210 protein-coding genes, 3 tRNA genes and 3 pseudogenes (2 of these 216 only partly in view) are annotated in these 226,027 nt (G+C 71.9%); 125 read left to right on the forward strand and 91 right to left on the reverse strand.

Annotated features, from left to right (window positions below; genetic code table 11):
- The 3 genes in view from DEJ51_RS17730 to DEJ51_RS17740 are tightly spaced (at most 14 nt apart) and all read left to right on the forward strand, a layout consistent with a single transcriptional unit that may run on beyond the window.
- Positions 1–488, forward strand: partial view of a UDP-N-acetylglucosamine 1-carboxyvinyltransferase gene (locus DEJ51_RS17730; protein ID WP_150258472.1) — the end only. Its footprint begins 814 nt before the window's first position; only the last 488 of its 1,302 coding nucleotides appear in the window; its start codon lies off the left edge, out of view; it ends in the stop codon at positions 486–488.
- On the forward strand, positions 485–1,516 hold the full coding sequence (locus DEJ51_RS17735) for a serine hydrolase domain-containing protein (protein WP_150258473.1): 1,032 nt from the start codon (positions 485–487) through the stop codon (positions 1,514–1,516). The genes DEJ51_RS17730 and DEJ51_RS17735 overlap by 4 nt, the downstream gene beginning before the upstream one ends.
- A 14-nt stretch (positions 1,517–1,530) precedes the next feature.
- Entirely contained in the window at positions 1,531–2,550 is a 1,020-nt protein-coding gene (locus DEJ51_RS17740) for a UDP-N-acetylmuramate dehydrogenase (protein WP_190620454.1), read from the forward strand.
- A gap of 475 nt (positions 2,551–3,025) precedes the next feature.
- Here DEJ51_RS17740 and DEJ51_RS17745 read toward each other — a convergent pair.
- Positions 3,026–3,096: transfer RNA gene (locus DEJ51_RS17745), tRNA-Gly, on the reverse strand.
- Positions 3,097–3,555: 459 nt separating this feature from the next.
- On the opposite strand from DEJ51_RS17745, the gene dcd reads away from it, so the two are divergent.
- Positions 3,556–4,143 carry a dCTP deaminase gene (gene dcd, locus DEJ51_RS17755; protein ID WP_150258475.1) on the forward strand — a complete coding sequence of 196 codons (588 nt, stop codon included), beginning with the start codon at positions 3,556–3,558 and terminating at the stop codon, positions 4,141–4,143.
- On the forward strand, positions 4,140–4,637 hold the full coding sequence (locus DEJ51_RS17760; protein WP_030009869.1) for a phosphoribosyltransferase: 498 nt from the start codon (positions 4,140–4,142) through the stop codon (positions 4,635–4,637). Before dcd ends, DEJ51_RS17760 begins: the two co-directional genes overlap by 4 nt.
- 82 nt (positions 4,638–4,719) lie before the next feature.
- Here DEJ51_RS17760 and DEJ51_RS17765 read toward each other — a convergent pair whose 3' ends face one another.
- A complete protein-coding gene (locus DEJ51_RS17765; RefSeq protein WP_150258476.1) occupies positions 4,720–5,640 on the reverse strand; it encodes a Yip1 family protein in 921 nt (306 codons plus the stop codon).
- Positions 5,641–5,965: 325 nt separating this feature from the next.
- Between DEJ51_RS17765 and DEJ51_RS17770 the strand changes: the two genes are divergently transcribed.
- Entirely contained in the window at positions 5,966–6,676 is a 711-nt protein-coding gene (locus DEJ51_RS17770) for a hypothetical protein (protein ID WP_150258477.1), read from the forward strand.
- A gap of 495 nt (positions 6,677–7,171) precedes the next feature.
- On the opposite strand, the pseudogene DEJ51_RS17780 reads toward DEJ51_RS17770, so the two are convergent.
- Together DEJ51_RS17780 and DEJ51_RS17785 are read right to left on the reverse strand one after the other, a co-directional pair.
- Positions 7,172–9,394: pseudogene (locus DEJ51_RS17780) on the reverse strand (heterodisulfide reductase-related iron-sulfur binding cluster); the annotation flags it as partial.
- 110 nt (positions 9,395–9,504) lie between these two features.
- A complete protein-coding gene (locus DEJ51_RS17785) occupies positions 9,505–10,041 on the reverse strand; it encodes a sugar transferase (RefSeq protein ID WP_150258478.1) in 537 nt (178 codons plus the stop codon).
- 255 nt (positions 10,042–10,296) lie between these two features.
- Here DEJ51_RS17785 and dnaK point away from each other — a divergent pair, with 255 nt between their 5' ends.
- Genes dnaK through DEJ51_RS17805 form a run of 4 tightly spaced genes read left to right on the forward strand, consistent with a single transcriptional unit; the run spans position 10,297 to position 14,488 of the window.
- Positions 10,297–12,141 (forward strand): molecular chaperone DnaK, encoded by a 1,845-nt coding sequence (gene dnaK / locus DEJ51_RS17790; protein WP_150258479.1) that lies wholly within the window; start codon positions 10,297–10,299, stop codon positions 12,139–12,141.
- On the forward strand, positions 12,141–12,794 hold the full coding sequence (grpE, locus tag DEJ51_RS17795) for a nucleotide exchange factor GrpE (protein ID WP_150258480.1): 654 nt from the start codon (positions 12,141–12,143) through the stop codon (positions 12,792–12,794). Before dnaK ends, grpE begins: the two co-directional genes overlap by 1 nt.
- A gap of 39 nt (positions 12,795–12,833) precedes the next feature.
- A complete protein-coding gene (dnaJ, locus tag DEJ51_RS17800) occupies positions 12,834–14,015 on the forward strand; it encodes a molecular chaperone DnaJ (RefSeq protein ID WP_150258481.1) in 1,182 nt (393 codons plus the stop codon).
- 2 nt (positions 14,016–14,017) lie between these two features.
- On the forward strand, positions 14,018–14,488 hold the full coding sequence (locus DEJ51_RS17805; protein ID WP_150258482.1) for a heat shock protein transcriptional repressor HspR: 471 nt from the start codon (positions 14,018–14,020) through the stop codon (positions 14,486–14,488).
- A gap of 91 nt (positions 14,489–14,579) precedes the next feature.
- On the opposite strand, the gene DEJ51_RS17810 is transcribed toward DEJ51_RS17805, so the two are convergent.
- Positions 14,580–15,665, reverse strand: coding sequence for a helix-turn-helix transcriptional regulator (locus DEJ51_RS17810; protein ID WP_223835856.1), 1,086 nt, complete (start codon positions 15,663–15,665; stop codon positions 14,580–14,582).
- Between the two features lie 353 nt (positions 15,666–16,018).
- Here DEJ51_RS17810 and DEJ51_RS17820 point away from each other — a divergent pair, with 353 nt between their 5' ends.
- On the forward strand, positions 16,019–16,333 hold the full coding sequence (locus DEJ51_RS17820; protein WP_030383724.1) for a hypothetical protein: 315 nt from the start codon (positions 16,019–16,021) through the stop codon (positions 16,331–16,333).
- A 134-nt stretch (positions 16,334–16,467) separates the two neighbouring features.
- Here the strand turns inward: DEJ51_RS17820 and DEJ51_RS17825 are convergent, their stop codons facing one another.
- Entirely contained in the window at positions 16,468–16,881 is a 414-nt protein-coding gene (locus DEJ51_RS17825) for a pyridoxamine 5'-phosphate oxidase family protein (protein WP_150258483.1), read from the reverse strand.
- A 132-nt stretch (positions 16,882–17,013) separates the two neighbouring features.
- On the opposite strand from DEJ51_RS17825, the gene clpB reads away from it, so the two are divergent.
- The gene (gene clpB / locus DEJ51_RS17830) at positions 17,014–19,614 is read left to right on the forward strand and encodes an ATP-dependent chaperone ClpB (protein ID WP_150258484.1); all 2,601 of its coding nucleotides are present in this window, start codon (positions 17,014–17,016) and stop codon (positions 19,612–19,614) included.
- A gap of 47 nt (positions 19,615–19,661) precedes the next feature.
- Here clpB and DEJ51_RS17835 read toward each other — a convergent pair whose 3' ends face one another.
- Positions 19,662–20,165, reverse strand: a complete 504-nt coding sequence (locus tag DEJ51_RS17835; protein WP_150258485.1) for a hypothetical protein — start codon at positions 20,163–20,165, stop codon at positions 19,662–19,664.
- A 122-nt stretch (positions 20,166–20,287) separates the two neighbouring features.
- On the opposite strand from DEJ51_RS17835, the gene DEJ51_RS17840 reads away from it, so the two are divergent.
- Complete coding sequence (locus DEJ51_RS17840; protein ID WP_150258486.1) at positions 20,288–20,836, forward strand: YbjN domain-containing protein; 549 nt, start codon at positions 20,288–20,290, stop codon at positions 20,834–20,836.
- A gap of 3 nt (positions 20,837–20,839) precedes the next feature.
- Here the strand turns inward: DEJ51_RS17840 and DEJ51_RS17845 are convergent, their stop codons facing one another.
- The gene (locus DEJ51_RS17845) at positions 20,840–22,030 is read right to left on the reverse strand and encodes a glycosyltransferase family 39 protein (RefSeq protein WP_150258487.1); all 1,191 of its coding nucleotides are present in this window, start codon (positions 22,028–22,030) and stop codon (positions 20,840–20,842) included.
- A 164-nt stretch (positions 22,031–22,194) separates the two neighbouring features.
- Complete coding sequence (locus tag DEJ51_RS17850) at positions 22,195–23,385, reverse strand: pyridoxal phosphate-dependent aminotransferase (protein ID WP_411757327.1); 1,191 nt, start codon at positions 23,383–23,385, stop codon at positions 22,195–22,197.
- A gap of 712 nt (positions 23,386–24,097) precedes the next feature.
- Between DEJ51_RS17850 and DEJ51_RS17860 the strand changes: the two genes are divergently transcribed.
- The 11 genes from DEJ51_RS17860 to DEJ51_RS17910 all read left to right on the forward strand — a co-directional run bounded on the left by DEJ51_RS17860 (position 24,098) and on the right by DEJ51_RS17910 (position 34,893).
- Positions 24,098–24,646, forward strand: coding sequence for a DUF2617 family protein (locus DEJ51_RS17860; protein ID WP_150258490.1), 549 nt, complete (start codon positions 24,098–24,100; stop codon positions 24,644–24,646).
- Positions 24,647–24,761: 115 nt separating this feature from the next.
- Positions 24,762–26,405 (forward strand): polyamine aminopropyltransferase, encoded by a 1,644-nt coding sequence (locus tag DEJ51_RS17865; RefSeq protein ID WP_150258491.1) that lies wholly within the window; start codon positions 24,762–24,764, stop codon positions 26,403–26,405.
- A 33-nt stretch (positions 26,406–26,438) separates the two neighbouring features.
- Positions 26,439–27,266 carry an SRPBCC family protein gene (locus DEJ51_RS17870; protein WP_150258492.1) on the forward strand — a complete coding sequence of 276 codons (828 nt, stop codon included), beginning with the start codon at positions 26,439–26,441 and terminating at the stop codon, positions 27,264–27,266.
- A gap of 32 nt (positions 27,267–27,298) precedes the next feature.
- The gene (locus DEJ51_RS17875; protein ID WP_150258493.1) at positions 27,299–28,087 is read left to right on the forward strand and encodes an aldose 1-epimerase; all 789 of its coding nucleotides are present in this window, start codon (positions 27,299–27,301) and stop codon (positions 28,085–28,087) included.
- A 33-nt stretch (positions 28,088–28,120) separates the two neighbouring features.
- The gene (gene pyrE, locus DEJ51_RS17880; protein ID WP_150258494.1) at positions 28,121–28,660 is read left to right on the forward strand and encodes an orotate phosphoribosyltransferase; all 540 of its coding nucleotides are present in this window, start codon (positions 28,121–28,123) and stop codon (positions 28,658–28,660) included.
- A 334-nt stretch (positions 28,661–28,994) separates the two neighbouring features.
- Positions 28,995–30,017, forward strand: coding sequence for a class II fructose-bisphosphate aldolase (gene fbaA / locus DEJ51_RS17885; RefSeq protein ID WP_030012792.1), 1,023 nt, complete (start codon positions 28,995–28,997; stop codon positions 30,015–30,017).
- 219 nt (positions 30,018–30,236) lie between these two features.
- Complete coding sequence (locus DEJ51_RS17890) at positions 30,237–30,980, forward strand: ScbR family autoregulator-binding transcription factor (protein ID WP_223835857.1); 744 nt, start codon at positions 30,237–30,239, stop codon at positions 30,978–30,980.
- A 212-nt stretch (positions 30,981–31,192) separates the two neighbouring features.
- A complete protein-coding gene (locus DEJ51_RS17895; protein WP_150258495.1) occupies positions 31,193–31,606 on the forward strand; it encodes a DUF3151 domain-containing protein in 414 nt (137 codons plus the stop codon).
- Between the two features lie 166 nt (positions 31,607–31,772).
- Positions 31,773–32,627 (forward strand): tryptophan 2,3-dioxygenase family protein, encoded by an 855-nt coding sequence (locus DEJ51_RS17900; RefSeq protein ID WP_150258496.1) that lies wholly within the window; start codon positions 31,773–31,775, stop codon positions 32,625–32,627.
- Positions 32,620–33,843, forward strand: coding sequence for a kynureninase (gene kynU / locus DEJ51_RS17905; protein ID WP_150258497.1), 1,224 nt, complete (start codon positions 32,620–32,622; stop codon positions 33,841–33,843). The genes DEJ51_RS17900 and kynU overlap by 8 nt, the downstream gene beginning before the upstream one ends.
- Positions 33,844–34,014: 171 nt before the next feature.
- The gene (locus DEJ51_RS17910; RefSeq protein WP_150258498.1) at positions 34,015–34,893 is read left to right on the forward strand and encodes an alpha/beta hydrolase family protein; all 879 of its coding nucleotides are present in this window, start codon (positions 34,015–34,017) and stop codon (positions 34,891–34,893) included.
- Positions 34,894–34,987: 94 nt separating this feature from the next.
- Here the strand turns inward: DEJ51_RS17910 and DEJ51_RS17915 are convergent, their stop codons facing one another.
- From DEJ51_RS17915 to DEJ51_RS17930, 4 genes are all read right to left on the reverse strand, one after another.
- A complete protein-coding gene (locus DEJ51_RS17915; protein WP_150258499.1) occupies positions 34,988–35,950 on the reverse strand; it encodes an MASE1 domain-containing protein in 963 nt (320 codons plus the stop codon).
- 44 nt (positions 35,951–35,994) lie between these two features.
- Positions 35,995–36,834: a PP2C family protein-serine/threonine phosphatase gene (locus DEJ51_RS17920; protein WP_150258500.1), complete on the reverse strand. Its 840-nt coding sequence runs from the start codon at positions 36,832–36,834 to the stop codon at positions 35,995–35,997.
- 152 nt (positions 36,835–36,986) lie between these two features.
- Positions 36,987–37,481, reverse strand: coding sequence for a carboxymuconolactone decarboxylase family protein (locus DEJ51_RS17925; RefSeq protein WP_150258501.1), 495 nt, complete (start codon positions 37,479–37,481; stop codon positions 36,987–36,989).
- 147 nt (positions 37,482–37,628) lie between these two features.
- Positions 37,629–38,912: an adenylosuccinate synthase gene (locus DEJ51_RS17930; protein WP_150258502.1), complete on the reverse strand. Its 1,284-nt coding sequence runs from the start codon at positions 38,910–38,912 to the stop codon at positions 37,629–37,631.
- Positions 38,913–39,096: 184 nt separating this feature from the next.
- Here DEJ51_RS17930 and DEJ51_RS17935 point away from each other — a divergent pair, with 184 nt between their 5' ends.
- Positions 39,097–39,930: a diacylglycerol kinase gene (locus DEJ51_RS17935; RefSeq protein ID WP_150258503.1), complete on the forward strand. Its 834-nt coding sequence runs from the start codon at positions 39,097–39,099 to the stop codon at positions 39,928–39,930.
- 95 nt (positions 39,931–40,025) lie between these two features.
- Here DEJ51_RS17935 and DEJ51_RS17940 read toward each other — a convergent pair whose 3' ends face one another.
- The 4 genes from DEJ51_RS17940 to DEJ51_RS17955 all read right to left on the reverse strand — a co-directional run bounded on the left by DEJ51_RS17940 (position 40,026) and on the right by DEJ51_RS17955 (position 44,075).
- Positions 40,026–42,458 (reverse strand): ATP-binding cassette domain-containing protein, encoded by a 2,433-nt coding sequence (locus DEJ51_RS17940; RefSeq protein WP_150258504.1) that lies wholly within the window; start codon positions 42,456–42,458, stop codon positions 40,026–40,028.
- Positions 42,459–42,525: 67 nt separating this feature from the next.
- Positions 42,526–42,942, reverse strand: coding sequence for a VOC family protein (locus DEJ51_RS17945; protein ID WP_150258505.1), 417 nt, complete (start codon positions 42,940–42,942; stop codon positions 42,526–42,528).
- A 10-nt stretch (positions 42,943–42,952) separates the two neighbouring features.
- Positions 42,953–43,372 carry a helix-turn-helix domain-containing protein gene (locus DEJ51_RS17950; RefSeq protein WP_030755782.1) on the reverse strand — a complete coding sequence of 140 codons (420 nt, stop codon included), beginning with the start codon at positions 43,370–43,372 and terminating at the stop codon, positions 42,953–42,955.
- Between the two features lie 184 nt (positions 43,373–43,556).
- Positions 43,557–44,075: a GbsR/MarR family transcriptional regulator gene (locus DEJ51_RS17955; RefSeq protein ID WP_150261988.1), complete on the reverse strand. Its 519-nt coding sequence runs from the start codon at positions 44,073–44,075 to the stop codon at positions 43,557–43,559.
- Between the two features lie 84 nt (positions 44,076–44,159).
- Here DEJ51_RS17955 and DEJ51_RS17960 point away from each other — a divergent pair, with 84 nt between their 5' ends.
- Entirely contained in the window at positions 44,160–45,053 is an 894-nt protein-coding gene (locus DEJ51_RS17960) for an ABC transporter ATP-binding protein (RefSeq protein WP_150258506.1), read from the forward strand.
- Positions 45,050–46,642: an ABC transporter permease gene (locus DEJ51_RS17965; protein ID WP_150258507.1), complete on the forward strand. Its 1,593-nt coding sequence runs from the start codon at positions 45,050–45,052 to the stop codon at positions 46,640–46,642. Before DEJ51_RS17960 ends, DEJ51_RS17965 begins: the two co-directional genes overlap by 4 nt.
- Positions 46,643–46,716: 74 nt before the next feature.
- Here the strand turns inward: DEJ51_RS17965 and DEJ51_RS17970 are convergent, their stop codons facing one another.
- From DEJ51_RS17970 to DEJ51_RS18020, 11 genes are all read right to left on the reverse strand, one after another.
- Complete coding sequence (locus tag DEJ51_RS17970) at positions 46,717–47,925, reverse strand: cytochrome P450 (RefSeq protein WP_150258508.1); 1,209 nt, start codon at positions 47,923–47,925, stop codon at positions 46,717–46,719.
- Positions 47,926–47,954: 29 nt separating this feature from the next.
- Positions 47,955–48,614: a response regulator gene (locus DEJ51_RS17975; RefSeq protein ID WP_030755796.1), complete on the reverse strand. Its 660-nt coding sequence runs from the start codon at positions 48,612–48,614 to the stop codon at positions 47,955–47,957.
- Positions 48,611–49,948: a sensor histidine kinase gene (locus DEJ51_RS17980; RefSeq protein WP_150258509.1), complete on the reverse strand. Its 1,338-nt coding sequence runs from the start codon at positions 49,946–49,948 to the stop codon at positions 48,611–48,613. The genes DEJ51_RS17975 and DEJ51_RS17980 overlap by 4 nt, the downstream gene beginning before the upstream one ends.
- Before the next feature lie 89 nt (positions 49,949–50,037).
- On the reverse strand, positions 50,038–50,709 hold the full coding sequence (locus DEJ51_RS17985) for a response regulator (protein ID WP_030383691.1): 672 nt from the start codon (positions 50,707–50,709) through the stop codon (positions 50,038–50,040).
- Positions 50,706–52,025, reverse strand: coding sequence for a sensor histidine kinase (locus DEJ51_RS17990; protein ID WP_223835858.1), 1,320 nt, complete (start codon positions 52,023–52,025; stop codon positions 50,706–50,708). The genes DEJ51_RS17985 and DEJ51_RS17990 overlap by 4 nt, the downstream gene beginning before the upstream one ends.
- A 22-nt stretch (positions 52,026–52,047) precedes the next feature.
- A complete protein-coding gene (locus DEJ51_RS17995) occupies positions 52,048–53,250 on the reverse strand; it encodes an acyltransferase family protein (RefSeq protein WP_150258511.1) in 1,203 nt (400 codons plus the stop codon).
- The gene (locus tag DEJ51_RS18000; RefSeq protein WP_150258512.1) at positions 53,243–54,292 is read right to left on the reverse strand and encodes an alpha/beta hydrolase; all 1,050 of its coding nucleotides are present in this window, start codon (positions 54,290–54,292) and stop codon (positions 53,243–53,245) included. The genes DEJ51_RS17995 and DEJ51_RS18000 overlap by 8 nt, the downstream gene beginning before the upstream one ends.
- A gap of 208 nt (positions 54,293–54,500) precedes the next feature.
- A complete protein-coding gene (locus DEJ51_RS18005; RefSeq protein WP_150258513.1) occupies positions 54,501–55,109 on the reverse strand; it encodes a LysE family translocator in 609 nt (202 codons plus the stop codon).
- A gap of 5 nt (positions 55,110–55,114) precedes the next feature.
- Positions 55,115–55,504 carry a nuclear transport factor 2 family protein gene (locus DEJ51_RS18010; RefSeq protein ID WP_190620456.1) on the reverse strand — a complete coding sequence of 130 codons (390 nt, stop codon included), beginning with the start codon at positions 55,502–55,504 and terminating at the stop codon, positions 55,115–55,117.
- 90 nt (positions 55,505–55,594) lie between these two features.
- Positions 55,595–56,056, reverse strand: a complete 462-nt coding sequence (locus tag DEJ51_RS18015; RefSeq protein ID WP_223836186.1) for a MarR family winged helix-turn-helix transcriptional regulator — start codon at positions 56,054–56,056, stop codon at positions 55,595–55,597.
- A gap of 226 nt (positions 56,057–56,282) precedes the next feature.
- Entirely contained in the window at positions 56,283–56,912 is a 630-nt protein-coding gene (locus DEJ51_RS18020) for a DJ-1/PfpI family protein (RefSeq protein WP_150258514.1), read from the reverse strand.
- 188 nt (positions 56,913–57,100) lie between these two features.
- On the opposite strand from DEJ51_RS18020, the gene DEJ51_RS18025 reads away from it, so the two are divergent.
- The 3 genes from DEJ51_RS18025 (at position 57,101) to DEJ51_RS18035 (ending at position 60,014) form a co-directional block, all read left to right on the forward strand.
- Positions 57,101–58,459 carry an aspartate aminotransferase family protein gene (locus DEJ51_RS18025; protein WP_150258515.1) on the forward strand — a complete coding sequence of 453 codons (1,359 nt, stop codon included), beginning with the start codon at positions 57,101–57,103 and terminating at the stop codon, positions 58,457–58,459.
- Positions 58,460–58,586: 127 nt separating this feature from the next.
- Positions 58,587–59,252, forward strand: coding sequence for a GntR family transcriptional regulator (locus DEJ51_RS18030; RefSeq protein ID WP_150258516.1), 666 nt, complete (start codon positions 58,587–58,589; stop codon positions 59,250–59,252).
- Between the two features lie 111 nt (positions 59,253–59,363).
- On the forward strand, positions 59,364–60,014 hold the full coding sequence (locus tag DEJ51_RS18035) for a hypothetical protein (protein ID WP_150258517.1): 651 nt from the start codon (positions 59,364–59,366) through the stop codon (positions 60,012–60,014).
- Between the two features lie 56 nt (positions 60,015–60,070).
- Here the strand turns inward: DEJ51_RS18035 and DEJ51_RS18040 are convergent, their stop codons facing one another.
- Positions 60,071–60,817 (reverse strand): SLATT domain-containing protein, encoded by a 747-nt coding sequence (locus tag DEJ51_RS18040; RefSeq protein WP_190620457.1) that lies wholly within the window; start codon positions 60,815–60,817, stop codon positions 60,071–60,073.
- A gap of 269 nt (positions 60,818–61,086) precedes the next feature.
- Between DEJ51_RS18040 and DEJ51_RS18045 the strand changes: the two genes are divergently transcribed.
- From DEJ51_RS18045 to DEJ51_RS18075, 7 genes are all read left to right on the forward strand, one after another.
- Positions 61,087–61,431 carry a YbaB/EbfC family nucleoid-associated protein gene (locus tag DEJ51_RS18045; protein WP_094744798.1) on the forward strand — a complete coding sequence of 115 codons (345 nt, stop codon included), beginning with the start codon at positions 61,087–61,089 and terminating at the stop codon, positions 61,429–61,431.
- 102 nt (positions 61,432–61,533) lie between these two features.
- Positions 61,534–62,133 carry a recombination mediator RecR gene (gene recR / locus DEJ51_RS18050; protein ID WP_030010802.1) on the forward strand — a complete coding sequence of 200 codons (600 nt, stop codon included), beginning with the start codon at positions 61,534–61,536 and terminating at the stop codon, positions 62,131–62,133.
- Complete coding sequence (locus tag DEJ51_RS18055; RefSeq protein WP_150258518.1) at positions 62,126–62,773, forward strand: DUF5063 domain-containing protein; 648 nt, start codon at positions 62,126–62,128, stop codon at positions 62,771–62,773. The genes recR and DEJ51_RS18055 overlap by 8 nt, the downstream gene beginning before the upstream one ends.
- Positions 62,774–62,902: 129 nt before the next feature.
- Positions 62,903–64,177 carry an aspartate kinase gene (locus DEJ51_RS18060; protein ID WP_030755832.1) on the forward strand — a complete coding sequence of 425 codons (1,275 nt, stop codon included), beginning with the start codon at positions 62,903–62,905 and terminating at the stop codon, positions 64,175–64,177.
- Positions 64,174–65,247 (forward strand): aspartate-semialdehyde dehydrogenase, encoded by a 1,074-nt coding sequence (locus DEJ51_RS18065; RefSeq protein WP_150258519.1) that lies wholly within the window; start codon positions 64,174–64,176, stop codon positions 65,245–65,247. The genes DEJ51_RS18060 and DEJ51_RS18065 overlap by 4 nt, the downstream gene beginning before the upstream one ends.
- A gap of 171 nt (positions 65,248–65,418) precedes the next feature.
- Positions 65,419–66,195, forward strand: a complete 777-nt coding sequence (locus DEJ51_RS18070; protein ID WP_411757328.1) for a SigE family RNA polymerase sigma factor — start codon at positions 65,419–65,421, stop codon at positions 66,193–66,195.
- Positions 66,192–67,277 (forward strand): hypothetical protein, encoded by a 1,086-nt coding sequence (locus tag DEJ51_RS18075; RefSeq protein WP_150258520.1) that lies wholly within the window; start codon positions 66,192–66,194, stop codon positions 67,275–67,277. The genes DEJ51_RS18070 and DEJ51_RS18075 overlap by 4 nt, the downstream gene beginning before the upstream one ends.
- Positions 67,278–67,370: 93 nt before the next feature.
- On the opposite strand, the gene DEJ51_RS18080 is transcribed toward DEJ51_RS18075, so the two are convergent.
- Both DEJ51_RS18080 and DEJ51_RS18085 read right to left on the reverse strand, forming a co-directional pair.
- Positions 67,371–68,135 (reverse strand): SURF1 family protein, encoded by a 765-nt coding sequence (locus tag DEJ51_RS18080; protein WP_150258521.1) that lies wholly within the window; start codon positions 68,133–68,135, stop codon positions 67,371–67,373.
- A 43-nt stretch (positions 68,136–68,178) separates the two neighbouring features.
- Positions 68,179–69,984 (reverse strand): prolyl oligopeptidase family serine peptidase, encoded by a 1,806-nt coding sequence (locus tag DEJ51_RS18085; RefSeq protein ID WP_150258522.1) that lies wholly within the window; start codon positions 69,982–69,984, stop codon positions 68,179–68,181.
- 97 nt (positions 69,985–70,081) lie between these two features.
- On the opposite strand from DEJ51_RS18085, the gene DEJ51_RS34560 reads away from it, so the two are divergent.
- The 5 genes from DEJ51_RS34560 (at position 70,082) to DEJ51_RS18105 (ending at position 73,181) form a co-directional block, all read left to right on the forward strand.
- Positions 70,082–70,249, forward strand: coding sequence for a hypothetical protein (locus DEJ51_RS34560; RefSeq protein ID WP_158781069.1), 168 nt, complete (start codon positions 70,082–70,084; stop codon positions 70,247–70,249).
- 35 nt (positions 70,250–70,284) lie between these two features.
- Positions 70,285–71,586 (forward strand): cytosine deaminase, encoded by a 1,302-nt coding sequence (gene codA, locus DEJ51_RS18090; RefSeq protein ID WP_223835859.1) that lies wholly within the window; start codon positions 70,285–70,287, stop codon positions 71,584–71,586.
- A gap of 6 nt (positions 71,587–71,592) precedes the next feature.
- Positions 71,593–72,189, forward strand: a complete 597-nt coding sequence (locus DEJ51_RS18095) for an HD domain-containing protein (RefSeq protein ID WP_150258523.1) — start codon at positions 71,593–71,595, stop codon at positions 72,187–72,189.
- A 53-nt stretch (positions 72,190–72,242) separates the two neighbouring features.
- Positions 72,243–72,776 carry a DUF5956 family protein gene (locus tag DEJ51_RS18100; protein WP_190620459.1) on the forward strand — a complete coding sequence of 178 codons (534 nt, stop codon included), beginning with the start codon at positions 72,243–72,245 and terminating at the stop codon, positions 72,774–72,776.
- 126 nt (positions 72,777–72,902) lie between these two features.
- Positions 72,903–73,181 carry a hypothetical protein gene (locus DEJ51_RS18105; RefSeq protein WP_150258524.1) on the forward strand — a complete coding sequence of 93 codons (279 nt, stop codon included), beginning with the start codon at positions 72,903–72,905 and terminating at the stop codon, positions 73,179–73,181.
- A gap of 43 nt (positions 73,182–73,224) precedes the next feature.
- Here DEJ51_RS18105 and DEJ51_RS18110 read toward each other — a convergent pair whose 3' ends face one another.
- The 5 genes from DEJ51_RS18110 to DEJ51_RS18130 all read right to left on the reverse strand — a co-directional run bounded on the left by DEJ51_RS18110 (position 73,225) and on the right by DEJ51_RS18130 (position 77,302).
- Positions 73,225–73,683 carry a hypothetical protein gene (locus DEJ51_RS18110; RefSeq protein WP_150258525.1) on the reverse strand — a complete coding sequence of 153 codons (459 nt, stop codon included), beginning with the start codon at positions 73,681–73,683 and terminating at the stop codon, positions 73,225–73,227.
- Positions 73,684–73,818: 135 nt separating this feature from the next.
- The gene (locus DEJ51_RS18115; protein ID WP_223835860.1) at positions 73,819–75,333 is read right to left on the reverse strand and encodes a SulP family inorganic anion transporter; all 1,515 of its coding nucleotides are present in this window, start codon (positions 75,331–75,333) and stop codon (positions 73,819–73,821) included.
- Between the two features lie 198 nt (positions 75,334–75,531).
- Positions 75,532–75,605: transfer RNA gene (locus DEJ51_RS18120), tRNA-Pro, on the reverse strand.
- A 44-nt stretch (positions 75,606–75,649) separates the two neighbouring features.
- Entirely contained in the window at positions 75,650–76,351 is a 702-nt protein-coding gene (locus DEJ51_RS18125; protein WP_150258526.1) for a Pr6Pr family membrane protein, read from the reverse strand.
- Between the two features lie 12 nt (positions 76,352–76,363).
- Positions 76,364–77,302, reverse strand: coding sequence for a metallophosphoesterase (locus DEJ51_RS18130; RefSeq protein WP_150258527.1), 939 nt, complete (start codon positions 77,300–77,302; stop codon positions 76,364–76,366).
- Positions 77,303–77,370: 68 nt separating this feature from the next.
- Here DEJ51_RS18130 and DEJ51_RS18135 point away from each other — a divergent pair, with 68 nt between their 5' ends.
- Complete coding sequence (locus tag DEJ51_RS18135; protein WP_150258528.1) at positions 77,371–77,832, forward strand: GatB/YqeY domain-containing protein; 462 nt, start codon at positions 77,371–77,373, stop codon at positions 77,830–77,832.
- A 101-nt stretch (positions 77,833–77,933) separates the two neighbouring features.
- Here the strand turns inward: DEJ51_RS18135 and DEJ51_RS18140 are convergent, their stop codons facing one another.
- Entirely contained in the window at positions 77,934–80,231 is a 2,298-nt protein-coding gene (locus DEJ51_RS18140; protein WP_150258529.1) for a transglycosylase domain-containing protein, read from the reverse strand.
- A 385-nt stretch (positions 80,232–80,616) separates the two neighbouring features.
- Here DEJ51_RS18140 and DEJ51_RS18150 point away from each other — a divergent pair, with 385 nt between their 5' ends.
- Entirely contained in the window at positions 80,617–80,967 is a 351-nt protein-coding gene (locus DEJ51_RS18150; RefSeq protein ID WP_030009547.1) for a WhiB family transcriptional regulator, read from the forward strand.
- A 29-nt stretch (positions 80,968–80,996) separates the two neighbouring features.
- Here the strand turns inward: DEJ51_RS18150 and DEJ51_RS18155 are convergent, their stop codons facing one another.
- Positions 80,997–82,337: an ArsA family ATPase gene (locus DEJ51_RS18155; protein ID WP_150258530.1), complete on the reverse strand. Its 1,341-nt coding sequence runs from the start codon at positions 82,335–82,337 to the stop codon at positions 80,997–80,999.
- Complete coding sequence (locus DEJ51_RS18160) at positions 82,334–83,317, reverse strand: ArsA-related P-loop ATPase (RefSeq protein WP_150258531.1); 984 nt, start codon at positions 83,315–83,317, stop codon at positions 82,334–82,336. The genes DEJ51_RS18155 and DEJ51_RS18160 overlap by 4 nt, the downstream gene beginning before the upstream one ends.
- 167 nt (positions 83,318–83,484) lie before the next feature.
- Between DEJ51_RS18160 and DEJ51_RS18165 the strand changes: the two genes are divergently transcribed.
- From DEJ51_RS18165 to DEJ51_RS18185, 5 genes are all read left to right on the forward strand, one after another.
- Positions 83,485–83,646: a DUF4177 domain-containing protein gene (locus tag DEJ51_RS18165; protein WP_007264966.1), complete on the forward strand. Its 162-nt coding sequence runs from the start codon at positions 83,485–83,487 to the stop codon at positions 83,644–83,646.
- A complete protein-coding gene (locus tag DEJ51_RS18170) occupies positions 83,643–84,113 on the forward strand; it encodes a RidA family protein (RefSeq protein ID WP_150258532.1) in 471 nt (156 codons plus the stop codon). The genes DEJ51_RS18165 and DEJ51_RS18170 overlap by 4 nt, the downstream gene beginning before the upstream one ends.
- A 180-nt stretch (positions 84,114–84,293) precedes the next feature.
- The gene (locus DEJ51_RS18175) at positions 84,294–85,301 is read left to right on the forward strand and encodes an NUDIX hydrolase (RefSeq protein ID WP_150258533.1); all 1,008 of its coding nucleotides are present in this window, start codon (positions 84,294–84,296) and stop codon (positions 85,299–85,301) included.
- Positions 85,298–86,143 (forward strand): MBL fold metallo-hydrolase, encoded by an 846-nt coding sequence (locus DEJ51_RS18180; RefSeq protein ID WP_150258534.1) that lies wholly within the window; start codon positions 85,298–85,300, stop codon positions 86,141–86,143. Before DEJ51_RS18175 ends, DEJ51_RS18180 begins: the two co-directional genes overlap by 4 nt.
- Entirely contained in the window at positions 86,140–86,439 is a 300-nt protein-coding gene (locus tag DEJ51_RS18185) for a hypothetical protein (RefSeq protein ID WP_150258535.1), read from the forward strand. The genes DEJ51_RS18180 and DEJ51_RS18185 overlap by 4 nt, the downstream gene beginning before the upstream one ends.
- A 37-nt stretch (positions 86,440–86,476) precedes the next feature.
- Here the strand turns inward: DEJ51_RS18185 and DEJ51_RS18190 are convergent, their stop codons facing one another.
- Together DEJ51_RS18190 and DEJ51_RS18195 are read right to left on the reverse strand one after the other, a co-directional pair.
- On the reverse strand, positions 86,477–87,283 hold the full coding sequence (locus DEJ51_RS18190) for a nucleotidyltransferase domain-containing protein (RefSeq protein ID WP_150258536.1): 807 nt from the start codon (positions 87,281–87,283) through the stop codon (positions 86,477–86,479).
- Positions 87,284–87,426: 143 nt separating this feature from the next.
- Positions 87,427–88,101, reverse strand: coding sequence for a Crp/Fnr family transcriptional regulator (locus tag DEJ51_RS18195; RefSeq protein ID WP_003981529.1), 675 nt, complete (start codon positions 88,099–88,101; stop codon positions 87,427–87,429).
- Between the two features lie 271 nt (positions 88,102–88,372).
- Between DEJ51_RS18195 and nth the strand changes: the two genes are divergently transcribed.
- The 3 genes from nth to DEJ51_RS18210 all read left to right on the forward strand — a co-directional run bounded on the left by nth (position 88,373) and on the right by DEJ51_RS18210 (position 91,344).
- A complete protein-coding gene (nth, locus tag DEJ51_RS18200; protein ID WP_223835861.1) occupies positions 88,373–89,221 on the forward strand; it encodes an endonuclease III in 849 nt (282 codons plus the stop codon).
- Positions 89,222–89,405: 184 nt separating this feature from the next.
- Positions 89,406–90,128, forward strand: coding sequence for an NUDIX hydrolase (locus tag DEJ51_RS18205; RefSeq protein ID WP_150258538.1), 723 nt, complete (start codon positions 89,406–89,408; stop codon positions 90,126–90,128).
- 13 nt (positions 90,129–90,141) lie between these two features.
- Positions 90,142–91,344 carry a MarP family serine protease gene (locus DEJ51_RS18210; protein WP_150258539.1) on the forward strand — a complete coding sequence of 401 codons (1,203 nt, stop codon included), beginning with the start codon at positions 90,142–90,144 and terminating at the stop codon, positions 91,342–91,344.
- A 403-nt stretch (positions 91,345–91,747) separates the two neighbouring features.
- On the opposite strand, the gene DEJ51_RS18215 is transcribed toward DEJ51_RS18210, so the two are convergent.
- From DEJ51_RS18215 to DEJ51_RS18235, 5 genes are all read right to left on the reverse strand, one after another.
- Positions 91,748–92,707 (reverse strand): alpha/beta fold hydrolase, encoded by a 960-nt coding sequence (locus tag DEJ51_RS18215; RefSeq protein ID WP_150258540.1) that lies wholly within the window; start codon positions 92,705–92,707, stop codon positions 91,748–91,750.
- Positions 92,704–93,162, reverse strand: a complete 459-nt coding sequence (locus tag DEJ51_RS18220; protein WP_150258541.1) for a phage holin family protein — start codon at positions 93,160–93,162, stop codon at positions 92,704–92,706. Before DEJ51_RS18220 ends, DEJ51_RS18215 begins: the two co-directional genes overlap by 4 nt.
- Before the next feature lie 60 nt (positions 93,163–93,222).
- Positions 93,223–94,656 (reverse strand): Na+/H+ antiporter NhaA, encoded by a 1,434-nt coding sequence (gene nhaA, locus DEJ51_RS18225; RefSeq protein WP_190620461.1) that lies wholly within the window; start codon positions 94,654–94,656, stop codon positions 93,223–93,225.
- A 246-nt stretch (positions 94,657–94,902) separates the two neighbouring features.
- Entirely contained in the window at positions 94,903–96,900 is a 1,998-nt protein-coding gene (acs, locus tag DEJ51_RS18230; protein WP_150258543.1) for an acetate--CoA ligase, read from the reverse strand.
- A 159-nt stretch (positions 96,901–97,059) separates the two neighbouring features.
- The gene (locus DEJ51_RS18235) at positions 97,060–99,522 is read right to left on the reverse strand and encodes a SulP family inorganic anion transporter (RefSeq protein WP_150258544.1); all 2,463 of its coding nucleotides are present in this window, start codon (positions 99,520–99,522) and stop codon (positions 97,060–97,062) included.
- A gap of 235 nt (positions 99,523–99,757) precedes the next feature.
- Here DEJ51_RS18235 and DEJ51_RS18240 point away from each other — a divergent pair, with 235 nt between their 5' ends.
- On the forward strand, positions 99,758–101,065 hold the full coding sequence (locus tag DEJ51_RS18240) for a hypothetical protein (RefSeq protein ID WP_150258545.1): 1,308 nt from the start codon (positions 99,758–99,760) through the stop codon (positions 101,063–101,065).
- Here the strand turns inward: DEJ51_RS18240 and DEJ51_RS18245 are convergent.
- Positions 101,019–102,041 carry an ATP-binding protein gene (locus tag DEJ51_RS18245; protein WP_150258546.1) on the reverse strand — a complete coding sequence of 341 codons (1,023 nt, stop codon included), beginning with the start codon at positions 102,039–102,041 and terminating at the stop codon, positions 101,019–101,021. The genes DEJ51_RS18240 and DEJ51_RS18245 overlap by 47 nt on opposite strands.
- A gap of 109 nt (positions 102,042–102,150) precedes the next feature.
- On the opposite strand from DEJ51_RS18245, the gene DEJ51_RS18250 reads away from it, so the two are divergent.
- On the forward strand, positions 102,151–102,972 hold the full coding sequence (locus DEJ51_RS18250; protein ID WP_150258547.1) for an oxidoreductase: 822 nt from the start codon (positions 102,151–102,153) through the stop codon (positions 102,970–102,972).
- A gap of 423 nt (positions 102,973–103,395) precedes the next feature.
- Here the strand turns inward: DEJ51_RS18250 and DEJ51_RS18255 are convergent, their stop codons facing one another.
- The gene (locus DEJ51_RS18255) at positions 103,396–104,271 is read right to left on the reverse strand and encodes an HAD family hydrolase (RefSeq protein WP_150258548.1); all 876 of its coding nucleotides are present in this window, start codon (positions 104,269–104,271) and stop codon (positions 103,396–103,398) included.
- A 540-nt stretch (positions 104,272–104,811) separates the two neighbouring features.
- On the opposite strand from DEJ51_RS18255, the gene ssd reads away from it, so the two are divergent.
- The 7 genes from ssd (at position 104,812) to DEJ51_RS18290 (ending at position 109,675) form a co-directional block, all read left to right on the forward strand.
- Positions 104,812–105,918, forward strand: a complete 1,107-nt coding sequence (ssd, locus tag DEJ51_RS18260) for a septum site-determining protein Ssd (protein WP_150258549.1) — start codon at positions 104,812–104,814, stop codon at positions 105,916–105,918.
- Complete coding sequence (locus DEJ51_RS18265) at positions 105,915–107,063, forward strand: TadA family conjugal transfer-associated ATPase (RefSeq protein WP_150258550.1); 1,149 nt, start codon at positions 105,915–105,917, stop codon at positions 107,061–107,063. Before ssd ends, DEJ51_RS18265 begins: the two co-directional genes overlap by 4 nt.
- Positions 107,060–107,944 (forward strand): type II secretion system F family protein, encoded by an 885-nt coding sequence (locus DEJ51_RS18270; RefSeq protein ID WP_223835862.1) that lies wholly within the window; start codon positions 107,060–107,062, stop codon positions 107,942–107,944. Before DEJ51_RS18265 ends, DEJ51_RS18270 begins: the two co-directional genes overlap by 4 nt.
- The gene (locus DEJ51_RS18275) at positions 107,944–108,720 is read left to right on the forward strand and encodes a type II secretion system F family protein (protein ID WP_150258551.1); all 777 of its coding nucleotides are present in this window, start codon (positions 107,944–107,946) and stop codon (positions 108,718–108,720) included. The genes DEJ51_RS18270 and DEJ51_RS18275 overlap by 1 nt, the downstream gene beginning before the upstream one ends.
- A 109-nt stretch (positions 108,721–108,829) precedes the next feature.
- Positions 108,830–108,967, forward strand: a complete 138-nt coding sequence (locus DEJ51_RS18280) for a DUF4244 domain-containing protein (protein ID WP_309136814.1) — start codon at positions 108,830–108,832, stop codon at positions 108,965–108,967.
- A complete protein-coding gene (locus DEJ51_RS18285) occupies positions 108,954–109,340 on the forward strand; it encodes a TadE family type IV pilus minor pilin (protein ID WP_150258553.1) in 387 nt (128 codons plus the stop codon). The genes DEJ51_RS18280 and DEJ51_RS18285 overlap by 14 nt, the downstream gene beginning before the upstream one ends.
- Positions 109,337–109,675: an Rv3654c family TadE-like protein gene (locus DEJ51_RS18290; RefSeq protein ID WP_150258554.1), complete on the forward strand. Its 339-nt coding sequence runs from the start codon at positions 109,337–109,339 to the stop codon at positions 109,673–109,675. Before DEJ51_RS18285 ends, DEJ51_RS18290 begins: the two co-directional genes overlap by 4 nt.
- 299 nt (positions 109,676–109,974) lie before the next feature.
- Here the strand turns inward: DEJ51_RS18290 and DEJ51_RS18295 are convergent, their stop codons facing one another.
- Complete coding sequence (locus DEJ51_RS18295) at positions 109,975–112,518, reverse strand: DEAD/DEAH box helicase (protein ID WP_223835864.1); 2,544 nt, start codon at positions 112,516–112,518, stop codon at positions 109,975–109,977.
- Between the two features lie 70 nt (positions 112,519–112,588).
- Here DEJ51_RS18295 and bldG point away from each other — a divergent pair, with 70 nt between their 5' ends.
- The 10 genes from bldG (at position 112,589) to DEJ51_RS18345 (ending at position 128,997) form a co-directional block, all read left to right on the forward strand.
- Complete coding sequence (gene bldG / locus DEJ51_RS18300; protein ID WP_008743037.1) at positions 112,589–112,930, forward strand: anti-sigma factor antagonist BldG; 342 nt, start codon at positions 112,589–112,591, stop codon at positions 112,928–112,930.
- Between the two features lie 122 nt (positions 112,931–113,052).
- Positions 113,053–113,493: an ATP-binding protein gene (locus DEJ51_RS18305; protein WP_150258555.1), complete on the forward strand. Its 441-nt coding sequence runs from the start codon at positions 113,053–113,055 to the stop codon at positions 113,491–113,493.
- A gap of 277 nt (positions 113,494–113,770) precedes the next feature.
- Positions 113,771–116,173, forward strand: coding sequence for a sodium-translocating pyrophosphatase (locus tag DEJ51_RS18310; protein ID WP_150258556.1), 2,403 nt, complete (start codon positions 113,771–113,773; stop codon positions 116,171–116,173).
- Between the two features lie 165 nt (positions 116,174–116,338).
- Positions 116,339–116,902: a small secreted protein gene (locus DEJ51_RS18315; RefSeq protein WP_150258557.1), complete on the forward strand. Its 564-nt coding sequence runs from the start codon at positions 116,339–116,341 to the stop codon at positions 116,900–116,902.
- 143 nt (positions 116,903–117,045) lie between these two features.
- Complete coding sequence (locus tag DEJ51_RS18320) at positions 117,046–118,575, forward strand: methyltransferase (protein ID WP_150258558.1); 1,530 nt, start codon at positions 117,046–117,048, stop codon at positions 118,573–118,575.
- Positions 118,576–119,188: 613 nt separating this feature from the next.
- Entirely contained in the window at positions 119,189–122,020 is a 2,832-nt protein-coding gene (topA, locus tag DEJ51_RS18325; protein ID WP_150258559.1) for a type I DNA topoisomerase, read from the forward strand.
- A 292-nt stretch (positions 122,021–122,312) separates the two neighbouring features.
- Positions 122,313–125,630 carry a dTMP kinase gene (tmk, locus tag DEJ51_RS18330; protein WP_150258560.1) on the forward strand — a complete coding sequence of 1,106 codons (3,318 nt, stop codon included), beginning with the start codon at positions 122,313–122,315 and terminating at the stop codon, positions 125,628–125,630.
- 82 nt (positions 125,631–125,712) lie between these two features.
- A complete protein-coding gene (locus DEJ51_RS18335; protein ID WP_150258561.1) occupies positions 125,713–126,924 on the forward strand; it encodes a DNA polymerase III subunit delta' in 1,212 nt (403 codons plus the stop codon).
- A gap of 183 nt (positions 126,925–127,107) precedes the next feature.
- Positions 127,108–128,676 carry an alpha/beta hydrolase gene (locus tag DEJ51_RS18340; RefSeq protein WP_150258562.1) on the forward strand — a complete coding sequence of 523 codons (1,569 nt, stop codon included), beginning with the start codon at positions 127,108–127,110 and terminating at the stop codon, positions 128,674–128,676.
- A gap of 247 nt (positions 128,677–128,923) precedes the next feature.
- A tRNA-Thr gene (locus DEJ51_RS18345) sits at positions 128,924–128,997 on the forward strand.
- Positions 128,998–129,014: 17 nt separating this feature from the next.
- Here DEJ51_RS18345 and DEJ51_RS18350 read toward each other — a convergent pair.
- Positions 129,015–129,278, reverse strand: coding sequence for a hypothetical protein (locus DEJ51_RS18350; RefSeq protein ID WP_150258563.1), 264 nt, complete (start codon positions 129,276–129,278; stop codon positions 129,015–129,017).
- A gap of 303 nt (positions 129,279–129,581) precedes the next feature.
- Between DEJ51_RS18350 and DEJ51_RS34565 the strand changes: the two genes are divergently transcribed.
- Positions 129,582–129,740 carry a hypothetical protein gene (locus DEJ51_RS34565; protein ID WP_190620463.1) on the forward strand — a complete coding sequence of 53 codons (159 nt, stop codon included), beginning with the start codon at positions 129,582–129,584 and terminating at the stop codon, positions 129,738–129,740.
- A 299-nt stretch (positions 129,741–130,039) separates the two neighbouring features.
- Here DEJ51_RS34565 and DEJ51_RS18355 read toward each other — a convergent pair whose 3' ends face one another.
- The 4 genes from DEJ51_RS18355 to DEJ51_RS18370 all read right to left on the reverse strand — a co-directional run bounded on the left by DEJ51_RS18355 (position 130,040) and on the right by DEJ51_RS18370 (position 134,939).
- Positions 130,040–130,618, reverse strand: a complete 579-nt coding sequence (locus DEJ51_RS18355; protein WP_223835865.1) for a TetR/AcrR family transcriptional regulator — start codon at positions 130,616–130,618, stop codon at positions 130,040–130,042.
- Between the two features lie 97 nt (positions 130,619–130,715).
- Positions 130,716–131,954: an MFS transporter gene (locus tag DEJ51_RS18360; RefSeq protein ID WP_223835866.1), complete on the reverse strand. Its 1,239-nt coding sequence runs from the start codon at positions 131,952–131,954 to the stop codon at positions 130,716–130,718.
- 520 nt (positions 131,955–132,474) lie between these two features.
- On the reverse strand, positions 132,475–133,320 hold the full coding sequence (locus DEJ51_RS18365) for a hypothetical protein (RefSeq protein WP_150258564.1): 846 nt from the start codon (positions 133,318–133,320) through the stop codon (positions 132,475–132,477).
- A 26-nt stretch (positions 133,321–133,346) separates the two neighbouring features.
- Complete coding sequence (locus tag DEJ51_RS18370) at positions 133,347–134,939, reverse strand: PQQ-binding-like beta-propeller repeat protein (RefSeq protein ID WP_150258565.1); 1,593 nt, start codon at positions 134,937–134,939, stop codon at positions 133,347–133,349.
- Positions 134,940–135,081: 142 nt separating this feature from the next.
- Between DEJ51_RS18370 and DEJ51_RS18375 the strand changes: the two genes are divergently transcribed.
- The 4 genes from DEJ51_RS18375 (at position 135,082) to DEJ51_RS18390 (ending at position 139,074) form a co-directional block, all read left to right on the forward strand.
- A complete protein-coding gene (locus DEJ51_RS18375) occupies positions 135,082–136,341 on the forward strand; it encodes a serine hydrolase domain-containing protein (protein WP_150258566.1) in 1,260 nt (419 codons plus the stop codon).
- A gap of 204 nt (positions 136,342–136,545) precedes the next feature.
- Positions 136,546–137,094: a GNAT family N-acetyltransferase gene (locus tag DEJ51_RS18380; protein ID WP_150258567.1), complete on the forward strand. Its 549-nt coding sequence runs from the start codon at positions 136,546–136,548 to the stop codon at positions 137,092–137,094.
- A gap of 159 nt (positions 137,095–137,253) precedes the next feature.
- Complete coding sequence (locus DEJ51_RS18385; protein WP_150258568.1) at positions 137,254–137,757, forward strand: SigE family RNA polymerase sigma factor; 504 nt, start codon at positions 137,254–137,256, stop codon at positions 137,755–137,757.
- A 63-nt stretch (positions 137,758–137,820) separates the two neighbouring features.
- Positions 137,821–139,074 carry a hypothetical protein gene (locus tag DEJ51_RS18390; protein ID WP_150258569.1) on the forward strand — a complete coding sequence of 418 codons (1,254 nt, stop codon included), beginning with the start codon at positions 137,821–137,823 and terminating at the stop codon, positions 139,072–139,074.
- Positions 139,075–139,079: 5 nt separating this feature from the next.
- On the opposite strand, the gene DEJ51_RS18395 is transcribed toward DEJ51_RS18390, so the two are convergent.
- Positions 139,080–140,798 (reverse strand): bifunctional 3'-5' exonuclease/DNA polymerase, encoded by a 1,719-nt coding sequence (locus DEJ51_RS18395; RefSeq protein WP_150258570.1) that lies wholly within the window; start codon positions 140,796–140,798, stop codon positions 139,080–139,082.
- Between the two features lie 200 nt (positions 140,799–140,998).
- Here DEJ51_RS18395 and DEJ51_RS18400 point away from each other — a divergent pair, with 200 nt between their 5' ends.
- A complete protein-coding gene (locus DEJ51_RS18400) occupies positions 140,999–142,174 on the forward strand; it encodes a DUF2786 domain-containing protein (protein WP_150258571.1) in 1,176 nt (391 codons plus the stop codon).
- Between the two features lie 244 nt (positions 142,175–142,418).
- Positions 142,419–142,664, forward strand: coding sequence for a DUF397 domain-containing protein (locus DEJ51_RS18405; RefSeq protein WP_030726905.1), 246 nt, complete (start codon positions 142,419–142,421; stop codon positions 142,662–142,664).
- 110 nt (positions 142,665–142,774) lie between these two features.
- Here DEJ51_RS18405 and DEJ51_RS18410 read toward each other — a convergent pair whose 3' ends face one another.
- Complete coding sequence (locus DEJ51_RS18410; protein WP_150258572.1) at positions 142,775–143,284, reverse strand: ATP-binding protein; 510 nt, start codon at positions 143,282–143,284, stop codon at positions 142,775–142,777.
- Between the two features lie 341 nt (positions 143,285–143,625).
- Here DEJ51_RS18410 and DEJ51_RS18415 point away from each other — a divergent pair, with 341 nt between their 5' ends.
- The 9 genes and pseudogenes from DEJ51_RS18415 to DEJ51_RS18455 form a co-directional block, all read left to right on the forward strand.
- Entirely contained in the window at positions 143,626–144,504 is an 879-nt protein-coding gene (locus tag DEJ51_RS18415; protein WP_150258573.1) for a helix-turn-helix domain-containing protein, read from the forward strand.
- Positions 144,505–144,593: 89 nt separating this feature from the next.
- A complete protein-coding gene (locus tag DEJ51_RS18420; protein ID WP_150258574.1) occupies positions 144,594–146,051 on the forward strand; it encodes an aldehyde dehydrogenase family protein in 1,458 nt (485 codons plus the stop codon).
- A gap of 223 nt (positions 146,052–146,274) precedes the next feature.
- A pseudogene (gene mrdA / locus DEJ51_RS18425) lies at positions 146,275–148,353 on the forward strand (penicillin-binding protein 2); the annotation flags it as partial.
- Between the two features lie 120 nt (positions 148,354–148,473).
- Entirely contained in the window at positions 148,474–148,986 is a 513-nt protein-coding gene (locus tag DEJ51_RS18430; protein WP_150258576.1) for a DinB family protein, read from the forward strand.
- 24 nt (positions 148,987–149,010) lie between these two features.
- A complete protein-coding gene (locus tag DEJ51_RS18435) occupies positions 149,011–149,640 on the forward strand; it encodes a PadR family transcriptional regulator (RefSeq protein WP_150258577.1) in 630 nt (209 codons plus the stop codon).
- 78 nt (positions 149,641–149,718) lie between these two features.
- A complete protein-coding gene (locus DEJ51_RS18440; RefSeq protein WP_150258578.1) occupies positions 149,719–150,645 on the forward strand; it encodes an ATP-binding cassette domain-containing protein in 927 nt (308 codons plus the stop codon).
- The gene (locus DEJ51_RS18445; RefSeq protein WP_150258579.1) at positions 150,642–151,424 is read left to right on the forward strand and encodes an ABC transporter permease; all 783 of its coding nucleotides are present in this window, start codon (positions 150,642–150,644) and stop codon (positions 151,422–151,424) included. Before DEJ51_RS18440 ends, DEJ51_RS18445 begins: the two co-directional genes overlap by 4 nt.
- Before the next feature lie 76 nt (positions 151,425–151,500).
- A complete protein-coding gene (locus tag DEJ51_RS18450; RefSeq protein ID WP_150258580.1) occupies positions 151,501–152,259 on the forward strand; it encodes a MerR family transcriptional regulator in 759 nt (252 codons plus the stop codon).
- A 121-nt stretch (positions 152,260–152,380) separates the two neighbouring features.
- Positions 152,381–153,031 (forward strand): annotated as a pseudogene (locus tag DEJ51_RS18455) (VTT domain-containing protein); the annotation flags it as partial.
- A gap of 191 nt (positions 153,032–153,222) precedes the next feature.
- Here the strand turns inward: DEJ51_RS18455 and DEJ51_RS18460 are convergent.
- Entirely contained in the window at positions 153,223–154,863 is a 1,641-nt protein-coding gene (locus DEJ51_RS18460) for a threonine/serine exporter ThrE family protein (protein WP_150258582.1), read from the reverse strand.
- A 219-nt stretch (positions 154,864–155,082) separates the two neighbouring features.
- Entirely contained in the window at positions 155,083–155,577 is a 495-nt protein-coding gene (locus tag DEJ51_RS18465) for an inorganic diphosphatase (protein WP_030756147.1), read from the reverse strand.
- Between the two features lie 133 nt (positions 155,578–155,710).
- Here DEJ51_RS18465 and dacB point away from each other — a divergent pair, with 133 nt between their 5' ends.
- From dacB to DEJ51_RS18500, 7 genes are all read left to right on the forward strand, one after another.
- Complete coding sequence (gene dacB / locus DEJ51_RS18470; RefSeq protein WP_150258583.1) at positions 155,711–157,189, forward strand: D-alanyl-D-alanine carboxypeptidase/D-alanyl-D-alanine-endopeptidase; 1,479 nt, start codon at positions 155,711–155,713, stop codon at positions 157,187–157,189.
- Between the two features lie 38 nt (positions 157,190–157,227).
- The gene (locus tag DEJ51_RS18475) at positions 157,228–158,370 is read left to right on the forward strand and encodes a zinc-dependent metalloprotease (protein ID WP_150258584.1); all 1,143 of its coding nucleotides are present in this window, start codon (positions 157,228–157,230) and stop codon (positions 158,368–158,370) included.
- Positions 158,371–158,594: 224 nt separating this feature from the next.
- Positions 158,595–159,632: a tRNA lysidine(34) synthetase TilS gene (tilS, locus tag DEJ51_RS18480; RefSeq protein ID WP_150258585.1), complete on the forward strand. Its 1,038-nt coding sequence runs from the start codon at positions 158,595–158,597 to the stop codon at positions 159,630–159,632.
- Between the two features lie 65 nt (positions 159,633–159,697).
- Positions 159,698–160,258, forward strand: a complete 561-nt coding sequence (gene hpt, locus DEJ51_RS18485) for a hypoxanthine phosphoribosyltransferase (protein ID WP_030228417.1) — start codon at positions 159,698–159,700, stop codon at positions 160,256–160,258.
- 216 nt (positions 160,259–160,474) lie between these two features.
- Positions 160,475–162,499, forward strand: a complete 2,025-nt coding sequence (ftsH, locus tag DEJ51_RS18490; protein WP_150258586.1) for an ATP-dependent zinc metalloprotease FtsH — start codon at positions 160,475–160,477, stop codon at positions 162,497–162,499.
- A 105-nt stretch (positions 162,500–162,604) separates the two neighbouring features.
- On the forward strand, positions 162,605–163,213 hold the full coding sequence (gene folE / locus DEJ51_RS18495; RefSeq protein ID WP_150258587.1) for a GTP cyclohydrolase I FolE: 609 nt from the start codon (positions 162,605–162,607) through the stop codon (positions 163,211–163,213).
- Positions 163,214–163,217: 4 nt separating this feature from the next.
- Positions 163,218–163,595: a hypothetical protein gene (locus DEJ51_RS18500; RefSeq protein ID WP_150258588.1), complete on the forward strand. Its 378-nt coding sequence runs from the start codon at positions 163,218–163,220 to the stop codon at positions 163,593–163,595.
- A 35-nt stretch (positions 163,596–163,630) separates the two neighbouring features.
- Here DEJ51_RS18500 and DEJ51_RS18505 read toward each other — a convergent pair whose 3' ends face one another.
- The 6 genes from DEJ51_RS18505 to DEJ51_RS18530 form a co-directional block, all read right to left on the reverse strand.
- Positions 163,631–164,116: a DUF3180 domain-containing protein gene (locus DEJ51_RS18505; protein WP_150258589.1), complete on the reverse strand. Its 486-nt coding sequence runs from the start codon at positions 164,114–164,116 to the stop codon at positions 163,631–163,633.
- A 53-nt stretch (positions 164,117–164,169) separates the two neighbouring features.
- A complete protein-coding gene (folK, locus tag DEJ51_RS18510) occupies positions 164,170–164,778 on the reverse strand; it encodes a 2-amino-4-hydroxy-6-hydroxymethyldihydropteridine diphosphokinase (protein ID WP_150258590.1) in 609 nt (202 codons plus the stop codon).
- Positions 164,775–165,134: a dihydroneopterin aldolase gene (folB, locus tag DEJ51_RS18515; RefSeq protein WP_030010912.1), complete on the reverse strand. Its 360-nt coding sequence runs from the start codon at positions 165,132–165,134 to the stop codon at positions 164,775–164,777. The genes folK and folB overlap by 4 nt, the downstream gene beginning before the upstream one ends.
- A gap of 129 nt (positions 165,135–165,263) precedes the next feature.
- The gene (locus DEJ51_RS18520) at positions 165,264–165,707 is read right to left on the reverse strand and encodes a nuclear transport factor 2 family protein (protein ID WP_030726966.1); all 444 of its coding nucleotides are present in this window, start codon (positions 165,705–165,707) and stop codon (positions 165,264–165,266) included.
- Positions 165,708–165,732: 25 nt separating this feature from the next.
- On the reverse strand, positions 165,733–166,605 hold the full coding sequence (gene folP / locus DEJ51_RS18525; protein WP_150258591.1) for a dihydropteroate synthase: 873 nt from the start codon (positions 166,603–166,605) through the stop codon (positions 165,733–165,735).
- A gap of 84 nt (positions 166,606–166,689) precedes the next feature.
- Complete coding sequence (locus DEJ51_RS18530) at positions 166,690–168,537, reverse strand: phosphatidylglycerol lysyltransferase domain-containing protein (protein ID WP_150258592.1); 1,848 nt, start codon at positions 168,535–168,537, stop codon at positions 166,690–166,692.
- Between the two features lie 152 nt (positions 168,538–168,689).
- Here DEJ51_RS18530 and DEJ51_RS18535 point away from each other — a divergent pair, with 152 nt between their 5' ends.
- A complete protein-coding gene (locus tag DEJ51_RS18535) occupies positions 168,690–169,799 on the forward strand; it encodes an alpha/beta hydrolase (protein WP_150258593.1) in 1,110 nt (369 codons plus the stop codon).
- Between the two features lie 111 nt (positions 169,800–169,910).
- Here DEJ51_RS18535 and DEJ51_RS18540 read toward each other — a convergent pair whose 3' ends face one another.
- Entirely contained in the window at positions 169,911–170,873 is a 963-nt protein-coding gene (locus DEJ51_RS18540; protein WP_150258594.1) for an ABC transporter ATP-binding protein, read from the reverse strand.
- 146 nt (positions 170,874–171,019) lie between these two features.
- Between DEJ51_RS18540 and DEJ51_RS18545 the strand changes: the two genes are divergently transcribed.
- From DEJ51_RS18545 to DEJ51_RS18560, 4 genes are all read left to right on the forward strand, one after another.
- Entirely contained in the window at positions 171,020–171,778 is a 759-nt protein-coding gene (locus DEJ51_RS18545) for an ABC transporter permease (protein WP_150258595.1), read from the forward strand.
- 4 nt (positions 171,779–171,782) lie between these two features.
- Positions 171,783–172,451 (forward strand): ABC transporter permease, encoded by a 669-nt coding sequence (locus DEJ51_RS18550; protein WP_150258596.1) that lies wholly within the window; start codon positions 171,783–171,785, stop codon positions 172,449–172,451.
- 32 nt (positions 172,452–172,483) lie between these two features.
- Positions 172,484–173,476: an ABC transporter substrate-binding protein gene (locus DEJ51_RS18555; RefSeq protein ID WP_150258597.1), complete on the forward strand. Its 993-nt coding sequence runs from the start codon at positions 172,484–172,486 to the stop codon at positions 173,474–173,476.
- Between the two features lie 98 nt (positions 173,477–173,574).
- Complete coding sequence (locus DEJ51_RS18560) at positions 173,575–174,582, forward strand: hypothetical protein (protein WP_150258598.1); 1,008 nt, start codon at positions 173,575–173,577, stop codon at positions 174,580–174,582.
- 22 nt (positions 174,583–174,604) lie between these two features.
- On the opposite strand, the gene DEJ51_RS18565 is transcribed toward DEJ51_RS18560, so the two are convergent.
- From DEJ51_RS18565 to DEJ51_RS18575, 3 genes are read right to left on the reverse strand one after another with little or no spacing between them, the layout of a single operon-like run.
- Positions 174,605–174,820, reverse strand: coding sequence for a hypothetical protein (locus tag DEJ51_RS18565; protein WP_150258599.1), 216 nt, complete (start codon positions 174,818–174,820; stop codon positions 174,605–174,607).
- Positions 174,821–174,849: 29 nt separating this feature from the next.
- Positions 174,850–175,701 carry an arylamine N-acetyltransferase family protein gene (locus DEJ51_RS18570; protein ID WP_150258600.1) on the reverse strand — a complete coding sequence of 284 codons (852 nt, stop codon included), beginning with the start codon at positions 175,699–175,701 and terminating at the stop codon, positions 174,850–174,852.
- A gap of 22 nt (positions 175,702–175,723) precedes the next feature.
- Positions 175,724–176,866 (reverse strand): NADH-quinone oxidoreductase subunit D, encoded by a 1,143-nt coding sequence (locus DEJ51_RS18575; protein ID WP_150258601.1) that lies wholly within the window; start codon positions 176,864–176,866, stop codon positions 175,724–175,726.
- A gap of 31 nt (positions 176,867–176,897) precedes the next feature.
- Here DEJ51_RS18575 and DEJ51_RS18580 point away from each other — a divergent pair, with 31 nt between their 5' ends.
- Together DEJ51_RS18580 and DEJ51_RS18585 are read left to right on the forward strand one after the other, a co-directional pair.
- On the forward strand, positions 176,898–177,389 hold the full coding sequence (locus DEJ51_RS18580; RefSeq protein ID WP_150258602.1) for a PH domain-containing protein: 492 nt from the start codon (positions 176,898–176,900) through the stop codon (positions 177,387–177,389).
- Between the two features lie 659 nt (positions 177,390–178,048).
- Positions 178,049–179,341, forward strand: coding sequence for a PH domain-containing protein (locus DEJ51_RS18585; protein ID WP_190620466.1), 1,293 nt, complete (start codon positions 178,049–178,051; stop codon positions 179,339–179,341).
- Positions 179,342–179,384: 43 nt separating this feature from the next.
- Here DEJ51_RS18585 and DEJ51_RS18590 read toward each other — a convergent pair whose 3' ends face one another.
- Positions 179,385–180,059 carry a response regulator gene (locus DEJ51_RS18590; RefSeq protein ID WP_150258603.1) on the reverse strand — a complete coding sequence of 225 codons (675 nt, stop codon included), beginning with the start codon at positions 180,057–180,059 and terminating at the stop codon, positions 179,385–179,387.
- Between the two features lie 16 nt (positions 180,060–180,075).
- Entirely contained in the window at positions 180,076–181,278 is a 1,203-nt protein-coding gene (locus DEJ51_RS18595; RefSeq protein WP_150258604.1) for a sensor histidine kinase, read from the reverse strand.
- Between the two features lie 155 nt (positions 181,279–181,433).
- Here DEJ51_RS18595 and DEJ51_RS18600 point away from each other — a divergent pair, with 155 nt between their 5' ends.
- A complete protein-coding gene (locus tag DEJ51_RS18600) occupies positions 181,434–182,378 on the forward strand; it encodes an SAM-dependent methyltransferase (RefSeq protein WP_150262000.1) in 945 nt (314 codons plus the stop codon).
- A gap of 73 nt (positions 182,379–182,451) precedes the next feature.
- On the opposite strand, the gene DEJ51_RS18605 is transcribed toward DEJ51_RS18600, so the two are convergent.
- Positions 182,452–184,002: a M28 family metallopeptidase gene (locus DEJ51_RS18605; RefSeq protein ID WP_150258605.1), complete on the reverse strand. Its 1,551-nt coding sequence runs from the start codon at positions 184,000–184,002 to the stop codon at positions 182,452–182,454.
- Positions 184,003–184,234: 232 nt separating this feature from the next.
- Positions 184,235–185,362 (reverse strand): DUF5937 family protein, encoded by a 1,128-nt coding sequence (locus DEJ51_RS18610; RefSeq protein WP_150258606.1) that lies wholly within the window; start codon positions 185,360–185,362, stop codon positions 184,235–184,237.
- A 198-nt stretch (positions 185,363–185,560) separates the two neighbouring features.
- On the opposite strand from DEJ51_RS18610, the gene DEJ51_RS18615 reads away from it, so the two are divergent.
- Positions 185,561–185,770, forward strand: coding sequence for a hypothetical protein (locus DEJ51_RS18615; protein WP_150258607.1), 210 nt, complete (start codon positions 185,561–185,563; stop codon positions 185,768–185,770).
- A gap of 20 nt (positions 185,771–185,790) precedes the next feature.
- Here DEJ51_RS18615 and DEJ51_RS18620 read toward each other — a convergent pair whose 3' ends face one another.
- Together DEJ51_RS18620 and DEJ51_RS18625 are read right to left on the reverse strand one after the other, a co-directional pair.
- The gene (locus tag DEJ51_RS18620) at positions 185,791–185,982 is read right to left on the reverse strand and encodes a DUF397 domain-containing protein (RefSeq protein ID WP_150258608.1); all 192 of its coding nucleotides are present in this window, start codon (positions 185,980–185,982) and stop codon (positions 185,791–185,793) included.
- A 14-nt stretch (positions 185,983–185,996) separates the two neighbouring features.
- Positions 185,997–186,848 carry a helix-turn-helix domain-containing protein gene (locus DEJ51_RS18625; RefSeq protein WP_150258609.1) on the reverse strand — a complete coding sequence of 284 codons (852 nt, stop codon included), beginning with the start codon at positions 186,846–186,848 and terminating at the stop codon, positions 185,997–185,999.
- A 199-nt stretch (positions 186,849–187,047) separates the two neighbouring features.
- Between DEJ51_RS18625 and DEJ51_RS18630 the strand changes: the two genes are divergently transcribed.
- Entirely contained in the window at positions 187,048–187,485 is a 438-nt protein-coding gene (locus DEJ51_RS18630; RefSeq protein WP_150258610.1) for an ATP-binding protein, read from the forward strand.
- A gap of 46 nt (positions 187,486–187,531) precedes the next feature.
- On the opposite strand, the gene DEJ51_RS18635 is transcribed toward DEJ51_RS18630, so the two are convergent.
- The 5 genes from DEJ51_RS18635 to DEJ51_RS18655 are packed head-to-tail and all read right to left on the reverse strand — an operon-like array spanning position 187,532 to position 192,973.
- Entirely contained in the window at positions 187,532–188,341 is an 810-nt protein-coding gene (locus DEJ51_RS18635; RefSeq protein WP_150258611.1) for a type III pantothenate kinase, read from the reverse strand.
- 3 nt (positions 188,342–188,344) lie between these two features.
- Positions 188,345–189,313, reverse strand: a complete 969-nt coding sequence (nadC, locus tag DEJ51_RS18640) for a carboxylating nicotinate-nucleotide diphosphorylase (protein ID WP_150258612.1) — start codon at positions 189,311–189,313, stop codon at positions 188,345–188,347.
- Positions 189,314–189,315: 2 nt separating this feature from the next.
- Positions 189,316–191,076, reverse strand: coding sequence for an L-aspartate oxidase (locus DEJ51_RS18645; protein ID WP_150258613.1), 1,761 nt, complete (start codon positions 191,074–191,076; stop codon positions 189,316–189,318).
- Positions 191,073–192,065: a pantoate--beta-alanine ligase gene (panC, locus tag DEJ51_RS18650; RefSeq protein WP_150258614.1), complete on the reverse strand. Its 993-nt coding sequence runs from the start codon at positions 192,063–192,065 to the stop codon at positions 191,073–191,075. Before panC ends, DEJ51_RS18645 begins: the two co-directional genes overlap by 4 nt.
- Positions 192,062–192,973, reverse strand: a complete 912-nt coding sequence (locus tag DEJ51_RS18655) for a Rossmann-like and DUF2520 domain-containing protein (protein ID WP_150258615.1) — start codon at positions 192,971–192,973, stop codon at positions 192,062–192,064. The genes panC and DEJ51_RS18655 overlap by 4 nt, the downstream gene beginning before the upstream one ends.
- 112 nt (positions 192,974–193,085) lie before the next feature.
- Here DEJ51_RS18655 and DEJ51_RS18660 point away from each other — a divergent pair, with 112 nt between their 5' ends.
- The 7 genes from DEJ51_RS18660 (at position 193,086) to DEJ51_RS18685 (ending at position 197,108) form a co-directional block, all read left to right on the forward strand.
- The gene (locus DEJ51_RS18660; protein ID WP_150258616.1) at positions 193,086–194,216 is read left to right on the forward strand and encodes a threonine aldolase family protein; all 1,131 of its coding nucleotides are present in this window, start codon (positions 193,086–193,088) and stop codon (positions 194,214–194,216) included.
- Positions 194,217–194,482: 266 nt separating this feature from the next.
- On the forward strand, positions 194,483–194,668 hold the full coding sequence (locus tag DEJ51_RS18665; protein ID WP_150258617.1) for a DUF397 domain-containing protein: 186 nt from the start codon (positions 194,483–194,485) through the stop codon (positions 194,666–194,668).
- A 67-nt stretch (positions 194,669–194,735) separates the two neighbouring features.
- Positions 194,736–195,332 (forward strand): hypothetical protein, encoded by a 597-nt coding sequence (locus DEJ51_RS18670; RefSeq protein ID WP_150258618.1) that lies wholly within the window; start codon positions 194,736–194,738, stop codon positions 195,330–195,332.
- 13 nt (positions 195,333–195,345) lie between these two features.
- Positions 195,346–195,510, forward strand: a complete 165-nt coding sequence (locus DEJ51_RS34570; RefSeq protein ID WP_190620470.1) for a hypothetical protein — start codon at positions 195,346–195,348, stop codon at positions 195,508–195,510.
- 102 nt (positions 195,511–195,612) lie between these two features.
- Entirely contained in the window at positions 195,613–196,065 is a 453-nt protein-coding gene (locus tag DEJ51_RS18675) for a BlaI/MecI/CopY family transcriptional regulator (RefSeq protein WP_223835867.1), read from the forward strand.
- Positions 196,066–196,076: 11 nt separating this feature from the next.
- Positions 196,077–196,607: an amino-acid N-acetyltransferase gene (locus tag DEJ51_RS18680; RefSeq protein ID WP_030009901.1), complete on the forward strand. Its 531-nt coding sequence runs from the start codon at positions 196,077–196,079 to the stop codon at positions 196,605–196,607.
- A gap of 165 nt (positions 196,608–196,772) precedes the next feature.
- The gene (locus DEJ51_RS18685) at positions 196,773–197,108 is read left to right on the forward strand and encodes a histone-like nucleoid-structuring protein Lsr2 (protein WP_150258619.1); all 336 of its coding nucleotides are present in this window, start codon (positions 196,773–196,775) and stop codon (positions 197,106–197,108) included.
- A gap of 4 nt (positions 197,109–197,112) precedes the next feature.
- On the opposite strand, the gene DEJ51_RS18690 is transcribed toward DEJ51_RS18685, so the two are convergent.
- On the reverse strand, positions 197,113–197,745 hold the full coding sequence (locus DEJ51_RS18690; protein WP_150258620.1) for an SCO3374 family protein: 633 nt from the start codon (positions 197,743–197,745) through the stop codon (positions 197,113–197,115).
- Positions 197,746–198,207: 462 nt separating this feature from the next.
- On the opposite strand from DEJ51_RS18690, the gene DEJ51_RS18700 reads away from it, so the two are divergent.
- The gene (locus tag DEJ51_RS18700; RefSeq protein ID WP_150258621.1) at positions 198,208–200,733 is read left to right on the forward strand and encodes an ATP-dependent Clp protease ATP-binding subunit; all 2,526 of its coding nucleotides are present in this window, start codon (positions 198,208–198,210) and stop codon (positions 200,731–200,733) included.
- Between the two features lie 619 nt (positions 200,734–201,352).
- Positions 201,353–201,946 (forward strand): M23 family metallopeptidase, encoded by a 594-nt coding sequence (locus DEJ51_RS18705; protein ID WP_150258622.1) that lies wholly within the window; start codon positions 201,353–201,355, stop codon positions 201,944–201,946.
- Between the two features lie 97 nt (positions 201,947–202,043).
- Here the strand turns inward: DEJ51_RS18705 and DEJ51_RS35570 are convergent, their stop codons facing one another.
- From DEJ51_RS35570 to DEJ51_RS18735, 6 genes are all read right to left on the reverse strand, one after another.
- Positions 202,044–203,273 carry a LamG-like jellyroll fold domain-containing protein gene (locus DEJ51_RS35570; RefSeq protein ID WP_150258623.1) on the reverse strand — a complete coding sequence of 410 codons (1,230 nt, stop codon included), beginning with the start codon at positions 203,271–203,273 and terminating at the stop codon, positions 202,044–202,046.
- 70 nt (positions 203,274–203,343) lie between these two features.
- The gene (cseC, locus tag DEJ51_RS18715; protein ID WP_150258624.1) at positions 203,344–204,663 is read right to left on the reverse strand and encodes a two-component system sensor histidine kinase CseC; all 1,320 of its coding nucleotides are present in this window, start codon (positions 204,661–204,663) and stop codon (positions 203,344–203,346) included.
- Entirely contained in the window at positions 204,660–205,373 is a 714-nt protein-coding gene (cseB, locus tag DEJ51_RS18720) for a two-component system response regulator CseB (RefSeq protein WP_150258625.1), read from the reverse strand. Before cseB ends, cseC begins: the two co-directional genes overlap by 4 nt.
- A gap of 29 nt (positions 205,374–205,402) precedes the next feature.
- Positions 205,403–206,035, reverse strand: a complete 633-nt coding sequence (locus DEJ51_RS18725; RefSeq protein WP_150262002.1) for a hypothetical protein — start codon at positions 206,033–206,035, stop codon at positions 205,403–205,405.
- 35 nt (positions 206,036–206,070) lie between these two features.
- Positions 206,071–206,631, reverse strand: coding sequence for a SigE family RNA polymerase sigma factor (locus tag DEJ51_RS18730; RefSeq protein ID WP_150258626.1), 561 nt, complete (start codon positions 206,629–206,631; stop codon positions 206,071–206,073).
- Positions 206,632–206,816: 185 nt separating this feature from the next.
- Positions 206,817–207,746 carry an A/G-specific adenine glycosylase gene (locus tag DEJ51_RS18735; RefSeq protein WP_190620473.1) on the reverse strand — a complete coding sequence of 310 codons (930 nt, stop codon included), beginning with the start codon at positions 207,744–207,746 and terminating at the stop codon, positions 206,817–206,819.
- Between the two features lie 285 nt (positions 207,747–208,031).
- On the opposite strand from DEJ51_RS18735, the gene DEJ51_RS18740 reads away from it, so the two are divergent.
- A complete protein-coding gene (locus DEJ51_RS18740; RefSeq protein ID WP_150258628.1) occupies positions 208,032–208,838 on the forward strand; it encodes a hypothetical protein in 807 nt (268 codons plus the stop codon).
- Between the two features lie 71 nt (positions 208,839–208,909).
- Here the strand turns inward: DEJ51_RS18740 and disA are convergent, their stop codons facing one another.
- The gene (gene disA, locus DEJ51_RS18745) at positions 208,910–210,034 is read right to left on the reverse strand and encodes a DNA integrity scanning diadenylate cyclase DisA (protein WP_150258629.1); all 1,125 of its coding nucleotides are present in this window, start codon (positions 210,032–210,034) and stop codon (positions 208,910–208,912) included.
- Positions 210,035–210,229: 195 nt separating this feature from the next.
- A complete protein-coding gene (gene radA, locus DEJ51_RS18750; RefSeq protein ID WP_150258630.1) occupies positions 210,230–211,642 on the reverse strand; it encodes a DNA repair protein RadA in 1,413 nt (470 codons plus the stop codon).
- A gap of 85 nt (positions 211,643–211,727) precedes the next feature.
- Here radA and DEJ51_RS35575 point away from each other — a divergent pair, with 85 nt between their 5' ends.
- Both DEJ51_RS35575 and DEJ51_RS18760 read left to right on the forward strand, forming a co-directional pair.
- A complete protein-coding gene (locus DEJ51_RS35575) occupies positions 211,728–212,246 on the forward strand; it encodes a hypothetical protein (protein ID WP_190620476.1) in 519 nt (172 codons plus the stop codon).
- 51 nt (positions 212,247–212,297) lie between these two features.
- Positions 212,298–214,061: an RNA polymerase sigma factor gene (locus tag DEJ51_RS18760; protein ID WP_150258632.1), complete on the forward strand. Its 1,764-nt coding sequence runs from the start codon at positions 212,298–212,300 to the stop codon at positions 214,059–214,061.
- Positions 214,062–214,072: 11 nt separating this feature from the next.
- Here the strand turns inward: DEJ51_RS18760 and DEJ51_RS18765 are convergent, their stop codons facing one another.
- The gene (locus DEJ51_RS18765; RefSeq protein ID WP_223836189.1) at positions 214,073–214,825 is read right to left on the reverse strand and encodes a hypothetical protein; all 753 of its coding nucleotides are present in this window, start codon (positions 214,823–214,825) and stop codon (positions 214,073–214,075) included.
- A gap of 159 nt (positions 214,826–214,984) precedes the next feature.
- On the opposite strand from DEJ51_RS18765, the gene DEJ51_RS18770 reads away from it, so the two are divergent.
- From DEJ51_RS18770 to ilvD, 4 genes are all read left to right on the forward strand, one after another.
- Entirely contained in the window at positions 214,985–215,923 is a 939-nt protein-coding gene (locus DEJ51_RS18770) for a Ppx/GppA phosphatase family protein (RefSeq protein ID WP_150258634.1), read from the forward strand.
- A gap of 133 nt (positions 215,924–216,056) precedes the next feature.
- Positions 216,057–216,908 carry a sugar phosphate isomerase/epimerase family protein gene (locus DEJ51_RS18775; protein WP_150258635.1) on the forward strand — a complete coding sequence of 284 codons (852 nt, stop codon included), beginning with the start codon at positions 216,057–216,059 and terminating at the stop codon, positions 216,906–216,908.
- A complete protein-coding gene (locus DEJ51_RS18780; RefSeq protein WP_150258636.1) occupies positions 216,905–217,534 on the forward strand; it encodes a TetR family transcriptional regulator in 630 nt (209 codons plus the stop codon). The genes DEJ51_RS18775 and DEJ51_RS18780 overlap by 4 nt, the downstream gene beginning before the upstream one ends.
- Before the next feature lie 122 nt (positions 217,535–217,656).
- Positions 217,657–219,510, forward strand: coding sequence for a dihydroxy-acid dehydratase (ilvD, locus tag DEJ51_RS18785; protein WP_150258637.1), 1,854 nt, complete (start codon positions 217,657–217,659; stop codon positions 219,508–219,510).
- A 64-nt stretch (positions 219,511–219,574) separates the two neighbouring features.
- Here ilvD and DEJ51_RS18790 read toward each other — a convergent pair whose 3' ends face one another.
- Positions 219,575–221,734 carry a serine/threonine-protein kinase gene (locus DEJ51_RS18790; RefSeq protein ID WP_223835868.1) on the reverse strand — a complete coding sequence of 720 codons (2,160 nt, stop codon included), beginning with the start codon at positions 221,732–221,734 and terminating at the stop codon, positions 219,575–219,577.
- 105 nt (positions 221,735–221,839) lie between these two features.
- On the opposite strand from DEJ51_RS18790, the gene DEJ51_RS18795 reads away from it, so the two are divergent.
- The 5 genes from DEJ51_RS18795 (at position 221,840) to proC (ending at position 225,430) form a co-directional block, all read left to right on the forward strand.
- Complete coding sequence (locus tag DEJ51_RS18795; RefSeq protein WP_150258638.1) at positions 221,840–222,139, forward strand: peptidase; 300 nt, start codon at positions 221,840–221,842, stop codon at positions 222,137–222,139.
- Between the two features lie 187 nt (positions 222,140–222,326).
- Positions 222,327–222,857: a hypothetical protein gene (locus tag DEJ51_RS18800; protein WP_411757329.1), complete on the forward strand. Its 531-nt coding sequence runs from the start codon at positions 222,327–222,329 to the stop codon at positions 222,855–222,857.
- 89 nt (positions 222,858–222,946) lie between these two features.
- On the forward strand, positions 222,947–223,771 hold the full coding sequence (locus DEJ51_RS18805) for an ABC transporter ATP-binding protein (RefSeq protein WP_150258639.1): 825 nt from the start codon (positions 222,947–222,949) through the stop codon (positions 223,769–223,771).
- A complete protein-coding gene (locus DEJ51_RS18810; RefSeq protein ID WP_150258640.1) occupies positions 223,768–224,505 on the forward strand; it encodes an ABC transporter permease in 738 nt (245 codons plus the stop codon). The genes DEJ51_RS18805 and DEJ51_RS18810 overlap by 4 nt, the downstream gene beginning before the upstream one ends.
- Before the next feature lie 115 nt (positions 224,506–224,620).
- Positions 224,621–225,430: a pyrroline-5-carboxylate reductase gene (gene proC / locus DEJ51_RS18815; protein ID WP_030733141.1), complete on the forward strand. Its 810-nt coding sequence runs from the start codon at positions 224,621–224,623 to the stop codon at positions 225,428–225,430.
- Positions 225,431–225,479: 49 nt separating this feature from the next.
- Here the strand turns inward: proC and trpS are convergent, their stop codons facing one another.
- Positions 225,480–226,027 carry the 3' portion of a tryptophan--tRNA ligase gene (gene trpS, locus DEJ51_RS18820; protein WP_150258641.1) on the reverse strand. Its footprint extends 457 nt past the window's final position, so the window shows 548 of its 1,005 coding nt (coding positions 458–1,005); its start codon lies off the right edge, out of view — the gene reads right to left on this strand; it ends in the stop codon at positions 225,480–225,482.

Raw genomic sequence — 226,027 nt, forward strand, 5'->3', positions numbered from 1 at the left:
TCCCGCTCGCGAAGGCCGGACTCACCCTCCACCAGGCTGTCGGACACCGGATGCAGGAGGCCGTGGACGTGATTTCCGGGCCGCTGACGGCCATCGAGACCCAGACCGGACCCCACCCCGGCCTGCCCACCGACACCGCGCCTCAGCTCGCCGCGATGCTCACCCAGGCCCAGGGCGCCTCCTTGCTCCGGGAACGGATCTACCCCCAGCGCGACACCCACGTGAACCCGCTCCAGGCCTTCGGCGCGAGCATCCACTCCACCGGCAGCCTCATCCAGATCAGCGGCAGAACACCGCTCCGGGCGGCCGAGGTGGAAGCCGCCGACATTCGCGCGGTCACCGCCCTGCTGATCGCCGCCTTGGCCGCCGACGGCACCTCTACGATCCGGGGCCTGCACCATCTCCGGCGCGGCTACGGCCACTTGCTCGACGGCCTCGCCACCCTGGGGGCGGACATCAGCACCGAACCGGAGGACGAGGAAACATGAGCCAGGCCCTACCGTTCACCACCGCCGACACCAGCCTCCTGCACGACGGACTGCGCCAGGTCATCGCCGAGGGCGCGAGCCCCGGTGGTGTCGTGGTGTGCGGTACGGCCGGCCACGGTCACACCACCCTGTCCGCCGGAGTGATCTACCCAGAGGTCGGCGAGCAGGACCCGGACGGTGGCACGGTCTATGACATCGCCTCGCTGACCAAGGTCGTTGCCACTTGGCCGCTCGTCGGCAGGGCACTGGACACGGACCTGCTCGACCTGGACACCCCCGTAAGGGAGTTCCTGCCCCTGATGGACGGCCCGACGCCGAGCGCCGACGTGACCGTACGCCAGCTGCTCTCCCACACCTCCGGTCTGCGTGCCTCCACCCGTCTCGACCTCTACGCGGGGGCCGACCGGCCGCTGTACGAGCTGATCGCACGCGAGCCACTGGAGACGGACCCGGGCGTCCACCGCTACATCAACCGCGGCTTCATCCTTCTCGGCTACGCCCTCACCCACGTCCACCAGAAGCCCCTGAACCTCCTCGCCGGCGATCTGTGGGCCGAGCTGGGCATGCCTGACACGACGTACGGGCCGTTGTCCGCCACACCCCTCATCGCGCCCACCGAGCAGCGGCCGGGGGCGCCCCGCCTCTGGGGGACGGTCCACGACGAGAACGCGGCGACGATGGGCGGGACAGCCGGGCACGCGGGCGCCTTCTCCACGGCCGACGACCTGGCCACCTATGCCGAAGCCCTCCTCGTCCCCCGCCCGGACAACCGGCTCGGCGCGTGGCTGAGCACGAGCATGGCGCCGCACGCCGAGATCGAGCCGGGGCTGCACCGGGGCCTGGGCTGGATCCTCGCCGCCGACAGCACGGTCGCTTACCACCACGGCTTCACCGGCACGAGCTTCTACCTCGCCCCCGCCACCGGCCGGTACATCGCCCTCGCCACCAACGCGATCCACAACGGCACCGCCCGCACCCGCATCGCGCCGCTGCGCGAACTCATCCTCAAGACGATCACCACGACCTGACCGGAGGCCCCGCCGTGGGTGAACTGCTGGCCGACCACACCACCCTCCGCCTCGGCGGACCCGCCCGCCGCTGGTTCACCCACAGCGACCCCGCCGCCTGGCCCGACCTCGCCCGCGCCGTGCGGCGGGAGCCCGGTCGGGCCTTCGTCCTCGGCGGCGGCAGCAACACCCTCGCCGACGACAGCGGCTACGGCGGCACGGTCATCCACATGGCCACCCGGGGGATCACCTGCCGCCACACCGGGCCCGGCGCGGTCGAGGTCACGGTGCAGGCTGGCGAGCGCCTGGCCGACCTGGTGGCCTTCACCGTGGCCGAGCAGCTGTCCGGTATCGAGTACCTGTCCGGGATCCCCGGCACCGTCGGCGCCGCCCCCGTTCAGAACACCGGCGCGTACGGCCAGGAGATAGCCGACGCCCTCGCCCGGATCACCGCCTACGACTGGCGTACCGGCCGCGCCCTCGCCCTGCCTTCCACAGCCTGTGGCTTCGGCTACCGCACCTCCGCCTTCAAGGCCCAGCCCGGCCGCCTCACGATCCTCTCCCTCACTCTCCGCCTCGTCCGGAGCGCTCTGGCGGCCCCAGTCGGCTACGCATACCTGGCAGATCACCTGGCTGTTCCGCTCTGCACCCGTCCACCCCTGGCTGAAGCCGCTGCGGCCGTCCTGGACCACCGTGCTGCCCGCGGCCTGCTCCTCCCGGAGACCGGAGACGACGCCCGCCAGGCAGGTTCCGTGTTCCTCAACCCGCCCGTAACCCCGGCCCAGGCCAACGCCGTACGTGCTGCGGGCGGCCCTCTTCACCATGACCGGGACAACGTGCCTCGGGTCAGCGCGGGATGGCTACTCGAACACGTCGGTCACTACCCGGGCCAGGAACTCCAGCCGGGAATCCGTACCTCCCGGCGCCGGACCCTGACCCTCACCGCTCACCCCGGCGCGACGAGCGTCGGCTTCGCAGCAGCCCTCATGGGCATGGCTGAACGTGTCGATGAGGCAACGGGCATCCGACTCCATCTCGAACCGATCCGCATTTGAGGAAGCTGTATGGCGTGAAGCGGCGAGGGGCTCGATCACGAGGGCAAGCAGTCGGTCGAACTCGGCCCTCTCGTCCCTGGTCATGAGCTCGACGGCGTTGCCGAGGTTCTTCGTGTGAGCTGGTCCGTGAACGGGGTGAGGAATCACTGAAGGGCTTCCGGCGCTTCTTACCAGTGCAGCGAGTCCGCAAAGCGCCAGGTACTCCGCGCACGCGGTTGGTATCGCAGTCCCCGACGCTGTGTGGTGGGAGCGGTGGGGCATGCCTGACCTTCGGATCGCGAATGCGTGCACTCTTGGCGCTCTGTGGCGCAGGTCATGCGAAGCGTGTCCCGCGATTCGATGCGACGGCCTACTTGTGCGGCGCAGTAGGCCGCATCGGGGTCCGGGCAGTTGGGGCACGCGGAGGGCACGGCAGGAGCTCAGAGGGCTGGACAACGACGAAGGCCCAGGTCGCCGACCTGGGCCTTCGTTCACGAGCGGATGACGGGAATCGAACCCGCGCTATAAGCTTGGGAAGCTCATGTTCTACCATTAAACTACATCCGCGCAGCGGGCCAGTTGCCTGGACCTCTAGCGTTGCTCACTCTACCTCATGATCGACCCCCGGTGAATTTGCCGCGGGGTCGTTGTTGCGTGTGGCGTGCACCGGGGCGTGTGGGCGCGGGAGTTGGGGCGTACCGTGTGGGTGCGGAGCGGCGGCTGGAGTGGGTGCGGATCATCCCCTAATGTGGCGATTCGTCGCAGTACGGCTCGTTGGGGAAAGGGACTCGATGGAGCACACCGTCGTCCGTTGTGCCGAAGGGCACGTTTTCAGTACCGCCTCCTTCCCGCTGCAGCACCTCGGTGCCGGCCGGATCGGGCCCGGGCGGCTGCTGCGGTGTCCGCGGTGTGCGCGGTTGCGGCACGCCGTGCCCGTGGGCGGCGCGAAGCGGTAGTCGCCGGGGCGGGCGCGCGGGCGTCGCTCTCGATTGGGGGTGGCCCGCGCGCTCTGCGTATCCTCGGGACGTGCTTCTCTCTGACAAAGACATCCGGGCCGAGATCGACAGCGGACGGGTTCGCATCGACCCGTTCGAGGAGTCGATGGTGCAGCCCTCCAGCATCGATGTACGTCTCGACCGGTTCTTCCGGGTGTTCGAGAACCACCGCTACGCCCACATCGATCCGGCGATCGAGCAGGCGGACCTGACCCGGATGGTCGAGCCGGAGGGCGACGAGGCGTTCATCCTCCACCCCGGTGAGTTCGTCCTCGCCTCGACGTACGAGGTCATCTCGCTGCCCGACGACATCGCCAGCAGGCTGGAGGGCAAGTCCAGCCTCGGCCGGCTGGGGCTGGTGACGCACTCGACGGCCGGGTTCATCGACCCCGGGTTCTCCGGCCACGTGACCCTGGAGCTGTCGAACCTCGCCACGCTGCCGATCAAGCTCTGGCCGGGCATGAAGATCGGGCAGCTGTGCATGTTCCGGCTCAGCTCGCCCGCCGAGTACCCGTACGGCAGCGAGCGCTACGGATCCAGGTACCAGGGGCAGCGCGGGCCGACCGCCTCGCGCTCCTTCCAGAACTTCCACCGCACCCAGGTGAGGCACGAGGCATGAGCGACGTACGCGAGAACCTGACCTACGACGGCTTCGGGCGCGCCGTGCGCGAGCTGGCCCAGACGATCGCCGACGACGGCTACGAGCCCGACATCATCCTGAGCATCGCCCGCGGCGGGGTGTTCGTCGCCGGCGGCCTGGCGTACGCGCTCGACTGCAAGAACATCCACCTGGTCAACGTGGAGTTCTACACAGGAGTGGGTACCACTCTTGAAATGCCCGTTATGTTGGCACCCGTCCCCGAGGCGATCGACTTCACCGACAAGAAGGTGCTGATCGCCGACGACGTCGCCGACACCGGCAAGACGCTGAAGCTCGTGCACGACTTCTGCCTGGGCCACGTCGCCGAGGTGCGCTCCGCCGTCGTCTACGAGAAGTCCCACTCCCTCGTGAAGTGCGAGTACGTGTGGAAGAAGACCGACGAGTGGATCAACTTCCCGTGGTCGGTCGAGCCGCCCGTCGTCAAGCGTGAGGGCCAGGTCCTCGACGCCTAGAAGGCGTGCGGAGAACACCGGAAACGCAGAGGGCCCGCCGCGCTGACAGTGCGCGGCGGGCCCTTTCGTGTGCGGGGCGGGACTAGATCGTGCCCAGCTTGATGATCGACAGCAGTGCCACCAGCTGGATCGCGGACGCGCCCAGGGCCTTCGGCCACGGCAGGTCGTGCGACTTGCTGACCAGCGAGGTGAACAGGGCTCCGGCTGCCACCCACGTGGCCCAGCCCAGTACCTGGACGACCATGTTGTCGCCGCCGAGGAACACGGCGAACAGCAGGCGCGGCGCGTCCGTGATGGACATGACCAGCATCGACAGGCCCACCGTCGGCTGCCACGCGCCGTCGCCGCCCAGCTGGCGGGCCAGCGTGTGCGTGACCGCGCCCAGGAGCAGGCCGCAGATGACGAAGGCCACGCCGGCGGACAGGACGATCGGGACGGCCTTCGGCACGGTCGCGCTGATGACGTCCTCGCGGGCGTCGTCGAGGCCGAAGACCGCGAGCAGCCCGTAGAGGAAGGTCACGATCAGCGCGGGACCCCAGACCGGGTAGTCGCGCATCTGCAGGAAGGTCTGCCCGGGGCGCGTCACGATCCCGCGGAGCAGCTCCTTCCACGGCAGCCGCGGCCCGGACGGCACGGCCGGGGCCCCGCCCGCCTGGTAGGTCGCGCCCTGGCCGTACGGGTCCTCACCGACGGCGAAGACCTGGGTGTGCCCCGGGTTGTCGTTGTAACCCCCGCCTCCGTGGCCTCCGTGGCCTCCGTGGCCGTACGGGGGCTGCTGCGCGTGCGGCTGCTGCTGCCCGTACGGGTCGAAGTACTCCGGCTCGCCATGGCCTCCCGTGCCCTGCTGGGGCCACTGCTGCTGCGGTGGCGGGCCGCCGGCGGGAGGGTAGGGCGGCTGGCCGTACGGCGGCGGTTGCTGCTGGCCGTACGACTGCTGCTGCTGCGGGGGTTGTTGCGGAGAGCGGTTGTTGTCCCTGCCGCGTCCGATCCTGAATCCAGCCACGTGATCGAACGTACCTGGTCCGGCGGGCATCGGTGGACGGGCAGCCGGAAGAGCCACCCTTTGCGGCTGACCTGTGACATCCCTTAGGGGATCCCGGAGGGGCTGTCCCCACCCCGTGTCCGATCTTGGGTCGTGTCCGATTTACATGCCTGAGTGGTGTTCTGCGGCTTTCCGTTACGTTCTCGATGGAATACGCACATATCGGGTCCGTAGTTTCGTACTCGCCGCCGTCACGCAGCACGAACGAGCACCAGCACGAGCACCGGCACGAGCAGAAGCACGAACGAGCACGAGTACGAGTACGAGACACGAGAAGAGCTCACGCATGCGCAACACTCGCCGAACCACCCTCCGCAGCGCCGCCGTCCTCGCGGGCGCGGCCACCCTCCTGGCCCTCCCGGTCGGGTCCGCCTTCGCCGCCGCGCCGGCGGCCGTACCGGCGCCGACCCCCGGCGTCCGCGCGTACGTCGCCACCGTGAAGCTGGCGGACGGGTCCGTCGCCAAGGTCCACAAGGTCGGCCCGAACCACTTCGAGGCGGACATATACGCCGGCTCCACGAAGCTGGACACGCTGGTCAGCAGGGGCGGTGCCGCGTCGTACGGGCAGAACAACGGCCTGCACGTCGTGCTCCGGCCGAACGGCACGGTGACCACCTGGATGGACGGCGCGCAGCAGGAGGTCCGGAAGGAGAGCGCGGTGCGGCTCACCATGCCCGACGGACGGATCGCCGGGCTCGTGGACGGTCCGCAGGGCAAGCGCGTCGAGATCCTCACGCCGAAGGGCCGCGCCCTCGCCACGATCGACCTGGCGCGTCCGAGCGTCCACCACGACGGCTGGACGTACGAGCTCGTCCGCGACGGGAAGCGCGTGAAGTTCGTCGTCATCGACGGCAAGGGCGGCGGGAAGAGCTGGGTGTACGACTTCGGCGGCAAGCTGATCGAGACGTACACCCCGAGGCTGGTCACCTCCGGCAGCGGCCCGGCCGCGGCGGGTGCGGCCGGTCTGGGCTTCACCACGCTGCGCGGCCAGGGCTGAGGCCTTCGCGTCCCTGGACGACGGAACGGCCGGCCCCCCGGGTGGGGGACCGGCCGTTCCGCGTTCCGCGTTCTGCCGTGCCGCGTCCTACTTGGTCTCGGCCTCGGGCTTCGACTCGGTTTCCGGCTTTGCCTCGGCCTCGGCCTCAGCCTCGGGCTTTGCCTCAGCCTCGGCCGTGTCGGCCGTGTCGGCCGTGTCGGCCTTCGCCTCCGGCTCGGCCTCCGGCTCGGCGTCCGCCTTCGCCTCAGCCTCAGCCTCGGTCTTGGTCTCCGGCTCTGCCTCCGCAGCCTCCGCCTCGGCCTCCGCCTTGGCCTCAGCTTCGGCCTCCGCCTCGGCCGCCGCCTTCGCCTTGGCCTCCGCCTCGGCCGCCGCCTTCGCCTTGGCCTCCGCCTCAGCCGCCGCCTTCGCGGCAGCGGCCTCCGCCTCGGCCTTCGCAGCCGCCTCCGCCTCGGCCGCGGCCTCCGCCTCGGCCTGCGCCGCGAGCGCCGCCAGCTCCTCCTCCGTCGGGCCCGGGGCCTTCACGGAGTCCAGCAGCAGCTGCGCCACGTCGACGACCTGGACGTGTTCCTTCGCCTGGCCGTCGTTCTTCTTGCCGTTCACCGAGTCGGTGAGCATCACGAGGCAGAAGGGGCAGGCGGTGGAGACGATGTCCGGGTTCAGGGACAGGGCCTCGTCGACGCGCTCGTTGTTGATGCGCTTGCCGATCCGCTCCTCCATCCACATCCGCGCGCCACCGGCGCCACAGCAGAAGCCCCGCTCCTTGTGGCGGTGCATCTCCTGCTGGCGCAGGCCCGGCACGGCCGACATGATCTCGCGCGGCGGCGTGTAGACCTTGTTGTGCCGGCCCAGGTAGCACGGGTCGTGGTACGTGATCAGGCCGTCGACCGGGGTCACCGGCAGCAGCCGGCCCTCGTCGATCAGGTGCTGCAGCAGCTGCGTGTGGTGGATGACCTCGTACTCGCCGCCCAGCTGCGGGTACTCGTTCGCGATGGTGTTGAAGCAGTGCGGGCAGGTCGAGACGATCCGCTTCGCCGACTTCGGCTTCTTCGTCGACGGGTCGTCGTCGTCCTCGCCGAAGGCCATGTTCAGCATGGCCACGTTCTCCTGGCCCAGCTGCTGGAACAGCGGCTCGTTGCCCAGGCGGCGCGGCGAGTCACCGGTGCACTTCTCGTCGCCGCCCATGATCGCGAACTTGACGCCCGCGATGTTCAGCAGCTCCGCGAAGGCCTTCGTGGTCTTCTTGGCCCGGTCCTCCAGGGCGCCGGCGCAGCCGACCCAGTAGAGGTAGTCGAACTCGGAGAGGTCCTCCGCGTCCTTGCCGATGATCGGGACCTCGAAGTCCACCTCCTTCGTCCACTCGACGCGCTGCTTCTTCGCCAGGCCCCAGGGGTTGCCCTTCTTCTCCAGGTTCTTGAGCATCGTGCCCGCCTCCGACGGGAACGCGCTCTCGATCATCACCTGGTAGCGGCGCATGTCGACGATGTGGTCGATGTGCTCGATGTCGACCGGGCACTGCTCCACGCACGCACCGCAGGTGGTGCAGGACCACAGCACGTCCGGGTCGATGACGCCGTTCTCCTCGGCGGTGCCGATCAGCGGGCGCTCGGCCTCCGCGAGAGCGGCGGCCGGGACACCGGCGAGCTGCTCCGCCGTGGCCTTCTCGTTGCCCTCCATGTCCTTGCCGCCACCGGCGAGCAGGTACGGGGCCTTGGCGTGCGCGTGGTCGCGCAGCGACATGATGAGCAGCTTCGGGGACAGCGGCTTGCCCGTGTTCCAGGCCGGGCACTGCGACTGGCAGCGACCGCACTCGGTGCACGTGGAGAAGTCGAGGATGCCCTTCCAGGAGAACTGCTCGACCTGCGAGACGCCGAAGTTGTCGTCCTCGCCCGGGTCCTCGAAGTCGATCTCCTTGCCGCCCGAGGTCATCGGCTGCAGCGCGCCCAGCGCGGTCGCACCGTCGGCGTTCCGCTTGAACCAGATGTTCGGGAAGCCGAGGAAGCGGTGCCAGGCGACACCCATGTTGGTGTTGAGCGAGACCACGATCATCCAGATCAGCGAGGTGCCGATCTTGATCATCGCGGTGAAGTAGATGGCGTTCTGCAGCGCGCTCGCCGAGAGCCCCTTGAAGGCCAGGACCAGCGGGTACGAGACGAAGTACGCCGGCTCGTAGCTGTCCACGTGGTGGATCGCGCCTTCGAGGCCGCGCAGGCACAGGATCGCGAGGCCGATGGTCAGGATGATGTACTCGACGAAGTACGCCTGCCAGGCCTTCGAGCCGGTGAAGCGGGACTTGCGGCCGGCCCGGGAGGGCAGGCTCAGCAGCCGGATCGCCATCAGGACCACGATGCCGAGGACCGTCATCAGGCCGATGAACTCGATGTAGAGCTCGAACGGCAGGAACCCGCCGACGATCGGCAGCACCCAGTCGGCCTGGAAGAGCTGGCCGTAGGCCTGCGCCAGGGTCGGCGGCAGCGTCAGGAAGCCGATGGCGACGAACCAGTGCGCGAAGCCGACGATGCCCCAGCGGTTCATCCGGCTGTGGCCGAGGAACTCGCGGACGAGGGTGAGCGTTCGGGCCTTGGGGTCGTCCGTACGGCTGCCGGCCGGCACGGGCTGGCCGAGCTTCACGAAGCGGTAGATCTGCGCCACGGCTCGTGCGAGCAGCGCGACGCCGACCACGGTCAGGACCAGCGACACGATGATCGCGGCGAGTTGCATGGAAGGGCTCCTCGGGCGGCACTTACTAAGCGGTAACTTATGAAGTCAAGGCTTGAGGTTACCCATTCCCGACGCCGCAATGTAGCTGAGCGTGCGGTGATCTGTGTCGCTCAGGCGACCCTTTGCCGGTACGCCGCACGCGGGGTCTGCGCCAGGATCGCGAGGTCCATCCCGAGCCAGTGGTTCTCCACATAATGCCGGTCGAGCAGGGCCATCTCCTCCCAGGGGAGGTCCGAACGCGCGCTGACCTGCCACAATCCGGTCATTCCGGGACGGACGAGGAGCCGCTCGGGGCGGTCCGTACGGGCCTCCGGGCGCGGGCCGACCAGCGACATCTCGCCGCGGGCCACGTTCAGCAGCTGCGGGAGGGCGTCGAGGGCGCACCGCTCCAGGAGTGCGCCCGTCCGCCCCGCCGAGGCCGTGTCGAAGCGCCAGGTCCGGAACGGGCGCCCGGCGAGGCCGGCGGCGGCCTCCCGGGTGAAGGGGCGCCCGCCGGTGGCCGCGTACAGCAGTGCCGTGGCCGCGGCCAGGACCGGTGCGAGCGGGATCAGCAGGATCGCCACCCCGACGAGGTCGAGCACCCTCTTCGCCGGCGGCCACACCGGCCGGAGTCCTGGCCGGACGGGGAGGGGCAGCAGCAGGGGCATGCCTGCACGCTGCCGTACGGCCCCCTCCACTGTGCGGTGGCGCGCGGCCGGAGTGCCCCGTTCGGCCGCCCCGCAGGGGCCCGGCGCAGGGACCCGGCCCCGGGCCCCGGGGCGCCTGACCGCAGGCCGGGAGGGGTGAGGTTGCGCGTAAGCGGCAGCTAAAGGTTGAGCCGACCCGACTCAGCTCTGTTGACGGGCGCGCGGCGATGCGGCATGGTTGAGTCTGTTCCACTCAAGTCAGCTGGAGGAATCGAAATGGCACGTGCGGTCGGCATCGACCTGGGCACCACTAACTCCGTCGTCAGCGTTCTGGAAGGCGGCGAGCCCACCGTCATCACCAACGCCGAGGGCGCCAGGACCACGCCGTCCGTCGTCGCCTTCGCCAAGAACGGCGAGGTCCTCGTCGGCGAGGTGGCCAAGCGCCAGGCGGTCACGAACGTGGACCGGACTATCCGCTCCGTCAAGCGCCACATGGGCACTGACTGGAAGATCAACCTGGATGGCAAGGACTTCAACCCGCAGCAGATGAGCGCCTTCATCCTGCAGAAGCTGAAGCGCGACGCCGAGGCGTACCTGGGCGAGAAGGTCACGGACGCGGTCATCACCGTCCCGGCCTACTTCAACGACTCCGAGCGCCAGGCGACCAAGGAGGCCGGCGAGATCGCGGGCCTGAACGTCCTGCGCATCGTCAACGAGCCGACGGCCGCCGCCCTGGCCTACGGCCTCGACAAGGACGACCAGACCATCCTCGTCTTCGACCTCGGTGGCGGCACCTTCGACGTGTCGCTCCTGGAGATCGGCGACGGCGTCGTCGAGGTGAAGGCCACCAACGGTGACAACCACCTCGGTGGCGACGACTGGGACCAGCGCGTCGTCGACTACCTGGTGAAGCAGTTCGTGAGCGGCCACGGCGTGGACCTCTCCAAGGACAAGATGGCGCTCCAGCGCCTGCGCGAGGCCGCCGAGAAGGCGAAGATCGAGCTGTCCTCCTCCACGGAGACCACGATCAACCTGCCCTACATCACGGCTTCCGCCGAGGGCCCGCTGCACCTGGACGAGAAGCTCACGCGCGCCCAGTTCCAGCAGCTGACCGCGGACCTGCTCGACCGCTGCAAGACCCCGTTCCACAACGTCATCAAGGACGCCGGCATCCAGCTGTCCGAGATCGACCACGTGGTCCTGGTCGGCGGCTCCACCCGCATGCCGGCCGTCGCCGAGCTCGTCAAGGAGCTCACCGGCGGCCAGGACGCCAACAAGGGCGTCAACCCGGACGAGGTCGTCGCCATCGGCGCCACCCTCCAGGCCGGTGTCCTCAAGGGTGAGGTCAAGGACGTCCTGCTCCTCGACGTGACCCCGCTGTCCCTCGGTATCGAGACCAAGGGCGGCATCATGACCAAGCTGATCGAGCGCAACACCACGATCCCGACCAAGCGCTCCGAGATCTTCACGACGGCCGAGGACAACCAGCCGTCCGTCCAGATCCAGGTCTACCAGGGCGAGCGCGAGATCGCGGCGTACAACAAGAAGCTCGGCATGTTCGAGCTGACGGGCCTGCCCCCGGCCCCGCGTGGCGTCCCGCAGATCGAGGTCTCCTTCGACATCGACGCGAACGGCATCATGCACGTCACGGCCAAGGACCTTGGCACGGGCAAGGAGCAGAAGATGACCGTCACCGGCGGCTCCTCGCTCGGCAAGGACGAGGTCGACCGCATGCGCCAGGAGGCGGAGCAGTACGCGGACGAGGACCTGCGCCGCAAGGAGGCGGCCGAGTCCCGCAACCAGGGCGAGCAGCTCGTCTACCAGACGGAGAAGTTCGTCAAGGACAACGAGGACAAGGTCCCGGCCGAGGTCAAGACCGAGGTCGAGTCCGCCGTCGCCGAGCTGAAGGAATCGCTCAAGGGCGAGGACACGGCCGAGATCCGCACCGCGACGGAGAAGCTCGCGGCGGTCAGCCAGAAGCTCGGCCAGGCGATCTACGCCGACGCGCAGGCGGCCCAGGCGGCCGGCGGCGCCGGTGACGCGGGCCAGGCCAAGGCCGACGACGACGTCGTCGACGCCGAGATCGTCGACGACGAGAAGCCGAAGGGCGGCGCTGCCTGATGTCGGAGGAGACCCCGGGCTTCGACGAGAAGCCCGAAGTCCCCGACGCCGGTCAGGACGACGCCGAGCCGAAGGCCGCCGACTCCGCCAAGGAGGAGGCGGCGGCCCCGGCCGGGGACGCAAGCCAGGACGTGGCTCTGCTGGCGCAGCTGGACCAGGCCCGTACGGCGCTCTCCGAGCGCACCGCGGACCTCCAGCGGCTCCAGGCCGAGTACCAGAACTACCGCCGCCGGGTGGAGCGGGACCGGATCACCGTCAAGGAGATCGCGGTCGCGTCCCTCCTGACGGAGTTGCTCCCGACCCTGGACGACATCGGCCGGGCGCGGGAGCATGGCGAGCTGGTCGGCGGCTTCAAGTCGGTGGCCGAATCGCTGGAGACCGTCGCCGCCAAGATGGGCCTGCAGCAGTTCGGCAAGGAGGGCGAGCCCTTCGACCCGACGATCCACGAGGCCCTGATGCACTCGTACGCGCCGGACATCACCGAGGACACCTGCGTGGCGATCCTGCAGCCGGGGTACCGGATCGGCGAGCGTACGATCCGTCCCGCACGGGTCGCGGTGGCCGAGCCCCAGCCGGGCGCGGCCCCGAAGTCCGAGTCCACGGAGGGCGACAAGCCGTCCGGCGAGGACGCGGATGCAGCCGACAAGGGCTGATGCACCACACGTAGCGGCACGGGAGGAGGGACACCGGGGATGAACACGAAGGACTTCGTCGAGAAGGACTACTACAAGGTCCTCGGTGTCCCGAAGGACGCCACCGAGGCCGAGATCAAGAAGGCGTACCGGAAGCTCGCCCGCGAGTTCCACCCGGACGCCAACAAGGGCGACGCCTCCGCCGAGGAGCGCTTCAAGGAGATCTCCGAGGCGAACGACATCCTCGGTGACGCCAAGAAGCGCAAGGAGTACGACGAGGCGCGCGCGCTGTTCGGCAACGGTGGCTTCCGCCCCGGGCCGGGCGGCGGCGGCTCGTTCAACTTCGACCTCGGCGACCTCTTCGGAGGGCAGCAGCAGGGCGCCGGCCAGGCCGGCGGCTTCGGCGGCGGCCTGGGTGACGTCTTCGGCGGCCTCTTCAACCGCGGAGCCGGCCCGGGTGCGGGCACCCGTACCCAGCCGCGCCGCGGCCAGGACATCGAATCGGAGGTCACCCTCTCCTTCACGGAGGCGGTGGACGGGGCCACGGTCCCGCTCCGGATGTCCTCCCAGGCCCCCTGCAAGGCCTGTTCGGGCACCGGCGACAAGAACGGCACGCCCAGGGTGTGCCCGACCTGTGTCGGCACCGGCCAGGTCTCGCGGGGCAGCGGCGGCGGGTTCTCGCTGACCGACCCCTGTGCGGACTGCAAGGGCCGCGGCCTGATCGCGGAGACCCCCTGCGAGGTCTGCAAGGGCAGCGGGCGCGCCCGCAGCTCCCGCACCATGCAGGTCCGGATCCCGGCGGGCGTCTCCGACGGCCAGCGGATCCGGCTGCGCGGCAAGGGTGCGCCGGGCGAGCGCGGCGGTCCCGGCGGTGACCTCTACGTGGTCGTGCACGTCGGTTCCCACCCGGTGTTCGGCCGCAAGGACGACAACCTGACGGTGACCGTGCCCGTGACGTTCGCGGAGGCGGCGCTGGGTGCCGACATCAAGGTTCCGACCCTGAACGGCCCCTCGGTGACGCTGAAGCTGCCGCCGGGCACCCCCAACGGGCGCACCATGCGGGCGCGCGGCAAGGGCGCGGTCCGCAAGGACGGCACCCGCGGCGACCTGCTGGTCACGGTGGAGGTCGCGGTTCCGACCGAGCTGTCCGACAAGGCCCGTGAGGCCCTGGAGATGTACCGCGAGGCGACGGAGTCGCAGGACCCGCGCTCCGCGCTGTTCGAGTCCGCGAAGGGAGCATGACCATGGACGGCCGCCGACGACAGTCCTCCCGCCTGGGCGGGGGCTACCAGCTCACCGACGAGACCCCGGTCTACGTGATCTCGGTGGCCGCCCAGCTCTCGGGTCTGCACCCGCAGACCCTCCGCCAGTACGACCGTCTCGGTCTGGTCTCCCCGGACCGTACGGCCGGCCGCGGTCGGCGCTACTCGGCCCGTGACATCGAACTGCTCCGTACGGTGCAGGCGCTGTCGCAGGACGAGGGCATCAACCTGGCGGGCATCAAGCGCATCATCGAACTGGAGAACCAGGTCGCCGCGCTCCAGCAGCGCGTGGCCGAGCTCTCGGCGGCCGTGGACGGTGCGGCGGCCGCGCTGCAGGCCCGCGAGGCCCAGGTGCACGCCTCGTACCGGCGCGACCTGGTCCCGTACCAGCCCCCGCAGCCGGGCAGCGCCCTGGTGGTCTGGCGCCCCAGCCCCAAGCGCCCGCTGGACTGACCGGGGCCCTGGTCCCGGTCCCCCGTCGCACCCCTCAGGCCCCGCCCCTCCCAGGGCGGGGCCTGAGGGCTGTCAGAGGGCCTCAGGGGCCTCAGAGGCCTGCCTGGTCCTGGTCCCGGTCGTCGTGGTTCTCGTGGTCCGGATGCCCGTCGCAGTCCTGCTCCGGGCCGGAGGGCCGGCCCAGGATGCCGGCCTGGGCGATGAGGTAGCCGAGCTGTGCGCGGCTGCCGCTGCCGAGGGTGGTGGCGAGCTTGGCGATGTGCGCCCGGCAGGTCCGGACGTTCATGCCCAGGCGGCGCGCTATGGCCTCGTCGACATGGCCCTCGATCAGGAGCTGGGCGATGGTCCGCTGCACTCCGGAGATCCCGCCGGGGGTGCTGCGGTAGGTGACTTCCTCCTGGAGGGGCACCGCGCGGTGCCACAGCTGCTCGAACACCTTGATGAGGTAGTCGACCAGGCCGGGATGGCGCAGTTCCAGGGCGACCCGGCGGTCGTCGCTCACCGGTATGAAGGCCACCGTGCGGTCGAAGATGATCAGGCGTTCGATCAGCTCCTCCAGCGTGCGGATCTCCACTTTGCCCGTCGAGATCCGCTCCACGTAGGCGAGCGTGCCCTGGCTGTGCCGTGCGGTGTGCTGGTAGAGGGTCCGTATGCTGACCCCGCGGTCGATCAGCGGCTGGTCGCGTTCCAGGGCCTGGGTGAGGGCCAGGGAGGGCCGGGCGCCGCCCGGCTGGACCGTCAGCACCTCGGTGTGACATTCGGCCGTCGCGAGGTTCAGGGCGGCGTTGATCTGTTCGAAACCCTCCAGCACCGTGATGGCGTGGGTGTTGGCCGGGCTCTGTGCGCTGATGGCCAGGAAAGGCTCGAAAGTGTCGGTGAGATCTACAGCGCTGCGTCGGCGGTCCTGGATCTCGCGTTCAATCGGATGGAGCCGTTGAGCCAAAGCCACGGACGGGGGAACCGGACGCAGCTGGTTCGCGTCATCCGGGTCGGGCTGCAGAAGAGCGAATTCAAGCAGGCAGGGGGCGTTCTGGATCTCGCCCCGGGCGATCCGGCCGGTGCTCAGCGCGGTGGCGTAGAGCCGCGTCCCCTCGGTGCACATGGACGTCACAGGGTGGGGATGTGTCGCCTTTGTCTCGTTTCGCGTCAAATCTCCACCCCCCAGGGTCCTGAACATGCAAGAACATGATGCATCGTCCCTGTGGCATTGACGTGCCTGAATGAGCCATCGTCTGTCACGCGGGGGAGAGGATTCCATCAAGTGAGGACGAAGCCGACCATGTACAAGAGAATGCTTCGCTCGGTGCTTGCCATAGTTTTCTCCGCCGTTGCGGTTTTTGGGGCAGTCAGCGCCGTCGAAAGTGACGCGGGGAGCGCTAGGGACGGTCAGGGTACGAGCCTGACGAGCACGGAAGACACCGGCTGGACCACGGCACCCGCGGGTAAGTACGCGGACACCGGCTGGACCAGCGGTCTGCTGGGCGGGAACGGCGATACGGGTTGGACCATCGCCCCTGTGGCGGTGTCCGCATGACCCCCGACGATCGCGGCTTCCGCCGCGAGATGGCCTCCGCCTACCGATCGGGCTGGCAGTTCATCGATCTCGCCACGGCCATCCCCCACCCTGGCGACTCGCTGATGGTCACCCTGTTCGGCCAACCGATCGTCGTCGTGCGCGAGGAGGACGAGGACGTACGTGCCTACCGGTGCCTGCGCCGCCCGCGGGGCGCGCCGCAGCCCGTCCGCTGCGAGGTGCGCTACGGAATGGTCTTCGTCAATCTCGATCAGCGCGACCACCAGCTCTTCGAACCCGATATCACCACCGCCACCCCCCGCAGTGCCTGAAGCGATTCCCCCGTCGTTCCAGATCGCTCAGGCGCTACCCCCACACAACGGCGCCATCGTGGACCTGACCACGATGGCGCCGTTGTGACGTCCGCGTCCAGTGCCTGAACCGGACAAGATGAACGCTCAACGGCCTACGCGCGCCCCATGGCCCGGTCCAGGGTGATCTCCATGACGACCCGGTCGGGATTGGGCGACGGCGTGCGCCCGTAGCGCTCCGCGTAGCGCTCCACTGCGTCGGCGACCGACGCCTCGTCCGTGCGGATCACCGCGCGGCCCTCCAGCGTGGCCCAGCGGCGCCCTTCCATCTGGCAGACCGCGACCCGCGCGCCCTGCGGGTGCGCCTCCTGCGCCGCCAGGACGTTGCGCACCTTCCTGCTGTGCCGGTTGCTGATCACCCGGGCCAGGCCGGCCTCCGGGTCGTACGTCACGCCCACCGGCACCACGTGCGGCGTGCCGTCGGGGCGCGGGGTCGTCAGGGTGCAGACGTGCCGCTCCCGCCAGAAGGCGAGGTACTCGGGCGTCGGGTTGAGTACGTCATGGGACATGGCCCGAAGGGTACGGGCCAACGGTGTCCTCACCTGCCTTGAGTGGAATAGACTCAACTTTGCATACGCTGACTCTGTCAGTGTTGTCGTGGTTGTCGTGGGAGCTACCCCTCGGGGAGAGGAGCAGACGCAGTGGACGCCGAACTGACCAACAAGAGCCGCGACGCGCTGAACGCGGCCACCAGCAGGGCCGTCAAGGACGGTCATGCGGATCTGACCCCCGCCCACCTGCTGCTGGCCCTCCTCGCGGGCGAGGACAACGAGAACGTCATCGACCTGCTGGTCGCCACCGACGCCGACCAGGCCGCCGTGCGGGCCGGAGCCGAACGGCTGCTCGCCGCGCTGCCCAGCGTCACGGGCTCCACCGTCGCGCCCCCGCAGCCCACCCGCGAGCTGCTCGCCGTACTGGCCGAGGCGGACGCGGAGGCCGGAAAGCTCGGCGACGACTACCTCTCCACCGAACACCTCCTCATCGCCGTCGCCGCCAAGGGCGGCGCGGCCGGCGAGGTCCTTTCCACCCAGGGCGCGACGGCGAAGAAGCTGCTCGACGCCTTCGAGAACGCACGAGGAGGACGGCGGGTGACCACCCCCGATCCCGAGGGCCAGTACAAGGCCCTGGAGAAGTTCGGCACCGACTTCACGGCAGCGGCGCGCGAGGGCAAGCTAGACCCGGTCATCGGCCGCGACCAGGAGATCCGGCGCGTCGTCCAGGTGCTCTCGCGCCGGACGAAGAACAACCCGGTGCTCATCGGCGAGCCCGGCGTCGGCAAGACCGCCGTCGTCGAGGGCCTGGCCCAGCGCATCGTCAAGGGCGACGTCCCCGAGTCCCTGAAGAACAAGCGCCTCGTCTCCCTGGACCTCGGCGCGATGGTCGCCGGCGCCAAGTACCGCGGCGAGTTCGAGGAGCGCCTGAAGACCGTACTGGCCGAGATCAAGTCGAGCGACGGCCAGATCATCACCTTCATCGACGAGCTGCACACGGTCGTCGGCGCGGGCGCCGGCGGGGACTCCGCCATGGACGCGGGCAACATGCTCAAGCCCATGCTGGCCCGCGGCGAGCTGCGGATGGTCGGCGCGACCACCCTCGACGAGTACCGCGAGCGGATCGAGAAGGACCCGGCGCTGGAGCGGCGCTTCCAGCAGGTCCTGGTCGCCGAGCCGTCCGTCGAGGACACGATCGCGATCCTGCGCGGGCTCAAGGGCCGCTACGAGGCCCACCACAAGGTCGTCATCAACGACAGCGCGCTGGTCGCCGCCGCGACCCTCTCCGACCGGTACATCACCTCCCGCTTCCTCCCCGACAAGGCCATCGACCTCGTCGACGAGGCCGCGTCCCGGCTGCGCATGGAGATCGACTCCTCCCCGCTGGAGATCGACGAGCTCCAGCGTTCCGTGGACCGTCTGCGGATGGAGGAGCTGGCCCTGAAGAACGAGTCCGACCCGGCCTCGATCGAGCGACTGGAGAAGATCCGCAAGGACCTCGCGGACCGCGAGGAGGAACTGCGCGGGCTGACCGCCCGCTGGGAGAAGGAGAAGCAGTCCCTCAACCGGGTCGGCGAGCTCAAGGAACGCCTGGACGACCTGCGCGGACAGGCCGAGCGCGCCCAGCGCGACGGCGACTTCGACACCGCCTCCAAGCTGCTCTACGGGGAGATCCCGACCCTGGAGCGCGAGCTGGCCGAGGCCACCGAGGAGGAGGCCGAGGCGTCCAAGACCGGGCACTCGAAGGACTCGATGGTCAAGGACGAGGTCGGCCCCGACGACATCGCGGACGTGGTGGGCGCCTGGACGGGCATCCCGGCCGGCCGCCTGCTGGAGGGCGAGACCCAGAAGCTGCTGCGCATGGAGGACGAGCTGGGCCGCCGTCTGATCGGCCAGGGCGAGGCCGTACGGGCCGTCTCCGACGCCGTGCGCCGCACCCGGGCCGGCATCGCCGACCCGGACCGGCCGACCGGCTCCTTCCTCTTCCTCGGCCCGACGGGCGTGGGCAAGACGGAGCTGGCCAAGGCGCTCGCGGACTTCCTCTTCGACGACGAGCGGGCCATGGTCCGCATCGACATGTCGGAGTACGGCGAGAAGCACAGCGTGGCCCGGCTCGTCGGCGCCCCGCCCGGCTACGTCGGCTACGAGGAGGGCGGCCAGCTCACCGAGGCCGTGCGCCGCCGCCCGTACAGCGTGGTGCTGCTGGACGAGGTGGAGAAGGCCCACCCCGAGGTCTTCGACGTCCTGCTGCAGGTCCTGGACGACGGCCGGCTCACGGACGGCCAGGGCCGCACCGTGGACTTCCGCAACGCCATCCTGATCCTCACCTCGAACCTGGGCAGCCAGTTCCTGGTGGATCCGCTGACCCCGCCGGACCAGAAGAAGCAGCAGGTCCTGGACGTGGTGCGGGCCTCCTTCAAGCCGGAGTTCCTCAACCGGCTGGACGACCTGGTGGTCTTCTCCGCGCTGACCCAGGACGAGCTCGCGCACATCGCGGAGCTCCAGATCGGCCGCCTGGCCCGGCGCCTGGCCGACCGCAGGCTGACCCTGGACGTCACCCCCGAGGCCCTGGCCTGGCTGGCCGACAAGGGCAACGACCCGGCGTACGGCGCACGGCCGCTGCGCCGCCTGATCCAGACGGCGATCGGCGACCGGCTGGCGAAGGAGATCCTCTCCGGCGACGTCCGGGACGGCGACACCGTACGGGTCGACGTGGCGGGTGAGGACCTGCTGGTCGGCAAGGCGCTCTAGGCGCACCGCCCGATCGGATTCCCCGGCCCCTCGGCGCCGACGCGCGGCTAGTGCGTCGGCGCCGAGGCCAGGATCTCCACCCGGTCGGTCCCGTCCGCGAGCCGGACGACCCCGAACCGCACGTACGTCGCGGCCGGAGCGGAGTCCTGCTCCAGCCACCGGTCCTCGCCGCAGTCGGACAGCCGGCACGTGTTGTCCGGCTCCGCCCCCACGTACGTGGCCGTGAGCCAGTCGTGGGCAGCGGCGCGTTCCATCCGGAACGTGGCGACGACCCTGGAGTGCTCGGGGGTGGGGCTGGTGCGGCAGTCCGCGTCGAGGCCCGCCGCGGGCAGCCGCGCGTGGGCGAAGGCCAGGGCGTCGGTGCAGTCCATGGCGGCCAGCGACGACCTGTCCTCGGGCACGGACACGTCGTAGTCCTGCTCGCGTGCGTGCTTCTCGTCGCCGTAGGGGTCCCCGAAGAAGAAGGCGAGGATCCCGAGGGGTGATCCCGGGACGAGGAGGAGCCCCGCCGCCACGCCCGCCCCCACACCGATTTTCGCAATTCTGTTCATTCCGCGCCCTCCCCCTCCAGGCGGCTCCCATGTCCGCTGCGAGCGGATCGTAGCCGCCGGGGCTGGACACAAGGTGGGCGCGATGGGGGAGGATGCAGGTATCCGCACGAAGGGAAAACACGGTGAGCATCGACCCGGCCTCGATTCCGAACTTCGGAGGGCAGCAGCCCGATCCGCAGGCCACAGGACCGGCGGGCCCCGTCGTCCCCGACCAGGATCTGGTCAAGCAGCTGCTGGAGCAGATGGAGCTCAAGTACGTCGTCGACGACGAGGGTGACCTCGCGGCGCCGTGGGAGGAGTTCCGCACGTACTTCATGTTCCGCGGCGAGGACGAGCAGCAGGTCTTCTCGGTGCGGACCTTCTACGACCGTCCGCACAAGATCGACGAGAAGCCGCAGCTTCTCGAGTCGATCGACGACTGGAACCGCCGCACCCTGTGGCCGAAGGTCTACAGCCACACGCACGACGACGGCTCGGTCCGCCTGATCGGTGAGGCGCAGATGCTGATCGGCACCGGCGTCAACCTGGAGCACTTCGTGTCCTCCACGGTCAGCTGGGTCCGCGCGTCCATCGAATTCGACAAGTGGCTCGTCGAGCAGCTCGGCCTGGAGCAGGACATCGACTCCACCGACGGCGACGAGAGCAACGGCAACGGCGACGCCGACAGCTAGCCGTTACAGCGGTACGCGGGCGATCAGCAGCAGATACAGCCCGTAGCCGTAACCGAGCCCGGCCACCACCGCGGTCACCATGACCGCGGTGCGCGGCCGGGCTCTCGCCATCACGGCGGCCAGCGGCAGGAGCAGCGGGAAGGCCGGCAGCAGGAAGCGCGGCTTGGACTCGAAAAAGCCGGCCCCGCCGAAGCCGATGACCAGCAGGATCGCGGTGTACGCGAGCAGCGGCAGCGGGGTCCGGTCCAAGGCCAGCAGGACCGCCAGCAGCCCGGCCGCCGCCAGCAGGGCCACCGTCACGGTGGTGGCGAGCGGCACGTTCCCGCCGGTCAGCACCTGCTCGGCGGAGCGCAGCGCCCCGACGCCGAAGTCGAAGCGCGAGCCCCAGCCGCGCTGTACGGCGAAGTACCCGCCGACGGGGTCGCTCACCTTCATCCCGACGGCCAGGACGTACGCCGTCCAGCCCGCCGGGGCCACCAGCCCGGCCAGCCACACCTCGGGTGCCCGGGATCTTCGTACGGTGATCGCGTACAGGGCCATGGCCGAGACGGCGGCGGCGACGGCCAGCCCGGTCGGCCGGGTCAGCCCCGCCAGCACGGCGAGGCCGGCGGCCCACAGCCAGCGGCCGCGCAGCAGGGCGTACAGCGCCCAGGCCGCGAAGGCGGCCAGCAGGGCCTCGGTGTAGGCGAGGGTGAGCACGACGGCGTGCGGCAGCGCCGCCCACAGCCCGACGAGCAGCAGTCCGGCGCGCGGGCCGGTCACCCGTTCGCCGACCCGGTAGATCCCGACGGCGGCCACGGCGGCGGAGACCCACGCGACGAGGAGCGCGGCGGGGACCATCCCGCCGGGCAGTATCCCGGAGACGACCCGTATCAGGGTGGGGTAGAGCGGGAAGAAGGCGTAGTCGCTCTGCACGGGCCCGGTCCCGGTGACGGCCTCGGGCCACATCAGGGTCCGCCCGTACCCGTGGGCGGCGATCCGGAGGTACCAGTCCGAGTCCCAGGACCGCCCGAGCACCTTCAGCGGATCCCGCCCGGCCCACCAGGCGCCGAGGCCGAGCACCAGCACCCCGGCCCCGCGTACGGCGGCGAACACCCCGAGCGCGATCACGGTGGTCGGCGCGGCCGACCGCACGGCCCGGACCGCGCGCATCTCCAGCGGCGACGCGGACACGGCCGCTCTGCCCGTTGCCATGAATCCCGGCTCTCCAGATCGCGGTGGGTGGGTCCGCTCACCCGGTGGTGAGGGCTTCGGGCACTTGCACGACGCACAGCTTCACACCGGCCCCACAACCCCGCAAGGACGCGGGGTGACCGGTGCGGGAACGGGCCCGTCCGAACGGGATCGCCGGGCGGCCCTCAGAGCCGGCGCAGCCGCTCGGCGGCTTCGCGCAGGACGTCCTCGCGCTTGCAGAAGGCCCAGCGGACCTGGGTGCTGCCCGCGGCCTTGTCGTCGTAGAAGACCTGGTTCGGGATGGCGACCACGCCGCAGCGTTCCGGGAGGGCGCGGCAGAAGGCGAGGCCGTCCTTCTCGCCGAGGGGGGTGATGTCGGTGGTGATGAAGTACGTGCCCTGCGGGCGGAAGACCTCGAAGCCGGCGGCCGCGAGACCGTCGGCGAGGATGTCGCGCTTGGCGGCCAGATCGGCGCGGAAGGTGTCGTAGTAGCTGTCGGGCAGGGCGAGGGCCTCGGCGATCGCGTACTGGAAGGGGCCCGAGGAGACGTAGGTGAGGAACTGCTTCGCCGAGCGGACCGCCGTGATCAGCTCCGGCGGCGCGGTGACCCAGCCGACCTTCCATCCCGTGAACGAGAAGGTCTTGCCGGCGCTGCTGATGGTGACCGTGCGCTCGCGCATGCCCGGGAGGCTCGCCAGCGGGGTGTGGGCGCCCTCGAAGACCAGGTGCTCGTACACCTCATCCGTGACGACCAGCAGGTCGCGCTCGACCGCCAGCTCGGCGATGGCAGCGAGCTCGGCCGGGGTCAGGACGGTGCCCGTCGGGTTGTGCGGGGTGTTCACGAGCAGCAGGCGGGTGCGCGGGGTGACGGCGGCGCGCAGTTCGTCCAGGTCGAGGGCGAAGGCTCCGGCGTGCGGACGCAGGGTGGCGGGGACCCGTACCGCGCCGGCCATGGCGATGCAGGCCGCGTACGAGTCGTAGTACGGCTCCAGGGCGATGACCTCGTCGCCCGGCTCCAGGAGGGCCAGGAGGGCGGCGGCGATGGCCTCGGTGGCGCCCGCCGTGACGAGGACCTCGGTGTCGGGGTCGTGGCCGAGGCCGTAGAAGCGCTGCTGGTGCGCGGCGATCGCGGTGCGCAGTTCGGGGACGCCCGGGCCCGGGGGGTACTGGTTGCCGAGACCCGTGAGGACCGCGCGGGAGGCCGCCTCGGCGATCTGCGCCGGGCCGTCGGTGTCGGGGAAACCCTGGCCGAGGTTGATCGAACCGGTACGCGCGGCCAGGGCCGACATCTCCGCGAAGATCGTCGTGCCGAAGGCCGCCAGACGGCGGTTCAGGAAGGGGCGGTCGCTGCTCACGGGGGTGCTCATGGTCGTCATCCTGAGGGCAACCTCTGGACTTCCTCAAGTGTGCTTTGGGCCGCGCGGCCCGGGGGAATTCCCCCCTCACGCGGGACGCGGGGATCCCGCTCCCCCGGGAAGACCGGGGTGCGAGAGAGGTGGCGGACATGGGGTTCGTCTTCGTTGTGATCGTGCTCTTCGTCGCGGCGTACTTCCTTGCCAAGCTGGTCCGGTCATCCGCGAGGCGCGGACCGTCCCGGCGCGGCGGCAGGCGGACCCGCACCAGCTGGTGGACGGGTGGCGGCGGCACCTCGGGGGGCGGCTGCGGATCCGTCTCGTCGTGCGGGGGATCGTCCTCCTCGTGCGGCGGAGGTTCCTCGTCGTGCGGTGGCGGCGGGTGCGGCGGCAGCTGACGCGGGGCACCCGCGAAACGCGCGCGCGACGCCGCGCGGACGAGGGCGTTCGGCGGTCCGACTGCCGCCCGGCGCCCTCTTGTTCGCCGATGCATGACGACGCGCGGGGCGCAACCTGTTGAACACGTGAACTGCGGAGCCCCCGGGGGGATGTAAACCCCGTCAAGTTGGGTAAAAACGCTGTGAGTGCCGTGCCATTCATGATTCCCTCGGTTGAGTAGACCAGTCCTCGGACCACCCGGGACTTCCTGTGGACCCGTGCCGGTGTCCCCCCACCCGTGCTTGCTACCGCTGGCGGGCCCCGGCCCCTCTCCCTCGCGCGTTTGCGGAGCCGACTCATGCTCACGACCCTCCAGACCTCATACACCGACACGCGTGCCGCCGATCTCGCCTGGGCCCTGGGTCGGGACCGATTGCCCGCACTGGCCGTACTGAACCTCGAACTTTCGGGGGCGAAGGTGGAGTTGCGCCTGCTCGGGGCGTCCCACCAGGTCCTTCTGGAGGAGGGGGAGGTGCTCTGCTCGGAGACCGTCGCCTGTATGCCGGGCAGCAGCACGCCGCTGCCGCTCGGCGTGGCCAAGCGGGTGGGCGACTGGGAGTACGAGTTCGCCGCGCGGGTCGAGACCCTTTCGCGCGGATCCTTCGCCGGACGGGCCCAGGAACTGCTCGCACTGGTGGCCGATCACCCGAACGGACTAGCGGGGACCTTTCCCGGAAGTCCGCACGCCTTCACCGCCATGCTCGCGCAGCGCTACGAGGGCCAGGTGCGCTGGCGGACCTGGCACGCGTACCCGCAGGAGGGTCAGCTGGTGGCCACCCGGACGCGCGTGGGCGTACGGATCGGGGCACCCGCGGCGACGGCCCGGGAAACGCCCGCGCTGCTGTAGCGGGCGCCGGGGCGCGACCATCTCGCCATGGTTACGCCAACTGGCCCATTCGGTACGCCACTTGCACCCATGTGGGTGACCGGATGCAAGTGGGCGGTGACGTACGGTTCGCTTCATGATCGACCGTTCCGTCCCGCGCCGGGTACTCCCGGCCCCGGAGCCTCGAAGCACCGCGACCGTCCCGGCCGCCCTGCCCGTACGGCCCCGGACCGGCCGACTCCTCGTCCTGGCCACCGTGTTCGTCTGCGCCGCCTGCGGGCTCGTGTACGAGCTGGAACTGCTCGCCCTCGGCACCTACCTCGTCGGCGACTCCGTCACCCAGGCGTCGGTCGTGCTGTCCGTGATGGTCTTCGCCATGGGCGTCGGCTCCCTGCTCGCCAAGCGCTTCCGCCACCGGCCCGCCTTCGGATTCGGTGCCATCGAGGCCGGGCTGGCCCTCCTCGGCGGGCTCTCGGCCATAGCGCTGTACGCGAGCTTCGCCTGGCTGGGCGAGTCCCGCCCCGCACTCGTCGCCTTCTCCTTCGCCATCGGGGTGCTCATCGGCGCGGAGATCCCCCTGCTGATGGTCCTCATCCAGCGCATCCGCAGACAGGACGCGGGCGGGGCCGTCGCCGACCTGTTCGCCGCCGACTACGTGGGCGCCCTCGTGGGCGGCCTCGCCTTTCCCTTCCTGCTGCTCCCGGTGCTCGGCCAGCTCACCGGCGCCATGGTGACCGGCACCGTCAACGTGATCGTCGGCGGCGGCCTGGTCCTGTGGCTGTTCCGCCGCGACCTGAGCCGACGCTGCCGCTGGCTGCTGATCGGCGCGAACGTGACCGTACTGGCCGTGCTCGCCGCCGCGACCGTCCTCGCCGACGACTTCGAGCGGACCGCCCGGCGCGCCGTCTACGGCGGGGAGGTGCGGGTCGCCGTCCAGACCGGGGTGCAGGAACTGGTGCTCACCGGGCCGGGGACCGGCTCCCCGCGCTCCCTCGACCTCTACCTGGACGGGCGGCTGCGGGTCAGCGGCTACGACGAGTACCGCTACCACGAGGCCCTCGTCCACCCCGCCATGACCGGCCCGCACACCCGCGTCCTGGTCCTCGGCGGCGGCGACGGGCTCGCCGCACGCGAGGTGCTCCGCTACCGGGACGTCTCCTCCGTCACCGTCGTCGAACTCGACCCCGGCGTGGTCCGCCTCGCCCGCACCGATCCGATGCTCTCCGCGCTCAACGACCGGGTGTACGAGGACCCGCGCCTCGCCGTCGTCACGCAGGACGCCTTCCGCTGGCTGCGGGGGCCGGCCGCCGACGACCGCTTCGACGTCATCGTCTCCGACCTCCCCGACCCGGGCATCACCCCCAGTACGAAGCTGTACTCCCAGGAGTTCTACGGGCTGGCCGCGCGGGCCCTGCGCCCCGGCGGCCGCATCGCCGTGCACGCCGGACCGCTGGCCACGCGCCCGCGTGCGTACTGGACCGTCGACTCCACCCTCCGTGCCGCCGGCCTCCACACCGCCCCCTACAGCGCGGGCGGCCGCCTCACGGGCTTCGCCGCCGGCCCCGACCGCACCCCCCACGGCGTGACCGGCACACCGCCGCAGGACTGGGGCTTCGTCCTGGCCGCCCGGGACCAGGACCCGCCCCTGCGGGTGGACCGCGACACGCCCGCGCTCCGCTCGCTGTCGACCAGCTCCCTGCAGGACGCCGCACGGGACGCGGAACGCACCCGGGTACCCGGACTGCCGCCGTCGACGCTGCCACACCCGCGGTATTCGTGACCCGGTGCGGGTCTCGTCGGTAGGCTCGACCACATGGAGCATCAGGTGTTCGTCCCGGTACCGGCAGACGATCTCCGCGCCGTGCTGCGCGACCCCGCCCGGGTGGCCCGGTGCGTGCCGGGACTCCAGCAGGATGCCGACACCGATGCCGGGCCGGTCTCGGGCCGGCTCAGGATCCGGGTCGGCGGGAGCACCGTGACCTACCGGGGCGCCCTGGCCGTCACCGAGCGCGACCCCGGTCACTTCACCTTCGAGGGTGAAGGTACGGAGGTGCGGGGCAGCGGGACCGTGAAGTTCGCCCTCGACCTGCGGCTGGTCCCGGTCCCGGACGGGACCCGGCTCGACTTCACCGCCGAGGTCACCGCCGACGGGCGGGCCGCCGCCTTCCCGCCCGAGGCCACGATCGCCGCCGTGCGCCGGCTGCTGGACCGGGCCGCCGGACAGCTGGTCCTCGGCTCCGCGCCCGACGCCGTGGGCGACCCGGTGGCCGAAGCCGAGGAAGCCGAGGAAGCCGAGGGCGGGGAGGGCGCCGGGTTCGTCGAGGACGGCGGCGCCGAGGTCACCGCCTCGCTCTTCGAGACCGACGTACCGCCGTCGTCCCTGGACCCCTTCCTCGCCGGCCGGTTCGAGGGCCCCGACGGCGCCCCGCAGCCCCCGGCCGAGGCCGCCCACGCCCGCCGCACCATGATCGGCCGGAGCGCGGAGGAGGTGGACCACGCACCGCCGCGGGGCCGGTACGCCCCGGTCCCCGCACCCGCCTCCACCGGAGCCGGCGACAGCCTGCGCTGGATCGCCCCGGCCGCCGCCTTCGCGCTCGCCTCGGCGGTCGTCATCGGCCGGGCCCTGCGGCGCCGTCGCTGATCAGCGGGCCCGCCCGCATTAGGGTCGACCGCATGAGTACGCAACTGAGCGCCGGCGGCGCCGAGGTGACGGTCGACCAGGAGAACGGCTGCCGCATCAGCAGCCTGCGCATCGACGGAACGGAACTGCTGCGCCAGGGACCGAGGTACGGGGCCTTCCCGATGGTCCCCTGGTGCGGCCGGACGGCGAACGGGCAGTTCCGCGACGGCGCGACGGTCCATCAGATGCCGCTCAACCACCCGCCGCACGCCCTCCACGGCTTCGCCCGCGACGCGCCCTGGCGTCCGGCCGGGGCCAGCGCCACCGAGGCCGCCTTCGCCTACGACCTCACCGACCCGTGGCCGTACCCCGGCCGGGTGACCCAGGTCGTCACGCTCGCCGAGGATTCGCTGACCCTCACCATGGGCGTCGAGACGTACGGGGACTCCTTCCCGGCCCAGGTCGGCTGGCACCCGTGGTTCCTGCGCAACCTCACGGCCGGGGGCCCCGACGCGGAGGTCTCCTTCGAGCCCGCCTGGCAGGAGGAGCGGGGCGACGACCACATCCCCACCGGCCACCGCATCGACCCGAAGCCCCGCCCCTGGGACGACTGCTTCGGCATGCCGCACGGCGTCGACGTCACCCTCACCTGGCCCGGCGCCCTCGCCCTGCGGGTCACCAGCCGGGCCGAATGGGTGGTCATCTACGACGAGGAGCCCGAGGCCGTCTGCGTGGAGCCCCAGTCGGGTCCGCCGAACGGGCTGAACACCCTCCCGCGCCTGGTCACCCCGGTGGATCCACTGGAGGTCTCCACCACCTGGACGTGGCGCCGGCTCGGCTAGGCCCGCTCCGCACCCCCCTCTAAGCTCAGAGGCATGAGTGACGTACGCGATGCGCTTCTGCAGCAGATCAAGGACAAGGCCGTCGTGCACGGCAAGGTGACCCTCTCCTCCGGCCTCGAAGCCGACTACTACATCGACCTCCGCCGGATCACCCTCGACGGCGAGGCGGCCCCGCTGGTCGGCCAGGTCATGCTCGACCTCACCGCCGAGCTCGACTTCGACTGCGTCGGCGGTCTGACCCTGGGCGCCGACCCGGTCGCGACCTCGATGCTGCACGCCTCCGCGGCGCGCGGTGAGCGCCTGGACGCGTTCGTCGTCCGCAAGGCGCAGAAGGCCCACGGCATGCAGCGCCGTATCGAGGGCACCGACGTGAAGGGCAAGCGCTGCCTGGTGGTCGAGGACACCTCGACCACCGGCGGTTCCCCGCTGACCGCCGTCGAGGCGGTCCGCGAGGCGGGCGGCGAGGTCGTCGCCGTCGCCACGATCGTCGACCGCGGAGCGGCCGACGCGATCGCCGCGGCCGGCCTGCCCTACCTCACCGGATACCTCCTCCAGGACCTCGGCCTGTCCTAGGGCGTGTCCCAGGCCTTCCCTTCCGGATCCGGCCGGGCCCGCGCCGCCCGGCGGCGGGGCCGGGTCAGCCGTGCTCCCGCCTCCGTCCGGCTCGGTCAGGCCACCGAGAGAACGGTCGAGGGAAGGCCTTGTCGGCCCCTGCGGCCCGTCTGACCTGCATTTTCCCGGGCGCCCGGGGTGTTTCACGTGAAACATCCCGGGCCGTTCGCCCACCACGTGAGACCGGCAGTCTGGACCCCTGCGCTGAGTCTGGAAAGATAGGCGCGACGATGACGTCGCCCCCAGGTCAGGGCCCGCAAGAAGCACACTCCCCGCACAACCAAGGAGCCGGCAGATGCCCATCGCAACCCCCGAGGTCTACAACGAGATGCTCGACCGGGCGAAGGCAGGCAAGTTCGCCTACCCGGCCATCAATGTGACCTCCTCCCAGACCCTGCACGCTGCCCTGCGCGGCTTCGCGGAGGCCGAGAGCGACGGCATCATCCAGATCTCCACCGGTGGTGCGGAGTTCCTGGGTGGCCAGCACAACAAGGACATGGTCACCGGCGCGGTCGCCCTGGCCGAGTTCGCGCACATCGTGGCCGCCAAGTACGACATCACGGTCGCCCTGCACACGGACCACTGCCCGAAGGACAAGCTGGACGGCTACGTACGTCCGCTGCTCGACATCTCCGCCGAGCGCGTGGCCCGCGGGCTGAACCCGCTCTTCCAGTCGCACATGTGGGACGGCTCCGCCGAGACCCTGGCCGACAACCTGGCCATCGGCCAGGAGCTGCTCGCCAAGGCCGTCGCCGCCAAGATCATCCTTGAGGTCGAGATCACCCCGACCGGCGGCGAGGAGGACGGCGTCAGCCACGAGATCAACGACGAGCTGTACACCACCGTCGACGACGCGATCCGCACCGCCGAGGCCCTCGGCCTGGGCGAGAAGGGCCGCTACCTGCTGGCCGCCTCCTTCGGCAACGTCCACGGCGTCTACAAGCCGGGCAACGTCGTCCTGCGCCCCGAGCTCCTCAAGGACCTCCAGGCCGGCGTGGCCGAGAAGTACGGCAAGGCCTCGCCGTTCGACTTCGTCTTCCACGGCGGCTCGGGCTCCACGGCCGAGGAGATCGCCACCGCGCTGGAGAACGGCGTCGTGAAGATGAACCTCGACACCGACACCCAGTACGCCTTCACCCGCCCGGTCGTGGACCACATGTTCAGCAACTACGCCGGTGTGCTGAAGGTCGACGGCGAGGTCGGCACGAAGTCCAAGTACGACCCCCGCACCTGGGGCAAGGCCGCCGAGGCGGGCATGGCCGCGCGCGTCGCCGAGGCCTGCGCGAACCTGCGTTCCACCGGCACCAAGCTGAAGTAGTCGCCTCCGGCGAGCCAGACCGTTGGGCCCGGCCCCCGTCACACGACGGAGGCCGGGCCCTTCGGCGTTCCCCCTGGCAGCGGGTGACGGCGGCGGGTGACGGCGGTGGGTGACGGCGGTGGTGGACGGTGACCCCACGATGGTGTGAACTGCCCCCGGCAGTACCTGCTGGGGGCATGTACGGACCGATCGGTCGGGGCGGGGAAGGGGCAGGTGCACATGAGGGCCGAACGAACGCAGGTGAAGCAGGACCGCGCCGTGCGAACCCGCCGGGCGATCCTGGAAGCCGCCGCCGTCGTGTTCGAGGACCGGGGCTACGGTGCGGCCAAACTGACCGACATCGTCCGCCTCGCCAACGTCACCAAGGGGGCGCTCTACTTCCACTTCGACTCGAAGGAACACCTGGCGCAGGCCGTGATCGACGCCCAGGTCAGCATGCACGCGCCGGTCACCCCGCAGGAGTTCAAGGCGCAGGAGTTCGTCGACGTCGGCATGGTCTTCTCGCACCGCCTCCGCTACGACGTGCTGATGCGCGGCAGCGCCCGGCTCACCCTGGAGCAGAACGGCCGGGAACTGGACCGGGCGGCGCCGTACCAGGGGTGGATCGATCTGCACACCGCTCTGCTCGTGCAGGCGCAGGAGCGCGGCGAACTGCTCCCGCACGTGGACCCGTCGGGGCCCTCGCGGCTGGTGGTGGGGTCCTTCGCCGGGCTCAACGTGATGGCGCAGACCCTCGGGCTCGACCTGGACCGGGAGATCTCGGCGCTCTACACGAGTGTGCTGCCGAGCATGGTGGTCCCGGCCGTGGCCTCCCGGCTCGACACCGCGCCGGGCCGGGGAGCGCGGGTGCTGCACGGCTCGAACGAGGCCCCCCGGTGCGACTGCTCCGGAACGCGGCCGGCGCTGACCGCGCGTCCGCCCGCGCCCCGCGAGCCGGTCGGGGCGACCGCCCCTGCGGACTGATCCGGGCCTCTCCCCGTCCGGGGGCCGCACGCGGCGGTGCGCGAACACCGAAGGACACCGGTCCCGCGCTGCCGCACCGGCAATGCGCCCGACGCGGCAGGGGCGCGGGGCCGCGGACCGGCGCGTACGGCGGGACGGCGGCGGGGCAACAGCGAGGCGCCAGCGAGGGGACGGCTGGTTTTGCGGACCACCGCACCCGGCAGACTGGGGGCATGTCCATTCACCAGAACCTGCTCGGGGGCCCCGCCCCCACCCACCTGCCCGACGAGCCGGGCCGTGAGGCCATCGCCGCGGGCACCCCCGCCGTCGAGGTGGCGGCCGCGCACCCCACCTCGTCCCTCGCCTGGGCGGTCCTCGCCGACGAGGCCTTTGCCGCGGGCAGCACGGTCGAGTCGTACGCCTACGCCCGTACGGGCTACCACCGCGGCCTCGACGCACTGCGCCGCGCCGGATGGAAGGGCCACGGCCCGGTCCCGTGGGAGCACGAGCCGAACCGCGGCTTCCTGCGCGCCCTGCACGCCCTGGCCCGCGCGGCCGAGGCGATCGGCGAGAAGGAGGAGTACGAGCGCTGCTCGACCTTCCTGCGCGACTCGTCCCCGACGGCCGCCGACACGCTGAGCGCCTGAGTCCGTACGGCGGGGAGTGACACGCACCGAAATTGTGTGGTCTGTGTCACTCTCCGCTGGAGCGCCGGCGCGACGGTGTCCTATGCTGCGGGCAGGGGACCGGGGCTCCACTCACCTCACGGAAGGGGCGGACCGCTACCCGGAAGCACGTGTCGAGGAGACAGCGATGTCGAAAACCCTTGATGCCTCCGGAGTCGGCGGGTCGGAAACCCCGAACCTCGACTTCGACGGCACGACCCCGTACGAGGACTACGTCCAGGCGGACGTTCTCACCCACCTCCAGCACCTCCGCTCGGACGACCCGGGCGAGATGGTCTTCCTGGTGACGACCCAGGTCATGGAGCTGTGGTTCACGGTCATCGTCCATGAGTGGGAAACCGCCGCGACCGCCCTGCGCGAGGACCGCATCCCCGTCGCGATGGACGCGCTGAAACGTTCCCTCCGCGAGCTGGAGGCCCTCAACGCCTCCTGGCGCCCGCTCGCCCAGCTCACCCCGGGACAGTTCAACTCCTACCGCGCCGCCCTCGGCGAGGGTTCCGGTTTCCAGTCGGCGATGTACCGCCGGATGGAGTTCCTGCTCGGCGAGAAGTCCTCCTCTATGCTGGTCCCGCACCGGGGCGCTCCGCGCGTCCACGCGGAGCTGGAGAAGGCCCTGCACGAGCCCAGCCTCTACGACGAGGTGCTGCGCCTGCTCGCCCGCCGCGGCCTGCCGGTTCCCGAGGCGGTCCTGAACCGCGACCTGTCGCTGCGCTACGAGCCCTCCCCCGAGGTCGAGGCCGTCTGGACGGGCCTGTACGCCGCTCCGGAGGACAGCGAGACCCTGGACCTGCACCGCCTCGGCGAGGTCCTCACGGACGTGGCCGAGCTCGTCTGGCGCTGGCGCAACGACCACCTGGTCGCCACCCGCCGCGCGATGGGCGCGAAGACGGGCACGGGCGGCTCGGCCGGTGTGACCTGGCTGGAGAAGCGCGCGACGAAGAACGTCTTCCCGGAGCTCTGGACGGCCCGCAGCTATGTCTGACGACTCCACGAACACGGCGGCGGAGCCGTCGGCGGACCTCCGCGACCGTGCGGCCGAGCTGGACGCCGCCGACGAGCTCGCGAAGCTCCGCGAGCGCTTCACCCTCCCCGACGGGGTCGTCTACCTCGACGGCAACTCCCTCGGCGCCCTGCCGGCCGGGGTCGCGGACACCACCGCCGACGTCGTCTCCAGGCAGTGGGGCGAGCTCCTCATCCGGTCCTGGGACGAGAGCGGCTGGTGGACGGCACCCGAGCGGATCGGCGACAAGATCGCCCCGCTCGTCGGCGCGGCCCCCGGCCAGGTGGTCGTCGGGGACTCCACCAGCGTCAACCTCTTCAAGGCCCTGGTCGGCGCCGCCCGTCTCGCGGCGCCCGGCCGGACGAAGCTGCTGGTCGACGCCGCCACCTTCCCCACCGACGGCTACATAGCGCAGTCGGCGGCCCGGATGACGGGCCTGACCGTCGTTCCCGTCGCCCCCTCCCACGCGGCCGAGGCCATGGACGCGGACACCGCCGTGGTGCTCCTCAACCACGTCGACTACCGCAGCGGGCGGCTCCACGACCTGCCCGCGCTCACCACGGCGGCCCACGCCGCCGGGGCGATCACGGTCTGGGACCTGTGCCACTCCGCCGGGGCCCTGCCCGTCGGTCTCGACGCGCATGCGGTCGACCTCGCGGTGGGCTGCACGTACAAGTACCTCAACGGCGGCCCCGGCGCGCCCGCGTACCTGTACATCGCCGCCCGCCACCAGGCCGGCTTCGACTCCCCGCTCCCGGGCTGGAACGGTCACGCGGATCCGTTCGCGATGACCCCGGCCTTCGAGGCGGCCCAGGGCGCGACCCGTGGGCGCGTCGGCACGCCGGACATCCTGTCCATGCTGGCCCTGGAGTCGGCGCTCGACGCCTGGGACGGGGTGTCCGTCGCAGCCGTGCGCGCCAAGTCCCTCGCCCTGACCGACTTCTTCCTCGCGTGCGTGGCGGCGTACGTCCCGCAGGGCCGGGTCGAGTCGGTCACCCCGGCCGAGCACGGAAGCCGCGGCAGCCAGGTCTCGCTGCGGACCGAGAACGCCCGCGAGGTCATGGCGGAGCTCATCTCCCGCGGCGTCATCGGCGACTTCCGCGCACCCGACGTCCTGCGCTTCGGCTTCACCCCGCTCTACGTCGGTTTCGCCGATGCCGAGCGTGCCGCGCGGACGCTGGGTCACATTTTCGGGTGACGGGGTAGCGAAACGTCACATCACCGGGCGGACGGGGCGAGAGCTCCGTCCGCCCGGTCATATTCCGGGCCCCGCACGGAACTGCCTGTTCCAGACTGATACGGTCCCGCTCTGCCGGAACACCGGAACATCTGTCCCCGCTGTCCCACGCGTTACCGAGAGGTTGAGCCGATGACGGACCCCGCCGCAGTGGAACGGGACGCCGCGGAGGCCGCCTCGGCCTTCGCCCACCCGGCCGTGGCGCCGGACGTGACCGCCGCCTACGGGCAACACCCCGACCACGTCGTCGACTTCTACGCCCCGCGCGGCGAGACCCGGGGGCCGGCCCCGCTCGTGGTGCTGCTGCACGGGGGCGCGTGGCGGGCCCCGTACGACCGGCAGCACGTCACGCCGTTCGCGGACTTCCTGGCCCGCCGGGGTTTTGCCGTCGCCAACGTCGAGTACCGGCGCGGCAGTTCGCTCCCCCACCAGAACGCCGACGGGCCGGTGGCCGGGCGCTGGCCGGAGACCTTCGACGATGTCGCCGTCGCGCTGGACGCCCTCCCGGGGCTGGCGGCCGACGCGCTCCCGCAGGCCGATCTCCGCCGCACGGTCGTCACCGGGCACTCGGCGGGCGGCCACCTCGCGCTGTGGGCCGCGGCCCGCCACGTGCTTCCGGCGGACTCCCCGTGGCGGCTGCCTTCCCCGCCGCTGCTGCGGGGCGTGGTGGCGCTGGCCCCGATCGCGGACTTCGCGGTGGCGGAGGAGATGGGCGTGTGCGGCGGCGCGAGCGCGCAGCTGCTCGGCGGGCCCGAGCACTGGGCCGAGCGGCTGCCGTACGCCGATCCGGCGGCGCTGCTGCCGACCGGAATCGCCACGGCGGTGGTCCAGGGCCGGGACGACGTCGTGGTGCCGCAGCAGGTGGCCGAGGCGTACGTGGCGGCGGCCGCGAAAGCGGGGGAGACGGTCGGGCTGACCCTGCTGGACGCGGTCGGGCACTTCCCGCTGATCGACCCGGCGGCGGACGCGTGCGCGGTGGTCGCCGAGGAGATCTCGCAGCTGGCCTGGTAGCGCCCGTAGCGGCCCGGTTCGGCCCACACCGGCCATGGTTCGGCCGCCCCGCCCAGGGGGCGGACGAGGGTGACCTCGCGGGCCGTACCGGCCCCTACGGACCGCCCTTGCCCGGGGCCAGGTGCTCGACCAGCTCGGCGAGGTCCTCGCAGACCTGCTCGATCTTCAGCCGGACGTTGTTCTGCTCGGTGACCAGGGCCGACAGCAGCAGCCCGGTCAGGGCCGCAGCGCCGTTGAGGCCCTGCAGATTGATCATGATCTCGAAGAGGGTGTGGTGGGCGAACGGCCCGACGTGGGCGGTCGCCGCCGCGATCGTCAGGACCGACACCAGCAGGGTCACCGGAGCGCTCCCGGCGAGCTGGAAGCGCACGGCCGCCCAGATGATCAGCGGGAAGACGAGGAACAGCAGCGAGAGGGGGCTGCGGGTGGCCACGAGCGTGACGCCGACGGACGCGACCACCAGGGCGGCCGCCTCGGCCGCACGGTAGCCGTCCCGGGGCCGCCGGAGCGTCGTGACCCTGCGCAGCACCAACAGCAGCGGGGTCACCACCAGCACGCCCATCGCGTCCCCGGCCCACCAGGCCGCCCAGACCGACCAGAACTGCGACGCCGGCAGGTCTCCGGTGAGCAGCAGCGTGCAGCTCCCGATCGTCGCGCTGATCAGCATGGGCAGCAGACCACCCAGGAAGACCAGCGCCAGGGCGTCCCGCAGCCGGTCCATCTCGGTACGGAAACCCACCCGGCGCAGCATCAGGTACGCGCACACGGGGGCGAGGACGTTCCCCGCGACGATGATCAGGCCGGGCGGGTCGAAGTCGCTGATCTGCTCGATGGTGAGGTACGTACCGAGCGCGATCCCGGGCCACGCCCGCAGGCCCAGCCAGAGCAGGGAGGCCACCGCGATGCCGGTCGGCAGCCACAGGGGTGTCACTTCCGCGCCGTTGACGACCACGCGCTGGTGCAGGCCGATCAGCCCGCCCGCGTAGTAGGCGACGGCGACGGCGAGGATCGGCAGCAGAGCTGCGGGCAGACGTCGCCATCCCTCGGTACGCACCACAGCATCAGACAACAGCCGGGCGCCCCCGCGGGCCGTGACACGCGCTAGGCCGGGCCGTCCTGCGGACCGGGCCGGGCGTCGTGGCTGAGCACGAGCACGGCGGCGTCGTCGGCGTGGCCGGTGGAGTCGGCCACCTTCATCACCTCGGCGGCCAGCTCGCCGGGATCGGTGCCGGCGGCCTCCCTGACCACCTTGGCGACGCGCTCCAGTCCCTCCTCGATCGGGAACTTCGGCCCCTCGACCACACCGTCGGTGAGCAGCACGATCGACCCCGCCGTCGTGAGCCGGCGGCGGGTCACCGCGTACCCCGCCCCGGGCGTCAGGTTCAGCGGCGGGCCGCCGTCGTCATCGGTGATGCCGTACTCGCCGTCGACGGTGGCCCAGACCGCCGGGACGTGGCCGGCCCGGGCGGTCTCCAGCTCCTGCGTCTCCGGGTCGAAGCGGAGCAGGGTGCAGGTCGCGAAGAGGTCGCGGTCCATGGAGAGCAGCACCTCGTTGGCGCGGCTCAGCACCTCGCCCGGATCGACGACGACGGCCGCCACGGCACGCAGGCAGATCCGTACCTGCCCCATGAAGGCCGCCGCCTCCACGTCGTGCCCCTGGACGTCGCCGATGCAGAAGGCGAGGGCTCCCTCGGGCAGCCGGAACCCGTCGTACCAGTCGCCGCCGATGTCCAGCCCGTGCCGCGCGGGCGCGTACCGGGCGGCGGTCCGCAGGCCCGGCAGCGCGGGCAGCGAGGCGGGCAGCATCTCGCTCTGCAGGGCCTCGGCCAGGTCCACCCGGGCCTGCTGCAGCTCCACCCCGCGGCGGGCCTGGTCGGCGAGCCGGCCGAGCGTGCTGAGCAGGTCGGCGCTGGCTGCCCGCGGGGCACGGCGAGGAGTCACGGAACGCTCCGAGGTGCATCCATTCGTCCCTGCTTCCGCTGCGCGAAAAGCCCGTGGACATCATATTTCCGCCCACCGGGAACCCGCTTCCCGAGACCGGTGCCCTCCTGGCCGAAGGCCGGTGCGGGCCCGCCAGGGCCCGTGGGGGCCCCTCAGCCCCACTGCTCGTCCGCCAGCGAGGTGACCGGCTGCGGCTTGCCGATGACGGCCAGGGCGATGAAGAAGCTGATCTGCCCGATCGCGATGGTGAGGGTGGCGAGGGCCTTTTCGTCGTAGTGCGCGGCGACCTCGGCGTAGAGCTCGTCGGTGACCCGCTCCCGGCCGTACGGGGCGGGCTGCAGGGTGGCCTCGACCAGCGCGAGGGCGGCGCGCTCGGCGGCGGTGAAGCAGGGGGCGTCCTGCCAGGAGGAGACGGCCGTGATGCGCTCCTCGGACTCCCCGGCCTTGCGGAGGAAACCGGTGTTCAGGACGGTCAGGTAGGTGTTGCCGACGATCTGTCCGGCGCGCAGGTGGACCAGGCTCGTCGTGGTCCGCGGCACCGAGCGGTTGCCCGTGGCCCGGAAGAGGGCGGCGCTGATGTCGTTCAGCTCGGGGACGAGGGCGGCCGGGTTCGGCATCCGCGAGACGGAGCGGTCGGTGTTCGTCATGGCTGCTGCTCTCCTTCGGTCGGTGTCTTCACAGCACTGACGGAGCGGAGCGCACGGATGTGACCGGGGCGGGAGATTTTCTTCGGGAACGCCGGAGGGGCGGCGGGCGCGTCCGCGCCCGCCGCCCCTCCGTGGGGACCGGGTCTCCTAGAGGAAGGAGTTGATCTCGATCGTCTCGGTACGGCCGGGGCCGACGCCGATCGCGGAGATCGGGGCGCCCGACATCTCCTCCAGGGCCTTGACGTACGCCTGGGCGTTCGCCGGCAGGTCCTCGAAGGTCTTGGCCTTGGTGATGTCCTCGGACCAGCCGGGGAGGTATTCGTAGATCGGCTTCGCGTGGTGGAAGTCCGTCTGCGAGTACGGCAGCTCCTCGACGCGCTTGCCGTCGATCTCGTACGCGACGCAGACCGGGATCTGCTCCCAGCCGGTCAGCACGTCCAGCTTGGTGAGGAAGAAGTCGGTGAGGCCGTTCACGCGGGTGGCGTAACGTGCGATCGGCGCGTCGAACCAACCGCAGCGGCGGTCACGTCCGGTGGTCACGCCGCGCTCGCCGCCGATGCGGCGCAGGTCCTCGCCGTCCTGGTCGAACAGCTCGGTCGGGAACGGGCCCGCGCCGACTCGGGTCGTGTAGGCCTTGAGGATGCCGATGACGCGGCTGATCTTCGTCGGGCCCACGCCGGTGCCGGTGCAGGCGCCGCCGGCGGTCGGGTTGGACGAGGTGACGAAGGGATAGGTGCCGTGGTCGACGTCGAGCAGGGTGCCCTGGCCGCCCTCGAACAGCACGACCTTGTCCTCGTCCAGCGCGTTGTTGAGGATCAGGGTGGTGTCGGCGACGTACGGCTTGATCTGCTCCGCGTACTGGAGCATCTCCTCCACGATCGCGCCGGCCTCGATGGCGCGGCGGTTGTAGAGCTTCGCGAGGAGCTGGTTCTTGCCCTCCAGCGCCGCCTCGACCTTCTGGGTGAGGATCGACTCGTCGTAGAGGTCCTGGACGCGGATGCCGATGCGGTTGATCTTGTCCGCGTACGTCGGGCCGATGCCGCGACCGGTGGTGCCGATCTTGCGCTTGCCGAGGAAACGCTCGCCGACCTTGTCGAGCGTGACGTTGTACGGCGTGATCAGGTGCGCGTTGCCGCTGATGAGCAGCTTGGAGGTGTCGATGCCGCGCTCGTTCAGGCCGCGCAGCTCGGAGAGCAGGACGGCCGGGTCGACGACGACACCGTTACCGATGACCGGGGTGCATCCGGGGGAGAGGATGCCGGAAGGGAGAAGGTGCAGCGCGTACTTCTGGTCGCCCACGACGACCGTGTGGCCGGCATTGTTGCCGCCCTGGTAGCGCACTACATAGTCAACGGATCCACCGAGCAGGTCGGTGGCCTTTCCCTTGCCCTCGTCACCCCACTGAGCTCCGAGCAGCACAAGAGCGGGCACAGGCGTACACCTCTTCCGGATGGGGCATGTCCAAGGTCAGGGGGCGTACGACGATGTACACCGCAGGCTGAGCCGTCGGACCGGTACCCCGGAATAGACGAAGGCCCTGGCGCAATAGCGCAAGGGCCTCTTGCACAAAGATGCTACCCGAGGAAGGACCGAGGTGTCGGCTCCAGAGCCCACCATGAGCCAAGCGGGCGCGCCGGTAGGCGGCCTGCTCGTGCTCGTCGACCCGGTCGCCCGCCGTCTTGACGGCGAGTCCGTGCGGATCGCGAAGGATGTGTTGTCAGCGGGCGCGGCAGCGAAAATCTGCCTCCCGGATTCGCAGGAGGAATTTGCGCGGGCTCTTGCCCGCCGGGGTCATCGGCGGCTGGTGATCGTCGGCGACGACCGGGCCCTGGTGCGCGCCGTCGGGCTGCTGCACCGGGAGCGAGGGCTGGGGGAGGGGCCTCTGGCGCTGGTCCCGGTGGGTCCGGTGGGGTCGCTGGGTCTGGCGAGGTCGCTCGGCGTGCCGCTTTCGGCCGTCGCCGCCGCCCGGGCGGTCCTCGACGGATCGGTGCGGGTCTGTGACCTGCTCGTCGACGACAGCGACGGGGTGGTGCTCGGTGCGCTGCGGATCCCGCCCGTGCACGGGGTTCCGCGGCCCGCCGGGCCGTCGGTGTGGAGCGCGTACCGCTCGCTGGTCCGGACGCTGGTCCGGCCCGTGGCGGCGGCCGGCGGCGTGGCCACCGGCCGGCACCGGCTGCGGGTCGAGGCCGACGGGGTGCTGCTGGCGGACGTGGACCGGCCCGTGGAGGACGTATCGGTTCGCACCCGGGACGACGGCGGTCCGGCGGAGGTCGTGGTCCGCACGGGCGGCGGCAGCTCCGCCGAGTCCACGGTCACGGCCCGGGCGAAGACCGTGACGGTGTCGGGCACGGACTTCCGCTACCGCGCCGACGCCGCGCTGACCGGCCCGGTCCGGCGGCGTACGTGGACCCTGCGGTCGGGGGCGTGGACGCTCACCGTGCCCCGGTGACCACACCGGGTGCACGGCGTTCGGGATCTCCCCGGGCCTGCTGCCCCTGACCGCCGAGGCGGTCAGGGGCCGGGGCGGGCGTTAGGCGACGGCGGTCAGGCGCCCACGTACGCCGCGAGGTGCTCGCCGGTGAGGGTGGAGCGGTCCTCCACCAGGTCGGCGGGCGTGCCCTCGAAGACGATCCGGCCGCCGTCGTGACCGGCTCCGGGGCCGAGGTCGATGATCCAGTCGGCGTGCGCCATGACCGCCTGGTGGTGCTCGATGACGACGACCGACTTCCCGGAGTCGACCAGCCGGTCGAGCAGGCCGAGCAGCTGCTCCACGTCGGCGAGGTGCAGGCCGGTGGTCGGCTCGTCGAGCACGTAGACACCGCCCTTGTCCGCCATGTGGGTGGCCAGCTTGAGCCGCTGCCGCTCGCCGCCGGACAGGGTGGTGAGCGGCTGGCCGAGGCTGAGGTAGCCGAGTCCCACGTCGGCGAGCCGGGTCAGGATGCGGTGCGCGGCGGGTGTGTGCGCCTCACCGGCGCCGAAGAACTCCTCCGCCTCGGTCACCGACATCGCGAGGACCTCGCTGATGTCGCGGCCGGCGAGGTGGTACTCCAGCACCGACGCGTCGAACCGCTTCCCCTCGCACTCCTCGCAGGTGGTCGAGACACCGGCCATCATCGCCAGGTCGGTGTAGATGACTCCGGCGCCGTTGCAGTTCGGGCAGGCGCCCTCGGAGTTGGCGCTGAACAGGGCCGGCTTCACCCCGTTGACCTTGGCGAACGCCTTGCGGATCGGGTCGAGCAGACCGGTGTACGTCGCCGGGTTGCTCCGGCGTGAGCCGCGGATCGCGCCCTGGTCGACGGAGACGACCTCCGCGTCCGGGGAGAGCGACTTGTGCAGCAGGGAGCTCTTGCCGGACCCGGCGACGCCGGTGACGACCGTCAGCACCCCGAGCGGGATGTCGACGTCGACGTCGCGCAGGTTGTTCGCCGTGGCCCCGCGGATCTCCAGCGCGCCGGTGGGCTTGCGCACCGACGCCTTCAGCTTGGCCCGGTCGTCGAGGTGGCGGCCGGTGACGGTGCCGCCGGAGCGCAGCCCCTCGACGGTGCCCTCGTAGCAGACGGTGCCGCCCGCGGTGCCCGCACCGGGGCCGATGTCGACGACGTGGTCGGCGATCGCGATGGTCTCGGGCTTGTGCTCCACGACGAGCACGGTGTTGCCCTTGTCGCGCAGCCGCAGGAGCAGGTCGTTCATGCGCTGGATGTCGTGCGGGTGCAGGCCGATGGTGGGCTCGTCGAAGACGTAGGTGACGTCGGTGAGCGAGGAGCCGAGGTGGCGGATCATCTTGACGCGCTGCGCCTCGCCGCCGGACAGGGTCCCGGAGGCCCGGTCGAGCGAGAGGTAGCCGAGGCCGATCTCCACGAAGGAGTCGAGGGTGAGCTGCAGTGCGGCGAGCAGCGGGGCGACCGAGGGCTCGGCGAGGCCGCGCACCCACTCGGCCAGGTCGCTGATCTGCATGGTGCAGGCGTCGGCGATGCTGATCTTCTTGATCTTCGAGGACCGGGCGCCCTCGCTGAGCCGGGTGCCCTCGCACTCGGGGCAGACGGTGAAGGTGACCGCCCGCTCCACGAAGGCCCGGATGTGCGGCTGCATCGCTTCCTTGTCCTTGGACAGGAAGGACTTCTGGATCTTGGGGATGAGGCCCTCGTAGGTGAGGTTGACGCCCTCGACCTTGACCTTGGTGGGCTCCCGGTAGAGGAAGTCCTGCATCTCCTTCTTGGTGTACTTGTTGATCGGCTTGTCCGGGTCGAGGAAGCCCGACTCGGCGTAGACCCGGACGGTCCAGAAGCTGTCGGACTTCCATCCGGGGATCGTGAAGGCGCCCTCGGCGAGCGACTTGGAGTCGTCGTAGAGCTGGGTGAGGTCGATGTCGGAGACCGATCCCCGGCCCTCGCAGCGCACGCACATGCCGCCGGTGCGGGAGAAGGTGGCCTTCACGGTCTTGGTCTTGGCGGCGCCGCGCTCGACCGTGATGCCGCCGCTCGCCCGGACGGAGGCGACGTTGAAGGAGTAGGCGCTGGGCGGGCCGATGTGCGGCTTCCCGAGGCGGCTGAAGAGGATGCGCAGCATCGCGTTGGCGTCGGTGGCGGTGCCGACCGTGGAGCGGGGGTCGCCGCCCATGCGCTGCTGGTCGACGGTGATCGCGGTGGTGAGTCCGTCGAGTACGTCGACCTCGGGGCGGGCCAGTGTGGGCATGAAGCCCTGCAGGAAGGTGCTGTAGGTCTCGTTGATCATCCGCTGGGACTCGGCGGCGATCGTGTCGAACACCAGCGAGCTCTTGCCCGAGCCGGAGACCCCGGTGAACACCGTCAGGCGGCGCTTGGGGATCTCGATGCTGACGTCCTTCAGGTTGTTCACGCGTGCGCCGTGCACGCGGATCAGACCGTGGCTGTCGGCAGCGTGCTGCGCCGGAGGTGCCTGTGGTGGCTGCGGTACCTGAGGTGCGGTGGGGCGGGAATCCGGCCCGGTGGCCCTGCTCATCGTGTCTCCCTTTCTCGGGCGGGCCGTCTGCTCGGACTCCGGCGCGGACTCCCGAGGCAGTCGGTCCTCAGTGCTTGCGGGGCTGGTTGAAGCGGAGCATGTTGCCCGCCGGGTCGCGGAAGGCGCAGTCGCGGACGCCGTACGGCTGGTCGACCGGCTCCTGCAGCACCTCCCCGCCGGCGGCCCGGATGTGTTCGAAGGTGGCGTCGACGTCGTCGGTGGAGAAGATCACGCCGCGCAGCAGGCCCTTGGCCAGCAGCTCCGCCATGGCCTGCCGGTCGGCCGCCGAGGCGCCCGGGTCGGCGAGCGGCGGTTCGAGGACGATTTCCACGTCAGGCTGCGTGGGGGAGGCGACGGTCACCCAGCGCATCCCCTCGAACCCGACGTCGTTGCGGACTTCCAGGCCGAGGACGTCGCGGTAGAAGGCGAGCGCCTTGTCGTGGTCGTCGACTGCGATGAAGCACTGCGAGAGGTTGATGTCCATGCCGTCGACGCTACGAGGAGGGTGCGGATTTCGCTTCTCCGATCCTGACCGGTCGCGTGAGGATCTTGGCGACGCACGCCGGGATCGCCGCGCCGTCGTCGTGGCTGCGGGCCCGGTAGGCACTGGGGGTCTCGCCGACGAGCTCGGTGAAGCGCGAGCTGAAGGACCCCAGCGAGGTGCATCCGACGGCGAAGCAGACGTCCGTCACGCTCATGTCGCCGCGCCGCAGCAGGGCTTTCGCGCGTTCGACGCGGCGGGTCATGAGATAGCTGTACGGGGTCTCCCCGAAGGCGGTGCGGAAGCTGCGGGAGAAGTGTCCCGGCGACATGAGGGCGACGTTCGCGAGTGCCTGAACGTCCAGCGGCTCCGCGTACTCGCGGTCCATCATGTCCCGGGCGCGGCGCAGCCGTACCAGGTCCTCCAGGTTCATGCGTTCCAGCATGGCACGCACGAGGTGTCCCGTCTGCGGGTATCGGTGCTTCCGGATCTCTTCCGGATCTCTTCCGATCTGATCCGGATCTGATCGGCAGGCGGCCGGCCGGCCGCCTGCCCGGCTGGACCGGGGGTCCGGCCGTACCGGGGGCCTGGCCGGACCGGCCGCCTCGGGGGCCGGCTCAGCCCAGGCCGATCGTCGCCTTGTGGGCCCGCCAGCGGTCCATCAGGCCCAGCATCTCGCCCTGCATGAACTCGAAGAAGGCCGCCGTCTCCGCGACGCGCGCCCCGGCCGGGGAGTCCGTGCCGAGGGTGGCCGCGCCCTCGCGCAGGGTCTTCTCCCACAGGGTCAGGACCTGGTCGCGGCGGGTGAAGGTCTCGTACCAGAGCTCGTTGTGCAGGACGTACCGGTCGCGGCGGGAGCCCGGTTCGCGTTCGCGGCTGACCATGTTGACCTGGGTCAGGTAGGACACGGCACCCGACACCGCGGCCGGGCTGATCTGCAGGGCCTCGCCCAGTTCCGCCGAGGTCATCGCGCCGCCGTCGCTGGCCAGCAGCCGGGCGAAGACGCGCGCGGCCATCCGCTGCATCCCGGCCTCGGTCAGCTGCGCGGCGAACCGCTCGACGAAGCGCGAGACGGCGTCGCCGTCCCGGGCGCCGGTAGCGGGATCCGGATCGGTCCTCGCGTCCGCGTTCACCATGTCATCTGCCACCTTCCCGACTTTACGCGATTCCTGAGATTCTCAAGCTTCACAAATTTGTGAAACTAGCGTACGTTCGGAAGCATGACGAAGGCAATCAGCGTTGCCGGCCTCCACAAGGCGTTCGGCCGCACCCGCGCACTGGACGGACTCGATCTCGCGGTCACCACCGGCGAGGTACACGGCTTCCTCGGACCCAACGGCGCCGGCAAGTCCACCACCATCCGGGTCCTGCTGGGCCTGCTCCGCGCCGACTCCGGCACCGCCGAGCTCCTCGGCGGCGACCCCTGGGCCGACGCGGTCGCCCTCCACCGCCGCGTCGCCTACGTCCCCGGAGACGTCACCCTGTGGCGCAACCTCTCCGGCGGTGAGGTCATAGACCTCTACGGACGCCTGCGCGGCGGGCTCGACCGGGCCCGGCGCGACGGGCTCGTCGAGCGGTTCGAGCTGGACCCCACCAAGAAGGGGCGCACCTACTCCAAGGGCAACCGGCAGAAGGTCGCCCTCGTCGCCGCCTTCGCCTCCGACGCCGAACTGCTCGTCCTCGACGAACCCACCTCCGGCCTCGACCCGCTGATGGAGGAGGTCTTCCAGGGCTGCGTCGCCGAGGCGCGCGCCGCCGGACGCACCGTCCTGCTCAGCTCGCACATCCTCAGCGAGGTCGAGACCCTCTGCGACCGGGTCAGCATCGTCCGCGGCGGCCGCACCGTGGAGACCGGCACCCTCGCCGAACTCCGCCACCTCACCCGTACGTCGATCAGCGCCGAGCTGGCCGGCCCGCCGAACGGCCTCGCCCACCTGCCGGGCGTGTACGGCGTCCAGGTGCAGGGGCTCAAGGTCCGCCTCCAGGCGGACACCGACAAGCTGGACGCGGTCCTGCGCTCCCTCACCGCGTCGGGGGTGCGGTCGCTGACCTCCACCCCGCCCACCCTCGAAGAGCTCTTCCTGCGCCACTACACCGAAGAGGCGTCCCGATGAAGAACCAACTGGCCGGTACCGGAGTCCTGTTGCGGCTCGCGCTGCGCCGCGACCGGGTGATGATGCCGGTCTGGGTCGCGGTCACCGCGCTCATGGTGGTGAGCATGCCCGGCTCGCTGGGCAGCGTGTACGCCACCGCTGCCGAACGCGCCCGGGTGGCAGCCTCGATGAACGCCAACAGCTCGATGCGCACCCTGTACGGGCCGGTGTTCGGCGATTCGCTCGGCGGTCTGACCGCCTGGCGGGGCGGCGTCTACGCCGCCGTCCTCGCGGCCGCCATGAGCCTGATCATCGTCGTCCGGCACACCCGCGAGGAGGAGGAGACGGGCCGTCAGGAGCTGCTCTCCGCCGCCATGGTGGGGCGGTGGGCCCCGCTGACCGCCGCCCTGCTCGCCGCCCTCGTGGCCGACGCCTGTGCCGCCCTCCTCGTGGCGGGCGGTCTCGCGGGGCAGGGCGCGCCCGGCGCGGTCGCTCTCGGCCTGGCCGTCGCTGCCACCGGGGCGCTCTTCGCCTGCACCGCGGCGATCGCCGCGCAGCTGACCGAGAGTGCCCGCGCGGCCAAGGGCATCACGGCCGCCGTGCTCGGCGCCGCCTTCGTGCTGAAGGCCGCCGGCGACGCCGGTACGGCGGGCGGCCGGTCCGCCCTGACCTGGGCCTCGCCGCTCGGCTGGGTGGAGAACGTACGGGCCTTCGCCGCCGAACGCTGGTGGGTGCTCCTCCTGTTCGCCGCCGCCGTCACGGTGCAGGCGTGCGCCGCGTACGCCCTGGCCGCGCGCCGCGACCTGGGCATGAGCTTCCTGCCGTCGCGGCCGGGGCCGGCCGAGGGCCGCCTGGGTACGGCGGGTGCGCTGGCCTGGCGGCTGCAGCGCGGCAGCGTACTGGGCTGGAGCGCGGGCTTCCTGATCGCCGGTGTCGTCTTCGGCGGGATGGCGGACGGCGCCGCGGACCTGGTCGGCGAGAACGACCGGACCCGCGAGCTCATCGAGCGGATGGGCGGGCAGGGCGGGCAGAGCGGGCCGGGCGCGCTCACCGACGCCTTCCTCGCCACGATGGCCGGCATGTTCGGGATGGTCGCCGCCCTGTACGCCGTCTCGGCGGTGCTCCGCCTGGCCGGCGAGGAGTCGGGCGGGCGCGCGGAGCCGCTGCTCGCGAACGCGGTCGGCCGGCTGCGCTGGGCCGGCGGTCACCTGGCCGTGGCCTTCGGCGGCTCGGCGCTGATCCTGCTGCTGGCGGGCCTCGGTCTCGGCCTCGGGCACGGCCGGGATCCGGGAGCGGCGATCGGCGCCACGCTCGCCCAGCTTCCGGCGGTGTGGCTGATCGGGAGCCTGGCGGCGCTGCTGTACGGCGCGGTCCCGCAGTACGCGGCGGCCGCCTGGGCGGTGGCCGGCGGAACCCTGGCCCTGGGGTGGGTCGGACCGGCGCTGAACCTCCCGCAGGCCGTCCTGAACCTCTCGCCCTACGCCCACCTGCCCCGGCTCCCGGGAGCACAGGCCCTGGACTGGGCTCCCCTGTCGGTACTGACCGTGCTGGCGGCGGCCGCGGCGGCGGCCGGCCTCGGCGCCCTGCGCCGCCGCGACATGATCGCGTGAACCGGCCCCGCGAAAGCCAGGTCCTCCAAGTCCCCCAGCTCCTCAGGGTCCTTGAGAGCTGACGTGAGAGCTGACTAGAACTCCACGAGCAGCTGCTTCAGCCCCCGGATGACGTACCCGTCCTGCCACTGCGGCTCCTCGACGAGCCGCAGCGGCGGGACGCCGTCCGCCAGCAGCGCACCGAACGAGGCCTCCAGCTCCCGCCGTGCCAGCGGCGCCCCGAGGCAGTAGTGGATCCCCGCCCCGAAGGTCAGGTGCGGGTTGTCGGCCCGTCCGAGGTCCAGCACGTCGGGATCGTCGAAGCGGGCGGGATCCCGGTTCGCGGACCCGAAGAGCAGCGCGACCTCGGCCCCGCGCGGGACGACGGTGTCACCGATCAGGACGTCGTCGAGCACCCAGCGTTCGAACATCTGGAGCGGGGTGTCGTACCGCATGAGTTCATCCACAGCTGTGGACAACTTTCCGGGGTCGCGGCTCTCGCGGAGCGCGGCGAGCTGCGCGGGGTGGCGCAGCAGCGCCCACCACCCGTTGACGGTCGTGTTGACGGTGGCCTCGTGCCCGGCGTTCAGCAGAAGCACGCAGGTGGAGATCATCTCCTGCTCGCTGAGCCGCCCCTCCTCATCGTGGGCGGCGATCAGCCCGGAGATCAAATCCTCCCCCGGGCGGCTCCGTCGCTCGGCGATCAGCCCCCGGAGGTACGCGCTGAATTCGACGCTCGCCCGCACCGCACGCCGTGCCGTCTCCTCGTCCGGCCGCAGCTCGAACATCCCGCAGATGTCCGCAGACCAGGGCCGCAGCAGCCCCCGGTCCGCCTCGGGCACGCCCAGCAGCTCCGCGATCACCGCCACCGGCAGCGGCTCGGCGACGACGGTGAGCAGATCCCCGCCCCCGTCCGCACGCAGCCGCCCCACCAGTTCCCCGGCCAGCCGCTGCACCTTGGGCACGAGCCGCTCCACCGTCCGCGGGGTGAAGGCCTTCGCCACCAGCCTGCGCACCCGCGCGTGCGCGGGATCCTCCAGGTCCAGCAGGCCGTTGCCGTTGAGCACGTGGAAGGGCTCGTGCTCCGGCGGCGGCGCCTCGCGGCCGAACTCCTCGTGCGAGAACCGGTGGAGGTAGGTCCGCCCCAGCCGCCGGTCCCGCAGCAGCGCACTCACATCGGCGTAGTGCGGCACCAGCCATTGCCCGGTGGCTTCCCACCACACGGCCCGCCCCTGCTCCCGCAACTCCCGGTACGCCGGATACGGATCGGCGACGAACGCGGCATCCCACGGATCAAAGCCCATTCCCGCACCCTAAAGGCAGCCGGAGCCGATCAGGCGGGTGTCACCAAGCGGGTCTCGTACGCGTACACGGCCGCCTGTGTCCGGTCCCGCAGGCCCAGCTTCACCAGGATCCGGCTCACATGTGTCTTGATCGTGGACTCGGCGACGACCAGCCGGTCGGCTATTTCCGCATTGGACAGCCCCTGCGCGATCAACACCAGCACCTCCGTCTCCCGCTCCGTCAGTTCCCCCGTGCCCGCCGGGTCCGCCAGCTTGCGGGCCTCGGATATCTTCGAGAACTCCACGATCAGCCGCTTGGTCACCGACGGCGCCAGCAGGGCCTCCCCGGCCGCCACCACCCGTACCCCGTCCGCCAGCTGACGCGCCGACGCGTCCTTGAGCAGGAACCCGGAGGCTCCGGCCCGCAGCGCCTGGTACACGTACTCGTCGAGGTCGAAGGTCGTCAGGACCAGCACCTTCGCGTCCGTGTCGGCGGCCACGATCTCCCGGGTGGCCTCCAGCCCGTTCATCCGCGGCATCCGGATGTCCATCAGCACCACGTCCGGCCGCAGCGCCGCCACCTGCTCGATGGCCTCCCGGCCGTCGACGGCCTCGCCGACCACCTCGATGCCGTCCATCGCGTTCAGCAGGACCGAGAACCCCTCGCGCACCATCACCTGGTCGTCCACGATCAGAACCCTGATGGTCATACGGCCCCCTCCTGCGGCTCCGGCGCCGGCTCAGCACGGTGCGGCACCGGTATGAACACCGCCACCTCGTACCCGCCCTCCGCCGTCCGGCCGGCCGTCATCTCGCCCTCCAGCATGGCCACCCGCTCCCGCATGCCGGTGATCCCGTGCCCCGCTCCCGGCGAGGGCCTCGCGTCCCCGGTGGCACGGGCATTGACGATCCGTATGCCGAGGCCACCCAGCACATACGAGACCTCCACCTCGGCCGCGGCCCCCGGCGCGTGCCGCAGCGTGTTGCTGAGGGCCTCCTGGATGATCCGGTAAGCCGACAGCTCCACGCCCTGCGGCAGCTCCCGGACCGAGCCCGTGATCGTCTTCTCCACGCTCAGGCCGGCGTCCCGCACATTGGCCAGCAGTCCCTCAAGCGAGGCGAGCGTCGGCTGCGGGGCGTCCGGGGCCTCGTAGTCCGCGGAGCGCACCACGCCCAGCACCCGCCGCAGCTCCGTCAGAGCCGCCACCGCGTTCTCCCGGATGGTGACGAACGCCGCCTCCAGTTCCGGCGGCGGGTTCTTCACCCGGTACGGCGCGGCCTCCGCCTGGATCGCCACCACCGACATGTGGTGGGCCACCACATCGTGCAGCTCCCGCGCGATCGTGGTCCGCTCCTCCAGCAGCGTCCGCTTGTCCCGCTCGACGGCCGTGACCTCCTGCTGAGCACTGACCTCGGCCCGGGCGTCAAGACGTATCCGGATACTGCCGGCGATCACCAGGGCGAAGGCCGAAGCCACCATCATCTCCGGCAGGTTCGACCCCCAGCGGCCGTTGAACAGTATGGAGATCGCCGACCCCATCGCGAGGGTGAGCGTCCACATCCAGGCCGCCACCCGGGGCCCGGTCCGCAGGGTGACGAGGAACAGGACGACGACGTAGGCGAAGAAGCTGCCATCGGTCCAGGGCCAGTTGTAGCCGCCTCCGATCCCGGCGGTCACCACCGTCATCGCGATGGCCGCCCACCACGCGCCGACCGGCCGCACCAGCGTCATCAGGACCGGCGCCGCCGTGACCATGGTCATGACGAGCGGCCCCAGGTCACCCCAGGCAGCCGACTGGGTGTTGAGCGAGATCATCCCGACGAGGAAGGCCAGCAACCCCACTGCCGCATGCCGCCGCCACGGCGCGTACCGGCGCAGCACCCCCGGAAGCAGGCGCACGAAGCGCCCGGAGGTGTCCGCCAGCGGCAGCGGCCGGTAGGCGAAGGCATCGGTGACGAGATCCCGGCGCAGGGTCGCGATCACCTCAGATGCCAGACGGAACTCAGGTGCCCGGGATGTCCCCCCGGTGGTCGTCTCGGTCATACACACCACCGTAGGTCCGTACCGCCCTCGTCCGCGTCGCCGCTGATGGGGATTTCCCGGGGTCCCTCTCAAGTACTACACGGGTCCGCTCAGTAGCCCGTCGGGCGGATCAGACCCGTCTCGTACGCGAACACCGCGGCCTGCGTACGGTCCCGCAGGCCCAGCTTCACCAGGATCCGGCTCACATGCGTCTTCACCGTCTGCTCGGCCAGCACCAGGTGCTCCGAGATCTCGGCGTTCGACAACCCCTGGGCGATCAGCGACAGCACCTCCGTCTCCCGCTCGGTCAGCGCCTCGATCCGGGCCCGCGACGGCGCACGCGGCGCCCCCAGCCGGGAGAACTCCGTGATCAGCCGCTTCGTGATGTTCGGCGAGAGCAGCGCCTCCCCGGCCGCCACCACCCGCACCGCCTCGGCGAGCTGGTCGGCCGACGCGTCCTTGAGCAGGAAACCGGAGGCCCCGGCCCGCAGCGCCTCGTACACGTACTCGTCGAGATCGAAGGTGGTCAGCACCAGCACCTTCACGGCGGCGTCCGGAACCGCCGTGATGACGGACGTGGCCTCGATCCCGCCCATGCCCGGCATCCGGATGTCCATCAGCACCACGTCCGGAGCCAGCTCCGCGACCTTCGCCACCGCGTCCGCCCCGTCCACCGCCTGCCCCACGACCTCTATGTCGGGCTGCGCGTTGAGAAGCACGGTGAAGCCCTGCCGGACCATCATCTGGTCGTCGGCGATCATCACCTTGATCGGGGTGCTCATGAGGCCCTCTTCGTCTCGGGGTCGGGGACCGCGGGCAGGTCCTGCGGATCCATCGGGAGTACGGCGCTCACCTCGTACCCCCCGTCGGGGCGCGGGCCGGCGGCCAGCTCGCCCCCCAGCATGCCTGCCCGCTCCCGCATCCCCAGCAGCCCGTGCCCGGCACCGGGCGACGGCGGGGCCGACCGGGTCGGCGCGCTGTTCGCGACGCACAGGTGCAGATCACGCGGCCCGTACGCGATCCCCACCTCCACCCGTGAACCGGGCGCGTGACGCAGGGCGTTGCTCAGCGCCTCCTGCACGATCCGGTACGCGGTGAGCTCCACCCCCGGGGTCAGCGGCCGCCGTATCCCCGCGATCTCGGTCCTGACGTCCAGCCCGGCGCCCCGCACGTTGTCCACGAGGCCCTCCAGCTCACCGAGGGTGGGCTGCGGATGATGGGGGTTCGCGGGATCCTCGGGCCGCTCGGACCGCAGCACGCCCAGCACCCGCCGCAGCTCCGTCAGCGCCTCCAGCGCGTTCTCCCGGATGCCGGCCAGGTTCTCCTTGAGCTCCTCCGACGGGTTCTCCACCAGATGCGGGGCGACCTGCGCCTGGATGGAGATCACCGACATGTGGTGGGCGACGACGTCGTGCAGTTCGCGGGCGATCCGGCTGCGCTCCTCCAGCAGGGTGCGCCGCGCCCGCTCCTCCTCGGTGAGGGTCTCCTGCTCGACGAGTTTGCCGCGGGCGAGGCGGGTGGCCCGCAGGGCGTAGCCGAGGATCCCCACGAACCCGAAGAGAACGGCCACGCCGCCGATGATCGTCTGGCTCTGCGGCGGCCTGAGGACGACGTCGGCCAGCCCGTTGAGGGCGAGGGTGATGCCGATGACCGAGACGGTCACCCGCGGCGGCACCCGCAGGGCGACCATCAGGAGCACGGGCGCGAGCGTGAACGGGCCGGCGGGCGTCCAGGGCCAGGACTGCCCCTGGCCGACGTGGTCGTGGATGGCCCAGGCGACGAGGCCGGCGGCGAGGAGCCCCAGCCACCAGGCCGCGAGCGGCCGGAACATGCTGAGAAGTACGGACGCGGAGGTCAGCAGCGACAGCCCCAGCACGGCCGAACCCTGCACCCCGTAGTGGTCGTTCAGCTGCATCCCCGTGAGGACGCCGCAGGGAATGGCCACGTAGCAGAGGACCACGTGCGGCAGCCAGGCCAGCCAGCGCGGCCGCGCCATCTTCGGCAGCGGGTCCCGCCGCAGGGTGAACAACTCCCGTGCCAGGCCGCGCGGCAGGCGGACGCGGACGTTGGTGGCGGGCGGCTCGGTCTGCTGGTTCACGCCGTCCAGGCTAAGGCGGGCCCTAGACATGGTTGATCTCCTCGGCGGGGTCCGTACTGGGGCGGGGGACCGCCGCAGTACGGGCGGTACGGGACGGCTTCGGACGGCCGGTGGCCTGTTCGTGGATGCGGAACGCGGCCCAGCAGAGCGACAGTGCGGCGGCGAACACGGGCAGCCACAGCAGCCGGGCCGCTATCCAGCCCACCGAGTCGGGCACCGTGTGCAGCCCGGGCAGGTCGGCCGGGACCAGCAGCCCGAGGGCGGTGACGGCCATCATGGCGGTCTGGTGCCACAGGAAGACGGTCATGGCGGAGAGGTTCACCAGGGCCACCTTCGCCCAGGCCGTCGGCCGCCGCATGGCCCGGGCCAGGGGTTCACGCACCAGGAGCGCGAGCCCGCACTGGGCCAGCCCGAAGGCGGCCGCCGCCAGCGTCGGCGGGTTCAGGTTCGAGACGGCGGCCCCGGGCACACCCACCATCGACGCCGGGTACCCGCCCCAGAGGACCAGCGCGACCGTGGCCAGGACTCCCGCGCCGAGCAGGAGCAGGGCCCGGTCGCGCCGGGCGAACGCCCCGCGGGACCAGGCGGCCCCCAGGGTGTAGGGGACGAGCCAGCCCGCGGCCACATTGACCCAGCCGATCCACTCGGGGCCCGCCAGCCCGAAGCGCCACACGTCGACGGCAGCGACCACGGCCAGCGGCCACAACGGGTTGAGCCGGGCCACGAGCGGGGTCGCGGCGGTGAGCGCGGCGAACACCAGCAGGAACCACAGCGGCGACAGCACCAGATCGACCAGCGACCGGACGGTAGCGAACTCCGCCCCGCCGATCAGCATCCCGCCCGCGACGACCGCCCAGAGAACCAGCACCGCGGCGACCGGACGGAACAGCCGCCCCAGCCGCTGCCCGGCCCACGCGCCGTACGAGAGGCCGCCCGCGCGTGCCGACGCGTACCCGCGGGCGGCGACATGGCCGCCGACCAGGAAGAAGACGGACAGCGTCTGGAACACCCAGGACACCGGAGCCAGCCACGGCATGTGCGCCAGCGGGCTGGTGGTGCTCAGACCGCCGTCGTGTGCGGTCAGCGCGGTGACCAGCCAGTGGCCGAGGACCACACCGAGGATCGCGAAGGCCCGCAGCGCGTCCACGGCCCGGTCACGGCCGGCCGGGGTGGCGGCGTCGATGTCCGCGGCCAGGCCGGACCAGCGGGCACGGATCTCAACCATGGTCGGCCTCCGGTGCGGAGGCGTTGCCGAGGACGATGGCGGCCAGGCTGTCGAGGGACTCGGTGTCCGGCTTGAGGTAGTCGCTGTGCCCGACGGCGCCGGCGTCGAAGGCCCGGGCCCCGAAGGCGGGGTCGACCGGGTCGGTGCCGAACCCGATCCCGCCGAGCCGGACGTGCGGGACGTCGCCTATCCAGTCGCCGCTGCCCCGGCCGGCCCAGACCCGGGCCGCGGTAGGCAGCTCCCTGGCCGATCCGGCCCCGGTACCCGGGCTGCCGAACAGCACCACGTCACTGACCGCGGACCCGGTGGTGGTCCGGGCACAGACCACGGATCCGTAGGAGTGGCACAGCAGAGAGAGCTGGGCGCCGGGCCCGGACATGCGGTGCAACCGGGCGAGGAAGGGGGCCAGTTCGGCAGCGGCCTCGTCGGCACGGTCGGCGCTCAGGACGGTGGTGCTCACCGTGCCGGGGGTGTCGTACCCGAGCCAGGCGACCACCGCGGAGTGCGGATGCTCGGCCTGCAGGCGCTGTTGGAGGGAGACGGCCCCGGCGCGGAAGCGCTCGTAGGTGTCCAGTGTGGTGTCGGACCCGGGCACCAGCACGGCGACCCGGTCGGCACTCTCCAGCTCGCCGAACACCTCCACGGCGCGGCCCGTGCCGCGTCCGTCGAAGGAGAGGAACCGGGCGGCTCCGCCCGACTGCATGGCGCGCAGCCTGGCCGCCCGGCCGGGGCGGTCGGCGTCCTCGGCGGTACGGGCCGCCTCGGCGAGGTTGGCACCGTTGGCGGCGTACCGGCTCTGGGGCGTGGCGTCCTCGGAGAACGTGGCGGGCGCCGGAGCCGGAACGTTCGGGGAGGCCGCGGCGGACACGGGGACCACCACGGCCGCGGCGACCAGAGCGGCCAGCAGACCGCGGCGCAGCCGGCCGGCGCCCGACCCCGCCCTCCCCGTGGCGAGCGCCGTGCCCGCCGGTCGCGTCCCGCCCGTGCTCCCGGTACGCGTCCCCGTGCCCGCCCCCGCCCCCGTCCGCGTCCCCGTTGCCATGGCCCTCTTCCTCCGGTCGCCGGAAGAGCCCTGAACGCTCTTCTCTGCTACCGAAGTTAGAAATCCGCGCCCGTGGTCGGCGTCACGCCTTGGAGCCGTGTTCGCGCGTAGCTCTCAGGTATGACGGGGGAGACCTGAGAGGGAGAACCACGACCGCCACGACGTCACGGCCGCCACGGCTGCCACAGCCACCACGACCGTCACGACGTCACGTCGTCGCCACCCGCACGCCGAAGCCGATCAGGACGACACCCGTCGCCCGGTCCAGCACGCGCCGGACCCGTGGCCGCGCGAAGAACCGCCCGGCACGCGCCAGCACGTACACGTACGTGCCCAGCCAGACCACCGTCAGCAGCACGTGGACCAGCACCAGCAACGCCATGCCGACCGCCGGCCGCAGGCCCGGTGGGGCGAGGGCGGGCAGCAGCCCCGTGTAGAAGACGGCGATCTTGGGATTGAGGACGTTCGAGACCAGGCCGGTCCGCCAGGCCCCGCCGGCGCGCCCGCCCCCGGGCCGCTCGTCCGCGGGCTCCGCGCCCGGCCTCAGCAGGGCCAGGACGCCGAGCCAGCACAGGTAGGCGGCCCCCGCCAGCTTCACCACCAGGTACACCTCGGCCGACGCGGCGAGCAGTGCGGCGAGCCCCGCCACGGTGAGGGTGCCCCAGATCAGCAGCCCGACGGCGATCCCGGCCACGGTGGCCAGCCCGTCACCGCGTCCGCGCGTGACGGCCCGTTTCGTGACGATCGCCATGTCGGGGCCGGGGACGAGGGTGAGGAGCGCCAGGACCCCGGTCGCGCCGAGAAGAGCGGTGAGCACGTGGCTCAGTCTGCCACCAGGGGTTCCACGTAGCCCGCCCGCCAGCGGGGCGCCGGGTCCTGGCCGGGGCTGGTCCAGTACTCCCGCGCCCCCACGATCTCCCCGTCCCGCACGGTCCAGAGGGAGACGGCCCGGTAGACGACGTGGTCCTGAGGTATCTCCACCTCGGTGACCACGAGGTTCCCGTCGGCCAGGATCCGCAGCAGTTCCACGGATCTCTCGTCCGTGTAGCCGTCGTCGCTGTTGACGGCTATGAAGTTGGCGCGCCCCACGATGCGCTCACCGCTCACGGGCCATTCGATGACCGCGTCCTCGGCAATGAGCCCGGCCACGCCGTCCCAGTCGCGTGCCTCGATTCGCTCCCACAGTTGTGCCACTACCTTCAACGGCTCCATGTGCCGCAGTGTCCGACAGCCCCGTTATACGTAACAAGCTTTGCTTGCAGGCTTATTGACTTCGACACAATCGCTTCCGGCGCCCGTGGATCACTCCGGTGCGGCCTCCGGGACGATGGTGGACGGCGCCGCGGATTCCAGCGCGTCCAGTGCCGTGGCCAGCCGTTCCAGGGTGCGCACCGTCTCCGCGAAGGCGGCTTCGCCCAGCTCCGCGGAGAGGCGGGCCGCCAGCGCCGCGTGGCCCGGGCCGATCCGGTCCACCGCGTCCCGGCCTTCCTCCGTGGGCCGCAGCAGCTTCGCCCGCCGGTGGGCGGGGTTCGGGGCGTACTCGGCGAGGCCCTTGGCGACCAGCAGGTCCGCGATGCGCTGCACGCTCTGCCGGGTGATGCCCATGTTCCGGGCGATGCCCGCCACGGGCAGTGGCTCCCGCAGCACCGCACCCAGGACCTGCCACCAGGCGGCCGTCAGCCCGGCCGGCCGGGCCAGCTCTTCCGAGATGGCGAGGAACTGGCCGTTGAGCCGGAACACCCCGAGCGCGGTACGGCTCAGCAGGTCCTGCCGGCCACGTGCGTCCTCAGGGTCTCCGGAGTCCGCAGGGTCCCCCGAGTCGTCAGGGTCCCCGGAGTCACCGAGCCCCCCGGCGCCGACCAGCTCTCCCGAGCCCGCGACCAGCTCTCCCGAGCCCGCGACCAGCTCTCCCGAGCCCGCGACCAGCTCTCCGGCGCCCCCGAGACCCCCCAGGTCTCCCAGGTCTCCCAGGTCCGCCGCGGGCAGCGCCTCACGCATCGCCGGCCGCCGATGCCGCCATCAGGACCGGGTACGCGCTGGGGTCCGAGTCGTGGAAGAGCCCGTACCAGGCGTCCAGGACGTCCGGCTTGTAGACGTCCAGCCGGGCGAAGACCTCGCGGGCGAAGGCCACCGGCTCCGTCGGCCCCGCCGTGATCAGGTCGCCGTCCGTCACCGCGTCGGCCTCGACATAGCTCTCGGCGCCCCCGTAGCCGGGCTGCCCGGCCAGGTAGAAGGAGGCGGCGCTGGTGTGGGTCCGGCCGTCCAGCAGGCCCTCGCGGGCCAGGCCGGCGGTGGCTCCGCAGATCGCCGCGACCGGCACTCCGGCAGCCAGGAACTCCCTCGCCTTGGCCGCGAACGGCGTCAGTTCCTCGCTCGTGTCCCACAGGGACGCGCCCGTGAGGATCAGCAGCGAGGAGTCCTCCGGTCGCAGGTCGGCCAGGGCCAGGTCAGGCTGGATACGGATGCCGCCCATGGTGGTGACCGGCTGAGAGGCGCTCAGACCGACCGTGCGCACGGTGTGGCCGCGCTGGGTGAGGTGCGCCGTGGTGTGGCCGGTCTCCCAGTCCGCGTACGTGTCGTAGACCGCGAGGTGGACGGGCTTGCGCGGGGTCTCGCTCATGGTGCTTTCGCCTCCAGCGTGGTTCCTGCTGATGACAATAGACTGTCATAACGACAGGATGCTGTCAATGTATCGAAGGGGTGGGAGCCCGTCGGAGCGCCTTCGCAGACAGACTGCCGAGAGCGGCCCCCCACGCCCATACAGTCCGCCGATATCCCGCCCCACCTGCGCACTTCTAGCGTGACGACATGACCCCTCATGTCACCTCGCACACCCTTGCCGCCGTGAAGGACGCAGATCGGAAGCACGTCTTCCACTCCTGGTCCGCCCAGGCCCTGATCGACCCCCTCGCCGTCGCCGGGGCCGAGGGGTCGTATTTCTGGGACTACGAAGGCAAGCGGTTCCTCGACTTCTCCTCCCAGCTGGTCAACACCAACATCGGCCACCAGCACCCCAAGGTGGTCGCCGCGATCCAGGAGCAGGCCGCCCGGCTCTGCACCCTCGCGCCCGGCTTCGCCGTCGACGTCCGTTCCGAGGCCGCACGCCTCATCGCCGAGCGGACCCCGGGCGACCTGGACAAGATCTTCTTCACCAACGGCGGCGCCGAGGCCGTCGAGAACGCCGTCCGCATGGCCCGTCTGCACACGGGCCGCGCCAAGGTGCTCTCCACCTACCGCTCCTACCACGGGGCCACCGCCGCCGCGATCAACCTGACCGGCGACCCGCGCCGCTGGCCCTCCGACACGGCCGCCGCCGGCGTCGTGCACTTCTGGGGCCCGTACCTCTACCGCTCCGCCTTCCACGCCACCACCGAGGCCGAGGAGTGCGCCCGCGCCCTCGCCCACCTCGCCGACACCATCGCCTTCGAGGGGCCGCAGAGCATCGCGGCGATCATCCTGGAGAGCGTGCCCGGCACCGCCGGCATCATGACCCCGCCCCCGGGCTACCTCGCGGGCGTGCGCGAGCTCTGCGACCGCCACGGCATCGTCTTCATCCTGGACGAGGTCATGTCCGGCTTCGGCCGCACCGGCAGGTGGTTCGCGGCCGAGCACTGGGGCGTCACCCCTGACCTGATCACCTTCGCCAAGGGCGTGAACAGCGGCTACGTCCCGCTCGGCGGCGTGGCCATCTCGGCCGCCATCGCCGAGACCTTCGCCACCCGTCCCTACCCGGGCGGGCTGACGTACTCGGGCCACCCGCTGGCCTGCGCCGCCGCCGTCGCGACGATCAACACGATGGAGGAGGAGGGCATCGTCGAGCACGCCGCCCACCTCGGCGAGAACGTGATCGGCCCGGCGCTCACCGAGATCGCCGAGCGCCACCCCTCGGTCGGCGAGGTCCGCGGACTCGGCACCTTCTGGGCCCTGGAACTCGTACGGGACAAGAAGACGCGCGAGCCGCTCGTGCCGTACAACGCGTCCGGGGCGGACAACGCGCCGATGGCCGAGTTCGCCGCGGCCTGCAAGGCGTCGGGTCTGTGGCCCTTCGTGAACATGAACCGCACCCACGTGGTCCCGCCCTGCACCGTGACGGAGGCGGAGGCCAAGGAGGGCCTGGCCCTGCTCGACGAGGCGCTGACGGTCGCCGACCGCCACACCACGGCCTGACGGACCGGTCGGCATCCGCACCCGGACCCCGGGTGCGGATGCCGGATATCGGTTGGCTACCGATCGGTTTTCAGCCGCGTTGTCTGGCCTATGGTGTCCGGAGCTCTACGACAGGAGACGGACCCCTATGCCAGGCAGCGGAGCTGTCACCCGCAACACACTTCGCCAGCAGATCGCGGACGCGCTGCGTGACGAGGTGCTCGCGGGACGCCTGCCTCCGGGGACCGAGTTCACCGTGAAGCAGATCGCCGAGCAGTACGAGGTCTCCGCGACCCCGGTGCGCGAGGCGCTCGTGGACCTCTCGGCCCAGGGCCTGCTCGAACTGGTCCAGCACCGCGGCTTCCGCGTGCGGATCTTCACCGTCGACGACTTCCGGGGCATGATCGAGGCGCGCTCGCTCGTCGTGGACGGAATCTTCCGCCGCCTCGCCGAGCGCGGCACCGCCCCCGGCTCCGGCGAGCTGCTGGTCTCGGTGCGCCGCCGGGGCGAGGAGGCCCGGCGGGCCGCGCAGAGCGGTTCGCTCGAAGTACTGATCGGCTACGACCTGCGCTTCTGGCGGGAGCTGAGCGGGCTGGTCGCCAACACCTACATATCCGAGTTCCTGCACCGCATCCGCGTGCAGTGCTGGGTCTTCGCGGTGCCCCACCTCCAGCGCGAGCCGCAACTGCGGGCGGCGCTGTGGGACGGCCACAGCGAGCTGGTGGACGCGGTGACGCTGGCCGACGCCGACGCCGTGCGCGGCATCGTACGCGGCTACAACGAGCACGCGCTGGCCTGGGCCGCCCGCCTCTGAGGGCCTGCCCGCCGCCGGCCGGTCCGGCCCCAGGTTCTGCGCACCCCTTCGCGGAGGGTGTCCGGCCCACTACCCTGGCCGGATCGGCGACAACGACTGATCGGAGGCCGAGTGGCCTGTGACCTGTGGCTGGTCCCCCTTGTCGACGTGCTGTGCCACAGCCCCGACAACCCCTTCGCGGAAGAGATCGCCTCGTACGACCGGGCGCTGGGCGCGGCCGGACTGCCGTCCGTGCCCGTCTTCGCGTACATGCCGGGCCTGAGCGGGGACGTCGCCCCGGTCGCCGGCTTCGACTACGACGCCCTGCATTTCCTGCGGCGGGCGTACATGCTCCAGCTCTGCGGGCTGCCCGTGACCCCCGTGGACGAGCTGGGCGGGGACTACGAGCAGCTGCTGGAGATGTTCGAGCCCACGGCCCAGCAGTCGCACCTGGTGTGGCACTACGACCACGCCGGGGCCTACGTCCCGCTGGACTTCGCGGCTCCGCTGGCGAACGAGGAGCTGCTGGCCGGCGGCGGGCCGCTGGGGTCCGGACAGGGGCTGCTGCGGGAGCTGCTGTTCGTGGCCCCCGCCATCGGGATAGACCCCGGGAACCCGCCCGCCGCCCCGGCGCCGCCGGGGCGGCCGACGCTGCTGGAGGAGCCCGCGGGGCCGATTCCGTACGACGACAGCCCCTTCGCCCGGGAGCGGCACGTGTGGCTGGGACTGCACGCGGCCGCGACGCGGAGCCTCGGCCAGGGTTCGATGATCATCTTCAGCTGAGCGGGACCGGTGGGCGGGGTACGGGACCGCTGCGCGGAACCCCGGCCCCGCCCGTCTCAGCGCGGCTGCTCCGGCGGCCGCTGCCGGGGCATGTTCGGTCTGGTGCCCGGCGGCAGCGGAAAGCGGGCGGGCGGGATGTACGCGTCCGGACGCGCACCGGAGGCCCCCAGCGACTGCATCACCAGCGGCGCGGGCCCGGCCCGGAACTCCACCATCCAGTCCGCCGTCTCCGAGCGGACCAGCTCCGTGATGTCCTCGGAGAAACGGCGCAGCACGGTCAGGCAGCGCTCCGCGGCCTCGCTCGCGGTGCCCTCGGTGGGGCCGAGCACCTCCCGCACGTTCTCCGAGGCCCAGTCGAACTGCAGGGTCTGGAGCCGTCGCTGCACGGCCTGGGCCGTGGCCACGTCACGCATCCACCCGGAGGTCAGCCCGAAGAACCGGTCGCAGGCCAGCGCGGCCGCGCCCAGCAGCAGGGCGAGGTAGCCGTACGTGGAGGCGCCCGGGATCGAGCCCGTCAGCTCCAGCAGCGGCATCGAGGCGCCCGTGACGGCGCCCACGGCGGCGCCGGCGCGCAGCACGCGCGCACCGCGCCGCTTCCAGGCGCGGTCGGACAGGTACCACTCGGCGGTGCGCAGCGCGTCGGCCTCGACCCGCCGGTAGAGCTCGTCGAGCCGCTCGGCGGGCTCGCCCCAGTCCCCGAGGGGGAACGGCCGGCCGGTCAGATCGCCCGCCGCCATCGGTCCGCCGCCTTCCTCCCGGGGATCCCGGGGTGGCCCCTCGGGCTGCATCTCCGGCTGGCTCACCCGGCACTCCCTCTGCCTGCGCTGACGTGTGGTGGTGCGCGTGTGCGCAATGATGCGCATGCTCTTCCTACCTTCGAATGACGGCCGATGGGCGACGATTCCCCGGTTTTCCGCCCGCAAGGAGGTCTCCAGCAGGTACGCGTACGCCCCGACTCTCACTCGAAAGAGTTGGTCCTCACGGCGTAGGGCGCGGCGCCCGGTGAGCACGTAGGCTCGGATTGACCAGCGTTCCGAAGGTCTCGACGTACGACGTATGGAGTGAGTGCCCTGTGATTCCCGGTGGTGGCCAGCCCAACATGCAGCAGCTGCTCCAGCAGGCCCAGAAGATGCAGCAGGATCTCGCGGCCGCGCAGGAGGAACTCGCGCGGACCGAGGTCGAGGGCCAGGCCGGCGGTGGTCTGGTGCGGGCGACCGTCACCGGATCCGGTGAGCTGCGCGCGCTGGTGATCGACCCGAAGGCCGTGGACCCCGAGGACACGGAGACGCTCGCCGACCTGGTGGTCGCCGCGGTGCAGGCGGCCAACGAGAACGCACAGGCGCTCCAGCAGCAGAAGCTGGGCCCGCTGGCCCAGGGCCTGGGCGGCGGCAGCGGTATCCCCGGCCTCCCGTTCTAGCCCCCCGGGCCTGCCTCCCGTCCCACCTGCGGGCCGGCCCACCCGTCCTCCCCACCACCTACCCGATCCACCCGCCCCACCCGAACGAAAGAAGGCAGTCCGTTGTACGAAGGCGTGGTTCAGGACCTGATCGACGAACTGGGCAGGCTGCCCGGCGTCGGGCCCAAGAGCGCGCAGCGGATCGCCTTCCACATCCTGCAGGCCGAGCCCACCGACGTCCGACGCCTCGCGCACGCGCTGCTGGAGGTCAAGGACAAGGTCCGGTTCTGCGCGGTGTGCGGGAACGTGGCGCAGGAGGAGCGGTGCGGCATCTGCCGCGACCCGCGCCGGGACACCACGGTCATCTGTGTCGTGGAGGAGCCGAAGGACGTCGTCGCGATCGAGCGGACGCGCGAGTTCCGGGGCAAGTACCACGTCCTCGGCGGCGCGATCAGCCCGATCGAGGGCGTCGGCCCGGACGACCTGCGCATCCGCGAGCTGCTGGCGCGCCTGGCGGACGGCGAGGTGACCGAGCTGATCCTGGCCACCGACCCGAACCTGGAGGGCGAGGCGACCGCCACCTACCTCGCCCGCATGATCAAGCCCATGGGCCTGAAGGTCACCCGCCTGGCCAGCGGGCTCCCCGTCGGGGGAGATCTGGAGTATGCGGACGAGGTCACGCTGGGGCGGGCCTTTGAAGGAAGGCGACTTCTCGATGTCTGACGCAACGCTGCACGCCCTCGGCCAGGATCCGGACGACTTCGCCGCCTCGATCGCGGACCAGATCGAGTCGTTCATCGTTGCGGTCACCGAGGTGGCCAAGGGCGAGGACCCGGACAGTGCGGTGCCCTTCCTCCTCCTGGAGGTGTCCCAGCTGCTGCTGGCGGGCGGCCGGCTGGGCGCGTACCAGGACGTCCTGCCCGACGAGCGCTACGAGCCCGATCTCGGCCCGGAGCCGGACGTGGACGACCTGCGCGAGCGGTTCGCGATCATGCTGGAGCCGGTCGACGTCTACTCCGAGGTCTTCGACCCCTACGAGCCCCGCAAGGCCCCGGTGGCCCACCGGATCTCCGACGACCTGGCGGACGTGGTCGCCGACCTGCGGCACGGGCTCATCCACCACCAGTCGGGCCGCATCACGGAGGCGCTGTGGTGGTGGCAGTTCTCGTACTTCACCAACTGGGGTCCGACGGCCTCGGCGACCCTGCGCGCGCTCCAGTCGCTGATCGCCCACGTCCGCCTGGACCAGCCGCTGGCGGCGCTGGACGGCCTGGACACGGACGAGGACCTGACCGAGGACGACCTCGCCGAACAGGCCGGACAGGTGATGGCCGAGGAGCTCGGCGGCCTCGGCCGCACCTGAGCGAAGGCGGCGGCCGGTCAGGGAACTCGTTCCGTGGTCTTCTCGTCTCATGATGTGGTACGAGGCGGTCGGATCCCGGTCGCTCGTTACACTGCACCAGCAATGAGACGGACTGAGCGAGGAGCGCACGTGGGCCTTGTCGTGCAGAAGTACGGAGGCTCCTCCGTAGCCGATGCCGAGGGCATCAAGCGCGTCGCCAAGCGGATCGTGGACGCCAAGAAGAACGGCCACCAGGTGGTCGTCGTGGTTTCCGCGATGGGCGACACGACGGACGAGCTGATCGATCTCGCCGAGCAGGTATCGCCGATGCCTGCCGGACGGGAATTCGACATGCTGCTGACCGCCGGGGAGCGGATCTCCATGGCCCTGCTGGCCATGGCGATCAAAAACCTGGGCCACGAGGCCCAGTCGTTCACCGGTAGCCAGGCGGGCGTGATCACCGACTCGGTCCACAACAAAGCGCGCATCATCGATGTCACGCCGGGCCGGATCCGCACCGCGCTGGACGAGGGCAACATCGCCATCGTCGCGGGCTTCCAGGGGGTGTCCGCGGACTCCAAGGACATCACCACCCTCGGCCGGGGCGGCTCGGACACGACCGCCGTCGCGCTCGCCGCGGCGCTGGACGCCGAGGTGTGCGAGATCTACACCGACGTCGACGGCGTCTTCACCGCGGACCCCCGCGTCGTGAAGAAGGCGAAGAAGATCGACTGGATCTCCTCCGAGGACATGCTGGAGCTCGCGGCCTCCGGTTCCAAGGTGCTGCTGCACCGCTGCGTCGAGTACGCGCGCCGCTACAACATCCCGATCCACGTCCGTTCGTCCTTCTCCGGACTGCCGGGCACCTGGGTCAGCAACGAGAATCCGCAAGGGGACGCGCAGGTGGAGCACGCCATCATCTCCGGAGTCGCGCATGACGTCTCCGAAGCCAAGATCACGGTCGTCGGTGTCCCGGACAAGCCGGGCGAGGCCGCGGCGATCTTCCGCGCCATCGCGGACGCCGAGATCAACATCGACATGATCGTGCAGAACGTCTCCGCGGCCTCCACGGGCCTCACGGACATCTCCTTCACGCTTCCCAAGGCGGAGGGCCACAAGGCCATCGAGGCCCTGGAGAAGGCCAAGGGCGCGATCGGCTTCGACTCCCTGCGCTACGACGACCAGATCGGCAAGATCTCCCTGGTCGGCGCGGGCATGAAGACGAACCCGGGCGTCACCGCCTCCTTCTTCCAGGCGCTGTCCGACGCGGGCGTGAACATCGAGCTGATCTCGACCTCCGAGATCCGCATCTCGGTCGTCACCCGCCAGGACGACGTCAACGAGGCCGTCCGCGCCGTGCACACGGCCTTCGGACTCGACTCCGACAGTGCCGAAGCCGTCGTCTACGGAGGCACCGGACGATGACCCGCACCCGGTCCTCCGGCCCGGCACTCGCCGTGGTCGGGGCGACCGGAGCAGTCGGTTCGGTCCTGCTCCAGATGCTGTCCCAGCGGGCGGACGTCTGGGGCGAGATCCGCCTGATCGCCTCCGCGCGCTCGGCCGGCCGCGTGCTGGCCGTCCGCGCGGAGGAGACCGAGGTGGTCGCCCTCACCGAGGACGCCTTCGACGGCCTCGGACCGGGCGACGTCGCCCTCTTCCTCACACCGGCCGACGTCTCGGCCCGGTGGGCCCCCGTGGTCACCACGCGCGGCGCGGTCGTCGTCGACCTGTCCGCGGCCTTCCGGGAGGACCCCGAGGTCCCGCTGGTGGTGCCCGAGGTCAACGGGGACGCCGCACGGATCCGGCCGCGCGGGATCGTCGCGGGCCCGGACTGCGTGACCGCCACCATGATCGCGGCCCTGGGGGCCCTGCACTCCGAGTACTCCCTGCGCGACCTGGTGGTCTCCTCGTACCAGGCGGCGAGCGCCGCCGGGCGGGCCGGTTCCGAGACGCTGCGCCGCCAGCAGTCGCTGGTGGCCGGGACCTCCCTGGGCGAGCAGCCCGGGGACGTGCGCCGGGCCGTGGGCGAGGACACCGGCCCCTTCGCGGCCCCGCTCGCCCTCAACGTCGTGCCCTGGTCCGGCGAGCTGCGCGCGGACGGCTGGTCCTCGCACGAGCTGGCGGTACGCGGGGAGACGCGCCGGATCCTGCAGCTGGAGCAGCTCCCGGTGTCGGTGACCTGCGTCCAGGTGCCGGTGCTGACCGGGCATTCGCTGACCGTGCGGGCCCGGTTCGAGCGCGAGGTGGAGGCCGTGCACGCCAGGGGGATCCTGGAGGCCGCGCCCGGTGTGGTGCTCGTGGACGACCCCGCGGCGGGGGAGTTCCCCACTCCGGTGGACGCCGCCGGGACGGATCCCGCCTGGGTCGGGCGGGTACGGGCCTCGCTCGACGACCGTCACGCCCTGGAGTTCTTCGTGTGCGCCGACAATCTCCGCAAGGGCGCAGCGTTGAATGCCACACAGATCGCGGAACTGATCGCAGGTGAATTTGCGTAATTCGCTTTGTAGGATCGGTGCTGATCCCTTGATCAAGGTGATGGCCCGACTGCCGTCTCGGTAAAGACGGGGCAATCGGGAAGAGCGGGTACGCATGAGGGCAACAGGGATTTTGCTGGTGAGGCGGCCTGGCGCGTACAACCCTGATGGGGGGACGCGTGTCCAACCGGCGTGGCAGACACACTGCTCGAACCGGCCGTCCGGCCGGCGCGGATCGGGATCCTCCCGTCGCGCCGGGTCCTCCGCACGCCCGGCGACGGTCTTCCCGTGATCGTGCCCGTCCCGCCGGCGGGGCCGTCGGCAGCGCCCGTACGGACAGCCGTACCGATCCGGGGCGGCCTCGTGCCCGCGCCGCGCGACAGCGCTGAGACGGAGGGGAGCAGCAGGAGCGAGGCGGCCGGGACGGCCGATCCGGTGGCCGAGGCGGCCGAACCGGCGGCCGAAGTGGTGGCCGGCACCACCGTCGACCACCTCACCGCGACCTACCAGGCGCACTACCGCTCGCTCCTGGGCCTGGCAGCCCTGCTCCTCGACGACACCGCCTCCTGCGAGGACGTGGTCCAGGAGGCCTTCATCCGGGTGCACTCCGCCCGGAACCGGGTCCGTGACCGGGAGAAGACCCTGGCGTACCTGCGCCAGACCGTCGTGAACCTCTCGCGGTCCGCCCTGCGCCGCCGCATCCTCGGCCTCAAGCTGCTCTCGAAGCCGATGCCGGACATGGCGAGCGCCGAAGAGGGCGCGTACGACCAGCTGGAACGGGACGACCTGATCAAGGCGATGCGTGGACTGCAGCGCCGCCAGCGCGAGGTGCTGGTGCTGCGCTACTTCGCGGACATGACGGAGGCCCAGGTCGCCGAGACGCTCGGAATATCGCTCGGCTCGGTGAAGGCGTACGGATCGCGGGGCATTGCCGCGCTGCGGGTGGCGATGGAGGCTGCGCAGTCATGATGGACGACCACACTCCGCCGGGCGGGGCGAGCGGGGAAGAGGAGCTGCGGATCCTCCTGCGCGGGGCCGTCGAAGGCCTGCAGCCCTCCGCGGACGCCCTGGAGCGACTACGTGACGCCGTTCCCGCGCGCCGGACCCGCAACCGCCGGGCCGCCCTCGTCGGCGCCGCAGCGGCCGTGCTGCTCGCCGGGACGGCGATCCCGGCCGCAGTGCACCTGACCTCGGCCGAGGGCGTGGCCACGGACCATCCGGCGATGGCCGGACACGGCGCCGCCACCGGAAACAAGCAGGACTCACCGGCTTCCGACCCGCACCAGAACGGCTTCGGGTCCCCGGCGAAGCCGCCCCACCCCTTCGGCGACGCCCCGTCCGCGGGCGGGGTCACCGGGCAGCCGAACGCCACGACGGGCCCCGCGTCGGACGGGCTGACGGCAGGCCCGTCGGGCGCCGGGACCTCCGCCGGAGCGGCCGGCTCCGCAGGTGCCGTGCCGGGCTCGGGACCGCTGCCGCCGGTGGCGGCTCCAGGGGTGCCCGGGTGCGGCGCGGACCAGCTCGGGGTGGTGGGCTCGTCCCGGGCCCCGGAGACCGACGGCCGGGTCTACGGCAGTTTCCGGGTCACCAACCTCTCGTCCCAGAACTGTGCCGTCAACGGCCAGGACACCCTGACGGCCGCCCCGGCGCCCGGGACCGGGGCCGGTTCGGGCCCCGCCGTCGCCGTGGTCGGCCACACCGCGGGCGATCCGGCGAGCGGGCTGCTGCCCGACCCGGCGGCGGCTGCTCCGGCGCTGGTGCTCCCGCCGAACACGGCGTACGAGGTCCGCTTCGCATGGGTGCCGTCGGGGGAGGCCTGCGCACCTGCGAACCCGGACGCGGGCGGGAAGTCCCCGCAGAGCGACACGGCGGGCACCACGAGCGGTACGGGGAGCGGACCGGCCGTCGAACCGCAGACGGGCACCTCCCCGGCCCCGGCCGGCGTGGCCGTCTCGCACACCCCGCAGTCGGGGGCCGCGACGACGCGGACGACGATCCCCGAGGTGTGCGGCGGAACGGTCTACCGGACGGGCGCGATCCCGCTGGCCTGAGGGCCGCCGGAGGCGTCCGCGCGGAGTTCCGGCGGAGGTGCCCCGGTGGCGCCCCGGGCGGAGCTGTCCCGGGCGGTGTTCCAGGCGGAGGAGCTACCGCGCTGCGGGCTCCAGCAGGCCCGCCTCGGCGTCGCGGATCGTCTCCACCTCGCGTCGGTAGAGGCGGAACCACATGAAGAGCACGAAGGCGACGAAGACGAACCACTCACCGGTGTAGCCGAGGTTCTGGAAGGCCTTCAGGTCGAGCCCGGTGTTGGTCGGTGCCTGCGCAGGCACCGGAATCATCCCCTCCGACGGGGTCTGCACGGTCAGCCAGGCGTCGTACAGCTCGTACGGGACGATGTTGACCAGCGAGGCGGCGCTGATCACCCCGAGCTGCCCGGCCGGCAGCCCGCCCTGGGAGTGGACCCCCTTCGTACCGGCGTTCTCCGCGGCCTGCAGGGCACCGCTGACCTCGACCCGGCCGGCCGGCGGGGCCGGCGCCTTCGCGGGATCCGCCACTCCCGGCAGCCAGCCCCGCACCACCGGGACGCTCTTGCCGGAGTCGGTCTTCAGCAGCGTCAGCACGTAGAACCCGGACCGGCCGTCCAGCCGCCGCTCGGGCACCAGCAGCTGGTCGCCGTACTCCCCGGCCGTGGCGGCAAGCCGCCCGGAGGTCGTCTTGTCGACCGGAAGCAGCGACTCCAGAGGCGCGGCCACCTGGTCGGCGGGCCGCTCCGCACCCGCTTCACGGTGGCTGTCGACGCGGTCCTCGAACCGGCCGAGCTGCCAGGAACCCATGAACAGGCAGAAGGGCACGGCGAGCGCGACGAAGACGTTGATCCCCCACCAGCGCGGGGTCAGGAGAAACCGGTGCACCCCACCACCGTACGGGGGGTGCACCGCCCTCCCTCCCGCAGGGTCAGTGCGGCAGGTGCTTCAGCGCGAACTCCAGCTCCATCCGGACCTGCTTGATCCGCTCCTCCACCACCAGCGAACCGTGCCCCGCGTCGTACCGGTACACCTCGTGCACCGCCCCGCGCGCGGCGAGCCGGTCCACGTAGTTGTCGATCTGGCGGATCGGGCAGCGCGGGTCGTTCACCCCCGCCGCGATGTGGACGGGAGCCTTCACCGCATCCACGTACGTCAGCGGGGAGGAGGCCTCGAAGCGGTCCGGGACCTCCTCCGGCGTGCCGCCGAAGAGGGTGCGGTCCAGGGCCTTCAGCGCCTCCATCTCGTCGTGGTACGCCGTCACGTAGTCCGCGACCGGTACGGCGGCCAGGCCGACGGCCCAGGCCTCGGGCTGCGTGCCCAGGCCCAGCAGCGTCAGGTAACCGCCCCAGGAACCGCCCGACAGCACCATGCGCGCCGGGTCCGCGAGGCCGGAGGCCACCGCCCACTCCCGGACCGCACCGATGTCCTCCAGCTCGATCAGCCCGACCCGGTGCTTGAGGGCGTCGGTCCACTCGCGGCCGTAGCCCGTCGAGCCGCGGTAGTTGACCCGCACCACGGCGAAACCGTGGTCCAGCCAGGCCGCCGGAGCCGACGCGAAGGAGTCGCTGTCGTGCCAGGTCGGCCCGCCGTGGATCTCGAAGACCGTCGGGAAGGGACCCTCGCCGTGCCCCGCCGGCCGCTGCGCGAGGGCGTGGATCCGCCCGCCCGGACCCTCGACCCACACGTCCTCGACCGGCTGCGAACCCGGCGCCCGGAAACCGGGCGGGTCCAGGACGACCCCGCCCGCGGTGGACCGTACCGCCGAGGGCTCGGCGGCCGAGGACCACAGGTACTCCACCGTCCCGTCGGGCCGCGCCGTGGCCCCCGACACCGACCCCGGCGGCGTGTCCACCCGGACGAGCTCACGCGCGGCCAGGTCGTAGCGCCACAGCTCGCTGCGCGCCTCGAAGCTGTGCGCGACCAGCAGCGCGGACCCGTCCGGGTACCACTCGGCGCTGACGTCGCCCGGCAGGTCGATCGCGAGCTCCTGCTCGGCGCCGGTGGCCACGTCCCAGACCATCGGCTCCCAGCGGCCCCGCCGCTGGTGCCCGACGAGCAGCCGGGTGTCGCCCGCGACCGGCGCGAAACCGAGGACCTCCAGCCCCAGCTCCTCGGACCCGCCCCGGGAGTCGTCCAGCTCGGCGACGGTGGTCCCGTCCAGGGTCAGGACGCGCAGGGCGGAGTGCATCGCGTCGCCGTGCTCGGTGTGCTCGACGGCCACCAGCGTTCCGTCACGGGACAGGTCGCCGACGCCCGCCGACTCCCGGTGCCGGTAGATCACGGTGGGAGCGGAGCCGTCCGGCCGCACCACGTGGACGGTCGAGCCGTCCTCGTCGGTGGAGCGCCCCACGACGGCCGTCCCGTCCCGCCCGATGGCCAGCCCCGCCGGATACGAGGGCGCGAGACCGGGGGTGGCCGGCTCGTCGGGGCCGCCCGCGAAGGGCTGGCGCACCCAGGTGCCGAACTCGTCGCCGTCCGTGTCGGAGAACCACCAGATCCACTCGCCGTCGGGGGAGAGGGTCCCGTCGGTGGTGCCGTTGGGGCGGTCCGTGGCCTGCCGCTGCTCGCCGGTGGCGCGGTCCCACGCGTAGATCTCGTAGGTCCCGGTCGCGTTGGACACGAAGAGCGAACGGTCCGGGGCGTCCTCGGCCCAGTCGGGGAGCCCGACGCGCGGTGCCCGGAACCGCTTCTCCCAGTCGGGCATGCCGGGGGTCATCTCACTGTCGCTGGTCATGCGCCCCATTGTGGCCGCACCGCTCCCCGGGATGCCGACCGCCGGGAACGGGCGGAGAGTGGAACGCATCGGCCGTCACGCCCGAGGAGGAACGATCATGGCCAAGAAGGCCCGTACCGGCCACCACAGCCACCAGGACTCCGAGCGCGCGCTGGCGAAGAACACGGCCGCGGAGGCCCGTGCCAAGGCTGCGGTCCGGGACATGCACAGCACCGCCGCGAAGACGCGCGGCATGCAGCAGAAGGCCCAGGCCAAGCGCGGCTAGGCCCGCTCCGCCGGATGTCTCTCTAGGCTGGCGCCATGCGGATGATCGTCCGGGGCGCCCGGCTGCTGCACTCCCACGGCCTGTCCGACGTCGAGGTCGCGGAGGACGGCCGCATCGCGCGGGTCCTCCCCCACGACGACCAGAAGGAACCACCCGCCACGGGCATCCTCATCGAGGCCCACGGCGGCCTTCTCACGCCTCCCTTCGTCGAGCCGCACATCCACCTCGACACGGCGCTGACCGCGGGCGAGCCCCGCCCCAACGCCTCCGGCACCCTCTGGGAGGGCATCGCCTGCTGGAGCGAACGCAAGCGGACCCTGACCCGCGAGGACGTGATCGCGCGGGCCACCGAGGTGCTGCGCTGGCAGGCCGCCCACGGGGTCCTGCACGTGCGGACCCACTGCGACGTCACCGACCCGGACCTCACCGCGCTGGAGGCCCTGCTGGAGGTGCGCGACCGGGTGCGCGACTTCATGACCCTGCAGATCGTGGCCTTCCCCCAGGAGGGCATCGTCTCCTTCCCGGGCGGCGAGGGACTGATGCGCGAGGCCGTCGCCCGCGGGGCGGACGTCGTCGGTGCGATCCCGCACTTCGAGGACACCCGCGAGGACGGGATCGCCTCGCTGCACACGGCCTTCGCACTGGCTGAGGAGCACGGCCTGCGGGTCGACGCGCACTGCGACGAGATCGACGACGAGCAGTCCCGCTTCGTGGAGGTGCTGGCCACCCTCGCCCTGCGCTCGGGACTGCGGGGGCGCGCCACCGCCTCGCACACCACCGCCATGGGCTCCTACAACGGCGCGTACAGCTACAAGCTCCAGCGTCTGCTCGCCCGCTCCGGCGTCAACCTCGTCTCCAACCCCTTCGCCAACCTGGGCCTCCAGGGCCGCTTCGACGCCTATCCCAAGCGGCGCGGCCTCACCCAGGTCAAGGAGATGCTGGCCGCCGGGGTCAACGTCGCCTTCGGCCACGACGACGTGATGGACCCCTGGAACCCGCTGGGTACCGCGAACCCGCTGCAGACCGCCCTCGTCGGGCTGTACGCCGCCCAGCTCACCGGCGCCGACGAGATCCCGGAGGCCTTCTCGATGGTGACGGAGCGCGCGGCGCGGGTGCTCGGCCTCGCGGAGACGGAGTACGGCGTCACCGCCGGCGCCCCCGCCTCGTTCGTGCTGCTCCCGGCCCCGTCGCCCGAGGAGGCCGTCCGCCGCCAGGTCCGCCCGCGGTACGTCGTCTCGCGCGGCACCGTCCTCGCCGAGACCCCGCCCGCCCCGACCCGGCTGAACTGGCCCGGGGAGTCCCCGTCCGAGATCGACTTCGGCCGCCGCCTACGCTGACGACCCATGAAGACGTGGACACTTGACACCGCATCGGCCCGCGCCGCGCACGAGATCGCCGCGGAGTACGCGGACACGACCCTCCTGAACCACTCGGTCCGTTCCTACGCCTTCGGCGCCCGCTACGCCGAGCAGCACGGCCTGGCGTACGACGCGGAACTCCTCTACGTCAGCGCCCTGGTGCACGATCTGGGCCTGACCGCGCCCTTCGACAGCCACACCCTGCCCTTCGAGGAGGCGGGCGGCCATGTCGCGCGCGTCCTGACGGCGGGCCTGGGCTGGCCGGCGGCCCGCCGGGCGCGCGCCGAGGAGGTCGTCGTCCTGCACATGCGGGACGACGTGAGCGCGGCCGAGGACGTGGAGAGCCACCTGCTGCAGGTCGGTACGAGCGCGGACGTCTCGGGCCTGCGCGTCGCCGAGTTCGATCCCGCCTTCACGGCCGAACTCCTCGCCGCGTACCCGCGGGGCGACTTCGGAGCGGCGTTCCTCGCGCTGGTCGAGGACCAGGCCGCCCGCAAGCCCGGCTGCGCGGCGGCCGCGTACGTGGCCGGCGGCGCGGCCACCCGGATCGGCGCCAACCCGCTGGACCGGATGCGGGCATAGCCCCGCACGCGGGGGTCACGCACATCGGCCACCGGGTCGGATAGCGTGCCCGCATGTCGTGGGACGAGGACGGAACACCGCACCCGCTCGCACTGCGCCGCACCGGCCGCAGCGAACTGGAGCCGGACCGGCTGCCGGAGATGCGGGAGCTGGAGGTCCTCGGCTGGGAGCCGGCCCCCGAGGACCTGCGCTGGGTGTTCCTCCCGTACGTGTGGCCGCCCGCGGACCGCACCTGGATCCCCGACCGGTCCACCCACTGGGCCGTGGACACCACCCTGGACGGCCACGGGCACATCACCGGAGTGGAGTGCGCGCCGCTGCCCGAGCCCGACCTCCGGGACCTCGACCGCGAGGCCGACGAGGCCCTCGCCGGGCTCGGGATCCCGCCGCGCCCGCGGGGGCGCCTGTGGCTGCTGCGCCCGGTCGGCGGGTTCACCAGCCTCGGCGCACTTCTCGACCACCTCGACCGCCTCGACCACATCGACGACCTGGCGGACGTGCGCGCCGTGGCGCCCCGGCCCTCGGCCGCCTTCCTCGCGCTGGTCCGGGCCGAACTCGCCGGACTCGCCGCCTCCGGGGAGCCGTGAGGCGGGTCGGCCCCGCGCCGGGGCGAGACCGTTCCCGTGGCGCACCGACCGCCGGCACAGAACAGGGCCGTCCTGTGCTCCCGTGGCTACCCTTGTCGTGAGGGGGTACTGCCGGGAGGCGATCTCATGGGTCGGCGCCATCACTTCCACATCGACCACGACGGGCACTCGGTCAGCGCCACGGTCGAGACCGGGCGCACCGCCGTCGTGGAGGTACTGGTCGACGGCAAGGAGACCGGACACGCCACGACGCACGACGACCACCCCGTGACCGTGCACGTCGAGCTGCCGACGGATCCACCGACGCAGGTCTCCGTCCGTGCGACGCCCGGGCCGGGCGTACCCCGCTGCATCTTCGAGGCCCCGGCCATGGAGCCGCACATCATGTCCCCCCGCCCCTACTGACGGCGGCGGCCGCCGGGCACCCGCACACCACGGCGAAGCCCGGTCAGTCGCGGCGCTCGACGGCGTCCGGCTCCAGCCGGATCTCCTGGACCTGATAGCAGTCCGAGTAGACCGTGGCGACGACCGCCCCGCACGCGCACACCAGGTTCGGCCCCCATTCGCCGTCCATCCCGCAGCAGTAGCCGCGGCGCATGGCGACGTCCGGGTGTTGCTCCAGGCCGATGCCGTCACCCGGGTGGAGCACGACGGTGCGGCTCGGACCGGATTCGACGAGCAGGCCGGACGACTCGTCCAGTACGTACGGCGGGCCGGAGGGGTCGGGGTCTACGGCGAACGTCCCGGGGGCCATCCGCACGATCGGCCGGTCGGTATGACCGTTCGCGTCGGTGGGCCCGGTCTCGGGCTGGTACCACCCGTCGTCCGTGTGCGGTTCGGGCAGGGGCCGCTCGGTCACGGCCGGCGTCACCGCACGGTGGCAGGCACGGCACTGGAAGACCGTCATGTTGGGGCACCTCGTTCGTCGGGTCGGTCGTAAGGACCGAAGGAGGAACACTGCTTGCCGGATCGGTTGCCGGAGTCACGTGGGGACACCGCGTCCCCGGGGAGGCACTCGGGGCAGCCGCCCTGACGGGCCGGTTCAGCTCCCGCCGGTGAGTTGGCCGCTGAGCGTGCCGTGCAGGCGGGCGCTGGGGTCGTTCAGGCCGGTGATCTCCACCCGCTTGCCGCGCTGCGCGTACCGGTGCTCGATCGCGTCGAGGGCGGCCACGGAGGAGGCGTCCCAGACATGGGCGGCCGAGAGGTCGACGACCACCTTCTGCGGATCGCCCGCGTAGTCGAACTGCTCGACCAGGTCGTTGGAGGAGGCGAAGAACAGCTCGCCGGTCACGTGGTAGACGACCCGGCCGCCGTCCGGATCAGGGACCGGGGTGACCTGCGCGAGGTGCGCGACACGCCTGGCGAAGATCACCATCGCCGTGACGGAACCCACGACGACGCCCACGGCCAGGTTGTGGCTGACGACCACGCACACGACGGTGACGACCATGACGGCGATCTCACCGACGGGCATCCGTGCGAGGGTCCTCGGCGCGATGGAGTGCCAGTCGAAGGTCGCGAAGCAGACCATGACCATGACGCCGACGAGGGCCGCCATCGGAATGTCCGACACCACCGGTCCGAAGACGATGCACAGCACCATCAGGAACACACCGGCGAGGAAGGTCGACAGCCGCGTCCGGGCGCCCGACACCTTCACGTTGACCATCGTCTGGCCGATCATCGCGCAGCCGCCCATGCCGCCGAAGAACCCGGTGACGATGTTCGCGATGCCCTGGCCGACGGACTCCCTCGTCTTCGAGGACCGCGTGTCGGTGATCTCGTCGACCAGCTTCGCCGTCATCAGCGACTCCATCAGCCCGACGAGGGCCATGGCCAGCGCGTACGGCGCGATGAGGGTCAGCGTCTCCAGGGTGGGCGGCACGTCCGGCAGTCCTGGCACCGGCAGCGCGGACGGCAGCGCCCCCTTGTCGCCGACGGTCGGGACCGCGATGCCCGCGGCCACGGTGATCACGGTGAGGACCACGATGGACACGAGCGGCGCCGGGACCGCTTTCGTGACCTTCGGGAAGAACACCATCAGCGCCAGCCCCGTTGCCAGCAGCGGGTAGACGGCCCAGGGAACGCCGAGCAGTTCGGGGACCTGGGCCATGAACACCAGAATGGCCAGCGAGTTGACGAAGCCGACCATGACCGAGCGCGGGATGAACCGCATCAGCTTCGCCACGCCGAGCAGACCCAGCACGATCTGGAAGACGCCGGCCAGGATCACCGCCGCGATGAGATGGCCCAGCCCGTGCTCCCGGTTCAGCGGGGCGATCACGAGGGCCACGGCGCCCGTCGCCGCGGAGATCATCGCCGGACGCCCGCCGACGAACGCGATCACGACGGCCATCGTGAACGAGGCGAACAACCCGATCGCCGGATCCACCCCGGCGATGATCGAGAACGAGATCGCCTCGGGGATCAGGGCCAGTGCGACGACCAGCCCGGCGAGGACCTCGGTGCGGAAGACCTTCGGCGAGAGCCAGGCCGGGCGCGCCGGACGACGGACGTCGCGCAGCCACGCGGATATGGGGGTGGGGGAAGCAGACACGGGGCGCAGACCTCGGGCTCGGGCACACCCGGGCCGGTAGGCGGGCGCGCGGAGAAACACGCGAAGGAGGAGCTCGCGCAGGGTTCTTGGAGGAGGCCGGCCAAGGCGCCCTCCGAGATCTCTCCCGAATGAACTCCGAAGACGCAGGAAGGGCCTGATCCGCGATGCGGATCAGGCCCTTGACCTGGTCTTACTCTGTCGGGGTGGCGGGATTTGAACCCACGACCTCTTCGTCCCGAACGAAGCGCGCTGCCAAGCTGCGCTACACCCCGATCGCCGCCTTGCAGCGCTTGCTGTCCTGGCGACATCGATTACTTTAGCGGACCTCTCGCCGGAGACGAAATCCGGTTTCGCGGAGCGGTCGCGGCGCCAGGGGAGGCGTCGGGCGGAAGCGGTCCACCGTGACCAGGGCGAGGCCGAGCGCGTAGAAGGCGGCGCCCAGGACCAGCGCGTTCACGGTCACCTGGGCGTAGCCGTACCGGGCCGCGTCGACGAAGGGGTACGGGTACCGGCGCGCGGTGCCCGGGGCGAGCAGGGCGCCGCGGAGCAGCGCGAAGGTCACGTACACCAGCGGGTAGGCCAGCCAGAGGGCGGCGTGGCGCGGGCGCAGCGTGCGCGGGGCCGTGAGGAGGAGGAAGTCCAGGAGGGCGCCGGCCGGGGTGACCGTGTGGAGGAGCTGGTTGGCCACGGCCCTGGCACCGGTCAGCCGGGCGAGGTCCGCGACGACGTTGAAGGGGCTGGAGGGGTTGGCGAGGACCAGGTGGAAGACGAGACCGGTGATCAGGATGAAGAGGAGGACCCCGCCCCGGTAGAGGGGAGCGACGTCGGGCCGGCGCCGCCAGGTGCGTGCCGCCGACAGCCCGAGGACGACCGCGACCAGCAGGTTCGTCCAGATCGTGAAGTAGCTGAGGACGACGGGCACGCTCCCGTACGCGCAGTCGATGGCCACCCCCACCACGGCCGCGGCGCAGACCAGGGCGCGGAACACCACCGGGACGAGGCGCGACGGGGCGGTCATTGCCGCAGCGTATTACCCCTTCGGGGTCAGCGTCAGGAGCGTCGCCTCCGGCGGGCACGCGAAGCGGACCGGGGTGAACCGGTTGGTGCCGCAGCCCGCCGAGACGTGCAGGTACGCGCGGTTGCCCTCCGCCTCGTGCGTGGAGAGCCCCTTCACCCGCTTCGTGTCCAGGTCGCAGTTGGTGACGAGCGCCCCGTAGAAGGGGATGCACAGCTGTCCCCCGTGGGTGTGGCCGGCGAGGATCAGCGGGTACCGGTCGGCAGTGAATGACTCCAGGACGCGCAGGTACGGGGCGTGCACCACCGCCATCGAGAAGTCCGCGTCCGCCTCCGGGCCGCCGGCGACGCTCGCGTAGCGGTCCCGCTTGATGTGCGGGTCGTCGAGCCCGGTGAAGGCCAGCTCCAGACCGTCCAGCTTCAGCCGCGCCCGGGTGTTGGTGAGGTTCAGCCAGCCGGCCGCGTCAAAGGCGTCCCGCATGTCCTCCCACGGGTTGTGGACGGCGCCGACGACCGGCTTGTTGCCGTTCAGCCCGTGCCGGCCCTGGGTCCGCTCGATCAGGTAGCGCCCGGGGTTGCGCAGCCGCGGCCCGTAGTAGTCGTTCGACCCGAAGACGTACACCCCCGGGAAGGACATCAGGGGACCCAGCGCGTCGAGCAGCTCGGGGATGCCCTCGGTGTCGGAGAGGTTGTCACCGGTGTTCACGACGAAGTCGGGGCGCAGCCCTGCCAGGGACTGCAGCCAGGCACGCTTCTTGCGCTGCCCGCCGACCATGTGGATGTCGGACACCTGGAGCACGCGCAGCGGGCGCATCCCCTGGGGAAGGACAGGCACCGTGACCCGGCGCAGGCGGAAGGACCGCGCCTCGAAACCGGCGGCATAGGCCACACCCGCGGCCCCGACCGCAGCGATTCCGGCAGCTGCCTTCAGGGGTACTCCGTAACGCGCACGCATGGACCCATCGTCGCAGACTGGGAAAACCGGTGAGCGCCACTGCCCCCGCACCTGGCAGACTCAGCTGCATGACCACGCTCAAGGCCAAGCTCCAGGAAGACCTCACGACCGCCATCAGGGCGCGCGACGAACTGCACTCGTCCACGCTGCGCCTGACCCTCTCCGCCATCACCAAGGAGGAGGTCGCGGGCAAGGAGGCACGTGTGCTCTCCGACGAGGAAGTCCTCAAGGTGATCGCCAAGGAGGCGAAGAAGCGCCGTGAGGCCGCTGAGGCCTTCGCCCAGGGCGGCCGTCCCGAGCAGGCCGCGCGCGAGACCGCGGAGGGCGAGTTCCTCGACACGTACCTGCCCAAGCAGCTCAGCGACGACGAGCTCGTCGCGATCGTGGCGCAGGCCGTCGCCGAGGCCAAGGCCGCGGGTGCCGAGGGACCGCGTGCCATGGGCGCCGTCATGAAGATCGTGAATCCGAAGGTCGCCGGGCTGGCCGAGGGCGGGCGGGTCGCCGCCGTCGTCAAGCAGCAGCTCTCGTAGGACCGGGAAGCGCAGGAAAGGGGAGGGCCCCGGCCGGTGTCGGCCGGGGCCCTCCCCTTTTTCGTACGTCGTACCGTGCGGCGACCGCCGACCGTCACCGGTCAGTCGCGGCCGCCGATCACGCCGGCGGTGTTCGGGTCGATCGAGATCCCGGGGAACGGGGGTTGCGGCTCGACGTCGCCCGTCGCGCCGGTGGCGCCTCCGTTGTTCCCGCCGTTCTGACCGCCTGGCCGGCCGCCGGGCTTGCCGTCACCGCCGGGCTTGCCGGGCCGGTTCGGGGTCGTGGGGGGCTTGTTGCCGCGCGGGCCTCCGGTGGGGAGTGTCGGCTCCGCGATGCCGACCGTGACGAAGGTGCCCGACTCGCGGCCGGAGAGCGCGCCGCTGACCGCGTCCTTCCAGATCGGGCCGGGCAGACCGCCGCCGAAGACCTTGTCGAAGGGCTTGCCGCCGATCACGATGTTCTCCATCGTGATCTTCTTCGCGCCGCCCGAACCGACCCACACCGCGCCGGAGACGTTCGTCGTGTAGCCGACGAACCAGGCGTTGTAGCGCTCGTCCGTCGTACCGGTCTTGCCGGCGCTGTCGCGGTCGCTCAGACCGGCCCGCTCACCGGTGCCGGAGTCGACCACTCCGCGCAGCAGGGTGTTGATGGTGTCGGCCGTCTCGGTGGCCATCGCCCGCTCGCACTTGGCCTTCGGTACGGCGAGCGCCTTGCCGTGCGCGTCGGTGATCGACTCGATGGCGACCGGGGTGCAGTAGACACCGCGGTTGGCGAAGGTCGCGTACGCGTTGGCCATCGTCAGCGGCGAGAGCTCGGCGGAGCCCAGCGCGATCGACGGAGCCTCGGGGATCTTGGAGCCGTCGGCCGGGACCACGCCGAGCTTCTGCGTCATCTCCGTCACCGGGCAGAGGCCGATCTCGCCGATCATCTCGACGAAGTAGGTGTTGATGGACTTCTCCATCGCCGTCCGCAACGCGTACGGGCCGACCTCGTCCTCGGTCTCGTTCTTCGCCGTCTGGATCTTCCCGTTGATCGGGAGGTTCAGCCACGAGGTGCCGTCGCAGCGCGAGATCGGCGTCGGGTACTCCAGCTTGTTCGGCGCCGGGTACACCTTGGTCGCCGGCATGCCCCGCTCTATGGCGGCCGCGGCGATGAACGGCTTGAAGGTCGAGCCGACCTGGAAGCCGAAGTTCGAGCCGCCCATCCGCTTGTCCACGGAGTAGTTGATCTGCGTCTCGTTCTTCCCGAAGCCGTACGGCTTGGACTGACCCATCGCCAGCACCCGGCCGGTGCCCGGCTGGACCATGGTCACAGCCGTCGCGATCGAGTCCTCCTGGTAGACGTGGTCCTTGATCGACTCGTTCGCCGCGTCCTGCGACTGCGGGTCAAGGGTGGTGCGTACCGTCAGGCCGCCCTGGTTCCAGATCTTCGCCCGGTCCTCGCGCGTCTTGCCGAAGGCGGTGTCGGTCAGGAAGGAGTTGCGCACGTAGTCGCAGAAGAATCCCGCGCCCTTGACGGCGGTGATGCAGCCGTTCTTCGGCTTGGTCACCTTGAGCGTGACCGGCTTGGCCTTCGCCGCGTCCGCCTCCGCCTGCGAGACGTCCTTGGTGTCGGCCATCCGCTGCAGGACGATGTTGCGGCGCTTCATCGCCTCCTGCGCGTCGTTCACCGGGTCGAACCGGCTCGGCGACTGCACGACGCCCGCGAGCAGCGCGGACTCCTCCAGCGTCAGGTCCTTGGCCGGCTTGCTGAAGTAGCGCTGGGCGGCGGATTCGATTCCGTACGCCTGCTGCCCGAAGTAGGTGATGTTGAGGTAGTTCTCGAGGATCTTCTTCTTCCCGAGCTCCTCCTCGACCTGGATCGAGTACTTCAGCTCGCGGATCTTGCGGCCGAGGCTCTTCTCCTGGGCCTCGCGCACCTTGGTCTCGTCGTCACCGGCCTCTTCGACGAACACGTTCTTCACGTACTGCTGGGTCAGGGTGGAGGCGCCCTGTGCGGCGCCGCCTTCCTGCGCGTTGCGGTTGACCGCGCGCAGGATGCCCTTGAGGTCGACCGCACCGTGCTCGTAGAAACGCGAGTCCTCGATGGCGACGATCGCCTTCTGCATGTACGGGGAGATCGCCGTGAGGGGGACCACCTGACGGTCGCGCGAATAGACGGTGGCGATCGTGCCACCCTCGGCGTCCAGAATCGTGGTCCGCTGGCTCAGTGGCGGAGTCTTGAGATTGGCCGGGATCTCGTCGAATCCCTCGACCGTCCCCTTGGCCGCCAGGCCCAGGGCGCCTGCGGCCGGAATCGCCATGCCGGCCAGTACGACCCCGGAGAGGACGGACACTCCGAGGAACTTGGCGGCCTGCTGGCTCCCCGTGAGCCCGCCGCCCGAGCGGTTCTTTCCCATAGGGGGCAGCCTACGTTCTCATTCGCCGGACACGTGCGAATGCCTTGGCCTAAGCTGTCCCCAACTGTCACAGCAGTGTGGTGCGACATCAACCCCTCGGCTTGATTTTCACCCTTCCCGAATGGGGTGGACACATGTCCGAATCTCGCCCCTCCGCTGAAGTAGAAGCGACGATTACACCCGAATTGCCGCAATGGTCGGGCATGTCGCCGGATCACTCCGTCGGGTGATCTGCCGCTTACCCATAGTCCGTTCGGACCATTCAAGATTGGGCCCGTCGGGGGTGTTGCACCGTGCTCGCCTTCCGTAACGTCCTCAACTGGCAGCGGTGAATATGCCGCTACCGCCGTGGGGGAGCCTCGATTCGGGAGAGGACGGCGCCGGGATGGGCTGGGTTACCGACTGGAGTGCGCAGGCAGCCTGCCGCACTACCGATCCGGATGAACTGTTCGTTCAAGGAGCGGCACAGAACAGGGCCAAGGCGGTGTGCACCGGATGTCCGGTGCGGACCGAGTGCCTGGCCGACGCGCTCGACAATCGTGTCGAGTTCGGCGTATGGGGCGGAATGACCGAGCGGGAACGGCGTGCGCTGCTGCGCCGGCGTCCCACCGTCACCTCGTGGCGACGGCTGCTCGAAACCGCACGTACGGAGTACGAGCGCAGTACGGGCATCCTCACCATGGATGCAGACGCGGAGATCGACGTGTCGTACGAGACGTACGCGGCAGCCGGGTAGATCACACGGCCGCCACGACGTACGAACGCCTACGCTCCGGCCGGCACCCCGGCCGCGAGTCGTTCTCCGATGGCCCGTAGCCCGGCGAGGTCGTGCACATCGCCGGGCAGGGCGGCCACCTCCGCCACCGCCACTTCGGGGTGCAGTGAGGTGAACCGATCGCGTGTGCGCTGCTCACGCGCGATCACCTGCATTCGTTCGGCGTGCAGGCGCAGCAGGCCTGCCGTGATCCGGTCGACGACCGCGGTATCGCCTTCGGTGCCGGGAGAGCCTGTCTCGGGAGGGTTCGCGGTCTGAGCGGTCCGTGTGGTCTGAGCGGTCCGTTCGGTCGGGGCGGTCTCGGTGGTACCCGTGGGCTCCGCGCCCGGGTCACGAAGTCCAGCTTTCCCGGACTCCTGATCGACAATGCCGCCTTCTTCAAGATTCTCTGCGGCGGCCAACGCCCGCTCTGCGGACAGCTGGTCGGCGCCACTGACGTGCACCCGGTTCAGTACCAGACCGGCCAGCGGCATGCTCTCCGCGGCCAGCCGCTCCACGAAGTACGCCGCCTCGCGCAGGGCGTCCGCCTCGGGCGCGGCGACCACGAGAAAGGCCGTGCCGGGCGCCTGGAGGAGCCGGAAGGTCGCGTCCGCGCGCGTGCGGAAGCCGCCGAACATCGTGTCCATCGCGGCCACGAAGGTCTGGACGTCCTTCAGCAGCGAGGCCCCCATCAGCTTGCTGAGGGTGCCGGTCATCATCGACATGCCGACGTTCAGGAACTTCATCCCGGCCCGGCCGCCCACCTTCGCCGGCGCCATCAGCACCCGGATGAACTTCCCGTCGAGGAAGGACCCGAGCCGCTTCGGCGCGTCCAGGAAGTCCAGCGCGGACCGGCTCGGCGGAGTGTCGACGATGATCAGGTCCCAGTCGTCCCGGGCCCGCAGCTGCCCCAGCTTCTCCATCGCCATGTACTCCTGCGTGCCCGCGAAGCCGGCCGACAGCGACTGGTAGAACGGGTTGGCGAGAATGGCCCGGGCCCGCTCGCCGTCCGCGTGCGCCTCGACGATCTCGTCGAAGGTCCGCTTCATGTCCAGCATCATGGCGTGCAGTTCACCGTCGCCAGCGCCCACGGTCTCCACCTTGCGCGGGGTGTTGTCCAGCGAGTCGATCCCCATCGACTGCGCGAGCCGCCGCGCCGGGTCGATGGTGAGCACGACCGCCTTGCGCCCGCGCCCGGCCGCCCGTACGCCGAGCGCCGCGGCCGTGGTGGTCTTGCCGACCCCGCCCGCCCCGCAGCACACGATGATCCGGGTCTCCCGGTCGTCCAACAGCCGGTCGACCGCCAGCCGTGGCGGAGTGTCCATGCCCACGGTGCCCACCCCCTCGCTCATTCGGCCACCGACTGCTTCCGCAACTCCTTGGCCAGCGCGTACAGCCCGGCCAGATCCATCCCCGCGCCGAGCAGGGGCAGTTCGTACGTCGGCAGGTCCAGCCCCGCCAGTACGGCGCGCTGCGCGCGCTCCAGCTCCACCCGGCTCGCGTGCTCGGCAGCCTGCGTGAGCAGCGGGTCCACCAGCCGCTCGGCCAGCCCGCCGCGCCGCGCGCCGCCGAGGCCCGCCCGGGACAGCGACTTCGCCACCCCGGCGCGGTGGTCGCCGGCCGCGGTGCGCAGGGTGTCCTCGTCCAGGTGGTGCGGCCGGACCATGTTCACGACGACCCGTCCGACCGGAAGTCCGGCGCGGCGCAGTTCCTCGATGCCGTCCGCGGTCTCCTGGACGGGCATCTCCTCCAGCAGGGTGACCAGGTGCACGGCGGTCTCGGGGGACTTCAGGACCTTCATGACGGCCTGGGCCTGGTTGTGGATCGGCCCGAACCGGGCCAGGCCCGCCACCTCGTCGTTGACGTTCAGGAAGCGGGTGATCCGGCCGGTCGGCGGCGCGTCCATGATGACGTGGTCGTAGACGAACCGGCCGCTCTTGTCCTTGCGCCGCACGGCCTCGCACGCCTTGCCGGTCAGCAGCACGTCGCGCAGTCCCGGCGCGATCGTCGTCGCGAAGTCGATGGCGCCGAGCTTCTTGAGCGCGCGGCCGGCCGAACCGAGCTTGTAGAACATCTGGAGGTAGTCCAGCAGTGCCCGTTCGGCGTCGATGGCGAGCGCGTAGACCTCACCGCCCCCGCCGGGCGCCACGGCGATCTTCCGTTCCTCGTAGGGGAGTGCCTCGGCGCCGAAGAGCTGCGCGAGCCCCTGCCTGCCCTCGACCTCCACCAGAAGAGTCCGGCCGCCCTCGCGTGCGAGGGCAAGCGCGAGTGCCGCGGCGACCGTGGTCTTGCCGGTGCCGCCCTTGCCGCTGACCACCTGGAGCCTGCTCACAGCGTCCGAGCCTAATTCCTCGGGTTCGGCTCCGGGGGTGCCGGGTGGTTCTGCCGGAGTGTTCGGGGGGTGAGCTCCGTTACGTCCGCGCCTGCCCGGGTGAGGTGGCCGGACGTCGGTTCCGGGGGCGGCATGCGCCCCGCACGACAGGCACTACCCTCGCTCCCATGACCAAGAAGTTCGAATACGCGACGGTCCCGCTGCTGGTTCACGCCACCAAGCAGATCCTGGACACCTGGGGCGAGGACGGCTGGGAGCTCGTCCAGGTCGTGCCCGGCCCGAACAACCCCGAGCAGCTCGTGGCCTACCTCAAGCGGGAGAAGGCATGAGCGCCGTAGAGGCGAAGCTGGCCGAGCTCGGCCTGACGCTCCCCGACGTCGTCCCGCCGCTGGCCGCGTACCAGCCCGCCGTGCGCTCGGGCTCGTACGTCTTCACCGCGGGCCAGCTCCCGATGGTCAAGGGCAGCATGCCGATCACCGGCAAGGTCGGCGCCGAGGTCTCGGCGGAGCAGGCCAAGGAGCTGGCGGCGACCTGCGCGCTGAACGCCCTGGCCGCCGTCAAGTCCGTCGTCGGTGACCTCGACAAGATCGCGCGTGTCGTGAAGGTCGTCGGCTTCGTCGCCTCCGCCCCCGACTTCACGGCCCAGCCGGGCGTGCTGAACGGTGCGAGCGAGCTGCTGGGCAAGGTCCTCGGCGAGAAGGGCGTCCACGCCCGCAGCGCGGTCGGCGTGGCGGTCCTGCCGCTGGACGCGCCGGTCGAGGTCGAGATCCAGGTGGAGCTGGTCGCCGGAGCCTGACCCCTCGGGGCGGTTCCGCCAGGACGGGCCGGGTCGCGCGCCGCGCGGTTCCCGGCCCGTCGTGCGTGGCACCGCCGGGGGGCGGGAGCGCGGTGGCCGCCAGCGGCGCCGGCGCCCCGTGTCGGCCGCCCGTGACGGGAGACCCTCGAACATCGGGCCGGATGGCCGTAGCATCCGGCCATGCCGAATGGTCAGCATGGTCAGCAGCAGCCCCCCGCCGGAGGCCAGTGGTACCCGCCGGAGTGGCCCGACCGCATCCGCGCGCTCGCGGACGGCTCGCTCGTCCCGGTGGAGCCGCGGCGCGCCGCCACCGTGATGCTCCTGCGCGACACCCCCGAGGGTCCCGCCGTGCACATGCTGCGCAGGCGGGCCTCCATGGCCTTCGCCGGGGGCGCGTACGCCTATCCGGGCGGCGGGGTCGATCCCCGCGACGAGGAGCACCAGGTCGGCTGGGCGGGTCCGTCCCGGGAGGCATGGGCGGCCCGGCTCGGGACCGACCCCCTGACGGCCCAGGCGATCGTCTGCGGTGCCGTACGGGAGACCTTCGAGGAGGCGGGTGTCCTGCTCGCCGGGCAGACCCCGGACGAGATCGTCGGTGACACCACCGGGGACGACTGGGAGGCCGACCGGCAGGCCCTCGTGGCGCGGGAGCTGTCCTTCGCGGAGTTCCTCGACCGTCGCGGCCTGCGGCTGCGTTCCGACCTGCTCGGGGCCTGGGCGCGCTGGATCACGCCCGAGTTCGAGCCGCGCCGCTACGACACCTGGTTCTTCGTCGCCGCCCTCCCCGAGGGCCAGCGCACCCGCAACGCCTCCACCGAGGCCGACCGGACCGTGTGGATCCGCCCCGCCGACGCGGCCGCCGGATACGACAAGGGCGAGCTGCTGATGATGCCGCCGACCATTTCCACGCTGCGGTCGCTGGAGCCGTACGGGAGCGCCGGGGGCGCACTCGCCGCCGCGGCCGGGCAGGACCTCGCCCCGGTACTGGCCCGGGCCACGCTGGAGGACGGCGAGCTGGTGCTCAGCTGGCCGGGGCACGACGAGTTCACCAAGCGCGTCCGCCCCGGTCGTCCTGCCGGGCCCGCCGCGTCCCCGGACCCCGCCGATCCGGCAGGTCCCGCAGATCCCACAGGTCCCGCGGATCCCGCGGGTTCCGCCGATCCCGCAGGTTCCGGAGGCCCCGCATGACCGACGCCGCCGCACTGCCCGGACAGCCCCGCGGAGTGGTCACCTCAGGGCCCGCGACCGCCCGCGCGGTGAACGTCCTGGCTCCCAACGCCTCCGCGATGACCCTCGACGGCACCAACACCTGGCTGGTGTCCGAGCCCGGATCCGACCTCGCCGTCGTGATCGATCCCGGCCCGCTGGACGAAGCGCACCTGCGGGCGGTCATCGCCACCGCCGAGGAGGCGGGCAAGCGGATCGCCCTCACCCTGCTCACCCACGGCCACCCGGACCATGCCGAGGGCGCCGGCCGCTTCGCCGAGCTCACCCGTACGAAGGTCCGCGCCCTGGACCCGGCCCTGCGTCTCGGCGACGAGGGCCTGGCCGCCGGGGACGTGATCCGGACCGGCGGGCTGGAGCTGCGCGTGATGCCGACCCCCGGCCACACCAGCGACTCGCTCTGCTTCCACCTGCCCGCCGACCGGGCGGTGCTGACCGGCGACACCATCCTGGGCCGCGGCACCACCGTCGTCGCCCACCCCGACGGCCGCCTCGGCGACTACCTGGACTCCCTGCGCCGGCTGCGCTCGCTCACCGTGGACGACGGGGTGCACACCGTCCTGCCGGGTCACGGGCCGGTCCTGGAGGACGCACAGGGCGCCGTCGAGTTCTACCTGGCCCACCGCGCGCACCGGCTCGCCCAGGTCGAGACCGCCGTCGAGAACGGCTGCCTGACCCCGGAGGCGGTCGTCGCCCAGGTCTACGCGGACGTGGACCGCTCCCTGTGGCCGGCCGCGGAATGGTCCGTCCGGGCGCAGCTGGAGTACCTTCAAGATCACGGACTGATCCCGGGAGGGCCCGAATGAACACCGTGTTCCTGTTGGTCGTGCTGGTCGCGACGGCCGGATGGATCACCTCCACGGTGACCCTGAGGGTCCAGAGCCTCCAGAACAAGGCGGACCGTATGGAGCGCCGCCTGGCCCTGGTCCTGGAGCACTTCGGCATCGAGGAGCCCGAGCCCGCCGGGATGGACGAGGTGCGGGCCCATCTCAGGGCCGACCGGCAGATCTCGGCGATCAAGGAGTACCGCCGGATCACCGGGGCGGGCCTTGCGGAGGCCAAGCTGGCCGTCGACGCCCTCGCCGAGGCCGAGAAGGCCTGAGCCGGCGAGTGCCCGCCGGGGCCGTCGCCCAGGGCGTTCAGCCCCGGCGCGGCGTCTTCGTGCCGTGCCGGGCCGTGTACTCGTCCGCCAGCCACGGCCCGAGGTCCTCGACGTAACCGCGCAGCACCTCGGGGTCCGCCACGGGGTCCAGCGCGACGGCGGCCGCCGCCTCCAGCTGCGCCGCGCGCTGCGGGTAGTACATGCCGAAGATCTCCGCGGACTCGCCGAGGTCGCTGGTCCAGCCGCCCCACCGGGGCATGACCAGCGTGAAGGCGGTGCGCACCAGGTGCCGGGAGAAGAAGCGGCTCAGCTTCCGGTACTCCTCCGGGTCCGACGCCTCCCGCACCCGCGCCCGCCACCGGGGCAGCAGGTCGGCCAGGTCGCCGTTGGTCTCGCGGGCGAGCAGGCTGTCCGGCCGGTAGCGCGGGAGGTGCTCGGCCAGATCCGCGCCGAGCAGCGGGGTGCACAGGCAGGCGAGGAACCAGCCCAGGTCGAAACGTTCCGCCTCGCTCAGGACGGCGACCTTGTCGTGGAGCAGGATGCCGACCCCGTCGACCTCCGGGAAGTCCTCGTCGAGCCCGCGGGCCAGCACCTCGGCGGTGTCCCGGTCCTCGCCGGTGGGCTCGTGGTGGAGTACGAGCAGCAGGTCCAGGTCCGACCGCCCGCGCCGGGCCGTCCCGCGCGGCACGGACCCGTAGAGGTACGCGCTGTGCAGCCGCCGTCCGTACGCCTCGCCGGTCCGGGCGCGGGCGGCCGCCACGACGCCCTTGAACTCGTTCTGCACCCGCCCGAGGGACCCTTCCCGCTCGAAGTACCCGTACGCGTCCAGCCCTCTGTGCTCCATGGCTCCACTGTGCCTGGCCGCCCGCCCGGGGCGGCGTACCGGGCGCCGTGCGTCGCGTGGACCGGCCGGCGAACGGCGGCCGGGGAAACACGAAGGGGTCCTGCCCGGTCGGGCAGGACCCCTTCGAACGGCCGTGGCCGGTGTCAGCGGGAGCGCTTCGCGAGACGCTCCACGTCGAGCAGGATGACCGCACGCGCCTCCAGGCGCAGCCAGCCGCGGCCCGCGAAGTCGGCCAGGGCCTTGTTCACGGTCTCGCGCGAGGCGCCGACGAGCTGGGCCAGCTCCTCCTGCGTGAGGTCGTGCACCACGTGGATGCCCTCCTCCGACTGCACGCCGAAGCGGCGCGACAGGTCGAGGAGTGCCCGCGCCACACGGCCGGGAACGTCGGAGAAGACCAGGTCGGACATCTGGTCGTTGGTCTTGCGCAGGCGGCGGGCGACGGCGCGCAGCAGCGCGGTCGCGACCTCGGGCCGGGCGTTGAGCCAGGGCTGGAGGTCACCGTGGCCGAGGCCGAGGAGCTTGACCTCGGTCAGCGCGGTGGCGGTGGCGGTGCGCGGGCCCGGGTCGAAGAGCGACAGCTCGCCGATCAGCTCGCCGGGGCCGAGGACGGCCAGCATGTTCTCGCGGCCGTCGGGGGAGGTGCGGTGGAGCTTCACCTTGCCCTCGGTCACGACATACAGCCGGTCGCCGGGGTCGCCCTCGTGGAACAGGGCGTCACCGCGTGCGAGGGTCACCTCGCCCATGGAGGCGCGGAGCTCCGCGGCCTGCTCGTCATCGAGCGCCGCGAAGAGCGGGGCGCGCCGCAGAACGTCGTCCACGAGTCTCTCTCCTATGTCGACCGGCTCAGGGGGACCGGTGCTCCCCATTTTGCCGGACGGCTGTATCAGTGCGATCAATCACAAGGATGCCGGACGGACGGGCGTGCTGTGCGGCGCGAGGCCAATCGGAGTGGTGTTACCTGAGGTCCGGGCGGGTGTCAGCGGGCGGCCTTAGGCTGGCCGGGTGTCCAATAAGCCGGTGAGAGCACAGGCCAAGGGGTCCGGCGGAGTGACGGAGCCCCCAAATTCAGCCGTGGGCGAACATGTCCCAGTGAAGACGCCCGCGAGGGTCGCTGCCACCCCTCAGGGCAAAGTTTCGGCCAAGAAACCGAAGCCGCCCAAGCCGGAATCGCGCCTGGCCATGGTGCGCCGGGCGCGGCGCATCAACCGCGAGCTGGCCGAGATCTATCCGTACGCCCATCCGGAGCTCGACTTCCGCAATCCCTTCGAGCTGCTCGTCGCGACGGTGCTGTCCGCCCAGACCACCGACCTGCGGGTGAACCAGACGACCCCGGCCCTCTTCGCGGCCTACCCGACCCCCGAGGACATGGCCGCGGCCGCCCCCGAGGATCTGGAGGAGCTGATCCGGCCGACCGGGTTCTTCCGGGCCAAGTCGAGGTCCCTGCTCGGCCTCTCGCAGGCGCTGCGGGACGACTTCGGCGGGGAGGTGCCGGGCCGGATAGAGGACCTGGTGACGCTGCCCGGGGTGGGTCGCAAGACCGCGAACGTCGTCCTCGGCAACGCGTTCGGTGTCCCGGGGATCACGGTGGACACCCACTTCGGCCGGCTGGTGCGCCGCTGGAAGCTGACCGAGCAGGAGGACCCGGAGAAGGTCGAGGCGGAGATCTGCGCGATCTTCCCCAGGAGCGAGTGGACGATGCTCTCGCACCGGGTCGTCTTCCACGGCCGCCGGATCTGCCACTCGCGCAAGCCCGCCTGCGGGGCCTGCCCGATCGCACCGCTCTGCCCCGCGTACGGGGAGGGCGAGACCGACCCGGAGAAGGCGAAGAAGCTGCTCAAGTACGAGAAGGGCGGCCAGCCGGGCCAGCGGCTGACCCCGCCCCCGGACTACCCGGGCCTCCCCGCTCCGCCGCTGGGCGGGGCCGCGGTGGCGTCGTAGCGGCCGTCCGGAGCCGGCACGGCGGGGAACGGGGACGCGCGCAGGCGTGAAGATCCGTGAACTCGGAGGCGCGCGCACGCGTGAAGATCCGTGAACTCGGGGAGTCAGGAACGAATCGGTACCCGGACCGCGTTTGCGGTGTGGGGAGACGGCGCTGGACAGGACGACGCGGACAGAGGTGCCTATGACGCGCGGTACACGGGACGAGACCGGAACCACGGTGGGGTCCCGCGAGGGGGGCGGCCCCGCCGTCACCACCGACGGCCTGCCCGGGTGGCTCGACCCGGTCGTCGAGGCCGCCCGGTCCGTGCAGCCGGGGCAGCTGAGCCGGTTCCTGCCGCCCGAGGACGGCCGCGGGCGGCAGTCCGCCGTCCTCGTCCTCTTCGGGGAGGGCGCCCGCGGCCCCGAGCTGCTCCTGATGGAGCGCGCCGGCACCCTGCGCTCGCACGCGGGCCAGCCGTCGTTCCCCGGCGGGGCGCTGGATCCGGAGGACGGCGATCCGTACACCTCCGGCCCGCTGCGGGCCGCGCTGCGCGAGGCCGAGGAGGAGACCGGGCTGGATCCGGCCGGCGTCCAGCTCTTCGGCGTGCTGCCCCGGCTCTACATCCCGGTCAGCGAGTTCGTCGTGACCCCGGTCCTCGGGTGGTGGCGCGACCCCAGCCCGGTCGGAGCCGTCGACCCCGCCGAGACGGCGCGGGTCTTCACGGTTCCCGTGGCCGATCTCACGGACCCCGGACACCGGGTCACGACCGTTCATCCGAGCGGTCATCTGGGGCCGGGATTCACCGTCGAATCGGCTCTGGTCTGGGGTTTCACCGCCGGAGTGATCGACCGGATCCTGCATTTCGCGGGTTGGGAGCGTCCGTGGGACCGCTCACGACAAGTCCCACTCGACTGGCGCGCATGAGACGGTGGCCCACGTGAACGTGCTGGACATCCTGTTGCTGCTCGCCGCCGTATGGTTCGCGATCGTCGGCTACCGCCAGGGGTTCGTCGTCGGCATCCTGTCGGTGATCGGCTTTCTCGGCGGTGGTCTCCTCGCCGTGTCCCTGCTCCCGCTGATCTGGGACCGGGTGACGGACGACGGCACCCAGGTGTCCACCACGGTCGTCGTGATCTCCGTGGTCGTGATCATCATCTGTGCCTCGATCGGCCAGGCCCTGACCACCCACCTCGGGAGCAAACTCCGCCGCCAGATCACCTGGTCACCGGCGCGCGCCCTCGACGCGACCGGCGGAGCCCTGGTCAACGTGGTCGCGATGCTGCTGGTGGCCTGGCTGATCGGTTCCGCGCTGGCCGGTACCTCGCTCCCCACCCTGGGCAAGGAGGTCCGCAACTCCAAGGTCCTCCTCGGGGTGTCGCGGGTGCTGCCCGAGCAGGCGAACACCTGGTTCTCCGACTTCAGCTCCACCCTGGCGCGCAACGGCTTCCCACAGGTGTTCAGCCCGTTCTCCAACGAGCCCATCACCGAGGTGAAGGCCCCCGACCCGACGCTCGCCAGCAGCCCCGTCGCGGAGCTGGCGAAGCGCTCGATCGTGAAGGTCGTCGGTACCGCGCCCAGTTGCAGCAAGGTGCTGGAGGGCACGGGATTCGTCTTCGCGCCCGGCAAGGTGATGACCAACGCGCATGTCGTCGGCGGGGTCAGCGAGCCGACCGTACAGATCGGCGGCGAGGGCCGGCTGTATGACGCCAAGGTCGTGCTCTACGACTGGGCGCGCGACATCGCCGTCCTGGACGTGCCGAAGCTGAAGGCCCCGGTACTGGAGTTCTCCGAGAAGGACGCGGCGAGCGGCAACGACGCGATCGTCGCGGGCTTCCCGGAGAACGGCGGGTACGACGTCCGGTCGGCGCGTGTCCGCGGGCGGATCAACGCCAACGGTCCGGACATCTACCACCGGGGTACGGTGCGACGGGACGTCTACTCGCTGTATGCGACGGTCCGCCAGGGCAACTCCGGCGGACCGCTGCTGACGCCCGACGGCAAGGTGTACGGAGTCGTCTTCGCGAAGTCCCTCGACGACCCCAACACCGGTTACGTGCTGACGACGGACGAGATCCGCGACGACATCCGGGTCGGCAAGGATGCCGTACGCCGGGTCGACAGCCAGGGCTGCGCGCTCTGAGACGCCGCGGCCGCCGGGTCCCTACGTCCGTGGGTGGCGCAGGCGCGCGGAGACCCAGCGGGCCCGTCGGCGCAGGATGAGCGGAATCCCGAGGCGGAGGTCGTGGCCGTGTCGGCCGGCCCTCTCGTGGGTGCCCGGCGTAGCTGCCGAGCGGCGTTCGTGCGCGGTGTCACCGTAGTCGTGCGTCCAGCTCATACTTCGTGCTCTGCCCGTGGCCCAAGGTCCGTAACCCCGTCAGGGGCGGCCAATTGGCCTATGCGCCAGGCAATTGAATGCTCGTAGGACAAGCGCACGATCGAACTGCCGTCCTTAGGGGGTGGTCCCAGATGCACGACTCGTCTGGCGGACCGTCACCCGGCCTGTTCCGCGGCCTCGTCGGGCAGCGGAACGGCCGGTCGTCGCGTCAGCGGTCCGGCTCGGGGTCCTTGAGCCAGTTCACCAGCTCGGACGAGAAGGCGGCCGGGTCCTCCTCGTGCGGGAAGTGCCCGAGCCCGTCGAACAGCCGCCACCGGTAAGGGGCTTCGACGTACTCACCGGAACCGGCCGCGCTGCGCGTGCGCATCACCGGGTCGAGCGAACCGTGCAGGTGCAGCGTCGGCACCCGCACCGGACGCTTCATCCGCCGGTTGAACTGGATCCCGTCGGGCCGCGCCATCGACCGCATCATCCAGCGGTACGGCTCGACCGAGCAGTGCGCGGTGGACGGGATGCACATGGCCCGCCGGTACACGGCCAGGTCCTCGTCCTCGGGCGGCCGCGGCCCCGACCAGTCCCGGATCAGCTCCCCTACGAGCGCCCCGCCGTCGGCGACGAGCTGCCGCTCGGGAACGAACGGCCGCTGGAAGCCCCAGATGTGCGAACTCGCCCGGGTCTGCCCGAAGTCCGACAGCATCGCCGAACGCCAGCGGCGCGGATGCGGCATGGAGGAGACCACGAGCCGGCGCACCAGCTTGGGCCGCATCACGGCCGCCGTCCAGGCGAGGTACCCGCCGAGGTCGTGCCCGACGAGCGCGGCGTCCGGCTCGCCGAGGGACCGTACGACTCCGGTGATGTCGAGCGCCAGGTTGGCGGGGTCGTAGCCGCGCGGGGTGCGGTCGCTGCCGCCCACCCCGCGCAGGTCCATCGCGACCGCCCGGTACCCGGCGTCGGCGAGCGCGGTCATCTGGTGCCGCCAGGTCCACCAGAACTGCGGGAAGCCGTGGAGCAGCAGCACCAGCGGCCCGTCACCGAGCTCGGCGACGTGGAAGCGGGCGCCGTTCGCGGCGACGTCCCGGTGCGTCACCGCCTGCCCGCCGGGGAGGTCGAGCCGTACCGCCGTGGCAGCTGTGGGAGGAACGCTGGGGTCCGGCGTGGGCGCTGTCATGAGGACGAGCGTGCCACACCCACAGCGTTGTCACTCACCGGCCGCGGGTGCGGCTTGACGGTCCCGACCAGCGCGGCGGTCTGCTTGACGGAGGCGATGGACTTCTCCGGCGGCTTGACCTTCTTGAACTTCCGTACGGCGATCAGCGTGAGCACGCCCGCGATCAGCAGGAACGCGCCGCCGACGATGAGGAAGGACCACGCCAGCCCGAGCCCGAGGTTGTGGATCCCGTACGCCGCGGCGAAGGTCAGCACCGGGAGGGAGAAGACCGCGAACACTCCCGCGGCGCCGATGGAGGCGGATCCGCTGCCCACGCGCTTGACGTCCTCGCGGATCTCCGCCTTGGCGAGGGCGATCTCGTCGTGCACCAGCGCGGACATCTCGGCGGTGGCCGAGGCGACCAGCTGGCCGAGTGTGAGCTCGGCTCCCTGCGCCTCTTGGTCCACTGCGCTCATCGCTCTCTCCCTCTGTCGTCTGCTGCCGGTCGGCGCGGCTGTCCTGCGTCGTCAGTCAGATCATGCCGGACGGTCGGCTTCGGTGGTGGACCCGGCTGCGGTTTGGGGCGCGGTGGCGGACTCGTTCTCGGCCCTGCGACGGTGTTCCGCGGCCCGGTCCTCGTAGATCCTGGCCATCCGCAGGTGGTACTCGGGGTTGTGCTCCTCGTAGATGTCCGGGATGCCGTCGTGGTCCTCGTCGCGCTCCTCGGCCTCGGTGAGGGACCGGTACTTGCGGTCGCGGAGTTTGAGCATGACGCTCGCGATCAAGGCGGCGATCAGCGAACCGATCAGGACGGCAGCCTTGACCTCGTCGGTGAGGACCGGGTCGTCGGTGAAGGCGAGCTCGCCGATCAGGAGGGAGACGGTGAAGCCGATGCCGGCGAGCGAGGCCACGGCGAGCACGTCCGGCCACGCGAGGTCCTCGTTCAGCTCGGCCTTGGTGAAGCGGGCGGCGAGCCAGGTGCCGCCGAAGATGCCCACCGACTTGCCGATGACGAGGCCGAGCACCACGCCGAGGGTCTCGGGCCGGGTGAAGACCTGGGCGATGGCCTTGTCGGAGAGGGAGACGCCGGCGGAGAAGAGGGCGAAGAGGGGCACGGCGAGACCGGCCGAGATCGGCCGGACCAGGTGCTCGATGTGCTCGCCGGGGGAGTGCTGTTCGCCGTCCTGGCGGGTGCAGCGGAGCATCAGGCCCATGGCGACGCCGGCGATGGTGGCGTGGACACCGCTGTTGTACATCAGGCCCCAGACGACCAGGGCGAGCGGCACGTAGACGTACCAGCCGTGGACGCCCCGGCGGAGCAGGAACCAGAAGAGGGCGAGGCCCGCGAGCGCGCCGCCGAGCGCCAGGAAGTCGATCTCACTGGTGAAGAACACCGCGATGATCAGGATGGCGAAGAGGTCGTCGACGACCGCGAGGGTCAGCAGGAAGGCGCGCAGGGCCGACGGCAGCGAGGTGCCGATGACGGCGAGGACGGCGAGCGCGAAGGCGATGTCGGTGGCGGTCGGGACCGCCCAGCCGTCCGTGGAGCCGTTGCCCAGGATGTTGACGAGTACGTAGACCACCGCGGGTACGGCCATGCCGCACAGGGCGGCGATCACCGGGAGCGCGGCCGCTCTGGGGTCGCGCAGATCGCCCGCGACGAGCTCGCGCTTGAGCTCGATGCCGGCGACGAAGAAGAAGATGGCGAGAAGTCCGTCGGCCGCCCAGTGCTGGAGCGAGAGGTCCAGTCCGAGGGAGGCGGGGCCGATGTGGAAGGACCTGACCTCGGCGTAGCTCTCCGACAGCGCGGGGATGTTCGCCCACAGGAGGGCGGTGACCGCGGCCACGAGCAGCAGTACGCCGCCGACGGTCTCGGCGCGCAGGGCGTTGCCGACGAAGCGGAGCTCGGGCAGCGAGAGGCGGCCGAGCAGCTTGGGGCTCTTGTGGTCGGTGGGGCTGGGCGCGGCCACGAGGGGACACCTCCGGGGGCGGTTGGACGGCATGGCGAAGCTCATTGCCGACCAGACTTCCCGGCGCACCCCGTGATCTTTTTACGCTTTCAATATTTTACAGGGCACGCGCGAGGACCTATCCGGTGATCATCACTTTAAGTGCGAAAGGGGCACCCGGCGCGGCGCGCCGGGTGCCCCTTTCCGGTGTGTCTCGGGCGTTTCGGGCGTCTCGTGCGGCCCGGGTGGTGTGCCTCGGCCCGGTCCTCAGTCCTCGCTGCCGGCAGCCGGGAGCTTGCTCTGGATCAGGTCCATGACCGAGGAGTCGGCGAGGGTGGTGACGTCACCGACCGCGCGGTTCTCCGCCACGTCGCGCAGCAGACGGCGCATGATCTTGCCCGAGCGGGTCTTCGGCAGCTCCTGGACCGGCAGGATCCGCTTCGGCTTGGCGATCGGGCCGAGCGTGCTGCCCACGTGGTTGCGCAGGTCCGCGACCAGGTTCTCGGTCTCGGAGGCGCTGCCGCGCAGGATGACGAAGGCGACGATCGCCTGACCGGTGGTCTCGTCGTTCGCGCCGACCACGGCGGCCTCGGCGACCGAGGGGTGCGAGACGAGGGCCGACTCGACCTCGGTGGTCGAGATGTTGTGGCCGGACACCAGCATCACGTCGTCCACGCGGCCGAGCAGCCAGATGTCGCCGTCGTCGTCCTTCTTGGCGCCGTCGCCCGCGAAGTACTTGCCCTCGAAGCGCGACCAGTAGGTGTCGATGAACCGCTGGTCGTCGCCCCAGATGGTGCGCAGCATCGACGGCCACGGCTCGGTGAGGACCAGGTAGCCGCCTCCGCCGTTCGGGACCTCGTGGGCCTCGTCGTCCACGACGGTGGCGGAGATTCCGGGCAGGGCGCGCTGTGCGGAGCCCGGCTTGGTGTCGGTGACGCCCGGCAGCGGGGAGATCATCATCGCGCCGGTCTCGGTCTGCCACCAGGTGTCCACGATCGGGCAGCGGTCGCCGCCGATGTGCTTGCGGTACCAGATCCAGGCTTCGGGGTTGATCGGCTCGCCGACCGAGCCCAGGACGCGCAGGCTCGACAGGTCGAACTTCGCGGGGATGTCGTCGCCCCACTTCATGAACGTACGGATGGCCGTGGGCGCCGTGTACAGGATGGTGACCCCGTACTTCTGGACGACCTCCCAGAACCGGCCCTGGTGCGGGGTGTCGGGGGTGCCCTCGTACATCACCTGGGTGGCGCCGTTCGCGAGCGGCCCGTAGACGATGTAGGAGTGCCCGGTCACCCAGCCGATGTCGGCGGTGCACCAGTAGACGTCGGTCTCCGGCTTCAGGTCGAACACCGCGTGGTGGGTGTACGAGGCCTGCGTGAGGTAGCCGCCGGAGGTGTGCAGGATGCCCTTGGGCTTACCCGTGGTCCCCGAGGTGTAGAGGATGAAGAGCGGGTGCTCGGCGTCGAAGGGCTGCGGGGTGTGCTCGGCGGACTGCCGGCCGACCGCCTCGTGCCACCAGACGTCGCGGCCCTCGGTGAAGGCGGTGTCCTGGCCGGTGCGGCGTACGACGAGCACGTGCTCGACCTGCGGACACTTGGCGACGGCCTCGTCGATGGCGGGCTTCAGGGCGCTGGGCTTGCCGCGGCGGTAGCCGCCGTCGGCGGTGATGACCAGCTTCGCGTCGGCGTCCTGGATGCGGGAGGCGACGGCGTCGGCGGAGAAACCGCCGAAGACCACGGAGTGCGCGGCGCCGACGCGGGCGCACGCGAGCATCGCGACGACCGCCTCGGGGATCATCGGCAGGTAGACGGCGACCCGGTCGCCGGCCTCGACGCCCAGCTCGGTCAGGGCGTTGGCGGCCTTGGAGACCTCGTCCTTGAGCTCGGCGTAGGTGATCGACCGGCTGTCGCCGGGCTCGCCCTCGAAGTGGATCGCGACGCGGTCGCCGTTGCCGGCCTCGACGTGGCGGTCCACGCAGTTGTACGCGACGTTGAGCTTGCCGTCCGCGAACCACTTCGCGAAGGGTGGGTTCGTCCAGTCGAGCGTCTCCGTCGGCTCGGTGGCCCAGGTCAGCCGCCGGGCCTGCTCGGCCCAGAAGCCCAGCCGGTCCGCGTCGGCCTGTGTGTACGCAGCCTCGGTCACGTTGGCGGCGGCGGCCAGATCGGCGGGCGGTGCGAACCGCCGCTCCTCCTTGAGCAGATTGGCCAGGCTCTCATTGCTCACGACATCTCCCTTTCCCAGGGTGTCCGTTGTGTCCCCGGGCATAGCTCATCAGTCAGCGGCCCAGGTGACAAGGGGTAGCCGAGAATTGGTTTAGACCTATATCACGATCCGGCCCGCGCGAGAACGGAGTGCGAACGGCCCCTCCCCGCTGCAGGGGCGGGGAGGGGCCAAACGATTGCACGAATACGGGAGGGTATCGGTTCAGGCGTGCTGGCCGACGCTGTCGAAGACCCTGCAGTCGAAGAAGTCCTCACCCTCGGACAGGAGATACGCCTGCGCCTCACCCACGTGGAAGTACATCCCGTGCAGCTCCAGGGTGCCCTCGGCGAGCCGCCTGGCCACCGATTCATGGGCCCGCAGGTGCTCCAGCTGCTGGACCACATTGGTCAGGCACAGCTGCTCCACCGCGTCCGCCGGGAGCCTGCCCGAGATCCGGGCCCAGGCGTGGTGGCGGCTGGCCATCCGGTCCAGGCTGGGCAGTCCGTGTTTCAGCCAGCGGCGCAGCGGGGTCATCGGGGCGCCGGGCGTGGAGGAGAGCAGGGCCTGCATGGCACCGCAGCCCGAGTGCCCGCACACCGTGATGCTGTCCACCTGCAGCACGTCCACGGCGTACTCGATGGCCGCGGCGACGGAGTCGTCGGTGGACTCCGCGCCGGGCAGCGGGACCAGATTGCCGACATTGCGGACCGTGAACAGGTCGCCCGGCCCGCTGGCCGTGATCATGCTGGTCACCAGGCGGGAGTCCGCGCAGGTGAGGAAGAGCTGGGAGGGCCGCTGCCCCTCGCGGGCCAGCCGGGCCAGCTCGTCCCGCACGTGGGGCGCGGTGTCGCGCTGGAAGGCGCCGATCCCGCTGGCCAGTTGGCCCGCGCCGCGCCGCCGGGGCGCGGCCGAGCCGTTCTGCCCGGCGGCCTCCGCCTTCGCCTCGGTGGCCGCCGCGGCTGCCTCGGCCGCGTCCGCGGCCGTGGTCGTACGGGTTCCGGTCGGGCGGTGGTCGCAGTGGTTCTGCCAGGGCGTCCAGGGGCGGCAGCACTGGTGCGCGCCGCGATGCGGCGCGCGGCGGGACCGGTCGGCGCGGTGGCTTCCGCCGTGGGGTCCGCCGTCGGACCCGTCGTCGCGCGCGGCTCCGGGCGCGGCTCCGGGCACGGTTCCGGCCACGGCTTCGGGCAGCCGCGCCGACGATCCGGCGCGGCCGGTGACCTCCAGCGAGCCCCCGTGCGCCAGGTGGGAATCCTGCCAGTCGTGCAGCGTTTCGTAGGCCGCGTGGTCCATGAACGAGCCGTCCAGCTCGACCACCGCGTGCCCGTGGTGCGGAATCTGGTTCAGCACCCGGCTCAGCCGGGGCACCGCGAGGAAGGTCAACTGCCCTCGTGCCCTGACCCGGTGGGCGCCTCCCTCCAGCTGTTCCACGGTGATGCGGGTACGGGCCAGCCGGTGCAGGGCCAGCGCGACGGCCACCGCGATACCGATGGCCACGCCCTCCAGGACCCCGCCGAGCACCACGGCGACGATGGTCGTTCCGTAGACCAGGACCTCGCGGTGCCGGGTGACGCTGCGCAGGTGCGTGATGCTGACCATCTGGATGCCGACCGCCATGACGAGGGCGGCCAGCGCGGCGAGCGGGATCAGGTCGAGGACCGGGACGAGCAGGCCGGCCGCCAGCACCACCCAGAGGCCGTGCAGCATGGTCGATCTCCGGCTGACCGCACCGGACTTGACGTTGGCCACGCTCCGGACGGCCACACCCGAGACGGGCAGTCCGCCGAGCGCCCCGGAGACGATGTTCGCCGCACCCTGCCCCCAGAGCTCACGGTTGAGGTCGGTACGCGGGGGGCGGTTGTCCGTACGCCGCTCGGAGGCGATCAGCTTGTCGGTCGCGACCGCGGAGAGCAGGGACTGCACACTGCCGACGAGGGCGATGGTCAGGACGGCGGCGAGGATGCCGAGGACCGGGCCGTCGGGCAGCTCGGGAAGGGCGTGGCTGCGCCAGGAGGGCAGGTCCACCCGGGGCAGGGCGAGCCCGGCCAGCGCGGCGGCAGCGGTGGCCACGGCCACGGCGGCCAGCGCGGCGGGGGCCTTGCGCAGGACCCGGCCGGCCCGTCCGGGCAGCCACGGCCAGGCGAGCAGGACGGCCAGGGTCAGGGCGCTGACTCCGAGTGCCGCGGGATGCAGGTCGGCCAATTGGGCTGGCAGCCCCCGGACGTTGGCCACGGCGGAGCTCTGGGGATTGCCGCCGAGCACGATGTGCAGCTGGGCGAGGGCGATCGTCACGCCGATTCCGGCGAGCAGGCCGTGCACGATGGCCGGGCTCACCATGAGGGCCGACCGCGCCGTGCGCAGGGCGGCGAGACACAGCTGGCAGAGACCGGCGAGCACGGTGATCGCGCAGGTGGTGCGCCATCCGTAACGCTGGATCAACTCGGCCGTGACCACGGTGAGTCCGGCCGCGGGCCCGCTCACCTGGAGCGGGGCACCCCCGAGCCACCCCGCGACGATCCCGCCGACCGCCGCGGCGACCAGCCCCGCCTGGAGCGGTGCGCCGGTGGCCAGGGCGATGCCGAGCGAGAGGGGCAGGGCGATCAGGAAGACGGCGATGGAGGCGGAGAGATCTGCGGGAAAGTCCTTGCGGATCTGTGGGGTGGTGCGTGAGGGGGAGGTGGCTGTCATGGGGTCCCGTCTCCTCTGGGGAGGGATGAAGCGGCGGGAGTCTCAACACTCAGTAATGGAATGGTAATGGAGAGTAAAGGTGAGCGGTGAATAATACGGGCAAATGGCCTATGAATTAGCGCTCAGGGGTGATTAAGCATTTTGTCCGGCTTGTCATACCTTCTTCGAAGTCGACCCCGTGGGACGTTGCGGCGCGGAAGTCCTGCGATGGAACTGCGAGGGAGAGGTGGGGCGGATGATCGCCGCCACGAAGAAGATCGCCGGCGGCCTGGTCGCCACGGCGCTGGTCCTGGGAGCCGCCGGGTGCAGCACCTCGGAGCCCGCCAAGTCCCCGGCTCCCGGGGCGCCGAACGCGCTGAAGGGCGCCGCCGCCCCGGAGGCTCCGGGAAGCGTCAACCGCCCCATCGGTGACGGTTCGACCGCGTACACCGGCACCCAGCCGAACGTGCAGAAGCCGCAGAAGCTCAAGCCGGGCGAAAAGCCGCCGCAGTTCGTGGTGTTCTCGTGGGACGGGGCCGGCGAGGACAGCCAGAAGCTCTTCTCGCACTTCCGCGAGGTCGGCAAGAAGTACAACGCCCGCATGACGTACTTCCTCAGCGGCGTCTACATGCTCCCGGAGGAGAAACGTTCCCTCTATACGGCGCCCCAGCACGAGCCCGGCCGTTCCGACATCGGCTTCGGCGACCTCCAGGGCATCAAGGACACCGCCACCCAGGTCCGCTCGGCCTGGCTGGAGGGCAACGAGATCGGCACGCACTTCAACGGGCACTTCTGCGGCCCCGACGGCGGCGTCGGCACCTGGTCCGTGGAGGAGTGGAAGAGCGAGATCAACCAGGCCAAGTCCTTCGTCAAGAACTGGAAGACCAACTCCGGCCTGAAGGACCAGGCGGCGCTCCCGTTCAACTACGACAAGGAACTCATCGGCGCCCGCACGCCCTGCCTCGAAGGTCAGAAGAACTTCATGCTGGCGGCGAAGGACATGGGCTTCCGCTACGACTCCAGCGGCATCAGCAAGCAGATCTGGCCCAAGAAGACGGACGGGCTCTGGGACATCCCGCTCCAGCTGGTACCCATGCCGGGGCGTGCCTTCGACACCCTGAGCATGGACTACAACTACATGGTCAACCAGTCCGGGACGACCTCGCAGGGCGACCCCTCCCAGCACGCGTACTGGGGTGACCAGATGCGCGACGGCCTGCGGGAGGCCTTCGACCGCGTCTACCAGGGCAACCGTGCGCCGCTGATCATCGGCAACCACTTCGAGTCCTGGAACGGCGGCACCTACATGCGTGCCGTCGAGGAGTCCATCAAGACCATGTGCACGCAGAAGGAGGTCCGCTGCGTCCCGTTCCGGGAGCTGGCGGACTGGCTCGACGCACAGGACCCCAAGGCCCTGGAGTGGATGCGCACCCTCGACGTCGGCGAGGCGCCGAAGGAGGGCTGGGCGAAGTTCCTGACCGCGGGGCCGCCGGCGGCGCCGGCCGCCCCCGCAGGCGTCAAGCCGGCTGCGGAGCCGGCCGGGGGGAGTGCGGACGAGGGCTGACGAGCGCCTCGGCCCCTTCGCGCAGGACGAAGCCGGGGTCGACCTGGTCCGCCAGGTCGACCCCGGTCTTGGCGTTGCCCCAGCTCTCCGCGTTCTTGAGGTGGAAGCTCACCATCTGCTCCGTGTACCGGGCCCAGTCGCGGTGTGCGTAGGAGTCGTCGGCGGCGTCCTGGAGCTCCTGCAGGGCGAACCGGTTGGAGGCCTCCAGCAGCTCGAAGGGGGCCGGCCGGCCCTTCTCCATCGCCCGCACCCAGTCGGAGTGCCCGACGGTGACCAGCAGGTCCTCGCCCACCTCGTCCTGGAGGAACTCGATGTCCTCGGGGCCCTGCACCTTGTTGCCGATGACCTTCAGCGCGACCCCGAAGTCCCGTGCGTACTCCTTGTACTGGCGGTAGACGGAGACGCCCTTGCGGGTCGGTTCGGCGACCAGGAAGGTCACGTCGAAGCGGGTGAACATGCCGGAGGCGAAGGAGTCCGAGCCGGCTGTCATATCGACGACCACGTACTCGTCGGGGCCGTCGACCAGGTGGTTGAGGCAGAGCTCGACCGCTCCGACCTTGGAGTGGTAGCAGGCCACGCCCAGGTCGGCCTCGGTGAACGGGCCGGTGGCCATGAGCCGTACGGGCTCCCCGTCGAGCAGGAGCGTGCGTGCGCAGGCCTCGTAGACCGGGTTGTCCTCGGTGACGCGCAGCAGACGCGAGCCCCGGCCGGGCGGAGTGGTCTTGATCATCGTGTCGGCGGAGGCGATGCGCGGATTGGAGCCGCGCAGGTACTCCTTGATCAGGGGCAGGTGCGCGCCGAGGGCGGGCAGCCCGGCGGCCTCTTCCTCGGTGAGCCCGAGCGCGGCGCCCAGGTGCTGGTTGATGTCGGCGTCCACCGCGACGACAGGGGCCTCATTGGCGGCGAGGTGGCGGATGAAGAGGGAGGACAGGGTCGTCTTGCCGCTGCCGCCCTTTCCTACGAAAGCGATCTTCATGTTCACAAAGCGTAGCGGGTCGATAGCGCTGTGTTGTCAAGGTGAGTGAAGAAGACCACTCCAAGGAGGGGTCGGTGCTATGGGTGCGCAGTGCGTAGGCTCCCTACTTATGAGTAGCGCTTCTGACCCGCTGGCCCCCGTGGCCGGGCTGCCTGGTGTCGCCGAGTCCGTGGATTCCGTACGCAAGGCCGTGGACCGCGTCTACGGGCACCGGGTGATGCGCCGCCGCAGCGGTGAGATCACCTCGGAGGCCGCCCTGCGCGGCGCCCGCGGGAGTGCGGCGCTGTCCGGTGCGGACTGGGCGCTGGAAGAGGTGCGCCGCCGCACCGACTTCGGGTCGGAGCCCGAAGCGCTGACGGTGGGTGCGGCGCTGCGGCTCACGGCGGAGGCAGGCCAGCTGCTGAGTATCTGGCGGCAGTCGCCGCTGCGGGTGCTGGCGCGGTTGCATCTGGTGGCGTGCGGGTCGACGGCGGACGGTGACGTGGTGGGCCGCCCCCGGCTGGCCGGCGAGCCGGTGACCGAGCCCCTGGTCGAGCTCCCGCTGCCGAGTGCCGAGGAGGTGGCAGGCCGGCTCGACGGGCTTTCCCGTCTGATCATCGCGGGCGGCTCGGCCCCGGCTCTGATCACGGCCGCGGTGGTGCACGGCGAACTGCTGGCGCTGCGTCCGTTCGCCTCGTGCAACGGGCTGGTCGCACGGGCGGCCGAGCGGATCGTCCTGATCAACAGCGGGCTGGATCCGAAGGCCATCTGCCCGGCGGAGGTCGGCCACGCCGAGCAGGGGAGCGACGCCTACCTGGCCGCTTTCGAGGGCTACGTCTCCGGGACGGCGGAGGGCATGTCCGCCTGGATCGCGCACTGCGGCCGGGCGGTCGAGCTCGGCGTCCGCGAGTCGACGGCGGTCTGCGAGGCCCTGCAGCGCGGCGCGGCCTGAGCCGGTCGTTCCGCCCGCCCGTCAGGCCGTGTGACCGGGGCTTCCGCGCCCGGACCTGGGGGCTTTCGGGCCCGGACATGGGTTGCGGCGACACCGTCTTGCTTTGGTGTCGCCGCTGGCATTCACGCCCAGTTACCAAGCGTCCTCGATAGTTGCCCATCAGGTCGGGGTCTTTGCCCGTCACCTGGTGCGGCTGGCCCGTAATCGACGGGTCGACGTCGCGTGGGTGCTCGGCGCTCATGCTTCGGTCCGTGGGCCTTACTGCGTTTTAAAGATGATCCTCTCGGATGTTCTTTGGTCTCGCGGGCCGTTGCTTTATTTGTACTCCGCTTCGGAGCCATGCGAAACCCCTCGCTCCACTTTTTACTTTCCGGGGCGACGAGGGGCGAACCGGACAGGCCTTATCCGCGCAGGTCAGGACATTCAGACAGAACGAGCCGCGGCCAGCGCATGGGCGCGGCGCCGGCTCGCGTACCAGACCAGCCCGGCCGTGGCGGCTGCCGCCCCCACGGCCGCCGCGGCGACGAGGGCGGGCCGGGCGGGCATGGACAGCCCGGGGAGACGCTGCTTCAGCCGCACGGGCCGGTTGAAGACCAGGACCGGCCATTCGCGTGCCACGGCTTCCCGCCGCAGTGCCCGGTCGGGGTTGACGGCATGCGGGTGTCCGACCGCTTCGAGCATCGGGACGTCGGTGGCCGAGTCGCTGTAGGCGTAGCAGCGGGAGAGGTCGTACCCCTCGGACTCGGCGAGCTCGCGCACCGCCTCCGCCTTGGTGGGTCCGTAGGCGTAGTACTCGATCTCGCCGGTGAAGCAGCCGTCCTCACCCACGACCATGCGGGTGGCGACGACCCGGTCCGCGCCGAGCATCTCGCCGATGGGTTCGACGACTTCCGCGCCGGAGGTGGACACGATCACCACGTCGCGGCCCGCGGTGTGGTGGGCCTCGATCAGGGACGCGGCCTCGTCGTAGATGATCGGGTCGATGAGGTCGTGCAGGGTCTCGGCGACGATCTCCCGCACCTGCTGCACGTTCCATCCCTTGCAGAGGGCGGACAGGTACTCCCGCATTCGTTCCATCTGGTCGTGGTCGGCGCCGCCGGCCAGGAAGATGAACTGCGTGTACGCGGTGCGCAACACGGCTCGCCGGTTGATCAGGCCGCCTTGGTAGAAGGACTTGCTGAACGTCAAGGTGCTCGACTTCGCAATGACCGTCTTGTCCAGGTCGAAGAAGGCTGCGGTGCGAGGCGAGGAGTGCGGCAAGGGCTGATTTTCCACGCCCCGAGCATATGCGCCCACCATTCGGCGTAAGGTGTGGCGCGTGGGTTTGCCTGAGAAGGCTCTCGGGTACACCATGGAAGTCACGGATCGTTCGCGACCGTGCTAACCCGGTCTGGCTCCTCCCCCCCCCGAGTCGGACCGTGGGGACGACCCCCGCTCTCCCCCCCGGCGGGGGTCGTCGCATGTCCGGACGCGGTTCGCGTCCCTGCCTTCGGCCCCAAGTGACCATCCTCCGGCCCCTCCTCTTGTGCGGGGCCGTCGCGGCGAAGGCCCTCACCACATCAGACTCGTGACGGTGCGTAGCGGTTCCGCCGCGCTCCGGAACTCACCTGAGAGGGTGACGGGGTTATTCACAACCGATGGGTTGTCCACAGTTATCCGACAAGATCCACTTCTTTTTCCTGATCGCTGCACGGTGATTCCAGCCGCGAAGTCCGTGGCGGAAGCATTTGCAGCGAGAAGGGGGCGGAGATCGTGGCTCGATCGAAGTCGTGTGAAACGCCGGAGTCCGTGGTCGGCGGAAGGGGGACGGGGGTCGGGGCGGGCCCGGGACCCGGATCCGTGGCCGGATCCGCACCCGGGGGCGGGCGGCCGCTCATCATCACCGAGGACCCGCTGCTGCTCGACGATCTGCTGCGGCTGTGTGCCGCGGCGGGCGCCGAGCCGCACGTGCACCACGCGGTTCCCGGGCACGGCGGGGCGGGCGGGGAGACAGGGGGCGCGGGATGGGAATCCGCACCGCTCGTGCTGGTCGGCGACGACGCCGCCCGGCGGGTGCGCGGGGCGCCGCGCAGGGCGGGCGTGTTCCTCGTCGGCCGGGACCTGGACGACCCCCATGTGTGGCAACGGGCGGTGGAGATCGGCGCCGAGGAGGTGCTGCGGCTGCCCGACGCCGAGAACCGGCTCGTCGACCGCATCGCCGACGTCGTGGAGGGGGCCGGGCGGCCCGCCCTCGCCGTGGGGGTGATCGGCGGCAGCGGCGGCGCCGGAGCCTCCACCCTCGCCTGCGCGCTCGCCCTGCGGGCCGCTCGCGCCGGGGAGCGGACCATCCTCATCGACGGCGACCCGCTCGGCGGCGGCATGGACGTCCTGCTGGGGGGTGAGAGCGCCGAAGGGCTGCGCTGGCCGGACTTCGCGGCCTCGCGCGGCCGGGTCGGCGCCGGAGCGCTGGAGGAGTCCCTGCCCGAGCTGCACGACCTCCGCGTGCTCAGCTGGGACCGCGGGGACCGGGTGGTGGTGCCGCCCTCCGCCGTCCGGTCCGTGGTGGCCGCCGCGCGCCGACGGGGCGGCGTGGTGGTGGTCGACCTCCCACGGCGCGTCGACGAGCCCGTGGCCGAGGTGCTGGCCCAGCTCGACCTGGTGCTGATGGTGGTGCCGGGCGAGTTGCGGTCGGTGGCCGCCGCCGGCCGGGTGGCGGCGGGAGTGCGGATGGTGGCCCGGGACGTGCGCGTCGTCGTACGGGGGCGCTGCCCGGGCGGCCTCGATCCGGAGTCCGTGGCAGACCTGTTGGGGGCACCGCTGGCCGGGGAGGTGCCGGTCGAGGTGGGACTGCCGGGGCGGGTCGCCGAGGGGGAACCGCCGGGGATCCAGGGAAAGAGTGCGCTGGCCCGCTTCTGCGACGGCTTCTGGCAGCGCGCCCTCGGCTCCGCCCAGGGGGTGCCGGCATGAGCGCGGTGCTCCTGGACGCGGTGCGCCGCAGGCTCGCCGAGAGCGGGGCGGAGCCGACCCCGGCGCGGGTGGCGGCGGCCCTGCGGGCGCAGGGCAGACTGCTCGGAGATGCCGAAGTGCTCGGTGTGGCGGCCGAGTTACGGTCCGAGCTCGTCGGCGCTGGCCCGCTGGAGGCGCTGCTCGCCGATCCGGGCGTCACCGATGTGCTGGTGGCCGCCCCCGACCGGGTGTGGGTGGACCGCGGCGGCGGGCTGGAGCTGACCGCGGTCACCTTCGCCGACGCCGAGGCCGTGCGCAGGCTCGCCCAGCGGCTGGCCGCCGTCGCGGGGCGGCGCCTGGACGACGCCCGGCCCTGGGTGGACGCCCGGATGCCCGACGGCACCCGGCTGCATGCCGTGCTGCCCCCGGTCTCGGTCGGCTCCGCCTGCCTCTCGCTGCGGGTGGTGCGGCCGCGGGCGTTCACGCTGGAGGAGCTCGTCGCCGCGGGGACACTGCCGCCGGGTGGGCACCGACTGCTCAGGGACATGGTCGAGGCCCGGCTGTCGTTCCTCGTCTCCGGCGGCACCGGAACGGGCAAGACAACCTTGCTCAGTGCCCTGTTGGGGCTGGTCGGCCCCGGTGAGCGGATCGTACTGGCAGAGGACTCGGCCGAGCTGCGCCCCGACCATCCGCACGTGGTGCGGCTGGAGACCCGGCCGGCCAATCAGGAGGGGGCGGGTCTGGTCACCCTGGCGGACCTGGTCCGCCAGGCGCTGCGGATGCGGCCCGACCGGCTGGTGGTGGGCGAGGTGCGGGGCGCCGAGGTGGCGGACCTGCTCGCCGCCCTGAACACCGGGCACGAGGGTGGCTGCGGAACGGTCCACGCCAATGCCGCGGCCCATGTCCCCGCCCGGCTGGAGGCGCTCGGCACGGCCGCGGGGCTCGACCGGGCTGCCCTGCACAGCCAGTTGGCCGCGGCGCTGACCCTGGTGCTCCACCTGGTCCGGGACCGGGAGGGGCGGCGCCGACTGGCCGAGGTGCACGTGCTGGAGCGGGACGCCGCCGGACTGGTGGTCACCGTACCGGCGCTGCGCTGGGACGCCCGGGGCTTCGTACGGGAGCGAGGCTGGGAACGGCTTCGCCCGCTGCTGCGGGGCGTCCGGTGAGCGCGGGGGCGTGGCTGCCGGTGCCGCTGTTCGCCGGGGTGCTGTGCGCCGGGGCGGCCGCCTGGGGGCTGGCCGGCGGCGACCGGGTGTCCCGGCGGGCCCAGGTGGTGCTCGCCGCGGGCGGTCCGGCGGCTCCGGTCGGTCCGCTGCGCAGGGAGCGGCTGCTGATCGCGGTACGGGTGCGGGCGGTGCGGTGGCGGGAGTGGCTCTGCCTCGCCGCCGGGCTGGTGGTCGCGGTGCTCGGCGGGTCGGTGATCCCGCTGCTGGCGGGGGCGGCTGCGGTGCCTCTGGTGCGCCGGTGGCTACGGGTACGGGCGCGGGAGCGGGCCCGGGCGGCGCGGGCCGCCGAAGTGGTGGCCTTGTGCGGGGCGGTGGTGGGAGAGCTCCGGGCGGGAGCGCAGCCCGGGCAGGCGCTGACGGCCGCGATGCGCAGGACGGCCGTCGGCCCCGGCGGGCCGGGTGCTGCGGAGACGGGCGTGCTGGCCGCGGCGGCCTTCGGCGGGGATGTGCCCGGGGCGTTGCGCCAGGCTGCGCGGGAGCCCGGGGCGGACGGGCTGGCCGGGATGGCGGCCTGCTGGCGGGTGTCCGTGGACGGTGGTGCGGGACTGGCCGCCGGACTGGAACGGCTGGAGGGGGCCCTGCGGGCCGAGCGGGACAGGCAGGAGTCGCTGCGGGCCCAGTTGGCGGGGGCGAGGTCGACGGTGCTGGTGCTCGCCCTGCTGCCGCTGGTGGGGCTGCTGATCGGCACCGGGCTGGGCGCGGATCCGCTCCGGGTGCTGCTGCACACGCCGATGGGGTGGGGCTGCCTGCTGGCCGGTGGGGTGCTGGAGGGGCTCGGGCTGGCGTGGTGCCGGCGGATCGTGCGAGCGGGGGAGCGGTGATGGGCGGTTTCGTCGTCCACAGGCTGGGGATCGCCGTCTGCCTGGCCGTGGTCGCGCTGTGGCTGGTGTCGGAGGTGACGGCGCGCGTCCGTACGAGGGCGGTCAGACGCAGGACCTCGGCCTTGCTGGGAGCCGTACCAGGGCTGCGCGCGCCGGTGTCCGGCTCCGCGCTGAGGGGTGTGGTGGCCGCGTGGGCCGGGCCGGCCGGGGCACTGCTGGCGGGCTGGGTGCTCGTAGGCGGGGTGACGGGTGTGGCGGTCGGCGCCCTGGCCGCGTTCGGTGTGCGGCGCCGGCGGACCAGGGTGCGACCGCCGGCCGGCGTGGATCCACGGGAGGCGGAGCGTCAGCTGCCGTTCGCCGCAGACCTGCTGGCCGCGTGTCTGGCGGCCGGGGCGGGTCCGGTGGAGGCTGCCGAGGTGGTGGGGGAGTCGCTGGGCGGCCCGGTGGGCGACCGGTTGGCCAGGGCCGGGGCGGAACTGCGGCTCGGCGGCGAACCGGGCGCCGGGTGGGGGAGGTTGGCGGAGATACCTGGTGCCCGGGCGCTCGCGGAGTGCCTGGAGCGGGCCGCGCGGACGGGGGCACCGGCGGCGGAACCGGTCTCCCGGCTCGCGTCCGGACTGCGGGAGGACCGGGCCCGCACGGCAGGTGCGAGGGCGCAGCGGGCGGCGGTTCTCGTCACGGCGCCGGTGGGGCTGTGTTTTCTCCCCGCCTTTCTCTCGATCGGGGTCGCACCGGTGGTGATCGGTATGGCCGCGGGACTTCTCTCGAACACCTGAAGTCGCAATGACCACAGGCACCAACAGCGGAAATACACAGGAGGTTGTCATGAGGATCATCTGGTTTCGTGTGCGGGCGGCGCTCAGGGGGCGCGGGGGAGACCGGGGGATGTCCACCTCGGAATACGCGATGGGCACGATCGCGGCCTGCGCATTCGCGGCCGTCCTCTACAAGGTGGTGACGAGCGAAGTCGTCGCCACGGCCCTTCAGTCGACCATCGGAAAGGCACTCGATGTGCCGTTCTGAGGGTGGGTCACGCGGCGCCCGGCGGAAATCCGACCGGGGATATGTCACGGCGGAGGCCGCCCTGGTGATTCCGGCCCTGGTGCTGTTCGCGGCGCTGCTGGTGTGGGCCCTGATGGCGGCGGCCGCGCAGATCCGGTGTGTGGACGCGGCCCGGGCCGGAGCCCGGGCGGCGGCCAGGTCGGAGCCGGTGGAGGTGGCGGAGGCGGCGGCCCGGGAGGCGGCCCCACCGGGGGCGCGGGTGGAGCTGGTGCGGGTGGGAGACCTCTGGAGGGTCCGGGTGGCGGCGCAGGCGCCCGGGCCGGACAGGCTGCCGGTACGGCTCGGCGCGCAGGCGGTGGCCCTGGCGGAGGACAGCGTGGGGCCGCCGCCGTGAGCCGGGACCGGGGTTCGGCCACGGTCTGGGCGGCACTGGTGGCGACGGTGCTGGGTGCGGTGTTCGGCGGGGTGTTGTTGCTCGGCCAGGCCGTCGTGGCCCGTCACCGGGCGGCCGCGGCCGCCGACCTGGCGGCGCTCGCGGCGGCCGTCACCTGGGCCCACGGGCCGCAGACGGCCTGTGCGGCGGCCCTGCGGGTGGCACGTGCGCAGGACGCGGCGCTCGGCGGATGCCTGCTCCGGGGCGAGGTCGCCGAGGTCACCGCCCGGGTCGCGGCCGGCCCGTTCACGGCGTCGATGCAGGCCCGGTCGGGCCCGCCCCGAGCGCCGGGCTGAGGCTCCGGGCCCGCGGCCGCGTCGGTTCGGCGGCTCGCAGCAGGCCACGCGGGGCCATGTGGGGCCATGTGGGCTGCGGGGCCGGCCGCGGTGGGGACCGTCAGCCCGCGTCGGATCCCGTCAGGCCGCGGCGGGCCCGGCGGGTCGCTTCAGGGCCCGTGCGGCCACGCGGGGCCACGGGGCCCCACCAGGCCCCGGGGGATCCCACCAGGCCTCGTGGGGTCCCGCCGGGCCCCGCAAAGCCGGGGCGGGGTCCCGTCAGGCCTCGGAGGCCTCGGAGGCCTCGGCGAGCCCCGGTGTCAGGCCTCCGGGGCTTCGGAGGCCTCGGCCGCGTCGGAGAGCGGTGCGGCCGAGGCGGCCGGGGATTCCGAGAAGGGTGTGGTGGCCGGGACGGCCGGGGATTCGGAGAGGAGGCGGGTGAGGAGTCGGACGGCGCCGCGCTTGTGCAGGGGCTCGTTGCCGTTGCCGCACTTGGGGGACTGGATGCAGGACGGGCAGCCGGCCTCGCACTCGCAGGCGGCGATCGCGTCGCGGGTCGCCGTCAGCCAGGCGCGGGCCGTGCCGAAGGCGCGCTCCGCGAAGCCGGCGCCGCCGGGGTGGCCGTCGTAGACGAAGACCGTGGGGAGGAGGGTGTCGGGATGCAGCGGCACGGAGACGCCGCCGATGTCCCAGCGGTCGCAGGTGGCGAACAGGGGGAGCATGCCGATGGAGGCGTGCTCGGCGGCGTGCAGGGCGCCGCCCAGGATCTCCGGACTGATCCGGGCCTCGTCGAGCTGCTCCTCGGTCACCGTCCACCACACGGCCCGGGTGCGCAGGGTGCGGGGCGGCAGGTCGAGCTTGGCCTCCCCCAGCACCTCGCCGGTGATCACCTTGCGGCGCAGATAGGAGACGACCTGGTTGGTGACCTCGACGGAGCCGAAGCAGAGCCGGGCCGAGCCCCAGGGGATCTCGGTCTCGGTCTCCAGGACGGAGATGGAGGTGGTGTCGCGGGCCGTGGTGGTGAAGGGCGGGTCCGCCTGCTCCACGAGGGCCGCCGAGTCCTCAAGGTCCAGGTGTTTCACGAGGTACGTGCGGCCCTGGTGGAGGTGGACGGCCCCCTCGTGGACTGCGGTGTGGGCTGCCGACTCGTCGACCGTACCCAGCAGCCGGCCGGTCGAGGCTTCCACGATCTGCACCGGGCGGCCGCCGCCGCCCCGGATGTCGGTCAGGTCCGAGGCCCGTTCCCGGCGGGTCCAGTGCCAGGCGGTCGCCCGGCGGCGCAGCAGTTTCGCCGCTTCGAGCTGAGGAAGGAGTTCCTCGGTCGCCGGGCCGAAGAGTTCCAGGTCGGCGTCGGTCAGCGGCAGCTCCGCTGCCGCCGCGCAGAGGTGCGGGGCGAGGACGTACGGGTTGTCGGGGTCCAGGACGGTGGCCTCCACCGGCCGCTGGAACAGCGCCTCCGGGTGGTGGACGAGGTAGGTGTCCAGCGGGTCGTCCCGGGCGACCAGTACGGCCAGGGCGCCCTGGCCCGAGCGCCCCGCGCGGCCCGCCTGCTGCCACAGGGAGGCCCGGGTGCCCGGGTAGCCGGTGATCAGCACGGCGTCCAGGCCGGATACGTCCACGCCCAGCTCCAGGGCCGTCGTGGCGGCCAGCCCGAGCAGCTCGCCGGAGTGCAGGGCCCGCTCCAGGGCCCGGCGCTCCTCGGGGAGGTAGCCGCCCCGGTACGCGGCGACGCGCCGGGGCAGCGAACGGTCGACGGACGCGAGCCGTTCCTGGGCGATCACGGAGATCAGCTCGGCTCCGCGCCGGGAGCGGACGAAGGCGACCGTGCGGACCCCCTGGACCACCAGGTCGGTCAGCAGGTCGGCGGTCTCGGCGGTGGCCGTACGGCGTACGGGGGCACCTTTCTCGCCGCGCAGCTCGGTCAGGAGCGGCGGCTCCCAGAGGGCGAAGACCACCTCGCCCCGCGGCGAGGCGTCGTCGGTGATCTCGGTCACCCGTACGCCGGTCAGCCGGGACGCGGCGGCCGCCGGGTCGCTCGCGGTGGCGGAGGCCAGCAGGAAGACGGGTTCCGCGCCGTAACGGGCGCAGAGCCGCCGCAGTCGCCGCAGCACCTGTGCCACATGGGAGCCGAAGACCCCGCGGTAGGTGTGGCACTCGTCGATCACGACGTAGCGCAGGGCCCGCAGGAAGGAGGACCAGCGGGGGTGGGCCGGCAGGATCCCGCGGTGCAGCATGTCGGGGTTGGTCAGGACGTAGTTCGCGTACTGCCGCACCCATTCGCGCTCCTCGACGGGCGTGTCCCCGTCGTAGACCGCGGGGCGTACGGCGTTGCCCAGCGGGGCGGCCAGTTCCCGTACGGCGCGCCGCTGGTCGGCCGCCAGGGCCTTGGTGGGGGCCAGGTACAGGGCGGTCGCGCCCCGGCCGTTCGGGGCCTCGGCGCCGTCCGCGAGGGCGGAGAGCACGGGCGCGAGGTAGGCGAGGGACTTGCCCGAGGCGGTTCCGGTGGCCACGACCACGGACGTTCCGTCGAGGGCGAGCTCGGCCGCCGCGGCCTGGTGTTCCCACGGATGGTCGATTCCGGCCGATCCGATTGCGGCTACGACGTCTGTTCGGATGCGGTCCGGCCAGACTGCATGACGACCCGCCCGAGGGGGCAAGTGCTCCGTATGGGTGATGCGCGCAGCACGGGAAGGCCCCCGTGACAGGCGGTCCAGGACCGCGTCGGGGGTGGGTCGTGGGTCCGCGGGTGCCGTGGGCCGTCCGGGACCAGATGTGTTGGCCATCGGAACCGAGTGTGTCACCGGCGTGCGGGACAATGGTCCGAAGGCGTCGTGCGCGCCTGCCGGTAAGTGATTGAATGCCATCGCGGCAGCCAATCCCTCGCCTACCTTCGGGTGAGGGGGCGTCGCTCGATAGCAAGGTGCTGGAGGATCCGTGGACCTGTCCCTGTCGACTCGCACTGTCGGCGACCGTACGGTCGTGGAGGTCGGTGGCGAGATTGATGTGTATACCGCGCCCAAGCTGCGCGAGCAGTTGGTCGAGTTGGTGAACGACGGCAGCTACCACCTGGTTGTCGACATGGAGCGGGTGGACTTCCTCGACTCCACCGGTCTTGGTGTGCTCGTGGGCGGCCTCAAGCGCGTCCGTGCGCACGAGGGCTCGCTCCGTCTGGTGTGCAACCAGGAGCGCATCCTGAAGATCTTCCGCATCACCGGTCTGACCAAGGTGTTTCCGATTCACACCACGGTGGAAGACGCCGTCAACGCCACCGACTGACGGCTCCGCGCGGCTTCCTGTGGCCTCCGGGCGGCAGGGGGCCGGCAAGGAGAGCGGGGGTACCGGGCCATGGTCGGCCCGGGCCCCTGTCAAGGCACGCCCGTAGTCCGAGGGGGATGCGCATGGCCACCGTTGAACTGCGCTTCAGCGCCCAGCCCGAACACGTCCGGACGGCCCGCCTGGTCGCGGCCGCCGTGGCGCGCCGGGTCGGCGTGGAGGAAGCCGTCCTCGACGAGGTCCGCCTCGCCGTGGGTGAGGCCTGTTCGCGTGCCGTCGGACTCCATCGGAGCAACGGACTGACCGCGCCCGTCCGGGTGGTGCTGACCGAGGACGACAAGGTGTTCTCCATCGAGGTCGGCGACGAGGTCCCCGGGCCGTCCGGCAGCGCGGCCGACGCCGTGCCCGGCATCACCGCCGTCCTGGAGTCCGAGGGCGAGACCGAGGACGAGATGGGTCTCGCGGTGATCAGCGGGCTCGTCGACGACGTCGAGGTGAGCAACGGTGAATCGGGCGGGACCATCCGGATGAGCTGGCCCGTCTCCGGGGTCTCCGAGCTTCCCTGAGACCTTCCGCCATCCGCCGGTGCTTAATCCTTCGTATCTTCGGATCTTTATCAAGGCCCTGCTGAGCAGGGCCTTTTTCATTTCTCCGGATCTTCTCTAGATCAATGATGAGGCGTCAATGCCTTTGCCCCATTACCACTTTCGAGGGTAATGGAGTGACGCGATCTATTGCTGAGGAGCGAGAGCACGCCAATTGCGTTTCCTGCGCACTGTTTTGATCGGGGCGCGCTCCCTACAATCCGTCCACATCTTGAGCTCATCACGTCAAGGAGGACGAATGACGGGGCTCTTCACCCCCATTGCGCCGGATCGCACCACGGATCTGGCAGCTGCAGTACTCACCGATGACAATCGGCTCATCGTGATCGTCATCGCGGCCGTGGCACTCGCCGCACTCGTCGTCGCGCAGATCCTGGTCCGCCAGGTCCTCGCCGCCGACGAGGGAACCGACAGCATGAAGAGGATCGCCGCAGCCGTCCAGGAAGGCGCCAACGCCTACCTCGGCCGGCAGCTGCGCACCCTCGGCATCTTCGCCGTCGTGGTCTTCTTCCTGCTCTTCCTGCTCCCCGCCGACGACTGGACGCAGCGGGGCGGGCGCTCCGCCTTCTTCCTCGTGGGCGCCATCTTCTCGGCCGCCACCGGCTACATCGGCATGCGCCTGGCGGTCCGCGCCAACGTCCGCGTCGCCGCTGCCGCACGTGAGGCCACCCCGGCCGAGGGGGAGCCCGCCAGGGACCTGACCGAGGTCTCCCACAAGGCGATGAAGATCGCCTTCCGGACGGGCGGCGTCGTCGGCATGTTCACCGTCGGCCTCGGCCTCCTGGGCGCCTCCTGCGTCGTCCTGGTCTACGCCGCCGACGCCCCCAAGGTCCTGGAGGGCTTCGGTCTCGGTGCCGCCCTGATCGCGATGTTCATGCGCGTGGGCGGCGGAATCTTCACCAAGGCCGCCGACGTCGGCGCCGACCTGGTCGGCAAGGTCGAGCAGGGCATTCCGGAGGACGACCCGCGCAATGCCGCGACCATCGCCGACAACGTGGGCGACAACGTCGGAGACTGCGCCGGAATGGCGGCCGACCTCTTCGAGTCCTACGCCGTCACCCTGGTGGCCGCGCTCATCCTCGGCAAGGCCGCCTTCGGCGACCTGGGACTCGCCTTCCCGCTGATCGTGCCCGCGATCGGCGTCATCACCGCGATGATCGGCATCTTCGCGGTCTCCCCGCGCCGCAGCGACCGCAGCGGCATGACCGCCATCAACCGCGGCTTCTTCATCTCCGCCGTGATCTCCCTGGCGCTGGTCGCGATCGCCGTCTACGCCTACCTGCCGGCCACCTACAAGGAGCTCGTCGGCGTCGAGAACCCGGCGATCACCAACCACACCGGTGACCCGCGGATCCTGGCCGTCGTCGCCGTCGCCATCGGCATCGTGCTCGCGGCCCTGATCCAGCAGCTGACCGGCTACTTCACCGAGACCAACCGGCGCCCCGTCCGGGACATCGGCAAGTCCTCCCTGACGGGAGCCGCCACCGTCGTCCTCGCCGGGATCTCGGTGGGCCTGGAGTCCGCCGTCTACACGGCGCTGCTCATCGGCCTCGGCGTCTACGGCGCGTTCCTGCTCGGCGGTACGTCGATCCTGCTCGCGCTCTTCGCGGTGGCCCTGGCCGGCACCGGCCTGCTCACCACCGTCGGCGTCATCGTCGCCATGGACACCTTCGGGCCCGTCTCCGACAACGCCCAGGGCATCGCCGAGATGTCCGGCGACGTCGAGGGCGCCGGTGCGCAGGTCCTGACCGACCTGGACGCCGTGGGCAACACCACGAAGGCCATCACCAAGGGCATCGCCATCGCCACGGCCGTGCTCGCCGCGGCGGCGCTCTTCGGCTCGTACAACGACGCGATCGCCGCCGCGGTCAAGGAAGTCGGTGCCAAGGCCGGGGAGCTGAACCTCAGCCTGGACATCGCACAGCCCAACAACCTCGTCGGGCTGATCCTGGGCGCGGCCGTGGTGTTCCTGTTCTCCGGCCTCGCCATCAACGCCGTCTCCCGCTCCGCGGGAGCCGTCGTCTACGAGGTGCGCCGCCAGTTCCGCGAGCACCCCGGGATCATGGACTACAGCGAGAAGCCCGAGTACGGGCGCGTCGTGGACATCTGCACCAAGGACGCGCTGCGCGAGCTCGCCACGCCCGGCCTGCTCGCCGTGCTCACCCCGATCGCCGTGGGCTTCTCCCTCGGCGTGGGCGCGCTCGGCTCCTTCCTCGCCGGCGCCATCGGCACGGGCACCCTGATGGCGGTCTTCCTCGCCAACTCCGGCGGCGCGTGGGACAACGCGAAGAAGCTCGTGGAGGACGGTCACCACGGCGGCAAGGGCAGTGAGGCCCACGAGGCGGTCGTCATCGGCGACACGGTCGGCGACCCGTTCAAGGACACCGCGGGTCCCGCGATCAACCCGCTGCTCAAGGTCATGAACCTGGTCGCGCTGCTGATCGCCCCCGCGGTCGTGCAGTTCAGCTACGGCGGGGACAGCAGCCCGCTCGTGCGGGCCGTCGTGGCCGTCCTCGCGATCGGGGTCATCATCGGCGCGGTCTACATCTCCAAGCGCCGTGGCATCGCCGTCGGCGACGAGACCGACGGCGGAGCCGCCGAGCGGGTGGCCCAGTCGGCCGACCCGGCGACGGTCTCCTGACCTGCAGACCTCCCCCGCGGCACGGGCGGGGCCGGGCAGGGCCGGCCGGTACGCCCGAAAGGCGGATGGGCGGCGCGGACTCACGCGCCGTCTGTCCGCCTTTGTGCGTCCCCGGAGGCCGGACGTGTATCTTCCGGGCCGAGAGCCTTCGAAGGGACCAATCCGGTGAACAAGAAGATTGCGGCCGCGTTGTCGGGCGGTGCGGCACTGATGCTCGTCCTGTCCGGATGCGGCGGGGACGAGACCGACCAGAAGGCCGGCTCCTGGGCCAAGAAGGTCTGCGACCAGTGGCAGCCCCAGATCGAGAAGATCGAAGCCGCCAACGTCGAGATCAAGCGGGTGGCCTCGGAAAGCAGCAAGCCCGACGAGGTCCAGAAGACCGACTCGGCGGCCTTCGCGACCATGACCGAGTCGTACAAGGCGATGGCCGACGCCCTGCGGTCGGCGGGCGTTCCGCCGGTCAAGAACGGCGCCGCGACCCAGGAGGCGGCGGCCAAGGGCTTCGAGACGACCTCCACGGGCTACGCCGACCTGAAGGCGAAGACCGACGCCCTCGACCCCCAGGACAAGGCGAAGTTCGCCGACGGCCTCAAGGAGGTCGCGGGCGGGCTCAAGGACGTGACGAAGGGCGGTCAGGACGCGCTCGCCCAGCTCAAGGCGGGTGGCCTCGGCACGGCGATCAACGGGCAGAAGGGTTGCCAGGTGACGACGGCACCGGCGGCCTCCTAGCAGCACGGCCGGCCCGCTCGGGCCGTGTTCCGTGCGCACACGCCCTGGGGCGGCCGGGGGCCCGGAAGGGGCCGCGGCCGCCCTTTCGCGGCTGCGGGCCCGGTGTGATCGGCAGGACGCGTCCCAGCGGACACAATGGACGCGTGAGTACCACCAGCCTCCCCAAGCCCGACCGCGCCCCCGAGCTCCGCGCCGCCCTGCTCGCCGCCGGTTTCACCGCCGACGGGCTGCTCGACCTGCTCGGCGCCCCCGCCTACGCCGCGCTGGCCCGCAGCGAGACCGTCCCTGCCCTGCGCGCCACCCGTGGCCCGGGCGACGGAGCGCTCGCGAGCCTGGTCCGGCTGTTCCTGCTCCAGCAGCCGGAGCCGTACGAGCACGCCGCGCGGGCGCTGCCCGTCGATGCCGCGCTGGCCGACGGCTGGCTGCGGCTGGAGGAGGTCGCCGACGGCGAGGACAGGGTGCACGCCACTGTCGACGTGCGCCCGTACGGAGGCCCGGACGGCGAGGACTGGTTCATCGTCTCCGACCTCGGCTGCTCCGTCGGCGGGGCCGGCGGGATCGGCAGCCGCGAGGAGGGCGTGGTCCTCGGCGTCGGCGGCGCCTCCACCACCCTGGCCGGGATCACCGTCCGCACCCCGGTCGGCTCCGCACTCGACGTCGGCACCGGATCCGGAATCCAGGCGCTGCACGCGTCCCGGCACGCCATCAGGGTCACCGCCACCGACGTCAACCCCAGGGCCCTGGAATTCACCCGTCTGACGCTGGCCCTGTCGGGGGCCCCGGAAGCGGAGCTGCTCACGGGGTCGCTCTTCGAGCCGGTCGGCGAGGCCACGTACGACCTCATCGTGTCGAACCCGCCGTTCGTGATCTCCCCCGGCGCCCGGCTGACGTACCGGGACGGGGGTATGGGCGGCGACGACCTGTGCCGGACCCTGGTGCAGGAGGCCGGCGCGCGGCTCAACCCGGGCGGGTACGCGCAGTTCCTCGGCAACTGGCAGCACGTGGACGGCGAGGACTGGCGTGACCGGCTGCGCTCCTGGGTGCCGCGCGGCTGTGACGCCTGGATCGTGCAGCGTGACGTGCAGGACGTGACGCAGTACGCGGAGCTGTGGCTGCGCGACGCGGGCGACCACCGGACCGACCCGGCCGAGTACGCGCGGCGGTACGAGGACTGGCTGGACGAGTTCGAGGCCCGCGGGACCAAGTCCGTCGGTTTCGGCTGGATCACCTTGCGCCGGACGGACGCGGCCGAGCCCTCGATCGTGGTCGAGGAGTGGCCCCACACGGTGGAGCAGCCGCTCGGTGAGGCCGTCCTGGCCCACTTCGCGCGCCAGGACTACCTGCGGCAGCACGACGACGCGGCCCTGCTGGAGGCCTATTTCGCACTGGCCGAGGAAGTGGTCCAGGAGCAGGTCGGCGCGCCCGGCGCGGAGGATCCGGAACACGTCGTGCTCCGGCAGAACCGCGGAATGCGGCGCGCCACGAAGGTCGACACGGTCGGCGCCGGCTTCGCCGGAGTGTGTGACGGCTCACTGACCGCGGGCCGGATCCTGGACGCGATCGCCCAGCTGGTCCAGGAAGACCCGGTCGTGCTGCGGGACCGCACTCCTGAGGCCATCCGGCTGCTGGTCGAGCAGGGCTTCCTGGACCCCGTGACGGGTCCCGCGCGGTAGTCGACCCCGTGATGTAACCCGGGGTTCGCCCGCCGTACCCACAGGGCTGGCAGGCTCCTGGGCAGCGGGATCCGGGGGGATCCCGAGAGTGGTCCGGGGGTAAGGGGGAGCGGCGCGGAAGACGGTCCGGCGATCTTCGCGAAGGCCGTGTTCCCGCTGCTCGGGGCCGCTCTGCAAGCCTGACGGGGGCGTGCGTCCACCACCACCGTGCGCCGGTGGCGCCGGGCGTGCGCCCCCTCGTGGCCGTGTCGCCGGACGGGCTCGCCGGCAGGGCGTCGACCGCCCTCGGGCCGGGTCGCCCCGCGCGGCTCCGGCACCGGGTTCCAGGGGCCCGGGAGGCCCGGGACGCGGCCCCGGATCCGGCCCCGAAAGCCGAGGTCGGAGCAGGCGGGGGAGCGGCTGAGAGGGCGCGGCCAGACGGCCCCGCGGCCACCCAGCCCGGTGATCGGGAACGCCCCGGCGCGGCATCCGGGCGGCAGAAACGGCACTTGTCGGGTTACCGTTCGAGTGGCCGTTGCGGGCTTGTGCCGTTTGACACGGGGGCGGGTTGTACCGTCACACTCCGCAGCGTCGCCGTACTGCGACCGAGTGCCGACCGGAGAGAAGAGCCAAGTTGTCCCCGACTAGCGAGACCGCAAAGGGCGGCCGCCGACTCGTCATCGTCGAGTCCCCAGCCAAGGCGAAGACCATCAAGGGCTACCTCGGCCCCGGATACGTCGTCGAGGCGAGCGTCGGGCACATCCGCGACCTCCCGAACGGCGCGGCGGAGGTTCCCGACAAGTACACCGGCGAGGTCCGCCGCCTCGGAGTGGACGTCGAGCACGACTTCGCGCCGATCTACGTCGTCAACGCGGACAAGAAGGCCCAGGTCAGGAAGCTCAAGGAGCTGCTGGCCGAGTCCGACGAACTCTTCCTCGCCACCGATGAGGACCGCGAGGGCGAAGCCATCGCGTGGCACCTGCAGGAAGTCCTCAAGCCCAAGGTCCCCGTCCACCGGATGGTCTTCCACGAGATCACCAAGGACGCGATCCGCGACGCCGTCGCCAACCCGCGCGAGCTGAACCAGCGCATGGTCGACGCCCAGGAGACCCGCCGCATCCTCGACCGCCTCTACGGCTACGAGGTCTCGCCGGTCCTGTGGAAGAAGGTCATGCCGCGGCTGTCGGCCGGACGCGTCCAGTCGGTGGCCACCCGCCTCGTCGTCGAGCGTGAGCGCGAGCGCATCGCCTTCCGCACCGCCGAGTACTGGGACCTGACCGGAACCTTCTCCACCGGCCGCGCCGGCGACGCCTCCGACCCGTCGACGCTGGTCGCCCGCCTGAACACGGTGGACGGCAAGCGCGTCGCGCAGGGCCGTGACTTCGGCTCGAACGGACAGCTCAAGAGCGAGGTGCTGCACCTCGACGAGACGGCCGCCCGGGCGCTCGCCGCCGCGCTGGCCGACGCCTCGTTCGCCGTCCGCTCGGTCGAGTCCAAGCCGTACCGCCGCTCCCCGTACGCCCCCTTCCGTACGACGACGCTGCAGCAGGAGGCCTCGCGCAAGCTGGGCTTCGGCGCGAAGGCGACGATGCAGGTGGCACAGAAGCTGTACGAGAACGGCTTCATCACCTATATGCGTACCGACTCCACCACGCTCTCCGACACCGCGGTGTCGGCGGCGCGGGCGCAGGTCACCCAGCTGTACGGGGCCGACTACCTGCCCGAGAAGCCGCGCGTCTACGCAGGCAAGGTCAAGAACGCCCAGGAGGCGCACGAGGCGATCCGCCCTTCGGGTGATCGTTTCCGCACCCCGGCCGAGACGGGTCTGTCCGGCGACCAGTTCCGCCTGTACGAGCTGATCTGGAAGCGGACCGTCGCCTCCCAGATGAAGGACGCGGTCGGCAACAGCGTCACCGTGAAGATCGGCGGCCGCGCCTCGGACGGACGCGACGCCGAGTTCACCGCCTCCGGCAAGACGATCACCTTCCACGGCTTCATGAAGGCCTACGTCGAGGGCGCGGACGACCCGAACGCCGAGCTCGACGACCGCGAGAAGCGCCTGCCGCAGGTCGCGGAGGGCGACGCGCTCGCCGCCGAGGAGATCACGGCGGACGGGCACTCGACCAAGCCGCCGGCCCGCTACACCGAGGCCTCGCTGGTCAAGGAGCTCGAAGAGCGCGAGATCGGCCGGCCGTCGACGTACGCGTCGATCATCGGCACGATCCTCGACCGCGGCTACGTCTTCAAGAAGGGCACGGCGCTCGTGCCGTCCTTCCTGTCGTTCGCCGTGGTGAACCTGCTGGAGAAGCACTTCGGGCGGCTCGTCGACTACGACTTCACCGCGAAGATGGAGGACGACCTCGACCGCATCGCGCGCGGCGAGGCCCAGTCCGTGCCGTGGCTGAAGCGGTTCTACTTCGGCTCGGAGGACGCCACCGAGGTCGTGCCGGCCGACGGCGACCACCTCGGCGGGCTGAAGGAGCTGGTCACGGACCTGGGCGCGATCGACGCCCGGGAGATCTCCTCCTTCCCGGTCGGCGAGGGCATCGTGCTGCGGGTCGGCCGCTACGGGCCGTACGTGGAGCGCGGCGAGAAGGACGCGGAGGGCCACCAGCGGGCCGACGTACCGGACGACATGGCTCCGGACGAGCTGACGGTCGGGTACGCGGAGGAGCTCTTCGCGAAGCCGAGCGGCGAGTTCCAGCTCGGCAAGGACCCGGTCAGCGGGAACGAGATCGTCGCCAAGGACGGCCGCTACGGGCCGTACGTGACGGAGATCCTCCCCGAGGGCACGCCGAAGACGGGCAAGAACGCGGTCAAGCCGCGGACGGCCTCGCTCTTCAAGTCGATGAGCCTGGACACGGTCACCCTCGACGAGGCGCTCAAGCTGATGTCGCTGCCGCGCGTGGTCGGCGCGGACGCGGAGGGCGTGGAGATCACGGCCCAGAACGGCCGCTACGGCCCGTACCTGAAGAAGGGCACGGACTCGCGGTCGCTGGAGACCGAGGACCAGCTCTTCTCGATCACGCTGGACGAGGCCCTGGCGATCTACGCGCAGCCGAAGCAGCGGGGCCGGGCCGCGGCCAAGCCCCCGCTGAAGGAGCTGGGCACCGACCCGGTCAGCGAGAAGCCGGTCGTGGTCAAGGACGGCCGCTTCGGCCCGTACGTGACCGACGGCGAGACGAACGCGACGCTGCGGCGGGACGACGACGTCGAGACGATCACGCCGGAGCGCGGCTACGAGCTGCTCGCGGAGAAGCGGGCGAAGGGCCCGGCCAAGAAGGTGGCGAAGAAGGCCCCCGCGAAGAAGGCCACGGCCAAGAAGGCCCCGGCCAAGAAGGCGACGGCGACGAAGACCGCTGCCGCGAAGAAGACCGCGGCGAAGACGACGACCGCCAAGAAGACGGCGGCCAAGAAGGCCCCGGCCAAGAAGACGGCCGCGGCCCCGGCGGCCGCGGACGAGTAACACCGGGGCGGGGCCGGAGACGCCGTGCGGTCACTCCGGCCCGCCTGAGGACGGGCAACCCCTGGCGGGGCTGGAGGGGCCACCGGCAACTCCGGCCCCGCCGGCGTGTGAGGCGCGGGGTCCGGGGACGGAGCCCCGCGACGGGCAGAGCCGCGCAACGGGCAGAGCCCCGCAGCGGGCAGAGCCCCGCGACGGGGCCGGGCCGCCCCCCCGGAAAAGGTGGGTCCGGGGTCACACCCGGGCTTGTCCACAGGCCTCCGCAGCCGCCAAGCGCAGCGGATAGGCTGGGCGGATGACGCGAGCCGAGCAGCCGGCGGTCGTGACCGCCCCGGCGAACCCCACCTACGACGAAGCCCTAGCCGCGGACTCCCGCGAGCGTGCGGTGCGCGCGCTGCTGCGCACTCCCAGGCTGCGCCGGCTGTGGAGCGCCCAGTTGGTGAGCGGCATCGGTGATGCCCTGGCCCTGCTGGTGCTGGTGCTGCTGGCCCTCCAGGCAGCGGTCACGGAAGGGGGCTTCGGCGGCGGGTTCCGCGGCGCGGCCCTCGCCGTCGCCGCCGTCTTCGGGGTACGGATCGTCGCCACCCTGCTCTTCGGCGCGGTCCTCCTCGGCCCGCTGGCCGGGCTGCTGGGCGCCGACGGCAAGCTGGACCGCCGCTGGACCATGATCGGTGCCGACGGGGTCCGCCTCGGGCTCTTCGTCGTGGCCCCGCTGTGGCTCGACTGGATCCCGGCCCACGCGCTGACCGCGCTGCTGGCCACCGTGTTCGTCTCCGGCGCCGCCGAGCGGCTGTGGACCCTGGCCAAGGAGAGCGCGGCGCCCGCCCTGCTGCCCGCGCCGCCGCCGGAGGGGGCGACCGTACGGCCGCTTCCGGACCACCTGGACGCGCTGCGCCGGCTGACCCTGCGTACGTCCTTCGCGGCGCTGCCGATCGCCGCGGCCGTGCTGCTCGCCGCGACCCTGGTCGGCAAGGCACTCGGCCTCGGCATCGGCTGGTTCGCCGCGAACCAGGCCGCCCTCGGCTCGTACGTGGCCTCCGGCCTCTTCGCCGCCTCCGTCTCGCTGCTGCTGCCGCTGGTGCTGCCCGGCGGGGCGACCCCACGTCCGCGTTCGCCGCTGGAGGGCCTGCGCACCCCCAAGGCGGGCGACCGGCCCGACAAGGGCCGTACGGGAGCCATCCCCCTTCTCGTCCTGAGCTGCGCCGCGGTCGCCGGGGCGGTGTCCTGCGCCGTGTCCGTGTCCGTACTGCACGCCTTCGACCTGGGCGGCGGCCCGGCCGCCTTCGCGCTGTTCGTCCTCGCGCTGGTCGGCGGCACCGCCGTCGGCATCCGCGCCACCCACGCCGGAAAGGTGCTGCCCGCCCTGTCCCGCCGCCGGCTCATGGCCCTCGCCATAGCGGTCACCGGCATCGCGCTGCTGCTGACCGGGCTCGTCCCGGACATGGCCACCGTGCTCTTCCTCTCGCTGCTCGCAGGCATCGCCGCCGGCGTCGCGGCCAACACCGGCCACACCCTCCTGGACCAGGAGACCGAGGAGTTCCGGCGCGCCCGGACCACCGAGCACCTCCAGGCCGTCGTACGCGTGGCCGTGGCGCTCGGCGCGATCGCCGCGCCCGTCCTGGCCGCTGCGATCGGTCCGCACCGGCTGACCGGTGCCGAGGTCGTCTTCGCCCACGGCGGCGCCGCCTTCACCCTGATGCTGGTCGGCGCCCTGCTGCTGCCGGTCGCCGTGCTGGTGCTCACCAAGGCCGACGACCGCCGGGGAGTACCCCTGCGGCGGGACCTGCGGGAGGCGCTGCGGGGCGGGGAGCCCGTTCAGGCGGCGTCCGCCACCGGGTTCTTCATCGCCCTGGAGGGCGGCGACGGAGCCGGCAAGTCCACCCAGGTCCAGGCGCTGGCCGACTGGATACGGGGCAAGGGACACGAGGTCGTCGTGACCCGGGAGCCCGGGGCGACCCCCGTCGGCAAGCGGCTCCGCTCGATCCTGCTCGACATCTCCTCGGCCGGCCTGTCGAACCGGGCCGAGGCACTGCTGTACGCCGCCGACCGGGCGGAACACGTGGACACGGTGGTGCGTCCGGCCCTGGAGCGCGGCGCAGTCGTGATCTCGGACCGCTACATCGACTCCTCGGTCGCCTACCAGGGCGCCGGCCGTGACCTTTCCCCGACGGAGATCGCCAGGATCTCGCGCTGGGCCACCGACGGGCTCGTCCCGAACCTGACCGTGCTGCTCGACGTGTCGCCGGAGGCGGCGCGCGAGCGGTTCACGGAGGCGCCGGACCGGCTGGAGTCGGAGCCGGCGGAGTTCCACCAGCGGGTGCGCTCCGGGTTCCTGACCCTCGCCGCGTCCGACCCCGGCCGCTATCTCGTGGTCGACGCGGGCCAGGACCCGGGGTCGGTGACCACCGTCGTACGGCACCGCCTGGACCGGATGCTCCCGCTCTCGGAGGCCGAGGTGGCCGCCCAGGCCGAGGCGCGGCGCCTCGCCGAGGAGGAGGCCCGGCGCAAGGCTGCCGAGGAGGCGGCCCGCAAGGCGGAGGAAGCGCGCCTGCGCGCCGAAGAGGAGGCCCGGCTGGCCCGCGAGGCCGAGGAAGCGCGGATCAAGGCCGAGGCGGAGGCCGCCCGCAGGGCGGAGGAGGAGCGGCTGCGCGCCGAGGAGGAGGCCCGGGCCCGGGCCGAGGCCGAGCGGCTGCGCCTGGAGGCCGAGGAGAAGGCACGCGCGGCGGAGGCCGAGCGGCTGCGCCGGCAGGCCGAGGAGGAGGCCCGGCTGCGGGCCGAGGCCGAGGAGCGGCGGCTGGAGAAGCAGCGGCGGGCCGAGGAGGCCCTGCTGAAGGCGGAGGAGGCACGCCGCCTGGTGGCGGCGGAGGCGGCGGCGAAGGCTGCGGCTGCCGCGGCCGCGGCAGCCGCGGAGGCTGCTGCGGTGGCGCCGCCGGCTCCTGCGCCGGCTCCCGCTCCCGCCCCCGCCCCCGCCCCCAAGGTCGCCATGACCAAGAAGCCGGAACGGGAGCCGCACCCGGACGACGCGGTGACGGTGGAGACCCCGGTGGCTCCGGCAGCTCCGGCGGCTCCGGAGGCCAGGCCGGTCAAGCGGGTCGTCCAGCCGGACGACGTCACCCAGACCGTCCCGGTGCCGAAGATCGACCCGGCCTCCGCAGCGGAGACCGCGGTGCTGCCTCCGGTCCGCGCGGCCGACGAGACGGCGGTGCTGCCCCCCGTACGGCCGACCGACGAGACGGCGGTGCTGCCGCCCGTCCGCCCGCAGGCCGCGCAGGCCGCGCAGGCCCCGCAGGCCGCGCAGGCCCCGCAGCCTTCGCAGGACAGTGGTGGCGGGCAGGCCCGGTCCGCCACGCGGCCGACGGCCCGGCGTCCGGAGGAGAACCCGGCCGACCGGGTGCCGTCGGGCATCTTCCGGGACTCCGGCAACGACCGGACGCGGGAGCTCCCCGTCGTCGACGGCGAGGGCCGCCCGCGCCGGCCGCGCCCGGACTGGGCCGAGGAGACCCCGCTGGACGACCTTCCGACGCTGGCGGACGAACTGCTGGGCCGCCACCGGGACGACGAGAGCGGCGACGAGGGAGACGAGGGCGATCGGCGGCCGCGCCGCCGCCGCTGACCCCGGCGCGGACGGACCGGGACGGGATTGTCGGTGGCGCCCGCCACAATGGGTGCACGGAGAGTGAAAGGTGGTGGGCGGGATGCCCGTATGGGACGACCTGGTGGGACAGGAGCGGGTCCGCGCGCAGCTGACCGCCGCCGCCCGCGATGCCGACGCCCTGGTCACGGCCATCACGGCCGGGACCGCGCCGCCCGAGGGGTCGAAGATGACCCACGCCTGGCTGTTCACGGGCCCTCCGGGATCCGGGCGCACCACGGCCGCCCGGGCCTTCGCCGCCGCCCTGCAGTGCACCAGCCCGGACCGTGCGCTCGGCGGTGAGCCCGGCTGCGGGTTCTGCGACGGCTGCCACACCACGATGGTCGGCACGCACGCGGACGTCTCCACCGTCGCCGCGGTCGGCAGCCAGATCCTCGTCGAGGACATGCGGGACACCGTCCGCAAGTCCTACACCTCGCCGGCCACGGGCCGCTGGCAGGTCATCCTGGTCGAGGACGCCGAGCGGCTGAACGAGAAGTCCGCCAACGCGGTGCTCAAGGCCGTGGAGGAGCCCGCGCCCCGTACGGTCTGGATGCTGTGCTCGCCCTCCGTGGAGGACGTGCTGCCCACCATCCGCTCCCGCTGCCGCCACCTCAACCTCAGCACCCCCTCGGTCGAGGCCGTCGTCGACATGCTCGTGCGCCGGGACGGCATCGAGCCGTCGGTGGCCCTGGCCGCCGCCCGGGTCACCCAGGGGCACGTCGACCGCGCCCGTCGGCTGGCCACCGACGAGGCTGCCCGGGAGCGCCGGGCGACGGTGCTGAAGCTCCCCCTGCGGGTGGACGACATCGGTGCCTGCCTCAAGGCCGCCCAGGAGCTGGTGGACGCCGCCGCCGAGGACGCCAAGCAGGTCGCCGAGGAGGTCGACGCCAAGGAGACCGAGGAACTGAGGGCCGCGCTCGGCGCCGGAACGGGTGCCGGCAGCCGGATGCCCCGGGGCACGGCGGGCGTGATGAAGGAGCTGGAGGACCGGCAGAAGCGCCGTCGCACGCGCACCCAGCGCGACACCCTCGAACTGGCGCTGACCGACCTCACCAGCTTCTACCGGGACGTTCTGGCCCTGCAGCTCGGCTCGTCCGTCGCCATCGCCAACGAGGAGATACGGCCCGACCTGGAGCGGATCGCCCGCGCTTCGGGCCCCGAGCGGACCCTGCGCCGGATCGAGGCGATCATCGCCTGCCGGGACTCCTTCGACCGCAATGTCGCCCCGCTCCTCGCGGTCGAGGCGATGACAATGGCCCTGCGCGCGGGCTGACCGCGTCCGGGCCGCGGGAGGCGGTCCACACCCGGTTGACCGGCTCACCCGTACGGGCGAACCGGCCATCAGGGCCGGGCAGTGGCCGGTCCGTGCCGGGCCCGGCACGGACCACGGAAGGCCTGCGACCGTCCGGTCCCGGCTCGCCTGCCTGCGTCCTCCGTCAGGACGTAGGCTCCGGGGATGGACACCAGTCGCCTGCTGCGTACCTCCGGAACCGTGATCGCAGCCGCCGGGCTGCTGCTCTCCGGGTGCACCTCCGGCGGGCCCGGAGAACCCCGGGCCGCCGCGTCCTCCCCGCCGGAGTCCGGCACGGCCTCGGCGCAGCCGTCTCCCGACGCGGCCGCGCTGCGCCCGTACTACGCGCAGAAGCTGACCTGGCGCGACTGCGGTGTCCCAGGATTCCAGTGCTCCACCATGAAGGCCCCGCTGGACTACGCGAACCCCGGCTCCGGCCAGGACGTCGAGATCGCGGTGTCCCGCCGTACGGCCACCGGTCCCGGCAAGCGGCTCGGCTCGCTGGTGGTCAACCCGGGCGGCCCGGGCGGGTCCGGTGTCGGGTACCTGCAGGCGTACGCGGGCATCGGCTATCCCGCGGCCGTCCGCGCCCGGTACGACATGGTGTCCTTCGACCCGCGCGGGGTGGAACGCAGCAGCCCGGTCGAGTGCCTGAACGGTCCTGCCATGGACAAGTACACACAGGTGGACCAGACGCCGGACGACGCGGCCGAGCGGGCCGAGCTGGTGACGGCCTTCAAGGAGTTCGCGGCGGCCTGCCAGACGAACTCCGGGCGGGTCCTGCCGCACGTGTCCACCGCCGATGCCGCCCGGGACATGGACCTGCTGCGCGCACTGCTCGGAGACGAGAAGCTGAACTACGTCGGGGCCTCGTACGGCACCCTCCTCGGCGCCACGTACGCGGACCTCTTCCCGGACCGGGTCGGCCGGCTGGTCCTGGACGGGGCGATGGACCCCGCCCGGCCCTCGCTCGAACTGAACCGGGACCAGACGGAGGGCTTCAACACGGCCTTCACCGCCTTCGCCAAGGACTGTGCGAAGCAGCCCGACTGCCCGCTCGGCAAGGGCGACCCGGACGCGGTGGGGGCGCGCCTGAAGGACTTCTTCCGCAAGCTCGACGCCCAGCCCGTCTCCAGCGGCGACCCGGACCGCCCGCTGGGCGAGGCCCTGGCGACGACCGGGGTGATCGCGGCGCTGTACGACGAGGCCGCCTGGCCGCAGCTGCGCGAGGCGCTCAGCTCGGCGATGAACGGCGACGGATCGGGCCTGCTGAGCCTGGCCGACAGCTACTACGAGCGTGAGGCGGACGGCAAGTACGCCAACCTCATGTCCGCGAACGCCGCCGTCAACTGCCTCGACCAGGCTCCGGCCTTCAGCGGCCCCGAAGCCGTCGACACTGCCCTGCCGTCCTTTGAGAAGGCCTCCCCGGTCTTCGGCCCCGGCCTGGCCTGGGCCGCGCTGAACTGCGGGTACTGGCCCGTGAAGCCCACGGGCAAGGCGAGGGAGCTGCACGCGAAGGGCGCCGCGCCGATCGTGGTGGTGGGCACCACCCGCGACCCGGCGACCCCGTACAAGTGGGCCCAGGCGCTGGCCGGCCAGCTCGACTCGGGCACGCTCCTCACCTACGACGGCGACGGCCACACGGCGTACGGGCGCGGCAGCGACTGCATCGACGGCGCGATCAACCGCTACCTCCTGGACGGCAAGGCCCCGGAGGACGGCAAGAAGTGCTGAGGCCGCCACCTGGCATAGAACAACCCGGAGGTGCGTGCAGATCATGCTGCATCGGATCCCTGTGGCGCACGGACGGCGCCCACCTCCGACGGCCGGAACAGACCCCGGCACACCTGCGGGACCCGCGTCCGGGCTGGTAGCGGGACCTGCCGGGAACCTGGTTCAGGGCACCCGTCCACACCCTGTAGACTTGGCGCCGCTGCTGATGAGCGCCCCTCTTCGAGGGAACACTTGTCTGACCAGCGGTGCCGCCTTAGCTCAGTTGGCCAGAGCAACGCACTCGTAATGCGTAGGTCTCGGGTTCGAATCCCGAAGGCGGCTCGGATTAACCCCAGGACTCACTCGCCGTGACCTGGGGTTTTTTCATGCCCCGACCAAGCGGGGCGGAACGCGATGTTCTTCGCACCCTCGGGTGTGGCCGTGGTGAGGCCATCCTGCTCGGACACCGCTTCCGGAGCCTGTTCGGTGAGGTGGGCGAGCGCCGTCTGCGCGACCTCCTCGACCGTACGGCCGCTTTGCTCGGCCGCCTGGATGATCTGCGCGGGCAGCCCGCAACCAGGGGATGGCGGCGGGGCGTAGGAGCGGTGCTTGTTTCCGGGCACCCTTAGGTCACGAAAAGATCACGGCGTAAGTGGTTCTCTGCGGCGGGATGTGAGGTGCGGCATCGTGTGTTCCGGCCCTCGTCCGTGCCGCCGCACCAGGTACGCGAGGTACGCCGTTCTCTCGCGACGGGTAGTAGCGACCCGGAGATGAAGAAGAGGGGTAGCGCCCGCTTCAAAAAAACCGAATACCCGAGTACAGCGTGCGGGCATGGTCCTCGACTTGGTCACTCAGATTTGGGTGGTTGATTCGAGCCGCCCTGCCGCCCGGACCGACCACCTCCCACGGAAGGTGGAACGGTCCGTATGGAAACGGTCGGTTGGGCTACAGCGTCGGTCGCCGGACTCGGCGGGTGCGTCCTCGTGCTGGGGTACGTCCTCGATCAGGTGCCCTCGCTCTCCGACAAGGCAGTGCGCGCCATCTCGGCCGTTCGCCGACTGCGTGACGAGTGGCGACGGAAGTGACGTGAGATGGCGGCCGATCCTCGGAACTCGTCCCGAATCCGGTAGGCAGGAGCAGTCCACACCCGCGGCGACGGCGAAGGCTGCGACCGGTGTCGGTCGTGCTGTCCTGGTCGGCGTATTCGGCAGGGCCATGTGGGCTTTGCCGGTCTCGGTGTTCTCAGGGGGCGTCCAGCACGTGCGGGCCCGGCAGTTGCCACTGCTGGGCCCCGCACGTACTAGACGTTGCAGGGTGGCGATGTCCACCCCGAGCACAGCGATCAGTACGGAGGGGCTCCCGCGGTTTCGTGCGCGGGTGTTGGTCAGGTGGGGAGGTTCAGGGCGAGGTGGGCGGTTGCCTCGGCGAGGTTCTTGTCGGCCGGTTCGCCGAAGACGAGTACGCGGTAGTAGACCGGGCCGAGCAGGAGGTCGGCGAGACGGTTGAGGTGGTCCTCGTCCGGGGACTTTCCCGTGTGGCGTTCGACGATCGCGCCGAGGCCGGCCAGATCGCGTTCGCGCTGCCTGAGCAGGAAACCCGCTCGCAGGGCGGTGGCGGTGTCCTGGTCCAGTTGCGCGTGACCGAGGAGCGCCTGGAGCACCTGGCCCGCCGGCTCCTGGAAGAAGTCGGCGACGCGGTGCAGGTGTGAGGTGAGGTCCTCGGCGGGGGTGCCGGCCGGTTCGGCCCAGGCGAGTCCTTCGAGGGCGTCGTCCGTCAGGGCGTCGAGCAGGATCTCGACCTTCGACTTCCACCACCGGTAGATCGTCTGCTTGGCGACGCCGGCCCGCGCGGCGATGCCCTCGATCGTCGTCGCGGCGAAGCCCTGCTCCACCAGCAGGTCGTCGGCGGCGTTCAGCACCGCGACGCGGATGCTCTCACTGCGGCGCGGGCCCGTGCGGCTCACGACGGGTGAGGGGGTGCGGTGGCCTTCGGTCTTCCGTGCGGCGCTTATGGTCGTTCACCTCTTGTTCCATGCGAATGCCGCGATTCTGGCACGCCGGTCACGCGGGTGCTGCCTGGTCCCCGCGGCCGCGGGCGAGGCTCAGCAGCACGGTGAGCGCGAGCACCGCGACCACGGCGCTGAAGATCTCCCCGGCCGGGCGCAGGCTCGTGGCGCGGATCAGTACGCCGACGCCGATCGCGGGGACGGCGAGCATGGAGTAGAGGATCGCGAAGAACGTCGACACCGAGGCGCCGCGGTGCTGTGGGTCGCTGCGGGTGGTGATGCCGCCGATGCCGTGGCCGAGGGCGATGCCGGTGGCCAGGCCGTTCACGGCGGCGCCGACGAGCAGCGGGCCCAGGGAGGTGACCGCCATGGCGAGCGCGATCAGGGCTGCGGCGAGGATCAGCCCCAGGCAGGCCACGGAGAGCGCGGAGCCCGGCTTGATCCGGCGGACCAGCAGCTGACCCAGTGCGGTGCAGGCGAAGGCGGTGAAGACGACGACTCCGGTGAGCGAGTGGCTGCTCTCGTGGAGGACCGTGCCGAGGAACAGACCGGTGACGGCGGTGAGGACGCCGAGCACCGCGAAGCCCGCTCCGGCGGCCATCGCGGAGCGCAGGAAGTCCGAGCGGATCTCCGACGGGATGTGCAGGGGCTGGAAGCGGAAGGCGAATCCGGAGCGGTGTGCGGCCGTTTCCGGGGACACGGCCACGCAAGCGAGCCCGGTCACCGCCAGGACGAGCATCACGGTCCACGGTGTGCGCAGCGGGGAGGGCGCGGCATCGGCCAGGATCCCGGCGAGCAGGGTGCCGCAGGCGAGGCCGCCCATGTTGGCGAACAGTGCGACCGTCGCGGGCCGGACCCCGCGGCCCTGCGGGATGAGCTCGGTGAGCGAGGCGGTGGCGGCGCCGGTGACGAGCGCGGCGGAGAAGCCGGAGATCACGCGGGCGGTGAGCAGGACGGCCACGTTGCCCGCGGCCAGGAACACCAGGGCGGCGCAGACGGAGAGGAGGGTCGCCGTGACCAGTACGGGGCGCCGCCCGATCTGGTCCGACAGGCGCCCGAAGGCGAGGAGTCCGGCGACGACCCCGACGGCGTACACGGCGAAGATCACGGTGACGGTGATCGGGGAGAAGCCGAACTCCTCGCCGTACAGCGGGTAGAGCGGGGTGGGCGCCGTGGTCCCGGCCATGGTGACCCAGAAGGCGAAGGCCACGGCGGCGGCCGCGATCCGGCTGCGGGGCGCGGGTGAAGTGGGCGTGTCGGGCGGGGAGTCGGGGCGGTCGGTTCGGTTCGGCACGGGATGACCTCCGGCATGAGACTGGACGGTGCGTTGTGTCTGGCGGTGACATTAGACTAGACGTTGCGTCTATTCAATGGGGTGCACCCCGGCCCGCCTGCGATCGGTTGGGGGGATTGCGCGGGCCGCCTGCCGTGGTGGCTGTCCCGCACCGCCAGGTGGCCCGGCTCCCGGCCCCGGGACACCCTGCTCCAGTACCGCGACGTACGGGACCCGGTGGCCTGGATCCTGGGCGTCCCCGGAGACGGTGGCCGCCGCGGGCCTCCCCCCCATGGACGGCTCCCGTCTGGGCCCCGCCCGGTACGGATTTCCACGCCGCGGTCCACGCGGCGGACGTCTCCCGGGCCCGCGCCACGGGCCTGGTCCGCACCGCCCGGTCACCGAGACGGTCACCGGCACCTGCACCCGGCAGCGGTCGGTCCCGGCGGCCGGGCCGGCACTCGTGGGCGGCCTCGCCGCGGAGGACGGCGTGGGGCGTGTCCGTGAAGTCCCGCCTGCCCCGCGGCGTCCGGCACCGCGGTCACGGCCCGGGGCCGGGGTCCTTCGGGTCGCCCGCCAGTCGGACCGTGCTCAGGATGCGCATGATCAGGGCGTCGTCGACGGCGCCCGGCACGCCCGTGCGGCCGTAGAAGTCCCAGGAGACGAGGTCGCCCCGGGAGTTCCTGAAGCCGAAGACGACCGCCTGGCCGTCCCCCGCGCAGCGGTTGGGCCGCTGGGCGCCCGAGGAGCGCGCCTTGACGTAACTCCCCCTGACCCCCGACCTCGTGGTGTACTCCACCGGCTTGTCCGCCTTGACCACGCTCTTGTCCGGCTGGGTGTAGGCGGCGTAGACCCAGGTCGGTGCCTCCTTCACGGCGATGTCGGCGGGGTCCTTGGCTCCGCCGGCGCCCTTGGTGCCGACGTTGCCGAGCCGGACGTCCGTGATCTGGCCGTCGCCGTTCCCGTCGAGGCTGCACCACTGGGACTTGTAGAAGGCGGGGGCCGAGTGCCCGATCAGGATGTTCTCCGAGTCCTTGTCGTCCACGTGGCCGCTGAAGACCTGGGGCTCCAGGACCTCCCACCCCGGCGGTACGTCGAACGCGGTGCCGTGCTTGGGGTTGATCACGGTCTTCCAGCCCGCGACGAGCGGCCTCGTCGGGTCGGCCGCCGACGCCGCCGCGGCCGCCGACGCACGGTGCCGGTTCTCGCGGACGCCGAGTGCGACGCCGGCCGCGGCCGCGGCGACCGCCAGGGCGGTCACGGCGCAGGTCCCCACGACGAGCCGTCTTCTGCCGGGCCGGCCCCCGCCGCCGGACTCCTGCGGCGGCGCGGGCTGCGGCCGGTACGGTCCGCCGGGGTGGCTCGGCTGGTGGTACGGGTTCTGCACGGTGCCCCTCCTGGTACCTGCCTGCCCTACTTGCCGAAGGACAGGATCGCGCGGCTCGCCTTGCGCGGCTCCGGGCTGTAGACCCGGCCGTTGAGCAGGAACAGCCGTCCGTCCGACCACGCGATGCGGATGCCGTGGGGGTAGAAGACGCCCTCGGCGCCGCGGGCCGCGGCCGGGCTCTGCAGGACCGGCTGCGAGGCCCCGTCGGCCGGGGCGAGGGAGACGACCGCCGCCGCCTCGCCGCTGCCGGGGGTGACGTACGTGAGGACCCTGCCCTCCTCGACCGCCAGCGGCCACATGGTGCGCCCCTTGGGCTGCTCGGCGGTGCGCCAGCGCTCCTTGCCGGTGTTCAGGTCGACGGCGACGACCTGGTCGGTGACGTCGGTGTCGAGGGTGGTGCCGGGCTTGCCCGCGCCGATGTAGAGCGTGTCGGCGTCGACAGCGGCGGCGTAGCACTCCTGGAAGCCGTCGGCGTTGCCGAATCCGTTGCACCGCCCGCTGACCCCGAAGCCGGGGGAGGTCTGCGAGCGGACCGTACCGTCGGCGGCGAACGCGGTGATGTTCCAGGTCTTCTTGTCCTTGTGGTGCGCCGTGATCACCAGCGGGTCGACGGACAGCACCCGGCCCACCGTCCAGTCCTGGGCGTACTTGTAGCTCCACCGTGCCCCGCCGGTGGCCGGATCCAGCTCCTCGACCATCGACTGCCCGCGGACGAGGGCGTCCTTCGGGTCGGGGCACTGCCGGAGGCCGATCAGCCGCGAGCCCCCGGCGAAGCCGTACGGGTAGCAGCCGTTCGGGCTCGACGTACCGAAGAGCTTGCGGCCGTCGGTGACCGAGAAGCCGCTCATGACGGCCGACCGGGCGACGACCACGGTGTCACCGCTGATCGTCAGCTCGAACTGCAGCGAGGTGTCCTGCTTGTTCTCCTGCGGCAGCGGGATCTTCCAGCCCGCCTTCCCCGTGGCGAGGTCGATCTGCTGGAGGTGGGTGCAGTGCGAGGTCTGTGACGTGGTCTCCTTCACGCCCACGACGAGTTTGCCGTCGGCGGACGGGGCCCGCGGGACCCCGCACAGCGGAGTCTGGAGCGGAAGCTTCCACTTCTCCTGTCCGTCGGCCACCGCGTAGCCGGTGAGACCGGTCGGGATCGCGCCGACCACGGTGCCGCCCACCCGCCAGGGGCCGTACTGCGAGGCGCCCGCACCGGCCACCTCGGCCTGGTTGTCGCGCAGCCAGACCCGGGCCTCGCCCTCCCGGATCCCGGCGTTGGGGTCGTAGGTGTCGGGTCCCCCGCCGGGGCCCTTGCCGTCGCCCCGGTCGATCGAGGGCGAACCGGAGGGCCCGGCCAGGGGCTGCGCGGGCCCGCCGCGGACCGTGAGGCGGTAGGCGCCGCCGCCGATCAGGACCAGGACGGCGAGCAGCGCCGCGACGGCCCCGGCGGCGGGCACGGGCCGCAGCGCCCGCGGCCGGCCGCCGGACCGCGGGGTGCCGGGCGCGAACGACGCGGGCGGGGCGGGCGGTGCGAACGGGGCGGTCGGTGCGAACGGGGCGGGCGGCGGGCCGAAGCCGTCGGTGCGCCGCGCGTCGGGTTCCGGCGGGGGCCCGGAGGTGCGACCGGTCATGGGGGCAGTCTTGCCGATCCGGAGATATTTCTAGAATAGATTTTTGGACGAACTCGCCGCCCGCACCTCCGGTCGCCCGCCCGGTTGCCCAGGTCTAGCGTGGAATGAGCGTTCCGCGGCTTGGCGGGTGAGGAGGCCGGGCATGGCGACACACTGGCGCAGTGCGGCCCTGACCGTCGTGGCGATGGGGCTCGTGGTGGGACTCGTGGTGGGGCCCGTGGGCGCGGGGGCGGGTGCGGTGCACGCGGGGGATCACGCAGGGGATGCGGCGGTGCACACGGTGTCCGTGCCGGCCGCGACGGTCCCCGCGCCGATCCCGACGCCCGCCTCGGACGGGTTCACGCAGCTGACCCCCGCCGTCACCCGGCAACTGGACGCCGCGATAAAGAAGGTCCTCGCGGAGGCGAAGATCCCCGGCGTGATCGTGTCCGTGTCGGCCCCCGGCAAGGGGGAGTACGTACGGTCCTTCGGCGTCGCCGACAAGGCCACGGGCGCGCCGATGACCCCGAACCTGAACATGCGGATCGGCAGCGTGACCAAGACCTTCGCGGTGACCGCCCTGCTGGAGCTGGTCGACGAGGGGAAGGTCGGCCTGGACGATCCGATCGGCAAGTACGTCGACGGTGTGCCCAACGGCGACCGGATCACCCTGCGCGAGCTGGCCGGGATGCGCAGCGGCCTGTTCAACTACTCGGCGGACGAGGACTTCTACAAGGCGCTGACCAGCAATCCCGAACGGCCCTTCACCCCGCAGGAACTGCTCGGCTACTCCTTCAAGCACCCGGTGCTCTTCGAGCCCAACGCCGAGTTCTACTACTGCAACACCAACCTGATCCTGCTCGGGCTGGTGGTGGAGAAGGTCAGCGGCGTCCCCCTCGACCGGTTCATCGACCGGGAGGTCGTCGAACCGGCCGGGCTGAAGCACACGTTGTTCCCCACGGGCCCGGAGTTCCCCAGTCCGCACGCCCAGGGCTACACGAACCAGACGGCCACCGGAAAGGTCGAGAACTCCACCGACTGGAACCCCTCCTGGGGCTGGGCGGCCGGCGCGATGATCTCCGACCTCCCCGACATGCGCAGCTGGGCGAAGACCCTGGCGACCGGCACCCTGCTGACCCCCGCCACCCAGGCCCAGCGCCTCGACGTGGTCGACGCCCTCCCGGGCACCGGCTACGGCCTCGGCATCTTCAACGTCCAGGGCTGGATCGGGCACAACGGCTCACTGCCGGGCTACGGATCGCTCGTCCTCTACCTGCCCGAGGCGAAAGCCACGCTGGTCGTCCTGCTCAACACGGACATCGGGTACCAGGGCCAGGAGCCCAGCACCCTCTTCGGCGAGGCGATCACCAAGATCGTGACCCCCGCACGGGTCTACACGCTCCCAGCCCAGCCGACCCCGTGAGCGGGCCGGGCCGGCACCGCGTCCCTGCGGCGGGCCCCGGGACCTCGGTCCCGGGGCCCGCCGCCGTGTGCGCGCCCGCGGCTTCGCCACGGCCGACTCCGGCCGTAGCGTAGGGAGTCGGGGGCGCCGGGGGTCCGGAACGGATCGGCGCCCTCCACCGACCATCGGTCCGCGGCGCGCGAACCACCCCCGAGGGAGACGCACATGAACGGTCAGGCAGCACAGCGGGACGGCCGAGCCACGGCGGAGGACTCCGCCCCAGCCTCCGCCTCAGCCTCAGCCTCCGCCTCAGCCTCCTCTTCAGCGGTCACGGTCCGGGCGGCCGGCGAGGCGGACGTCGACGCGGCGACCGTGCTGTTCCGCGGCTACCTCGACTTCTACGAGGTGGACATCGAGGACCCGGACGCCCCCCGGGCCTTCCTGGCGGAGCGGATCGCCAAGGACGAGTCGCTGGTCCTGCTCGCCGACGTCCCGGAAGCCGGAACGGTCGGCTTCGCGCAGGTCTACCGCGGGTTCTCCTCCCTCTCCCTGCGCACCGCCTGGGTCCTCAACGACCTCTACGTCGCCCCGGCCGGCCGCCGCACCGGGGCGGGCCGTGCGCTGCTGCGCGAGGTCCTGCGCCGGGCCCGCGAGGCCGGGGTGTCCGGAGTGCAGCTGGAGACCGCCTACGACAACACCGTCGCGCAGGGGCTGTACGAGGCGGAGGGCTTCGTCCGCGAGGAGTTCCACGTGTACTTCCACGACCTGGGCTGACCGGCCCGCGGGACGTCGCCGATGAGCACCGAAGGCCACGGCGACGGGCACGGTGACGGGCACGGCGACGGGCACGGTGACGGGAACGGCGGGCCGAGGGTGAAACATTCTCCGCCGCCCTCGCGTCACAGAGGGGGAGACGGACGCGAGGGGGAGGGCATGCGCCTGGGGCGCAGGGACGGGTTCCGTGAGTTCGCAGCGGAACGATCGGGCCATCTGTACCGGTCGGCATGCCTGCTCGTGGGCGGGGACACCGGCCACGCGGAGGGCCTGGTGCAGGAGACCCTGGGGCGGATGTACCAGCGGTGGGGCCGGATCTCCCGGATCGACGATCCGGCGGCCTACGCCCAGACGGTGCTGGTCCGGGTCTTCCTCACGCGCCGCCGCCCCCGTCCCGCGGGGGAGCGGCAGGCCCGGGAGCACCCCGGCCGCGGCGCACCCGCCCCGGGCCCGGGGGATCCGGCGCTGCTTGAGGCGCTGGGCCGGCTGGCGCCCAGGGACCGGGCGGTGCTGGTGCTGCGCTACTGGGAGGGCCGCAGCGTCGAGGAGACCGCCGACGCGATGAACGTCTCCCCGGCGGCGGTCCGAACCCGGACCTCGGCGGCGCTCGCCCGGCTGCGGGAGCAGCTGGGCGGGAGCCTCGCCGCCTTCGCCGACCTCTGAGACCGCCGGTCCCTCCCTCCCACCCCTGCTCCCTCTCCCCGGCTGACGGAAGGCCTGGTTCCTGTGTCCATCGAAGACGAACTCGCCGAAGCCCTCCGGCGTACGGGGGAGGGCTTCACCCCCGACCCCGGGGCCCTCGCGGACGCGGGGGAGGAGCGCGGCCGGCGACGCGTGGCGCGCCGCCGCGCCGCCGTGGCCGGCGGATCCGTGCTGGCGCTCGTCCTGGCCGCGACGGCCGGGGCCTACTCCGGCGGCCTGTTCGGCGCCTCCGGGGCCGGGGGCGCCGCCCATGCCGCGGCGCCGCCGCCGACCCCGACGGGCAACGGGCGGCACAGCGGCACCGGCGTGGTCACCGCCGGCCAGATGATCGCCAACCTGAGGTCGCTCCTGCCGGGCGGGCAGCTCACCGGCACCACGGCGCGGGGCACGGACGACGAGCTGGGCCCGCGGGTGGGCGCCGTGTACGACGACGGGAAGGGCCCGGCGGCCCTCTCCCTCGGCCTCCAGCGCGTGGACCCGTTCGGCAGTCAGTCCCGCGCGCAGACCGAGTGCGAGGACAAGAACGTGCACCCGCACGACGACTGCCGGACCGAGCAACTGCCGGACGGCTCCAGGCTGCTGCTCCACCAGGGGTACGAGTACTCGGACCGCCGGGCGGACACCAAGGTCTGGCGGGCCGTGCTCGTGACCGTGGAGGGCTACCTGGTCGACGCGTCCGAGTGGAACGCCGCGGCCGACAAGGGCGTGCCCGTCTCCCGGACCGACCCGCCCCTGACGATGGCGCAGCTGAAGGGCCTGGTCACCTCGGCCACGTGGCACGCGGCCCTGAACGCCCTGCCGGCAGCCGAGGCCGAACCGGCGCCCGGGCCGGATTCGATCGCGCTGCGGGACCGCAAGGCCGTGGACGCCCTGGAGCAGCTGATGAACCGGTTCGGGATCACCGTCCCGATCGTCTCCAAGGGCGGGCAGGGGACGTACGGCTACGTCGTGCTCGACGACGGCAAGGGCAAGTCCCTGGTCCAGATCAACGTCCAGCCGAACGCGGACCCGCCGGGCTTCTCGGGGAGCCCCGCCGTCACCACGGAGTCCGACGGTACGAGGGTCAAGGTCACGCAGGGGCCCGGCGAGAAGAACCGGAGCGTGACCCAGTGGAAGGTCGACACCCTGCGCACGGACGGGCTGCGCGTCCTGATCACCGCCTTCGGCACGGCGGACCAGAACGGCCCGGCCACCCGCCCTTCACCCGCGCTGACGATGGCGCAGCTGCGGCAGATCGCGCTCGCCCCGGAGTGGAAGCTGGGAGGGCCCGCCGGCTGACCCCCTCACTTCGCGTCGGCGTAGCACTCCACGACCGCCGTCGTGAAGGGGAACCGGACCGGGGTGTCGCCGAAGGCGATCCGGCCGGCCCGTTCGCCGGCGGCGCGGATCGCCTCCACGACGGCCTCGGCCTCCTCGGCCGGGCAGTGCACGATCACCTCGTCGTGCTGGAAGAACACCAGCTCGGCCCGCATCGCGGCGGTCGACTGCCGCAGGGCCGCGAGCAGCAGCAGGGCCCAGTCGGCAGCGCTGCCCTGGACGACGAAGTTACGGGTGAACCGGCCACGGGCCCGGGTGTTGGTGGAGGCGTAGCTCGGGGTCCAGCCGTCGTCCCGGTCCTGCGGGGTCCCGGCTCCGCCCTCCCCGTACCCCTCGCCGGGGTCGACGCCGCCGTCACCGGCCTCGTCCCCCTCGCCGGAGCCGGCGGGCGGCGGGCAGGTACGGCCCAGCCAGGTCCGTACGAGCCGGCCCTCCTCCCCGGCCTTCGCCGCGTCGTCCACGTAGGCGACGGCCCGGGGGAAGCGGCGGCGGAGCGCGGCCAGGTTCTTCAGGCCGTCCCCGGAGGTCTGGCCGTAGACGGCGCCGAGCACGGCGATCTTGGCCTTGTCCCGGTCGCCCGAGAAGCCCTGCCGGGAGACGGCGGTGTAGAGGTCCGAGGCCTCTCCGGCGACCTCCATGAAGGCGGGGTCGCGGGAGATCGCGGCGAGGACGCGCGGCTCCATCTGGTCGGCGTCGGCGACGACGAGCCGCCAGCCGGGGTCGGCGACCACGGCCCGGCGGATGACCCTGGGGATCTGCAGGGCCCCGCCGCCGTTGGTGACCCAGCGGCCGGTGAGGGTGCCGCCGGGGATGAACTCCGGGCGGAAGCGGCCGTCGCGGACCCAGTCCGCGAGCCAGGCCCAGCCGTGGGCGGTGTAGATCCGGTAGAGCTTCTTGTACTCGATCAGCGGCTCGACGGCGGGATGGTCCAGCTCCTGGATCTCCCAGCGGCGGGTGGACTTCAGCTTGATCCCGGCCCCGGCGAAGGCCTTGACGACGTCGGCGGGCAGGTCGGGGCGCACGCGTCTGCCGAAGGCGGCGGACACCTGGTCGGCGAGCTCGGCGAGGCGCCGGGGCTCCCCGCCGCCCGCGTACCGCTCGCCCAGCAGCTCGGTCAGCAGGGCACGGTGCACGTCGGCCCGCCAGGGCAGGCCCGCACGGTTCATCTCGGCGGCGACGAGGAAGGCCGCCGACTCGGCGGCGGTGAGCAGCCGCATCCGGTCGGGATGGCCCGTGGCGTCGAGCCGCGCCGCCTGGTCGGCGTGGACGGCGATCAGGGCGTCCAGGGGGACGGCGGTGGTGGGCCGCGGGTCGAAGAGGGAGTCCTGGGCGCGGGGGTCGGCGGCACGCGGGCGCGGATCGGGCGGTACGGGGCCGCCGGTGAGCCGGGCCCAGGCGGCGGCCGCCGAGCGGGGCTCGCCGAAGCGGCCCTCGTGGCCGAGGAGCAGCAGCTCGGCGGCCTCGATGTCGTGGCACCGCTCGACGCGCACGCCCGAGGCGAGCAGCCGCGGGTACACGGCAGCGGTGGACCGCCAGACCCAGCGGGTCCCGGGCGGAGCGGCGCGGATCGCCTCGGCGGGGTCGCGCACCCGCATCCGGACTCCGCCGGCGGGCGGTACGGGCGCGGCGTGCCACCACCCGTCGCCGTCCTCGGCGAGGGCCCACCGGGGAGTGCGGTCGCTCATGGGTGCGAGTGTCCCACCGGGGTCTGACAGCGGCCGGGCGGCGGCCGTCCGCCGGGCGCGGCGCCGGCGGGGCTCAACGACCGGTGCCGAACGATCGGGGCTCCGCGCCCGGGGCCGAACGCCCGGGGCTCCGTGCCCGGGTCCCGGGCCGCGTACCGCCGGGGCGAGGACGTGACGGCGGACATGCCAAGCTGAGAGGCGTGAGAGACCTTGCCGAGACCGTCGACCGAGCCTTCGCCGCCGCCCTCTACGCCCAGGACGACGCCGGGCTCGACACCGGCGCCTCGCTGCTCGTCGCGGACCCGGGCGGCTGGCCCGCGGTCGGGCGGGAGCTGCTGGCGCGCGGGGAGACGTACGTACGCCAGGGCTGGGAGCGGGGCTGGCAGCCGGCCGACGTGCTGCGGCTGGTCCGCCGCGACCTCGACGAGCGGCACCTGCGGATCACCGGGGACCTGATCGCCGCCGAGGCCCGCCGCTACGCCCGGCTCCCGGCCCGCTGGGGCGCCGCCGAGGTGTGGTGGAAGGGCGACGAGGAGTACGCCGACCGGCTCGCGCAGCGGGAGCGCGCCGACCGGTTCACGCTGGCCACCGCCTTCCTGGAGGTGCTGCGGCTGCTGATCCGGCTGCCCTCGATCGAGCCGGTGGGTCCGGTGCCCGGCGACCCGGCCGACGCACTCGCCGAGCACGCCCACATCGAGCCGCGCATGCTGGGCCGGATCCGGGCCCTGCTCGCCAAGGCCGAGGCGACGACCTTCCCGGAGGAGGCGGAGGCGCTCAGCGCCAAGGCCCAGGAGCTGATGGCCCGGCACACCGTGGACGAGGCGCTGCTGGCGGCCGGCGGCAAGGGCCCGGCGCAGGTGCCCGGTGCCTGCCGGATCGGTGTCGAGCCGCCGTACGAGGAGGCGAAGGCGGTGCTGCTCGACGCGGTGGCCGGCGCCAACCGCTGCCGGGCGGTGTGGAACAGCGGCTTCGAGTTCTCCACGGTGGTCGGCTTCGAGAGCGATCTGGAGGCGGTGGAGCTGCTCTACACCTCGCTGCTCGTGCAGGGCACGGCGGCGATGACCCGCGCGGAGGCCGCCCAGCGTTCCGGCGGGCGCAAGCGGACGAAGACCTTCAGGCAGTCCTTCCTGCTCGCCTACGCCAGCCGGCTCGGCCACCGGCTCGCCGAGACCGCCGAGCAGACCGCGACGGAGGTTCCGGGCAACCTGCCGGCCCTGCTGGCCCGTGACGTGGCGGTCACCTCGCGGGCGGAGGAGATGTTCCCCCGGACCACGACGACCCGGCTGCGCGGCGCCACCGACCACGCGGGCTGGGAGGACGGCACGGCCGCCGCAGACCGCGCCCACATGGGCGGCAGGAGGAAGCCGCTGCCCTGAGGGGCCGGGGTGGAACGCATCGCGGCGTACGGGCGTCTCACCTTTCGTACGGAAGAACCCGAAAGCGGGCCGCCCCCCACGTGGCTCCCGTACCGGCCGGCTGAGGCGTCCGAGGCCCTACTTCCGAGTAGGGACCTGTAAGTGATCAACGGACCACCCCGCGTGCACGTGCATCTGCCCGTGCAGCCGCTCATGAACACAGCTATGATCCGGAGGAGTTGACATCTGCTATCGGGGGCTTCCTGTGGACCACGCGTACAACGGGATGGCGGCTGCAGAACTCGCTACCTTGTTTGAGCTGACGTGGCAGAAGAGCAGACACAGCAACTCGCAGGGTTCCTGCGTGGAGTTCGCACGGCTGCCGGGAGGCGATGTCGCCATGCGCAATTCGCGCTTTCCCGACGGACCGGCGCTCGTCTACACCCCTGCCGAGATCGAGGCTCTGCTCCTGGGCGTCAAGGACGGCGAGTTCGATCACCTGATCAGCTGACGGAACAGCGCACCCATCGCGCCATGCACGTGCACTGGCCGGGACCGATCGCAATGATCGGTCCCGGCCAGTTGTCGTGTTCTCGCCCCTGAGCGGCGGCTGCCGGCGCTTCACTCCTGCAGCAGGAAGAGCGCCCAGACCACCTTGCCGGTCAGCCGGCCCGCGAGCGGGTGCCAGCCCCAGCTGTCGCTGTACGAGTCCACCAGGAACAGCCCGCGCCCGGACTCCAGGTCGAAGTTCTCCTCGGTGCGCTCCGGCGAGAACGCCCCGCCGGGCCGGTCCTCGCTGGGGTCCCGCACCGCGCACACCAGCCGCGTGCTCCACCGCATCAGGTGCAGCCGTACCGGAGGCTCCGGCTCGGCGTCCGCCCCCCGCGCATCCTCGGGCAGGGCATGGCGCAGCGCGTTGGTGACGAGCTCGGAGACGACCAGGGCCACGTCGTCGAAGCGGTCGTCGAGGCCCCACTGGGACAGGGTCGAACGACAGAAGGAGCGGGCTCCGCGCACCGCGTCGTAGCGGGCCGGCAGAGCGCAGGAGGCGGACCCGGAGACAGCCGTGGGGTCGACCGGGGGCAGCCCCTGCCGTAACGGCTCGAGCATGGTCGATCCATTCGTCCCCATGCGAGGCACTCCCGGGATTCGCGGGCGGAGCGGTCATCTCCGTCCAGAAAGAACTGCGGGGTGGGTCCGGCGCCGGCGCGAAGAGCACGCAGGTGCGCGGGGACCATCGTTCCGAATGCCGGAGCCGGATGCAAGGGCAGATGCACGTGCACGCGCCGGACCTGTCCACTCCCGTGACGGTTCTGACTCATTTCTTCCTACGCATGCTTACGGACTTCTTTTCCCCGAGACGGGATTCCGTTACAGAACGAGTACGGCCCGATGCGTTTTGGTGGCAGACTGCGGCCCCTGGGGTACGGGGGCCCCGAGACGCTCGCGCACACCACGCGCACGCCAATGCGATGGGGAGGGCAGTACTAGTGACCGCAGAAGCAAGCGGTTCTGTGGTGCGCCGCATCCTCCTGGGCTCCCAGCTCAGGCGACTCCGAGAATCCCGCGGCATCACCCGTGAGGCGGCCGGCTACTCGATCCGCGCATCCGAATCGAAGATCAGCCGCTTGGAGTTGGGAAGGGTGAGCTTCAAGGCCAGAGACGTCGAGGACCTCCTCACGCTCTACGGAGTCACGGACAGCACGGAGCGCGAGTCGCTGCTCGGGCTGGTCCGCGAGGCCAACGCCACCGGCTGGTGGCACAGTTACGGCGACGTGCTGCCCGGATGGTTCCAGACCTACATCGGCCTGGAGGGCGCCGCGTCGCTCATCCGGATCTATGAGGTCCAGTTCGTCCACGGTCTGCTGCAGACCGAGGCGTACGCCCACGCCGTCGTCAGCCGCGGCATGCCCGGCGCCACCTCCGCCGAGATCGACCGCCGAGTCGCCCTGCGCCTGGAGCGCCAGAAGGTCCTCGTCTCCGAGAACGCCCCCGTCTTCCACGCCGTACTCGACGAGGCCGCCCTGCGCCGCCCGTACGGCGACCGCGAGGTCATGCGCGGTCAGCTGGAACACCTCATCGAGGTCTCGCAGCGGCCCAACGTGCAGCTCCAGGTGATGCCCTTCTCCTTCGGCGGCCACGCGGGCGAGAGCGGAGCCTTCACCCTGCTGCGCTTCCCCGAGTCCGACCTGCAGGACATCGTCTATCTGGAACAGCTCACCAGTGCCCTCTACCTGGACAAGGGCGAGGAAGTGGGGCAGTACGAGAGGGCGATGGAGCGGCTCCAGACGGACTGCCCCGACGCGGAACGGACCCGGGATCTTCTTCGCGGCCTGCTCCAACTGTCTTGATTCGCACGTAGTATGACGTCTGATCAGTGCATGATGACCGATCGGTCTCCGGTGCAGCGCAAGGGTGCGCGCTCGCAGTAAGGGATGGCATGTCCATATTCAGCGACCTGGCTCACCAGTACATCGACGGCGAATGGCTGGCCGGTACCGGTTCGTGGGACATCATCGACGTCAACCCCTTCAACGGGGAGAAGCTCGCGGCCATCACGGTGGCCACCGTCGAGCAGGTGGACCAGGCCTACCGCGGCGCCGAACGCGCCCAGCGCGAGTGGGCCGCCACCAGCCCCTACATCAGACGTTCCGTCCTGGAGCGCGCCCTGCGGATCACCGAGGAGCGCCAGAAGGAGATCGTCGAGGCGATGATCGACGAGCTCGGCGGGACGCGTCCCAAGGCCGAGTACGAGGTCCACCTCGCGATGGAGTTCATCCGCGAGTCCCTCCAGCTCGCCGTCCGGCCCGAGGGGCGGATCCTGCCCTCGCCGGTCGAAGGCAAGGAGAACCGCGTCCAGCGGCTCCCCGTGGGCGTCGTGACGGTGATCAGCCCGTTCAACTTCCCCTTCCTGGTGACCCTGAAGTCGGTCGCCCCGGCCCTGGCGCTGGGCAACGCGGTCGTCATCAAGCCCAACCAGAACGCCCCGGTCGTGGGCGGCGGCGTGATCGCCAAGATCTTCGAGGACGCCGGGCTGCCGGCCGGCCTGCTGAACGTCCTGGTCACCGACATCGCCGAGATAGGCGACGCGCTCCTGACGCACCCCGTCCCCAAGGTCATCTCGTTCGCGGGATCGGACCGGGTCGGCCGGCATGTCGGGGCGATCGCCGCCCGCCACTTCAAGCGCACGGTCCTGGAGCTCAGCGGCAACAGCGCGCTCGTCGTGCTCGACGACGCCGACCTCGACTACGCGGTGGACGCGGCCGTCTTCAGCCGCTTCGTCTACCAGGGCCAGGTCTGCATGGCCGCCAACCGGATCCTCGTCGACGCCTCCGTCGCCGAGGAGTTCACCGAGAAGTTCACCGCACGCGTGCGGGCCCTCAAGACGGGCGACCCGCACGAGGCCGACACCCACATCGGCCCCCTGATCAACTCCTTCCAGGCCGACGCCCTGACCGCGCTCGTGGACCAGGCCGTGGAATCCGGAGCGCAGGCGCTCGTACGGGGGTCTACGCGCGGCAACCTGGTCGAACCCACGGTGCTCGCCGGGATCCCCGAGGACTCCCCGCTGCTGAGCCAGGAGATCTTCGGCCCGGTGGCCCTGCTGGTGGTCTTCGACGGCGAGGACGAGGCCGTACGCCTGACCAACGCGACCCCCTACGGGCTGAGCGGCGCCGTGCACACCCGGGACGTGGAGCGGGGCGTCCGCTTCGCCCAGCGGATCGAGACGGGCATGATGCACGTCAACGACTCCACGATCGGGGACGAGCCGCTGGCCGCCTTCGGCGGGGAGAAGGCCTCGGGTCTGGGCAGGCTGAACGGCGAGGCCACGGTCGAGGCCTTCACCACGCAGAAGTGGATCTCCGTCCAGCACGGCCGGACGGCCTTCCCGTTCTAGCTCACACGGGTCGTCCCCCCAGGGGGTGTCTTGCGGGCCGTGCCGGGCTCGCGGTGTCCGGCACGCACGCTCGGCGCGTTGTCGTCGATCGCCGACGCTCCGCGTCGGCTCCCTGCTCCGCCTTGCGATCGCAGGTACCGGGCACCGCTCCCTGACCCCACCCGACCCACGAGACACCCCCTAGACTCGGCCGGGCGTAGGCAGCCGCCCGGGGGAGAACGAGTTGAGCAACATACCGGAGACCGGCCGGACCCCTCGGGTCCAGAACCGGCTCGTCGTCATCCAGATCGTGGTCTTCTCGCTGTTGCTCACGCTGGGCGGACGCCTGTGGTACCTCCAGATCCGCAACGGGTCGGAGTACACGGACGAGGCGAAGAACAACCACGTGCAGCAGGTGGTCCAGCCCGCCGTGCGCGGTTCGATCCTGGACTCGCGCGGGGTCCCGCTCGCCGACAACGCGACCCACCTCGTGGTCTCCGCCAGCCGTACCGAGCTGCTGACCATGAAGGACAAGGGCCGGTCCGTACTGACCCGGCTCGCCGGGGTGCTGGGCATGGACCCCCAGGAGGTCGTCGACAAGGTCCGGCTCTGCGACTCCAAGACCAAGCAGCCCTGCTGGAACGGCTCCCCCTACCAGCCGATCCCGGTCAGCGACGAGGCCACCACCGAGCAGGCCCTGCAGATCCGCGAGCACCCCGAGGACTTCCCGGGCATCACGGCCGAGGCGACCGCCCTGCGCCGGTACGCGGCCCCGGACGCGGCCAACACCTCCCAGGTGCTGGGCTACCTCTCGCCGGTAACCGACGAGGAGATCGCCAAGGCGAAGAAGTCGGACTCGCCGTACCTGCGTTCCGACCAGGTCGGCCGCTCCGGCCTGGAGCGCACGTACGACAAGGAGCTGCGCGGCAAGGCGGGCGTCACCCGCTACGAGGTGGACAACCTCGGCCGGGTCATCGGCCAGGGCGAGACCGACCCGGCGAAGCCCGGCTCGAACATCGTGACCTCGATCGACTCCCGCGTGCAGGCGGTCGCCGAGCGTGAGCTGAACAACGCGATGGTCGAGGCCCGCAAGGTCAACGACAAGAACACCGGTCGCAACTACGAGGCCGACTCGGGCGCCGTCGTGGTGATGGAGACCAAGACCGGCCGGGTCGTGGCGATGGCCTCCAACCCGACCTACGACCCCAACGCCTGGGTGGGCGGCATCTCCGCGAAGGACTACGCGGGCCTCACCGACAAGGAGTCGAACTACCCGCTGCTGAACCGGGCCATCCAGGGCCAGGCGGCACCGGGCTCCATCTTCAAGGTGGTCACCTCGACGGCCGCGGTCAATGCCGGGTACCCGTTCAACAACCGCTACCCCTGCCCCAGCTCGTACTCGGTCGGCAGCCAGACCTTCACGAACTTCGAGTCGCAGGGCCACGGTGACATCACCATCGGCCGGGCGCTGGAGGTCTCCTGCGACACCGTCTACTACGCGCTCGCGGACCAGGAGTGGAAGAAGGACGGCGGCATCAAGCCGAGGAAGGACCCGAAGGACTGGTTCCTCAAGACCGCCCACGAGTTCGGGCTGGGCAAGCGCACGGGCATCGACCTGCCGAACGAGGTCCCGGGCCGGGTCCCCGACCGGAAGTGGAAGCAGGACTTCTTCGACGCGAACAAGGACGCCTGGTGCCGCGACGGCAAGAAGAACGGCTCCTTCGCCGAGAAGATCGCCTACGAGAACTGCCGCCAGGGCAACCAGATGCGCGAGGGTGACGCCATCAACTACTCGATCGGGCAGGGCGACACGCTCGTCACCCCGATCCAGATGGCCTCCGTCTACGCGGCCATCGCCAACGGCGGCACGATCCACCAGCCCAGCATCGGCAAGGCGATCGTGAGCGCCGACGGGAAGTCGGTCCAGGAGATCGCGCCGAAGGAGCAGGGCAGGCTGCCGATGGACGCCAGGACCCGCGACGACATCGACGAGGCCCTCGCCGGCGTCGCCACCAACGGCAGCGCGGCCTGGCGCTTCGGCGGCTGGCCGCAGAAGCAGATCCCGATGCACGCCAAGACGGGTACGGCCGAGGTCCAGGGCAAGCAGACGACCTCGTGGTTCGCCTCGTACACCGAGGACTACGCGATCGTCATGACGATCTCCCAGGGCGGCACCGGCTCGGGTGCCTCGGGACCGGCGGTCCGCAGCATCTACGAGGCCATGTACGGGCTCGACCCGACGGGCAAGCAGGACCTCTCCAAGGCCCTGCTCCCGAAGCCCGCCGGCGCGCTGCCGGCGATCCGCCCCGACGGGCAGATCGAAGGGAACTGAGCGGCAACCCGACCGCCAATGAGGACATGATCTGACCTCAATGCTCCGTAGCGTGGGTGGTGTCGGGGGGAAGAAGCCCCCCGGCACACCTCACCCACAAGGCGGTCGGTCATGGCTCAGATTTCCTCCGAAGTCCTCGGCGACGAGCGCGGCACTCTCCTCGCCTTCGTCGAAGCCCAGCGCACGGCGATCCGCGAATCGCTCCTCGGGCTCAGCGAGGAGCAGGCCGCGAGCCGCCCCAGCGCCAGCGAGCTGACCCTGTCCGGGCTGCTCAAGCACGTGGCCGAGGTCGAGCTGAACTGGCTGCGTCTCGCCCAGCAGGCGCCCAACGAGCGTGAGCGCACCCAGGAGACCTGGAGCGAGGCCTTCCGTCTGGTCGACGGCGAGTCGATCCCGTCGGTCCTCGCCTTCTGGGACGAGGTCGCGGAGCAGACGGCGGCCTTCATCGCCGCCGTCCCGAGCCTGGACGACAGCTTCCCGCTCCCGCCGGCGCCCTGGTTCCCCAAGGACGCGAAGGTCTCGATGCGCTGGATGCTCCTGCACCTGGTGGAGGAGTTCGCCCGGCACGCGGGTCACGCGGACATCGTCCGCGAATCCCTCGACGGCACCAAGGCGATGGGCTAGCGGCCGGGGGCATAGCCTGGCCCCATGTCAGCGATCCGGCTTCTTGTCCTCGGCGCGGTCCGCCAGCACGGGCGGGCCCACGGGTACCAGGTACGCAACGACCTGGAGTACTGGGGCGCCCACGAGTGGTCGAACACCAAGCCCGGATCGATCTACCACGCGCTCAAGCAGATGGCGAAGCAGGGCGTCCTGCACGCTCACGAGGTGGCGCCGAGCGCCGCGGGCGGGCCGCCGCGCACCGAGTACGAGGTGACGGACGCCGGCCGCGAGGAGTACTTCAGGCTGCTGCGCGAGGCCCTCGCGGCGTACGACCAGAAGACGGACGTGCTGTCGGCGGCGATCGGTTTCATGGTCGATCTGCCGCGGGCGGAGGTGCTCGCGCTGCTCCGGGAGCGGATGGCGAAGCTGGCGCTCTGGCGGTCGTCGGTGACGGACTACTACACGCCGGAGGGCGGCCCGGAGGCGCTGGGTCACATCGGCGAGATCATGCACATGTGGGTCCACTCCGCGGATGCCGAGGCGGAGTGGACGCGGGGGCTGGTGGCCCGGATCGAGGGGGGCGCGTACTCCTTCGCCGGTGAGGGCGGCGATCCGTTCGTGGGGGTCCTCGCGGACGGCCAGGAGAATCCGTACGCCGCGCACCAGGACGCGTAATCAAGTTTGACTAGCTGGAAGGCGGGCATTACCTTGGGCGCGCCCAGCTACTCAAACTTGACTAATAGAGGAGCGGTTTTGGCGATCTCCGTCCAAGGCGTCCACAAGCGGTACGGCGGCAAGCCCGCGCTCGCGGGGCTCGACCTGGAGGTGAAGCCCGGGACGGTGCACGCCGTCCTCGGCCCCAACGGAGCCGGAAAGACCACGGCGGTGCGCGTCATGAGCACCCTGCTGCGGTACGACGAGGGCGTGGTCCGGGTCGCCGGCCACGACGTACGCACCCAGGCGCCGGCCGTCCGCGCCCGGATCGGGCTGCTCGGCCAGCACGCGGCGCTCGACGAGGAACTGTCCGGGCGGCAGAACCTGGAGATGTTCGGCCGCCTCAACCACCTCGGCGCACGGCGGGCCGGGCAGCGGGCCGGCGAACTGCTGGACCGCTTCGGCCTCGCGGACACCGGCCGCAAGCCGGTGGAGCAGTACAGCGGCGGCATGCGGCGCCGGCTCGACCTCGCGGCGTCGCTGATCACCGAGCCGGAGGTGCTCTTCCTCGACGAGCCGACCACCGGGCTCGACCCGCGCGGCCGCGCCGAGGTGTGGAGCGCGGTCCGCTCCCTGGTGGGCGGCGGCACAACCGTCCTGCTGACCACCCAGTACCTGGAGGAGGCCGACCAGCTGGCCGACCGCATCACCCTGATCGACGCGGGTCGGGTGGCGGCCGAGGGCACGGCCGACGCGCTGAAGTCCCTCGTCGGGGCGGACCGGATCGTCGTCGTCCTGCGGGACGCGGCACGGCTCGCGCAGGCGGCGCGGCTGCTGCCGGACCCGGCCGTGGACCCGGACTCCCTGACCCTCAGCTTCCCCGTGGAGGACCGGATGGCGGGCCTGGCCCTGACCCTGCGGACGCTTCAGGAGGCCGGCATCGAGGCCGCCGACCTCGCCGTCCGGCGCCCCACGCTGGACGAGGTCTTCCTGCACCTGACCGACCGCGAGGAGGTGGCCGCATGAGCGCGGCATGGGTGGTCTCGGACTCCTGGACGATGACCCGGCGCGAGCTGGCGCACTGGGCGCGCCAGCCGGTCCAGGTGGTCGTGGGACTGGTCTTCCCGGTGATGCTGCTCCTGATGTTCGGCTTCCTGATCGGCGGCGGGCGCGGGATCGACGGCGAGTACGTGGAGTTCCTGGTGCCCGGGATGCTCGCGCTGACCATGGCCTTCGGACTGGAATCGACGATGACCGCCGTCACCCAGGACCTGAACAAGGGGGTGATCGACCGGTTCCGCGCCATGCCCATGTCCTCGGCGGCGGTCCTGGTCGGCCGCAGTGCGGCGGACATGCTCCAGTCGGCCGTGGGCCTGGCGGTCCTCGCGGGCGTCGGCCTGCTGCTGGGCTGGCGCCCGCACGGCTCGCCCGTCGCCACCCTCGCGGCCTTCGCCCTGCTCCTGCTGCTGCGCTTCGCGATGCTGTGGATCGGCATCTTCCTCGGGATGGTCGCGGGCCGTCCGGAGCTGGTGCAGGCGGTGCAGATCCTCGTGTGGCCGGTCGGCTTCCTCTCCAACGCCTTCGCCACACCGGAGGCGATGCCGGGCTGGCTGGGGACGGTGGTGGAATGGAACCCGCTCTCGGCGACGGCCACGGCCGTGCGCGACCTGTTCGGCAACCCGGCCGCGGCGCCCGCGTCGTGGGCCGCCGACCACGCGGCCCTGCTGGCGGTCCTCTGGCCGCTGCTGCTGCTCGCGGTCTTCTTCCCGCTGGCGGTGGGGCGTTACCGGGGCCTGGGCAAGTAGCCGCCGAAGCGGGCTTGCACCTCACGCCGCGTGAGGGACCACAGTGAAGGGCGTACCCAACCTGAGGAGGGAAGAGATGGGCTACTCCGTGGGCCAGGTCGCCGGATTCGCCGGGGTGACGGTGCGCACCCTGCACCACTACGACGAGATCGGGCTGCTCTCCCCGAGGGGCCGCAGCCACGCCGGACACCGGCGGTACGACGACGCCGACCTGGACCGGCTGCAACGGATCCGGTTCTACCGGGAGCTCGGTTTCCCCCTCGACGAGGTCGCGGTCCTGCTGGACGACCCGGAGACGGATCCGCAGGAGCATCTGCGCCGGCAGCATGCCCTGCTGACCGACCGGATCGCCCGGCTCCAGCAGATGGCCAAGGCCGTTGAGCACGCCATGGAGGCGAAGAAGATGGGCATCAACCTCACGCCGGAGGAGAAGTTCGAGGTCTTCGGGGACGAGGACCCGGAGCAGTACGCACAGGAGGTCGAGGAGCGCTGGGGCACTACCGAGGCGTACACCGAGTCACAGCGCAGAGCGGCCTCGTACACGAAGGACGACTGGCAGCGGATCCAGGACGAGGCCGCCGACTGGGGCCGCCGTTACGTGGCGGCCTTGGAGGCGGGGGAACCGGCGGACGGTGAGCGCGCGATGGACCTGGCCGAGGAACACCGCCTGCACATCCACAAGTGGTTCTACGACTGCCCGTACGAGATGCACACGTGCCTCGGCGAGATGTACGTGGCGGACGAGCGGTTCACGGCGTTCTACGACGCGATGAAGCCGGGGTTCGCCGCGCACCTGCGGGACGCGATTCTGGCGAACGCCGTGCGCAGGGTGTAAGCGGAATGTCACGCATGCGGCCCCCTCCCGTACCTGGAACCGGGCGGGGGTCGTGTGCGTTGATAATTGAAACCGCTCCTTCCGCAGTACGCCCCCCTCTATCCAGGAGAGCCCGGAACCCGTGTATACGCTTGCGCTCGGCGGCCCTGAGTGGCTGTCCCCGGACTATCTGATCTCGCACTTCGGTTTGATCGGCATCCTGGTCATCGTTTTCGCGGAGTCGGGACTCTTCGCGTTCCTCCCGGGTGACTCCCTGCTCTTCACGGCGGGCCTGCTGGTCGCGGACGGGCAGTACATCAAGCAGCCGCTGTGGCTGGTCTGCACCCTGATCGTGGCCGCCGCCATCATCGGTGACCAGGTCGGATACATGATCGGCAAGTTCTTCGGGCCGAAGATCTTCAACCGGCCGAAGTCCAAGCTCTTCAAGCGGGAGAACCTGGACAAGGCGCACGAGTTCATGGACAAGCACGGCCCCAAGGCCATCGTGCTCGCCCGCTTCGTGCCGATCATCCGCACCTTCGCCCCGATGGTCGCCGGCGCCGGCTCGATGAAGTACCGCACCTTCCTGACCTACAACATCATCGGCGGCATCGGCTGGGGCGCGGGCGTCACGATCGCCGGCTACTGGCTCGGCCAGATCGAGTTCATCAAGACGAACGTCGAGCCGATCCTGGTGGGCATCGTCCTGCTCTCGGTCATCCCGGTGGTCTTCGAGGTGCTGAAGGCCCGCAAGGAGAGCAAGGCGAACGCCGGTGCCGAGGCGCCCGGGGCCGTGTCCGACGGCTCCGCCCCGCAGGCCCAGGGCGCACGCGGCCGCCACGCCAAGCGCTGAGGCCCGCCGCAGCACCCCGTACGACCCCGTAGCGCCCCGGAGGCCCGCCAGAGGCCCCGGGGCGTACGTGTGCCCGTGCGAGGCCGCGTACGGGGCTGGTACGGGGCCGGTGCGAAGCCGTGTGGGTGCCGTCAGAAGCCGCGGGTCCGCTTCGCCGCGCGGCGCTTGGCGGCGCTCGCGGCCCCTGGGATGCGCATGAACAGCCGGGAGGCCTCCGAGCCGAGGTTGACCCCGATCGCGATGGCCAGCGCGATGGCGGCGGCGTTCACGAGCGAGCCCAGGCCCTCGTTCAGCCGGTTCTCGGCGATCAGCAGCAGCCCGTAGTACACCGCCGAACCGGGCAGCAGCGGGCCGATGGCCGCCGTCACGTACGGCAGGGCGGAGGCGAAGCGATAGCGGGAGAAGAGCTGCCCGAAGAGGCCCACGAGCCCGGCGGCGATGGCCGTGGACGGCACGGGCGGGATGCCCCCGGCGTAGTGCAGGGCCCCGAAGGTGATCCAGGCGACCGCGCCGTTCAGCGTCACGATCCACACGCTGGAGCGTTCCTGCTGGAGGAGGATCGCGAAGGTGAACACCAGGACCATCGAGGCGGCGATCTGGATCAGCGGCCGCTCCTGGATCTGGAGGACCTCCTCCGGGCGCGGCGAGGCGTCGAACTGCAGCCCCACGTAGAGCACCACCAGCACGCCCATGATGATGCCGATGAAGAGGTACATGACCTCCAGCAGCCGGGCCGAGGCGGTGATGTAGTAGCCGGTCAGGCCGTCCTGCACGGCCGCGACCACGGCCCGTCCCGGCAGCAGCGCGAAGAGCCCACCGGTGATCACGGCGGAGGCCTTGACGTCGATCGCCGTCATGTTGAGGGCCACGCCGATGGCGGCGGGCGGCATCGCGGCGACCACGAACTGGTAGAACTCGGGCAGCCCGCGCCCGGCGCACAGCCAGGCCAGGCGGTCACCGAGGACCGCGCCGACCGCCGCGGCGATGAAGACGAGGACCCCGCCGCCGACGAGCGTGGAGGCGGCTCCGGCGAGCAGTCCGGCGGAGGCCGTGAGCATCCAGCCGGGGTACGGGTGCCGGTTGCGGCGGATCTCGGCGAGGCGCCGGTAGGCCTCCTCCAGCGTCACGTCGATCTCGTGGGCGCTGATGTCGTCCACGAGCCGGAAGACGGCCGCGAGCCGGTTGTAGTCGGTGCCGCGGCGGCGCACCGTGCGGCTGGCCGTGACCGGGTCGCCCACCAGCGAGGGGTGGTGGGTGATGGACAGCATGGTGAAGGTGACGGTCGGCTCGCAGCGGTCCAGTCCGTACGAGCGGGCCACCGCGAACATCGCGGCCTCCACGTCCTCGGCGCCCTCACCGCCCGCGAGCAGCAGCTCGCCGATGCGCAGGGTCAGGTCGAGCACGCGGCCCACGGCGGGCCCGGTCTCGCTGTGGCGCTGCACGAGCTCCGGTACGGGGCGCACGTCGACCGGCATGCGCAGCATCGTGCGCATGCGGTCCTGCCAGGGCGATTCCTTCATCTGCGCGACGGGGAAGCCCTGGCCGGGGGTGTAGGCGGGCGGGGACTGCGCGGCCCGGTAGGTGGCCGGGGCGGCGAAGGCCGACCCCTCGGGCTCGGGCTCCACCGGATCGGCGCCCGCCGGACGGGCGAACTCCGAGGTGGGCTGGTCCTCCTCGGAAACGTCCGGCTCCATGCCGGGCGGCGGCGTGAAGGCGCTGTGCGCCTCGTCGGACTGGGGCTTCCTGTCCTCCGCCCCGTCGGCCTCCGCCACGCGTCCTCCAGTCCGTGATCATCCGGGGTACCAGTATGCGGAATCGTTTCCTCCCGCCGCATACCCAGCGCATACCCAGCGCATGGCCGAAGCCGCGCGCACCCGGCCCGGCCGCCCGCCCCGCGAACGCGACAGCGGGCGGCATCCCAGAGGGATGCCGCCCGCCATGTCATGCGGGGCGCGGGGCAGTGCCCCGGCCCGTCACCGCCGAGCGCGAGCTCAGTGGTGGCCGCCCTGCGCCTCCAGGCGCTTGAACGAGGCCTCGATCTCGGCCTCGGCCTCGGTGCGGCCGACCCAGTTCGCGCCCTCGACGGACTTGCCCGGCTCCAGGTCCTTGTAGACCTCGAAGAAGTGCTGGATCTCCAGGCGGTCGAACTCGGAGACGTGGTGGATGTCGCGCAGGTGCTCGACACGCGGGTCGGAGGCCGGCACGCACAGCAGCTTGGCGTCGCCGCCCGCCTCGTCCGTCATGTTGAACATGCCGATGGCGCGGCACTTGATCAGGCAGCCCGGGAAGGTCGGCTCGTCCAGGATGACCAGCGCGTCCAGCGGGTCGCCGTCCTCGCCGAGGGTGTTCTCGACGAAGCCGTAGTCGGCCGGGTAGCTGGTCGAGGTGAAGAGGCGACGGTCCAGACGGATCCGGCCGGTCTCGTGGTCCACCTCGTACTTGTTCCGCGAACCCTTGGGGATCTCGATGGTGACGTCGAACTCCACGTCCTGCTCCTCCATGATCAGCTGCATTGCTTCGGGACTGCGTCGATTCGTCTGCGTGCGCGTCCGTCCCAGCCCTGCCGGGTGGGGTGCCATGCTCGCGGCAAGACGCAGTGGTTAAGTGTCCCTCACGCATATGTGTGATCGCGAAAGGGGCTGGTCCGAGGTGCCATTGGTCAAGACCTGGCAGCTCATCGCAGGGTCGGCCGTCGCCGGCCTCGCCCTGTCGGTGGCAGCGGTGACCGCAGCCGGTCCTTGGGACTCCGGCCAGCGTAAGGCCGAGCGGGACACCGCCGCCTCCTGGGACCGTACGGGTGGCGCAGATCACGGTGGAGGGCCCGGTTCCGGTGCCCTGCCCGAAGCCGCGCCCAGCGCCCCCGGGGTGCTCGGCGCCATCGGCCCGGGCGCCCCGCGCGCGCAGAGCGCCCCCGCGGCGCCCGCCTCCGCCGGGGGCCTGGCCGCCGCGCTGAAGCCGCTGCTCGCCGATCCCGCCCTCGGCACCGTCCGGACCGCGTCCGTCGTCGACACCGCCACCGGGCAGGTGCTCTACGAGTCCGGGGCGCGGGACGCGATGACCCCGGCCTCCACCGTCAAGATCGCCACCGCCGCGGCCGTGCTGGCCGCCCTCGGGCCCGAGCACCGGATCAGGACCACCGTCACGCCCGGCGCCGCCCCCGGACAGATCGTCCTGGTCGGCGGCGGCGACCCCTCCCTCACCGCGAAGAAGAAGAGCCCCGCGGGCTCCGGCGGCAGCCTCGTCGCCCTCGCCGCCGACACCGCGCAGGCCCTCAAGGCCGCCGGCACCGACACCGTGACCCTGGGATACGACGACAGCCTCTACTCCGGCCCCGCCCGCCACCCGATCGGCGTCAACCCCAACATCGCTCCGGTGACCGCCCTGACGGCCGACGAGGGCCGCCCCGACGACTCCACCTCCGGGCCCGTGGACCGGTCCGACGACCCCTCCGGGGACGCCGCCAGGGCCTTCCGCACCCTGCTGGCCGAGCGCGGCATCAAGGTCACCGGCGAACCGGCGAAGGCCAAGGCCGCCGCCGGCGTCCAGCCGCTGGCCGTCACCCTCTCCACCCCGGTCGCCGGGCTCGCCGAGCGGATGCTGACCAACAGCGACAACGACATCGCCGAGGCCCTCGCCCGCCAGACCGCCCTCGCCTCCGGACAGCCCGCCAGCTTCGAAGGTGCCGAGAAGGCCGTCACCGGCCGGCTCACCGCACTCGGCATCGATACCGCCGGCTCCCGTTTCGCCGACGGCAGCGGCCTGAACCGCGCCGACAAGGTCAGCGCGGGCCTGCTGACCGGACTCCTCGCCAAGGCCGCCGACCCCCAGCGCCCCGAGCTGCGGCCGGTCCTCACCGGACTGCCCGTCGCCGGATTCACCGGAACCCTGAAGGCCCGGAACTCCGGCAGCTCCCCGGCCGCCGGCCTGCTCCGGGCCAAGACCGGCACCCTGTCCGGGGTGAACTCCCTCTCCGGGACGGTCGTCGATTCCTCCGGCCGGCTCCTCGCCTTCGCCTTCCTCACCGCGAACACCCCCGGCCCCGAGGGCGCCGAGAAGGCCCTCGACAAGCTGGCCGCCGCCGTCGCGACCGCTTCGTAGGGGGTCCGCAGGAGGGCCGGTCCACGTACGGTTGACGCATGACGAGCATCGGTGGTGCGGAGATGGTCGACTGGAACCTCGCGGTGGCGACCGCGACCCGGCTGGTACGACCCGGCCCGGAGGTCACCCGGGACGAGGCACGGGCCGTCGTCGCCGAGCTGCGGCGGCACGCCAGGACCTCGGAACGGCACGTGCGCGAGTTCACCCGGATGATCCCCGAGGGGACCGCCGTCCCCGACACGCCGGTCCTGGTCGTCGACCGGGCCGGCTGGGTCAAGGCCAACGTCGCCGGATTCCGCGAGCTGCTCCAGCCGCTCCTCGGCAAGATGCAGGACCGCCGCGCGGGCGCCCCGGGCGGAGCCGTCCTCGGCGCCGTCGGCGGCAAGGTCACCGGCGTCGAGCTGGGCATGCTGCTGAGCTTCCTGGCCTCCCGGGTCCTGGGCCAGTACGAGACCTTCGCACCCGTCTCCCGGGACCTGCCCGCCTCGGCCGCGGGCGGCCGGCTGCTGCTCGTCGCGCCGAACATCGTGCACGTCGAACGCGAGCTGGAGGTGCACCCGCACGACTTCCGGCTGTGGGTCTGCCTGCACGAGGAGACGCACCGTACACAGTTCACGGCCGTCCCGTGGCTGCGCGACCACCTCGAAGGCGAAATCCAGACGTTCCTCGGCGCCACCGAAGTGGACCCGTCCACCGTCCTGGAACGCATCCGCGAGGCCGCCCAGTCCTTCGCCGGCGCCCGCCCCGACGCCGAGCACGGCGACGAGGGACGCTCCCTCGTGGAGCTCGTGCAGACCCCCGAGCAGCGCGAGATCCTGAGCCGGCTCACCGCCGTCATGTCCCTGCTGGAGGGCCACGCCGACTTCGTCATGGACGGGGTCGGCCCCCAGGTGGTGCCCTCGGTCGCCGAGATCCGCGAGAAGTTCCAGCAGCGCAGGGCCAGCGGGGCCGGCCGTCTCGACGCCGCCCTGCGCAAACTGCTGGGCCTGGACGCCAAGCTGCGCCAGTACCGCGACGGCGAGCGCTTCGTGCGCGCCGTCGTCGGCCAGGTCGGCATGGACGGCTTCAACCGGGTGTGGACCTCCCCGAACACCCTGCCGACCAAGGCCGAGATCGCCCGGCCCGCCGACTGGGTCGCCCGGGTGCACCGCAAGGGGAGCGAACCGAGCGAAGCGGAGTGACACAGGGGGCGTAAACATGTCTCACTGGGGGAAGCAGCGTCACCCGTCCGAGGGACCGTGGGCCGTGGAAGGGCGTGCGATGCTCGGGGAACGGCTCGGTTCTGTCACCATCGACGCACTCTGAGTGACATCCTCCCGTTCCGCGGGGGCAGCCGGGCAGCAGCACCCCAGCACACCACCCCAACGCCTCCGAGGCATCCGAACTCCATCGAAGGGCACCGGACATGGGTCCCCATCCTGCGGTCGCGGCGATACGCCTGGCGGTCCGCCGCGTACTCCACGACGTCCTCACCGACCACACGGGCAGTCCCGCCGGCCCCCGCCGCGCCGGGGCCCCCCTCCCGCTCGTCCTCGTCGCCTGCTCCGGCGGCGCCGACTCCATGGCGCTCGCCTCCGCCCTCGCCTTCGAGGCCCCCAAGCTCGGCATCCGGGCCGGCGGCATCACCGTCGACCACGGACTGCAGCCCGGTTCCGACCTGCGCGCCGCCGAGGTCGTCACCCGCATGACCGCCCTCCGCCTCGACCCGGTGGAGTCCGTCACCGTGCGCGTCGGCCGCGACGGCGGACCCGAGGCCGCCGCCCGCGACGCCCGTTACGGGGCCCTGGACGAGGCCGCGGACCGCCTGGGCGCCGCCGCCGTGCTGCTCGGCCACACCCGGGACGATCAAGCCGAAACCGTCCTGCTGGGCCTGGCCCGCGGCTCCGGCATCCGCTCGCTCTCCGGCATGCCGGAGGTCTCCGGCGGCAGCGCGGGCCGTACGAACCGCTACCGCCGCCCCTTCCTCCAGGTCGACCGGCAGACCGCCCGCAAGGCCTGCATGGTCCAGTCCCTCCCCGTCTGGGACGACCCGCACAACATCGACCCCGCCTACACCCGCTCCCGGCTGCGCCACGAGGGACTGCCCGCCCTGGAGAAGGCGCTCGGCAAGGGAGTCGTCGAAGCGCTCGCCCGCACCGCGCAGCTCTCCCGGGACGACGCCGACGCCCTGGACGCCTGGGCCGCCGAGGCGGAGAACGGCGTACGCGACGCGGACGGCCGCCTGGAGTGCGCCAAGCTCTACGCCCTGCCCCCGGCGGTCCGCCGCCGCGTGCTGCGCAGGGCCGTCGTCGCGGCGGGGTCACCCGCGGGCTCCCTCTTCGCCCGTCACATCGAGGAAGTCGACCGTCTCATCACCGGATGGCGCGGTCAGGGCGCCATCAACCTGCCCGGCCGGGTCGAGGCCCAGCGGCAGGGTGGCAGACTTGTCATCCGGCAGGGCTGATTGGTGCTGAAACACGGCTGAGTCCTCCGGGGTCGCCCCCGGAGCCCCGGCCGACAACGAAAGTGATGCGGGTGGACGAGAAGGACATGGGCAGCGACCTCCAGTCGGTGCTCATCACCAAGGAAGAGATCGACGCGAAGCTGGCCGAGCTGGCCGCGAAGATCGACGCGGAGTACGCGGGCAAGGACCTGCTCATCGTCGGTGTGCTCAAGGGCGCCGTGATGGTGATGGCGGACCTGGCGCGCGCCTTGTCCACCCCGCTCACCATGGACTGGATGGCGGTGTCCTCGTACGGCGCCGGAACCCAGTCCTCCGGTGTGGTGCGGATCCTCAAGGACCTGGACACCGACATCAAGGACAAGCACGTCCTGATCGTCGAGGACATCATCGACTCGGGCCTGACGCTGTCCTGGCTGCTGTCGAACCTGGGCTCCCGCCAGCCGGCCTCCCTGGAGGTCGTCACGCTGCTGCGCAAGCCCGAGGCGGCGAAGGTCGCGATCGACGTGAAGTGGGTCGGCTTCGACATCCCCAACGAGTTCGTCGTGGGCTACGGCCTGGACTACGCGGAGAAGTACCGCAACCTGCCGTTCGTCGGCACGCTCGCCCCGCACGTCTACGGCGGCTGATCCGGGCGGCGCACCCGCTCCCGTCCCCGGGAACCCCGGCAAGCCCGCGGGGAACCTGGGGGCGATTCCCGCCGTTGGAGCAGGGGAAGGCGGGTCTGTCAGCCGTCCCACAGGGCCGCGGGTGACAATTCAGGGGTACATTCCGAAGAACAGTCTTTACTCACAGCAGCATTTACCTACGGGCAGGAGGGACGGGACGCCTGGCGTCCCGTATGGATGGACGTGAAGCGATACTTCCGTGGGCCGGTCATGTGGATCGTGCTGGCCGTCCTCGCCGTGGTCGTGTTGATGAATGTCGTCGGCTCCGGCGGCGGCTACAAGTCGGTGGACACCAGCGAGGTCATCAAGGCGATCAACACTGGCCAGGTGGAGACAGCCAAGCTGACCACCGGCGACAGCCAGATGATCAAGATTGAGCTCAAGCAAGGCGAGAAGCTCGGCAAGCACGACGGCACCAAGTTCCAGGCCAACTACATCGGGGATCAGGGCGTCCAGCTCGCCCAGAGCCTCCAGACCAAGTACGACGCCGGTCAGATCCCGGACGGGTACTCCGTCACTCCGGACAAGACCAGCCCGTTCCTGAGCGTGCTGCTCTCGCTCCTGCCCTTCGTCCTCATCGTCGTTGTCTTCCTGTTCCTGATGAACCAGATGCAGGGCGGCGGCTCCCGGGTCATGAACTTCGGGAAGTCCAAGGCCAAGCTCATCACCAAGGACACCCCGAAGACCACGTTCGCCGATGTCGCGGGCTCGGACGAGGCCGTCGAGGAGCTCCACGAGATCAAGGAGTTCCTCCAGGAGCCGGCGAAGTTCCAGGCCGTCGGCGCCAAGATCCCCAAGGGCGTGCTGCTGTACGGCCCGCCCGGCACCGGCAAGACCCTGCTGGCGCGTGCCGTCGCGGGCGAGGCCGGCGTCCCCTTCTACTCGATCTCCGGATCCGACTTCGTCGAGATGTTCGTCGGTGTCGGTGCCTCGCGTGTCCGCGACCTGTTCGAGCAGGCCAAGGCCAACGCTCCGGCGATCGTCTTCGTCGACGAGATCGACGCCGTCGGCCGGCACCGCGGTGCGGGTCTCGGCGGCGGCCACGACGAGCGCGAGCAGACCCTCAACCAGCTGCTGGTCGAGATGGACGGCTTCGACGTCAAGGGCGGCGTCATCCTGATCGCCGCCACGAACCGTCCGGACATCCTCGACCCGGCGCTGCTGCGCCCGGGCCGCTTCGACCGGCAGATCGCGGTCGACCGTCCCGACATGCAGGGCCGTCTGGAGATCCTCAAGGTCCACCAGAAGGGCAAGCCGGTCGCCCCGGACGTCGACCTGGGCGCCGTCGCCCGTCGCACGCCCGGCTTCACCGGTGCCGATCTCTCCAACGTCCTGAACGAGGCCGCGCTGCTCACGGCCCGCTCGGACAAGAAGCTGATCGACAACCACTCGCTGGACGAGGCGATCGACCGCGTCGTGGCGGGCCCGCAGAAGCGGACCCGCATCATGTCGGACCGGGAAAAGAAGATCACCGCGTACCACGAGGGCGGACACGCCCTGGTCGCGGCGGCCTCCCCGAACTCCGACCCGGTGCACAAGATCACGATCTTGTCCCGCGGCCGGGCCCTGGGCTACACCATGGTCCTGCCCGACGAGGACAAGTACTCGACCACGCGCAACGAGATGCTCGACCAGCTGGCGTACATGCTGGGCGGGCGCGCGGCGGAGGAGCTGGTCTTCCACGACCCGACCACCGGCGCGGCGAACGACATCGAGAAGGCCACCGCCACGGCGCGGGCCATGGTCACGCAGTACGGCATGACCGAGCGTCTCGGTGCCATCAAGTTCGGCGGCGACAACACCGAGCCGTTCCTGGGCCGCGAGATGTCGCACCCGCGGGACTACTCGGAAGAGGTCGCGGCGCTGGTCGACGAAGAGGTCAAGAAGCTCATCGAGACCGCGCACAACGAGGCCTGGGAGATCCTGGTCGAGAACCGCGACGTCCTCGACAACCTGGTCCTCGCGCTGCTGGAGAAGGAGACGCTGGGCAAGGAGGAGATCGCCGAGATCTTCTCGACCATCGTCAAGCGTCCGGCCCGCCCCGCGTGGACCGGTTCCTCCCGCCGCACCCCCTCCACCCGTCCGCCGGTGCTCTCTCCCAAGGAGCTCCAGCTGACGAACTCGGCGAACGGCACGTCGTCCGTCGCGCCGGTCTCCACGGAGAAGGGCATCGAGGTGGCTCCCGAGGACCGCCCCGAGTAACCGGCGGCTCGAACCACCCGGAATGGAAGCCGCGCCCCCCAGGTTCTAGCCTGGGGGGCGCGGCACATTTGTACGACCGCGCGTGCGGACAGGAACGAGGATGAGATGACCGACCCAGTGACCCTGAGCGGTGACGAGGGCAGGATCGGCGAGTTCGATGAGAAGCGCGCGGAGGCGGCGGTCCGCGAACTGCTGATCGCGGTCGGCGAGGACCCGGACCGCGAGGGCCTCCTGGAGACCCCGGCGCGCGTGGCGCGGTCGTACCGGGAGATATTCGCGGGCCTGTACCAGAAGCCCGAAGAGGTCCTGACGACGACGTTCGACCTGGGCCACGACGAGATGGTCCTGGTGAAGGACATCGAGGTCATGAGTTCCTGTGAACACCACCTGGTCCCCTTCCACGGGGTGGCGCACGTCGGCTACATCCCGTCCACCGACGGCAAGATCACCGGCCTGTCGAAGCTGGCCCGCCTCGTGGACGTGTTCGCCCGCCGACCGCAGGTGCAGGAGCGGCTGACCACGCAGATCGCGGACTCCCTGATGGAGATCCTGGACCCGCGCGGGGTCATCGTGGTCATCGAGTGCGAGCACATGTGCATGACCATGCGCGGCGTGCGCAAGCCCGGCGCGAAGACCATCACCTCGGCGGTCCGCGGCCAGCTCCGCGATCCCGCCACCCGTAACGAGGCCATGAGCCTGATCATGGCCCGCTGAGCCGGTGCTCCGGCCGGCCGGCTGGGAGCCGCTGAGCGAGGACGTACGGCGGACCCTTGAGCTGTTGCTGGCCGGGGACTCGGACGACGAGAGGCGTTTCCGGGCCCAGATCCCGTACACGGTGATGCGCGCGAGCGACTGCGCGTGTCCGTGCGTGTACCTGGACGTGGACACGGACGCCGTGGCGGCGGTCCCGACGGAGAAGCGGACGGCCGTGGTGGCCGGGGCCTCCCTCTGCGACGCCGACGGGGGGTACGACGGCTCGGTGTCGCTCTTCGCGGTCGACGGTGCCCTCGCGGACCTGCAGTTCTGCGACTGGGAGGACGAGGGGCCGGGCGGCCGCAGGCTCTGGGAGTGGCTGGGGTACGTGTACCCCGGTTAAGCCCCCGGGCCCCCGGGCCCCCGGCCGCCGCTCTCTCAGGCCTTCGCCGGGGCCTTGGCCGGGTCGTCGTCCTCCGGGAGCTTGAGCACGCGCTCCAGGAACAGGGCGGCGGCGATGACCGCCAGGCCCGCCAGGACCGAGAAGCCGGCGTACCAGGCCTGGTCGCGGCGGGCGGGGACGTCGAGGGCGTCGGTCAGCAGGTAGACGCCCACACCCCCGTACATCCCCGCCACCAGCGCCGCCACCAGGGCACTGGCCTGGCCGAAGACCACCGCGCGGGCCGCCATCAGCGGCTCCACGCCCTTGGCGCCCGGGCGGCGCTCGCGCTGCGCCTTGAGGCGGGCGCGCATGGACAGGGCCGTGGCCAGCAGCACCGCCGCGATGACGCCCAGGACGATCGGCGCGGCCAGCGGAACGCCCGGCAGGGTGCCGTACGCGCTCCACAGCCGCGCGCCCGCCCAGGACAGGACCCCGGCGACCACGAAGGTGCCCGCCAGGACCCCCGGCCTCAGTTGCTTCACTAGCCCGTTCCCCACTTCTCAGCTTCGGCGAGTAGCCGTGAACAGGCTAACGACTACTCGGGGAGGTGGAGTTCCAGGTCGGTGCGCGGCGTCACGCCGGCGAGGCCGATTTCGGCCAGCAGCGCCGTGACCGGTCCGCGGCCCGGGATCTGGGCCTCCGGGTCGATGTCGTGCCAGGGGGCCAGGACGAAGGCACGCTGGTGGGCGCGCGGGTGCGGGAGGGTGAGCACCGGGTCGTCGGAGACCCGGTCGGCGTACGCGACGATGTCCACGTCGATCGTGCGCGGGCCCCAGCGCTCCTCGCGGACGCGGTCGAACGCCTCCTCGACGGCGTGCGCGCGCTCCAGGAGCGAGGACGGCGGCAGGGTGGTCTTCACGGCGACGACCGCGTTGAGGTACGAGGGCTGCGAGCCGGGCTCGACGCCCCACGGCTCGGTCTCGTAGACGGGGGAGACGGCCTTGACCCGCATGCCGGGGGTGTCGCCGAGGGCGTCGATGGCGCCCTGGAGGGTCTCCAGCCGGTTGCCGAGGTTCGCGCCGAGCGCGATCACGGCCCATTTGGGGTTGGACAGGGTCACGTCCGCCGCGTCGACCGTCTCGACGACGGAGGCGGGTACCGGCTGGACGGTGGGGTCGCTCGGTGCGTTCAGTCCGTTGTTCATGCGCGGCTCCGGGTGATCGTGATGGTCACGTCGTCGAAGGGGACGGTGATGGGCGCGTCCGGCTTGTGGACGACGACCTCCACCTGCGCCACCGCTTCGTGCTTGAGGCACTGCTGGGCGATTCGCTCGGCCAGGGTTTCGATCAGGTCGACGGGCTCGCCTTGGACGACATCGACGACCTCTTCGGCTACTACCCCGTAATGCACGGTCTTCGCCAGGTCGTCTCCGGCCGCCGCGGGACGGGTGTCGAGGTGCAGCACGAGGTCGACGATGAAGGTCTGGCCCTCCTCGCGTTCCCGGGGGAAGACGCCGTGGTGCCCGCGAGCCTTGAGGCCGCGCAGCGCGACACGATCCACGCGAATCACTCCTGCTTTCGTAGGTGCTTCCGGTCCCGGGGCTCCCCGGGGCCATGGCTGCGCCGAGTGCGGTCGGCGTCGTCCGTCTTCGAATTTACCTGCGAAATAGTCCGGGTCCCGCCGGAGGGGTCAGGAGGCGTCCTCCTCCTCGTCGTCGTCGGACTCCGTGAGGACGGGAGAACCGTGGTGGGACCAGAGCCGCCAGCCCTCGGATGTGCGTCGGAACACATTCGTGGCGACGACCAGCTGACCGACGAGCGGGCCGAGCTCGCCGCCGTCCTCGGCGGGTCCGCCGCTGAGGATGTTCTCCGTACAGGTGACGAGGGCGGTATCGCCTATGACGGCGACTTTCGTGTCGGTGAGGAAGAACTGGATGTAGTCGGTGTGCGACATGATCAGCGCGTACGAGCGCAGAACCTCGCCGCGGCCCGAGAGCACCGGCCAGCCGGGGTGGACGCAGGAGATCTCGTCCTCCAGCCAGAGCGCCGACAGTGAGTCGAAGTCCCCCCGCTCCATTGCCTCGTAGAAGGCCGTGTTGACCTCTTCGACCGCCTCGATGTCGGTTCTGCTCACGGTGCTCCTTGTCGGTGGGGACGGGTCAGAGTGCGCCTTCCACGGCACGAGCCACTCGAACCGCGTCCGCGGTGGCCCGTACCTCGTGCACCCGTACGGCCCAGGCGCCCTGGTGGGCGGCGATCGCGGAGACGGCGGCCGTGGCCGCGTCCCGTTCGCGGGCGGGCGGCGGGGTGGTGTCGGCCCCGCCGGCCAGGACCCGGCCGAGGAAACGCTTCCTCGACGCGGCGACCAGCAGCGGGAAGCCCAGAGCGCGCAGTTCGGGCAGGTGGGCGACGAGGGCCAGATCGTGCTCGGCGTTCTTCGCGAAGCCGAGTCCGGGGTCGACGACGATCCGCTCGGGGGCGATCCCGCCGGCCACCACCGCGTCGATCCGGGTCCGCAGCTCGGCGGTGACCTCGGCGAGCACGTCGTCGTAGACGGCCAGGCTGTTCATGCCGGCGCTGAAGCCGCGCCAGTGCATCACCACGAAGGGCACCTCGGCGGCGGCGACGGCCGGGATCATCCCGGGGTCGGCCAGTCCGCCGCTGACGTCGTTGACCAGGGCCGCGCCGGCCTCGACGGCCCGGGCGGCGACGGTCGCGCGCATGGTGTCCACGGAGACGGCGACGCCTTCGGAGGCGAGGCCGCGGACCACGGGGACGACCCGGCGCAGCTCCTCCTCCTCGTCGACCCGGGAGGCGCCGGGGCGGGTGGACTCGCCGCCGACGTCGACGAGGTCGGCGCCGTGCTCGACGAGGTCGAGGCCGCGCTTGACCGCGGCGGTGGTGTCGAACCAGCGGCCGCCGTCGGAGAAGGAGTCGGGGGTGACGTTGACGACGCCCATGACCGCGCAGCGGTCCCAGTCAGGCAGACCTGCGACCCGGCCCCTGCCGGTGGCTCCGCGCTTCGTGTTCATAGGTCCAAGGGTAGGGCTGACCTGGATACGACAGGGCCCCGGCGGCTCGCGACCGCCGGGGCCCTGGACGGGCACGTGCGAGGGCTACGCCGCCTGGACCTCGCGCTCCGCCTGCTTGGGCACGGCCGTCATGTGGGTGTGCGTGCAGGTGCGCACCGGCTTGGGACGGCGGCGGCTGGCGAAGAGCCGGGGCAGGGCCACCGTGACGAAGCCCTCGGCCTGCATCACGGCGAAGCCGATGCGGGGCAGGTCGCGGCTGTTGCGGTAGACCATGAAGCGCGGCTCCCAGCGGGGGCGGAACTTCTCGTTGAACTTGTAGAGCGACTCGATCTGGAACCAGCGGGAGAGGAAGACCAGCAGGCCGCGCCACATCCGCAGGACCGGGCCGGCGCCGATCTTCTCGCCGCGGGCGAGGGCCGCGCGGAACATCGCGAAGTTCAGCGAGACCTTCTCGATCTTCAGCTCGGGAGCGGCCTGCAGGGAGGCGACGATCAGCAGCTCGTTCATGCCGGGGTCGGCGGCGCGGTCGCGGCGCATCAGCTCCAGCGACATGCCGTCCTTGCCCCACGGCACGAAGTGCAGGACGGCCTTCAGGTCGCCGAACGGGCTGGTGTCGCCCTCCTCGACGCGGTGCGCGGTGGCGATGAAGCAGTCGCCGTCGCCCTCCTCGCCGACCCGGCCCAGAGCCATCGAGAAGCCGCGCTCGGTGTCGGTGCCGCGCCAGGCCTCGGCCGCGCCGCGGACCCGCTCCAGCTCCTCGTCGGTCAGCTCGCTGACGCGGCGGACCTGGGTGGTGTAGCCGTTGCGCTCGATGCGCTTCACCATCTGGCGGACATTGCGCATGGGACGGCCCGCGAGGGAGAAGTCTTTGACATCGACAATCGCCTCGTCACCCAGCTCCAGGGCGTCCAGACCGGTCTCGCGGGTCCAGACCTCGCCACCGGTCTCGCTGCAGCCCACGACGGCCGGGGTCCACGAGTGGGCCTTGGCCTCCTCCATGAACCGCTCGATCGCGCCCGGCCAGGCCTCGACGTCGCCGATGGGGTCGCCGGAGGCGAGCATCACGCCGGACACGACGCGGTAGGTGACGGCGGCCTTGCCGCTGGGGGAGAAGACGACGGCCTTGTCGCGGCGGAGCGCGAAGTGGCCGAGCGAGTCGCGGCCGCCGTGCTTGGCGAGCAGCTCGCGCAGCTTGTCCTCGTCGTCGGAGGTGAGCCGGGCGGCCGGGTGCTCGGGGCGGAAGGCCAGGTACATGGTGGTGAGCGCGGTCAGCATGCCGAGCGCACCGAGCGAGTAGCCGACGGTCCAGGAGACCGTGCCCGCGTAGTCGACGGGGCCCTCGAAGCCGAAGAGGCCGTAGACGACGTGCGTGATCTGCTCGTAGAGGCCCGGGTTGCCGACCACGCGGTTCGGGTGGACGTTCACGATGAGCAGGCCGAGCCCGATGGAGCCGGCGCTCATCAGTACGAAGTTGGCGAGCGCCTTCCAGCGGCTGCGCGGGTCGGGCAGCGCCTTGAATTCACTCTGGTGGCGCAGCATCAGCGCGAAGAGCACCGCCGCGATGATCACGCCGGGGATCGAGTGCCGGTAGAGGAACTGCGCCACGGCGCCGGCGGGCAGCAGTACGACCGCCGCCCGCCAGGCCCGGCGCTTGCGCCGCTTGAGGCCGTGCGCGAGCAGCAGGAGCAGTACGCCCGCGCTGATGGCGAGGGCCGCTGCGAAGGGGCCGAACACCGGCAGCACCTCGGCGACCGCGTGGATCCGGCTGTGCCGGAAGCGCGGGAACACCCCTGCCGCGATGTCCAGAAGGCCGACGATCATGACGGCCGTACCTACCAGGCCGGGCACCGACTCCGGCTGTGGGCCTCGGAGGATTCGGCGGACCCTGCTCGGAACCTGTCCCGACTTATCGCCATCTATCCTGCTAGACATCGCTTCCCGTTGCTCCGCGAGAGATCATGTGGCCGAAGGCCGCGACAGCCTCCGGTGTGTGGTGCGTCCCTTAGGACGACATCGACGAGGAGCGGGTTCACTCTTTCGTCGGAAAAAAACAGTCCTGCCACCAGAAAGTCGACTGACTGCTCATGGGTCTCACCAGTAATACGGTTCTGGCGCTGGCCATCCTCGCCGGTGTGCTGCTCTTCGCGGCCACGGTGTGGTTCTGGCCGAAGCTCTCGGGCCGCACCTGGCGCGCGTTCGCCGGCCGGATCGGTCTGCTGCTGGCGACCCAGCTGGCGCTGTTCTCGGCTGTGGGGCTGGCGGCTAACAAGTCGTTCCTCTTCTACGGTTCCTGGGCCGACCTGCTCGGTCAGGAGACGTCCATGGGCAAGGTCGTCGACCACTCGATGAGCAGCAAGGACATCAAGGTCGTCGACAAGCAGAAGCTGGACGTACCCGGTGGCGCCAAGCCCCAGGTCGGTGGTCAGATCCTGAAGGTTGCCATAACCGGGCAGAAGTCGAAGATAACGAGCCCCGGCTACGTCTGGCTCCCGCCGGAGTACTTCCAGCCCCAGCACAAGGACCAGAACTTCCCCGCGTCCATCGTCCTGACGGGCTACCCGGGCACCGCCGAGAACCTCATCAAAGGGCTCGACTACCCCATGAAGGCCTTCAGCCTGTCCAAGTCGGGCAAGATGAAGCCGATGATCCTGGTCATGCTGCGCCCGACCGTGGCGCCGCCGCGTGACACCGAGTGCGTCGACATACCCGGTGGCCCGCAGACCGAGACCTTCTTCGGGGTGGACCTCCCGCAGGCCATCCAGGACACCTTCCGGGTCGGCAAGAAGCCCCAGAACATGGGCTTCATCGGCAACTCCACGGGCGGCTACTGCGCTCTGAAGATCGCCGCGCACTACCCGCAGACCTTCGGCGCCGCCGCGGGTCTGTCCGCGTACTACGAGGCCCCGGACGACCCGACGACCGGTGACCTGTTCCACGGGGACGAGAAGCTGAAGAAGCGTGCGGACGTGCTGCACAGCATCGAGCACAAGAAGCCGACCGGTACGTCCTTCCTCGTGACCAGCAGCGAGAAGGGCGAGCCGAACCTCGCCGACACCCGGAAGTTCATCAAGAAGGTGCAGGGCCCGGACCGGGTCTCGTCCATCATCCTCGACAGCGGTGGCCACAACTTCAACACGTGGCGACGTGAGATCCCGCCGATGCTGATGTGGATGAGCGGCCGCATCGAGGCCTGACCCGCCGCGCGCCGCCCCGGCGTGCGCACGACCGCCCGACGCTCCCGTGACCGGCCTCCCGAGGCCGGTCACAGCTGTTTCCGGGGCCGCCCGGCGCGCCCCCGGCAGCCCCTAGGCCTCCTGCAACTGGGCCCGGCGCAGCGCCCGGTGGACGCCCTCCGGGGTCAGTACGCCGACCAGCGCGCCGGATTGCGGATCCGTGACCCCGATCCGCCCCGAGTCCTCCTGCAGCAGGGCGGCGAGCGCCTCGCGCAGGGTCGCGCCCAGCTCCACCGAGGCCTCGGGGTCCTTCCCCTGCGCCGCGTCCAGGTCGGCCGCCTCGACCGCGGTGACCGCGAGCCGCTTGAGCCCCCGGTCGGCGCCGACGAAGGAGGCCACGTAGTCGGTGGCGGGCGCCCCGAGCACCGCCGCCGGGCGGGCGAACTGCTCGATGGTTCCGGTTCCGTAGACCGCGATGCGGTCGCCGAGCCGGATCGCCTCCTCCAGGTCGTGCGTGACCAGCAGGATCGTCTTGCGCACCGTCTTCTGCAGGGTCAGGAACTCGTTCTGCAGCCGCTCGCGCACCACCGGGTCCACCGCGCCGAACGGCTCGTCCATCAGCAGCACCGGCGGATCGGCGGCGAGCGCGCGGGCCACGCCGACGCGCTGGCGCTGCCCGCCGGACAGCTGCTCCGGGTACCGGCCGCCGTACACGGCCGGGTCCAGACCGACCAGTTCCAGCAGTTCGGCGGCCCGGGCGCGGGCCCGGGCCTTCGGGGTGCCGATCAGCTGCGGCACGGTCGCCGTGTTCTCCAGCACCGTCTTGTGCGGGAACAGCCCGACCTGCTGGATGACGTACCCGATGCGGCGGCGCAGCTCGACGGGATCGGCGGCCGCGATGTCCTCGCCGTTCAGCAGGATCCGGCCGGAGGTGGGGTCGATCAGCCGGTTGACCATCTTCATCGTGGTCGTCTTGCCGCAGCCGGACGGTCCCACGAGCGTGACCAGCTCCCCCTCCGCCACCTCGAAGGACAGGTCCTCGACGGCTGTCGTCCCGTCGGGGTAGCGCTTGGTCACGTGCTCGAATCGGATCACACGACCATCTTTCCGTACGACGGCCGCCGATATGTGAATGGCGTGTTGCCCCACTGCGAAGGAATCCGGCCATCGAGGGCCGTGGGGGTTAGGGTCGCTGTGACGGGTGAGCATGAAGACGTGCGTTCGAATGACGGGGGAGGGGCATGGCAGCGCAGAACTGCCTCGTGGCGAACGACTGGATCTGCTGGGACTACGTCACCTCCCGCTCCCAGGAACTCACCGACGCCACCCTCGAACACGTCTGGATCACCGGCGTGTCGGTCCTGATCGGCATAGCCGTGTCCGTGCCGCTCGCCCTGCTGGCCCGCCGGGGCCGCCGCTGGGCGGCGCCCGTCCTGGGCCTGACCACGCTCCTCTACACGGTCCCCTCACTGGCCATGTTCTCCCTGCTGCTGCCGGTTTTCGGACTTTCGGCGGCGCTGGTGGTGACCGGGCTGGTGCTGTACTCGCTGACGATCCTGGTCCGCAACGTCCTGGCCGGCCTGGAAGCGGTGCCCGAGGACGTACGGGAGGCCGCCCGCGGCCTGGGATACGGCCCGGGGCGCCTGCTGTGGCAGGTCGAGCTGCCGCTCGCGCTGCCCGCACTGCTCGCCGGGGTCCGGATCGCCACCGTCTCGACGGTCGCGCTGACCACGGTCGGCTCCATCGTCGGCAAGGGCGGTCTCGGCAACCTCATCGCCCCGGCCGTGAACAGCTCCTTCAAGGCCCAGGTGCTCACCGCCTCGGTGCTGTGCGTGCTGCTCGCGCTCGTGGCCGACCTGCTGCTGCTCGGCGTACAGCGGCTGCTCACCCCGTGGACCCGGGCCGGCGCCGGTGCCCGGTCCGGGTCCCGGTCCGGCGCCCGCCCCGCGGCCCCGGCCCAGGCAGCGGCTCCGGCTCCGGCTCCGGCGAAGGAGGCCTGACACCGTGGGCGTCATCGGAGAAGCCTGGAACTGGCTGGCGAACGGCGCCAACTGGGCGGGCGAGAGCGGCGTCTGGCACCGGCTCGGCGAGCACGTCTACGTCAGCGCGGTCGCCCTCGCGATCGCCTGCGCGGTGGCCCTGCCGGTCGGCCTGTTCCTCGGCCACCTCGGCAAGGGCGGCACCCTCGCGATCAACATCTCCAACATCGGCCGGGCCGTCCCCGTCTTCGCGGTGCTGGCGCTGTTCATGGTCTCCCCGCTGCGCAACGCCGGCTACCTGCCCACCATCGCCGCGCTCGTGCTCTTCGCCGTCCCGCCGCTGCTGACCAACGCCTACGTCGGCATGCGCGAGGTGGACCGTTCCGTGGTGGAGGCCGCCCGGGGCATGGGCATGTCCGGGATCCAGCTCTTCCTGCGCGTCGAACTGCCGCTCGCGCGCGCCATGGTCATGACCGGGCTGCGCTCGGGCGCCGTCCAGGTCGTCGCCACGGCCACCATCGCCGCGATGGTCGGCCAGGGCGGGCTCGGCCGGATCATCACCGCCGGCTTCAACACGTACAACACCCCGCAGGTCGTAGCGGGCGCCCTGCTGGTGGCCGCGCTCGCCCTGCTGGTGGAGGGCGCGCTGGTGGCGGCCGACCGGCTGCTGCTCCCGCGGGCCACGTCCCGCTGATTCCTGTCCATCGCCTCGAACGGAGTACCTCCATGACCAAGACCACGCGCGCCCTCGGCGCGTCCCTGGGCGCCCTGGCCCTGTCGGTGTCCCTGGCCGCGTGCGGCGGCGACAGCCTGGAGAAGAGCAAGGACGGCGGTTCGGCCTCCGCCGACTCCTCCTCGTCCGGGGGCGGCGGCAAGGGCAGCCTGGTGATCGGCGCGGCCGGGTTCACCGAGTCGAACGTGCTGGCCGAGCTGTACGCGCAGGTCCTGAAGGACGCCGGCTACAGCACCTCGGTCAAGACGGTCAACAACCGTGAGCTGTACGAACCGTCCCTGGAGAAGGGCGAGATCGACGTCGTCCCGGAGTACGCGGCCACGCTCGCGGAGTTCCTCAACGCCAAGGTGAACGGCCCCAAGGCCCCCGAGGAGAAGCCGGTCGCCTCCAGCGACGTCGCGGCGACGGTGGCGGGCCTGGAGAAGCTCGCGGCCCCGCTCGGCCTGAAGGCGCTGGCCGCCGGTGAGGCGGTCGACCAGAACGCATTCGCCGTGACCAGGGAATTCGCCGAGAAGAACAACCTGAAGACGCTTTCCGATCTTGGAAAGTCCGGACTCAAGGTGAAGATCGCGGCGGGCGACGAATGCAGCGTCCGGCCCTTCTGCGCTCCGGGGTTGACCAAGACGTACGGAATTCAGGTTTCCGGTGTGGACCCGAAGGGCGTCGGCACCCCGCAGGCCAAGCAGGCGGTCAAGGACGGCGCCGACCAGCTCGTCCTCACCACGACCACCGACGCCACCCTCGACGGCTACGGCCTGGTCCTGCTGGAGGACGACAAGAAGCTCCAGAACGCCGACAACGTCCTGCCGGTGGTCAACGCCAAGGACGCCGGAGCCCCGGAGGTCGCCGCCGCGCTCGACAAGCTGACCAAGGCGCTCACGACGGCCGACCTGGTCGACCTGAACCGCAAGGTGGACGCCGAGCGCGCCAAGCCGGCCGACGTCGCGAAGGCCTACCTGGAGTCCAAGGGCCTGCTGAAGAAGTAGCGCGCACGGGGCCGGCGGGGAAAAGTGGCCCAACTGCCCGGGAAGAGTTTGCCGGGCGGGTATCCCACTCGACCCCCATGCCCTGTAAATTTCGGGCCATGCCCCGTGGACGCCACCGCAATCCCGAACCCCTGCACCGGCTGCTCACGCCGACGACCGTGGCCGGTGTATCCGTCGTCGGCGCCGGCGCGGCCTGGCTGCTGGCGGAACCGATGGCGCTCCGGCTCCTCGTGGCCGTCACGGCGGCGGCCGGGGTCGCCGGCGCCGTCGTCATGCGCGCCTGGGACCGCTCGGCGGGCCGCCGCGTCGCCGAGCTCGCGCGCGAGCGGGTCAAGGACGAGTGGCGGACCGACGAGCGGATAGCCGAGCTCGAATCCGACCTCGAAGAGGCCCGGATGCTGCGGGCCAGGCTGGACGCCAAGCTGCGCGCCAAGCGGGTCGAACTGGCCGGTCTGCGCGGCGAGCACGCGGCCTTGCTGCGGCGGTACGCGACCGCCGAGACCGAGCGCGCCAGCGCCCTGGAGGGCCGCCGGCTGCTGGCCATCGAGGCCTCCGCGGCGCCGGCCGCCGCGCCGAAGGAACTTCCGGCCGTCACCGAGGAGCGCACTTCGGCGGGCGCGCCCACCGCGGTCGGCTACGCCCGGGCCCACTCGGCCCTGGAGGCGCTGGCCCGCAGGCGGCAGGCGGCGCGGGCACTGCCCGCGGGACCGTCCGCCCCGGAGCCCGACCCCGGTCCCGGCCGCGGCCACGCCCCCGCTGCCGCGTCCTCGGTGCCCGCGCGCCGTCCGGCGGCCGCGGTGGCCCCGTACGCGGCCCAGCGGCGCAGCGCCTCGCGCGTCGAGGGCGGCTTCGACTTCTTCGGCACCAAGAACGCGGCGCAGGCCCGTGCGGTGATCGAGGCGGTGCAGAACGAGGACCTGGCCGACGTGGTCGGCGCGGAGGCCCTCGCGGTGCACAAGGCCGAGTCCGCCCAGGCCGTTGCGGCCGATCCGGAGTTCAAGCCGGCGACCGACGAGACCCGCGCGGTGGGTCAGGTCATCGACCTGACCGCCCATGACGAGACCGAGCCGATCGACGTGGTCCGCCTCCGCACCGCGATCTCCTAGGCCGTCTCTTCCGGAGCCGCCTTCAGAACAGCGGGAGTTGGCCCGGGACGTCGGGGAGCGCGAAGCCGTCCAGGGTCGGCGCGGAGGCGCCGAGCGCCACCCTGGCCCGGGACCCGGGGCAGGACACCAGGTCGCCGCGCCCCCGCCCGGAAGGCGGATCGTGGCGGGCGATCCGTCCGGCGGTGACGGCGCAGTCGCGGCCGCAGGAGGGGCAGGCCCGGCGGGGAGAGTGGGACATGCGGCCCAGTCTGCCCTGCCGCACCGACATCAGTCCTGCTGTGAGGCGAGCCAGGCCTCGTGCGCCCGCTGGATCCGGTCCCACAGCGCCGACCGGTCATCCGGTGTCAGGTCGTCGAGCTCCCGCCCGAAGACCGTGGCCATGACCTCGAAGAGCTCCTCCGGGGAGGAGATCTCCCGCTTGTCCGTCCCGCCCTGCGGGTCGATGTGGAGCAGGATCCGGCCGTGCAGCCGGTCGACGGCCCCGGCACCGCGCCGCAGCATGAAGAAGGACTGCAGGAAGGGGGAGTCCGCGGCGGTGGACAGCCGCAGGTGCTCGTCCTCGAAGTCGGCCATCGCCGCGGGGGCCGAGCGGAAGTGCATCGCGGGGAAGGGCGAGCTCTCGTTGAGGAAGGTCCAGCCCGTGTCGGGCCGGTCCGCGCTGCCGAACGGCCGCAGGCCGTAGCGGAAGCCCCGTTCGTAGCGGCCCTCGCGCAGGGGCAGCGGCTCCGGCGGGCCGTCGCCCAGGCCGACGTCCACCAGGTAGGCCTGGCCGTCGATCCGTACGGTCAGGGTGAGGTGGTCGCCGCTCACCTCGTGGGAGTCCGGATCCGAGCTCATGCCCCCGACGTGGAGCGTCACGTCGTAGCCGAGGTGCTCCAGCAGCGCCCCGAAGGCGCCGTTGAGGTGGAAGCAGTAGCCGCCGCGCCCGGCGGCGATGCGGCGCGCGGACAGCTCGGGGTCGATGCCCGGCGGCCGGCCCAGCTGGATCTCGGTGTTCTCGAAGGGGATCCGCTCCAGATGGGCCCGCGTGAGCGCGAACAGCCCTTCGACGGAGGGGGATCCGGGTGCGGTGATGCCGATCCGACCCAGGTACGCGGCGTACGTGTCAGAAATGATCATGGGGATCAGCCTAGGACGTCCCCTATTTGTCGATGTCGCCGACCACGAAGAAGAGCGAGCCCAGGATCGCCACCATGTCGGCGACCAGCTGCCCCGGCAGCAGCACGGCCAGCGCCTGGATGTTGTTGTACGAGGCGCTGCGCAGCTTCAGCCGGTACGGGGTCTTCTCGCCCTTGGAGACGAGGTAGTAGCCGTTGATGCCGAGCGGGTTCTCGGTCCAGGCGTAGGTGTGCCCCTCGGGTGCCTTCAGGACCTTGGGCAGCCGCTGGTTGATCGGCCCGGGCGGGAGGTCGTCCATCCGGTCCAGGCAGGCCACGGCCAGGTCGAGCGCGTTGTGGGTCTGGTCCAGCAGGCACTCGAAGCGGGCCAGGCAGTCGCCCTCGGTGCGGGTGATCACCTTCAGGACGTCCTGGAGCTCGCCGTAGGCCAGGTACGGCTCGTCGCGCCGCAGGTCGAAGTCGACACCGGAGGCGCGGGCGATCGGGCCGGAGACCCCGTACGCGTGCACCGCCTCGGCGGACAGCACGCCGACCCCGCGGGTACGGGCGCGGAAGATCTCGTTCCCGTGGACCAGCCTGTCGTAGACGTCCATCCGGGACCGGACGTCCGCGATCGCGGTGCGGGCCCGGCCGAGCCAGCCGGCCGGGAGGTCCTCCTTGAGGCCGCCGACCCGGTTGAACATGTAGTGCATACGGCCGCCGGAGATCTCCTCCATGACGGCCTGGAGCTCCTCGCGCTCGCGGAAGGCGTGGAAGATCGGGGTGATCCCGCCCAGTTCGAGGGGGTACGAGCCGAGGAACATCAGGTGGTTCAGCACCCGGTTCAGCTCGGCCAGCAGCGTCCGCATCCACACGGCCCGCTCGGGGACCTCCATGCCGAGCATCCGCTCGACGGCCATGACGACGCCCAGCTCGTTCGAGAACGCGGACAGCCAGTCGTGGCGGTTCGCGAGCATCACGATCTGCCGGTAGTCACGGGCCTCGAAGAGCTTCTCCGCACCGCGGTGCATGTACCCGACCACCGGTTCGGCGCTGACGATCCGCTCGCCGTCCAGGACGAGGCGCAGGCGCAGCACGCCGTGCGTGGAAGGGTGCTGGGGGCCGATGTTGAGCACCATGTCGGTGCTCTCCGCCGCTCCGCCGATGCCGACCGTGGTCTCCGTCATGCGGGCATTGTCTCAGCCCTAGGCTGGACGCATGGAAACGGGGACGATGGGTGAGACGGACGGACCCGCGTGGGTCGGGCTGCCCGGCGGGCTGCTCACCCTGCGGCGGACGCTGCTGCTGATATGGACGGTGCTGCTCGCCGCCGTGACCGCCGTCGTGCTCGGGCTGACGCTCGGTCCGGCGTGGGCGGCCCTCGGCGCGTTCTGGCTCGCGGTCCTGGCCTGGGGCTGGGTGCTCCTCGGCCGGAACTGGCGGTCCTGGCGCTACGCCGAGCGCGCGGACGACCTGCTGATCAGCAGGGGCGTGCTGTGGCGGGAGGAGACCGTGGTGCCGTACGGGCGGATGCAGCTGGTCGAGGTCACCTCCGGCCCGCTGGAGCGCCGCTTCGGCCTGGCCTCGGTGCAGCTGCACACGGCCGCGGCGGCCAGCGATGCCAAGATCCCCGGGCTGGTGCCGGCCGAGGCGGAGCGGTTGCGCGACCGGCTCACCGCCCTCGGCGAGGCAAGGTCGGCGGGCCTGTGACCTCCGGTCCGGTGGACGGTGAGCCGGTGACCTCGGGTCCGGGGGACGAGCCTGTGACCTCCGGTCGGGTGGACGGTGGGCTGGTGACCTCGGGTCCGGGAAACGAGCCTGTGACCTCGGGTCGGGTGGACGGTGGGCCGGTGACCTCGGGTCCGGGGGACGAGCCTGTGACCTCGGGTCGGGTGGACGGTGAGCCGGTGACCTCGGGTTCGGGGGACGAGCGTGTGACCTCGGGTCCGGTGGACGGTGGGCCGGTGACCTGCGGTTCGGGCGGCGCTCGGCCCCGGCCCGACGCTCGCGCGGCGCGGGAACGGGCCGAGCCTGCCGCAGGTCAACGACCCTCTGCTTCCGAGCCTGCGGCAGGCGTACGGTCTGCCGCAGGCGAACGCCCCGCCGGTACCGAGCCCGCCGCCGGTGAACGGCCCGCCGCTGCCGAGCCCGCGGCAGGCGGACGGCCCGCCGTTGCCGAGCCCGCGGCAGGCGGACGGCCCGCCGTTGCCGAGCCCGCGGCAGGCGTACGGCCCGCCGGCACCGAGCCCGCCGCAGGCGAACGGCCCGCCGCGGGCGAACGCCCCGCCGGCACCGACCCCGCCGCAGGTGAACGGCCCTCCACCGCCGAGCCCGCGGCAGGCGTACGGCGCGCCGCAGGCGAACGGCGGTTGCATCCCTTTACCCCGCTGCGCCGCGCCTGGGTGCCGATCGCCGCGACCGTCGGTGTGATCGCCCAGCAGGGCGACCAGGCCGGGCGGTGGGTGGCCGACCTGTCCGGCCTCCTGCGGGTGGCGGCGGTGGCGGGCCTGATCATGGTGTTCGGCGCCTACGGATTCCTCAGCTGGTGGTTCACCCACTACGCCGTCACCGACACCGAACTGCGCATCCGCAGCGGGCTCTTCTTCCGCCGCACCGCGCACATCCGCCTCGACCGGCTGCAGGCCGTGGACGTCACCCGCCCGCTCCTGGCCCGGCTGACCGGCGTCGCCAGTCTCCGCCTCGACGTCATCGGCACCGAGGAGAAGGACCAGCTGTCCTTCCTCGGCGAGAAGGAGGCCGTCGCCCTGCGCGCCGAGCTCCTCGCCCGGGCGGCCGGCTTCGCCCCCGAGGAGGCCGTGAGCCTGGGCGAGGCCCCCGAGCGCGAGCTGCTGCGCGTGACCCCGCGCGAACTCGTCGTGTCGCTGCTGCTCAACCTGGGCGTCTGGGCCCTGCTGGTCCCGGGGCTCACCGTGCCGGCCCTCGTCTGGTGGCTCAGCTCCAGCCCGTGGGCGGCCCTCGTCGCCGTGCTCCCGATGCTCGGCGCCGTCTGGGCGGGCACCGCGGGCCGCTTCCTCACCGAGTACGACTGGCGGGTCGCGGAGTCCCCGGACGGGCTGCGTCTGGACCACGGACTGCTGGACCGGGCCCACGAGACCGTGCCGCCGGGGCGCGTGCAGTGCGTACGGATCGTGGAGCCGCTGCTGTGGCGGCGGCGCGGCCTGGTCCGGGTGGAGCTGAAGGTGGCGGGATCGAGCAACACGGTCCTGATCCCGGTGGCCGCGCAGGACGCCGCCTTCGCCATGATCGCCCGGGTGCTGCCCGGGGTGGACCTGGCGGCCCTGTCCTTCTCCGGCTCCCCGCGGACCGGGTCCCGCTGGGTGGTCCCGGTGTGGTGGAAGGGCTACGCCCTGGCGCTCTCCCCGGAGGTGTTCGCCGCCCGCCACGGCCGCCTGTGCCGGCGTACGGACGTCGTCCCGCACGCCAAGGTGCAGAGCGTCCGCCACACGCAGGGACCGTGGGCGCGGGCCCGCGGCGTCGCGGACGTCCACGTGGACACCGGAGCGAACTGCACCGTCACGGCCCGGCTCCGCCCGGAGCCGGAGGCCGCGGCCCTGCTGTACGCGCAGGCCGCCCGCTCCCGCACCTCCCGGGCCGCGGCCCGGCCGGACCGCTGGATGACGGCACCGGACCCGGGGGCGTAGCGGGCAGAGCCCGGCGGGGGCGGCGGACGGCGGGCGGGTACGGCTATCCGGCCCCGCCGCCCGCGCGGACCAGGCCCGTCTCGTACGCGAGCACGACCACCTGGACCCGGTCGCGCAGCCCCAGCTTGGTCAGGATCCGGCCCACGTGGGTCTTCACGGTGGCCTCCGACAGGACCAGCCGGGCCGCGATCTCACCGTTCGACAGGCCCTGCGCCACCAGCAGCATGACCTCGCGCTCGCGCTCCGTCAGCCGCTCGATGTCCTTGTTCTGCGGCTCCTGCGTGGTCGTCGGCAGCATCGGCGCGAAGCGGTCCAGCAGGCGCCGCGTCGTGGACGGGGCCACCACCGCGTCCCCGCTGTGCACCGAGCGGATGGCCGCGAGGAGCTCGCCCGGCGGGACGTCCTTCAGCATGAATCCGCTCGCGCCCGCCTTGAGACCCGAGAAGGCGTACTCGTCCAGGTCGAAGGTGGTCAGGATGATCACCTTCGGGTGCTCCTCCGGCTCGCAGATCCGCCGCGTCGCCTCCACACCGTCCAGCCTGGGCATGCGGACGTCCATCAGCACCACGTCCACCTTCGTGGCCCGCAGCACCTCCAGCGCCTCCAGGCCGTCGCCCGCCTCGGCGACGACCTCCATGTCCGGCTGGGCGGCGAGCACCATACGGAAGCCGGTGCGCAGCAGGACCTGGTCGTCGACCAGCATCACTCGGATGGACATCAGTACCTCGTCCTCGTCATCTCTTCTTCAGGGGCAGCAGTGCGCTGATCCGGAAGCCGCCGCCGGGCCGCGGCCCCGCGTCCAGGGTTCCGCCGACCATACCGATCCGCTCGCGCATGCCGATCAGCCCGTGCCCGGCGCCGTCCGCGCCGCCGTCCTCGTACAGCTCGTGGGCCGCGCCCCGGCCGTCGTCCTCGACCAGCAGGCCGAGGCCGTCGTCGAAGTAGACCAGCCGGACGCTGGCCTTCGCCTCGGGGCCGCCGTGCTTGCGGGTGTTGGTCAGCGCCTCCTGCACGATCCGGTACGCCGTCAGCTCGACCCCGCTGGGCAGCCGCCGGGGCGTTCCCTCGACCTCGAAGTCCACCGAGAGCCCCGCCGTCCGTACCTGCTCGACCAGGACCTCGATCTGCTCGACGTCCGGCTGGGGCACGTAGTCCTCGGACTCCTGGGGTTCGCCGGTGCGCAGGACGCCCAGCAGCCGCCGCATCTCGGCCAGCGCCTGGCGCCCGGTGCCGGAGATGGTCTGGAGGGCTTCCTTGGCCTGCTCGGGAGCCACGTCCATGACGTATGCGGCCCCGTCCGCCTGGACCACCATCACCGAGACGTTGTGCGCGACGACGTCGTGCAGCTCGCGGGCGATCCGGGCGCGCTCGGCGGCCACGGCCACCTTGGCCTGGGCCTCGCGCTGGTTCTCCAGGCGCTGGTTCCGCTCGACGAGCTGGGCGTAGTAGGCCCGGCGGGTGCGCAGGGAGTCGCCGAGCACCCAGGCGAGGGCGAACGGGACGATCGCGAAGAGCACGGAGAGGGCGTTGTCGCGCAGGTTGCCCTGGTCCACCGCGAAGCGCACGGCGTACAGGGGGGAGGCGACGAATCCGATGGCGAACGCGGTACGGGACATCCGGCGCGAGACCTCGGAGGAGGCGGCGACCGTGTACAGGATGATCAGCATCGCGACGTCGGCGGGATTCACGTCGGTGTGGGTGATCAGCTTGTAGACGCCGGTGCCGACGGCGAGCCAGAACATCGCCGGTGTCCACTTGCGGCGCAGGGCCACCACGACACTCATCGCGACGACCGCGGGGACGGCGAGCAGCCGTGCGGTGGTGCTGTGGGAACTGTCGTCGGCGACCTGCAGCATCCCGATCCCGAAGAGGAGGACAGCCCAGAAGCTGTCGACGCCCGTCGGGTGTCTGCGGAGGAAGTCGTAGAGGCGCTGCACGTAACCCAGAGTAGGGAACGCAGATAGGTGCTGGAGTCAACCAGAGGTTCGAACCTGGCACCGGGGCCGTACTCCCCAAGGTGGACGGTGAGCTTAGCCTTTGTCCGGTGAGCTCTCAGGGTGAAGGTGCGACCGCGGTCCGGTGGCGCGTGGCGATGGAGGCCGCGCTGTACGGGCCCGACGGCTTCTACGTGCGCCCCGGCGGGCCGGGACCAGCCGGACACTTCCGTACCTCCGTGCACGCCTCCCCGCTGTACGCCGCGGCCGTGGCCCGGCTGCTGCGGTGGGTGGACGCCGAGCTCGGGCACCCGGCGCGGCTGGACCTGGTCGATGTCGGGGCCGGGCGGGGGGAGCTGCTGGCCGGGGTGCTCGCCGCGCTGGAGCCGCGGACGGCCGCGCGGGTGCGCCCGTACGCCGTGGAACGGGCGGAGCGGCCCGCCGGGCTCGACCCGCGCATCCACTGGGCCGAGGCCCCGCCCGAAGGGGCGACGGGCCTGCTCTTCGCCAACGAATGGCTGGACAACGTGCCGCTGGAGGTCGCCGAGGACGGGCGGTACGTGCTGGTCGCCCCGGACGGTACGGAGCGTGCGGGCGGCCCGCTGGACGGCCCGGACCGGGCCTGGCTGGAGCGCTGGTGGCCGGGCGGCGGCCGCAGCGAGATCGGCCGGGCCCGTGACGAGGCCTGGGCGGCCGCCGCCGGGTCCCTGGAGCGGGGACTTGCGGTCGCGGTGGACTACGCCCACACCCGGGGCGCGCGGCCCCCGTACGGCACCCTGACGGGCTTTCGCGGCGGCCGGGAGGTCCCGCCGGTGCCGGACGGCTCCTGCGACGTCACCGCCCACGTGGCCCTGGACTCCTGTGCGGGACCGGGGGCGGTGCTGCTGACCCAGCGCGAGGCACTGGCCGCGCTCGGCGTCTCGGGCGCCCGGCCCCCGCTCGCCCTGGCCTCGGCGGACCCGGTGGCCTACGTACGGGCCCTGTCCTCGGCCGGCGAGGCGGCGGAGCTCACGGACCGCGCCGGGCTGGGGGCCTTCGGCTGGCTGGTCCAGCCCGTCGGCATCCAGGCCCCTGCGTGGCCGGGCGCACGTACGGCGCACTGACCGGCCGGGCACGCGCGGAGGGCCGGGATCCGCTGCGGATCCCGGCCCTCCTGTGCGTCCCTGCGGGTGCCGCCTACTGCACCAGCTCGTCGTGACCCTGGTGCAGGCCGCCGCCGCTGCCCGAGCCGCCCGTCGGCTGCGAGACGACCGGCTTCGACAGCGGGGCCAGGTCGTGCGCGTAGTGGCCGACCGCGTCCGCGATGACGTCGACGTTGATGTCGAGCGCCTTCTGGTCGATGTTGGTGATGTCGTCACCCTTGCCGTGGTAGTTCACGTCGTAGGCGACGCCCGCCTGGCCGCCGAACTTCGCGGCCTGCTCCGGGGTCTTGATCCCCTCGGCGCCGGTGAAGGTACCGCCGGACGGGATGCCCGCCTCGATGAAGGGGCCGTAGTCCGAGCGGCCCGAGAAGTCCGTGCCCTCGTGCGGGATCTTCTTCGAGTCGAGGAAGTCGTTGATCCCCTTCTCCAGCTGGGCGGAGCCCGCCGGGCCGGGGCCCGCGCCGGTCGCGTCCGAGTCGTCGCCGTCGTAGACGAAGTAGGCGGCGTTCGGCGAGGCGATCATGTCGAAGTTCAGGTAGAGCTTGATCTTCTTCTTCTGCTCGTCGGTCAGGCCGGCGACGTACGCCTCGGAGCCGAGCAGGCCGAACTCCTCGGCCGACCACCAGGCGAACTTGACCTTGTTCTTGACCTTCTTCTGCTCGCTCGCGAGCCGCTGGGCGACCTGGAGGATGCCGGCCGAACCGGATCCGTTGTCGTTGATGCCCGGGCCTGCCGCGACCGAGTCGAGGTGCGCGCCGAGGAAGACGGTGTTGTTCTCGTCGCCGCCCTTGGTCTCGGCGACGACGTTGAAGGTCTTGCGGTTCTCGCGCAGCTCACGGATGTCGAGGGTGAGCTCGACCGGACCGGCGGCGGCCTCGGCGGTGAGCTTCTCGCCGTCCTCCTGGGTGATGCCGCCCGTCGGGACCTTGCCGAGGGTCGGGTCGCCGAGGGTGCCGTTCAGGGCGCCCGCGGTGTTGTTGTAGATGACCGCGCCGACGGCTCCGGCCGTGGCCGCGTTCTGCTGCTTCACCGCGAAGGTGCAGCCGCCGCGCTTGATCAGGGCGATCTTGCCGGTGAAGGCGCCGGAGGCGAAGTCGCCCGCCTCGCAGCCGTTCGTCCCGTCCGCGTCGACCGGGGCGACGGCGACCTGGGCCGTCACACCGCCCTCCGGGGAGTTCGCCGTGTAGGTCATCAGGTGGATCGGGACGTCGCGCTGGTTCGCGCCGCCCACGGTCAGCTTCTCCTCGATCGTCTCGACGAAGACGAAGTCGAACTCGTTGCGGGTGACCGTGTACCCGGCCGCCTTCATCACCGCCTCGATGTACTTGGCCGACTGCTCGTGGCCCTTGGATCCGGCCGCGCGGTTGCCGTTGTTGTAGTCGGCGAGCGACTGGAGCACCTTGAGGTGGTTGTAGGCGCCCTTGCCGGTCGCCTCCTTGACCAGCTTCCTGGCGAGCGCGTCGCCGCGGGCGGCGTCGCTCTGGGGGCTTCCGGTGGCTCCGGCCGGTCCGGCCAGCAGCAGCGGAGATACGAGGGCTGCGGCTGCCAGGGCGGCGGTTGCTGCGGCTATACGGCGTGAGGGCATGAAGGTCCTTCCACGGCAAAGGCGAGCAGGGCAGGGCGGAGCAGGGCATGACAAGGCGGAGCACGGCGGAGCGTGTGAGCAGAAGTGGTGCGCGTTACGTGGGGGATCGGTGGACGCACGTTAGACAGCAAGTGGCCACCATGGCCAGAGTTTTAGCTGATTCCGGTTTATGAATCCTGTATATCGGTGAGTCCGGGCCGCTCAAATCCAGCCAAACGCACGATGGTTCGTCCTAGCGGAGGATGCCCTCGATAAAGTCCGATCCGATGCGCGCGACCGCCGGAAGGTCCAACTGGTGCTGGGCGTACCGGCCCTGGCGCCTCGTGTGCATCAGGCCGGCCTTCCTCAGGACGCCCAGATGCCGCGACACCTCCGGCGCGGTGATCCCGTACACGGTCGCCAGCTCGCTCGTCGTGAACGGGGCCCGGGCCAGACTCCGGCACAGCATCATCCGCATGGGGTGCGCCAGCGCCTCCATCCGCCGCTGCAGCAGCTCCACCGAGCCGGGCTCGGAGGCCAGTTCGGGGGAGCCGAGCGGATAGTGGACCACCGGCCGCCAGCCCGGCGCGTGCAGCACCAGCAGATGCGGCCAGCCGAAGTTGGTCGGCACGAAGACCAGGCCGGTGCCTATTCGGTCGTCGGTCGCGGTCGTCGATCCGTGGACCATCTTGTCGGCGGTGATCGTCGTGCCGCCCTCGTCGACGCTGAGGGCGGCCGAGACCTCCTTCAGCACGGCCGGCAGCCCCTTGCGGCGCAGCACCTCCGTCTTGTGCCGGGCGTCGGCGCTCTGCCCGGGCTCCACGCGCTTCCACGTCTCGGCGAAGAAGGCCTCGTCGCAGTCCTCCAGGAGGCGCCGCACCCACACCCGGACGGCGGCCGTGTCGTCGAGGAGCCGCATGGAGAAGTCCAGCTGACGCGGGCCGCGGGCGGCGGCCGTCTCCAGAGCCTTGGCCCGCGCCGCCGGGTTGTCCAGGGGCGAGGAGGAGGGGCCGCCCTCGTTGTAGAGCGCCAGCCAGCACTGCTCCAGGGCGGCGCGCACGAACCGCTCGTCGTCCAGCCGGTCGAGTACGTCCAGCGCCTCGGCCAGCGTCGCGGCGGGCTGCCCGGTTCCGCCGGGCAGCCCGGCGAACGGCATGAAGATGTCGGAGAACGAGCTCCGCCACATGAAGTCGGCCTCCAGCAGCCGGTCCGCGAGGCACGGATCGAGCGAGGCGGCGGTGGCGGTGGTCCAGGAGGCCAGCCCGGGGTGGTGCGCGGGCTGGGAGAGCGCGTGCAGGGCCATGCAGAGCTCGGCGAGCGGGGAGGGCGCGAAAGTGATCCGCTCGGGGGGCAGGCCTGCGATGTCGATCGTGACGCTCATCTGGCCATTCTGTCGTTCCGTGCAGGCCGGGGAGACGGGGGCGCTGCTTCCGGCCCGGCCGTACGGGTGGCCGGGGGCGGCCCGGCCCGGCGGCCGGACGAGTGATCGTTTCCGGCCGCCGGGGTGCTTTCGAGCCGTCGATTGACGGGGAACGTTAAATGTCGTGCGCGATACCGCCGACAGGGTGAGGCTTGAGGCATGACCGCGAACGAGCAGTACATGATCGACACCTGGCGGGCGTCCCAGCAGGGCGCGCCGATGCCCCCGCCGCCCGGGCGCGACGACGTCGCAGTGCTCCGCTCACTGCGCACGTACGAGCAGGCCAGAGCCGTGATGGACGGCAGATCGGGCCGCCACCCCTGGCGGGCGGCCCTGCGCCGGATATTCGTCCGCCCACAGGCGTCCTGACCCCCGTACCGGGGGCGGGCTCATGAGGTGCCGGCGCCCTTCAGAGCCCGGAGGAAGGCCGACCAGGCGGTCTGCGAGACGCTGAGGTACGCCTCGCCGGGATCGGCGCTCCCCGCCACCTTCACGTCTGCGCCGGGTGCGGCCGCAGCCACGTGAACACAGGCCTCTCCCTCCTGGCAGAACGACGACTTTCGCCAGTTGAGGTGAGTCATGGGGCCTCCTCGGTTCACAGGGCGCGCAGGATGCTGTGGATGAAATCCCGGCTCTCTTCACAGCCGAGGGCCGAGACCTCCATGCGGTCCAGAAGCAGCCGGTACTTGGCGAGCTGGGCCTCGGCGTCGACCAGGGCGGGGCCGTGGGACTGGTCGAGGTGGACGGTGTCGAGCTGCGGTACGGGCCCGTGGACGTAGTAGATCGACTGGCCGGATCCGGGGAAGGAACCCGCGTCGAAGGGGATCACCAGAATCCGGACATGGCTCAGCTCTCCCATCTCCAGCAAGTGGGCCAGCTGAGCCTTCACGACGGGGTACCCGCCGAACTTCATCCGCAGGGCAGCCTCGTGGATGATCGCGGTGTACGGGGCAGGGTCGTCACGGTGGAGGACCTCCTGCCGCTGGATCCGGTGGGCGACGCGCCGCTCCACGTCGGCTTGGGGGAGGGGCGGCAGCACGTGCCCGAAGATCTCCCGGGCGTGCTCCGCCGTCTGCAGCAGTCCGGGCACGTGGGCGGTGTAGGCGGCACGTAGTGCCAGGCCGTGATGCTCCAGCTCGGCGAGATCGAGCAGGCCCGGCGGCAGAAGTTCCCGGTACTGCTCCCACCAGCCCTTCGTGCGGTCGCTCGCCATGGCGGCCAGTGCGTCGACGAGTCGGGCGTCGCACACGGAGTACACCTGCGCCATGGCGTGCACCCGCTCGGGGCTGACCCCGAATCTGCCCGTCTCCACGTTGCTCAGCTGTCCCTGGCTGGTGCCGAGTTGACGCGCGGCCTCAGTTGCCGTGAGCCCGGAGCGCTCGCGCAATTTGCGCAGCTCGACGGCGACGCGGATGCGTCGGGCCGTAAGTGCTGCCCGCCCCGCCATGGCACTCCCTTCCCGCAGCTGTCTCACTCACACGAGCGAATGAGGGCCTGGATCCCGCAGGATTCGCGCAAATAACACTTGCGCGCCCCTAATCTGAGACGTGGGCCACCCGCCCGGAAGTACCCCGCTCGACGGAGCGGCACGGTCACCGGGCAGCAAGTGCGACGCGACCAACACCCCTCCGTGATCGGAGACTTCCATGCCTGCCACCGTATCCCCGTCGTGGGCCTACAGCCTGCAACTCCCACAAGATCCCCGCGCCCCCGGCCTCGCCCGCCAGACCCTGCGCTCCGTGCTCCGGACGCACGCGATGGGCTCGCTCGTCGAGACGGCCGAGCTGCTCGCCGGGGAGTTGCTCGCCAACGCCTACCTCTACTCCGACGGCCCGTACACCCTCCGGCTCCGCGCCATGGAGGCCACCCGGCTGCGGGTCAGCGTCTGGGACGACAACCCGCACATCCCGCCGCCCTTCGGAGCGGACCGCCCCGCCGGACCGCCGCACTGGGGCGCCGAGCACGGCCGCGGACTGTTCCTCGTGCGGGCGTACGCCGACAACTGGGGCGGCTACCCCCTCGCGGGAACGGGACCGTACGGCGGCTCCGGAGGGAAGCTGCTCTGGGTCGAGGTCCACGCCTGAGCCGGGGCGGGACCGTACACACCGGTACGGGCCCGCCCCGGCGGCGTCACTCGAAGTTGGGCGCGTTGCGCTGGTACACCAGCCGCAGCCCGATCAGCGTCAGCCACGGCTCGTGGTCGTCGATCACCGAGGACTCGCCCAGCACCATCGGTGCCAGCCCGCCCGTGGCGATGACCCGCACGTCGTCCGGGTCGCCGTGCGGTCCGGCCAGCTCCTTCGCCATCCGGGTCACGACCCCGTCGACCTGCCCGGCGAAGCCGTAGACCACGCCCGACTGCATCGCCTCGACCGTGGACTTCCCGATCACGTTCCGCGGCCGGGCCAGCTCGATCTTCCGCAGCTGGGCGCCCCGTACGCCGAGCGCCTCCATCGAGATCTCGATGCCCGGGGCGATCACCCCGCCCACGTACTCGCCCTTCGCGGACACCGCGTCGAAGGTGGTCGCCGTACCGAAGTCGACCACGATCGCCGGGCCCCCGTAGAGCTCGACCGCCGCGACCGCGTTGATGATGCGGTCCGCGCCGACCTCCTTCGGGTTGTCCATCAGGATCGGCACGCCCGTCTTGATCCCGGGCTCCACCAGCACCGCCGGCACGTCGCCGTAGTAGCGCCGGGTCACCTCGCGAAGCTCGTGCAGGACCGACGGCACCGTCGAGCAGATCGCGATGCCGTGGATCCCGTCGCCCAGCTCGCTGCCGAGCATCGGGTGCATGCCCATCAGGCCCTGCATCAGCACGGCCATCTCGTCGGCCGTGCGCCGCGGGTCGGTCGAGATACGCCAGTGCTCGACGATCTCGTCACCGTCGAACAGGCCCAGGACCGTGTGGGTGTTGCCTACGTCGATGGTGAGGAGCACGGGTTACACCGCCTCGCGCAGATCGAGCCCGATGTCCAGGATCGGCGAGGAGTGGGTCAGCGCGCCGACCGCCAGGTAGTCCACGCCCGTCTCCGCGTACGCGCGGGCGGTGTCCAGGGTGAGGCGGCCGGAGGACTCCAGCACCGCGCGGCCGGCCACCAGGGCCACGGCCTCGGCGGTCTGCGCGACGGTGAAGTTGTCCAGCAGGATCAGGTCGGCGCCGGCCTCCAGGACCTCGCCGATCTGCTCCAGCGTGTCGACCTCGACCTCGATCGGGACCTCCGGGAAGGCCTCGCGCACGGCCTTGAACGCCTGCGCGACACCGCCGGCCGCCACCACGTGGTTGTCCTTGACCAGCGCGGCGTCCGAGAGCGACATCCGGTGGTTGACTCCGCCGCCGCAGCGCACCGCGTACTTCTCCAGCGAGCGCAGGCCCGGCGTGGTCTTGCGGGTGTCGCGGACCTTTGCCGAGGTGCCCTCCAGCACGTCGGCCCAGCGGCGGGTGGCCGTCGCGATGCCCGACAGCCGGCACATGATGTTCAGCGCGCTGCGCTCCGCCGTGAGCAGGTCACGGGTGCGCGAGCGCACGGACAGCAGCAGCTGGCCGGCGGCGACGGTGTCACCGTCCTCCGCGTGCCGCTCCACCTCGAAGGCCTCCGTGCAGACCACAGAGAACACGGCCTCGGCGATCCTCAGACCGGCCACGACACCGTCCTCGCGGGCGACGAAGTCGGCGACGGCCTCGGCCTCCTCCGGCACGGTCGCCACGGTCGTCACGTCCACGCCACCGTCCAGGTCCTCCGACAGCGCCATGTGCGCGATGTCCTCGACCTCGATCGGGTCCAGGCCGGCGTCGGCGAGCAGCTGCGCCAGCGCCGGGTCCAGGCCGCTCTCCTCGCCGTCGCCGCAGGCGCAGTCGTCGCCGCAGCCGCCGTCGTTCTGGTCGATCAGGGGAAGTTCGGGGGTGCTCACGGTCACTGCTCCAGGCTCGGGGTGCTCAGGGGGTGCACGGACGGGAAGTCCGCGGAGTCGGTGGGTACGACGACCAGGGCGCGCTTCTCGGTCGCCGAGAGCCGGACGACGAGATGGCGGCGCCAGTGCGCATCGTCCCGCTCGGGGTGGTCCTCGCGCCAGTGGCAGCCGCGGGTCTCCACGCGCCGCTGCGCCGCGGCGACCAGGACCCGCGCCACGCACAGCAGGTTCGTGGCCTCCCAGGTGTCCACGCCCGGCTCGGCGGTCTTGCCGTGCGCTTCGAGGTCGTTCAGGGCGGTGGCGTACAGCGCTTCGAGGGCGTCGGCCGCGGCACTGAGCGAGTCGGCGGAGCGGAGCACGCCCGCGCCCTCCGTCATGATCCGCTGGACCTCGTACCGGGCCCCCGCGGGCTGCAGCGGGCCGGTCGCCGGGACCGGTATGCCCGGGCCGCTGCCGGCGGCCCCCTCGGCGACGATGTCCTCGGCGATCCGCTCGGCGAAGACCAGGCCCTCCAGCAGGGAGTTCGAGGCCAGCCGGTTCGCGCCGTGCACACCGGTGCAGGCGACCTCGCCGCAGGCGTACAGGCCCGGGACCGTGGTCCGCCCGTGCAGGTCGGTCCGCACGCCGCCGGACGCGTAGTGCGCGGCGGGCGCCACCGGGATGGGCTCGGTCACCGGGTCGATGCCGTGGGAGCGGCAGGCGGCCAGGATGGTCGGGAAGCGCTGCTCCCACATCCGCGCGCCGAAGTGCCGGGCGTCGAGGTACATCTGCTGCGCGCCCTGCTCCTGCATGCGGCGCATGATGCCCTTGGCGACGATGTCGCGCGGCGCGAGCTCGGCGAGCTCGTGCTGGCCCTGCATGAAGCGGACGCCGTCCGCGTCGACGAGGTACGCGCCCTCGCCCCGGACCGCCTCCGACACCAGCGGCTGCTGTCCCTCGGCGTCCGGGCCGAGGAACAGCACCGTCGGGTGGAACTGCACGAATTCGAGGTCGGAGACCTCGGCGCCGGCCCGCAGCGCGAGCGCCACGCCGTCACCGGTGGACACCGACGGGTTGGTGGTGGCCGAGAAGACCTGGCCCATGCCGCCGGTCGCGAGGATCACGGCGGGCGCGTGCACGGCGCCCACCCCGTCGTGCTGTCCCTCGCCCATGACGTGCAGGGTCACGCCGGCCGTACGGCCCTCGGCGTCCTGCAGCAGGTCCAGTACGAGGGCGTTCTCCACGGTCTCGATGCCGGCGGCCTGGACGGCCTCGACGAGCGCCCGCGAGATCTCGGCTCCGGTGGCGTCGCCGCCCGCGTGCGCGATCCGGCGGCGGTGGTGCCCGCCCTCGCGGGTCAGTTCTATCTCGCCGGTCTCCGTGGACGTGTCGAAGACCGCGCCGGTGGCCATCAGCCGCCGCACCGCGTCCGGGCCCTCGGTGACGAGCAGCCGGACGGCCTCCTCGTCGCACAGGCCCGCACCGGCGACCAGGGTGTCGTCCAGGTGCTGCTCGGGGGTGTCGCCCTCGCCGAGGGCCGCGGCGATACCGCCCTGGGCCCAGCGGGTGGAGCCGTCGTCGAGCCGGGCCTTGGTGACCACGACGGTGCGGCGGCCCCCGGCGGCGCAGCGCAGCGCGGCGGTCAGGCCCGCCACGCCGGAGCCGACGACCACGACGTCGGCGTCGAGGGACCAGCCGGGGGCCGGCGCGTGCAGGCGTATGCCGGTGCCCGCGGCCGTGTCCCCGCCGTCGCTGCCTGCGGTGCCTCTGCCTGGGGTGCTCACGAGTGTGCTCCGAATTCCAATGGGATGTTGTCGATCAGCCGGGTCGAGCCCACCTTCGCGGCGACGGCCAGCACGGCCTGCCCGGTGAAGTCCTGACCGGTCTCGCTGAAGTCCAGCGGATCCACCAGCGCCAGGTAGTCCAGCACGAGCGGCGGCTCGTGGCGGCCCGCCTCCTCCAGGACGTGCAGCGCGGCGGCCCGTACGGCGTCCGGCAGCCCGGCGCCGGCCGCGGAGACGGCGTGCGCGTCGGCGGAGGCGCGGATCTCGCCCAGGCGGGCCAGGGCGGTGGCCCGCTCGTCACTGGCCGGGGAGGCTTCGGCGCGGGCCCGCAGCGCCGCCTGCGCGGCGAGCCGGTCGCGCCCGGCGAACAGGGCGCGGGACAGGGCCAGGGCGGTGTGCCGCTCCGCGGCGGACAGGTAGCGGTTGCGGGACGACAGCGCGAGCCCGTCCTCCTCGCGGACGGTCGGTACGCCGACCACCTCGACGGGGAAGTTCAGGTCGGTCACCATCCGCCGGATCAGGGCCAGTTGCTGCGCGTCCTTCTGGCCGAAGAGGGCCAGGTCCGGGCGGGTGAGGTGGAGCAGCTTGGCGACGACGGTGAGCATGCCGTCGAAGTGCCCGGGGCGGGTGGCCCCTTCGAGGCGCTCGCCCATCGGACCCGCGCTGATCCGCACCTGCGGGTCGCCGCCCGGATAGACCTCGTCGACGGCCGGGGCGAACACCGCGTCGGCGCCCGCCTCCTCGGCGATCGCCAGGTCCGCGTCGAGGGTGCGGGGGTAGCGGTCGAGGTCCTCGCCCGCCCCGAACTGCAGCGGGTTGACGAAGACGGTGACGACGACCTGCCCCTCGGGCCCGGCCTGTTCGCGGGCCGTGCGGATCAAGGTGGCGTGGCCCTCGTGAAGGGCCCCCATCGTCATCACCACGGCCCGGCGGCCGGTGCGCGACAGCTTGTGCAGCTCCTCCGCGGTGTGCAGCAGCAGGTCGGTCACCGGTCTCCCCCGTCGGACTCCGAGTCGGCGAGCACGCCGAGCAGGTCCTCGGCGAGTTCGGGCTTGAGCAGACCGTGCGCGAGAGCCCGGTCCGCGGTCGTGCGGGCCATCGCCAGGTATCCGGAGACCGCGCCGGGGGCGTGCCTGCGCAGTTCCGAGACGTGCGCGGCGACCGTACCGGCGTCCCCGCGGGCCACCGGCCCGGTCAGGGCGGCGTCACCGGAGCGCAGGGCGTTGTCGAGGGCCGCGCCGAGCAGCGGGCCGAGCATCCGGTCGGGGTGCCCCACCCCGGCCTTGGCCAGCAGCTCCATCGACTGGGCCACCAGCGTGACCAGGTGGTTCGCGCCGAGGGCCAGGGCCGCGTGGTAGAGCGGACGGTTCTCCTCCGCGATCCACTCGGGCTCCCCGCCCATCTCGATGACCAGGGCCTCGGCGGCCAGCCGCAGCTCCTCGGGGGCGGTGACGCCGAAGGAGCACCCGGCGAGCCGCTGCACGTCGACCTCGGTGCCGGTGAAGGTCATCGCCGGGTGCAGGGCCAGCGGCAGGGCGCCCGCGCGGCGCGCCGGGTCGAGCACGGAGGTCCCGTACCGGCCGGAGGTGTGCACCAGGAGCTGTCCGGGCCGGACCGCGCCGGTCCCGGCGAGGCCCTCCACGAGGGACGGCAGCGCGTCGTCGGGGACGGTCAGGAGCACCAGGTCGGCCAGCTCCAGCACCTGCGCGGGCGGTACGAGCGGCACGTCGGGCAGCATCCGCGCGGCCCGGCGCACCGACGCGTCGGACACTCCGGAGACGGCCACGGGCCGGTGCCCGGCCTGCTGGAGCGCACACGCCAGCGCGGGACCGACGCGGCCGGCTCCGACGACGCCGACGGCGAGCCGGGCAGGGCGTGGCTGCTGTGATGGATTCACGCGGGGAGGGCCCTTCCGTTCCAGTCCGCGGGGGGTACCGGACGATACGCCGCCATGCTAGCTCCTGGGGCAGTTGGCCGGTCGGCGGCGAGTGGAGCGAGGATCTCTGTCCATGAGTGACGACAGCGAGGACATCGAACGTACGAAGCGGCTGGTCGCGGCATGGCGCGGGGCGGAGCGGAGGCTGTCCCGCAGCCTGCTGGAGCCCACGGTGGGGGAGCTGCTCGGCTCGCTCGCCCAGGCCCCGCACGACATGGACGGGCCGGCCGACGTCTACGGCGACGGGGTCGTCGGGGCGCTGGAGCGCAAGGTCGCCGAGCTGCTGGGGACCGAGGACGCGGCGTTCTTCCCCAGCGGCACGATGGCCCAGCAGATCGCGCTGCGCTGCTGGGCGGGCCGGACCGGGAACCCGGTGGTGGCGCTGCATCCGATGAGCCATCCGGAGCGGTGGGAGGGGGACGCCCTGTCGGCCGTCTCCGGGCTGCGGGTGGCGCACCCGACCACGGAGGCCCGCCAGCCGTCGGCCGCGGACGTCGAGGCGCTGCGGGAGCCCTTCGGCACGCTGATGGTGGAGCTGCCCCTGCGGGACGCGGGCTTCCTGCTGCCCACCTGGGAGGAGCTGGAGGCGCTGACCGAAGCGGCCCGGGCGCGGGACGCGGTCGTCCACTTCGACGGGGCCCGGCTGTGGGAGTCCACCGTCCACTTCGGCCGCACCCTGCCGGAGATCGCGGCCCTCGCGGACTCGGTGTACGTCTCGTTCTACAAGTCCCTCGGCGGCCTCAGCGGGGCGGCCCTGGCGGGGCCGCGGGACTTCGTGGAGGAGACCCGGGTCTGGCGGCACCGCTACGGCGGCCAGATCTTCCGGCAGTTCCCGCAGGCCCTCTCGGCGCTGGCCGGACTGGAACGCGAACTGCCCCGGCTGCCGTCGTACGTGGCCCAGGCGCGGAAGGTGGCCGCGGCCCTGCGCTCGGCCTTCGCCGATTCGGGGGTCCCGTGGGCCCGTATCCACCCGGAGGAGCCGCACACCCACCAGTTCCAGGTCTGGCTCCCGTACGAACCGGACCGGCTGACGGAGGCGGGCCTGCGGCAGGCCGAGGAGACGGGCACGGTCCTCTTCCGCCGGTGGTCCCCCGACGGCCCGCCGGGCCTCGCGGTGACGGAACTGGAGATCACGCAGCCGGGCCTGTCCTGGACGGAGTCCGACGTCCACGAGGCGGTCTCGGCCTTCGTGGCCCGGATCTAGCGCCGGCAGGCCGTCGGCCGGGTCCGTCCCCCACCCCGCGCCCCAACCGCCCCCAGGGCCGTCCTCCGGCCCGACCGGCGGCCGGGGCGCGGGTCCGGGCGGAGCCGGGCCGGGGGCGGGCCGGGGCGGCCCCGCAGCAGTACCCGCCACCCCACCCGGGAGGGAGGCGGCGAAACACCGAATTCAGGAAAGACACCGGCGCGGACCGGACACGGCGTTACCGTCGTTGACGGCAATTACCGGCCACCGCGCCCGGAGGAGACACCATGACCGCTCAGCCCGTGTGGCGGAAGTCCTCGTTCTGCGCTGAGGGCGCCGCCTGCGTCTACGTCGCCACCGCCCCCGGAGCCCTCGTCAGGGTCGCCGACCGTGCCGACCCCGCCCACCTCGTGCTCGCCACCACCCAGTCCGCCTGGGCCGACTTCCTGCGCGCGGTCAAAGAGACCGGCTGAGGGACCCGCCGAGCGCGCCGCACCCGCACTCAGGGGATTTTGTCCGATTAGCGCGTATCTTCGGCCCATGCCCACGCCCTACGGATCCCGCGGCGGCATGGCGTTCAGCGCCGCTGAGCTGCACCTGCTCAGGCGCCTCCTCGCCCACGCCCTTCAGTCCTCCTCGGCCCCCCTGGCGGCCGAGGAGGTCCAGGACTGCCTGCGCCTCGCGCGGTCGGTGGACGAAGCGGTCCGGGAGGCGGGCCGGCTCAGAGCGTTCCTCCTCGCCGACCTCGCCCGCTACCGCAGCGCCCTGCCCGGCAGTCTCAGCGGCTACCTGGAGCTGCTGCAGGACGCCCTGGCCGCCGGATACGAACCGCAGCCCGACGACCTCGCCGCCCTGCGCGCGCTCCGCGCCAACCCGGTCGCCGCCGCGCTCCTGGAACGGGCCCGGTCGGTCGCGGAGCGCTCCGTACGCCGGAGGCTGTCGACCGCGCCCGCGCCCCGCACCCGGCTGCTGGCCCTGGCCGGCGGCAAGGAGAAGGGCGACGACCAGCCGGCCCGCCCGGCTCCGCACCCCAAGGAGCCGCCGCACCCGGAGCGGCCGATCCCGACCCCCGGCGAGGTGTTCCCGCCGCGCCGCAAGCCCACCCCGCCCCCGGCGGCCGGGCGGGCCGCCGGGTAGCTAGGCTGTGGGCATGGACTATGTCTCCGCGCTCGTGCCCCCGTTCGTGATGGCCGTGTTCTTCATCGCCCTCGTCGTGACGATCGTGAAGAGCCAGGGCGGTTCCAACAAGGCCAAGGAGGACGCGGCGGTCGACGCCGTGCTCGCCCGGGCCGAGGCCACCCAGCAGCAGAAGTAACCCCTCAGGGCGTGCGGCTTCCCCGGCCGCGCGCCCGATTTTCTTGCGCGTTGCCGAGCGAATAGTCGGGCAATTCCGCACAAGCCGCACTATCGTGCTGGTGTGCCTCGCCCCTTGGGAGAACTCGAAGACGCCGTCATGACCCGGGTGTGGCAGTGGAACCGCCCGGTCACCGTGCGAGAAGTACTGGAAGACCTCCAGCAGGAACGGTCCATCGCGTACACCACGGTCATGACCGTTATGGACAATCTTCATCAGAAGGGCTGGGTCCGCCGGGAAGCCGAAGGCCGCGCCTATCGATATACGGCGGTCTCCACCCGCGCCGCCTACTCGGCCGCACTGATGAACGAGGCCTGGTCGACGAGCGACAACCCCGCGGCCGCCCTGGTGGCCTTCTTCGGCATGATGTCCGCGGAACAGCGGGAAGCCCTCCGGGACGCCGTGCGGGTCGTCCAGTACGACGACGAGTCGGGCGCCGACGCCGCCCCCGAACCCACCGCTCCGCCCGTGGCCGAAGGGGAGTCCGGCGAGCACACCCAGGAGCCGGGGCGATAACGTCCGCAGCCATGGGAGAGTTTTCCACTGCACATGCAGAAACAGTGACGATCCGCCGTGCCCGGACGCGTGATGTTCCCGCGCTGCGCCGCCTCCTCGACCAGTACGTGCAGCAGCGGATCCTGCTCGACAAAGCTCCGGTCGTCCTTTACGAGGACATCCAGGAGTTCTGGGTCGCGGAACGCGACTCCGACGGCCAGGTCGTCGGCTGCGGCGCTCTCCACGTGATGTGGGAAGACCTTGCCGAAGTTCGCACTCTCGCCGTCGACCGGGGCTTGAAGGGTGCCGGAGTCGGGCATCAGGTGCTGGAGCAGTTGTTGCGCACCGCCCGTACCCTCGGGGTGAGCCGGGTTTTCTGCCTGACCTTCGAAGTCGAGTTCTTCGCGAAGCACGGCTTCGTCGAGATCGGCGAGACCCCGGTCAAGACCGATGTCTACATGGAGCTGCTGCGTTCCTATGACGAGGGTGTCGCCGAGTTCCTCGGTCTCGAACGAGTGAAGCCGAACACCTTGGGCAACAGCCGGATGCTTCTGCACCTCTGATCGATGGCCTCAGCTTTTCCGGCGCTCCGCGCACCTGTGGCCTATGTCCGAATCGCGCACGTTTCCCGCCCTGTTGCGGTCTCGAACCTCTCCCCGGGGGTTTGTGTTTTCCAGGCAAAAGCGGTTTCCTTTCCGCGTACTGCTTTTCGATGAAAGGAAATCCCGGTGGCACAGAAGGTTCAGGTCCTTCTTGTCGACGACCTCGACGGTGGCGAGGCGGACGAGACGGTGACGTTCGCTCTGGACGGCAAGACCTACGAGATCGACCTCACCACCGCCAACGCTGAAAAGCTCCGCGGTCTGCTCGACCCGTACACCAAGGGCGGCCGCCGTACCGGTGGCCGCGCGTCCGCCGGCCGCACCAAGGGCCGTACGGCCGTGGCTTCCGGCAACCCGGACACCGCGGAGATCCGCGCCTGGGCGAAGTCCCAGGGCATGAGCGTCAACGACCGCGGTCGCGTGCCGCAGGAGATCCGCGACGCGTACGAGAACCGGGGCTGACCCGTCAGGGACTGACCCGGCCGGCCCGTGAGGGAGGCCCGGCCACGGCGCTCCGCAGGGGCGTACGGCGCCGGAGCCGCGCGCGGTGGCATTCCGTCGCCGCCGCGGAGACCAGACGCACGAGATCGGGCCCGGCGCTCAGCCGCCCGGGACCGACGCCCCGTCCGGGACCGGACAGGGCGGGCAGCAGTGCCTCGCACCCCTGCTCGGGGGGCCGTAGCCATACGGCGGCCCCCCGGGGACTCCCGTCCCGTACGCGGTGCCCCGGCGGCACCGGGGCGGTGATCCGGCCACCCGCACCCAGGGCGGCGAGATCGAGGGCGACCCCGCCCCACTCCAGCCAGTCGAGAAGCCCGTCCAGCTCCTCGGCGCTCCCGGCGGCCACCAGGAACCGCATCCGGCGCCCCATCAGGGCCACCGGACCCGTGGCGACGGGCCTGCGCAGCAGCGCGGCCCCGGCGTCGGACGGCAGCTCCAGCACGTCGAACCGGATCCCGGTCGCGAGCTGGGCGGGCGGCCCGCCCACGACGGTCCAGCCGGGCACTCTGCGGTACCAGGAGGCGCAGGCGTCCTCCTCGGGCGCCGGACGGGGCGGCGGCACGGTCGGCGGGGCGGACGGCGGGAGGGTCACGGCCATGTCCGGAGCAACTTCCGAAACGCCGCGGGGTTACGCTCGGCGTGACACACCGCACTCATCACCATGCGGAACGTAAACATCCGTGGAGTCGGGAGTCCGCATTCGGGACGCAACTGTGTTCGCCCTTAGCTGAGGGAACCGGCGGTACCGGCATGGAGTGTCAGTCCTTACGGGTAAGACATTCCTAGTGGATCGGGGCGACACGCTGATTTGACGGGCATCCGTTCGCCGTCGGCGTACACGCATGACGGGTATCTGCCTGGCCTGCGGGAACATCGTCTCGCACCATCGAGTTGGAGCAGTTGTCGGCTCTTCAAGCCGGTTTTCCCGCTGATGCAGGGGTGAGCCGCGGACGGATGTCGGCAGTTGGAATGAGCTGTCCCGCCCCACGGGACTAGCATGCGGAAGGACAGGGCGGGGACCGACCCCGAACTGCCCGACCGCTCTGAGGAGCGATAAACGATGTTCGAGAGGTTCACCGACCGCGCGCGGCGGGTTGTCGTCCTGGCTCAGGAAGAAGCCCGGATGCTCAACCACAACTACATCGGCACCGAGCACATCCTCCTGGGCTTGATCCACGAGGGTGAGGGTGTCGCCGCTAAGGCCCTGGAGAGCCTCGGGATTTCGCTCGAGGCTGTTCGCCAGCAGGTTGAGGAGATCATCGGTCAGGGCCAGCAGGCCCCGTCCGGTCACATCCCCTTCACCCCGCGGGCGAAGAAGGTCCTGGAGCTGTCGCTCCGAGAGGCCCTCCAGCTCGGCCACAACTACATCGGCACCGAGCACATCCTGCTCGGCCTGATCCGCGAGGGCGAGGGCGTCGCCGCCCAGGTCCTCGTGAAGCTGGGCGCCGATCTCAACCGAGTCCGGCAGCAGGTCATCCAGCTGCTCTCCGGCTACACCGGTGGAGGCAAGGAGTCGGCCACGGCCGGCGGCCCGGCCGAGGGCACGCCCTCGACCTCGCTCGTCCTGGACCAGTTCGGCCGCAACCTCACCCAGGCGGCCCGCGAATCCAAGCTCGACCCGGTCATCGGGCGCGAGAAGGAGATCGAGCGGGTCATGCAGGTGCTGTCCCGCCGTACGAAGAACAACCCGGTCCTCATCGGCGAGCCCGGCGTCGGCAAGACCGCCGTCGTCGAGGGCCTGGCCCAGGCGATCGTCAAGGGCGAGGTTCCCGAGACGCTCAAGGACAAGCACCTCTACACGCTCGACCTCGGCGCCCTGGTCGCGGGTTCCCGCTACCGCGGTGACTTCGAGGAGCGCCTGAAGAAGGTGCTCAAGGAGATCCGCACCCGCGGCGACATCATCCTGTTCATCGACGAGCTCCACACCCTCGTGGGTGCGGGCGCCGCCGAGGGCGCGATCGACGCCGCCAGCATCCTCAAGCCCATGCTGGCCCGTGGTGAGCTCCAGACCATCGGTGCCACGACGCTCGACGAGTACCGCAAGCACCTTGAGAAGGACGCGGCCCTTGAGCGCCGCTTCCAGCCGATCCAGGTGGCGGAGCCTTCCCTCCCCCACACGATCGAGATCCTCAAGGGCCTGCGCGACCGCTACGAGGCCCACCACCGCGTCTCCATCACGGACGAGGCCCTCGTCCAGGCGGCGACGCTGGCCGACCGGTACATCTCGGACCGCTTCCTCCCGGACAAGGCGATCGACCTGATCGACGAGGCCGGCTCCCGGATGCGCATCCGCCGGATGACCGCGCCGCCGGACCTCCGCGAGTTCGACGAGAAGATCGCGGGCGTTCGCCGCGACAAGGAGTCGGCCATCGACTCCCAGGACTTCGAGAAGGCAGCTTCCCTCCGCGACAAGGAGAAGCAGCTGCTGGCCGCGAAGACCAAGCGCGAGAAGGAATGGAAGGCCGGCGACATGGACGTCGTCGCCGAGGTCGACGGCGAGCTCATCGCCGAAGTCCTCGCGACCGCGACCGGCATTCCCGTCTTCAAGCTCACCGAGGAGGAGTCCTCGCGACTGCTCCGCATGGAAGACGAGCTCCACCGTCGGGTCATCGGCCAGAAGGACGCCATCAAGGCGCTCTCCCAGGCGATCCGCCGTACCCGTGCGGGTCTGAAGGACCCGAAGCGTCCGGGTGGCTCGTTCATCTTCGCCGGCCCGTCCGGTGTCGGTAAGACCGAGCTCTCCAAGACGCTGGCCGAATTCCTCTTCGGCGACGAGGACGCGCTGATCTCCCTCGACATGTCGGAGTTCAGCGAGAAGCACACGGTTTCCCGCCTCTTCGGTTCGCCCCCCGGCTACGTGGGCTACGAAGAGGGCGGCCAGCTCACCGAGAAGGTGCGCCGGAAGCCGTTCTCCGTCGTCCTCTTCGACGAGGTCGAGAAGGCCCACCCGGATATCTTCAATTCCCTTCTCCAGATCCTGGAGGACGGTCGCCTGACCGACTCCCAGGGCCGGGTCGTGGACTTCAAGAACACGGTCATCATCATGACGACCAACCTGGGTACCCGGGACATCTCGAAGGGCTTCAACCTGGGCTTCGCCGCCCAGGGAGACACCAAGACCGGATACGACCGGATGAAGGCGAAGGTCAACGAAGAGCTCAAGCAGCACTTCCGGCCGGAGTTCCTCAACCGTGTCGACGACACGGTCGTCTTCCACCAGCTCACCGAGGAAGACATCATCCAGATCGTCGACCTCATGATCGCCAAGGTCGACGAGCGCCTCAAGGACCGCGACATGGGCATCGAGCTGAGCGGTGACGCGAAGCTCCTGCTCGCCAAGCGCGGCTACGACCCGATCATGGGTGCCCGGCCGCTGCGCCGGACCATCCAGCGCGAGATCGAGGACACGCTGTCGGAGAAGATCCTCTTCGGCGAGCTGCGTCCCGGTCAGATCGTGGTCGTCGGCAAGGAGGGTGAGGGCGACGACGCCAAGTTCACCTTCCGCGGCGAGGAGAAGTCGGCTCTGCCCGACCTTCCCCCGATCGAGGCCACGGGCTCCGGCCCGGACCTGTCGAAGGGCGCGTAAGCGCGGCTGAGTGCCAAAGGGGCGGCCCCGGAACCGAAAGGGTTCCGGGGCCGCCCCTTTGGCGTCCTCGGGCCGAAGGGGCCGTCTCTTTGGCGTCCTCGGGCCGACGGGCGGGCCGGGCGGCCAGGGGTCCCGGGTGCCGGTCCGGCGTGCGTACAAGGCGGGCAGGGCGGGCAGGGAGACCAGGGGACCAGGGGGACCAGGGCGGTGCCGGGATGGCCGAGGGCTCCCGGCCGCGCCCTCGCGGGAGGCGGGCCCGTTGTCCCGGGGCCGCACCGTCTCCTCGGACCTGCGTGCGCACCCGCCGGAGCCCAGTGACCTGGGTCGCAATCGGCCTGGGCGCCGGTGACAAGCCGCACAGGACAATTCGGACGTACTAGGTCGTTTCGTAGATCAAATACGCCCCGCCGGGAGACCTTCGTCCCTGGAGAGGGGCGTCAACGGGCCACGTCACACGCGAGCCGCTACGAGTTTCGGTAGTAATCGGGAGGTTTGGGGAAGTCCCGGGCCGCGGGTTACCAAGGATGAGCCAGCCCGGCACTCGCTCGATCGTGCCGGGTCACTTCATGCCTCTCACAGGTGTGAAACCCCCCTTGTCCCCGGCCCCGGAGGTCTGCACATGTTCGCGAAGCGCGTCTACACCCGTCGTACCCGTATCGCTGTCGGCACCACCGCTCTCGGTGCGGTGCTGGCCCTCGGGGCGGGCACGACCGCCGCGTTCGCAGACGCCCCGCAGGCCGCCGTCACCGCCAAGGCCGCCGGCGCCGCCGGTGCCGCGGGCGCCTCGAAGACCGGTCTCTGGGACAAGCCGCTGGAGAAGTACACGCTGTCCGCCACCTTCGGCAAGGGCGGCAACATGTGGTCCCACAAGCACTCCGGCCAGGACTTCGCCGTCCCGGTCGGCACCCCGGTCAAGGCCGCGGCCGCCGGTGTCGTCGTCAAGGCGGGCCCGAACGGCGGCGGCGACGGCCCCGCGTACGGCAACGCCATCGTGATCAAGCACGCGAACAACACGTACTCCCAGTACGCGCACCTCTCGAAGATCCAGATCAAGGTCGGCCAGAAGGTCAAGGCCTCGCAGCGGATCGCCCTGTCGGGCAACACCGGCAACTCCAGCGGCCCGCACCTGCACTTCGAGATCCGCACCACCCCGAACTACGGCTCGGCCGTCAACCCGGTCGCCTTCCTGCGCACCAACGGCGTCACCGTCTGACCCGTCCCGACCGCAGTACCCGTAGCACCCGCCGTACCCGCCGCAGCCGCGGCGCCCGCGGCACCCGTCGTACCGGCCGACCCGCCCTGCTCACCGGTCAGGTGAGCAGCCAGGCATGGGTCGGCTTCGGCGCAGGTTCGAGCTTCCCCTCCTTGTACCCGGCGGCCTGCTCCGCCGTGAAGGCCATGTCGTAGGTCTTGATGTTGTGCAGGGCGCCCTGCCACGCACCCGTCCAGATGTTGTGGTGCTTGGACCGGCCGAGCTGGAGCGGGCCGGGAGCCTGCCAGATCGGCGGCACCGGGGTCTCGCCGGCCTTCTTCCCGTCCACGTAGAGCGCGATGGCCTTCTTCTCGGCGTCGTAGGTGGCCATCAGCAGCGTGGGCGTCTTGACCACGGGGAGCCCCTCGGCGGTGACCGTCCGCGTGGTGGCCGCGGCGCCCTTGTCGCCCGTCTGCACGCGGAAGATCCAGGCCTGCTTGCCGTTCACCTCGTTCACGCCCAGCTCGAACGAGAACGACTCCCCGTCACCCTGGCTCATGACGATCCGCGAGCCCTTGGTGGCGGAGCTGTAGGCGCGGGCCGTGACGGTGAAGCTCTTGCTCACGTCGACGATCGGCTCGGCGGACTGTCCCCACGAGTTCGCGTTGCCCCGGCCGACGACCTGGAAGCGCTTGCCCAGCGGGCCGACCTTGAGGTCGGGGCCGAGCCGGATTCCCATGCCGCCGTAGCTGTCGCGCAGCAGGGTGTCGTCACCCGCGACGGTCGCGGTGTAGGCGGCGGGCCCCTTCGAGTCATCCGGCTCGGGCGATGCGGAGGCCGAGTTCGTGGGCTGGGCGTTCTGTCCGTCCTCGTCGCCACTCATCAGGAAGAACGTTCCGCCGCCGGCCAGCAGCGCGAGCACGGTGACCGCACCGCCCAGCATCCACAGCTTCTTCCTGCGCCGCTCGGCCGCGGAGCGGTCGGCCATCGCCTCCCAGTCCGGCTGCTGCGACCCGCCGGGGAGGTCCGGACCGGCCAGTCTCGTGAAGCCCGGCTGGGCCGGGGCGGAAGACCACTGCCCGCCTGCCGCGTCCTGCGGATAGGCACCCGCGTCCTGCGGGTAGCCCCCCGCGTCCTGCGGGTAGGTCCCCGAGTCCTGCTGGTAGGGCCCCGCGTCCTGCTGGTACGGGTTCGGCTGTTGCCCCGCCTGCGGGTAGCCGTAGCCGCCGGACGGGGTCGGGTAGCCGTAGCCGGCCGGCGCGGGCGGTCCCGGCGGGAACCCGTATCCGCCGCTCCCGGGGGCGGGCTCGGGCTGCGGGTGGCTCGGGGGATTCGTACCGTCGGTCATGCCACGGATGCTAAGTCACGGGCCCCCGGGCGGATACGGCCCGGTACCCGTGAGCCCCACCCGTCCCGGTTCAGCCCTGTGGCAGCTTGAGGATCGGGAAGCTGCCCGTCGCCGTCGGCGCGTGCTCCGGCAGCCACAGGACCGCCACCGCACCCGCCGCCGCGCCCTCGCGGTCCGAGCCGCCGCGGGCGGCCACGTTACGGAAGGTCAGCCGGGCACCGAGCACCCGCGCCTGGCCCTCCGCGATGGTCAGCCCCAGCCCGTGCCCGACCCCCGCGCGGTCCGTCGACCCGGTGCGGAAGCGGCTGGGCCCCTCGCGCAGCAGTGCCTCGGGGAAGCCCGGACCGTGGTCGCGGACCCGGACGACCCGGCCCTCGACGTCGACCTGGATCGGCGCCTGCCCGTAACGCGCGGCATTGGCCAGAAGGTTGCCCAGGATCCGCTCCAGGCGGCGCGGGTCGGTGCTGACGATCTCGTCCGCCACGACCCGTACGGTCGCCTCCGGCATCAGCGACGCGACCCGCCGGCTCACGAACTCGCCCAGCGCCACGTCCTGGAGCTCCGCCCGTTCCGACGCGCTGTCCAGCCGGGCCACCTCCAGTACGTCCTCGACCAGCGCGCGCAGGGCCTGGGCCCGGTCCCGCACCAGCTCCGTCGGCCGCCCCGGCGGCAGCAGTTCCGCCGCCGTGAGCAGGCCCGTCACCGGAGTCCGCAGTTCGTGCGCGATGTCGGCGGTCACCCGCCGCTCGGCCTCAAGCCGTTGCTGGAGGGCGTCCGCCATGGCGTCCACGGCCCGCGCGAGGTCGTCCGTCTCGTCCCGTACGACACCGCCGACCGCGTCCCGTACGCGTACGTCGGGATCACCGTGCGCCACGCGCTGCGAGGCGGCCGCGGCCTTGCGCAGCCGCCGCGAGATCTGCCCGCCGATGAGCACGCCGAGCGCCGAACCGCCGATCACGGCGGACAGGCCGCCGATGACCAGCGCCCGGTCCAGGTCGGGGAGCAGATTGGCGCTCTCCCGGAACGGCGTGTGCAGCGACAGCACCTGCCCGTTGCCGAGGGGCACGGCCGCCCACACCTCGGGCAGCCCCCCGTGCGGCCGCTCCTGGATGTAGGTCCCGCGCCGGCCCGACTGCGCCTTGTGCCGCAGTTCGGAGGGCAGTTCGGGATCGTTGAGCTTGGCCCCCATGGGCGGCTTGCGTCCGGCATCGGCGTTGCGGGAGATGAACTGCACGCGCTCCAGCTGCACTTCGCGGGCGCTTTCCAGCATCGACACGCGGGCGGCGCTGTGGACCACCAGGCTCAGCGCGATCGTGACGAGGACGCCCACGGAGGCGATGGCGACTGTGATCTTCCAGCGGATCCCCGTGCGGAGGGTGAACCGTCTCATGCCTTGAGTTTGTATCCGAAGCCCCGGACCGTTTCGATCCGGTCCTGGCCGATCTTGGTACGCAGTCGCTGGACGTGGACGTCCACGACGCGGGTGTCGCCGCCCCAGTCGTAGTCCCAGACCCGTTCCAGCAGGCGGTCACGCGACAGCACGGTGCCGGGTGCGGAGGAGAACTCCAGCAGCAGCCGCATCTCGGTCGGGGTCAGGGCCACGGCGGCGCCCGCGCGGCGGACCTCCATGCCCTCGGTGTCCACCTCCAGGTCGCCGAAGGAGAGCACGCCGCGCTCGGGGTCCGAGCCGTTGTCGGCTCCGTTCGCCCCGCCGTTCTGCGGGCCTCCGGAGTGGTCGAAGCGGCGCAGCACCGCACGGATCCGGGCCACGAGCACCGAACCGTCGAAGGGCTTGGTGACGTAGTCGTCGGCGCCCGCCTCCAGGCCGAGCACCACGTCGATGGAGTCGGCGCGCGCGGAGAGCATGATCACCGGGACGGTGGACTCGTCGCGGATGCGGCGGCACAGACTCACGCCGTCCATACCCGGGACCATCACGTCGAGCAGGGCGATGTCGGGCCGGTCCGCGCGGAAGGACTCCAGCCCGGACAGGCCGTCGGGCATGGCAGTGACCACGAACCCGTCGCGTTCCAGCGCCAGGGTCGTGGCCTCACGGATGACGTCGTCGTCCTCCACGAACAGGACATGGGTCTCGGCCATGCGGGAGCCTCGCCTCGGTTCTTCTGTGCTCAGTTCTTCTGACTCGTGACCGGGGCGGGCTGGACACCGCCGTCGACCACGTTGCTGTACTCCGAGTGAACTCGGTCCTGCTCGGTGAACTTCTCCCCGTTCCAGCGGTAGGTGATCACGTCCTCGCCCGACGGGAAGGCGAGCGCGTCGCTCTTCCCGTAGACCTGTTTCGTGACCACCAGGTCGCCGCGGTCGATCTCCGCGTAGACGGGTGGCTGTTCGTCCGAGAACACATTCTCGTACGTGGCTCCGTCCGCCCGGTACACGTAGGTGCCGCGGCCCAGGGCGTCCGCGCAGGACAGGACGTTCACCACGATGTCCACGACGGGGCTCCCGGTGATCCGCCCGTAACTCACGTCCACCGGATACTCCTTGCCCGAGCAGGGCTTGAGGTCCCGTTTGACCTCGGAGCTGACCTTGGGGTCCTTCATCAGCAGCCCGACGGGGTCGACCTTCTTCAGCGGCCGGCCGGACGCGGCCGAGGCGGACTCCTCGGGGGCGGGCCCCGACGGTGTGGCCTTCGCCACCGCCTCGGTGCGGGCCGGGCCGCCGTCGCGCAGGCCGGTGCCGCCCGTGGCGCACCCGACCGCGAACACGGCTGTGCCGACGAGGACGACCGTCCCCGCCGACATCAGCACCAGAGAACCTCCGGACAAGCCTTGGCCGTTCAGGCCGCGCACCGCTCACGCCCCTCGTACCGCATGGTGTGGTCACCGCGCTCCAGCGCACGCATGTCCAGATCCCGGCTCTCCAGCTCCTGCCGGAGGCGGGCCAGCGCGCGGTGCAGAGTGCTCTTCACGGTTCCCGCCGACATTCCGAGCGCCGCGGCCGTTTCCTCGGTGCTCATCTGCTCCCAGTGTCGCAGCACGACAACGCTGCGCTGCTTGGGCGCGAGAACCTTGAGGATGTCCATGAGGAGCGCGCGGTCGGCGCGCTGGTCGGAGCCGTCCTCGACGGAGGCGTCGGGAAGCTGCTCGGTGGGCACCTCGTCGAGCTTGCGGGCACGCCACCACTCGGTGCGCGTGTTGATCATGACCCGGCGCAGATAGGCGTCGGCCAGGGACTTGTCGGCGATGCCGTCCCAGCGGCCGTAGGTGCGCACCAGAGCGGTCTGCAGGAGGTCCTGCGCGTCCGTGGGGTCCGGGACCAGACGCCGGGCACTGCGCAGGAGCGCGTCCTGCCGAGTGCGTACGTACTCCTCGAATCCGAGCACCTCGCCGTGCGCCATCTCAGACCGCCTCCACCCGTTCAACCGCTCATCCCCGTTGTCCTACGGATCCGAAGGTACGGAGGGGTTGTCACGGGCCTGTGCGAGCCAGCCTTCGGTGGGCGCACGGACACCCATAGGTTGTGTAACAACCCCCGTGAGCTGCGGTTTCCCGGCAGGAAGCGGAATCTCGGAGTCAGTTTCGGTCAGGGCCTCGGGGCGGCCTGCGGGAGCCGGTAGAAGCCCCCGTCCAGGGGCTCCACCAGCCCGTCCGCCACCAGCCCGTCCAGCGCCCGGGCCCGCTGCACCGGCTCGTCCCACACCGTGTCGAGCACCGCTTGCGGAACCGAGCCCACCGCCTCCCGGAGCACGGCCAGGAGCTTGCCCCGCACCTGGCGGTCGGTACCGGCGTACGTCTGGCCCCGCCGCGGCGGACCCTCGTGCGCCGGCTTCCCGGCGAGCCGCCACGCGCACAGCCCGGCCACCGGACAGCGCGCGCAGTCGGGGCTCTTGGCGGTGCACACCAGTGCGCCCAGTTCCATGGAGGCCGCCGCCCAGCGGGCCGCGGTCTCCTCGTCCTCGGGCAGCAGGGCCCGGGCGAGGCGCCGTTCGGCGGCGGTCGTCGCGTTCGGCGGGTACTCGACCCCGGTCGCGGTCCGCGCGAAGACCCGGCGGACGTTCGTGTCGAGGACGGCGTGCCGCTGCCCGTACGCGAAGGACGCCACGGCCGCCGCCGTGTACTCGCCGATCCCGGGCAGCGCCAGCAGCTGCGCGTGGTCCCGCGGTACGTCGCCCCCGTGCCGGTCCGTTATCGCGACGGCCGCCCCGTGCAGCCGCAGCGCGCGGCGCGGATAGCCGAGCCGCCCCCAGGCCCGTACGGCCTCGCCGGGAGCCTCGGCGGCCAGGTCCGCGGGGCGGGGCCAGCGGGCCAGCCACTGCTCGTAGACCGGCAGGACCCGGCTGACGGGCGTCTGCTGGAGCATGAACTCACTGACCATGACCCCCCAGGGGCCGGCCTCGGGGCGGCGCCAGGGCAGGTCGCGGGCGTGCTCGTCGAACCACGCGATGACGGGGGAGTGCAGCGCGTGGGAAGCGTCGGTGGATACGGCCGTGGAGGAACCGGGGGATGCAGTCATGGCAGACGGCATCCTGGCACGTTTCACCTCTCTCGGCGCGCCGGACCGGGGCCGGTGAAGCAGGCGACGGCCGGTCGCCACCAGCCGCGCGGCGGTGACGGCACGGTGCGGGCCCGGGCCGTCCATGCTCACCGAACGTATTCAAAGGGGAGGAGCACCGCATCGACCCATTGGCCGGATCTCGACGTCCCCCATTGCGCCCGCAGGATGATCATCGGCAAATCGAGTCCTCTGTGCGGCATGTGGGGCACTGATCGGGCCGCGAACTCTCGTAAGGTTCCGTCCGTGGGATCTCTGCGCAATCCGGTCGGGCCGCTCCCCTCCTCCATCTACTGGCGACGGAGGGCTGTGCTGGCTTCCGTCGTCGCGCTCCTCGCGCTCCTCGCCGTATGGACCGTCAGTTCCGGCGGGGGGAGGACGAGTACGAACGGAAAGGGCCAGGGCGGCCCCGACCCCGTCACCTCGATCACCCCGGGCCCGGCCGGCACCGGCCCCGCGATCAGCGCGGCCCCCGGCGGGCGCCCCGAGTCGGGCAGCGGCGGGAACACGGGCTCCGGGGGCGGCTCCGCGGGTTCCACGGGCGGCGCGGGCAAGAACGGCGAACCGGGCGGCGGTACGGGCTCGAACGGCGGCTCGGGCTCCGGCGGCGCGGGCGGCCCGGCCCCGGTCCCGGCGGACTCCCCGCTCCCCACGTGCGCGCCCGGCGCGCTGCAGTGGGAGGTCAAGAGCGTGAAGAACGAGTACGAGGCGAACGAGAAGCCGCGCCTGGAACTGGTCGCCCGCAACACCTCCGGAACCACCTGCAAGATCGACCTCGGCCCGAAGCAGGCCGTCCTGACCATCCTCCAGGCGAGCAGCAGCAAGGCCGTCTGGTCCTCGGCGGACTGCCCGGCGGGCGCGGGCAGCGCCTTCTTCCGGCTCCCGGCGCAGGGCGAGACGAGGCAGTCGCTGGACTGGGACCGCAGGTTCAGCGCGGCAGACCAGTGCCAGACGCCTCCGGCGGGGTCGGCGGCTCCTGACACCTACGTGGTCGAGGTCAAGTCCCCGGGCATGCCGGTCGCCCGGACCTCGTTCGTCCTGAAGCAGGACTAGCGTCGGCAGCGCCGCTGCGGGGGCTCTGCCCCCGTACCCCCGCGCCTCACACGCCGGCGGGGCTGGAACAGCTAGACGTAGCGTTCCAGGATCGAGGACTCCGCCAGGCGGGAGAGGCCTTCGCGGACGCTGCGGGCGCGGGCCTCGCCGACGCCGTCCACCGTCTGCAGGTCATCGACGCTCGCGGCGAGCAGCTTCTGCAGCCCGCCGAAGTGCTCCACGAGCCGCTCGATGATCGCGCCCGGCAGCCTCGGCACCTTCGCCAGCAGCCGGTACCCGCGCGGCGACACCGCCGAGTCCAGCGTCTCCGGCGAGCCCGTGTACCCCAGGGCCCGCGCCACGATCGCCAGCTCCAGCAGCTCCGGGTGCGTCAGCGCGTCCAGCTCCGCCAGCGCCTCGTCCACCGTGCGGGAACGCTTCGCCGTCGGCTCCGGCACGTAGTCCCGGATGACCAGCTCCCGCTCCTGCTCGATCCCGACCGTCAGCTCGTCCAGCTGCAGCGACAGCAGTCGCCCGTCCGTGCCCAGTTCGACCACGTACTCGGCGATTTCCGTCGCGATCCGGCGGACCATTTCCAGCCGCTGCGCGACCGCCGTCACGTCGCGGACCGTGACCAGGTCCTCGATCTCCAGCGCCGACAGCGTGCCCGCGACCTCGTCGAGACGCAGCTTGTACCGCTCCAGCGTCGCCAGCGCCTGGTTCGCCCGCGACAGGATCGCCCCGGACTCCTCCAGGACCCGCCGCTCCCCGTCCACGTACAGCGCGATCAGCCGCATCGACTGCGACACCGACACCACCGGGAAGCCGCACTGCTTGGAGACGCGGTCGGCCGTACGGTGGCGCGTGCCGGTCTCCTCCGTCGGGATCGACGCGTCCGGCACCAGCTGCACCCCGGCCCGCAGGATCTTGGTGATGTCCTTGTCGAGGATGAGCGCGCCGTCGAGCTTGCACAGCTCGCGCAGCCGGGTCGCGGTGAACTCCACGTCCAGGACGAAGCCGCCCGTGCACATGGCCTCGACGCTCTTGTCCATACCGAGGACGATGAGCCCGCCGGTGTTGCCGCGAACGATCCGCTCCAAGCCGTCACGCAGCGGCTGACCAGGTGCGACCGCGCTCAGCGAGGCGCGCATCATGGCCTCCTGCTTGGAGCTCGCGCCCGACTTCCCGGATGCTGCTGCCCCGTCCTTGGCTGCCACTGCACTCCTCCGGTCGCGGGTTGCGCCGCCCAGCGCCGCGGGCACGAGGGCGTGCGTACGGCCGGGCGGACCAGCACAAAGTCTACCGGCGCGCGCCGCGGCCCCGCCGTGGCTTGGGCAGGTACGGCCCGGCCGGGCCCCGTACGGACCCCCTGACCAGGGGATCGTCCCCCGGGGCGGCCCCGCCCGGGCCGGCTACTCCGCGGACCGATCCCGGGCGGGCGTACGGGAGCGGCCGCGCGGCAACACCCGTAGCGCGTCGCCCACGTCGGCCACCTCGACGACCTTCATCCCGGGCGGCACCTTCCCCGGATCCACCGGGACCAGCGCGTGCGTGAACCCCAGCCGGTGCGCCTCCGCGAGCCGCCGCTGCACCCCGGTCACCCGCCGCACCTCACCGGCCAGGCCGACCTCGCCGATCGCCACGAGGTTCTTCGGCAGCGGCACGTCACTGGCGGCAGAGGCCAGTGCGAGGGCGATCGCCAGGTCGGCCGCCGGCTCCGTGAGCTTCACCCCGCCCACGGTGGCGCTGTAGATGTCGCGCTTGCCGAGCGCCGTGATCCGGCCGCGCTGCTCCAGCACCGCCAGCATCATCGACACGCGCGAGGTCTCCAGACCCGAGGTCGTGCGCCGGGGGGAGGGGATCTGGGAGTCCACGGTCAGCGCCTGCACCTCGGCGACCAGCGGACGCTTCCCCTCCAGGGTCACCGTCAGGCAGGTGCCCGGGACTGCCTCGGCCCGCCGGGTCAGGAACAGCCCGCTCGGGTCGGCGAGCCCGGTGATCCCCTCGTCGTGCAGCTCGAAGCAGCCGACCTCGTCGGTGGCCCCGTACCGGTTCTTGATGCCGCGCACCAGCCGCAGCCGGGCGTGCCGGTCGCCCTCGAAGCTCAGCACCACGTCGACGAGGTGCTCCAGCAGGCGGGGACCGGCGATGGCCCCGTCCTTGGTCACGTGGCCGACGAGGAGCGTGGCCATCCCGCGCTCCTTGGAGGCCCGGATCAGCGCGCCGGCCACCTCGCGCACCTGGGCCATGCCGCCGGGCGCGCCGTCGATCTCGGGGGAGGCGACGGTCTGTACGGAGTCCAGGATCAGCAGGGAGGGCTTCACGGCGTCGAGATGCCCGAGGACGGCGGACAGATCGGTCTCGGCCGCCAGGTAGAGGTGGTCGTTCAGCGCGTTGATCCGGTCGGCCCGCAGGCGCACCTGGCTCGCCGACTCCTCGCCCGTCACGTACAGCGTGCGGTGCTCGTCGCTGGCCGCCTTCGCGGCGACGTCCAGAAGCAGGGTCGACTTGCCGACGCCCGGCTCGCCGGCGAGCAGCACGACGGCTCCGGGCACGAGTCCGCCGCCGAGGACGCGGTCCAGCTCGTCCACGCCGGTGCTGCGGGCGGTCGCGGTCCGGCCGTCGACCTGCGCGATCGGCAGGGCGGCGGTCGAGACCCGGCCGGCGGCAGTGGTCCGCACGGCGGGCGCGCCCATCTCCTCCACCGTGCCCCAGGCCTGGCACTCGGGACAGCGGCCGAGCCACTTGGCGGTCGTCCAGCCGCAGTCGGTGCAGCGGTAGGACGGCCGGTCCTTGGCGGATGAACGAGCGGTACGGGCAGCCATGCCGTTCACGGTAACCGCCCGCACCGACAGGCCGGACCGGGGTGCCGGTCGCGGGGTGCGGCCCGTGGGCTGCGAGGGTGATCCCATGGACCTGTCCGACGGGGGATCCCCCTGCGACACCGACGCGACCGGAGCACATGGAGCACCCGGAGCGACCGTCGCGGACGTGGCCGGGCGTTTCCCCGGCCGCCGCTCCGCCGCGGACCTCGCGGCGTTCCTCGTCCGCGCGGGCTGGAGTTCGCGGTCCTCCTCCTGGGAGGGGTACGAGGTGGAGAGCCCGCTGGCCCGGCTGGAGATCGAACCGGCCGACGACGGCGGCCTCCTCCACGGCCAGGCCGACGCCGGCCGGCTCGACGCGCTCACCGCCGTGCTGTCCGCGCGAGGCCTCCCCTTCTCCGTGGAGTTCTACGGGGAGGACGGCACCCTGCTGCGCGAGGTGCGCGTGGGACCCGCCGGCCTCGCGAGCTCACCGAGCCCAGCGAGCCCAGCGAGCTCACCGAGCCCAGCGGTCCCGCCAAGCCCACCCGTCCCACCGAGCCCACCGGTCCTACCGCGTCAGGGCATGCGTCAGCGCCTCACCGATCTGTTCACCCGTAAGGGCTAAAAGTGGCGAAGGCTTCCAGGGCGTCACCGGCGTGCCGCCTACGGTCGCCAGGTGAACAGCAGCCACCAGGCACACTCCTCAGCGCACACCGGCGCACACCGGGCGCACGGGCGCACGCCCCGCGAGGCCGAGCAGCCGCCGCCGTTCCGGCACGAGCCCTACCTGGACGGCCTGTTCACGTACTGCCTGTCGGTCCTGTGCGACCACGACACCGCGACCGACGTGCTCGGGGACGTCCTCGCCGTGGCCGAGCGGCATCCCGGACGCTGCCCCGACGAGGGGGACCGGCGCGCCTGGCTCTACGCACTCGCCCGCTGGGGCTGCCTGCACCGGCTGGCCGAACAGCGGCGCGCGCGCCAGGGAGCGCATTCCGCCCGGCGCGCGCCGGAGCACGCATGGCACGACCGTGCGCCGGGTGATGACCCGCAGCCCGACCCCGGCAAGGACGCCCACCGGCCCCTTGACGTGAGCGCCTACCGCCGTACCGAACTGGCCCGGCTCGCCTGGCCCGAGGCCGCCGGCACCACACCCGAACAGCGCGAGGCCCTCGAACTCGCCGTCCGCCACCGCCTCGGCGTCCCCGAACTCGCCGCCGTCCTCGGTACCCCGCCGGCCGCCGCCCGCGAACTGCTCTCCGGCGCCGCCTGCGAGGTGGAGCGCACCCGCGCCGCCCTCGCCGTCGTGGAGACCGGCAACTGCCCCAGCGTCTCCCGGCTCACCGGCGACGACGGCGACGGCAACGTCCTGCTCTCCAGCACCCTGCGCGCCGAACTCGTCCGCCACGTCGACGACTGCCCCCGATGCCGCCGCGCCGCCGAACGCGCCGGCGCCGCGGGCCCCTGGCCCGGCTCCGGCGGCATCAACACCGCCGCGCTCCCCCTCGTACCCGCCCCCCGGACCGCCGTCCACGCCGCGATGCTCCGCTCCGCCCGGGGCCGCGGCCGCGGGCCCGCCCCACGCTTCGACCGCACCGGCTTCCCCATGGACCCCAAGGACCGCGCGGCCCGCCGGGACCGGCTGCGCGCCCGGGTGGTGACCACCACCGTGGTGGCCACCGTCGTGGCCGCCCCGGTCATCGCCCTGTGGGCGGCGTACCGCGGCGGCCCCGGCACCGACGAACCCGCCGGCGGCGACTCCACCCGTATCTCCGCCAGCGAGTCCGAACTCCCGGACGCGCGGACCGACGGCCGCCCGCTGACCGCCTACGAGAACGCCGGGAACGCCGCCACCACCACCAGCGGCCCCGGCTTCGCCCAGAGCGACACCACCTCCGACGTCTCCGTCGAGGTCATCAGCACCGGCCCGCTCGCGAGCCCCGACCACACCGGCGACCCCGGCCGCCTCACCGTGGCCGCCTCCGCCCAGGGCGCCACCACCCTGCTCACCCTCACCGCCACCGGCGGCGCCCCCGTGGACTGGCGGCTCTGGTCCGACGCCCCCTGGCTGCGCGCGAGCCGGACCGCGGGCACGCTGTCCCCAGGAGAATCGGTCACCCTGCGGATCACCGTCGACCCCGAGGGCCAGCCCGTCGGAGCCTGGACCGCCCGGGTCGGGATCGACCCGAGCGGCGCCGTGGTCTCCATCCGGGGCCGCGGCCGCCCCGCGGCGACACCCGCGCCCACCCCGGACCCGACGCAGCCGCCGACCCCGACGCCCTCGCCGGACCCGACGCAGCCGTCCACCCCGCCGCCGTCCCCGACGGAGCCGACGGCCCCGCCGCAGTCCCCGACGCCCGACCCGAGCCCGACGGAGGGGTCAGGCGGAACGGTTTCCCCCACCCCGGAACCGGCCCCGTCGGCCTCGCCGGGCCCCTGAGCGGTCTGCGGTCAGGCAGGATCCGCGGGGTGCGGCGCCATCGGCAGCAGCGAGGCCAGCCGCGCCTCGCACAGCTTCACGAGCTCCTCGTAACCCTCCTTGCCCATCAGCTCCGTCAGCTCGGGGCGGTACGACACGTACACCGGCTCGCCGGCACCGTGCGCGGAGGTCGCCGACGTGCACCACCAGTGCAGGTCATGGCCGCCCGGCCCCCAGCCGCGGCGGTCGTACTCACCGATCGACACCTGCAGCACGCGCGTGTCGTCCGGCCGGTCGATCCACTCGTACGTCCGCCGGATCGGCAGCTGCCAGCAGACGTCGGGCTTGGTCTCCAGCGGCTCCCGGCCCTCCTTCACCGCGAGGATGTGGAGCGAGCAGCCCGCCCCGGCGGGGAACCCCGGCCGGTTCAGGAAGATGCACGCGCCGTCCCAGCGGCGGGTCTGCTTCTCCCCGTCGTCGTCGTTCTGCGTCCATCCGCTCTCGCTGCCGACATCGTGGAACTGCCACAGCTCGGGCGTCAGCCGGGCCACGTGCTGCGCGACGCGCTTCTCGTCGTCCTCGTCGGAGAAGTGCGCGCCGAGCGTGCAGCAGCCGTCGTCGGCCCGGCCCGCCTGGATGCCCTGGCAGCCGCTGCCGAAGATGCAGGTCCAGCGCGACGTCAGCCAGGTCAGGTCACAGCGGAAGACCTGCTCGTCGTCGGCGGGGTCGGGGAACTCCACCCAGGCGCGGGGGAAGTCGAGCCCCTTCTCGTCGGCCGCGACCACGGCCTTGGCCTTGCCGCCCTTGGCCTTGCTCTTGACGGTGTCCTTGCCCGTGTCCTTCTGCGACCGGGTCTTGTTGGCCTTCTTCGTATTTGGCACAAACCCAAGCCTATGCGCCCCTTACACAACCCCCGAGTCTTCCTCGCAGTAGCGTTTCCCCCTATGAGACTCGGTGTGCTGGATGTGGGTTCGAATACGGTCCATCTGCTGGTGGTGGACGCGCACCCCGGCGCGCGCCCGCAGCCGGCGCACTCGCACAAGGTGGAGATGAGGCTGGCGGAGCTGCTCGACGAGCACGGCGCCGTCACCCCCGAAGGCGTCGAGCGACTCGTCTCGGTGATCGGCGCCGCGGTCCAGGCCGCCGAGGACAAGGGCTGCGAGGACGTCCTCCCCTTCGCGACCAGCGCCGTACGCGAGGCCACGAACGCGGACGAGGTCCTCGCGCGGGTCAAGGCCGAGACCGGCGTCGACCTGCCGGTGCTGAGCGGCGAGGACGAGGCGCGGCTCACCTTCCTCGCGGCCCGCCGCTGGTTCGGCTGGTCCGCCGGCAAACTGCTGGTCCTGGACATCGGCGGCGGTTCGCTGGAGATCGCGTACGGCATCGACGAGGACCCGGACGCGGCCGTCTCCCTCCCGCTGGGCGCGGGCCGCCTCACCTCGGGCTGGCTCCCGGGCGACCCGCCGGACGCGCTGGACATCAGGGCGCTGCGGCGGCACGTGCGGGCGGAGATCGCCCGCACGGTCCGCGAGTTCAGCCGCTTCGGCGCGCCGGACCACGTGGTGGCGACCTCGAAGACCTTCAAGCAGCTGGCCCGCATCGCGGGCGCGGCCCGCTCGGCGGACGGCCTGTACGTGCAGCGGGACCTGAGCCGCAAGTCCCTGGAGGAATGGGTCCCGCGCCTGGCGGCGATGACCACGTCCCAGCGGTCGGCCCTCCCGGGCGTCTCGGAGGGCCGGGCGCACCAGCTCCTGGCGGGAGCCCTGGTCGCGGAGGGCGCGATGGACCTCTTCGGCGTGGAGGAACTGGAGATCTGCCCGTGGGCCCTGCGCGAGGGCGTGATCCTGCGCAGGCTGGACCACATGCCGGCCCCGGAGGCGTAGGGGTCGGGCGGGGGCTTCGGGGGCGGGGCCGGCCGCCCCGGGGCGACCGGCCCGCGGCCCCACCCCCGGAGGGGACCCGCCTCCGTGGTCGCCGTCACGGTCAGGTGCCGTCCCGGGCCCGTACCCTGTCCTCGTGGCAGAACCAGTCCGTGTCCCGACCGCGAAAGTCGCCCTATCCACCGCCTCCGTCTATCCGGAGTCCACGGCGACCGCCTTCGAGATCGCCGCGCGCCTCGGTTACGACGGCGTCGAGGTGATGGTCTGGACGGATCCGGTCAGTCAGGACGTCGACGCCCTGCGCCGGCTGTCGGACCACCACGGGGTGCCGATCCTGGCCGTGCACGCGCCCTGCCTCCTGATCACCCAGCGGGTCTGGTCCACCGATCCGTGGACCAAGCTGCAGCGGGCCCAGGCCGCGGCCGAGCGGCTCGGGGCGAGCACCGTGGTCGTGCACCCGCCGTTCCGCTGGCAGCGCCAGTACGCGCGGGACTTCGTCACCGGCATCTGGCGGATGGCCGACGAGACCGACGTCCGGTTCGCCGTGGAGAACATGTACCCCTGGCGCTACCGCGACCGCGAGATGCTCGCCTACGCCCCCGAGTGGGACGTGACGAAGGACGACTACCGGCACTTCACCGTCGACCTGTCGCACACCGCGACCGCCCGTACCGACGCCACCGCGATGATCGACCGGATGGGCGACCGGCTCGCGCACATCCACCTCGCCGACGGGAACGGGTCGGCCAAGGACGAGCACCTGGTCCCGGGCCGCGGTACGCAGCCGTGCGCCGAGCTGCTGGAGGGCCTCGCGCGGACCTCGTTCGACGGGCACGTGGTGATCGAGGTGAACACCCGCCGGGCGATGTCCTCCGCCGAGCGCGAGGCCGATCTCGCCGAGGCGCTGGCCTTCACCCGCCTGCACCTCGCGACCACCCCCACCACCCCGGCCACCCCCACCCAGCGAGACAAGGCCCGCCGGCCGTGACCGACACCCCGGACGCCCCCAAACCGCGCCGCCGCGGCCCCGGCCGCCCCCGCCAGGACGAGGCCGACGACGGCCCCGGCACCCCGGAGCGCATCCGGCTCGCCGCCCGGGAGGTGTTCGCCGAGCGTGGCTACGACAAGACGTCCGTACGCGGCATCGCGAAGGTCGCCGGCGTCGACCCGGCGCTGGTGCACCACTACTTCGGCAGCAAGGACGACCTGTTCGCCGCCGCCATCGAGGTCAGCATCGAGCCCGCCCTGGTGGTCCCCGCGATCATCGGCGAAGGCCCGGACGGCATCGGCGAGCGCCTCGCCCGCTACTTCCTGGGCGTCTGGGAGAACCCGGTCACCCGGGTGCCGCTGCTCGCCGTGATCCGCTCGGCGCTCACGCACGAGGCCGCCGCCAAGGTGCTGCGCCAGCTGGTGCTGCGGCGGCTGCTGGAGCGCGTCGCCGCCGACCTCGACGTCCCCGACCCCACCTTCCGCGCCGAGCTCGCCGCCTCCCACATGGTGGGCATCGCGATCCTGCGCTACGTGGTCCAGGTGGAGCCCCTCGCCTCCGCCGACCCGGAGAAGATCGTGGCTCTGGTGGCGCCCACGCTCCAGCGGTACCTGACCGAGGAATGAGCCCACCGTCCCGGCATCCGGACGCGGTGTCCGGATCGCGGGCGGTGGGCGTAGCCTCGTATCTGAGCCATATCCGCAGTCGCGGCTGACCGTACAGCCGCACTCATGGGGAGTGAAACAGCATGCCCGAGCTGAGGTCCCGCACCGTCACCCACGGCCGCAACATGGCAGGCGCGCGTGCGCTGATGCGCGCGTCGGGCGTAGCGAGCGCGGACATCGGCAAGCCGATCGTCGCGGTCGCCAACTCCTTCACCGAGTTCGTGCCCGGTCACACCCACCTGGCGCCGGTCGGCCGCATCGTCTCCGACGCCATCCGGGCCGCGGGTGCGATCCCGCGCGAGTTCAACACGATCGCGGTCGACGACGGCATCGCCATGGGCCACGGCGGCATGCTGTACTCCCTCCCCTCCCGCGACCTGATCGCGGACTCGGTCGAGTACATGGTCGAGGCGCACTGCGCCGACGCGCTGATCTGCATCTCCAACTGCGACAAGATCACCCCCGGCATGCTGATGGCCGCCATGCGCCTCAACATCCCGGTCGTCTTCGTCTCGGGCGGCCCGATGGAGGCCGGCCAGGCCACGCTCGTCGACGGCACCGTCCGCAAGCTCGACCTGATCGACGCGATGGTCGACGCCTCGAACGAGAACGTCTCCGACGCCGACGTGCTGCGCATCGAGGAGAACGCCTGTCCCACCTGCGGCTCCTGCAGCGGCATGTTCACCGCCAACTCGATGAACTGCCTCGCCGAGGCCATCGGCCTGGCCCTCCCGGGCAACGGCTCGGTCCTCGCCACGCACACCGCCCGCCGCGCCCTGTACGAGGACGCCGGCCGCACGGTCGTGGAGATCACCAAGCGCTACTACGAGGACGGCGACGAGTCCGTCCTGCCGCGCAGCATCGCCACCCGCGAGGCCTTCGAGAACGCCATGGCCCTCGACATCGCGATGGGCGGCTCCACGAACACGATCCTGCACCTGCTGGCCGCCGCGCAGGAAGCGGGCCTGGACTACGACCTCACCGACATCGACGCCGTCTCGCGCCGCGTCCCCTGTCTGGCCAAGGTCGCGCCGAACGTCGCCCCGGGCGGCACGTACTACATGGAGGACATCCACCGCGCCGGCGGCATCCCCGCCATCCTCGGCGAGCTGCACCGCGGCGGTCTCCTCAACAAGGACATCAACACCGTCCACTCCGACGGTCTGGAGGACTGGCTCGCCAAGTGGGACGCCCGCTCCGGCACGGCCACCGAGACGGCCATGGAGCTGTGGCACGCGGCCCCCGGCTGCGAGCGCTCCGCGACCGCCTTCTCCCAGTCCAAGCGCTGGGAGACCCTGGACCTCGACGCCGAGGGCGGCTGCATCCGCTCGGTGCAGCACGCGTACTCCAAGGACGGCGGCCTCGCCGTGCTGCGCGGCAACATCGCCGAGGACGGCTGCGTCGTGAAGACCGCCGGTGTCGACGAGTCCATCTGGACCTTCGAGGGCCCGGCCGTCGTCTGCGAGTCCCAGGACGAGGCCGTCGACAAGATCCTCTCCAAGCAGATCAAGGAGGGCGACGTCGTCGTCATCCGCTACGAGGGCCCGCGCGGCGGCCCCGGTATGCAGGAGATGCTCTACCCGACCTCCTTCCTCAAGGGCCGCGGCCTCGGCAAGTCCTGCGCCCTGGTCACGGACGGCCGCTTCTCCGGCGGAACCTCGGGCCTGTCCATCGGCCACGCCTCCCCGGAGGCGGCCTCGGGCGGCACCATCGCGGTCGTCGAGGACGGCGACCGGATCCGCATCGACATCCCGAACCGGTCGATCGAGGTCCTCGTCGACGAGGCCACCCTGGCGGCCCGCCACGCGGCCCTCGGCGGCGTTTACGCCCCGAAGAACCGTGAGCGCAAGGTCTCCGCGGCCCTGCGTGCCTACGCCGCGATGGCCACCAGCGCCGACAAGGGCGCGGTCCGCGACGTCTCCCTCCTGGGCGGCTGACGACCGGCCCCGCAGGTGTCTCCGCCGGCGCCCCCGCACCCTCCGGTGCGGGGGCGCCGCCGTTTCACCACCCGCCCGGATCCCCCGCCCCCACCGCGAACACCGTCCCGTCGGGCGCACCGGCGAACAGCCGCCCGCCGCCGACCACGGGCGCCGGCAGGGTGGAGGTGTAGCCCTGCTCACCCCGCAGCCTGGGCTTCGTCTGGCCCAGGAGCCGGCCCCCGCCGTCGACGGCCAGCACCCGTCCGTCCGACGAGGCCACATGGATCCTGCCCTCGTGGACCACCGGCCGCGAGCCCACGGCCACGCCCGTCTCCAGCCGCCATTCCTCACGCTCCGCCCCCACCGCGGCCAGGGCGCCCGACGTACCGAAGACGTACACCCGGCCCTCGGGGCCGACCGTGGCCTGGGCCTCCAGCAACGGTGCCGACAGGGGGATCCGGTGGACGGCCCGCGTCGCGAGGTCCACCCGTACGACCGCCCTGGTCACGGCGCCGGACGCGGACCGTGTGTCGCCCTCCAGCAGGTAGAGCGCGCCGGCCGTCGCGCCGACCGGTTCCAGCAGCGCCGCACCGCGGACCTGCCAGCGCACCGAGCCGTTCGCGGAGGAGACGGCGGAAACCTGCGTCGACTTCCCGTCCGCTCCCTGCGAGCAGAGGTACAGGTCGGCGCCGCCGGGCTGGTCCGGTCCGGCGAGCCACGCCGAGCCGGTTCCGCCGATGCGCTGCTCCCAGCGCGTGCTGCCGGTGGCAGCGTCGAGCATGGCTGCCTTCCCGTCCGGGCCGGTGACGAGCAGCAGACTCCCCACGGGAACCACCCGCCCACCCGCCGACAGGGTCCGCTTCCACCGCTGCGCCCCCGTCGCCGGGTCCAGGGCCTGCAGGACGGTCCCGTCGCCGTCCACCGCGAACACCAGCCCCGCGGCGTGCAGCGGGGTCGGATTCGGGGTCATCCGGGAGGCGGGGGCCGCTCCGTGCACGGACCAGACCACCGAGCCGTCGGCGGGGTCGAGCCGGGCGGCCGCCAGCCCGGGCCCCGAGCAGTAGAGGGCCCCGGCGGACCACGAGCAGGCCGGAACGGGATTGCCCCGGTCCCCTTCGCCCACGGGTACCGCCCAGGGCGGGCCGGCCCCCGCCCCGGGGCGCGGCCCGGTGGCCTCGGCGCGCACGGTGGAGTGCCCGGCCGGGTCCGCGTCCGTCCCGTACGCGAGGTAGCCGCCGAGCGCCCCGCCCGTCAGCAGCAAGGCGCCGCCGACCGACAGGGCCAGCCGCGACGGCCGCCGCCGCCGCGGGGCGGGCGCGGCGGGAGCGGGCCGGCCGGCGGCGATCCGGTCCCGCCGGTGGGTGGCCTCCTCCAGCCGGTCGGGCTCGCGCGGCCGGGGGATGAAGGCCCGGGTGTCCTCCGACGTCGGGTAGGCCAGCGCACGCAGGTCACTGATCAGGGTGTCGGGTGTCGGGCGGTCGGCGGGGTCCTTCGCGAGGCAGGATTCGACGACCGGTACCAGGGCCGTCGGCAGACCGGTCAGATCGGGGTCGTTGTGGACGACCTGATACGCCACCAGGTAGGGGCTGTCCGAGTCGAACGGCCCCCGCCCCGTCGCCGCGTGCACGAGTACGGCGCCCATCGCGAACACGTCCGCCGCGGGACCCACTTCCCTGGGCCGCTGGAACTGCTCGGGCGCCATGAAGGGCGGTGTCCCGATCAGCTTTCCGGTCTCCGTCCGCAGGTCGCTGTCGGTCGGCCGGGAGATCCCGAAGTCGATGACCCGCACCCCGTCGGGCGCCATCAGCACGTTGCTCGGTTTCAGATCCCGGTGCACCACACCGGCCCGGTGGATGTCCCGCAGCGCCTCCGCCAGTCCGGCGCCGAGCCGGGCCAGTTCGGCCGGTTCGAGCACCCGCTCGCGCACCCGCTCGGCGAGCGTCGGCGCGTCGATGAACAAGGTCGCCATCCAGGGCCGTTCGGCGTCCGGATCCGCGTCGACCACGGGCGCGGTGAACGCCCCGCTCACCAGGCGCGCCGCGGCGACCTCCTGCCGGAACCGGGCCCGGAACTCGGGATCCACCGCGTGTTCGGGATGCACGATCTTGACGGCGAGTTTCAGCCCCGAGGCGGAGGTGGCGAGGTGGACGACGCCCATACCGCCCGAACCCAGGACGGATTCCAGCCGGTACTGTCCGGCGTACTCCGGAAAGCCCGCCCGATCCCTGTGCAGCGACTGCACCGCTGACCACCCCCGCCGGAGCCTAGTCGATGGCACCTCGGAATCTCCAAGGTCCTGCTACCCTGCGCGAGTTGCGCAGAGCAACACTCAGGGGGGAGTTTTCGCATGTCCGAAAAGAGTGAGTCCGGTCAGGCCCAGAGCCTCGCCGCGGGGTCCGGTTTCCAGACCTTCCCGGTCGCTCCCGGATACCGGGTGAACGTCCGCAGCGGTCCGGGCACCAGCTACTCCATCGTCAAGGTCCTGCCGTACGACTCGTACGTCTCGATCCGCTGCCAGGGCGCCGGTACGACGGTCTCCGGTCCGTACGGCACGACCGACATCTGGGACTGCATCGGCAACGGCCAGTTCGTCTCGGACGCCTACGTCAGGACGGGCAGCGACGGCTACGTGGCCACGCGCTGCTGACCTTTCACGGGCGACCCCGTAGGCCCGCACCCCTCCGGGTTCACACACCGCGTCGGACCGCCCGGGGGGCGAGGTCTGGAGCGGGGGCAGGGGTATCCCTCGCACCCGCCCCGACCCGACACGTCTGACACGTCTGACACGTGAGACACACCGGGCCCGACCGGCCCGGCGAGGGATAATCGCTGATGTGAGCGACGACCAGCGAGACAAGACCCCCGCCGAGCCGGCTGCACAGGCCGCGGTGCCCGCCGGCCCGCAGCCCGAGCCGATCCCGTTCTTCGGCACCACCTGGGTCGAGCACGACGGCGGCTACGCCCTGCGCCGGGTCGGCCTCGCCATCGGCTCGCTGGCCACCGCCGTCGCCTCCGCGCTGATGCTGCGCTTCGCCTACGAGGGCCTGGAGATCGGCAACGTCGGCCCCTTCCTCAGCATCTCGGTCGTCGTCCTCTTCGCGATCGCCAGCTCCATCGCCTTCACCAGGACCTGGGCCTCCTACAGCCGCCGCCCGGCCCCGTCCTCCGACGAGGCCGCCCTCAAGGGCCTGAAGGCGATCGGTTTCATCGGCTCCCTGATCGCGTACTTCCTGCGCTGCCTCGGAGAGGCGCCGGGCGAGAAGCTCCGCCGCGCGGAGTACGAGAGCGCCCGGGCCGAATACGCCCGCCGCCGCAGCACCCGTACGGGCAACCCGGCCGCCCGACGGCCCAAGCGCAAGAAGTAGTCCCGCGGGGCGGCGGCCACGAGCCCGTCCACCCCCGCGTCCCTCCCGGAGATTGACGTCCCGGCACCGCCAGGAGCATTATTCATCACATGATGAATAACCAGGCCGAGGAAGCCCCGGCCGCCGTCCACGCCCATGACCTCACCGTCCGGCGCGGCACCGGCCGCACCCCCCGCACCGTCCTCGACTCCATCGCCTTCGACGTCCCCCGCGGCCGCATCACCGGCCTCCTCGGCCCCTCCGGCTGCGGAAAATCCACCCTCATGCGCGCCATCGTCGGCACCCAGGCCCACGTCACCGGCACCCTCGACGTCCTCGGCCACCCCGCCGGCCACCCCCGGCTCCGCTCCCGCATCGGCTACGTCACCCAGGCCCCCAGCGTCTACGACGACCTCACCGTCCGGCAGAACCTCGACTACTTCGCCGCCGTCCTCGACCCCGGCCGCGCCGCCGCCGACCGCCGAGCCGCCGCCGTCACCCGCGCCATCACCGACGTCGACCTCACCAGCCGCGCCGGCGCCCTCGCCGGCAACCTCTCCGGCGGCCAGCGCAGCCGCGTCTCCCTCGCCGTCGCCCTGCTCGGCACCCCCGAGCTCCTGGTCCTCGACGAACCCACCGTCGGCCTCGACCCCGTCCTGCGCCGCGACCTGTGGAAACTCTTCCACGACATCACCGCCGCCCGCGGCGCGACGATCCTCGTCTCCTCCCACGTCATGGACGAGGCCGAACGCTGCCACGACCTGCTCCTCATGCGCGAGGGCCGCATCCTCGCCCAGGACACCCCCGACGCACTGCGCACCCGAACCCACGCCACCACCGTCGAAGCGGGCTTCCTGCGCCTCGTCGACGAAGCCAACGCCGACGCCAACGCCGCCGCCTCCAACGTCACCGCCATCCGGGAGCAGACCCGATGAACGCCGCCCGCACCACCGCCACCGCCGCCCGCGTCCTGCGCCAGCTCCGCCACGACCCGCGCTCCATCGCGCTGATGCTCCTGGTCCCCGTACTGATGCTCACCCTGCTGCGCTTCGTCTTCGACGGCAGCCCCGAGACGTTCGACGGCATCGGCGCCTCACTCCTCGGGATCTTCCCCCTCATCACCATGTTCCTGGTGACCTCCATCGCCACACTCCGCGAACGCACCTCCGGAACCCTGGAACGCCTCCTCGCCATGCCCCTGGGCAAGGGCGACCTCATCGCCGGCTACGCCCTCGCCTTCGGCGCCGTCGCCGTCGTCCAGTCCGTCCTCGCCACCGGCCTCGCCGTCTGGGCCCTCGGCCTCGACGTCGTCGGATCCCCCTGGCTGCTCCTCCTCGTAGCCCTCCTCGACGCCCTCCTCGGCACCGCACTCGGACTCTTCGTCTCCGCCTTCGCCGCCTCCGAGTTCCAGGCCGTCCAGTTCATGCCGGCCGTGATCTTCCCCCAGCTCCTCCTCTGCGGACTCTTCGCCGCCCGCGACACCATGCACCCCGTCCTCGAAGGCCTCTCCGACGTGCTGCCCATGTCCTACGCCGTCGACGGCATGACCCAGGTCCTCACCCACACCGACATGACCACCGACTTCGTCCGCGACGCCACCGTCGTCGCCGCCTGCGCCCTGCTCGTCCTCGCCCTCGGCGCGGTCACCCTCCGCCGCCGGACTCCTTGACTCCTACGGGCCTGACCGCACTGCGGACAGCACCGCCCCCCTCCCCGCCCGGGTGCAAGGATGAGGACGTATACGTAGCTCACGCGCAAGCACAGTTCGGCGAGGTGGATCGGGCATGACCCAGACAGTCGCAGTCCTCGGTACCGGCAAGATCGGCGAGGCCCTGCTCAGCGGAATGATCCGCGGCGGCTGGCCCGCCTCGAAGCTGCTCGTCACCGCCCGCCGCGCCGAACGGGCCGAGGAACTGCGCACCCGCTACGGGGTCGAGGCCGTCACCAACGCCGAGGCCGCCAAGCGCGCCGACACCCTCATCCTCACCGTCAAGCCCCAGGACATGGCCAAGCTCCTCGACGAGCTCGCCCCGCACGTCCCCGCCGACCGCCTGGTCATCAGCGGGGCCGCCGGCGTTCCCACGGCCTTCTTCGAGGAACGGCTCAGCCCCGGCACCCCCGTCGTCCGCGTCATGACGAACACCCCCGCCCTCGTCGACGAGGCCATGTCCGTCATCTCCGCCGGCAGCCACGCCACCGCGGCACACCTCGCCCACACCGAGGAGATCTTCGGCAGCGTCGGCAAGACCCTGCGCGTCCCGGAGTCCCAGCAGGACGCGGCCACCGCCCTCTCCGGCTCCGGACCCGCCTACTTCTACTTCCTCGTCGAAGCCATGACCGACGCCGGCATCCTCCTCGGGCTGCCCCGCGCCCAGGCCCACGACCTGATCGTCCAGGCCGCCATCGGTGCCGCCGTCATGCTCCGCGACAGCGGCGAACACCCCGTCAAGCTCCGCGAGGCCGTCACCTCCCCGGCCGGCACGACCATCAACGCCATCGTCGAGCTGGAGAAGCACGGCGTACGCGCCGCCCTCATCGCCGCCCTCGAAGCGGCCCGCGACCGCAGCCGCGAGCTCGCCTCCGGCAACAGCTGAGCCACCCCGAAACGGCAAGGGGTCCCGCGGCACGCGGGACCCCCACCCGTCACGGCTCCAGCAGCCCGATGGCCCGGTACGCCCGGTCCACCACCGGCCGCGCCAGCTCCCTGGCCCGCCCGGCACCCTCCCGCAGCACCTTCTCCACCTGCGCCGGATCACCGGCCAGCTCCGCATGCCGCTCCTGTACGGGCCGCAGCACCTCGACCACCGCGTCGGCGACGTCCCGCTTCAGCGCCCCGTAGCCGCTGTACCCCTCGGCGAGCACGGCCGGATCACCCCCGGCACACGCCGCCAGGATGTCCAGCAGATTCGCGACCCCCGGCCGGGCCTCCCGGTCGTAGACCACCCCGTCGTCCCCGCTGTCGGTGACCGCCCGCATCACCTTCTTGCGCACGACCCCGGGCTCGTCGAGCAGATAGACGATCCCCGCCCCGCTCTCATGCGACTTCCCCATCTTCGACGTCGGGTCCTGCAGGTCCATCACCCGCGCGGCCACCTCCGGCAGCGTGGCCTTCGGGACGGTGAAGGTGTGCCCGTACCGCTGGTTGAACCGCACCGCCAGATCCCGGGTCAGCTCGACGTGCTGCCGCTGGT

The organism is Streptomyces venezuelae, assembly GCF_008642275.1.
GTDB lineage: Bacteria > Actinomycetota > Actinomycetes > Streptomycetales > Streptomycetaceae > Streptomyces > Streptomyces venezuelae_E.

Excerpts from the sequence above, each read along its gene's own strand:
- grpE (WP_150258480.1), top strand. The coding sequence starts at position 12,141 with ATGTCGGAGGAGACCCCGGGCTTCGACGAGAAGCCCGAAGTCCCCGAC.
- DEJ51_RS18205 (WP_150258538.1), top strand. The coding sequence starts at position 89,406 with ATGACGCGCGGTACACGGGACGAGACCGGAACCACGGTGGGGTCCCGC.
- DEJ51_RS17925 (WP_150258501.1), bottom strand. The coding sequence starts at position 37,481 with ATGACGAACACCGACCGCTCCGTCTCGCGGATGCCGAACCCGGCCGCC.
- DEJ51_RS17975 (WP_030755796.1), bottom strand. The coding sequence starts at position 48,614 with ATGACCATCAGGGTTCTGATCGTGGACGACCAGGTGATGGTGCGCGAG.
- DEJ51_RS18615 (WP_150258607.1), top strand. The coding sequence starts at position 185,561 with ATGACCGCGAACGAGCAGTACATGATCGACACCTGGCGGGCGTCCCAG.
- proC (WP_030733141.1), top strand. The coding sequence starts at position 224,621 with ATGACCCAGACAGTCGCAGTCCTCGGTACCGGCAAGATCGGCGAGGCC.
- DEJ51_RS17770 (WP_150258477.1), top strand. The coding sequence starts at position 5,966 with ATGCGCAACACTCGCCGAACCACCCTCCGCAGCGCCGCCGTCCTCGCG.
- DEJ51_RS18580 (WP_150258602.1), top strand. The coding sequence starts at position 176,898 with ATGGAAACGGGGACGATGGGTGAGACGGACGGACCCGCGTGGGTCGGG.
- cseC (WP_150258624.1), bottom strand. The coding sequence starts at position 204,663 with ATGAGACGGTTCACCCTCCGCACGGGGATCCGCTGGAAGATCACAGTC.
- DEJ51_RS18235 (WP_150258544.1), bottom strand. The coding sequence starts at position 99,522 with ATGACAGCCACCTCCCCCTCACGCACCACCCCACAGATCCGCAAGGAC.
- DEJ51_RS18130 (WP_150258527.1), bottom strand. The coding sequence starts at position 77,302 with ATGCGTGCGCGTTACGGAGTACCCCTGAAGGCAGCTGCCGGAATCGCT.
- DEJ51_RS18420 (WP_150258574.1), top strand. The coding sequence starts at position 144,594 with ATGTCCATATTCAGCGACCTGGCTCACCAGTACATCGACGGCGAATGG.
- tmk (WP_150258560.1), top strand. The coding sequence starts at position 122,313 with ATGACGCGAGCCGAGCAGCCGGCGGTCGTGACCGCCCCGGCGAACCCC.
- DEJ51_RS18125 (WP_150258526.1), bottom strand. The coding sequence starts at position 76,351 with ATGACCGCCCCGTCGCGCCTCGTCCCGGTGGTGTTCCGCGCCCTGGTC.
- DEJ51_RS18380 (WP_150258567.1), top strand. The coding sequence starts at position 136,546 with ATGAACGGTCAGGCAGCACAGCGGGACGGCCGAGCCACGGCGGAGGAC.
- DEJ51_RS18770 (WP_150258634.1), top strand. The coding sequence starts at position 214,985 with ATGAGACTCGGTGTGCTGGATGTGGGTTCGAATACGGTCCATCTGCTG.
- DEJ51_RS18020 (WP_150258514.1), bottom strand. The coding sequence starts at position 56,912 with ATGAGCGAGACCCCGCGCAAGCCCGTCCACCTCGCGGTCTACGACACG.
- folP (WP_150258591.1), bottom strand. The coding sequence starts at position 166,605 with ATGAACACGAAGCGCGGAGCCACCGGCAGGGGCCGGGTCGCAGGTCTG.
- DEJ51_RS18150 (WP_030009547.1), top strand. The coding sequence starts at position 80,617 with ATGGGCTGGGTTACCGACTGGAGTGCGCAGGCAGCCTGCCGCACTACC.
- pyrE (WP_150258494.1), top strand. The coding sequence starts at position 28,121 with ATGAGTGACGTACGCGATGCGCTTCTGCAGCAGATCAAGGACAAGGCC.
- DEJ51_RS18220 (WP_150258541.1), bottom strand. The coding sequence starts at position 93,162 with ATGAGCGCAGTGGACCAAGAGGCGCAGGGAGCCGAGCTCACACTCGGC.
- DEJ51_RS35575 (WP_190620476.1), top strand. The coding sequence starts at position 211,728 with ATGGACCTGTCCGACGGGGGATCCCCCTGCGACACCGACGCGACCGGA.
- DEJ51_RS17985 (WP_030383691.1), bottom strand. The coding sequence starts at position 50,709 with ATGAGCACCCCGATCAAGGTGATGATCGCCGACGACCAGATGATGGTC.
- DEJ51_RS18280 (WP_309136814.1), top strand. The coding sequence starts at position 108,830 with ATGTCCACCTCGGAATACGCGATGGGCACGATCGCGGCCTGCGCATTC.
- DEJ51_RS18140 (WP_150258529.1), bottom strand. The coding sequence starts at position 80,231 with ATGGGAAAGAACCGCTCGGGCGGCGGGCTCACGGGGAGCCAGCAGGCC.
- DEJ51_RS17995 (WP_150258511.1), bottom strand. The coding sequence starts at position 53,250 with ATGGTTGAGATCCGTGCCCGCTGGTCCGGCCTGGCCGCGGACATCGAC.
- DEJ51_RS18055 (WP_150258518.1), top strand. The coding sequence starts at position 62,126 with ATGTCTGACGCAACGCTGCACGCCCTCGGCCAGGATCCGGACGACTTC.
- codA (WP_223835859.1), top strand. The coding sequence starts at position 70,285 with ATGCGGATGATCGTCCGGGGCGCCCGGCTGCTGCACTCCCACGGCCTG.
- cseB (WP_150258625.1), bottom strand. The coding sequence starts at position 205,373 with ATGGCCGAGACCCATGTCCTGTTCGTGGAGGACGACGACGTCATCCGT.
- DEJ51_RS18450 (WP_150258580.1), top strand. The coding sequence starts at position 151,501 with ATGGGCTACTCCGTGGGCCAGGTCGCCGGATTCGCCGGGGTGACGGTG.
- DEJ51_RS17980 (WP_150258509.1), bottom strand. The coding sequence starts at position 49,948 with ATGACCGAGACGACCACCGGGGGGACATCCCGGGCACCTGAGTTCCGT.
- DEJ51_RS18385 (WP_150258568.1), top strand. The coding sequence starts at position 137,254 with ATGCGCCTGGGGCGCAGGGACGGGTTCCGTGAGTTCGCAGCGGAACGA.
- fbaA (WP_030012792.1), top strand. The coding sequence starts at position 28,995 with ATGCCCATCGCAACCCCCGAGGTCTACAACGAGATGCTCGACCGGGCG.
- DEJ51_RS17960 (WP_150258506.1), top strand. The coding sequence starts at position 44,160 with ATGACGAAGGCAATCAGCGTTGCCGGCCTCCACAAGGCGTTCGGCCGC.
- DEJ51_RS17870 (WP_150258492.1), top strand. The coding sequence starts at position 26,439 with ATGGAGCATCAGGTGTTCGTCCCGGTACCGGCAGACGATCTCCGCGCC.
- DEJ51_RS18730 (WP_150258626.1), bottom strand. The coding sequence starts at position 206,631 with ATGGCGCACGGCGAGGTGCTCGGATTCGAGGAGTACGTACGCACTCGG.
- DEJ51_RS17935 (WP_150258503.1), top strand. The coding sequence starts at position 39,097 with ATGAGCCAAGCGGGCGCGCCGGTAGGCGGCCTGCTCGTGCTCGTCGAC.
- DEJ51_RS18285 (WP_150258553.1), top strand. The coding sequence starts at position 108,954 with ATGTGCCGTTCTGAGGGTGGGTCACGCGGCGCCCGGCGGAAATCCGAC.
- DEJ51_RS34565 (WP_190620463.1), top strand. The coding sequence starts at position 129,582 with ATGGAAACGGTCGGTTGGGCTACAGCGTCGGTCGCCGGACTCGGCGGG.
- DEJ51_RS18530 (WP_150258592.1), bottom strand. The coding sequence starts at position 168,537 with ATGTCTAGCAGGATAGATGGCGATAAGTCGGGACAGGTTCCGAGCAGG.
- DEJ51_RS18415 (WP_150258573.1), top strand. The coding sequence starts at position 143,626 with ATGGGGAGGGCAGTACTAGTGACCGCAGAAGCAAGCGGTTCTGTGGTG.
- DEJ51_RS18430 (WP_150258576.1), top strand. The coding sequence starts at position 148,474 with ATGGCTCAGATTTCCTCCGAAGTCCTCGGCGACGAGCGCGGCACTCTC.
- DEJ51_RS18250 (WP_150258547.1), top strand. The coding sequence starts at position 102,151 with ATGAGTAGCGCTTCTGACCCGCTGGCCCCCGTGGCCGGGCTGCCTGGT.
- DEJ51_RS18155 (WP_150258530.1), bottom strand. The coding sequence starts at position 82,337 with ATGAGCGAGGGGGTGGGCACCGTGGGCATGGACACTCCGCCACGGCTG.
- DEJ51_RS35570 (WP_150258623.1), bottom strand. The coding sequence starts at position 203,273 with ATGACCGACGGTACGAATCCCCCGAGCCACCCGCAGCCCGAGCCCGCC.
- DEJ51_RS17945 (WP_150258505.1), bottom strand. The coding sequence starts at position 42,942 with ATGGACATCAACCTCTCGCAGTGCTTCATCGCAGTCGACGACCACGAC.
- DEJ51_RS17805 (WP_150258482.1), top strand. The coding sequence starts at position 14,018 with ATGGACGGCCGCCGACGACAGTCCTCCCGCCTGGGCGGGGGCTACCAG.
- hpt (WP_030228417.1), top strand. The coding sequence starts at position 159,698 with ATGCGGGTGGACGAGAAGGACATGGGCAGCGACCTCCAGTCGGTGCTC.
- DEJ51_RS17835 (WP_150258485.1), bottom strand. The coding sequence starts at position 20,165 with ATGAACAGAATTGCGAAAATCGGTGTGGGGGCGGGCGTGGCGGCGGGG.
- DEJ51_RS18445 (WP_150258579.1), top strand. The coding sequence starts at position 150,642 with ATGAGCGCGGCATGGGTGGTCTCGGACTCCTGGACGATGACCCGGCGC.
- DEJ51_RS18680 (WP_030009901.1), top strand. The coding sequence starts at position 196,077 with ATGGGAGAGTTTTCCACTGCACATGCAGAAACAGTGACGATCCGCCGT.
- DEJ51_RS18795 (WP_150258638.1), top strand. The coding sequence starts at position 221,840 with ATGTCCGAAAAGAGTGAGTCCGGTCAGGCCCAGAGCCTCGCCGCGGGG.
- DEJ51_RS18565 (WP_150258599.1), bottom strand. The coding sequence starts at position 174,820 with ATGTCCCACTCTCCCCGCCGGGCCTGCCCCTCCTGCGGCCGCGACTGC.
- DEJ51_RS17820 (WP_030383724.1), top strand. The coding sequence starts at position 16,019 with ATGACCCCCGACGATCGCGGCTTCCGCCGCGAGATGGCCTCCGCCTAC.
- DEJ51_RS18630 (WP_150258610.1), top strand. The coding sequence starts at position 187,048 with ATGCCTGCCACCGTATCCCCGTCGTGGGCCTACAGCCTGCAACTCCCA.
- DEJ51_RS18475 (WP_150258584.1), top strand. The coding sequence starts at position 157,228 with ATGACGAGCATCGGTGGTGCGGAGATGGTCGACTGGAACCTCGCGGTG.
- DEJ51_RS18370 (WP_150258565.1), bottom strand. The coding sequence starts at position 134,939 with ATGACCGGTCGCACCTCCGGGCCCCCGCCGGAACCCGACGCGCGGCGC.
- DEJ51_RS18185 (WP_150258535.1), top strand. The coding sequence starts at position 86,140 with ATGAACACCGTGTTCCTGTTGGTCGTGCTGGTCGCGACGGCCGGATGG.
- DEJ51_RS18805 (WP_150258639.1), top strand. The coding sequence starts at position 222,947 with ATGATGAATAACCAGGCCGAGGAAGCCCCGGCCGCCGTCCACGCCCAT.
- DEJ51_RS18265 (WP_150258550.1), top strand. The coding sequence starts at position 105,915 with ATGAGCGCGGTGCTCCTGGACGCGGTGCGCCGCAGGCTCGCCGAGAGC.
- DEJ51_RS17910 (WP_150258498.1), top strand. The coding sequence starts at position 34,015 with ATGACGGACCCCGCCGCAGTGGAACGGGACGCCGCGGAGGCCGCCTCG.
- DEJ51_RS18215 (WP_150258540.1), bottom strand. The coding sequence starts at position 92,707 with ATGACAGCGCCCACGCCGGACCCCAGCGTTCCTCCCACAGCTGCCACG.
- radA (WP_150258630.1), bottom strand. The coding sequence starts at position 211,642 with ATGGCTGCCCGTACCGCTCGTTCATCCGCCAAGGACCGGCCGTCCTAC.
- folE (WP_150258587.1), top strand. The coding sequence starts at position 162,605 with ATGACCGACCCAGTGACCCTGAGCGGTGACGAGGGCAGGATCGGCGAG.
- DEJ51_RS18700 (WP_150258621.1), top strand. The coding sequence starts at position 198,208 with ATGTTCGAGAGGTTCACCGACCGCGCGCGGCGGGTTGTCGTCCTGGCT.
- DEJ51_RS18000 (WP_150258512.1), bottom strand. The coding sequence starts at position 54,292 with ATGGCAACGGGGACGCGGACGGGGGCGGGGGCGGGCACGGGGACGCGT.
- DEJ51_RS18190 (WP_150258536.1), bottom strand. The coding sequence starts at position 87,283 with ATGGAGCACAGAGGGCTGGACGCGTACGGGTACTTCGAGCGGGAAGGG.
- DEJ51_RS18555 (WP_150258597.1), top strand. The coding sequence starts at position 172,484 with ATGACCAAGACCACGCGCGCCCTCGGCGCGTCCCTGGGCGCCCTGGCC.
- DEJ51_RS18075 (WP_150258520.1), top strand. The coding sequence starts at position 66,192 with ATGATGGACGACCACACTCCGCCGGGCGGGGCGAGCGGGGAAGAGGAG.
- DEJ51_RS18240 (WP_150258545.1), top strand. The coding sequence starts at position 99,758 with ATGATCGCCGCCACGAAGAAGATCGCCGGCGGCCTGGTCGCCACGGCG.
- DEJ51_RS18575 (WP_150258601.1), bottom strand. The coding sequence starts at position 176,866 with ATGACGGAGACCACGGTCGGCATCGGCGGAGCGGCGGAGAGCACCGAC.
- DEJ51_RS18620 (WP_150258608.1), bottom strand. The coding sequence starts at position 185,982 with ATGACTCACCTCAACTGGCGAAAGTCGTCGTTCTGCCAGGAGGGAGAG.
- DEJ51_RS18340 (WP_150258562.1), top strand. The coding sequence starts at position 127,108 with ATGGACACCAGTCGCCTGCTGCGTACCTCCGGAACCGTGATCGCAGCC.
- DEJ51_RS18335 (WP_150258561.1), top strand. The coding sequence starts at position 125,713 with ATGCCCGTATGGGACGACCTGGTGGGACAGGAGCGGGTCCGCGCGCAG.
- DEJ51_RS18610 (WP_150258606.1), bottom strand. The coding sequence starts at position 185,362 with ATGAGCGTCACGATCGACATCGCAGGCCTGCCCCCCGAGCGGATCACT.
- DEJ51_RS18570 (WP_150258600.1), bottom strand. The coding sequence starts at position 175,701 with ATGATCATTTCTGACACGTACGCCGCGTACCTGGGTCGGATCGGCATC.
- DEJ51_RS18095 (WP_150258523.1), top strand. The coding sequence starts at position 71,593 with ATGAAGACGTGGACACTTGACACCGCATCGGCCCGCGCCGCGCACGAG.
- acs (WP_150258543.1), bottom strand. The coding sequence starts at position 96,900 with ATGCCCGGGGACACAACGGACACCCTGGGAAAGGGAGATGTCGTGAGC.
- DEJ51_RS18065 (WP_150258519.1), top strand. The coding sequence starts at position 64,174 with ATGACCCGCACCCGGTCCTCCGGCCCGGCACTCGCCGTGGTCGGGGCG.
- dacB (WP_150258583.1), top strand. The coding sequence starts at position 155,711 with ATGTGTGATCGCGAAAGGGGCTGGTCCGAGGTGCCATTGGTCAAGACC.
- ilvD (WP_150258637.1), top strand. The coding sequence starts at position 217,657 with ATGCCCGAGCTGAGGTCCCGCACCGTCACCCACGGCCGCAACATGGCA.
- DEJ51_RS18395 (WP_150258570.1), bottom strand. The coding sequence starts at position 140,798 with ATGAGCGACCGCACTCCCCGGTGGGCCCTCGCCGAGGACGGCGACGGG.
- DEJ51_RS34570 (WP_190620470.1), top strand. The coding sequence starts at position 195,346 with ATGGACTATGTCTCCGCGCTCGTGCCCCCGTTCGTGATGGCCGTGTTC.
- DEJ51_RS34560 (WP_158781069.1), top strand. The coding sequence starts at position 70,082 with ATGGCCAAGAAGGCCCGTACCGGCCACCACAGCCACCAGGACTCCGAG.
- DEJ51_RS17865 (WP_150258491.1), top strand. The coding sequence starts at position 24,762 with ATGATCGACCGTTCCGTCCCGCGCCGGGTACTCCCGGCCCCGGAGCCT.
- DEJ51_RS18660 (WP_150258616.1), top strand. The coding sequence starts at position 193,086 with ATGAGTGACGACAGCGAGGACATCGAACGTACGAAGCGGCTGGTCGCG.
- DEJ51_RS18110 (WP_150258525.1), bottom strand. The coding sequence starts at position 73,683 with ATGACGGTCTTCCAGTGCCGTGCCTGCCACCGTGCGGTGACGCCGGCC.
- DEJ51_RS17965 (WP_150258507.1), top strand. The coding sequence starts at position 45,050 with ATGAAGAACCAACTGGCCGGTACCGGAGTCCTGTTGCGGCTCGCGCTG.
- DEJ51_RS17950 (WP_030755782.1), bottom strand. The coding sequence starts at position 43,372 with ATGAACCTGGAGGACCTGGTACGGCTGCGCCGCGCCCGGGACATGATG.
- DEJ51_RS18670 (WP_150258618.1), top strand. The coding sequence starts at position 194,736 with ATGCCCACGCCCTACGGATCCCGCGGCGGCATGGCGTTCAGCGCCGCT.
- DEJ51_RS17895 (WP_150258495.1), top strand. The coding sequence starts at position 31,193 with ATGTCCATTCACCAGAACCTGCTCGGGGGCCCCGCCCCCACCCACCTG.
- DEJ51_RS18545 (WP_150258595.1), top strand. The coding sequence starts at position 171,020 with ATGGCAGCGCAGAACTGCCTCGTGGCGAACGACTGGATCTGCTGGGAC.
- DEJ51_RS18735 (WP_190620473.1), bottom strand. The coding sequence starts at position 207,746 with ATGACTGCATCCCCCGGTTCCTCCACGGCCGTATCCACCGACGCTTCC.
- DEJ51_RS18810 (WP_150258640.1), top strand. The coding sequence starts at position 223,768 with ATGAACGCCGCCCGCACCACCGCCACCGCCGCCCGCGTCCTGCGCCAG.
- DEJ51_RS18310 (WP_150258556.1), top strand. The coding sequence starts at position 113,771 with ATGACGGGGCTCTTCACCCCCATTGCGCCGGATCGCACCACGGATCTG.
- DEJ51_RS18560 (WP_150258598.1), top strand. The coding sequence starts at position 173,575 with ATGCCCCGTGGACGCCACCGCAATCCCGAACCCCTGCACCGGCTGCTC.
- DEJ51_RS17810 (WP_223835856.1), bottom strand. The coding sequence starts at position 15,665 with ATGTTCAGGACCCTGGGGGGTGGAGATTTGACGCGAAACGAGACAAAG.
- DEJ51_RS18025 (WP_150258515.1), top strand. The coding sequence starts at position 57,101 with ATGACCCCTCATGTCACCTCGCACACCCTTGCCGCCGTGAAGGACGCA.
- DEJ51_RS18010 (WP_190620456.1), bottom strand. The coding sequence starts at position 55,504 with ATGGAGCCGTTGAAGGTAGTGGCACAACTGTGGGAGCGAATCGAGGCA.
- dnaJ (WP_150258481.1), top strand. The coding sequence starts at position 12,834 with ATGAACACGAAGGACTTCGTCGAGAAGGACTACTACAAGGTCCTCGGT.
- DEJ51_RS18535 (WP_150258593.1), top strand. The coding sequence starts at position 168,690 with ATGGGTCTCACCAGTAATACGGTTCTGGCGCTGGCCATCCTCGCCGGT.
- DEJ51_RS17845 (WP_150258487.1), bottom strand. The coding sequence starts at position 22,030 with ATGGCAACGGGCAGAGCGGCCGTGTCCGCGTCGCCGCTGGAGATGCGC.
- DEJ51_RS18175 (WP_150258533.1), top strand. The coding sequence starts at position 84,294 with ATGCCGAATGGTCAGCATGGTCAGCAGCAGCCCCCCGCCGGAGGCCAG.
- DEJ51_RS17860 (WP_150258490.1), top strand. The coding sequence starts at position 24,098 with ATGCTCACGACCCTCCAGACCTCATACACCGACACGCGTGCCGCCGAT.
- DEJ51_RS18435 (WP_150258577.1), top strand. The coding sequence starts at position 149,011 with ATGTCAGCGATCCGGCTTCTTGTCCTCGGCGCGGTCCGCCAGCACGGG.
- DEJ51_RS18275 (WP_150258551.1), top strand. The coding sequence starts at position 107,944 with ATGGGCGGTTTCGTCGTCCACAGGCTGGGGATCGCCGTCTGCCTGGCC.
- DEJ51_RS18375 (WP_150258566.1), top strand. The coding sequence starts at position 135,082 with ATGGCGACACACTGGCGCAGTGCGGCCCTGACCGTCGTGGCGATGGGG.
- dnaK (WP_150258479.1), top strand. The coding sequence starts at position 10,297 with ATGGCACGTGCGGTCGGCATCGACCTGGGCACCACTAACTCCGTCGTC.
- DEJ51_RS17955 (WP_150261988.1), bottom strand. The coding sequence starts at position 44,075 with ATGGTGAACGCGGACGCGAGGACCGATCCGGATCCCGCTACCGGCGCC.
- DEJ51_RS17825 (WP_150258483.1), bottom strand. The coding sequence starts at position 16,881 with ATGTCCCATGACGTACTCAACCCGACGCCCGAGTACCTCGCCTTCTGG.
- DEJ51_RS17760 (WP_030009869.1), top strand. The coding sequence starts at position 4,140 with ATGAGCGACGTACGCGAGAACCTGACCTACGACGGCTTCGGGCGCGCC.
- DEJ51_RS18135 (WP_150258528.1), top strand. The coding sequence starts at position 77,371 with ATGACCACGCTCAAGGCCAAGCTCCAGGAAGACCTCACGACCGCCATC.
- DEJ51_RS17735 (WP_150258473.1), top strand. The coding sequence starts at position 485 with ATGAGCCAGGCCCTACCGTTCACCACCGCCGACACCAGCCTCCTGCAC.
- DEJ51_RS18725 (WP_150262002.1), bottom strand. The coding sequence starts at position 206,035 with ATGTCGGCGGGGACGGTCGTCCTCGTCGGCACAGCCGTGTTCGCGGTC.
- DEJ51_RS18410 (WP_150258572.1), bottom strand. The coding sequence starts at position 143,284 with ATGGGGACGAATGGATCGACCATGCTCGAGCCGTTACGGCAGGGGCTG.
- DEJ51_RS18180 (WP_150258534.1), top strand. The coding sequence starts at position 85,298 with ATGACCGACGCCGCCGCACTGCCCGGACAGCCCCGCGGAGTGGTCACC.
- folK (WP_150258590.1), bottom strand. The coding sequence starts at position 164,778 with ATGAACAACGGACTGAACGCACCGAGCGACCCCACCGTCCAGCCGGTA.
- tilS (WP_150258585.1), top strand. The coding sequence starts at position 158,595 with ATGGGTCCCCATCCTGCGGTCGCGGCGATACGCCTGGCGGTCCGCCGC.
- DEJ51_RS18100 (WP_190620459.1), top strand. The coding sequence starts at position 72,243 with ATGTCGTGGGACGAGGACGGAACACCGCACCCGCTCGCACTGCGCCGC.
- DEJ51_RS17900 (WP_150258496.1), top strand. The coding sequence starts at position 31,773 with ATGTCGAAAACCCTTGATGCCTCCGGAGTCGGCGGGTCGGAAACCCCG.
- DEJ51_RS18305 (WP_150258555.1), top strand. The coding sequence starts at position 113,053 with ATGGCCACCGTTGAACTGCGCTTCAGCGCCCAGCCCGAACACGTCCGG.
- DEJ51_RS18165 (WP_007264966.1), top strand. The coding sequence starts at position 83,485 with ATGACCAAGAAGTTCGAATACGCGACGGTCCCGCTGCTGGTTCACGCC.
- DEJ51_RS18085 (WP_150258522.1), bottom strand. The coding sequence starts at position 69,984 with ATGACCAGCGACAGTGAGATGACCCCCGGCATGCCCGACTGGGAGAAG.
- DEJ51_RS18665 (WP_150258617.1), top strand. The coding sequence starts at position 194,483 with ATGACCGCTCAGCCCGTGTGGCGGAAGTCCTCGTTCTGCGCTGAGGGC.
- ftsH (WP_150258586.1), top strand. The coding sequence starts at position 160,475 with ATGGACGTGAAGCGATACTTCCGTGGGCCGGTCATGTGGATCGTGCTG.
- DEJ51_RS18605 (WP_150258605.1), bottom strand. The coding sequence starts at position 184,002 with ATGCCCTCACGCCGTATAGCCGCAGCAACCGCCGCCCTGGCAGCCGCA.
- DEJ51_RS17970 (WP_150258508.1), bottom strand. The coding sequence starts at position 47,925 with ATGGGCTTTGATCCGTGGGATGCCGCGTTCGTCGCCGATCCGTATCCG.
- DEJ51_RS17890 (WP_223835857.1), top strand. The coding sequence starts at position 30,237 with ATGAGGGCCGAACGAACGCAGGTGAAGCAGGACCGCGCCGTGCGAACC.
- DEJ51_RS18590 (WP_150258603.1), bottom strand. The coding sequence starts at position 180,059 with ATGTCCATCCGAGTGATGCTGGTCGACGACCAGGTCCTGCTGCGCACC.
- DEJ51_RS17940 (WP_150258504.1), bottom strand. The coding sequence starts at position 42,458 with ATGAGCAGGGCCACCGGGCCGGATTCCCGCCCCACCGCACCTCAGGTA.
- DEJ51_RS18255 (WP_150258548.1), bottom strand. The coding sequence starts at position 104,271 with ATGGTGGGCGCATATGCTCGGGGCGTGGAAAATCAGCCCTTGCCGCAC.
- DEJ51_RS18625 (WP_150258609.1), bottom strand. The coding sequence starts at position 186,848 with ATGGCGGGGCGGGCAGCACTTACGGCCCGACGCATCCGCGTCGCCGTC.
- DEJ51_RS17785 (WP_150258478.1), bottom strand. The coding sequence starts at position 10,041 with ATGCCCCTGCTGCTGCCCCTCCCCGTCCGGCCAGGACTCCGGCCGGTG.
- DEJ51_RS17875 (WP_150258493.1), top strand. The coding sequence starts at position 27,299 with ATGAGTACGCAACTGAGCGCCGGCGGCGCCGAGGTGACGGTCGACCAG.
- DEJ51_RS18600 (WP_150262000.1), top strand. The coding sequence starts at position 181,434 with ATGGAGGCCGCGCTGTACGGGCCCGACGGCTTCTACGTGCGCCCCGGC.
- DEJ51_RS18105 (WP_150258524.1), top strand. The coding sequence starts at position 72,903 with ATGGGTCGGCGCCATCACTTCCACATCGACCACGACGGGCACTCGGTC.
- DEJ51_RS18705 (WP_150258622.1), top strand. The coding sequence starts at position 201,353 with ATGTTCGCGAAGCGCGTCTACACCCGTCGTACCCGTATCGCTGTCGGC.
- DEJ51_RS18295 (WP_223835864.1), bottom strand. The coding sequence starts at position 112,518 with ATGGCATTCAATCACTTACCGGCAGGCGCGCACGACGCCTTCGGACCA.
- kynU (WP_150258497.1), top strand. The coding sequence starts at position 32,620 with ATGTCTGACGACTCCACGAACACGGCGGCGGAGCCGTCGGCGGACCTC.
- DEJ51_RS18170 (WP_150258532.1), top strand. The coding sequence starts at position 83,643 with ATGAGCGCCGTAGAGGCGAAGCTGGCCGAGCTCGGCCTGACGCTCCCC.
- DEJ51_RS18690 (WP_150258620.1), bottom strand. The coding sequence starts at position 197,745 with ATGGCCGTGACCCTCCCGCCGTCCGCCCCGCCGACCGTGCCGCCGCCC.
- DEJ51_RS18245 (WP_150258546.1), bottom strand. The coding sequence starts at position 102,041 with ATGAAGATCGCTTTCGTAGGAAAGGGCGGCAGCGGCAAGACGACCCTG.
- DEJ51_RS18030 (WP_150258516.1), top strand. The coding sequence starts at position 58,587 with ATGCCAGGCAGCGGAGCTGTCACCCGCAACACACTTCGCCAGCAGATC.
- DEJ51_RS17850 (WP_411757327.1), bottom strand. The coding sequence starts at position 23,385 with ATGACGACCATGAGCACCCCCGTGAGCAGCGACCGCCCCTTCCTGAAC.